200 protein-coding genes, 2 tRNA genes and 5 pseudogenes (1 of these 207 only partly in view) are annotated in these 230686 nt (G+C 56.1%); 116 read left to right on the forward strand and 91 right to left on the reverse strand.

Annotated elements, in window-relative coordinates; genetic code table 11:
- A protein-coding gene (locus WJU22_RS14770; protein ID WP_341838952.1) for a (Fe-S)-binding protein crosses the window boundary here: on the reverse strand, positions 1-1042 show its 5' portion. The gene continues 71 nt to the left of window position 1, outside the view; only the first 1042 of its 1113 coding nucleotides appear in the window; it begins with the start codon at positions 1040-1042; its stop codon lies off the left edge, out of view.
- Between the two features lie 239 nt (positions 1043-1281).
- Here WJU22_RS14770 and WJU22_RS14775 point away from each other — a divergent pair, with 239 nt between their 5' ends.
- The gene (locus WJU22_RS14775; protein ID WP_341838953.1) at positions 1282-1779 is read left to right on the forward strand and encodes a phosphoribosyltransferase family protein; all 498 of its coding nucleotides are present in this window, start codon (positions 1282-1284) and stop codon (positions 1777-1779) included.
- 11 nt (positions 1780-1790) lie between these two features.
- Here the strand turns inward: WJU22_RS14775 and WJU22_RS14780 are convergent, their stop codons facing one another.
- Together WJU22_RS14780 and WJU22_RS14785 are read right to left on the reverse strand one after the other, a co-directional pair.
- On the reverse strand, positions 1791-2621 hold the full coding sequence (locus WJU22_RS14780) for a DUF2279 domain-containing protein (RefSeq protein WP_341838954.1): 831 nt from the start codon (positions 2619-2621) through the stop codon (positions 1791-1793).
- Positions 2622-2740: 119 nt separating this feature from the next.
- Positions 2741-4462 (reverse strand): phospho-sugar mutase, encoded by a 1722-nt coding sequence (locus WJU22_RS14785; protein WP_341838955.1) that lies wholly within the window; start codon positions 4460-4462, stop codon positions 2741-2743.
- A 96-nt stretch (positions 4463-4558) separates the two neighbouring features.
- Here WJU22_RS14785 and WJU22_RS14790 point away from each other — a divergent pair, with 96 nt between their 5' ends.
- Entirely contained in the window at positions 4559-5215 is a 657-nt protein-coding gene (locus WJU22_RS14790) for a protein-L-isoaspartate(D-aspartate) O-methyltransferase (RefSeq protein WP_341838956.1), read from the forward strand.
- A 130-nt stretch (positions 5216-5345) separates the two neighbouring features.
- Here the strand turns inward: WJU22_RS14790 and WJU22_RS14795 are convergent, their stop codons facing one another.
- The 3 genes from WJU22_RS14795 to WJU22_RS14805 form a co-directional block, all read right to left on the reverse strand.
- On the reverse strand, positions 5346-7916 hold the full coding sequence (locus tag WJU22_RS14795; protein ID WP_341838957.1) for a TonB-dependent receptor domain-containing protein: 2571 nt from the start codon (positions 7914-7916) through the stop codon (positions 5346-5348).
- A 444-nt stretch (positions 7917-8360) separates the two neighbouring features.
- The gene (locus tag WJU22_RS14800) at positions 8361-8951 is read right to left on the reverse strand and encodes a hypothetical protein (RefSeq protein ID WP_341838958.1); all 591 of its coding nucleotides are present in this window, start codon (positions 8949-8951) and stop codon (positions 8361-8363) included.
- A 71-nt stretch (positions 8952-9022) separates the two neighbouring features.
- Positions 9023-9096 (reverse strand) — tRNA-His (locus WJU22_RS14805).
- Between the two features lie 317 nt (positions 9097-9413).
- Here WJU22_RS14805 and WJU22_RS14810 point away from each other — a divergent pair.
- Positions 9414-10622: a hypothetical protein gene (locus tag WJU22_RS14810; protein ID WP_341838959.1), complete on the forward strand. Its 1209-nt coding sequence runs from the start codon at positions 9414-9416 to the stop codon at positions 10620-10622.
- A 239-nt stretch (positions 10623-10861) separates the two neighbouring features.
- Here WJU22_RS14810 and WJU22_RS14815 read toward each other — a convergent pair whose 3' ends face one another.
- A complete protein-coding gene (locus WJU22_RS14815; protein WP_341838960.1) occupies positions 10862-13297 on the reverse strand; it encodes an MG2 domain-containing protein in 2436 nt (811 codons plus the stop codon).
- A 133-nt stretch (positions 13298-13430) separates the two neighbouring features.
- Between WJU22_RS14815 and WJU22_RS14820 the strand changes: the two genes are divergently transcribed.
- Positions 13431-14675 carry an NAD(P)/FAD-dependent oxidoreductase gene (locus WJU22_RS14820; protein ID WP_341838961.1) on the forward strand — a complete coding sequence of 415 codons (1245 nt, stop codon included), beginning with the start codon at positions 13431-13433 and terminating at the stop codon, positions 14673-14675.
- Here WJU22_RS14820 and WJU22_RS14825 read toward each other — a convergent pair.
- Together WJU22_RS14825 and WJU22_RS14830 are read right to left on the reverse strand one after the other, a co-directional pair.
- Complete coding sequence (locus WJU22_RS14825; protein ID WP_341838962.1) at positions 14672-16642, reverse strand: STN and carboxypeptidase regulatory-like domain-containing protein; 1971 nt, start codon at positions 16640-16642, stop codon at positions 14672-14674. The genes WJU22_RS14820 and WJU22_RS14825 overlap by 4 nt on opposite strands.
- Positions 16643-16749: 107 nt before the next feature.
- On the reverse strand, positions 16750-17343 hold the full coding sequence (locus WJU22_RS14830) for a hypothetical protein (RefSeq protein WP_341838963.1): 594 nt from the start codon (positions 17341-17343) through the stop codon (positions 16750-16752).
- Positions 17344-17524: 181 nt separating this feature from the next.
- Here WJU22_RS14830 and WJU22_RS14835 point away from each other — a divergent pair, with 181 nt between their 5' ends.
- Positions 17525-17731 carry a hypothetical protein gene (locus WJU22_RS14835; RefSeq protein ID WP_341838964.1) on the forward strand — a complete coding sequence of 69 codons (207 nt, stop codon included), beginning with the start codon at positions 17525-17527 and terminating at the stop codon, positions 17729-17731.
- A gap of 158 nt (positions 17732-17889) precedes the next feature.
- Here WJU22_RS14835 and WJU22_RS14840 read toward each other — a convergent pair whose 3' ends face one another.
- Positions 17890-18510 carry a deoxynucleoside kinase gene (locus tag WJU22_RS14840; RefSeq protein WP_341838965.1) on the reverse strand — a complete coding sequence of 207 codons (621 nt, stop codon included), beginning with the start codon at positions 18508-18510 and terminating at the stop codon, positions 17890-17892.
- Between the two features lie 3 nt (positions 18511-18513).
- Entirely contained in the window at positions 18514-19008 is a 495-nt protein-coding gene (gene folK / locus WJU22_RS14845) for a 2-amino-4-hydroxy-6-hydroxymethyldihydropteridine diphosphokinase (protein ID WP_341838966.1), read from the reverse strand.
- A gap of 80 nt (positions 19009-19088) precedes the next feature.
- Here folK and sppA point away from each other — a divergent pair, with 80 nt between their 5' ends.
- Together sppA and WJU22_RS14855 are read left to right on the forward strand one after the other, a co-directional pair.
- Positions 19089-20846, forward strand: a complete 1758-nt coding sequence (gene sppA, locus WJU22_RS14850) for a signal peptide peptidase SppA (RefSeq protein ID WP_341838967.1) — start codon at positions 19089-19091, stop codon at positions 20844-20846.
- Positions 20847-20922: 76 nt separating this feature from the next.
- The gene (locus WJU22_RS14855; protein WP_341838968.1) at positions 20923-21708 is read left to right on the forward strand and encodes a hypothetical protein; all 786 of its coding nucleotides are present in this window, start codon (positions 20923-20925) and stop codon (positions 21706-21708) included.
- Positions 21709-21897: 189 nt separating this feature from the next.
- On the opposite strand, the gene WJU22_RS14860 is transcribed toward WJU22_RS14855, so the two are convergent.
- Positions 21898-22287 (reverse strand): hypothetical protein, encoded by a 390-nt coding sequence (locus WJU22_RS14860; protein ID WP_341838969.1) that lies wholly within the window; start codon positions 22285-22287, stop codon positions 21898-21900.
- A 220-nt stretch (positions 22288-22507) separates the two neighbouring features.
- Between WJU22_RS14860 and WJU22_RS14865 the strand changes: the two genes are divergently transcribed.
- From WJU22_RS14865 to WJU22_RS14875, 3 genes are all read left to right on the forward strand, one after another.
- A complete protein-coding gene (locus WJU22_RS14865) occupies positions 22508-23584 on the forward strand; it encodes an ABC transporter permease (RefSeq protein ID WP_341838970.1) in 1077 nt (358 codons plus the stop codon).
- Between the two features lie 27 nt (positions 23585-23611).
- The gene (locus tag WJU22_RS14870) at positions 23612-24157 is read left to right on the forward strand and encodes an SRPBCC family protein (RefSeq protein ID WP_341838971.1); all 546 of its coding nucleotides are present in this window, start codon (positions 23612-23614) and stop codon (positions 24155-24157) included.
- Between the two features lie 74 nt (positions 24158-24231).
- Positions 24232-24723 (forward strand): DUF2911 domain-containing protein, encoded by a 492-nt coding sequence (locus WJU22_RS14875; RefSeq protein WP_341838972.1) that lies wholly within the window; start codon positions 24232-24234, stop codon positions 24721-24723.
- A 126-nt stretch (positions 24724-24849) separates the two neighbouring features.
- Here WJU22_RS14875 and bioA read toward each other — a convergent pair whose 3' ends face one another.
- The gene (gene bioA / locus WJU22_RS14880) at positions 24850-26130 is read right to left on the reverse strand and encodes an adenosylmethionine--8-amino-7-oxononanoate transaminase (protein ID WP_341838973.1); all 1281 of its coding nucleotides are present in this window, start codon (positions 26128-26130) and stop codon (positions 24850-24852) included.
- A gap of 190 nt (positions 26131-26320) precedes the next feature.
- On the opposite strand from bioA, the gene WJU22_RS14885 reads away from it, so the two are divergent.
- Genes WJU22_RS14885 through WJU22_RS14905 form a run of 5 tightly spaced genes read left to right on the forward strand, consistent with a single transcriptional unit; the run spans position 26321 to position 28860 of the window.
- Positions 26321-26620 (forward strand): GNAT family N-acetyltransferase, encoded by a 300-nt coding sequence (locus WJU22_RS14885; RefSeq protein ID WP_126246502.1) that lies wholly within the window; start codon positions 26321-26323, stop codon positions 26618-26620.
- A gap of 22 nt (positions 26621-26642) precedes the next feature.
- Positions 26643-27014 (forward strand): hypothetical protein, encoded by a 372-nt coding sequence (locus tag WJU22_RS14890; RefSeq protein WP_341838974.1) that lies wholly within the window; start codon positions 26643-26645, stop codon positions 27012-27014.
- An 11-nt stretch (positions 27015-27025) separates the two neighbouring features.
- Positions 27026-27256: a (4Fe-4S)-binding protein gene (locus tag WJU22_RS14895; RefSeq protein ID WP_341838975.1), complete on the forward strand. Its 231-nt coding sequence runs from the start codon at positions 27026-27028 to the stop codon at positions 27254-27256.
- A 13-nt stretch (positions 27257-27269) separates the two neighbouring features.
- On the forward strand, positions 27270-28142 hold the full coding sequence (locus WJU22_RS14900; RefSeq protein ID WP_341838976.1) for a pirin family protein: 873 nt from the start codon (positions 27270-27272) through the stop codon (positions 28140-28142).
- Between the two features lie 10 nt (positions 28143-28152).
- Positions 28153-28860, forward strand: coding sequence for a DNA alkylation repair protein (locus WJU22_RS14905; protein ID WP_341838977.1), 708 nt, complete (start codon positions 28153-28155; stop codon positions 28858-28860).
- Between the two features lie 58 nt (positions 28861-28918).
- On the opposite strand, the gene WJU22_RS14910 is transcribed toward WJU22_RS14905, so the two are convergent.
- The 7 genes from WJU22_RS14910 to WJU22_RS14940 form a co-directional block, all read right to left on the reverse strand.
- Positions 28919-30241: a hypothetical protein gene (locus tag WJU22_RS14910; RefSeq protein ID WP_341838978.1), complete on the reverse strand. Its 1323-nt coding sequence runs from the start codon at positions 30239-30241 to the stop codon at positions 28919-28921.
- An 11-nt stretch (positions 30242-30252) separates the two neighbouring features.
- A complete protein-coding gene (locus WJU22_RS14915) occupies positions 30253-32343 on the reverse strand; it encodes a hypothetical protein (protein WP_341838979.1) in 2091 nt (696 codons plus the stop codon).
- 178 nt (positions 32344-32521) lie between these two features.
- The gene (locus tag WJU22_RS14920) at positions 32522-33391 is read right to left on the reverse strand and encodes an aldose 1-epimerase family protein (RefSeq protein ID WP_341838980.1); all 870 of its coding nucleotides are present in this window, start codon (positions 33389-33391) and stop codon (positions 32522-32524) included.
- A gap of 9 nt (positions 33392-33400) precedes the next feature.
- A complete protein-coding gene (locus WJU22_RS14925; RefSeq protein ID WP_341838981.1) occupies positions 33401-34579 on the reverse strand; it encodes a heparan-alpha-glucosaminide N-acetyltransferase domain-containing protein in 1179 nt (392 codons plus the stop codon).
- An 86-nt stretch (positions 34580-34665) separates the two neighbouring features.
- A complete protein-coding gene (locus WJU22_RS14930; RefSeq protein WP_341838982.1) occupies positions 34666-36852 on the reverse strand; it encodes a chondroitinase-B domain-containing protein in 2187 nt (728 codons plus the stop codon).
- A gap of 275 nt (positions 36853-37127) precedes the next feature.
- A complete protein-coding gene (gene map, locus WJU22_RS14935) occupies positions 37128-37892 on the reverse strand; it encodes a type I methionyl aminopeptidase (protein ID WP_341838983.1) in 765 nt (254 codons plus the stop codon).
- A 57-nt stretch (positions 37893-37949) separates the two neighbouring features.
- A complete protein-coding gene (locus WJU22_RS14940; RefSeq protein ID WP_341838984.1) occupies positions 37950-38276 on the reverse strand; it encodes a MerR family transcriptional regulator in 327 nt (108 codons plus the stop codon).
- Between the two features lie 147 nt (positions 38277-38423).
- Between WJU22_RS14940 and WJU22_RS14945 the strand changes: the two genes are divergently transcribed.
- From WJU22_RS14945 to WJU22_RS14965, 5 genes are all read left to right on the forward strand, one after another.
- Positions 38424-38918: a nuclear transport factor 2 family protein gene (locus WJU22_RS14945; RefSeq protein WP_341838985.1), complete on the forward strand. Its 495-nt coding sequence runs from the start codon at positions 38424-38426 to the stop codon at positions 38916-38918.
- Between the two features lie 126 nt (positions 38919-39044).
- A complete protein-coding gene (gene pepE, locus WJU22_RS14950) occupies positions 39045-39749 on the forward strand; it encodes a dipeptidase PepE (RefSeq protein ID WP_341838986.1) in 705 nt (234 codons plus the stop codon).
- A gap of 183 nt (positions 39750-39932) precedes the next feature.
- Positions 39933-40952, forward strand: a complete 1020-nt coding sequence (locus WJU22_RS14955) for a Gfo/Idh/MocA family protein (protein ID WP_341838987.1) — start codon at positions 39933-39935, stop codon at positions 40950-40952.
- A complete protein-coding gene (locus WJU22_RS14960) occupies positions 40949-41389 on the forward strand; it encodes a hypothetical protein (RefSeq protein WP_341838988.1) in 441 nt (146 codons plus the stop codon). The genes WJU22_RS14955 and WJU22_RS14960 overlap by 4 nt, the downstream gene beginning before the upstream one ends.
- A 74-nt stretch (positions 41390-41463) precedes the next feature.
- Positions 41464-43179, forward strand: coding sequence for a DUF885 family protein (locus WJU22_RS14965; RefSeq protein ID WP_341838989.1), 1716 nt, complete (start codon positions 41464-41466; stop codon positions 43177-43179).
- On the opposite strand, the gene WJU22_RS14970 is transcribed toward WJU22_RS14965, so the two are convergent.
- On the reverse strand, positions 43176-43886 hold the full coding sequence (locus tag WJU22_RS14970; protein ID WP_240646639.1) for an NUDIX hydrolase: 711 nt from the start codon (positions 43884-43886) through the stop codon (positions 43176-43178). The two genes, WJU22_RS14965 and WJU22_RS14970, sit on opposite strands and share 4 nt — an antisense overlap.
- A gap of 148 nt (positions 43887-44034) precedes the next feature.
- On the opposite strand from WJU22_RS14970, the gene WJU22_RS14975 reads away from it, so the two are divergent.
- Complete coding sequence (locus WJU22_RS14975) at positions 44035-45162, forward strand: aldose epimerase family protein (RefSeq protein WP_341838990.1); 1128 nt, start codon at positions 44035-44037, stop codon at positions 45160-45162.
- Between the two features lie 67 nt (positions 45163-45229).
- Here the strand turns inward: WJU22_RS14975 and WJU22_RS14980 are convergent, their stop codons facing one another.
- Positions 45230-46231, reverse strand: a complete 1002-nt coding sequence (locus tag WJU22_RS14980; RefSeq protein ID WP_341838991.1) for an NADP-dependent oxidoreductase — start codon at positions 46229-46231, stop codon at positions 45230-45232.
- 105 nt (positions 46232-46336) lie between these two features.
- Here WJU22_RS14980 and WJU22_RS14985 point away from each other — a divergent pair, with 105 nt between their 5' ends.
- From WJU22_RS14985 to WJU22_RS15005, 5 genes are all read left to right on the forward strand, one after another.
- On the forward strand, positions 46337-46924 hold the full coding sequence (locus tag WJU22_RS14985) for a sigma-70 family RNA polymerase sigma factor (RefSeq protein WP_341838992.1): 588 nt from the start codon (positions 46337-46339) through the stop codon (positions 46922-46924).
- 121 nt (positions 46925-47045) lie between these two features.
- Positions 47046-48083 carry a FecR family protein gene (locus WJU22_RS14990; protein WP_341838993.1) on the forward strand — a complete coding sequence of 346 codons (1038 nt, stop codon included), beginning with the start codon at positions 47046-47048 and terminating at the stop codon, positions 48081-48083.
- A 66-nt stretch (positions 48084-48149) separates the two neighbouring features.
- Complete coding sequence (locus tag WJU22_RS14995; protein ID WP_341838994.1) at positions 48150-51863, forward strand: SusC/RagA family TonB-linked outer membrane protein; 3714 nt, start codon at positions 48150-48152, stop codon at positions 51861-51863.
- Between the two features lie 24 nt (positions 51864-51887).
- Entirely contained in the window at positions 51888-53567 is a 1680-nt protein-coding gene (locus tag WJU22_RS15000) for a SusD/RagB family nutrient-binding outer membrane lipoprotein (protein WP_341838995.1), read from the forward strand.
- Between the two features lie 108 nt (positions 53568-53675).
- On the forward strand, positions 53676-54638 hold the full coding sequence (locus tag WJU22_RS15005; RefSeq protein ID WP_341838996.1) for a YihY/virulence factor BrkB family protein: 963 nt from the start codon (positions 53676-53678) through the stop codon (positions 54636-54638).
- Here WJU22_RS15005 and WJU22_RS15010 read toward each other — a convergent pair.
- The gene (locus tag WJU22_RS15010) at positions 54625-55371 is read right to left on the reverse strand and encodes a DeoR/GlpR family DNA-binding transcription regulator (RefSeq protein WP_341838997.1); all 747 of its coding nucleotides are present in this window, start codon (positions 55369-55371) and stop codon (positions 54625-54627) included. The genes WJU22_RS15005 and WJU22_RS15010 overlap by 14 nt on opposite strands.
- A gap of 95 nt (positions 55372-55466) precedes the next feature.
- Here WJU22_RS15010 and WJU22_RS15015 point away from each other — a divergent pair, with 95 nt between their 5' ends.
- The 4 genes from WJU22_RS15015 (at position 55467) to WJU22_RS15030 (ending at position 59340) form a co-directional block, all read left to right on the forward strand.
- Positions 55467-56024, forward strand: a complete 558-nt coding sequence (locus WJU22_RS15015) for a 5' nucleotidase, NT5C type (protein WP_341838998.1) — start codon at positions 55467-55469, stop codon at positions 56022-56024.
- Positions 56025-56586: 562 nt separating this feature from the next.
- The gene (locus tag WJU22_RS15020; RefSeq protein ID WP_341838999.1) at positions 56587-57372 is read left to right on the forward strand and encodes an NEW3 domain-containing protein; all 786 of its coding nucleotides are present in this window, start codon (positions 56587-56589) and stop codon (positions 57370-57372) included.
- A gap of 5 nt (positions 57373-57377) precedes the next feature.
- Positions 57378-58337 (forward strand): ABC transporter ATP-binding protein, encoded by a 960-nt coding sequence (locus WJU22_RS15025; protein WP_341839000.1) that lies wholly within the window; start codon positions 57378-57380, stop codon positions 58335-58337.
- A gap of 1 nt (position 58338) precedes the next feature.
- Entirely contained in the window at positions 58339-59340 is a 1002-nt protein-coding gene (locus WJU22_RS15030; protein WP_341839001.1) for an ABC transporter permease, read from the forward strand.
- A gap of 3 nt (positions 59341-59343) precedes the next feature.
- Here the strand turns inward: WJU22_RS15030 and WJU22_RS15035 are convergent, their stop codons facing one another.
- From WJU22_RS15035 to WJU22_RS15050, 4 genes are all read right to left on the reverse strand, one after another.
- Positions 59344-60138 carry a DUF1080 domain-containing protein gene (locus tag WJU22_RS15035; protein ID WP_341839002.1) on the reverse strand — a complete coding sequence of 265 codons (795 nt, stop codon included), beginning with the start codon at positions 60136-60138 and terminating at the stop codon, positions 59344-59346.
- A gap of 35 nt (positions 60139-60173) precedes the next feature.
- Positions 60174-61418: a DEAD/DEAH box helicase gene (locus WJU22_RS15040; RefSeq protein WP_341839003.1), complete on the reverse strand. Its 1245-nt coding sequence runs from the start codon at positions 61416-61418 to the stop codon at positions 60174-60176.
- Between the two features lie 26 nt (positions 61419-61444).
- On the reverse strand, positions 61445-61930 hold the full coding sequence (locus WJU22_RS15045; RefSeq protein WP_341839004.1) for a class I SAM-dependent methyltransferase: 486 nt from the start codon (positions 61928-61930) through the stop codon (positions 61445-61447).
- 239 nt (positions 61931-62169) lie between these two features.
- On the reverse strand, positions 62170-63756 hold the full coding sequence (locus tag WJU22_RS15050; RefSeq protein WP_341839005.1) for an FMN-binding glutamate synthase family protein: 1587 nt from the start codon (positions 63754-63756) through the stop codon (positions 62170-62172).
- 344 nt (positions 63757-64100) lie between these two features.
- Here WJU22_RS15050 and WJU22_RS15055 point away from each other — a divergent pair, with 344 nt between their 5' ends.
- Both WJU22_RS15055 and WJU22_RS15060 read left to right on the forward strand, forming a co-directional pair.
- Positions 64101-64634 (forward strand): hypothetical protein, encoded by a 534-nt coding sequence (locus WJU22_RS15055; protein ID WP_341839006.1) that lies wholly within the window; start codon positions 64101-64103, stop codon positions 64632-64634.
- 12 nt (positions 64635-64646) lie between these two features.
- Positions 64647-65801, forward strand: coding sequence for an AGE family epimerase/isomerase (locus WJU22_RS15060; protein WP_341839007.1), 1155 nt, complete (start codon positions 64647-64649; stop codon positions 65799-65801).
- On the opposite strand, the gene WJU22_RS15065 is transcribed toward WJU22_RS15060, so the two are convergent.
- The 3 genes from WJU22_RS15065 to WJU22_RS15075 are packed head-to-tail and all read right to left on the reverse strand — an operon-like array spanning position 65793 to position 68938.
- Positions 65793-66428, reverse strand: a complete 636-nt coding sequence (locus tag WJU22_RS15065; RefSeq protein ID WP_341839008.1) for a response regulator transcription factor — start codon at positions 66426-66428, stop codon at positions 65793-65795. The two genes, WJU22_RS15060 and WJU22_RS15065, sit on opposite strands and share 9 nt — an antisense overlap.
- 4 nt (positions 66429-66432) lie before the next feature.
- Positions 66433-68283: a sensor histidine kinase gene (locus tag WJU22_RS15070; protein ID WP_341839009.1), complete on the reverse strand. Its 1851-nt coding sequence runs from the start codon at positions 68281-68283 to the stop codon at positions 66433-66435.
- Positions 68284-68305: 22 nt separating this feature from the next.
- Positions 68306-68938 (reverse strand): MarR family winged helix-turn-helix transcriptional regulator, encoded by a 633-nt coding sequence (locus WJU22_RS15075; RefSeq protein ID WP_341839010.1) that lies wholly within the window; start codon positions 68936-68938, stop codon positions 68306-68308.
- A gap of 298 nt (positions 68939-69236) precedes the next feature.
- Between WJU22_RS15075 and WJU22_RS15080 the strand changes: the two genes are divergently transcribed.
- Complete coding sequence (locus WJU22_RS15080; protein WP_341839011.1) at positions 69237-71669, forward strand: ABC transporter permease; 2433 nt, start codon at positions 69237-69239, stop codon at positions 71667-71669.
- A gap of 71 nt (positions 71670-71740) precedes the next feature.
- Here WJU22_RS15080 and WJU22_RS15085 read toward each other — a convergent pair whose 3' ends face one another.
- Positions 71741-72556 (reverse strand): universal stress protein, encoded by an 816-nt coding sequence (locus tag WJU22_RS15085; protein WP_341839012.1) that lies wholly within the window; start codon positions 72554-72556, stop codon positions 71741-71743.
- A 208-nt stretch (positions 72557-72764) separates the two neighbouring features.
- Between WJU22_RS15085 and WJU22_RS15090 the strand changes: the two genes are divergently transcribed.
- Complete coding sequence (locus WJU22_RS15090; protein ID WP_341839013.1) at positions 72765-73886, forward strand: glycosyltransferase family 2 protein; 1122 nt, start codon at positions 72765-72767, stop codon at positions 73884-73886.
- Here the strand turns inward: WJU22_RS15090 and WJU22_RS15095 are convergent.
- From WJU22_RS15095 to WJU22_RS15115, 5 genes are all read right to left on the reverse strand, one after another.
- Positions 73871-74671: a glycosyltransferase family 2 protein gene (locus WJU22_RS15095; RefSeq protein ID WP_341839014.1), complete on the reverse strand. Its 801-nt coding sequence runs from the start codon at positions 74669-74671 to the stop codon at positions 73871-73873. The two genes, WJU22_RS15090 and WJU22_RS15095, sit on opposite strands and share 16 nt — an antisense overlap.
- A 180-nt stretch (positions 74672-74851) precedes the next feature.
- Positions 74852-76711: an ABC transporter ATP-binding protein gene (locus WJU22_RS15100; protein WP_341839015.1), complete on the reverse strand. Its 1860-nt coding sequence runs from the start codon at positions 76709-76711 to the stop codon at positions 74852-74854.
- Between the two features lie 74 nt (positions 76712-76785).
- Positions 76786-77160: a DUF3037 domain-containing protein gene (locus WJU22_RS15105; protein ID WP_341839016.1), complete on the reverse strand. Its 375-nt coding sequence runs from the start codon at positions 77158-77160 to the stop codon at positions 76786-76788.
- Positions 77138-77926, reverse strand: a complete 789-nt coding sequence (locus WJU22_RS15110) for a HipA family kinase (protein WP_341839017.1) — start codon at positions 77924-77926, stop codon at positions 77138-77140. The genes WJU22_RS15105 and WJU22_RS15110 overlap by 23 nt, the downstream gene beginning before the upstream one ends.
- Positions 77927-77992: 66 nt before the next feature.
- On the reverse strand, positions 77993-78631 hold the full coding sequence (locus WJU22_RS15115) for a Type 1 glutamine amidotransferase-like domain-containing protein (protein WP_341839018.1): 639 nt from the start codon (positions 78629-78631) through the stop codon (positions 77993-77995).
- 96 nt (positions 78632-78727) lie between these two features.
- Here WJU22_RS15115 and WJU22_RS15120 point away from each other — a divergent pair, with 96 nt between their 5' ends.
- The 7 genes from WJU22_RS15120 to WJU22_RS15150 all read left to right on the forward strand — a co-directional run bounded on the left by WJU22_RS15120 (position 78728) and on the right by WJU22_RS15150 (position 84402).
- Positions 78728-79525: a helix-turn-helix transcriptional regulator gene (locus tag WJU22_RS15120; protein ID WP_341839019.1), complete on the forward strand. Its 798-nt coding sequence runs from the start codon at positions 78728-78730 to the stop codon at positions 79523-79525.
- Between the two features lie 77 nt (positions 79526-79602).
- Positions 79603-80241, forward strand: coding sequence for an SDR family oxidoreductase (locus WJU22_RS15125; RefSeq protein WP_341839020.1), 639 nt, complete (start codon positions 79603-79605; stop codon positions 80239-80241).
- Positions 80204-80731, forward strand: coding sequence for a DUF1772 domain-containing protein (locus WJU22_RS15130; protein ID WP_341839021.1), 528 nt, complete (start codon positions 80204-80206; stop codon positions 80729-80731). Before WJU22_RS15125 ends, WJU22_RS15130 begins: the two co-directional genes overlap by 38 nt.
- A 66-nt stretch (positions 80732-80797) precedes the next feature.
- Positions 80798-82132: an amidohydrolase family protein gene (locus WJU22_RS15135; RefSeq protein WP_341839022.1), complete on the forward strand. Its 1335-nt coding sequence runs from the start codon at positions 80798-80800 to the stop codon at positions 82130-82132.
- Between the two features lie 99 nt (positions 82133-82231).
- Positions 82232-82618, forward strand: coding sequence for a DoxX family protein (locus tag WJU22_RS15140; protein WP_341839023.1), 387 nt, complete (start codon positions 82232-82234; stop codon positions 82616-82618).
- A 77-nt stretch (positions 82619-82695) separates the two neighbouring features.
- Entirely contained in the window at positions 82696-83256 is a 561-nt protein-coding gene (locus WJU22_RS15145; RefSeq protein ID WP_341839024.1) for a hypothetical protein, read from the forward strand.
- Between the two features lie 108 nt (positions 83257-83364).
- Entirely contained in the window at positions 83365-84402 is a 1038-nt protein-coding gene (locus tag WJU22_RS15150) for a Gfo/Idh/MocA family protein (RefSeq protein ID WP_341839025.1), read from the forward strand.
- Positions 84403-84421: 19 nt separating this feature from the next.
- Here the strand turns inward: WJU22_RS15150 and WJU22_RS15155 are convergent, their stop codons facing one another.
- Together WJU22_RS15155 and WJU22_RS15160 are read right to left on the reverse strand one after the other, a co-directional pair.
- Complete coding sequence (locus WJU22_RS15155; RefSeq protein WP_341839026.1) at positions 84422-85222, reverse strand: SDR family oxidoreductase; 801 nt, start codon at positions 85220-85222, stop codon at positions 84422-84424.
- Positions 85223-85351: 129 nt separating this feature from the next.
- Complete coding sequence (locus WJU22_RS15160) at positions 85352-86329, reverse strand: DUF1080 domain-containing protein (protein ID WP_341839027.1); 978 nt, start codon at positions 86327-86329, stop codon at positions 85352-85354.
- Between the two features lie 436 nt (positions 86330-86765).
- Here WJU22_RS15160 and WJU22_RS27275 point away from each other — a divergent pair.
- The 4 genes and pseudogenes from WJU22_RS27275 to WJU22_RS15180 all read left to right on the forward strand — a co-directional run.
- Positions 86766-87134: pseudogene (locus WJU22_RS27275) on the forward strand (phosphatidylinositol-specific phospholipase C domain-containing protein); the annotation flags it as partial.
- Between the two features lie 152 nt (positions 87135-87286).
- The gene (locus tag WJU22_RS15170) at positions 87287-87571 is read left to right on the forward strand and encodes a hypothetical protein (RefSeq protein ID WP_341839029.1); all 285 of its coding nucleotides are present in this window, start codon (positions 87287-87289) and stop codon (positions 87569-87571) included.
- A 284-nt stretch (positions 87572-87855) separates the two neighbouring features.
- Positions 87856-88527 (forward strand): DUF4253 domain-containing protein, encoded by a 672-nt coding sequence (locus tag WJU22_RS15175; protein WP_341839030.1) that lies wholly within the window; start codon positions 87856-87858, stop codon positions 88525-88527.
- A gap of 159 nt (positions 88528-88686) precedes the next feature.
- Positions 88687-90273 (forward strand): ABC-F family ATP-binding cassette domain-containing protein, encoded by a 1587-nt coding sequence (locus WJU22_RS15180; RefSeq protein WP_341839031.1) that lies wholly within the window; start codon positions 88687-88689, stop codon positions 90271-90273.
- Here the strand turns inward: WJU22_RS15180 and WJU22_RS15185 are convergent, their stop codons facing one another.
- Positions 90274-90897 (reverse strand): hypothetical protein, encoded by a 624-nt coding sequence (locus WJU22_RS15185; RefSeq protein ID WP_341839032.1) that lies wholly within the window; start codon positions 90895-90897, stop codon positions 90274-90276. It abuts the gene before it with no gap.
- Positions 90898-90970: 73 nt separating this feature from the next.
- Here WJU22_RS15185 and WJU22_RS15190 point away from each other — a divergent pair, with 73 nt between their 5' ends.
- Positions 90971-91846: a DMT family transporter gene (locus tag WJU22_RS15190; protein ID WP_341839033.1), complete on the forward strand. Its 876-nt coding sequence runs from the start codon at positions 90971-90973 to the stop codon at positions 91844-91846.
- 88 nt (positions 91847-91934) lie between these two features.
- Positions 91935-92008 (forward strand) — tRNA-Pro (locus WJU22_RS15195).
- A gap of 247 nt (positions 92009-92255) precedes the next feature.
- Here WJU22_RS15195 and WJU22_RS15200 read toward each other — a convergent pair.
- Entirely contained in the window at positions 92256-92969 is a 714-nt protein-coding gene (locus WJU22_RS15200; RefSeq protein WP_341839034.1) for a hypothetical protein, read from the reverse strand.
- 51 nt (positions 92970-93020) lie between these two features.
- Entirely contained in the window at positions 93021-93839 is an 819-nt protein-coding gene (locus WJU22_RS15205) for a hypothetical protein (RefSeq protein WP_341839035.1), read from the reverse strand.
- A 72-nt stretch (positions 93840-93911) separates the two neighbouring features.
- Between WJU22_RS15205 and WJU22_RS15210 the strand changes: the two genes are divergently transcribed.
- The 13 genes from WJU22_RS15210 (at position 93912) to WJU22_RS15270 (ending at position 113879) form a co-directional block, all read left to right on the forward strand.
- Positions 93912-94511: an RNA polymerase sigma-70 factor gene (locus WJU22_RS15210; protein ID WP_341839036.1), complete on the forward strand. Its 600-nt coding sequence runs from the start codon at positions 93912-93914 to the stop codon at positions 94509-94511.
- 167 nt (positions 94512-94678) lie between these two features.
- Positions 94679-95830 carry a FecR family protein gene (locus WJU22_RS15215; protein WP_341839037.1) on the forward strand — a complete coding sequence of 384 codons (1152 nt, stop codon included), beginning with the start codon at positions 94679-94681 and terminating at the stop codon, positions 95828-95830.
- Positions 95831-96044: 214 nt separating this feature from the next.
- Complete coding sequence (locus WJU22_RS15220; protein ID WP_341839038.1) at positions 96045-100232, forward strand: TonB-dependent receptor plug domain-containing protein; 4188 nt, start codon at positions 96045-96047, stop codon at positions 100230-100232.
- A 17-nt stretch (positions 100233-100249) separates the two neighbouring features.
- The gene (locus tag WJU22_RS15225) at positions 100250-101635 is read left to right on the forward strand and encodes a RagB/SusD family nutrient uptake outer membrane protein (RefSeq protein WP_341839039.1); all 1386 of its coding nucleotides are present in this window, start codon (positions 100250-100252) and stop codon (positions 101633-101635) included.
- Positions 101636-101638: 3 nt separating this feature from the next.
- On the forward strand, positions 101639-102352 hold the full coding sequence (locus WJU22_RS15230; RefSeq protein WP_341839040.1) for a sigma-70 family RNA polymerase sigma factor: 714 nt from the start codon (positions 101639-101641) through the stop codon (positions 102350-102352).
- Positions 102353-102479: 127 nt separating this feature from the next.
- On the forward strand, positions 102480-103409 hold the full coding sequence (locus tag WJU22_RS15235) for an ABC transporter ATP-binding protein (protein ID WP_341839041.1): 930 nt from the start codon (positions 102480-102482) through the stop codon (positions 103407-103409).
- A 10-nt stretch (positions 103410-103419) separates the two neighbouring features.
- Entirely contained in the window at positions 103420-105762 is a 2343-nt protein-coding gene (locus tag WJU22_RS15240; protein ID WP_341839042.1) for a Gldg family protein, read from the forward strand.
- A 12-nt stretch (positions 105763-105774) separates the two neighbouring features.
- Positions 105775-108117: a Gldg family protein gene (locus WJU22_RS15245; protein WP_341839043.1), complete on the forward strand. Its 2343-nt coding sequence runs from the start codon at positions 105775-105777 to the stop codon at positions 108115-108117.
- Positions 108118-108154: 37 nt separating this feature from the next.
- Positions 108155-109495 (forward strand): MutS-related protein, encoded by a 1341-nt coding sequence (locus WJU22_RS15250; RefSeq protein ID WP_341839044.1) that lies wholly within the window; start codon positions 108155-108157, stop codon positions 109493-109495.
- Positions 109496-109502: 7 nt separating this feature from the next.
- Positions 109503-110639, forward strand: a complete 1137-nt coding sequence (locus WJU22_RS15255; protein ID WP_341839045.1) for a TlpA disulfide reductase family protein — start codon at positions 109503-109505, stop codon at positions 110637-110639.
- Positions 110640-110664: 25 nt separating this feature from the next.
- Positions 110665-111987 carry a MutS-related protein gene (locus WJU22_RS15260; RefSeq protein ID WP_341839046.1) on the forward strand — a complete coding sequence of 441 codons (1323 nt, stop codon included), beginning with the start codon at positions 110665-110667 and terminating at the stop codon, positions 111985-111987.
- Between the two features lie 6 nt (positions 111988-111993).
- Entirely contained in the window at positions 111994-112944 is a 951-nt protein-coding gene (locus WJU22_RS15265) for a serine protease (RefSeq protein WP_341839047.1), read from the forward strand.
- Between the two features lie 188 nt (positions 112945-113132).
- Entirely contained in the window at positions 113133-113879 is a 747-nt protein-coding gene (locus tag WJU22_RS15270; protein WP_341839048.1) for a hypothetical protein, read from the forward strand.
- Positions 113880-113892: 13 nt separating this feature from the next.
- On the opposite strand, the gene WJU22_RS15275 is transcribed toward WJU22_RS15270, so the two are convergent.
- From WJU22_RS15275 to WJU22_RS15290, 4 genes are all read right to left on the reverse strand, one after another.
- Positions 113893-115878 (reverse strand): sensor histidine kinase, encoded by a 1986-nt coding sequence (locus tag WJU22_RS15275; RefSeq protein ID WP_341839049.1) that lies wholly within the window; start codon positions 115876-115878, stop codon positions 113893-113895.
- A 127-nt stretch (positions 115879-116005) separates the two neighbouring features.
- Positions 116006-117313, reverse strand: a complete 1308-nt coding sequence (locus WJU22_RS15280) for an OmpA family protein (RefSeq protein ID WP_341839050.1) — start codon at positions 117311-117313, stop codon at positions 116006-116008.
- Positions 117314-117422: 109 nt separating this feature from the next.
- The gene (locus WJU22_RS15285; RefSeq protein ID WP_341839051.1) at positions 117423-118712 is read right to left on the reverse strand and encodes a hypothetical protein; all 1290 of its coding nucleotides are present in this window, start codon (positions 118710-118712) and stop codon (positions 117423-117425) included.
- A 99-nt stretch (positions 118713-118811) separates the two neighbouring features.
- Positions 118812-119519 (reverse strand): Crp/Fnr family transcriptional regulator, encoded by a 708-nt coding sequence (locus WJU22_RS15290; protein WP_341839052.1) that lies wholly within the window; start codon positions 119517-119519, stop codon positions 118812-118814.
- Positions 119520-119641: 122 nt separating this feature from the next.
- Here WJU22_RS15290 and WJU22_RS15295 point away from each other — a divergent pair, with 122 nt between their 5' ends.
- The 4 genes from WJU22_RS15295 (at position 119642) to WJU22_RS15310 (ending at position 123116) form a co-directional block, all read left to right on the forward strand.
- Complete coding sequence (locus WJU22_RS15295) at positions 119642-120286, forward strand: class I SAM-dependent methyltransferase (protein ID WP_341839053.1); 645 nt, start codon at positions 119642-119644, stop codon at positions 120284-120286.
- 13 nt (positions 120287-120299) lie between these two features.
- Positions 120300-120863 carry a PhnA domain-containing protein gene (locus WJU22_RS15300; protein WP_341839054.1) on the forward strand — a complete coding sequence of 188 codons (564 nt, stop codon included), beginning with the start codon at positions 120300-120302 and terminating at the stop codon, positions 120861-120863.
- Positions 120864-120868: 5 nt separating this feature from the next.
- Positions 120869-122548, forward strand: coding sequence for a SulP family inorganic anion transporter (locus WJU22_RS15305; protein ID WP_341839055.1), 1680 nt, complete (start codon positions 120869-120871; stop codon positions 122546-122548).
- An 82-nt stretch (positions 122549-122630) separates the two neighbouring features.
- A complete protein-coding gene (locus WJU22_RS15310; protein WP_341839056.1) occupies positions 122631-123116 on the forward strand; it encodes an Lrp/AsnC ligand binding domain-containing protein in 486 nt (161 codons plus the stop codon).
- Positions 123117-123190: 74 nt separating this feature from the next.
- On the opposite strand, the gene WJU22_RS15315 is transcribed toward WJU22_RS15310, so the two are convergent.
- The 7 genes from WJU22_RS15315 to queG all read right to left on the reverse strand — a co-directional run bounded on the left by WJU22_RS15315 (position 123191) and on the right by queG (position 132720).
- A complete protein-coding gene (locus WJU22_RS15315; protein ID WP_341839057.1) occupies positions 123191-124924 on the reverse strand; it encodes a hypothetical protein in 1734 nt (577 codons plus the stop codon).
- Between the two features lie 229 nt (positions 124925-125153).
- On the reverse strand, positions 125154-126386 hold the full coding sequence (locus WJU22_RS15320) for a hypothetical protein (protein ID WP_341839058.1): 1233 nt from the start codon (positions 126384-126386) through the stop codon (positions 125154-125156).
- Positions 126387-126397: 11 nt separating this feature from the next.
- Complete coding sequence (locus WJU22_RS15325) at positions 126398-127690, reverse strand: OmpA family protein (RefSeq protein ID WP_341839059.1); 1293 nt, start codon at positions 127688-127690, stop codon at positions 126398-126400.
- An 81-nt stretch (positions 127691-127771) separates the two neighbouring features.
- A complete protein-coding gene (locus WJU22_RS15330; RefSeq protein WP_341839060.1) occupies positions 127772-128407 on the reverse strand; it encodes a response regulator transcription factor in 636 nt (211 codons plus the stop codon).
- A gap of 42 nt (positions 128408-128449) precedes the next feature.
- Entirely contained in the window at positions 128450-130639 is a 2190-nt protein-coding gene (locus tag WJU22_RS15335) for a tetratricopeptide repeat-containing sensor histidine kinase (protein WP_341839061.1), read from the reverse strand.
- Positions 130640-130713: 74 nt separating this feature from the next.
- Entirely contained in the window at positions 130714-131670 is a 957-nt protein-coding gene (locus WJU22_RS15340) for a glycoside hydrolase family 43 protein (protein ID WP_341839062.1), read from the reverse strand.
- Between the two features lie 111 nt (positions 131671-131781).
- Positions 131782-132720, reverse strand: a complete 939-nt coding sequence (gene queG / locus WJU22_RS15345) for a tRNA epoxyqueuosine(34) reductase QueG (protein ID WP_341839063.1) — start codon at positions 132718-132720, stop codon at positions 131782-131784.
- A 164-nt stretch (positions 132721-132884) separates the two neighbouring features.
- Here queG and WJU22_RS15350 point away from each other — a divergent pair, with 164 nt between their 5' ends.
- A complete protein-coding gene (locus WJU22_RS15350) occupies positions 132885-135047 on the forward strand; it encodes a DUF3857 domain-containing protein (RefSeq protein ID WP_341839064.1) in 2163 nt (720 codons plus the stop codon).
- A gap of 49 nt (positions 135048-135096) precedes the next feature.
- Positions 135097-136818, forward strand: coding sequence for a DUF3857 domain-containing protein (locus tag WJU22_RS15355; RefSeq protein ID WP_341843782.1), 1722 nt, complete (start codon positions 135097-135099; stop codon positions 136816-136818).
- 60 nt (positions 136819-136878) lie between these two features.
- Here the strand turns inward: WJU22_RS15355 and WJU22_RS15360 are convergent, their stop codons facing one another.
- Positions 136879-138144 (reverse strand): OmpA family protein, encoded by a 1266-nt coding sequence (locus WJU22_RS15360; protein ID WP_341839065.1) that lies wholly within the window; start codon positions 138142-138144, stop codon positions 136879-136881.
- A gap of 286 nt (positions 138145-138430) precedes the next feature.
- Here WJU22_RS15360 and clpB point away from each other — a divergent pair, with 286 nt between their 5' ends.
- A complete protein-coding gene (gene clpB, locus WJU22_RS15365; protein ID WP_341839066.1) occupies positions 138431-141031 on the forward strand; it encodes an ATP-dependent chaperone ClpB in 2601 nt (866 codons plus the stop codon).
- A gap of 339 nt (positions 141032-141370) precedes the next feature.
- Positions 141371-141856, forward strand: coding sequence for a nucleoside deaminase (locus WJU22_RS15370; protein WP_341839067.1), 486 nt, complete (start codon positions 141371-141373; stop codon positions 141854-141856).
- A 59-nt stretch (positions 141857-141915) separates the two neighbouring features.
- Here the strand turns inward: WJU22_RS15370 and WJU22_RS15375 are convergent, their stop codons facing one another.
- From WJU22_RS15375 to WJU22_RS15390, 4 genes are all read right to left on the reverse strand, one after another.
- Positions 141916-142209: an anti-sigma factor family protein gene (locus tag WJU22_RS15375; protein WP_341839068.1), complete on the reverse strand. Its 294-nt coding sequence runs from the start codon at positions 142207-142209 to the stop codon at positions 141916-141918.
- A gap of 30 nt (positions 142210-142239) precedes the next feature.
- Complete coding sequence (locus WJU22_RS15380) at positions 142240-142818, reverse strand: sigma-70 family RNA polymerase sigma factor (protein ID WP_341839069.1); 579 nt, start codon at positions 142816-142818, stop codon at positions 142240-142242.
- A gap of 72 nt (positions 142819-142890) precedes the next feature.
- The gene (locus tag WJU22_RS15385; protein ID WP_341839070.1) at positions 142891-143880 is read right to left on the reverse strand and encodes a tetratricopeptide repeat protein; all 990 of its coding nucleotides are present in this window, start codon (positions 143878-143880) and stop codon (positions 142891-142893) included.
- Between the two features lie 67 nt (positions 143881-143947).
- Positions 143948-144490: a hypothetical protein gene (locus WJU22_RS15390; protein WP_341839071.1), complete on the reverse strand. Its 543-nt coding sequence runs from the start codon at positions 144488-144490 to the stop codon at positions 143948-143950.
- A gap of 74 nt (positions 144491-144564) precedes the next feature.
- Here WJU22_RS15390 and WJU22_RS15395 point away from each other — a divergent pair, with 74 nt between their 5' ends.
- A complete protein-coding gene (locus WJU22_RS15395) occupies positions 144565-145326 on the forward strand; it encodes a C40 family peptidase (protein ID WP_341839072.1) in 762 nt (253 codons plus the stop codon).
- A 76-nt stretch (positions 145327-145402) separates the two neighbouring features.
- Here WJU22_RS15395 and WJU22_RS15400 read toward each other — a convergent pair whose 3' ends face one another.
- The 5 genes and pseudogenes from WJU22_RS15400 to purE all read right to left on the reverse strand — a co-directional run bounded on the left by WJU22_RS15400 (position 145403) and on the right by purE (position 150951).
- Positions 145403-147880, reverse strand: a complete 2478-nt coding sequence (locus tag WJU22_RS15400) for a hypothetical protein (protein WP_341839073.1) — start codon at positions 147878-147880, stop codon at positions 145403-145405.
- 205 nt (positions 147881-148085) lie between these two features.
- Positions 148086-148627: pseudogene (locus tag WJU22_RS15410) on the reverse strand (inorganic diphosphatase).
- A 159-nt stretch (positions 148628-148786) separates the two neighbouring features.
- Entirely contained in the window at positions 148787-149254 is a 468-nt protein-coding gene (locus WJU22_RS15415; protein ID WP_341839076.1) for a DUF4878 domain-containing protein, read from the reverse strand.
- 93 nt (positions 149255-149347) lie between these two features.
- Entirely contained in the window at positions 149348-150391 is a 1044-nt protein-coding gene (locus tag WJU22_RS15420) for a PhoH family protein (RefSeq protein ID WP_341839077.1), read from the reverse strand.
- Positions 150392-150495: 104 nt separating this feature from the next.
- Positions 150496-150951: a 5-(carboxyamino)imidazole ribonucleotide mutase gene (gene purE, locus WJU22_RS15425; RefSeq protein WP_341839078.1), complete on the reverse strand. Its 456-nt coding sequence runs from the start codon at positions 150949-150951 to the stop codon at positions 150496-150498.
- Positions 150952-151165: 214 nt separating this feature from the next.
- Between purE and WJU22_RS15430 the strand changes: the two genes are divergently transcribed.
- Both WJU22_RS15430 and WJU22_RS15435 read left to right on the forward strand, forming a co-directional pair.
- Positions 151166-153775: a PAS domain-containing protein gene (locus WJU22_RS15430; RefSeq protein WP_341839079.1), complete on the forward strand. Its 2610-nt coding sequence runs from the start codon at positions 151166-151168 to the stop codon at positions 153773-153775.
- A gap of 7 nt (positions 153776-153782) precedes the next feature.
- Positions 153783-154175, forward strand: a complete 393-nt coding sequence (locus WJU22_RS15435; protein WP_164714409.1) for a response regulator — start codon at positions 153783-153785, stop codon at positions 154173-154175.
- Here the strand turns inward: WJU22_RS15435 and WJU22_RS15440 are convergent.
- Genes WJU22_RS15440 through thrA form a run of 7 tightly spaced genes read right to left on the reverse strand, consistent with a single transcriptional unit; the run spans position 154156 to position 160430 of the window.
- Positions 154156-154641, reverse strand: coding sequence for a ribulose-phosphate 3-epimerase (locus WJU22_RS15440; RefSeq protein ID WP_341839080.1), 486 nt, complete (start codon positions 154639-154641; stop codon positions 154156-154158). The two genes, WJU22_RS15435 and WJU22_RS15440, sit on opposite strands and share 20 nt — an antisense overlap.
- Positions 154638-154832: a hypothetical protein gene (locus WJU22_RS15445; protein WP_341839081.1), complete on the reverse strand. Its 195-nt coding sequence runs from the start codon at positions 154830-154832 to the stop codon at positions 154638-154640. The genes WJU22_RS15440 and WJU22_RS15445 overlap by 4 nt, the downstream gene beginning before the upstream one ends.
- Before the next feature lie 30 nt (positions 154833-154862).
- Positions 154863-155678: a tetratricopeptide repeat protein gene (locus WJU22_RS15450; RefSeq protein WP_341839082.1), complete on the reverse strand. Its 816-nt coding sequence runs from the start codon at positions 155676-155678 to the stop codon at positions 154863-154865.
- Between the two features lie 24 nt (positions 155679-155702).
- A complete protein-coding gene (gene thrC / locus WJU22_RS15455; RefSeq protein ID WP_341839083.1) occupies positions 155703-157031 on the reverse strand; it encodes a threonine synthase in 1329 nt (442 codons plus the stop codon).
- Entirely contained in the window at positions 157018-157791 is a 774-nt protein-coding gene (locus WJU22_RS15460) for a homoserine kinase (protein ID WP_341839084.1), read from the reverse strand. The genes thrC and WJU22_RS15460 overlap by 14 nt, the downstream gene beginning before the upstream one ends.
- Positions 157788-157988: a hypothetical protein gene (locus tag WJU22_RS15465; RefSeq protein ID WP_341839085.1), complete on the reverse strand. Its 201-nt coding sequence runs from the start codon at positions 157986-157988 to the stop codon at positions 157788-157790. Before WJU22_RS15465 ends, WJU22_RS15460 begins: the two co-directional genes overlap by 4 nt.
- Entirely contained in the window at positions 157989-160430 is a 2442-nt protein-coding gene (gene thrA, locus WJU22_RS15470; RefSeq protein WP_341839086.1) for a bifunctional aspartate kinase/homoserine dehydrogenase I, read from the reverse strand.
- 489 nt (positions 160431-160919) lie between these two features.
- Here thrA and WJU22_RS15475 point away from each other — a divergent pair, with 489 nt between their 5' ends.
- Positions 160920-161510, forward strand: coding sequence for a hypothetical protein (locus tag WJU22_RS15475; RefSeq protein ID WP_341839087.1), 591 nt, complete (start codon positions 160920-160922; stop codon positions 161508-161510).
- Between the two features lie 32 nt (positions 161511-161542).
- Here the strand turns inward: WJU22_RS15475 and WJU22_RS15480 are convergent, their stop codons facing one another.
- Both WJU22_RS15480 and WJU22_RS15485 read right to left on the reverse strand, forming a co-directional pair.
- Entirely contained in the window at positions 161543-162013 is a 471-nt protein-coding gene (locus WJU22_RS15480) for a hypothetical protein (protein WP_341839088.1), read from the reverse strand.
- 33 nt (positions 162014-162046) lie between these two features.
- Positions 162047-162373 (reverse strand): hypothetical protein, encoded by a 327-nt coding sequence (locus WJU22_RS15485; RefSeq protein WP_341839089.1) that lies wholly within the window; start codon positions 162371-162373, stop codon positions 162047-162049.
- 276 nt (positions 162374-162649) lie between these two features.
- Here WJU22_RS15485 and WJU22_RS15490 point away from each other — a divergent pair, with 276 nt between their 5' ends.
- Genes WJU22_RS15490 through hppD form a run of 3 tightly spaced genes read left to right on the forward strand, consistent with a single transcriptional unit; the run spans position 162650 to position 165990 of the window.
- Positions 162650-163807 carry a homogentisate 1,2-dioxygenase gene (locus WJU22_RS15490; RefSeq protein ID WP_341839090.1) on the forward strand — a complete coding sequence of 386 codons (1158 nt, stop codon included), beginning with the start codon at positions 162650-162652 and terminating at the stop codon, positions 163805-163807.
- A gap of 26 nt (positions 163808-163833) precedes the next feature.
- The gene (locus WJU22_RS15495; RefSeq protein ID WP_341839091.1) at positions 163834-164826 is read left to right on the forward strand and encodes an aldo/keto reductase; all 993 of its coding nucleotides are present in this window, start codon (positions 163834-163836) and stop codon (positions 164824-164826) included.
- A 33-nt stretch (positions 164827-164859) separates the two neighbouring features.
- Positions 164860-165990, forward strand: coding sequence for a 4-hydroxyphenylpyruvate dioxygenase (hppD, locus tag WJU22_RS15500; RefSeq protein ID WP_341839092.1), 1131 nt, complete (start codon positions 164860-164862; stop codon positions 165988-165990).
- Between the two features lie 74 nt (positions 165991-166064).
- Here the strand turns inward: hppD and WJU22_RS15505 are convergent, their stop codons facing one another.
- Complete coding sequence (locus WJU22_RS15505) at positions 166065-166892, reverse strand: glycoside hydrolase family 16 protein (protein WP_341839093.1); 828 nt, start codon at positions 166890-166892, stop codon at positions 166065-166067.
- 270 nt (positions 166893-167162) lie between these two features.
- Here WJU22_RS15505 and WJU22_RS15510 point away from each other — a divergent pair, with 270 nt between their 5' ends.
- Positions 167163-167978: a L,D-transpeptidase family protein gene (locus WJU22_RS15510; protein ID WP_341839094.1), complete on the forward strand. Its 816-nt coding sequence runs from the start codon at positions 167163-167165 to the stop codon at positions 167976-167978.
- An 83-nt stretch (positions 167979-168061) separates the two neighbouring features.
- Here WJU22_RS15510 and WJU22_RS15515 read toward each other — a convergent pair whose 3' ends face one another.
- Entirely contained in the window at positions 168062-168358 is a 297-nt protein-coding gene (locus tag WJU22_RS15515; protein WP_341839095.1) for a hypothetical protein, read from the reverse strand.
- A gap of 80 nt (positions 168359-168438) precedes the next feature.
- Here WJU22_RS15515 and WJU22_RS15520 point away from each other — a divergent pair, with 80 nt between their 5' ends.
- The 5 genes from WJU22_RS15520 to WJU22_RS15540 all read left to right on the forward strand — a co-directional run bounded on the left by WJU22_RS15520 (position 168439) and on the right by WJU22_RS15540 (position 173301).
- Positions 168439-168810: a hypothetical protein gene (locus WJU22_RS15520; RefSeq protein ID WP_341839096.1), complete on the forward strand. Its 372-nt coding sequence runs from the start codon at positions 168439-168441 to the stop codon at positions 168808-168810.
- Positions 168807-169232: a hypothetical protein gene (locus WJU22_RS15525; protein ID WP_341839097.1), complete on the forward strand. Its 426-nt coding sequence runs from the start codon at positions 168807-168809 to the stop codon at positions 169230-169232. The genes WJU22_RS15520 and WJU22_RS15525 overlap by 4 nt, the downstream gene beginning before the upstream one ends.
- Positions 169229-169801, forward strand: a complete 573-nt coding sequence (locus tag WJU22_RS15530; RefSeq protein WP_341839098.1) for a gluconate 2-dehydrogenase subunit 3 family protein — start codon at positions 169229-169231, stop codon at positions 169799-169801. The genes WJU22_RS15525 and WJU22_RS15530 overlap by 4 nt, the downstream gene beginning before the upstream one ends.
- A gap of 34 nt (positions 169802-169835) precedes the next feature.
- A complete protein-coding gene (locus WJU22_RS15535) occupies positions 169836-171530 on the forward strand; it encodes a GMC family oxidoreductase (RefSeq protein ID WP_341839099.1) in 1695 nt (564 codons plus the stop codon).
- A gap of 76 nt (positions 171531-171606) precedes the next feature.
- Positions 171607-173301: a GMC family oxidoreductase gene (locus WJU22_RS15540; RefSeq protein WP_341839100.1), complete on the forward strand. Its 1695-nt coding sequence runs from the start codon at positions 171607-171609 to the stop codon at positions 173299-173301.
- Positions 173302-173400: 99 nt separating this feature from the next.
- Here WJU22_RS15540 and WJU22_RS15545 read toward each other — a convergent pair whose 3' ends face one another.
- A complete protein-coding gene (locus WJU22_RS15545; RefSeq protein WP_341839101.1) occupies positions 173401-174195 on the reverse strand; it encodes a DUF4394 domain-containing protein in 795 nt (264 codons plus the stop codon).
- 405 nt (positions 174196-174600) lie between these two features.
- Between WJU22_RS15545 and WJU22_RS15550 the strand changes: the two genes are divergently transcribed.
- From WJU22_RS15550 to WJU22_RS15635, 18 genes and pseudogenes are all read left to right on the forward strand, one after another.
- The gene (locus tag WJU22_RS15550) at positions 174601-175041 is read left to right on the forward strand and encodes a CBS domain-containing protein (protein WP_126249146.1); all 441 of its coding nucleotides are present in this window, start codon (positions 174601-174603) and stop codon (positions 175039-175041) included.
- 177 nt (positions 175042-175218) lie between these two features.
- Complete coding sequence (locus tag WJU22_RS15555; protein ID WP_341839102.1) at positions 175219-175662, forward strand: NADH-quinone oxidoreductase subunit A; 444 nt, start codon at positions 175219-175221, stop codon at positions 175660-175662.
- Positions 175643-176281, forward strand: coding sequence for an NADH-quinone oxidoreductase subunit B family protein (locus WJU22_RS15560; RefSeq protein ID WP_341839103.1), 639 nt, complete (start codon positions 175643-175645; stop codon positions 176279-176281). The genes WJU22_RS15555 and WJU22_RS15560 overlap by 20 nt, the downstream gene beginning before the upstream one ends.
- 39 nt (positions 176282-176320) lie before the next feature.
- Positions 176321-177112 carry an MBL fold metallo-hydrolase gene (locus WJU22_RS15565; RefSeq protein WP_341839104.1) on the forward strand — a complete coding sequence of 264 codons (792 nt, stop codon included), beginning with the start codon at positions 176321-176323 and terminating at the stop codon, positions 177110-177112.
- A 105-nt stretch (positions 177113-177217) separates the two neighbouring features.
- A pseudogene (nuoC, locus tag WJU22_RS15570) lies at positions 177218-178956 on the forward strand (NADH-quinone oxidoreductase subunit C/D).
- Positions 178957-178967: 11 nt separating this feature from the next.
- Entirely contained in the window at positions 178968-179432 is a 465-nt protein-coding gene (gene nuoE, locus WJU22_RS15575; RefSeq protein WP_341839105.1) for an NADH-quinone oxidoreductase subunit NuoE, read from the forward strand.
- A gap of 1 nt (position 179433) precedes the next feature.
- Entirely contained in the window at positions 179434-180750 is a 1317-nt protein-coding gene (gene nuoF, locus WJU22_RS15580; RefSeq protein ID WP_341839106.1) for an NADH-quinone oxidoreductase subunit NuoF, read from the forward strand.
- Entirely contained in the window at positions 180747-183446 is a 2700-nt protein-coding gene (gene nuoG / locus WJU22_RS15585) for an NADH-quinone oxidoreductase subunit NuoG (protein WP_341839107.1), read from the forward strand. Before nuoF ends, nuoG begins: the two co-directional genes overlap by 4 nt.
- A 24-nt stretch (positions 183447-183470) precedes the next feature.
- Positions 183471-184424, forward strand: a complete 954-nt coding sequence (nuoH, locus tag WJU22_RS15590) for an NADH-quinone oxidoreductase subunit NuoH (protein ID WP_341839108.1) — start codon at positions 183471-183473, stop codon at positions 184422-184424.
- Between the two features lie 6 nt (positions 184425-184430).
- Positions 184431-184945 (forward strand): annotated as a pseudogene (gene nuoI / locus WJU22_RS15595) (NADH-quinone oxidoreductase subunit NuoI).
- Positions 184946-185008: 63 nt separating this feature from the next.
- Positions 185009-185437: pseudogene (nuoJ, locus tag WJU22_RS27280) on the forward strand (NADH-quinone oxidoreductase subunit J); the annotation flags it as partial.
- Between the two features lie 43 nt (positions 185438-185480).
- A complete protein-coding gene (gene nuoK, locus WJU22_RS15605; protein ID WP_341839110.1) occupies positions 185481-185786 on the forward strand; it encodes an NADH-quinone oxidoreductase subunit NuoK in 306 nt (101 codons plus the stop codon).
- Between the two features lie 32 nt (positions 185787-185818).
- Positions 185819-187678, forward strand: a complete 1860-nt coding sequence (nuoL, locus tag WJU22_RS15610) for an NADH-quinone oxidoreductase subunit L (protein WP_341839111.1) — start codon at positions 185819-185821, stop codon at positions 187676-187678.
- Positions 187679-187696: 18 nt separating this feature from the next.
- Positions 187697-189175 (forward strand): NADH-quinone oxidoreductase subunit M, encoded by a 1479-nt coding sequence (gene nuoM / locus WJU22_RS15615; protein ID WP_341839112.1) that lies wholly within the window; start codon positions 187697-187699, stop codon positions 189173-189175.
- A 9-nt stretch (positions 189176-189184) separates the two neighbouring features.
- Positions 189185-190615 (forward strand): NADH-quinone oxidoreductase subunit N, encoded by a 1431-nt coding sequence (locus WJU22_RS15620; RefSeq protein ID WP_341839113.1) that lies wholly within the window; start codon positions 189185-189187, stop codon positions 190613-190615.
- A 191-nt stretch (positions 190616-190806) separates the two neighbouring features.
- Positions 190807-191511 (forward strand): ferritin-like domain-containing protein, encoded by a 705-nt coding sequence (locus WJU22_RS15625; RefSeq protein WP_341839114.1) that lies wholly within the window; start codon positions 190807-190809, stop codon positions 191509-191511.
- A 15-nt stretch (positions 191512-191526) separates the two neighbouring features.
- The gene (locus WJU22_RS15630; RefSeq protein WP_341839115.1) at positions 191527-192369 is read left to right on the forward strand and encodes a ferritin-like domain-containing protein; all 843 of its coding nucleotides are present in this window, start codon (positions 191527-191529) and stop codon (positions 192367-192369) included.
- A gap of 149 nt (positions 192370-192518) precedes the next feature.
- Positions 192519-195794, forward strand: coding sequence for a S41 family peptidase (locus tag WJU22_RS15635; RefSeq protein WP_341839116.1), 3276 nt, complete (start codon positions 192519-192521; stop codon positions 195792-195794).
- 57 nt (positions 195795-195851) lie between these two features.
- Here the strand turns inward: WJU22_RS15635 and WJU22_RS15640 are convergent, their stop codons facing one another.
- Positions 195852-196586 (reverse strand): SDR family oxidoreductase, encoded by a 735-nt coding sequence (locus tag WJU22_RS15640; RefSeq protein WP_341839117.1) that lies wholly within the window; start codon positions 196584-196586, stop codon positions 195852-195854.
- 65 nt (positions 196587-196651) lie between these two features.
- The gene (locus tag WJU22_RS15645) at positions 196652-197233 is read right to left on the reverse strand and encodes a Crp/Fnr family transcriptional regulator (protein WP_341839118.1); all 582 of its coding nucleotides are present in this window, start codon (positions 197231-197233) and stop codon (positions 196652-196654) included.
- Positions 197234-197326: 93 nt separating this feature from the next.
- On the opposite strand from WJU22_RS15645, the gene WJU22_RS15650 reads away from it, so the two are divergent.
- Positions 197327-199123 carry a S41 family peptidase gene (locus WJU22_RS15650; protein ID WP_341839119.1) on the forward strand — a complete coding sequence of 599 codons (1797 nt, stop codon included), beginning with the start codon at positions 197327-197329 and terminating at the stop codon, positions 199121-199123.
- Positions 199124-199196: 73 nt separating this feature from the next.
- On the opposite strand, the gene WJU22_RS15655 is transcribed toward WJU22_RS15650, so the two are convergent.
- The 3 genes from WJU22_RS15655 to WJU22_RS15665 all read right to left on the reverse strand — a co-directional run bounded on the left by WJU22_RS15655 (position 199197) and on the right by WJU22_RS15665 (position 205981).
- Positions 199197-200948 (reverse strand): RagB/SusD family nutrient uptake outer membrane protein, encoded by a 1752-nt coding sequence (locus WJU22_RS15655; RefSeq protein WP_341839120.1) that lies wholly within the window; start codon positions 200946-200948, stop codon positions 199197-199199.
- Between the two features lie 18 nt (positions 200949-200966).
- On the reverse strand, positions 200967-204236 hold the full coding sequence (locus WJU22_RS15660) for a TonB-dependent receptor (protein WP_341839121.1): 3270 nt from the start codon (positions 204234-204236) through the stop codon (positions 200967-200969).
- A 479-nt stretch (positions 204237-204715) separates the two neighbouring features.
- Entirely contained in the window at positions 204716-205981 is a 1266-nt protein-coding gene (locus WJU22_RS15665) for an aspartate kinase (RefSeq protein ID WP_341839122.1), read from the reverse strand.
- Between the two features lie 154 nt (positions 205982-206135).
- Between WJU22_RS15665 and WJU22_RS15670 the strand changes: the two genes are divergently transcribed.
- From WJU22_RS15670 to WJU22_RS15695, 6 genes are all read left to right on the forward strand, one after another.
- Positions 206136-206744, forward strand: a complete 609-nt coding sequence (locus WJU22_RS15670) for a class 1 fructose-bisphosphatase (RefSeq protein WP_341839123.1) — start codon at positions 206136-206138, stop codon at positions 206742-206744.
- The gene (locus WJU22_RS15675) at positions 206656-207144 is read left to right on the forward strand and encodes a class 1 fructose-bisphosphatase (RefSeq protein ID WP_341839124.1); all 489 of its coding nucleotides are present in this window, start codon (positions 206656-206658) and stop codon (positions 207142-207144) included. The genes WJU22_RS15670 and WJU22_RS15675 overlap by 89 nt, the downstream gene beginning before the upstream one ends.
- A gap of 58 nt (positions 207145-207202) precedes the next feature.
- Positions 207203-207730: a CAP domain-containing protein gene (locus WJU22_RS15680; RefSeq protein WP_341839125.1), complete on the forward strand. Its 528-nt coding sequence runs from the start codon at positions 207203-207205 to the stop codon at positions 207728-207730.
- A 98-nt stretch (positions 207731-207828) separates the two neighbouring features.
- Positions 207829-208593: an ABC transporter ATP-binding protein gene (locus WJU22_RS15685; protein ID WP_341839126.1), complete on the forward strand. Its 765-nt coding sequence runs from the start codon at positions 207829-207831 to the stop codon at positions 208591-208593.
- 31 nt (positions 208594-208624) lie between these two features.
- Positions 208625-209155 carry a YfiT family bacillithiol transferase gene (locus tag WJU22_RS15690; protein ID WP_341839127.1) on the forward strand — a complete coding sequence of 177 codons (531 nt, stop codon included), beginning with the start codon at positions 208625-208627 and terminating at the stop codon, positions 209153-209155.
- 12 nt (positions 209156-209167) lie between these two features.
- The gene (locus WJU22_RS15695) at positions 209168-209719 is read left to right on the forward strand and encodes an NUDIX hydrolase (protein ID WP_341839128.1); all 552 of its coding nucleotides are present in this window, start codon (positions 209168-209170) and stop codon (positions 209717-209719) included.
- A gap of 53 nt (positions 209720-209772) precedes the next feature.
- Here the strand turns inward: WJU22_RS15695 and WJU22_RS15700 are convergent, their stop codons facing one another.
- The 6 genes from WJU22_RS15700 to WJU22_RS15725 all read right to left on the reverse strand — a co-directional run bounded on the left by WJU22_RS15700 (position 209773) and on the right by WJU22_RS15725 (position 214066).
- Positions 209773-210210 (reverse strand): DUF4822 domain-containing protein, encoded by a 438-nt coding sequence (locus WJU22_RS15700; RefSeq protein WP_341839129.1) that lies wholly within the window; start codon positions 210208-210210, stop codon positions 209773-209775.
- A gap of 89 nt (positions 210211-210299) precedes the next feature.
- The gene (locus tag WJU22_RS15705) at positions 210300-210779 is read right to left on the reverse strand and encodes a glutamate ligase domain-containing protein (protein WP_341839130.1); all 480 of its coding nucleotides are present in this window, start codon (positions 210777-210779) and stop codon (positions 210300-210302) included.
- Complete coding sequence (locus WJU22_RS15710) at positions 210776-211009, reverse strand: hypothetical protein (RefSeq protein WP_341839131.1); 234 nt, start codon at positions 211007-211009, stop codon at positions 210776-210778. The genes WJU22_RS15705 and WJU22_RS15710 overlap by 4 nt, the downstream gene beginning before the upstream one ends.
- Positions 211010-211053: 44 nt before the next feature.
- Positions 211054-211593, reverse strand: a complete 540-nt coding sequence (locus WJU22_RS15715) for a hypothetical protein (protein ID WP_341839132.1) — start codon at positions 211591-211593, stop codon at positions 211054-211056.
- A gap of 10 nt (positions 211594-211603) precedes the next feature.
- Positions 211604-213091 (reverse strand): DUF5723 family protein, encoded by a 1488-nt coding sequence (locus WJU22_RS15720; protein WP_341839133.1) that lies wholly within the window; start codon positions 213089-213091, stop codon positions 211604-211606.
- An 81-nt stretch (positions 213092-213172) separates the two neighbouring features.
- Entirely contained in the window at positions 213173-214066 is an 894-nt protein-coding gene (locus WJU22_RS15725; protein WP_341839134.1) for a hypothetical protein, read from the reverse strand.
- Positions 214067-214212: 146 nt separating this feature from the next.
- On the opposite strand from WJU22_RS15725, the gene WJU22_RS15730 reads away from it, so the two are divergent.
- Positions 214213-215478: an MFS transporter gene (locus WJU22_RS15730; protein ID WP_341839135.1), complete on the forward strand. Its 1266-nt coding sequence runs from the start codon at positions 214213-214215 to the stop codon at positions 215476-215478.
- A 412-nt stretch (positions 215479-215890) separates the two neighbouring features.
- Here WJU22_RS15730 and WJU22_RS15735 read toward each other — a convergent pair whose 3' ends face one another.
- The 3 genes from WJU22_RS15735 to WJU22_RS15745 are packed head-to-tail and all read right to left on the reverse strand — an operon-like array spanning position 215891 to position 218809.
- A complete protein-coding gene (locus WJU22_RS15735) occupies positions 215891-217186 on the reverse strand; it encodes a radical SAM protein (RefSeq protein ID WP_341839136.1) in 1296 nt (431 codons plus the stop codon).
- Complete coding sequence (locus tag WJU22_RS15740) at positions 217183-217770, reverse strand: hypothetical protein (protein WP_341839137.1); 588 nt, start codon at positions 217768-217770, stop codon at positions 217183-217185. Before WJU22_RS15740 ends, WJU22_RS15735 begins: the two co-directional genes overlap by 4 nt.
- Positions 217763-218809 (reverse strand): agmatinase family protein, encoded by a 1047-nt coding sequence (locus WJU22_RS15745; RefSeq protein ID WP_341839138.1) that lies wholly within the window; start codon positions 218807-218809, stop codon positions 217763-217765. The genes WJU22_RS15740 and WJU22_RS15745 overlap by 8 nt, the downstream gene beginning before the upstream one ends.
- 134 nt (positions 218810-218943) lie before the next feature.
- Here WJU22_RS15745 and WJU22_RS15750 point away from each other — a divergent pair, with 134 nt between their 5' ends.
- From WJU22_RS15750 to WJU22_RS15785, 8 genes are all read left to right on the forward strand, one after another.
- Positions 218944-219345: a cytochrome c maturation protein CcmE gene (locus tag WJU22_RS15750; protein WP_126249183.1), complete on the forward strand. Its 402-nt coding sequence runs from the start codon at positions 218944-218946 to the stop codon at positions 219343-219345.
- 87 nt (positions 219346-219432) lie between these two features.
- Positions 219433-221928 carry a cytochrome c biogenesis protein CcsA gene (gene ccsA / locus WJU22_RS15755; RefSeq protein WP_341839139.1) on the forward strand — a complete coding sequence of 832 codons (2496 nt, stop codon included), beginning with the start codon at positions 219433-219435 and terminating at the stop codon, positions 221926-221928.
- Positions 221929-222093: 165 nt separating this feature from the next.
- Complete coding sequence (locus tag WJU22_RS15760; RefSeq protein WP_341839140.1) at positions 222094-223083, forward strand: alpha/beta hydrolase; 990 nt, start codon at positions 222094-222096, stop codon at positions 223081-223083.
- Positions 223084-223147: 64 nt separating this feature from the next.
- Positions 223148-223720 carry a DUF4294 domain-containing protein gene (locus WJU22_RS15765; protein ID WP_341843783.1) on the forward strand — a complete coding sequence of 191 codons (573 nt, stop codon included), beginning with the start codon at positions 223148-223150 and terminating at the stop codon, positions 223718-223720.
- Positions 223721-223789: 69 nt separating this feature from the next.
- A complete protein-coding gene (bshB1, locus tag WJU22_RS15770; protein ID WP_341839141.1) occupies positions 223790-224521 on the forward strand; it encodes a bacillithiol biosynthesis deacetylase BshB1 in 732 nt (243 codons plus the stop codon).
- Positions 224522-224536: 15 nt separating this feature from the next.
- The gene (locus tag WJU22_RS15775; RefSeq protein WP_341839142.1) at positions 224537-225016 is read left to right on the forward strand and encodes a hypothetical protein; all 480 of its coding nucleotides are present in this window, start codon (positions 224537-224539) and stop codon (positions 225014-225016) included.
- Between the two features lie 78 nt (positions 225017-225094).
- Positions 225095-225574: a hypothetical protein gene (locus tag WJU22_RS15780; protein WP_341839143.1), complete on the forward strand. Its 480-nt coding sequence runs from the start codon at positions 225095-225097 to the stop codon at positions 225572-225574.
- A 58-nt stretch (positions 225575-225632) separates the two neighbouring features.
- Positions 225633-225971 (forward strand): hypothetical protein, encoded by a 339-nt coding sequence (locus tag WJU22_RS15785; protein ID WP_341839144.1) that lies wholly within the window; start codon positions 225633-225635, stop codon positions 225969-225971.
- A 47-nt stretch (positions 225972-226018) separates the two neighbouring features.
- Here WJU22_RS15785 and WJU22_RS15790 read toward each other — a convergent pair whose 3' ends face one another.
- Complete coding sequence (locus WJU22_RS15790; RefSeq protein WP_341839145.1) at positions 226019-226657, reverse strand: response regulator transcription factor; 639 nt, start codon at positions 226655-226657, stop codon at positions 226019-226021.
- Positions 226658-226820: 163 nt separating this feature from the next.
- Here WJU22_RS15790 and WJU22_RS15795 point away from each other — a divergent pair, with 163 nt between their 5' ends.
- On the forward strand, positions 226821-227558 hold the full coding sequence (locus WJU22_RS15795; RefSeq protein WP_341839146.1) for a carboxypeptidase-like regulatory domain-containing protein: 738 nt from the start codon (positions 226821-226823) through the stop codon (positions 227556-227558).
- Positions 227559-227789: 231 nt separating this feature from the next.
- Here the strand turns inward: WJU22_RS15795 and WJU22_RS15800 are convergent, their stop codons facing one another.
- Together WJU22_RS15800 and WJU22_RS15805 are read right to left on the reverse strand one after the other, a co-directional pair.
- Positions 227790-229634, reverse strand: coding sequence for a tetratricopeptide repeat-containing sensor histidine kinase (locus WJU22_RS15800; protein WP_341839147.1), 1845 nt, complete (start codon positions 229632-229634; stop codon positions 227790-227792).
- A gap of 80 nt (positions 229635-229714) precedes the next feature.
- The gene (locus WJU22_RS15805) at positions 229715-230311 is read right to left on the reverse strand and encodes a hypothetical protein (protein WP_341839148.1); all 597 of its coding nucleotides are present in this window, start codon (positions 230309-230311) and stop codon (positions 229715-229717) included.
- Between the last annotated feature and the right edge of the window lie 375 nt (positions 230312-230686).

Raw genomic sequence — 230686 nt, forward strand, 5'->3', positions numbered from 1 at the left:
AGAACATGAGGGTCCATTCCTGCGGTGCGCTGGATTCCTCCATCACCAGGTGCCTCCGCATCTGGAAGATGATATCCAGCGGGTTGATGCTCACCGGGCATTCCTGTACGCAGGCGCCGCAGCTGGTGCAGGCGCGGAGCTCTTCTTCGGTGATATAATCGCGCAGGAGCGTTTTATCGGCTTCGCCGCGGCCCGCCGCTTCGGCACGGTCGCGCGTTTTCATCATGATGAGGCGCGGGGAAAGGGCTTTGCCGGTTTGCGTGGCGGGACAGGCTGCCGAGCACCGGCCGCATTCCGTGCAGGAAAACGCGTCGAGGAGGTTTTTCCAGGTGAGGTCTTGCACGTCTTTGGCGCCGAATTTCGGCACTTCCGCCGCCGAAGCGTCGGTAGGGGCCAGTTCGGGTTGCATGGCGTACAATACTTCCTGCTGGATGGCGGGCATATTTTCCATCTTCCCGTTCGGCTCCAGCCGCGCAAAATAGGCGTTGGGGAAAGCGAGGATGATGTGCAGGTGCTTGGACCAGGGCAGGTAGTTCAGGAAAGCGAGGATCCCGAGAATGTGGAGCCACCAGGCCCCCCGCTCGATGCCCACCAGTGTGGAATCGGAGAATCCTTCGAACAGGGGCTGGAACATCCCCGTCACCCAAAAACTGCCGGTTTCCGTATAATGCGCCGCTCCGCGCGATTGTAATACCCCATCGGCCGTGTTCATGGTGAGGAACAACAGCATGAGCACGATCTCGGTGATGAGGATGTAATTGGCGTCCGACCGCGGCCACCCGTCGAGGTCGTGGCTGATGAACCGTTTCAGTTTCAGGATGTTGCGGCGGATGAGGAAAATGGCGCAGGAAACCGCCACGAGTACCGCCAGTATTTCGAAGCAGCCGATCAGCACCGGGTAAACAGGCCCGAGCACCGGCGCAAAGATGCGGTGCGTGCCCGCCAGCCCGTCGATCATGATCTCCAGGATCTCGAGGTTGATGATCACGAAGCCCGCATACACGAAGAAGTGCAGCACGGCCACCAAGGGGTTGCGGAACATCTTCTTCTGACCGAAAGCCAGCAGCAGCAGGTTGTTCCAGCGGCGGCCGGGCTGGTCCGTCAGATCAATATCCCTCCCCAGCAGGATGTTGCGGCGGATGCCGGCAGCCCTGCGGCTGAAGAAAAAACGGCAGCGGCCAGGGCTGCGAAAAAGAGCAGTTGCGAAACAATTTGCATATCCTTGATTTGACCGGTTGTTGTCGCAATTTATGTATTTTTACGGCTGAACAATTTTTTAGTATGGAAAATCGGAACGTCATCCTCACCGGGGAAGTAATTGAAAAGAAGATCGAGCGGATCGCGTATGAAATCTACGAGCACAATTACGACGAGCCCTCCATCATCCTCGCGGGCATCTGGGACCGGGGCTCGCTCATCACCCAAAAGATCGCCGACCACCTCCGCCGCATCGCCCCGTTCGATGTGGAAGTAATGGAAATCCGCCTCGATAAGCTGTCGCCCGGCGAAGTAACCCTGTCCAAAACGATCGATTTCAGCGGGAAAGTCATCGTCGTGATCGACGACGTGGCCAATTCCGGCCGCACCATGCTGTACGCCATCAAGCCCTTCCTCGCTTATCTCCCTAAAAAAATACAGACAGCCGTGCTGGTAGACCGCCGGCATAAATCCTTCCCGCTGTCGGTCGACTTCGTCGGATACAGCCTGGCCACTACGCCGCAGAATATGGTAATGGTGGATGTGGAAGGGGAGGAGATCACTTCCGCCTACCTGGTGTAAATTCCTCAGAATTAGAATTGAATGGCATGCGCCCTGAACCTGCCGGCACTGGTGAGTTCCAGCGCAGGAGCGGGTATTTTGATCATATTAAGCGCCTGCAACAGCACTTTGATGCCTTTGCGCCGTGTAGGGATGCGCGTGAGGTCGATATCGGCCGAAAGATAAAACTGGCGCACCCGCCGGATGTGGGAATAATCGGCCTGGTGCCCTTCCGCAACGTCCCACACATTTTCGTATGCGTCAAACAGCCCGTCCGCACCGTACCCGAACGAAATATTGAGCCATTTCGGCAAGCGCGACTCCGGGAAAAAGCGCGACAGGTTCACGGACGCCCAATAGGTTTGTCCGTTATAGTCTTTTAACATCCTTTCCAGCAGGTTCACCCCGTAAATATCGTTGGCGCGCCGCTGCAGCACAGGGTCGGGATAACGATTGGGCGACCAGGAAAACTTCAGCTGCACGCGCTGTTCGTTCCACAACAATTCCTGGCTTACCATCGCCGCGGCGCCGAGCGTATTGGCGGCCATGTCTGACCACGAAAACCCCCAGTTCGCCGAGCCCCCGTCCAGCACCTCGATCACCGACTGGTATGCCAGCCCGCTGAGGCCTCCGTACCAGATCTGCTTTTTGCGCGGCAGGCCGGTCCAGCGCCACAGTTCACGGCTATATTTGGCAAAGAAATAAGTGGTGAAAACATGGCCGGCTTTGTCCATCTGGAGCCATTCGCCGGCATCGTTATAGAAATGGAACTGCCGCCGCGGAAATCCTTTGTACCAATACTCGTTCAGTACCAGCATGGAGCCCGCAGATACAGCAACGGTACCCGCGCTGAGGGCTAGCATCCGGGCTGGAACGGTTGTGTCGGGCCGTTCGAAGAATCCCAGGCGGCTGGCCTCCTGTGCGGATACCGAGCTATATAATAATGTCAGGGTCAGGTGTATCGATACGACCTGGAGGCGCATTACAATTGCATGTCGTTAATGATATTGGTCACCTTCGCGTCGAGGGCCTGTTCCACTCTTTCCAGGTCGGCAACGCTGTCCAGCGATTCATGCACGCTGAAATAGAATTTGATTTTCGGTTCCGTACCGGAAGGGCGTGCCGAAATACGGCTGCCGTCTTCCAGGAGGAATTGCAGTACGTTGGATTTCGGCAGGTCGAGCGGTGTTTTCTCGCCGGAAGCCAGCGTGGTCACGTGTTGCAGTTGGTAGTCGAAAATCTTCACCACGTTGGAGCCGTTGATCACGGCCGGCGGATTTTCGCGGTAGCGCGTCATCATGGCGGCAATTTCTTCGGCGCCTTTCATCCCTTTTTTGGTGATGCTGATGAGCGATTCCTTGTAAAATCCGTAACGGAGATAGATATCGATGAGCTGTTCGTACAGCGAGCGGCCTTCGTTCTTCGCATAAGCTGCCATTTCGCAGATCATGGCTACGGAAGCGATGGCGTCTTTGTCGCGCACATTGTCGCCGATCATATAACCGTACGATTCCTCGCCGCCGCACACGAAATTTTCCGAGCCTTCCTTTCTGCGGATGAGGTCGGCGATCCATTTGAAGCCGGTGAGGGTATTATAGCAGGTGATCTGGTTGCTGGCGGCGAATACGTCGATCAGGTCAGACGTAACGATGGTTTTGCAGATGTAGTCGTTGGGTTTGGACAGCCCTTTGCGCTTGCGCCCTTCCACGATGTAATTGAAGAGCAGCACGGCGGTCTGGTTGCCGTTGAGCAGGATCCATTTGCCGGTGTGGTCTTTGACGGCGATGCCGACGCGGTCGGAATCGGGGTCGGTACCCAGCAGGATGTCTGCATCGATGGCAGCGGCTTTTTTCAGGCCGATGCTCATGGCTTCCGCTTCTTCCGGATTGGGATATACCACGGTCGGGAAGTTACCGTCGGGCTTGGCCTGTTCTTCCACGATATGTACGTTGGTGAACCCGAAGCGCTGGAGGATCTCGGGGACGAGGGTGATGCCGGTGCCGTGGATGGGGGTGTAGACGATCTTGAGATCGTGCTGTTTGGCCACTATTTCAGGATATACGCTGAGGCTTTTGAGCATGTCGAGGTACGCTTCGTCGATCTCTTTGCCGATGAGCGTGATGTTCTGTTCCCAGCCTGTCCATTTCACTTCGCCGATGCCGGAGATTTTTTCCACTTCGGCGATCACGTTTTTATCGTGGGGCGGTACCAGTTGGGCGCCGTCGTTCCAATAAGCCTTATACCCATTGTATTCCCGCGGGTTGTGGGAAGCGGTGAGCACGATGCCGCCCTGGCAGCCCAGGTGGCGGATGGCGAACGAAAGCTCGGGAGTAGGCCGGAGGCTTTCGAAGAGATATACCTTGATCCCGTTGGCGGCCATGACGTTGGCCGCCACTTCCGCGAAAAAGCGGCTGTTGTTGCGGCTGTCGTGCGCGATGGCGATTTTCACGCCTTCGGGGAAAGACTGGTTCAGGTAATTGGCGAAGCCCTGGGTGGCCATGCCCACGGTGTACTTGTTCATGCGGTTGGTACCTACGCCCATGATGCCGCGGAGGCCACCGGTGCCGAATTCCAGGTTACGGTAAAATGCGTCGGTGATCTCGTCCGGGTTTTCCTTGATGAGTTTTTCAACAGTCGATACGGTGTCAGCATCATAGCCTCCGTGAAGCCACTGTTCTGCCTTGCTGAGAATGTTTGCGTCCATGTGTGAATTAACTTTTGAGGGCTTATTGACTAAAAACGGACTGTAAAATAAGGAGAAAAAGGGAATTACGGGGGTAATGGTTATTTTTGCGGTAATATGAGGCGGTACGAAGACAACTACAAACAAAAAGGACTACGCAGACAATTGGTTGACAACATCAGAAAGAAAGGTATTACGGACGAGAACGTACTGGCGGCCATCAACAACATCCCCCGGCATTATTTCCTGGACACCGCGTTCGAAGGGATCGCGTATGAAGACAGGGCATTCCCGATCGGGGAAGGGCAAACGATCTCGCAGCCCTATACGGTGGCTTACCAGTCGCAACTCCTGGAAGTAAAACCCTTTGAGAAGATCCTCGAGATCGGCACCGGAAGCGCCTACCAGGCCTGTGTGCTGGGAGAACTGAAAGCGAACGTCTACACCATCGAACGGCAGAAAAAACTGTTCGACCTGGTGAAATCATTTCCCTTCAAATCAAAATATCCCACCCTCCGGTTTTTTTATGGGGACGGATATGAAGGGTTGCCCACCTATGCCCCGTTCGACAAAGTGCTCGTAACGGCGGCGGCTCCACAAATCCCCGAAAAACTGCTCAAACAGCTCAAGATCGGCGGCAAAATGGTGATCCCCGTCGGCGGCGGCGATGTGCAGCGCATGTTGCGCATCACCAAAGTGGCGGAAGACCAGTTCGAGGAAGAGATTTTCGACAATTTCTCCTTCGTGCCCATGCTGGCCGGCAAAAACAGTTGAGCCGAAAAGGAATTCATGAAAAAAGGCTGACTATCTCCCGGGAGCGTCAGCCTTTTTTCATGCCCCAAAAGAAAGCCGTCCCGCAATGGGACGGCTTCTTCATGTTTATCAGATTGTTGTAGAGACGGGATCAGAACCCTCCCTGACCGCCTTCCATCTGCATACCTTCCGCGCTGGAGCGGTTGTTGCGGCGTTTGAACAGGTTAGTGTCCATTTTGCCGAAACGGTAGGAGAAGTTGAGGCGCAGGATGCGGGATTCGCGCTTGCGCAGCATGTATTGCGAGAAGAACATCGACGACTGGTCGAGCTCGAACTGGCGGGTGTTGAACACGTCGCTGAGCGCCAGCGTAACGGACGCCGCCCTGTTCTTCAGGAAATCCTTTTTAAGCGCCAGGTCTACCGCGCTGAGGCCCTTGATGGTGCCCTGTGCGGAAGTGGGGATCATGCCCATGGGGCCTCCGCCGCCACGTCCGCCGCCGCCGCCACCGCCGCTTCCCTGCGGGATCGTGATCGCGGGGGCCTGGTAGTTGGCCGTTACCTGGAACGTGAAATTATACGGCAATTTGGTCTCGGAATTGATCTTCGCCAGCCAGCTGAAACCGCGGTTGGTATAGGATTCCTTGTCGTTGTGGACCTGCAGTTCCGTTTGGTACAGGTTCACGTTGGTGGTAATATCCCATCCTTTCACGATCTGGTTCTTCACCGTTATTTCCGCGCCGTAGCTGAAGTTCTTGTTCGCGTTCACGAAAGTGGTCAGCAGCGTGTCGTTACCGGCCGAGATCGGGGTATTGAGCGTGCTGATGAGGTTATTGGTATTGCGATAGTACAGGGAACCGAGGATGTTGTGGTTGTTCCATTGCTTCATGTAGCTGAATTCCAGCGAATTGGTGTATTCGGGCTTCAGGTTGGGGTTGCCTTCGCGGTGGTTCAGCGGATCGCTGAAGTCGCGGTAAGGCACCAGCTGGAAGAAGTTGGGACGGTTCACGCGGCGGGAATAGTTCAACTGCAATTCCTGCTCTTTCGGCAGCTTGTAGGAAAAATACGCGCTGGGAAACAGGCCGGGAACGGCTTTCGTGGGCTTGAACTCTTTGTTCTCGCTCGGGATCTCGCCGGAGTATACGTATTGTTCCGCACGCAAACCCAGCTGGTAGCCGAAGTTTTTAACGGTATTGGAATAGTTCACGTACGCGCCGTAAATCTGCTCCTTGTATTTGTAGTCGTTGGAAAGGGCGTCTGCATGCTGCCCGTTCTCGAACACATCGTAAATGCTTTTATAGTTGCGGAAAGTCCCCTTCAAGCCGGTCTCGAACTTGCCGGTTTTGCCCATCGGGTCTACGTAGTCCGCCTGGAAGGAGTAGAAGTCGGTATTGCCATTTCCGCTGTTCGACTGAATGTAAGGATCGCCCGCCGGTTCACCCGCAAGGTTTTGCGGATAGGTGGCGAAGCCGCCGCTGCGGTCGTTCTTGCTTTTGTTCATGGACACGTCGGCCGTCAGTTCCTTGTTGGGCTCAGCGAACAGGTGCTTGAAACCGAGCGTGGTGGTGTAGTTGTTGAAGCCGAACTTGCTGTCGGTGATGCGGTTGTTGCGGCTTGTCAATCCCTTGTTTTCATTGAGGTACTGGCTGCCGAGCTCGTCGTGGTTTTTGAACGATCCGCCCACGATGTTCTGGGAGAGCGACAACGTATTGCGGTTGTCGAGGAAATAGTCTACGCCGATGCGGCCGAACTGGAACTTGCCGCCGCCGTAGCTGTCGGACGTTTGGTTAATAAAGCTTTGCGGCGTGGTGGCGGTAGCAAAGTTTTCGCGCTCGGTAATGCCTTCTCCCCAGTTGCGGTTCATGTTCAGGTTGTAGTTGGCAGACACGTTCCATTTGCCCTGGCGCGCGGCGATGTTGCCGCCCAGGTTGTATTTGTCGTTCGTGCCGATGCCGCCCTGGATCTGGCCGTTAAAGCCGGCTTTCTTGTTCTTTTTGAGGACGATGTTGATGATGCCGCTCATGCCTTCCGCGTCGTACCGGGCGGAGGGGTTGGTGATCAGTTCCACGCTTTCGATGGCGTCTGCCGGGATCTGGTCGAGGGTGAGGGTGCTGGGCTTTCCGTCCACGAAGATATTGGGCGAAGAGTTGCGGACCTGCACATTCCCGTCGATATCCACGTTCACGGAGGGCACGCTTTTCAGCACGTCGGTGGCCGTTCCGCCTACGGAAGTGAGGTTTCGGTCTACGTTGAACACTTTTTTATCGATCGCCATCTGGAAGGCCGACCGCTGGCCGGTTACCTCCACTTCGCTGAGGGCTTTTACGTTGGGCTCGAGGCGGATGTTGCCCAGATCCTGCGCCATGGTTTGCGGGGTAACGGTCACCTTTTTGAAAAGGGTGGTGTATCCCATGAAATTGACGCGGATGATGTAGGGGCCGAAGGCGACGTTGTCCAGGCTGAAATCGCCGTTGCCTTTGCTGAGCATGCCGGTTACAACGGAGGAGTCGCGCTGGCGGAGGAGCGCCACGGATGCATATTCGACGGGTTGTTTCGTTTTGGCGTCTATCAGTTTGCCGTAAATCTGGCCGATGGCGGGTGCCTGGCCGCCGGGTCGTTGCTGGCCGCCTGCGCCTGCGGGGCGACCGCCGGCGGGAGGGGCCTGGGCAATGGATTGAAGCTGGAAAAGGAACAGACCTGCGAGGAGGACGTATACTTTTTTCATTGGAAGCATTGATGTCTTGATTAGCTGGAAATTAGACGCTCTTTTTGAAATGAACTTGCACGGGTGTGTAAAGTTTACACGAATAAGGGAACAACGGTCGATTGGCAGGATGAAATGGATGGGGAGCGGATGGATTTTGGGCGGAAAAGGTGGTGGGACATGAAATTCCGTTTCATATGTCCTGCAATTACATCGGCCGTTCTAAAATGCCTGTAGTACGGTTATAGTACGGTATCCCTACTGTATCTGTACTGTATCCCTACTGTATCTCTATGTAGAAGCCCGGGCGGTGGTCCTGCTATAGGTTTACACCTGGCGAAAAAAATGCTGTAATTGGCTTACCGTGTTCAGATGCAGTCCTGTTTGTGGTTGGACTGATTTACGGCAAAAGACGGTCTTACCCGCCCATAAGCTTGTTTTGGGAGTATGTAAACCAATTCCGGATCAGGCGGCCATTGCGATCCAGAGCTGGAGGAGGCCGATAACGAGCCCGATCCCTGCGCCCAGGAGCCCCATGGCGGTGAAGGCGCCACCCATTCTTTCGCGGAGGCCGGCTTCCACTTTTTCGCTGGCGATGCCGGCAATCTTGTTGGAAACGATGGCGGAAAGGTCGAGATCCGCTTGTGCTTTATCGAGGAACTGGCCGATGAGCTTGGGGAAGAGGAGGTCGAGCTCGGCGGCGAGGGTGGTCTTGATCTGATTGATGGTGCTGTCGCCGATGAACATGGAGATCATGGGCATGGCTTGCGGCAGCTTGTTGCGGAGGAAGTGGTCGAGATGTTCTTCGACTACGGGTTTGAGTGCGCTGATCTTTTCCGGGTCGGTGAGTTTGGTGCGGATATCGTCGAAGGAAACGAACTGGGAAACGGCGTTGCCGACGGCCTGTGCGATCTGTTGCTGGCGTTTCGGGAAAGCGCCCTGGAGGGTGAAGAGGCCCAGGTTCAGGGGGTTCGCGGGGCGGAAAAGGAGCCAGAGTGCGGCGCGGTTCACGAACCAGCCGGTGAACGCAGTCAGTAACGGAATAAGATACAGCATAACCATTTCCTTTTTAATTCGGGAGTTGCGCAAATAAAAAAAGGCCTCCGTTTCGGGAGACCTTTTTTTCGGGTGGATGAGGGGTCTCGAACCCCCGACCCTCAGAACCACAATCTGATGCTCTAACCAACTGAGCTACAACCACCGTGTTGTTTGTTTTGCGGAGTGCAAAGGTAATAATTTTCCCTTCTAACTTCCAAACATTTTCGCGGAAATCTTTAACAAATTTTGTTTTCAATCATACAATTCTAATCCCTTGATCCCGAATACCCTAACATATAAGACAAATCAGGAACCCGATAAGATGGGTTTATCCCCACGATTTCCACAAAAATTGGCGTATATTTGCTGCTCGCAATTCACCCGAAAACTTACTAGCCCAGCATGCGAAGTGCTGGGCTTTTTGTTTTTATGAATGAAGGAATAATTATATATCTGACTGAAACACAACACAATATGCATATGGATCAGCTAAAATTGAAATTGCAGGAGTATTACCAGAACTACCGGAAGCTAGACAAACAGCCGAAGGAACAGGCCGCGCCCAAAGGCACCGGCACCGTTCACGACCTGGAGAGCGACATCCTCACCCAATTCGGCCTGCCCGTTTCCAAAAGATTCGTGCAGATTCTGCATGATTTTGTGAACCACGGCACGGTCAACGACCAGCTGCTGGATTACGTATCCCGGAAACTGCGCACCGCCGCAAGGAAATATTTACTGTCTCCCGTCATGAGCGATCTCGATCAGCTCAACCAGGCGATGGAACAAAAACGCAGTCCGTTCGACGTACTGCCCGAGCTCGGCTACCCCGCGCACGATTACGCCGTGTTCCTCATCGGCGAACTGCTGTACCGCCGCAACATGCCCGCCCAGGATATCCTCGACGAGCTCCAGCAGGTACAGGTGCACAATAGCTGGGAAGACCTAATCGTACTGTCCAAAATCAGCAATTACAGCAGTCATGAACTGTACGCCAAACTGAAAAAGTACCAGCTCCGGTTCGTGGACGACTTCATCCAGCACATCCACCGCCAGGAAACCACCCGCCCCGCAGCCCGCAAAAGACTGTCGCCCGCGGAAGAAGGCTACAAGCCCAATTATAAAACGATCTCCAAAGTGCTCGTGGAAGACATCGTGTTCGACGATAAAACCACCCCGAGCCTCTTCGGAAAACAGAAATCAGGTAGCCGCTACACCCGTATCACCATCGGACTGGAGTTCTCCGAGCTCAACCAGCTCCTCATGGCCAGCGGCGAGCTCGGCACGCAGATCAGCAACGCCATCAAGAAACGCCTCACCAATCCCGCCAGCGCAAAACCCCTCGTGATCGACATCAAAGCCGAATTCGGGGAACCGCTGAAACTGGACAACGTTTATCTGGAGGTATATAAACCGCAACACCAGGAAAACGGCAAGTGGGCGGAAGACAAGGACCCGTTCTATTTCGTAGACAAGATCCTGTCCAAAAAGGAATTCGAAAAGAAAGCCAAGGAAGCCGAAGTGAAAACCAAGATCCAGGAATGCCTGGAACTGATCGGCGGCTCCTATGTATATTATCAGCGCCTCCGCCGCCTCGGCATCACCGAAGACGAAGCCAAGCTTCGCGCCGGGCTGCAAGACGAGCTGCTGTATAAGTTGAGCTACTACCTCAACAAACTGAAAGATTAACCTGATTTTTCATAATGCGATCCTTTCTGCGTGAACAGAGAAGAGCCTCCCGTCCCGGGAGGCTTTTTTATTGGCAACCGGTACCGTCCGCTCCGCGTGAACGGCGGCGCACCTCCTCCGGGATGTTCTTTTATTGGCAACCGGCCCGGGCCGCATAAAAAAAGCCCCGGCATTCCGCCGGGGCCATGTATTGCTTTCCCGAATGTTCCCGGCCGGTTTGCCGGAAACGGTTGTAATTGTTAGAAGTTTTTCTCCACCCTGCCTACGCGGCCGAATTGGTCCATCGACTCAACAACCACGCGGAAATTCTTCGTCTGGTCGTTGTTGTAGAAGATCATCCGGGCTGTATGGCTGATGGTATCTACCACCAGGTTCGGGTTCCAGTAGAGCGTGAGGCGCTTGTCGGGCAGCTCGTGCTGGGCTTTTTTCACGGAGTAGTCCGGGCTGTAGAATTCCTTGATGATGCGGTAACCGCCTTTCTTCAGGAGCTCCAGTTTTTTGGCGTTCGGGTCAGGACGGGAATCGCCGCCCTTGCGCGTCCAGATGGCGATGGCACCGTTGGCGCCGCCGAAACCGCCCATGAACGGGGGGCGGAACACCTTGATGAGGGCAACATCGGCCATGGGAATGTTAGCCACCGTGCCCACATCCACGGGCATCTGGTCGAGGAACACGCCGGGAGCGCCGCCGCGCCAGCTGAGGCTCGGGTTGCTCATGTCTCCCTGGATCTGTAAACCGGGCACGCGGGCCTGGAGGTATTGGAACACGTTGAAATTCGTGGGCGTTTCGTTGGTCAGGTCGAAGGTATAGCCGTTATCGCTGCTGAACATCCCGCTCGCGTAGCGCGACGATGTGGTTTGTTCGGCCGAGGGCTTTTTGGCGTTTACGTCCACCGTTTTCAGCTGGATCGTCCGGTTGGTGATCATCCGGTTTACGCTGTTGCCTTCCATGACGGTGGCGAGGTAATTTTTCAGGATCCGGTTATCCATCGGTGGCGGCGGCAGCAACGGAATGGGCGTTTTCACCGGCGCGTACACGTCAAAGAAATGCCGGTCGAATTCCACCACCACTTCGCGGTTTTGCTTGGTATCCCGCTGGCCCTGGAAATAGAAGAGGGCCGTATCGCCGAAAACGAGATTGTTGAGCGCGAACGTGCCGTTTGGCTGGATGGGCGCCATGAGGAAGCTCTGCGTACTGTCTCTCGGAATGCGGATGAGGAAATTGACGTTCCCGCCCTGCAAAGGCTGCCGCGCGGGCGTCATGGCTTTACCGGTGATGGTAACGCCCTGCTCGTACGGGTATTTGATGGTGGGGAATTTATCCTGCAGGATTTCCTGCCAGCTGAACCTGCGCCACCCGTTCGTCATCATCACCAGGTCGAGCGCCTGGGCCGCTTTTGCGCTGGTATCCCGGAAATAATAGAAGGGATTGTGCACATAACCTTTGAGATCGGACGTGAGGAAGGTATGGCTCATGATGTTGTTGGCGTAAGGGTCGTAGGCCACCTGGTCGGCATCGGTGATGGATGCGGAAATGCGGCCGCGCATGGAATCGGGGACCTGCAGCACCAGTTCCGTACGTTGGCGGGGCCCTTTGTTCAGCTCCTGGGGGTCGAGGAAAAACTCCAGCGAATCGGTTTTCCCTTTCACATATACGATGCGCTCGGTGAGCGGCGTGCCTTTGTTGTCGAACACGGTCAGTTGCATGATGCCGGAAGGGAGGTTGGTAGCAGGGATAAGCCCGCTCACTTTGCCTTCGGCCACATTCAGATCGGCCTTGTAAATCACCTGGTTATGCATCTGCGCGATGAGGAGCATGTCGTTTTGCGAAGCTTCGAGGTTATTGAAGCCGGTCAGGTAGAAGATGCGCGCGCCGCGGTTATAAACTTTGAGGGCAATGCCGGAAGGCTTGACAGCGGGGAGGTCGAACGATTTTTGCTGTCCGCCTGCATTGGTGACCACCGCTTTATAGGTTTCGCCTGCTGCGGGTTTCAGTTCGAAGCTCCCCATGCCGTCGTGCAACGTTTCGATGACCGCTACCTGTGCGCCTTTGGAGTCTTTCACGACCCCGGCCACCTTGGCAGGGTACCCGTTTTCATCGATGGCTTTGAAGGCTACGGCACTGCTCACGTCGGTGATGAGGTCGCCGCCTTCGGGGAAGAACTGAACGGAATATTCCTTAGGTGCGGCCGCTTCGCCGGCTTTGCCGGTTTTGGGGTCGAACACCTGGATGTTTTTAAAGAACATGAAGGTGGTATCGAAGTTCAGCATCCAGGCAGTGTAGGCGCGGAGCTGGTAGAGACCGGGCTTGGTGTTTTCCGGTAGCGAGAATTCGCCCGACGCGCCGCCGTCGTACACGAGAAGGAGCTCCTTCTGCACGATGGCCCCTTTCGCATCGCGGAGCTCGGCGTAGAGGTTACGGGCGCCGTAGGCGGGAAGGTCGTTCAGGGTCACATACCCCGAGAACCAGATCGTTTCCCCGGCAGCGTAATAATCCTTGTCCAGGTGCAGATACACCTTTTCCTGCGGGTAATTATTGATGAATTTTTCTAAAGCCTGAATGATGCGTTCTGTCCAGTCGTCGGGTTTGGCGAAGCCCGAAGCGCCCCAGAAGCAAAGGCCGAGAAGACCGGCTACCATTAGCTTGCGGAGCTTTTTCAGGGATGTTTGTTGCATGGATTGCGGATCGTTTAATGTACCAAGATAATCAATTACGAATAATTAGTAGGGCGGGCGCCTGTTTTTTTAACATTTCGTTTTTGGTGGTTTATTGCGAAATTCGCCGCCGGTAGACCGGCAAATTATGAATATGGAACATGCTCAATCGGAAAAGGCGGACCTGGTGGTGACCGGCGGCGGCGCTGCAGGATTTTTCTGCGCGGTGAACGCCGCGAGGTTGCATCCCGGTAAAAAGGTCGTGCTGTTGGAGAAAACGGGCAAGCTGCTGTCGAAAGTGAAAGTGTCCGGCGGCGGCCGCTGTAATGTGACGCATGCGCTGGATAGCGTGTCTGAACTGGTGAAGCGATATCCCCGCGGCGGCAATTTTCTGAAGAAATCCTTTTCCCGGTTCTTCGTCCCCGATACGATCGGCTGGTATGCTGAACGTGGCGTGACGCTGAAAACGGAAGCCGATGGAAGGATGTTCCCCGATTCCGACGATTCCCAGACTATTATCGACTGCCTGCTCCGCGAGGCCGACCGCCATCGCGTGCAGGTCCGCCGGCATGCAGAGGCCCAGTCACTGGAACGGGTAAACGGAGCATGGAAGATCACCATCGCCGGCGGCGCTACCATCACGGCTCCGAACGTCTGCATCGCGGCGGGCGGGTATGCGTCTGCCGATAAATTCGCTTATCTCACGGCTTTGGGCCATACCATCGAGCCCCCCGCGCCGTCGCTCTTCACGTTCAACATGCCGGGCAACCCGGTCACGGGCCTCATGGGCGTGTCCGTTCTCGAAGCCGCCGTTCGCATCGCCGGCAGCAAACTGGCGGAGAAGGGCCCGTTGCTGATCACCCATTGGGGGATGAGCGGCCCGGCCGTACTGCGGCTGTCTGCCTGGGGCGCGCGCTACCTGCAGGAGCAGCAATATAAATTTACACTGATCGTCAACTGGCTGCCCGATATGAACGAAAATGCCCTGCGCGACGCCTGGCCGCAATGGCGGCAGGAACTGGGAAAACAACAGACCGGCACCCGCAACCCGTTCGGGCTCCCGTCGCGGCTATGGCTATTTTTGCTCGCCGAAGCCGGTATCCCCGAATCCACGCGATGGGCGGAAATTCCCGCGAAAGAGCAAAACCGGCTCATCCGGCTGCTCACGGCCATGGAGTTCCCGGTGTCGGGGAAAACGACGTTCAAGGAGGAGTTCGTGACCTGCGGCGGCATCCGCCTGTCGGAAATAGACCCGCTCACCATGCAAAGCCGAGTGGTGCCGGGGTTATATTTTGCAGGAGAAGTGATGGATGTGGACGGGATCACCGGCGGGTTCAATTTCCAGCACGCCTGGACGAGCGGCTGGATCGCCGCGCATCTCGAAGGAGCAGGGCATTAGAAAAAGCTCAGCCCCGCCTGCCAGCCCAGCCATCCCGCGCGGCCTTCGGCCGACGAAAAGCCGGGATATCCCTTCCATGGCTTGTCTACGATCAGTTTGTTATCGTCCATGAACGTAAACGCCGGTCCGCCGTATACCGTCACCCAATTGCCCAGCCGCACCCTGAGAGAAGGGGAGGCGCGCCAGGCCTGGGCCAGCGATTTCCAGCCGTTATCGAAAAAGTTCAGTTGCGACACGTCCGTGTTCATCGATAATCTTCCTTTCAGTTTCCATTCGCCGCCGAAACCCAGCCCCAGGTAATGCATGCCGTTGCGCGCACCGCCGGAAAGAATGGAGTAAAAGCCCCTCCGGCCGCTTTTGAACTGCAGGTTGGCGGGCATCAGGTCGCTGGAGAACGTCTCCAGCCGGTAATACCCTTTTTTCTTCACGATGGTGACCAGCCCGAAAGCCACACCGTCGGAGCTGTCGGCGATATTGACCAGCCCGAACTGCACGCCGCGGTTATACCCGACGCTGTTGCCGAAGAACGACAGCTGCAGGCCGCGCATCGTATCGCGGGCATGGTTCCAGCCGCCGGTGATCTGCAGGCCGTGGCCGCTGCCGTGATGCTGGTTGAACAGCCCCGAAATCTGGATGCCCGGCGCGATGCCGCCGGGGGCCCTGTCTGCCGTATCTTTTACGGGATGTTTGAGATCGATTTTGCCTGCGGCGTGATTGATGAGCCCTGCGATCTGCAGGCCTTTCATTTCCTTGGTGTAATTGATGAGCCCCGTGATCTGCGCGCCTTCGGAATTGCCGCGCACGCGGTTGATGAGGCCGCTGACCTGGATACCGTTGAGGTGCCCGCCGCTGTGGTTCATCAGCCCGCTGATCTGTGCGCCCGTTACATCGCCCACGATATTGTTGTGCAGGCCGGCGATCTGGATGCCTTTCACGGAATCCATGGCACGGTTGAAGATCCCCGAAATCTGGGCGCCCATGAGCCAGCCGTCGGCGATATTGCTGATGCCGCCTATCTGCGCCCCTTCCACGAATTCCATGTTCCGGTTAAAGATGCCGGCCACCTGCACCCCGCGTACCGAGCCGCCCACGAGGTTGAAAATGCCCGCCACCTGCGCGTATTGCGCATTGCCTTTGTTGATATTGAAGCCCCCGGCGATTTCCAGGCCATCGAGCCCGGCAGAATAGCCGCCAACGAGGTTGAGGGAGAATTTATTGACCACCTGGCCGGCCATCTTGCCGTGGGAGCCGAGCGACGGTACGAGCGACGATTGCACCGGCTTTTCCGCGAAGAACTTGCCGATATTGCGGGTTTGCCGGCGAAGGTTTTCGCTCAGCAGGCGGCTGCCCAGCCAGGTTTTGTCTACCTTGTCCGACACGGTGAATTCCCGCAATTTAACCGGCATGGCCGGCGAAATGGCGATGGAGATCTCCCGGTCGAAGCCGGGCATGACGTACAGCATCGTATCGATGTAAAACTCCTTGCTGACCGTTATCTGGATGGAAGGCTGCTTCCCCTTGTCTTTCAGCCGCAGGTGGAAATAGCCGTCGGTATTGGTGAAGGCGCTCATGAGGTCGGAACGTTCGTAGATACTGGCGTTCACGATCATATTGCCGTTGTATTTGTCGCGCACGTAGCCGCTGATGGTGTAAAACCGTTCCCGGGCGCCTTCGGCGGCGTTGAGGATGATGTGCCCGTCTACCACCGAATACCGGATACGGCCCTGGAAGAGCTGGTCGAGCACCTGGCGGATGGGTTTCCGCTGCACGGTGAGGCTCACGAGGCTGTCGCCCCTGAAAGGCCTGCCGGCGTAGGAAAAGCTGAGGCCCGATTGGGCGGTGATTTTGGACAGCACGGAATCTACCGGCCAGTTAACGGCCCGGAAGGAAACGGTTTGCTGGAGTTGTTGCTGCGCCATCAGGCAGCAGGGCCAGAGGAGCAGGGCGATGAGACAGTTACGGAACAAGTTGGAGCAGGGTTTGAACATGGCGGACGCCGGCCTCCTTGTGGAGACCGGCGGGCCAAAATTAGCGTAAAACGTTCAATGGATGGGGGAGAAAAAAGGACAGGCGGTTAGAAAATGCCTGCTTTCACGCCCAGGGAGAATCCGGGGGCGCTGAGCTTCTCGTCGGTCGTATGCAGACCGCCCACGCCGAACACCCTCCGGTACGAACCGCCCGCTACTACGCGGAGGTAATGGGTGACGTTCATTTCCAGCTGAACGAAGGGCTCGGCCACTACAACGGAGCTGGAGCCATAGACATGATCGCGGCCTTTATTGAATTTTTCGCGCTCGGAAACCCCGCCGCCGCCGATGAGGGTGCCGGCCGACCAATGGAAAAGTTTGTCGGAGTTGTGCACGTATTCGACTACGGCGCCGGTGTACCAGAAATTGAGGACGGGCCGGTCGGGCGCTTCTACTCGGATGTTGTTGGCGAGGCTTTTGGCGCCGGCGCCGAGGAGCCATTTTTTGTTGAGGAATACGCCTCCGTATGCGCCGGTGAGCACGGCAAAATCGCCATTCAGGGCGGAGATCGTGCCAAAACCGTGGCCGTATGCGCCGAACGATTTGGCTTTGGAGGTTTTGCCTGCCAGGGTTTCGATTTCCTGGGCATTGGCGGCGGTGATGATTAACATCGAAGCGAAGAGTGTCAGCAGCTTTTTCATATTGTAAAGTTTTTTGTTTGCTGCTATAATGACGGACAAATCACCCTTCCCCCCATAAGCCGGTAAAAAAATATTTTCTGAATGAAAATGAACAGCCGTTTTATGGAATGAATAAAATGAACAGGGGAATAAGGGCTAAATTGATTAACAAACCTTATTTACTTAACCTCACATTGTTATTATGGAAAACACCTACTTCGGCTGCGAGCCGCTCGAGGCACAAGACATGCAGAACATCCAGGGCGGTGCTTACGTGGCCAATCTTTTGACCCTCGTAAAAGGCGCATATTTCCTGACAAAAGGCTTTACCCTGAATGTGCCCCTGGCCGGCCCCCTGGCATTCGGACTGCTGACATCGTTCGTAGACCCCCTGGTAACGGCGGCATAATCACCACTGTAGCCACAAAAAATGACAGGCAATCTGCAGACGCAGGTTGCCTGTTTTGCTTATGATAACACTAACTATGGATTATTTCCCGTCTGCCCAATTTGGGCCGGGTATGCGCAAGTAACAACGGAAAAGGAAGGATTGTTGACCCGTACCGCCTACAGGTAATGGATACCCGGTGGATAGCTGTTGCCCAGCGCGCCGGTCAGCGCCCGGAAATCTTCAGGGCTCCGGAGGAAGTCCATCTTCGTAGTGTCTACCATGAGCGTGCGCATGGGGTACTGGCGGAGGAACTGCATGTACATTTCCTGCACCCGCTCCAGATAACTGTTTTTGATCTGCTGCTCGTACGGCCGCCCGCGCTTGCGGATGTTGCGCTGCAACTGGTCTACCGGCGCGTTGAGGAAAATGAGGATGTCGGGCTGGGGGAGTTGGGGATTGATGATGTCGAACAGCTTTTGATACAGCGAAAACTCGTCGGCCTCCAGGTTCATCTTGGCGAAGAGCAGGCTTTTGATGAAGAGGTAATCGCTGATGGTCTGGGGCGAAAAAAGATCGGGCCCCATCATGTCTTTCAACTGCTTATACCGTTCGGCCATGAAGAACAGCTCCAGCGGAAAGGCGTACTGGGCGGGGTCTGCGTAAAACTTAGGCAGGAAAGGGTTGTCTGCGAACTCCTCCAGCACCAGGCGCGCCCGGTAATGCTCGGCGAGCTGCTGCGCGAGGGTCGTTTTCCCCGAGCCGATATTCCCTTCTATGGTAATGAACGGGTATTGCATGGGTTAGTGTGGCGCGGTAGCGAGTTTCACGGCGGGCAGCGGGTCCGGACAGGCCGCCAGCAGCTCGGCAACGGTCAGTTGCAGGATAGGGTGCACCTTTTCCCCGGCGATCTCTGCCAGGGGCGCCAGCACGAAACGGCGGTTCTGGAGCTGGGGATGCGGTACTTTCAGCTGTGGCAGGGTGATGACGTCGTTGTTGAAAAACAGCATGTCGATATCGATCACCCGCGCCCCCCATTTCACCCGTCTCACACGGCCGATACGGCGCTCGATGTCGAGCATGAGGCGCAGCAGCGAGGGCGCGTCGAGCCCGGTTTGCAGCTCCAGGGCCTGGTTCAGGTAATCGGGCTGGGCAACGCCACCCCAGGCAGCGGTTTCGTACAGCGCCGATTCGCGCACTACGGCCCCGGCCTCCGCCTGCAGGAGTTTCACCGCTTCCAGCAGGTTCGCGGAGCGGTCTCCCATGTTGCCACCTATCAGTAATATTGCAGTATTCATGAATTTGACGGCTCAAAAGTACCCATATTCCGTATTTTTGAGAAAATTAATATAGATTTCCGTCCAATAACCAGATACTCATGCGCAGTTTCCTCAAATTTTTCCTGGCATCCTTTGTAGCCCTTATCGTTTTCTCCATCATCTCCTTCTTTTTCATGCTGATGCTGCTCGCCCGCCTGGGCGCCGGCGCCCGCGAAAAAGTAGTGGTCGGGCCCAACGCCGTTGTAGTGGTAGACCTCAGCCAGCAATTCCATGAACTGCGGACCGACGATCCTTTCCGTAACCTCCTCGGCGGCGGCGCGGGCAACGTACCCGGTCTTTTCGATGCCGTGCGCATCATCCGCGAAGCGGCAACAGACGGTAATGTGAAAGGTATCTACATCAAGGCAGATGGCAACGGTAACGGATATGCCGCCAGCGAAGAGCTGCGCCGCGCCCTGGTGGCGTTCCGCAAAAGCGGCAAGTTCGTGTATGCATACGCGGATGGCCTCAGCCAGAACGCTTTCTACGTAGCTTCCGCCGCAGGTAAAATATATGTGCACCCGAAAGGCGCCGTCGATTTCACCGGCTTCTCCCTCACCACCACCTACATCAAAGGCCTGCTCGAAAAACTCGACATCGAACCGCAGATTTTCTATAACGGAAAATTCAAATCCGCTACGGAACCTCTCCGCGAATACAAAATGTCTGACGCCAACCGCGTGCAGACCACTTCCTTCCTCAACGAACTTTACGGCGATTTCCTCGTTCGCATTTCCGAAGCGAGGAAGATCGATACCGCCACGCTCCACCGCTACGCCAACGAAGCGCAGATTCTGGAGCCCTCCGACGCCGAGCGCCTCAAACTGATCGACGGGTTGCGGTACGACGATCAGGTGATGGACGAGATCAAGCGCAGCCTGTCTATCGGCGGCGATGAATCCGTGAATTTCATCTCCCTGAATAAATATGCCGTCGCCAATCGCCTGTACGAAGGCTATAGCGGCAACATCGCCCTCATTTACGCCCAGGGCGAGATCCGCTCCGGTTCTGATATCGACGATGCCATCGCCGGCGACGATTACGTGAAAATGATCCGCGACGCACGGCAGGACAAAAGCATCCGCGCCATCGTGTTCCGCGTAAATTCACCCGGCGGCAGCGCACTGGCCTCCGAAAGCATCTGGCGCGAACTCACGCTGGCACGCAAATCCAAGCCCGTGATCGTTTCCATGGGCGATTATGCAGCCAGCGGCGGATATTACATTTCCTGCATGGCAGACAGCATTTTCGCAGAACATAACACCCTCACCGGTTCCATCGGTGTGTTTACGATATTGCCCAATATGAAAGGGTTCTTCAACAACAAGCTCGGTATTACGTTCGACGGCGTGAAGACCGGCGAATATGCAGACGCAGGCTCCACCGCCCGCCCGCTCACCGACAAGGAAAAAATGCTCATCCAGCGGGGAGTGGATTCCATCTACGCCACGTTCAAACAAAGGGTGGTGGACGGCCGGAAATTGAGTGCGGCGGTGGTTGACAGCATTTCGCAGGGCCGCGTATGGACCGGCAGCCAGGCGAAGCAACTGGGCCTGGTAGACCGTTTGGGCGGTGTGCAGGACGCGGTCGACTGCGCGGCGCGCATGGCCAACATTCCGGAAGTGGAACTGGTGACTTACCCCCGTCCGAAAGATACCATGGAAAAACTCGTCAAACTTTTCGGACAGGAAATGAAAGCCAGCTTCATGAAGGAAGAACTGGGCGAAGATTACCGCATCTTCGAAACGATCAAAAAGGTACGCGCCATGCAAGGTGAAGCGCAAGCCCGCTTGCCGTACGAAATGGTGATCGATTGACCTGATCCCGAAAAAATACTGATATTGCGATGCCGTTCCTGAAAAGGAGCGGCATTTCGCTTAAAAAACGACCCTTATGTACCGTTTGAAATTCATGCTGCCTGCCATGATCGTTTGCGGGCTCGCGGCTTGCCAGTCGGGCGCCACGCAAAGCGCGCAAGACTCCACGCAGACCGTTTCCCCGACCGACAGTTCCCGGTCCGACGGCCCGGAGCTGGTCCGCGACACGGCTTTGGCGTCTGAATTCGGATTGCCCGACACGGTGACGATCGGCAGCCAGTTATACCGCGTGGTGCCCTCTACCGAAGAGCTGTTCGAAAGCGCGCCTGAGTTCAAGCCCGATACGAGCGAAGCGAAAAATATCGCGCCGCAGCACGACCTCGTCCGCCGCGCAGGGAATGTGCTGTATATCAAACTGAAAAACGGATCGGAAAAGGAATTCCGCGACAATGCGGAAAGCGATGGGGAAGATCATGAAGTGCATATCTATAATGGTTACCTGCCGGCGATCGCGCGTTTCGTGATTTTCAGGTTTGGGTATGAAACGTATGATGTGTTGCTGGTGGATGAAAAATCCGGCGAAGAAACGCCCATCATCGGCCTGCCGCAGGTATCGCCCGACGGGAAGCAACTGATCGCTTCCAACCTCGACCTGATGGCGGCGTTTACCTTTAACGGACTGGAATATTATACGATGACCGGCAAGGGACTGGAAAAGCAGTACGATTTCAGTCCTGAGAAATGGGGCCCGGAATCCATCAAGTGGCTCGATGCCAATGTATTGGTGGGTAAATTCGGGGTGTTGACGAAAGACAATGATCTGCTGTATCATTATGTCCGCCTGGAGCCGGTAAGGAAATAAGGCTTGTCCGAAGGCCGGTCCCCGGGGCGGGGAAGCCACACACATAGGCGGAATGCGCCCGGTATGGAGACCCCGTCCCCGGTGCGAAAAGCAATGCTTTCATGGCCGGACCGGAAACTGCCGGCTTTTTAGATTGCAGCCATATATCGCCGGCATCAGTTGGCGGTTATTTCCTGTCGGGGCGCCCGGTCAGCCCTCTTCGGTGTACACGGGGTCGCGTTCTTCGGGAGTGAGGCGGATCACGTTGTTGTGATTTTCATCAACGATTTTCTGGGCTTGCATGCGGAGGCGGCGGAGCCCGTCGGCCAGGGCTTCCATTGATTTTTCGGCGGCTTCCGCGATCTCGTTGTGGTGGCGGATAACGTTGCTCAGTCTTTTGATGTGCTCATTGATCACATTACAGATGATCTGAGATCCGCTGAAGGGGTCGAAATCCTGGAGACGTTGCAGGATGTCGTCGTAACAGCGGCACATCTGTTCTACGGCTGGTGAAGGGGCGGCAGCAGCGGCTGCCTGCACTTTTTCTCTGCCATACAGGTTGGATTTTAGGGCGCCTATTCGGCATGATTGGTTGATCAAAACGCGGTTTATGACTCTCGTCCAGGCCTGCAACTTAAGAAAAGACCGCCGCCCGGCGCTTTCAAAAATTGTTAACCGGGCGTTATTGGTGGGTTAAAGCCCAGCAAACGGCCCCTGGAGCGGCCCTTCAGATTTCAGGGGATAATTGATCGTTGTTTGCTAGTTTTGCCCCTTGTTAAAGATTAATAGCATGGCGTCATCATACAATCAGCGGAAGGCAATGTGGGCAATTACGAAGGCGAGCATCCGGGCAATGTTCCGGAGCCCCTCGGCAGTGGTTTTCAGTCTCGCATTCCCGCTGGTCTTCATTCTGGTGTTCGGTTTCATCGGCGGAAGGTCGGGCTCGGTAAAAGTAGGGATCGATAAACGGTCAGACACTGCCAGCCAGATGTACCAACGCCTCGCCGCCGCGCCCAACCTTAAACTGGTGACAGACGAGCCGCAGGCGGATATGGAAGACGACCTCCGCAAAGGCCGTCTCACGGCCATTCTCCGCATCGAGAACGGGGCAGTGGCGGATAGTGCCGCGCCGGCCCTGAAGCTGCATGTCAAAACATCCACCGCCACCAGCCCGGACAATAAAGCGCAACTCATCAACGTGCTCCAGATGGGCATCAACGCGGCCAACGACGTCGTGTACCCGCGCCCGTCCATTGCGGAGATCATTCCCGAAACGGTGCCTGGCCGTCAATACAAGCCTATCGACTTCATCCTGCCCGGCCAGCTGGGCTTTTCGCTGCTGAGCGCCGCCGTTTTCGGGACGGCGTTCCTCTTTTTCAGTTTGCGGCAAACGCTGGTGCTGAAGCGTTTCTTCGCCACGCCCATCCACCGCATGTACATCATTCTCGGCGAAGCCATCAGCCGGCTGCTGTTCCAGTCGTTCGGCTCCATCGTGATCATCGGGCTGGGGTATTTCGCGTTCGGGTTTACGCTGGTGAACGGGTTCGTGACTTTCCTGGAAATGCTCGTCCTTTGCCTGTTCGGGCTCATCGTATTCATGGGTTTCGGTTTCGTGGTGAGCGGCATCGCCAAGTCGGAAAGTACCATCCCGCCTATGGCCAACATCGTCACATTGCCGCAGTTCCTGCTGGCCGGCACGTTCTTTTCGGTGGATGTATTCCCTGCCTGGCTGCAACCCATTTGCAAGATGATGCCGCTGACTTACCTGAACGATGCCTTGCGGAAGATCGCTTTTGAAGGGATGCACCTGTGGGACCTGGGTCCGCAATTGCTGGTGCTCACCATCTGGGGCGTGGTGGTGTACGGCGTGGCCGTGAAGGTGTTCCGCTGGGAATAAAGTTTAACAACCGTAATCAAACCTGGTATGAGATTATTTAAATTCTTCCTGATCTCCGTAGCCATTCTCGGCGCGCTGATCTTCCTGCTGTCGCTGGCGTTCCCGTCTACCGCGCTGCTGGAACGCTCCGGCGCCATCGAAGCCCCGGCAGACAAGGTGTACACGTATCTGACCGACCTGAAAACCTGGAAAAACTGGAACCCCTGGCACCCGGAGTTCAGTCTTAAGCCCGGCGTTTCCGTGAATTACGGCCCGGTTACGGCCGGAGAAGGCGCATCTTACACCTGGGCCGTGCCCGGGAGCAACGAGCCCGGCCGCGTCCGGATCACGGAGGTAGTGCCCGGCAAAAGCGTGACCTACATCATGATACATCCGGATATGAAGCATATTACCGCGCATTTCGACCTCAAACCTACGGCCGACGGGCAGGGCACGGCCATCCTCTGGCGGTTCGAAGCGCACGTGGGCATGGCACCCTGGTGGAAGCTCCGCGGGTTCATGATGGACCGGATGTTCGGTTCCACGATGGAAGACGGGCTGAACCACCTGAAAAGCCTCGCAGAAGCACCTTGATTTTTTTATGTTGAACGGTTTGGAAATCTTCCGTTTTCCGGCGTAATTTCCGTGTTCATTCAAATCCTATTTTTATGAAAAGCATGTTAATGGGCCTCGCCCTTCTTTTCTCCGCAACAGCAGTATTAGCGCAAGATCCGCCGAAAAGCCCGCTGGTATCAGCGTCCGGCGACAATGTCGAAATTTCCTACAGCCAGCCCTCCAAAAGAGGCCGCGTGATCTTCGGCGAGCTGGTACCGTACGATAAAGTATGGCGCGCAGGGGCCAATATGTCAACCGATATTACTTTCAAGAAAGACGTATCGTTCGGCGGCCAGAAGGTGAAAGCAGGTTCTTACGCCCTGTTCATCATCCCCACCGCAAAGGAATTCACGGTAATCCTGAACTCGCAGACCAAGCAGATGGGCTCTTCCCAGTACGAAGCCAACAAAAGCAAGAACGTAGCCGAAGTGAAAGTTCCCCGTCAGAAAACGGCTTCCACCGTTGAGAAACTGACGTATTCCTTCCCAAAAGGCAATCTGCAGATGGAGTGGGACGATACCAAAATTTCCGTTCCGGTAAAATAATTACTGCACCGTCAACACAGCTAACGCATTTTTACGCCCTCCCGCAAAACGGGAGGGTTTTTTGTTGCCGGAAACGAAAAATCCGCCCCGGGATGGGAGCGGATTTTTTTATGGCTGGACGCAGGATTACCGTTTGCCGTATTCCTCCAGCATATCCAGGACACAATCGTATACGGTGGTCAGTTGCCCGTCGGTAATGACGTACGGGGGAAGGATGTACAGCGTGTTGCCGAGCGGGCGGAGCATGACGCGCTTTTCGCGGAAGAAGCGGTGCAGGAAATCCGCCAGGTTGTTGACGTAGCTGTCTGCCTCGCCGGTATTCACTTCGAAGGCGAGGATGGTGCCGGTTTGCCGGACGTTTTTCACCCGGGAGTGCTGGCGGAGGGTTTCCCCGAACGCCTGGTGCCGTGCTGCGATCCGGCGGCGGTTTTGCGCGCAGGCGGGGTCAAGGAACAATTCCAGGCTGGCCAGCGCCGCCGCGCAGGTGAACGGGTTGGCGGTGTAGGAGTGGCCATGGAAGAGGGTTTTGAGCTTGTCGTTGCTGAGGAACGCTTCGTAGATCGCTTCGGTACAGGTGGTAACACCCATGGCCATCGTGCCGCCGGTCAGCCCCTTCGACAAGGTGATCATATCCGGCGGGGTGGTAAGCTGCTCCATGGCGAAGTTGGTGCCCGTCCGGCCGAAGCCCGTCATCACTTCATCGGCAATCAGCAGGATGCCTTTGCTGCGGCAATGTGCCAGCAGGGCATCGAACGCTTTGACATCGTACATGATCATGCCGCCGGAGCCCAATACCAGCGGCTCAAAAATGAATGCGCCGGTGTCTGCGGCGATATCGTCGATCTGCCGGAGCAAAGCCGGCAGGTTTTCGGCGGTGGGCAGGTCGAGGAAGGTGACTTCGAAGAGGTAATCGTCGAACGCCCGGGTGAACACGCTGCGGGCCGATACGCTCATTGCGCCGAACGTATCGCCGTGATAGGCGTCGTGGAAGGCGAGGAGTTTGCGGCGGGGGGTGCCTTGGTTCTGCCAGTACTGGATCGTCATTTTCAGCGCTACTTCCACGGCGGTGGAGCCGTTGTCGGAATAGAACACCCGCGCCTGGGCGCCCGGCAATACGGGCAGGAGCTTCTCTGCCAGCAAAACGGCCGGCTCGTGGGTGTATCCCGCAAAAATGGCGTGGTGCAATACCGCAGCCTGTTCGGCCAGCCGCTTCGTGATATGCGGATGCGCGTGGCCGTGGATGTTGACCCACCAGCTGGAGGTGGCGTCTATATAGGTTTGGCCGTGCTCGTCGGTCAACAGGGCGCCTTCGCCCTTTACAATGCCTATCGGTGCGGGGGCCGTCTGCATCTGGGTGTAGGGATGCCAGATCACGGCCTGGTCGCGCTCGCTTAAACTCTTTTGCATGCCGCAAATGTACTCCATCGTCCGTACAACGGAAATAACGATATCACATATTCATGTTTCCCCTTATTCAATTGCGGAGCCAACCAATTGCCTACCTTTGTGTTGTATTTAGATGGCATGGTTTTAGCCATCCTCCGTTGTTTTATAACCATATCCGGGCAATTTACTGTCAGAACCCAAAAGCTACATTATGGAAGGAAAGCTCCTCGAGATCAGGGACAATGAAAACGCGAAGCAATTCGAGACGCGGGTGAACGGGCACCTCGCAAAGATCGAGTACATGGAAGGCGGCAACCGCATCTTCCTGACCCACACCGAAGTGGCGCCGCAGCTCGAAGGCCAGGGAGTGGCCGCACTGCTGGTAGAGCGCGTTTTATCCATCATCGATGAGCGGGGCCAGAAAATTGTACCCCTTTGCCCATACGTAGCCACCTATATCCGCAAACACCCGGAATGGAAAAAACTCCTGGCACACGGGATCAACGTCTGAACACTCAATTAATCTTTGAAATATGCCCTTGACCAATTTTGACAAGCTCCATCACCAACACCAGGAATGGAAAAAAGATCTGCTGCTGAACGAAAAGGAAATCAAATCCCTGCGCGACGAGCTCGTTGAGCTCGCCAACGGCCGCTTCGACCACGACGCCGCCGCTAAAGTGGAACATTTCCAGAATGCCCTCATCCGCCAGAAGGAAGTCGTGAACGAGCTCCTCCAGCAAGTGATCCAGGGAGATAAAATGATGTCTGAAGCCCAGGGCGACGATGCGCAGCTGCACATGCTGCACAACAAGCTGCAAGACGATGTGGAAACCTTCAACCGCCTGTTCATCGAACTGCGCGAAGAATTCAAACACTTCAAGCAGCAATTGCGCGAATCCTAAATTTTCACGACATGGAAATGAAAAATGAATATACCAATGGCGAAGTAACGGTTGTATGGCAACCGCGCATTTGCCGCCACACGGGCATCTGCGCACGCGGCCTGCCCGCGGTATTCCAGCCGAAGGAAAGGCCCTGGATCAAGATAGACGGCGCTACGACCGATGCTATCATTTCCCAGGTGAAGCTTTGCCCTTCCGGCGCGCTTAGTTTTTATATGAACGCAGATAAACCGAAAGATTAGCCAGCCGAAACGTATGCAGCAATACCGCAGCGTGCAGCATGTGCTGTACGCAGACCTGAAAGACATGGGCGATATGCCCGTAAGGCAACCGTTCCCTTCCGTTCATGCAGACCGGATCGATCCCTTCCTGCTTCTTCATCATATTGACGTTCGGGTGCCCGACTACCTGCCGCCGCGCCAGGCGGGCGTGGGGCCGCACCCGCACCGGGGATTTTCGCCGGTCACGTTTATTTTCAAAGGCGGTGTCCATCATCGCGACAGCCGGGGCAACAACTCGATCGTTCGCGCAGGCGGCACCCAATGGATGCACGCAGGCATGGGGATCGTGCACTCCGAGCGACCGCCCAACGATATCCACGATACCGGCGGCGAACAGGAAATGATCCAGATCTGGGTGAACTCGCCTTCCGGCCGGAAGATGGACCAGCCTTCGTATTTCCCCTTGCATGGCGTGGATACGCCAACGGTTACCAGCGAAGACGGGCTCGTGACCATTTCCGTGGTGGCGGGGGAATTAATGGGCGTGAAAGGCCCGGTGCCCACGCTGACGCCCGTCAATACCTTTACCGCGCATTTCCGCAAGGGCGGCCATTATTATATTCCATTGTCGGAAACGCATAACGCATTCGTGTATTTGCTGGACGGTGAAGTGAAGATCACCGGCGCCAGCGTGTACACCGGTTTCCATTGCCTCGTTTTCCGGCAAGACGGGAAGGGGATCGGGATCACGGCGGAAGAAGATACACGCCTGTTCATCGCTTCCGGCGAACCGATCGGGGAAAAGATCGCGGCCAACGGGCCGTTCGTCATGAACACCGAAACGGAAGTGCTCGAAGCGATGCGCGATTACCAGATGGGAAAAATGGGTATATTGATAGAAGAATAAACCCTGCACCATGACACTCGCAGAAACCATGGCGGCCATCGCCGCCGCAGGAACGGCCCAGACGAAGAAAACGCTCATGAACCACGGCGGCCGCGAACCCATTTCCGGTGTGAAAGTCTCCGACCTGAAGGTGATCCTCAAACAGATCCGCAAAGACCAGGCCCTCGCCCTGGCGCTCTACGATACCGGGCATTACGATGCGCAGTACCTGGCCGGCCTCGCCGCCAACGGTGCCCTCATGACGCCCGCGCAACTCCGCCACTGGGCCGAAACGCCCAATGCCGGCGCCATCAGCGAATACTCGGTGCCCTGGGTTACCGCCGAACATCCGGATGCCTGGAACATCGCGCTGTCGTGGATCGACGATCCTGCTCCGGAAATAGCCGTCAGCGGATGGGCGACGCTCGGCGGACTGGTTTCCCTGCTCCCCGACGATCAGATCGACGTACCCAAAGTGCTGGCGCTGCTCAAACGCATAGAAAAAGAAATCCATGGTGCGCCCAACCGCGTGCGCTACGTGATGAACGGGTTCGTCATCGGCGCGGGAACGTACGTAGACGCCGCGCACGCCGCCGCAGTGGCCGCGGCCCGCAACATCGGGACGGTAACGGTGAACATGGGGAACACGGCCTGCAAAGTGCCCGAAGCCGAAGGGTACATCGCCGCGTCGCGCGGGAGGCCGGGCGGGGCGAAGAAAAAGAAAACGCTCAAATGTTAAATAGCAAAGCCGCGCAAAAAGCGCGGCTTTCTTTTTTCGAAAAACCAACCCTTCCGGATCAGTTTTTCTGCAACCATACCTCGTAAATCGTGCTACTGGCGCTGGTCGGGTTGAAACCGTTGCTTTGCGGGGCGGTGGCTTCGATCCCGCCATACATCCATCCGATCAGATTTTTGCCGGTTTGTAATTTCGCGTAATCGATCACTTCTCCCGATTTGTCGATCAGCGAAATAGCCGGATTCAGGATGAAAGCTGCATTGGCCCCGATGTAGCCGGGGAGGGTAACATTCCTCTGTGGATATTCCTGTGTGCCGTTCATAGACCGTACGATCGTAGATACACGGTTGAACCAGGGCATGAAATTCGACGCGTTGCCCGGCACTTCGTTCCCGCTGTCGTCGATATACCAGTCCGTAATACCGCCGATGAAAGACACGTATGCTTCACCGGTGGAGGAATTATACGCGGAAACAGCGGCGCAATCGTACATGCAGAACCGTTGCCTGAAATTCGTATCGATCTGTGCGAGGGTATTAAAACCCATATCCTCGAAATACACCGGGTTGATGAACGGCCCGCCCTGGTTGTTGAACACGCCGCCGAACACCGCCACGCCCACGTTCCTGTTGGCGGGCATCACCATCTTCACGGAAGGATAATCGCGACGGTGGAACTGGTTGGCGCCGTTGTACTGTTCGTTGGTCGTGATCACACTGTAATTGGTAATGGCCGGGGCTGAACCGCTGTTGTCGATCTTGAACCGCGCGATCTGCTCGGTATATTTCCCCGTCACCCCGCCGGAATATTTCCCGGTATAATTCTGCCCCATCACGAGGTGGAACCAGTCGTTCAGCTTCACGAGATATCCGCCGGTAACGGCCATGCGGCTGTCTGTCGTGGTTTTGATGTAATTGTTGAGCGCATAACCGTTCTGGACGGCGGCGATGGTCCGCTGCACATCGATGGCGGTCAATTGCGGGAAAGTTTGGTAACAACCGTCGTTCGCGCATCCCGCACCATATCCGCCGATCAGGTACAGCGTATTCCCGTCCTGGTAATAGGCGATGTTGGTGGAGCTGAGCTGATATTGCAGATTGGCCGGGATAGCGGCTTTCCACGATTTATTGGAGGAAACGTCTATCACCCAGATCGATGTGTTGGATGCGGAAGTGGGAAAGGTGGACCCGGAGCCCGCCGTGCCGTGGAACCCGTTGGTGCGCCCGCCTATGAGCAGCCAATAGCTCCCCAATGTGGCGATACAATACGATTGGAGCGCCGGCGCAGGCTGGTTCGCGGCTTTGTTCAGCGTGATGGTGTAAGGCGCCTGCGCGGCGGCGGACAAGCATCCGCAGAGCAACAGGCCGAGAATGAGGTGTTTCATGGATGTGTTTTTTAGGGGTTGATGATTTTGAGGCACCAGGCGGTGAGCAATTTGCGGCGGGAATCAGACAGGTCGCGGGTGCGGGGCATGGCCACGGAATTCGCCCATTGCGCAAGACTGATCCTGTCCATGAGGGCGCGTGCCATCACGGGGTCTTTCCAGATGTTGGGGTCGTTGAGCTTCACCACCTGGCTCATGGCCGGGTAGAGGAGGTAATAGTTCCGGAGCACCTTATTGTACACCACGTCCCAGGTGAGCTTGTCGTTGCCGGTGGGTTGCGGCGAACCGGGGTCTTTGTAGTATTGCGAATAATCTTCGTCGTTCGGTAACACCCGTACGTTGATGATGGAACCGGTCAACGGATTGAACTGTGCATAGCAGGATGGCGGCGGATTGTCGCTCGTGGTGCAGGTGATGAGGACGTTCCCCTTTTTGCTCACTGGCAGTGAAACGGGATCGCCGAGGTTGTAATTGTCCTGCAGTTTGACGGCGTTGCCCGGCGCCTGGTTGGGCGTGGTATCGTAATACCAGAGCTGGTAATTGTATCCGCCGTTGTTCGTCAGCTTTTCCCCGTTTTTATACCCGATAAACGAAATTGGCACCGTTCCCGGGCCATAGTCGCGGAATTGCGTGGTGGTGGCGTTGGGATTGGCCGTATTCTGTTCCGCATACACACCGGAGGTTTCGGAAAACAGGAACAGCGGTTTTTCGACGTGGATCACCTGGCTGATGCCCATCGGCCCCGTGCAATACAGGAAGAATGGCTGGCCTTCCCGCACCCGGGCATTGATGAAAGCGTTCCAACCGAAGTCGAAAATCCAGCCGTTGGCGTCGTTGGCTTTTACATCCATGTAATTGATCTGGCCAAGGGTAAAGTTGTTGGGCGACTGCGGATTGGCAGGATCGCCGATCAAAAGCGAAATAGCGCCCAGATCGAATTTGGGGTTGTTCCCGGTGACCATGGGATCGTAATTGCCCATGTACAGATCGGGCAGTACGGGAGAAAGGTCGAGGGATATTTGCGGGGAGATTTTGTAGATGCTGTCGTCTGTACGGTAATACAGTATTGCAGGTGGCATCTGCATTTTGGGAGCGCCCATGGTATTGCCTTTCCAGCCGATCGGCCAGGGGAAGGTTTGCGGCTCGAGGTAGCGGCCCGTGGTCTGGGAAGTGGCATCGCCTTCGAACCAGGGCGCAACCGTTCCCTGGATTTCCAGGAAGTCGGAATTGGTGCCCTGCACGGCGTACAGGGCGTTCATCTGGTCGATGTAGGCCTGGCCTTTGTATTTGAAGACGTTGATTTTCTGTAGCGGACGGTACACCGTAAACCGGCAAACGATGCCCGCCAGCGGTTTTTTGGCCGCGGTGGGGGAGTTGGACGGCATGCCCTGGAGGATTGGTTGGCCGGTGAGCTCGCTGAGGGGGATCACGCATTGGAACATGGCCGCCGCGCCGTTGGGGCCCGTCAGCGCGCCGTTCTTGAAAAAGTTGATCCAGCGCGTCATGGCTTTGGAAGGCTTGCCCATGAACAACGCCGTATCACCGGCAATGAGACTGAGGAAATCGGTGTAAAGCTGGGTGTTGGTAGGGTCTTCCGGGTTGATGTCGATCACCATGCCGGTGCTTCTCCCGTTGGGGCCGGTGCGGTTGAGGAACGACAGCTGGGCCACGGAGATCTGGCTTTTCAGGGAAGAGGGCATCACGTTGTTCGGGTCGTTGATGCCGGTCACGTTCACGCCGATCATATCCAGTCCCATATCGCCGTAATAGTTCCATTCTCCCGGGAAAATGGTGTCGTTGACGGTGAATTCCGCGGAAGGGGCGGGCCTTTCGCCTTCGAACCGCTTGGCCGTGGTGGCGCAGGGATTGGCAGGCGGGGGATTGTAGACGCCGAGCGGGGTGATGGCCCAGTTCACCCAGGCATCGTCGGTCATGCCGTAAGTCATGGGTTGAACGCTGGCGGAGTCGGCCAGGCGGACGGGTTGCCCGGCGTAAGGGCCGGATGCGAACTGCTCGCCGGAATAATCGTCATTGTTCGCAGTGCCTACGTTGATGGAAATCAGGCCCTTGAAATTGATCCTGGGGTAATCGAAAATAGACATTGGGGGTAGGTGTATTAGATTAACAATGCATTAACGGTCGCAATTAAGGGAATTCGATCTGGTTAAAATGTTAATACATGTTACGACACCTTCGCACAAACGAATTGGTTTGCAGGCAAATAGGGGGTAATCCCGGCTGAAATCAGCCGGAAAGACGGTTGAAATTTAACATTGGGAACTAGAAAAATACGGCCGACCATTCCCGCTGGAAGATGGCTTCGGGTGCCAGTTCGATGATACCTTCCTTCCGGGTGATGTCTCCGTTGGCGCTTACATGGTCTGCGATCCCGCACCACGGCTCGATGCACACGAAATCGGCGTTGGGAGCGGCCCAGATCCCCATGTACGGGAATCCCGGAAAACGCAGCTCGAGCCCATGCGGCGTTGTATCGCTGCGGAGGGAAATGGCGTTGGACGCGAGGTGTTTGAAGACGAGCGCATCTTTCAAAAACAGTGATTTGGTAAGCGGCAGTTCCTGCGCGTTGTCGAAGTACGCAACCGGTTCGTCGAGGATTTGCCCTTCGGGCGAAAGCGGCCACAGGGCTGCGTTCTCAGGGGCATTGAAGTGGAGCGCGTAGTCGTCGTAATGCGTCCCCTCCGCCAGCGGGACCCTGAAAGCAGGATGCGCCCCGATCGAAAAATACATAGGCTGGTCGCCGGTATTTTGCACCGTGTAGCGGACGGTCAGCGTGGCGTCGTTCACCGCATACCGGATGCTCAGTGTGAAAGGGAAGGGGTATCGGGCCAGGGAGTCTGCATCGTCTGTCAACACGAACGTCGCCGAATGCGGCGTCTGCTCCGTCAGTTCAAAGGTTTTATCCCGCGCGAAGCCATGACGCCCCAGTTCGTAGGTTTTCCCGTTGAAACGGTACTGGTTGTTTTTCAGTCCGCCCACGATGGGGAACAGTACCGGGCTTTTCTTTCCCCAGAAAGCGGCATCGCCGCTCCAGAGGTATTCCAGATGATTGTCTTTCCGTTGGATAGCCTGCAGTTCCGCGCCTTTCGGGCTGATCTGCACGCGCAGGATCTCATTCTCGATAGTAGTCATGCTACAAATTTACAGTTTCAGCCGGATTCCCCGTTTGCTGATCCATCCCGTCAGTTGAACGATGATCAGCGCGAAGGCGAGCGATTTCAACAGCCCGGGAACCCCGCCCCAGGGGAACATCATCGGGATGGACAGTGCGCCCATCAAAGCATAAGCGTAATAAGGCATCAGGTAACACAGCAACGTGTCCGTCCCCGCAGGTTTAATGATCCTGAAAGCATCGCCTTTCCCTTTCAGGTCCGCGATCCAGTACACCAGCGTGAAAACGAACAACGTGATCGCACTGCAGATATACACCCAACTGGGCGTCACCATCACTTTCGAAATGCCCCAGACCGGCCGTGTGGCGATCCCTACCGCCAGGAGCCCCGCAGCTATGCCGGTTAACCATCCGATAACGGGAATACGGCGCCCTTTCTCCACGAAATCCCGGAAAAGAATGGATGCCACCGTTCCCCCGAGCACGAGGGCCGCCAGTCCGCCGTCGCCCACCGGGGCCAGGAACCGCCGTAGCGGATGATCTTCCGCGATGAGACCGCCATGCGCCGCCATGTTGAAAGCCATGCACACGAGCCAAACGCCCAGTACGACGCCGATTTTGCCTTTGCCAAGGATGAAAGTGAGCGCCCCCACGAGGTAAGCCCAGCCAATCAATCCCAAAATCCCCCACCAGTACGTCGAAAAGCCCTGCGCCTGCTCGCCGCCGCGGCAAACGCTGACCAACAACAGCAACCCGGCGATGCCGATCGCTTTGAGCACGTATTTGCGGACGTTCGGCCAGCCGGCCGGATATTGGTTCCAGATGAGTATGAACGATGTACAGGCGATCGCGTTCCACACCCCGCGCGACAGGCCGGTTGCCCCCTCGTTCAGGTATTCCCCGTTTACCAATACCAGCCCCATCACCAGCAAACCGATCCCGCGCTCCAGCGCATGGCGGACGAGCGCCCAGGTACCGTCGCCCTTTTTGATACGGTTGGCCACCGCGTAAGGAATGCTCATACCTACAATGAACAGGAATGCCGGAAACACGGTATCCGCCAGGCCCATACCGTCTTCCCGGGGCTTGGTGTGCTCGAGCCACAGGGGAATGTCGTGCAGGGTCCAGAGGTCGTTGACGAAGATCATGAGCGTCATCGTCAGGGCACGGGTAATGTCTATCGACGCGATTCTTTGGGAAAGGGTCATAAGATGGGTGGAATTTGTGTCAAGATAAACAACGGGGCCGGTAATTTCAACCGCGCCCCGTTGACTTTCGTTGTAACCTTCAGTTTTTATCGCGCCACCACCAGGCGTACCTGCCTGTCCATGCGCCCGGATTGCAGCCGCAGGATGTACACGCCCGAAGGCTGTGGTGATTGCGGCCAGCGCAGCGTATGCTCGCCGGCTTCCTGGCGCGCATTGAACAATGTTTGCGTTTGTCCGTTCATGTTATAGACGGAAATCTGCACGTTTCCCGCTTTCGGGAGGGAATATTTTATCGTGGATGCCCCGCCGGATACGGGGTTGGGATATACTTCCAGCTTCACTTCCTTCGACAGTTCCCCCGTTCCGCCGTCCAGTTTCGCCTGCATCAAAGCCCCGCCGCCACCGCTTTCCCCGAACACGCGCAGCTCCGAAATGCTCGCCCAGGTGCCGGTATAATCCGCCGCGCCGGTCACGTTGATGCGCACGTACCGCGCCGCTACCGGACTGAAATTATCCGTGATCGGTGAAGCTACCGTTCCCGGCGTGGTGTTGGCGGAACGGTTCACGATTTGCGTGAAACTGCCGCCAGCCGTGGTTTTGGCCTGGATTGTGAATTGATAGGCGCGGTCGCTGAAACAGACCACTTCCGTTTTCGAAATATCGTACACCGCGCCCAGGTCCACTTCGAGCCACTGCGGGTACACGCTGGCCGACCAGCGGGTGTTCACATCGCCGTCTACCGCCGAGGTAGCAGGGTTTTCGGGTTGGGGTTGACTACTGGCCGTCACGGATTTGTTGAGGGCGAGATTGGCGAGCGCGGGAGGAGCGTCCGGGTCGGGAGGACCGCCCATCCAGGCCGGCCCAACGTCCATCGAGTCGAGCGGACGATTGGTGACCGTTCCGGACACGCGCTCGTCGGCCCCTGCGTCTTTGGAGGAAGTGCGCGCCTGTCCGTCGATGTCGAACGATACATTGATATCTACCGGCAGTCCGGAAATATCGAGCACGCCGCCCCATCCGCCAACGCCGGCGTCTATGGCGGGGCTTGACGCGCCGATGCGCCAGCTGCCCGCCGATTCCAGTTGCGGGTTGGCGATGGTGATGCCGCCGGGGTTCGTGATGCCGAGGGTGCCGGAGAAAATGTTTCCCTGCCAGGTTTCGGAACCGGTGAGGGTATTGGCTACGAGCGGTTGGTTGGCGTCTACGACCACGTTATTGGCGACTTTCACGCCGGTGGGGGACAGTGGCCGGGAACCGTTGTTCAGATCGATGGCGCGGCCGCTGGTGAATTCGCCGATGGTGTTGTAGGCGATCACGCAGCCGTTGATCTGCGGGTTGAAGCGGACTTCCCCGGCCGGGTAATCCTGTCCTTTCTGGAGGATGATCACTGCATCGCCGGTAGAATTGGCCGCATCCAGGCCATAGAAGAAGTTATTGATGATGTAGTTCTGCGAGCCGATGACGCGCACGCCGCCGGTTTTGGCTTTTCCTTCGCCGAGGAACCAGTTGGCGTAGAGCACGTTACGGTCGCCGTGGCGGAAGCAGAACTGCCCTTCGGAGCGGCGGAAGGTATTGTAGCGGTAGAGGTTTTCCGCGCTTTTGTTGGATATGATCTCGTTTTCGCCGTCGCATTCGCGGAAGAGGTTGTATTGGAAGAGCGTCCGCGAGATATTGTCCATTTGCCCGGAATAGCCTACCCGTACGGTTTCTCCGCCATTTACGCCGAGCGGCGGGCGGCGGGAAAAGTGGTTGTATTCCACCACATGGAAGTCGGCGGTTTTATCGCGCACTTCGATCTGGAGGGTGGGGTCTACGGTGTTTTTACCTTCGAAATGGCAATGGTCGAGGCGGGCGCGAAGTCCGTCGAGCACCATCCATTTCGATCCGGAATTGAAGTTGATGATGGCGCACTGCGTGATGCGGTTGTAGCTGCCGCGGATGGTGACCACGTTGCCGGTGACGGTGCCGTTGGTCCATTTGAACCCGCGTACTACCAGGTAAGTGCCGGTGACGTTGAGGGTGGAATTGCCCGTGAACGTGACGCCGCCGGGCGTTTGGGCGCGCATTTCTATAGCGGCGGTTGAGGTGCCGGAGGAACTGAAAGTGATGGCGGCATTGTTCCAGGTGCCGTTTTGCAGAATGATGCGATCGCCGGGCTGCGCGGCCGAAATGGCGGCGTTGAGCGCGGTCATGTCAGACACGTTGCGATCGATGGCCGAAGCGCCGGTACAGCATAATAGCAGGCAAACTAGCCAGTGGTAACGTTTTCGCATAAGTGGAATTTGGGTGATGAAAAAGCGGTGTCGCAGACGGGAAGATGATAAATCTTGCAATGCGGAAAACGTATTCATTTTCAATGCTTGCCAGGCATGATTGGATAATGGCGGAATGATTTTTTCGGTAGCTGGATGCGTATTTTCATAACTATCGGGAATGGCTGGATTCGAATATATGCAAACGATTGCATATTTGCGAATATTTTTTGGGGATATAAAAAAGCGACAGCCTCCGGTCGGGGACTGTCGCGCAGTATTTTTTTAGAGGGGATTTAACTCCAGATTTCGTTGCCTTCGGTGAGGAGAACGGGGGCGCCGTCGGTTACCATGATGGTGTGCTCATGCTGGGCCACGAAGCTGCCGTCTTTGGTCTGGAGCGTCCAGCCATCGCCGTTTTCATAGGCCCAGGTAGCCCGGGTGGAAATGAAGGTTTCGATGGCCACCACGCCGTTCTTGCGGAAACGGGCACGGTTGTATTTGTCGTAGTAGTTGGCGATGGAATGGGGCTCTTCGTGGAGGCTGCGGCCGATGCCGTGGCCGGTGAGGTTTTCTATCACCCGGTAGCCTCTTTTCTTCGCTTCCGCTTCGATCAAACCGCCGATTTCGGCAATTTTCACACCGTCGCGGATATTGGCGATCGCTTTGCGGAGAATGTCACGCGAGGCATCCACGAGTTTCTGATGACCGTAGATATCCTCCCCGAGCACGAAAGAACCACCGTTATCCGCCCAGAACCCGTTCAGTTCGGCGGATACGTCCACGTTTACGAGGTCGCCCTCCTGCAGGATGCGCTTCAGCGAGGGGATGCCGTGCGCGATCTCGTTGTTGACCGAGATGCAGGTCCAGCCAGGGAAACCATACGTCAGTTTAGGCGCGCTTTTGGCCCCGAAGGCCGCCAGCACGGCATTGCCGAATTCGTCCAGTTCACCGGTCGACATTCCCGGGCGGGCGTGTTCCCGCATAGCTTTCAGGGTGAGGGCTACCGCTTCTCCGGCCGCCTGCATGCCCTGTAATTCCGCTTCGTTCGTGATAGACATGGGTTTCGTTATCTGTTTGTCGCAATTTAATCAATAATAGGCATTGGCACATGGGTATTAGTGCTTAGGCGGCTTGCCGGGGCGGGAGAGGCGTTTGAGCGCCTTCTCGATGGTGTCCATCCGCTTGCGGATCTTCTCCGCCGCCGCATCTAGGGTAAAACCTTCGTCGAGCAGCTCCTTGATGAGGAGCATCTTCTTGATATTGGCATAATCGTACCGCCGGTTCTTGCCTTCTTCCTCCGTCAGGCTGATGATAATACCCTTGTCTTCCCAATACCGGATCTGCCTGGCCGGGATCCCCGTGATCTGGGATACTTCCCCGATCCCCACTACCAGGCGCCCCAGGAACTCAAAATCGAACTGCAAATCTTCCGTCGTGTCCATTTTGTAAATTATTTACAATGATTGTTGTGAAATTAAAAACTATTCCCTTAATTTGCAATTGTAAATAATTTACAAAACAGGACATTTAATTACATTGTATGCCTCAAACCGCCACTGGCGGCATTTGATCCCGCAAAATCTTGACTCATGAAAAGGCTATTTATCGTGCTTTGCCTGGCCGGCGGATTCGTTCCGGCACAGGCCCGGAACCCCCATGCCCAGGCGCCCCGCTTCCATGAAGCGCCCGCCAAATCCACCGTTCAGGCCTTTTTCGCCGCATTCGGCAAAGGCGACCTGGAAGCCCTCGTCCAAACCTTCGACCCCGCCGCGGAAATCACGGCCGTTCGCGCCGGCAACCGTGCCGCCGGACAAATCTACGGTTCCTACAAAGGCCACGCCGGCGTGCGGGAATTCGTGGCCGGCCTCGGCGCCGCCTTCCAGACGCAGGCGTTCACGGTAGAGCAGGTGATCGGCGAAGGGGAAACCGTGTTCGCCAGCGGCAAATTCACGCACCTCGTGAAAGCCACCGGCAAAACGTTTTCCAGCGATTGGGCGCTGAAATGCACCGTTCGCAACGGCAAGATCGTATCGTACCACTTCTATGAAGATTCCGCCGCCTATGCGCAGGCCAGCGGCGCCTGATCCCATGCAGCCGTGCTTATGCCGCGGGGCCCTTTGCAACGGGGGCTCCGCGGATCCTTTATCCTGCAATCCCAAAATTCCATGCTTCCTGCGTTCCCGTTTGCCGCGGGTTCCGTAATTTAGGACATGCGAAAGATTGTTTTAGCCAGTACATCGACTTTATTCGGTCAGGATTACCTCACTTACCTGGAACCCGCTATCCGCGAACTGTTCGCCGGCATTCCGGAGATCGTTTTCATCCCATATGCGCGCCCCGGCGGCATTTCCCACGACGATTACACCGCCCGTGCCGCAGCGGCCTTCGCTGCCTGGGGCATCCAGGTGCGGGGCCTGCATACTTTCCCCGATCCGGAAGTGGCCATCCGGCATGCCGCGGGTTACTTCACCGGGGGCGGCAATACCTTCCTCCTCGTCAAACAACTGCACGAAAATAAACTCATGGATTTGCTGGCCGCCGAAGTGGAAGGAGGGAAGCCTTACCTGGGCACGAGCGCCGGCAGCAACATCGGCGGGGTGAACATGCAAACCACCAACGACATGCCCATCGTGTACCCGCCCAGTTTCCAGACCATGGACCTCGTTCCCTTCAACCTCAACCCCCATTACCTCGATCCGCAACCCGATTCCGGGCATATGGGCGAAACCCGCGAAACCCGCATCCGCGAGTTCCACACCCAGCAAAACATTCCGGTTGTAGGCCTGCGCGAAGGCAGCTGGATCGAAGTAAAAGGAACGGAGATCACACTGCGGGGCAATGGCAGCGCCAGGATCTTCAAAGCCGGTCATGAACCTTATGAAATGCCGTCCGGCGGTAACCTGTCCCTCATCTGATCCTCTTTTTCAGCTAAATATTTAGCGGGCGGCTTACCGGTCGCCCGCTTTTTCTGCCATTCCATCCAGTTATTTGATAATTTCTTCAACAATTTTCACCGTTAGTGGAGCTTTTCTGAAAAAAGTGGAAATGTTTATTAATTTAACCGGCTCTTTATTGTCTACAAGCTCAACCAATTCACTATGAGTTCAAATCGGAGAAATTTCCTTCGCCACCTGGCGATCGGTTCCGGCGCACTGATGACCGGTATCCCGTCTTTCGCATCTTCCGTTCCCAGCGATGAGGAACTGAAAATCGCGTTGGATCAATCCAAGAAATCGCAACGCTTCAACATGAGCGGTTATGCCGCTCCCAAGATCGACAAGGTGCGGATCGGTTTCATCGGACAGGGTATGCGCGGGCCGGGTGCGGTTCAGCGTATGTCGTATATCGATGGTGTTGAGATCGTAGCCATCTGCGACCTGCTGCCCGAGCGCGCCACCAAATCGAACGGCATCGTTACGAAAATGGGCCGCCCTGCGGCCAAGGAATATTCCGGCGCCAATGGCTGGAAGGAAATGATCGATAAGGAGAAACTGGACCTGGTGTACATCACCACGCCCTGGGACCTCCACACCCCTATGGCCCTTTACGCCATGGAACACGGTTGCCACGCAGCGTCCGAAGTGCCCATCGCGCTTACGCTCGAAGATTGCTGGAAACTCGTGGAAACTTCCGAGCGCACCAAAAAGCATTGCATGATGCTGGAGAACTGCTGCTACGACTTCTTCGAGCTGCTGACGCTCAACATGGCGCGCCAGGGCCTCTTCGGCGAAATCGTACACGCAGAAGGCGCGTATATCCACGATCTGCGCGATCTCAACTTCTCGAAAAAAGGGTACCAGAACATGTGGCGCCTCCGCGAGAACATCGCCCACAACGGCAGCCTGTACCCGACCCACGGCCTCGGCCCCATCGCACAGTGCATGAACATCAACCGCGGCGATAAAATGGATTACCTCGTGTCTATGTCCAGCAACGATTTCATGATGGGCGAGATCGCGAAAGCCAAAGCGGCCGAAGATCCGTTCTTCAACGAATTCGTAGGCAAAAACTACCGCGGCCAGATGAACACCACCACCATCAAAACCGCTAAAGGCAAAACGTTGATGGTACAGCACGATGTAACTTCCCCCGCCCGTATTCCCGCATCCACCTCGTGAGCGGTACCAAAGGCGTAGCCAGCAAATGGCCCGATCCCGAACGCATCGCTTTCGGCCATGACTGGATCAGCGAAGCGGAACTGAAGAAACTCTACGACCAATACACACCGGAAATCATCCGCAAAATCGGTGAAATGGCGAAGAAAGTCGGCGGTCATGGCGGTATGGACTTCATGATGGACTGGCGCCTCATCGACTGTCTGCGCAACGGCCTCCCGCTGGACCAGGATGTGTACGACGGCGTGGCATGGAGCTGCATCTTCCCGCTGAGCGGAAAATCCATCGCGAAACGTTCTTCCAGCGTAGATATTCCCGACTTTACCCGCGGCGCCTGGAAAACCAACGCCCCCGTTGAACTGACGCTGAAAGGCGGCGGCACCACCGGCGTGATCGGCGTGGAAAAGAAAGGTGAGTCCAAGCAATTGAACGTGCACTAATCCCGCACGCAAACGATACCTGGCGCTCTCCTTTACCGGGAGAGCGCTTTTTTTACAACCTACCGCTACCTGCTATGAAACATTTCCTTTCCTGCTGCCTGCTGCTGCTTTCCGCTACCACGATGGCGCAGCGCCCCGATACCGACCTCTACGCGCAAACCAGCGAAGTCAATAATATTATGGTGCAGTTCGAGGCCGACCGCGGCATCCTGCAACGGTTTTACGCCATCCGCAACTCGCCCGAACGGCGGGAAAGACTGGAAAAACTGTACGCGGATTATATGCAAAGGCTGGCTGCGCTGGATTGGGACAAACTGCCCACGGGCTCCCGTGCCGATTATGTACTGTTCCGCCGTAACCTGCAACAGGAGCGGAACCTGCTGACCGTCGAAAAGACGGAATTAGCGCAGTTGAAGCCCTATTTCCCGTTCGCGGATTCGCTCTATGCCGCCGAAGCCCGCAGGCGCAGGGGCCTCACGCCCAACGCACGCGCCCTCGCCGCCGCATGGAATGAGGCGGGCAAGGCCGTTCGCGCGCAGCAGGCTTTGCTGGCGAAAGACAGCGCGCTGTCTCCCTTCCTGGCCCAGCGCGGCGCCGGCATCGCGCGGGGCTTGCAACAGGCCATCAAAAGCACCTACGAATTTTACACCGGCTTCGACCCGCAGTTTTCCTGGTGGATGCCCGCGCCGTACCGGGTGCTGGACAGTCTGCTGAACCAATACGCCAACACCTTCCAGCAGATCGCCAAACGCGCGCCGTCGCAGAAAGACGATGGGTCGGGCATCATCGGCAACCCCATCGGCCAGGCGGGCGTACAGGTGTTGCTCCAACACGAAATGATCCCTTACTCACCCGACGAGCTGATCGCCATCGCCAACCGTGAATTCGCCTGGTGTGAAAAGGAAATGCTCAAAGCCTCCCGCGACATGGGGTTCGGCGATAACTGGAAAGCCGCCATGGAAAAGGTGAAAGGCACTTCCGTGGAGCCTGGTTCGCAGCCGGAAGCGATGTTGGGACTGTACAATGAGTCCGTCGCGTTTTTGAAAGCACATCAATTGATCTCGTTGCCGCCGCTGGCCGAGGAAACCTGGCGGATGAACATGCTGTCGCCGGAAAGACAACTGGTGGCGCCGTTTTTCCTGGGCGGGGAAGAGCTGCTGATCGCTTTCCCGACCAACACCATGCGCCACGATGATAAGATGATGTCGATCCGTGGCAATAACCCTCATTTCTCCCGCGCCGTGGTGCATCACGAATTGCTGGCCGGGCACGGATTGCAGCAGTTCATGAACGACCGCTACAAAGCCTATCGCCATTTCGATACACCGTTCTGGACGGAAGGCTGGGCATTGTACTGGGAGCGGCTGTTGTGGGACAGGGGCTTCCCCCGTTCTGCGGAAGACCGCGTGGGCATGCTGTTCTGGCGGATGCACCGTTGCGCCCGCATCATCTTTTCCCTCAGCTATCACACGAATAAATGGACGCCGCAGCAATGCATCGATTTCCTCGTGGAGCGCGTCAATCACGAGCGCGCCAACGCGGAAGGCGAGGTTCGGCGCTCATTCACCGGCGGGTACGGCCCGCTGTACCAGATCGCTTACATGATCGGCGGGTTACAGTTCGAAGCATTGAAGAAGGAACTGGTAGACAGCGGGAAAATGAACATCCGCGACTTCCATGACGCCATCATCCGCGAAAACGCGATGCCGGTGGAAATGGTGCGCGCCATTCTTTTGGACAAATTGCCCAATAAGGATTTCAAGTCCAGCTGGCGGTTTTACCCGCTTTAGCGGATGGAATCCGGGTTGGGAATGAAATTGAGGAAGGCGTTGAACTTGGTCTGGTACTTCCGCTTGTCGAGCTTATAGTAAAAGGCGCCTCTTTTGGAGGTGGCCTTTTCTTTGTCTTTCTGCTTGACGAGCAGCCCTGTCGACAATACTTTCCGGGAAAAATTACGTTTATCCATCAGCGTATCGAAAATACCTTCATAGAGGTGCTGGAGCTGGGGAAGCGTGAATTTTTCCGGAAGCATTTCGAACACGATGGGATGGAAGGCGGCTTTGTAGCGAAGCTTCTGCTGCGCCAGGGCCACCATGTCGCGATGGTCGAAAATGAGGGACGGCAGTTTTTTGAGGGGGAACCACTCGGCATGGTAATCCTGGTTGATCTGCTGGGTGTACCGGTTAATGTCGATCAGGCTGGAATATACGACAGACAGCGTTCGGTCTACCGGATCGCGCTCCACTTCCCCGAAAATGTACAACTGTTCCATGTACACGTTCTCCAGGCCGGTCAGCTCCTTCAACACACGGCTAGCCGCAAGATCGATGTTCTCGTCTCGCTTCATGAGTCCGCCGGCAAGGCTCCAGCGGCCCTTCTCGGGCTCGAAGCCCCGTTTGATGAGGAGCAGTTTCAGCTCCGTTCCGTCAAATCCAAAAATTATACAGTCTACGGCCACCAGCATCCTGTTTTTGCTGGAGTATTGGGCGATTCTCAAGGCGGATCAGTTTTTTACGTGGTCACGATATAAATGTCGCACAGACAATTTATCAAACATTCCTGAAAAATTGGCTGGAAATTTCGGGATTTAATCCAGATATTTAAAGGATCAAACCCGAATTCTGTTTTAAAATTTCACGTTTTACATGAAAAAGTTATCGACCCTCATGGCCCTGTCTACCGGTGGCATCATGGCTTTTACCGCCTGTGGCGACGGTGGCGGCAAAGCGCCCTCGGTATCGCTGACCAGCGCCAGGTACGGCGAAACGGGCGGCACGGAAGTGACCCAGTACACCCTCACCAACGCCAACGGCATGATCGTCAAGGTCCTGAACTACGGCGGCATCATTACCGATATCATCACGCCAGACAAGAGCGGAGCCCCCGGCAACGTGGTGCTTTCGTTCGACAGCCTGAGCGGCTACCTCCAGGCCGGCAACCCTTATTTCGGGACGCTCGTGGGCCGGTACGCCAACCGCATCGCCAATGCGCAGTTCTCGTTGGACAGCGTTACCTATAAACTGGCGCCCAATAATAACGGCAACACCCTGCACGGTGGGCTGAAAGGTTTCGATAAAGTGATCTGGAAAGCCACGCCCCAGGCCGGCGATTCCAGCCTGCTGCTGGAATACCGCTCCGCAGACGGGGAAGAAGGCTATCCCGGCAACCTCGACGTGAAAGTGGTTTACACCCTCACGGCCGACAATGCCCTGCAGATCGACTATACGGCCACAACCGACAAGGCAACGCCCATCAACCTCACCAACCACAGCTATTTCAACCTGTCTGCCGGTGGGAGCCACGACATCCTGGGCCACGAGCTGCAGCTGCGCGCGCCGCGCTACACGCCGGTGAACGAAAACCTCATCCCGCTGGGCCGCCTCGATTCCGTGGCGGGAACTGCCATGGATTTCACTACGCCGCACAAGATCGGCGAGCGCATCAGCCAGGTCCAGGGCGGCTACGACCACAACTGGGTGCTGGAAGAAGGCGAGGGGCTGCAGGAATTCGGGATGCTGTACGATTCCGTTTCCGGCCGCGTGATGACGGTAGCCACCACCGAACCGGGTGTTCAGTTCTACAGCGGCAACTTCCTCGACGGATCGCTGAAAAACACGCGTAATAAAGCCGTGTACGGAAAACACGCCGGTATGTGCCTGGAAACCCAGCATTTCCCGGATTCTCCGAATCAGCCGTCGTTCCCCAGCGCCATTCTCCGGCCGGGGGAAACCTACAAACAAACAACGGTTTACCGGTTCGCGGTACGCAAATAATCGCAATTCGCGGAAAAGGAAAAGCCGTCCCGATCATACCGGGACGGCTTTTTTTATGCCTGTTCCCTCAGGCTTTTACGATCATTTTTCCTTTGTTTTTGCCGGAAAACAGGCCGAGCAGGGCTTCCGGTAGTTTCTCGAACCCTTCCGCCACGGTTTCTTCCGACTTGATTTTGCCCGCCTTCACGAGCGGCGCCAGAAACTCGATCCCTTCGCGGAACCGGGATGCGTAATTGCGGATGATGAACCCCTGCATGAGGATGCTCCGCGTCACCATGAACCCCTGCCAGCGCGGGCCGGTCGGCACTTCGGTGGCGTTGTAATAGGAGATTTGCCCGCAAAGCGGCACCCGCGCAAAGAAATTCAGCTGTCGCATCACCGCGTCAGACACTTCGCCGCCCACATTGTCGAAATAAATATCCACGCCGTTGGGGCAGCTCGTCGACAGGCGATCGTCCAGCCCGGGCTCGTTATAATTAATGGCGGCATCGAATCCGAAGTACTCCGTCAGCAGTTTCACTTTTTCTTCCGACCCGGCGATCCCTACCGCTCTGCAGCCCAAATGCTTCGCGATCTGCCCGACCACGGAGCCCACCGCCCCGGCAGCGCCGGACACCACCACGGTTTCGCCGGCTTTCGGCTTGCCGATGTCCATGAGGCCGATGTAAGCCGTGAGGCCCGTCATCCCCAGCACGCCGAGGTAATAGCTGGGTGGTGCAAGGCTGGCGTCGACTTTTTGAACGGCGGATGCGGGAACGGTCATTTCCGTGCGCCAGGGGAGATAAGGGCCGTGCACTACGTCGCCCGGCTGGAATTTCGGATCGCGGGAAGCGGTCACTTCCGCCACTACGCCGCCTTCCAGCGCGTTGTTCACCTGGAACGGGGGCACGTAGGATTCTCCTTCATTCATCCGTCCGCGCATGTACGGGTCCACGGAATAAAACATGCCTTTCAGCTGAAGCTCGCCTTCTTTCGGGTCGGGCAACGGCACTTCGTCTATCCGGAAAATGGAAGCGTCGGGGAGCCCGGTGGGCCGCGCGGCGAACGTGATCTGTTTTACCTTTTTCATGTTGTAATAACCCCTGTGCACGGGGTTTGGTTGCCGGTTACCGGGTGAAATCGGATTTTTTACGAATAATGCATACCTTGTCTGCACGAAAGCCGCCGTATCAGCATGTCGCTACAAGATAACACGCCTCCCGCACCGGACCCGGGCTGGGAGGCTTTCCGGAAAGGGGACAGGGATGCCTTTGCGCAGTTGTATGATGAACACGCCCCGCCACTGATCGTTTACGGGATCAGGGTGAGCGGCGACGAGGGGTTGGTGCGCGATGTGATCCAGGACCTTTTCGTAGAAATTTGGCGCTCCCGCGCGAACCTGCAGTCGCCAGGTTCGGTGAGGGGCTACCTGTTGAAAGCCCTCCGCTACAAACTCATGCGGAAAGCGGCCGTGCGCCTGCTGTACGCCGATTCGCTCCCCGAACAGGCAGACACCGCCAACCCGGAATCCATCATCCTCGAGCACGAAAACGAAATCATCCGCCGCCAGCTCATCCGCCGGGCCATCGACCGTTTGCCGAAGCGCCAGCAGGAAATGATCAACCTGCGGTTTTACCAGGGGCTGAGCACCGAAGAAGCCGCCAGCGTTATGGCCGTCAATTATCAATCCGCCGCCAACCTTCTTCACAGGGCCGTGTCGCAGCTCCGCGAAATGCTCGGGCCCGGGGCGCTTGCGCTCATTATCCTTTACCGCGAAGGCTGAAAAAACGGCCGTAGCCCCGCAGTTTTCCTTCCCTCGGAAAAAAATCCAAAAAAATACGCCGCCAGGTGAGTATCGCGGAACGGATTTGGTCACCTATATGGGAACGACCACACTTCAGCATATGTCTAACCACCCATCCGACCTGGAAACTTTACTGCGAAACGACGACTTCGTGCAATGGACTTTACGCCCTACGGCGGAAGGTGACGCGCGTTGGGAAGCCTGGATAGGCGGGGATACGGAGCGCCGCGCGTTGGTGGACCGCTGCCGAAGCGCCGTGCTGGCCGTTCATGCCGCGGAATCCCACGTTCCGGCCGATATGCTGGCCGGGGAAATCTGGGAAAAGATGCAGGGCGCCCTCCGCCCTAAAATCCGCTGGATGCCTTATGCGGCCGCCGCTGCGGTGGTATTGCTGCTGGCAGGTGCGGGATGGTGGTGGGTGAACGGGCGGCCCGAAGGAAAAGGGAATATGGCCATGGAAGCGCCAGCCGTCGAAAAAGGAGAAAACGGGGAAATATCGGCGGTCAACAACGGGGCGGGACTGAAAACCGTATTAATGGTAGACGGATCGCGGATTACGCTGAGCCCCGGCGCCAGGGTGCATTTTCAAAGCCTGCCCGGCCCGGATGCCCGGAACGTACGGCTGGAAGGCTCGGCTTTCTTCGAAGTATCGCCCGACCCGAAGCGGCCCTTCACCGTCTTCGCCGGGAAAGTGGTGACCCGCGTACTGGGCACCAGCTTCCGGATCAGCGGGGAACGCAGCATCACGGTGGCCGTGCGCTCGGGAAAAGTGTCCGTTTCACATGCTGGAGACAATAGCGCCTGGATCCTGCTGCCCAACGAACAGGCGGTTTATGACGCCGGGCGCAACACGATGGCCAAGTCGGTTGTTATCAATAAAACCATCCTCGAAAACCCTGTTCCGCCGACTCCCCGGTTCAGCTTCGACGAAACCCCGGCCCCGGCGGTGATAGACGAACTGTCCGGGACTTATGCCGTGAATATCCGCTACGACAGGCGGCTGTTCGAAAAATGCAGGATTACCGTGTCTCTCGAAGAAGGCACTTTTTACGATAAACTGGACGTGCTCTGCAAAGTGCTGGGCGCCACATATGAAATAGTGAACAATGAAGTACGGATTGCTGGTCCTGGCTGCTGATCGCTCCCGCTCCACCGTACATTGAACAAACGATTCCACATTTACTGTCAACCAAAAATCAAGCGTATGAACACCATCCGTTTCATGATGCGGGTAGCGCTGTTGAAGACCTTGCTGTGCATTTTCGTGACCACCGCCATGGCAGCGGTCGCCGGCGCACAAGGCGTACTCGACAAAAAAATTTCCCTTACCGTAGCCAACAAAGAACTGAAAAATGTGCTCGGCAAGATCGAAGAGGCGGCTTCCGTCAAGTTCGCCTATGCTACCCGGACCATTCCGCTCACCAGCATCGTGAGCCTCTCCGTGCGCGATACGCGCCTCGGCGACGTGCTGCAATCACTCCTGCAGCCCTATAACGTCAATTACGAAGTTGTAGGCAACCAGATCATTATCCAGCAAGACGGGGTGAAAGTGGTCATCTCCCGCGACGCGCTTTTCAAGAAAGTGACGGGCCGCGTGAAGGCGGCCGACGGTTCCAGCGTTCCCGGCGTAACGGTTACCGTGAAAGGCACTTCCAAAGGCGCGGTTACGAATGCCGACGGGTTTTTCGAGATCGACGCCGAAGAAGGCGCGGTGCTTGTGTTTTCCGCCATCGGTTTCGCCGCCCAGGAAATTGCCGTTGGATCGGCCGGGAACTACGACGTTGTTTTGCAGGAATCCAAGCGCGAACTGTCGGAAGTAGTGGTAACGGCCCTTGGCCAGCGGAAAGAGAAACGCGCGCTGGGGTATTCCGTATCCGAAGTGAAAGGCGCAGACCTGGCGCAGACCAACGAAGTGAACCCCATCAACGCCTTGCAGGGCAAAGCCCCCGGCATCAATATCGACCAGGGCTCTGGCGGCCTTTTCGGTAACTCGCGCATCCTGCTGCGCGGCAACTCTACCCTGAGCCTCAATAACCAGCCCATTTTCGTGGTAGACGGCGTGATCGTGGAAAACGACGCGTTCGATGGGAAAGGGCGCGATTTCGGGAACGATCTCAAGAACCTGAACATGGAAGAGTTCGAAAGCGTTTCCGTGCTGAAAGGCTCCGCAGCCGCAGCGCTCTACGGCACCCGCGCCATCAACGGCGTTGTGCTCATCACCACCAAGAAAGGGCGGACGAAGAAAGGATGGGGCGTGTCCGTCAGCCAATCCCTCAACATCCAGGACCCTTACCGCGGACCGGACTTCCAGAATGAATACGGCGGCGGCACCGTGGGCGCTTTCTTCACCGATACCCGCGACCCCGGCTATCCCAACGGCACCAACTGGCAAACGAAAGTATTCCCCACCAACGCTGCCAATGAACCTTACATCGACCCGCAGAAAAACCGGGAACTGGAGAACTGGGGGCCGAAATTCGCCAACCAGCGCGTCCGCAATTACGACGGCACCTGGACGGAATACAAAGCCGTTCCCAATAACTACCTCGACGCATTCCAGACCGGTGTGGGCTACCTCACCAACGTGGCGCTCGACGGGGCTACCGACAAATCCTCGTTCCGGGTTTCTTATTCCCGCAACCAGGCCGAAGGCATCAACTTCCGCAACAAGATGAACAAAAACGCCTTCACCCTGCGCGCCACCCATAACCTGACCAGCTTTATCAGCCTCGACGCCGGTGCCGATTACACCAACATCCAGGCCGAGAACCCGCCGCAGCTGGGGCTCAACAACTTCATCTGGATCTTCCCCCGCAACTACGACACCAAATACTGGATGCAGCGCAGCAAATACACCAGCTCGCTCGGCGGGGTGCCCAAAGTATACGATCCCAACGAAACGAATTTCGTGCCCGGCGCCGATTACTGGTTCCGGATCTTCGAGAACAATTACCTGCAGGACGAACAGATGTTCCGCGGCCGCCTCGCGATCAACGCCACCATTACCAACTGGCTCAGATTGCAGCTGGAAGGGAACTTCAGCAATATCAGCATCAAGAACGAATCGAAAGAACTGGGACAGGGATTCGATTTCAAGGGTGAAGACAATACCAGCGGCGGCAAGTACGGCCTCGGCCTTACACAGAAACGCGCCTGGTTTATGAAATGGATGGGCGTTGTCACGAAACAGCTCACCAAAGACCTTTCCCTGAACGGTTACGTAGGTGGCGAAACACAACGCTATAACAACGTGTATACCCTCAGCGAAACGGACGGCGGCCTCATCTTCCCCGGCAACTATTTCCTCGCCAACTCGAAGAAACCGCAGATTTCCACCGGCGGCGTGCGCACGCGTAAAACCATCAATTCCATCTACGCCAGCGCCGACCTAGCCTGGAAGGAACAACTGTACCTGCAAACCACCTGGCGTGGCGACTGGTCGTCTGCCCTCACGTACAGCGACGGTACCGGCTTCAACTTTTACAACTATCCGGCGGTGAGCCTTTCGTGGATTTTCTCCGAAACGTTCAAGCTGCCCGAATTCATATCGTTCGGTAAACTGCGGGGCAACGTGGCCTGGCTCGGCGGCGATATGGACCCCTTCGTCCTCAACCCCGGCTTCCAGCTGAGAGGTTTCTCACAGGCGAACGGCAACAACATCCCCATGCTCGCGTACATTCTCAATTCGCAGGGGCAATCGTATATGGTCGACAAAAGCCTCAAGCCCCGCCGCAAGCGCGCGCTGGAAGCAGGGGTGGATGTCCGCTTCATGAAAGACAGGCTGGGCGTGGATCTGACCGTTTATAAAGACAATACCTTCAACCAGGGTATCCTCATCCCCGCAGCGGCCGAATCCGGCGTCAACAGCCAGCTCATCAATGCCGGTAACATTCAGAACAAGGGGATCGAAATCTCCCTGAACGCGACTCCCGTGCAAACGAAGAACTTCAACTGGAACACGACGCTCACCTTCACCCGGAACCGCAACAAGATCATCGAACTGTATGGCGACCGCGAATATTATGCGCTCGATGAAGAAGGGCTCGGTTCCAACGACCAGATCCCATATGCGAAAGTGGGTGGCGCCTACGGCGTGATCCGCACCCGGATCCATTCCAAAAGCTACCAGGCCTACGACGCGAACGGCAAGCCCATCGCACACCCGAACAATGGGAAAACGGTGCTGGCCTGGCGGTCAGACGCCCGCGCGGCCTTCCCGCAACGGAGCAACGAATGGATGGACGTGGGCGATATCAACCCCGATTTCCGTTCCAGCTTCGACAATACATTCCGTTACAAGAATTTCTCCCTGAACGTATTGTTCGACGCCAAGATCGGCGGCGATATGGTGATGCACTCCATGCGCTACGGCACGCACACCGGTATCTTCAAATCCTCGCTGCAGGGCCGCGACGCGCAACATGGCGGCATTTCATGGACGAGCAAATATCCCAACGACCTGGGCACGTACGACGATGGCATCATCCCCGACGGGGTGTTCGACAACGGCCAGACGATCGAGCAGCCCAACGGTACGCAGGTAGATGTTTCCGGTATGACGTTCCGTGAAGCGTATGATAAAGGGTACGTGGAGCCCACGCACCTTCCGCAATACAGCTACCGCTACGGTTCGTTCTCCACCGCGGTGGGCGATTACTGGGTCGTGGAAAACTCCTGGATCGCGCTGCGGCAGATCGCGCTGAATTACACGCTGCCCGCCAGCTTCGCCGAACGGCTGCACCTGAACAACCTGCAGGTGAGCATCATCGGCCGCGATCTCGGTTACCTGTATAATACGCTTCCGAACAATTTCAACCCGGCGGCCAACAACTCCAACAGAACGAGCGTGAACAAGGAAGAAGGCTTTGTGCCGCCCATGACAAGGAATTTCGTGTTCACCATCCGTGCCGGATTCTAGTTGTTCACCCTTCAAACGAAACACATGAAAAAGTTAACGATCCTTTCCATCATATCGGCCGCCGCGCTTTTTTCCGCATCCTGCAAGAAGGATTTCGCGGACATCAACACCGATCCCAGCGTTGTGACCACGCCCGATGTGGCCGCGCTCTTCGCCTATTCCTGCGAGAGCGTGGAAAATTACCAGGGTACGGAATGGGTGTGGGAAAACCTGGAGCAGCTGCTGCGCTTCACCCAGCACCTTACCACAGACCCTTACGAACTGTCCAACAACGTCAACAGCCGCTACCGCGTGCTGTATAACAACGTGCTGCCCAACCTCGTGGAAATCCGCCGCTACACCAGCGGTCTGCCCGACAGGGACCGGTACCGCAACGTCCGCGCGGCCACCTACGTGCTGGGTATCCTTCAGGCGCTGAAAACGACGGACATGAACGGTTCCCTGCCGTATACCCAGGCCATGCAGGCGCGTTATACCGGCGAGCTTCGTCCGGCGTACGACAACCAGAAAGCCCTGTTCGACACCTGGCTCCAGGAGCTCTCCCTCGCCATCGACACCCTCGGCCAGCCCGGCGGCAACCAGATCGGGTTCGGGCAGTCGGACCTGTATTACGCCAATAACTGGCAGCATTGGGCCAAGCTCGCCAACTCGCTGAAGCTCCGCATCGCCGTGCGGTACGAAAAGGCCGACGTCAACGTCACCAAACGCGTGTTCCGCGAAGTGATGACCAGCGCCGCAGGGCCCATCGATACGGACGAGTCGCAGTTCAAATACGACCGCCCCACATGGAACCCCATCGGCAACGATATCGATTACCGCAGCCCGCGCTTCGGCACCTCGTCTATCATCAACTTCCTCAAATCCACCAACGATCCGCGTTTGCCCATTTATTTCACGCCGAACGACCTGGTAGGGAGCTTTAAGGACACGCTGACCAAATACAGCAAAACGTTGCCCGCGTTTATTGACGTGAACGACCCGATGGTCCGCTGGCAGGGCGGGCCCGCAGACTGGACCACCGACCCCGTGAAAGCCACCTGGTACAAATCCACCTTCGATGCCGGCGGCAATAACAAATGGCGGCTCATCGGTTTCATCAACAAGAAATTCTTCGCGCCGCGATACGGAAGTAATACCACAGGCCGCCTGCTCGATTATATGGTGACCCGCGCCGAAACGAGTTTCTACATCGCTGAACTGATCCAGAAAGGCCATGGGACGGGTTTTGACACGAAAGGTTCTGCGGAAGACTGGTACAAGCGCGGCGTGGAATCGTCGCTCCGCACCATGAACGCCATCGCAGTGGCCGCGGAAAGCACCACGGGGCTTTCGGGCGACGGGAACGCGCAGGTGGCCGCCTATCTCAATCATCCCAACGTGAAATTCAACGGGGTAAACGATCTGGAACGGATTTACATCCAGGAGTACCTGAATTTCTACCGCCTCGCCAACGAAGCGTTCACGTTCTGCCGCCGCACCGGGTATCCGAAAAACAATTCGGCCTTTTACCCCCGCAACGCCTGGAACGAGCCAATTCCGCGCCGTTACGCGCTGGATGAGCCCGCCCTCGGCACGAACAACGAAAACTGGCTGAAAGCGCAGCAGGAACAGGGCTTCACGCCCAACGACCGGACTGCTACCACGCTGGCGGCGCAACGCCTCTGGTTCGATAAGAACAGTCCGGCCTTTGGCCAGGGGAATTAATTCCGCCTTGTTTATTGTTGATATATACTCAATTCCAGAGACAGCCGTCCCTCTTCCGGGGGACGGCCTTTTTTTAACCCATGGCCTTCTTTTTGTGTTATGGGCAGTATGGAAAAACCCTTCATCATCCGGCACGGCTGGGAATTGCTCAAATGCGCCGGGAACGATTTTATGGAAGATAAAGTATTGAAACTGAGCGCCTCGCTGGCGTATTCCACCGTATTTTCCATTGCCCCGATGTTGATCATCATCCTGTTTTTCAGTGATATTTTCCTGGGACGGGAGGCGCTGGAAGGCAATCTCTACGGCCAGTTGCGCGATCTGGTGGGCGCTTCGGCGGCTTCGCAGATACAGGACGTGGTGGCCAATTCCTACCTTTCGCCGGACGTAGGCTGGTCTACCATCATCGGCTTCGCGACGCTGATCGTAGGCGCCACCGGCGTTTTCACGGAAATCCAGGACTCGATCAACCTCATCTGGCGCTTGAAAACCAAGCCGCGGAAAGGGCGTGGACTGTTGAAAATCCTCCTCACACGGTTGCTTTCCTTCTCACTGGTGGCCAGCCTGGGATTTGTGCTGGTAGTGTCGCTCGTGTTGCATGGCCTCATCGAGGTGCTGATGGATCGGCTCACCACACTTTTCCCCGACGTAACGGTTGTGGCCGTATACATTGTCAACCTACTATTCACTTTCATCGTGATTTCCGCGCTTTTTGCGGTTATTTTCAAGGTTTTGCCGGATGCGAAGGTGAAATGGCGGCATGTGTGGGTGGGCGCGATGGTGACGGCATTGCTGTTTATGATCGGGAAAAGCGGCATCGGGCTGTACCTGGGCTCCAGCAAGATCGGGACTACGTATGGCGCCGCGGGGTCGCTGGTGATTTTGCTGATTTGGGTGTACTATTCTTCCGCGATCCTGTATTTCGGGGCGGAATTCACCCGGCAATACGTGCAAAAGAAGGGCGAACGGATCTTCCCGAACGATTATGCGGTGTGGGTGGAACAGGTGGAAATGGAAACCAAAGGCCAGATGATCGAAAAGAAAGGTACGGAAACCATCACACCACCCTGATGCCCTGCTCCCGGTAAGCTTCCAGGAATTCAAGTTCGGCATTGTCAGTAATAATGGTATCCAGGTCGGTGATGTTGCAAACTTTATACGGTTCCGCCGTGCCCATTTTGTCGCCGGTAGCCAGCGCCACCACATGGCTGGCGCACTCTACCATCGTGGTTTTCACTTCCGCCTCTTCCATGTTCATGCCCGTTACGCCGAGGATGGGGTGGAGGCTGCAAACACCGAGGAAACAAAGGTCGGCCCGGACGCGGCGCAGCATGCGCATGGTTTCCTGTCCGCCTGCTGTCTGCGCGTTTTTATTGACCCGCCCGCCGGTTAAAATGACCTGCGTTTTGGGATGCTCGATCAGTTGCGCCGCGATGGGAACGCTGTTGGTGATGACGGTCAATTGCAGTTCCGGCGGGAATATCTTGACGAGCGAGAGGGTAGACGTGCCGCCGTCGAGGATGACGGTTTGCCCGTTGTGCAGGAGGGCCAGGGCTTTTTGGGCCATGAGCAGCTTGTCGTCTGAATGGAAAAGCGTCCGCTCCTTGAAAGAATAGGGATTAGGCGAATGGGGAATCGCACCGCCCCGCACCTTGATGAGCAGCCCGCTCTGGGCGAGGGACTCCAGGTCGCGGCGGACCGTATCCTCCGACACCTGCAAATCCGTGCTCAGCTCAGTTTGCAGCACTTTCCGGTCGGCTTTGAGCTTTTTCAGGATGTAATCCAGCCTTTCTTCTTTCAACATATTCCTGCGGTTTTATGCGAATTTATGCGATAAATAGCAATAATTGGATTTTTAGTTTGATGAAAGTTGCATAATTTTGCATTAAATAGCAGAATATGGCAAAGAAACGTATCGCAATCGACATGGATGGAGTAATGGCGGACCTGAACCAGCATTATTGCGACTGGTACTTCGAGCGCACGGGCGAGCGGGTAACCAAGGAGCAGCTGAACGGGGTGCCGGAAACGACGGGTTTCCCGCAGGAAGGGATTGTGCATCATTTCCTCCATACCCCCGGTTTTTTCCGCACGGCGCCCGTTATGGAAGGCAGCCAGCGCGTGATCCTGGAATTGATGGAACATTACGAAGTGTTCATCGTTTCGGCGGCGGTGGAATTCCCGCAGTCGCTCGTAGAGAAGATCGACTGGCTGAAAGAACATTTCCCCTTCATCAGCTGGAAAAACGTCGTATTCTGCGGCCTTAAGACCATCGTGAAAGCCGATTACATGATCGACGATTACGATAAAAACCTCCGCTACTTCGAAGGCGAGCGCCTCCTTTTTACCGCTCCCCACAACGTCAATTACCAGGACTACAAGCGCTACGATACCTGGGCCGAAGTGGCGAAGTTTTTCGCTGCGGAACGCGCGCCCGTAGCCCAACAACTCGCTTAAATAGAATGGACATATACCCGAAAAGGGTAAGGAAGTGGAGCCGGCAAATCATTGCCGGCTATTTTTTTTGAATGATGGGCCTGGTTTTAACTTTCTTATAACATTTCAATTTCTAATTTGCCGCATTGTCAAAAATTTAATCCTGCATGGCAATTCCAATGGGATTGTTCCGGGACCGACAGATTTTCTACATGAACTTGTCTCTGACACATTCAATTTCATTTAGTATGACAAACGAAATTAAGACCAGCGATTCACTACAAAGCAAGTTACACGACGCAACCGGGACAAGCCATTCGCAAACAGCCAGCCCGCTTATTTTTCCCGCTTTTCCACTTAAGACGCATACACCTTTTTTCATTTCCCAATATTCGCCGCCCACAGGTAAGCTAACCTGATACGGGGCATCACGCCGTTTATGGCGATTGTGCCGTTCCCGCCCGCCGGGGAACGGGTGATATTGTCTATTGTCAACCATTATTTAATAGTTACTTGTTTTTCTATGTCAGCGCAACTTCTTCTGAGGGCCCGTTGCATGGCCCTGCTTGGTTTTTCGGTCCTGATGGCCGCTTTCACTGTTAAAGTCCGTGCGCAAACGGGCAAGCCTAAAGGCAGAAACACGTTCACCGTCCGCCTCATGAACCTGGAATCTTCCGCGAAAGAGCCTTTCCGGTACAGTGCTACGTTGAGTAACGGCAGCGGCCGTACGCAGGTCTATGAGCTCGGCGCCATGGTGCCGGCTGGCTGGTCGGGCGTTTTCCGCGTAGACGGCAGCCAGGTGGCGGGCCTGCGGCTCGATTCGGGGCGTATCCAGGAAATTTCCGTAGAGATCACTGCCGCCCCCGCCGCAAAACCCGGTAAGTACAAAGTGCCGGTCGTGGCCGTTGGCGACAACGACACGCTCCGGCTGGAGCTGGAAGCCGTCGTGAAAGGGAGCTACGGCCTGGAGCTTTCAACGCCTACGGGCCGGCTGAGCGACGATATCACCGAAGGCTCGGGGAAACGCATCGAAATGACGGTGAAAAACACCGGTACGCTGCCGCTCGAAGGCCTGGAGCTTTCTGCGCAGTCGCCTGTTAGTTGGAGCGCCACGTTTGAGCCTTCGAAGATCGAAAGGCTGGAGCCGGGACAGACCAAAACCCTCATCGCTGTACTCACCGTGCCGGATAAAACCATCGCCGGCGATTATGTGACGAATTTCACGGCTAAGAACGATGCGGCCAACGCTACCGCCACATTCCGGATGACGGTAAAAACCTCCCTGCTGTCGGGCTGGCTGGGCATCCTCGTAATCCTGCTGTCACTGGGCATCGTGTATTACCTGATTCGTAAATACGGAAGAAGATAAGCGTTATGGAACATCCTGTAATTGAGCTGGAGGGGCTGACGAAGTACTACGGCCGGCAGAAGGTAGTAGACGGCCTTACGCTGTCGATCGGGCGGGGGGAGATCTTCGGCCTGATCGGCCCGAACGGCGCCGGTAAAACCACTACCATCCTTATGATGCTGGGATTGTCTGAACCCTCGGCAGGCAAAGCCACGGTATGCGGGATCGATGCCACGCGCAACCCGGTCGCGGTGAAGCGAAAAGTCGGCTACATGCCCGATAGCGTTGGTTTTTACGATAACCTCACGGCGCTGGAGAATCTGCAGCTCATCGGCCGCCTCAACGGGATCGCGGAGCAGGAGATCATTGGCCGGGCGCAGCAAACGATGGAGCTGGTAGGGCTGGCAGACGTGATGCACAAGAAAACCGGCGCCTATTCCCGCGGGATGAAGCAGCGGCTGGGCCTGGCAGACATTCTAGTGAGGGGGCCGGAGGTGATGATCCTCGACGAGCCCACCCTCGGCATCGATCCCGGCGGCATCCAGGAGTTCCTCGACTTGGTGCGCCGTCTCAGCCGGCAGCAGGGGCTCACGGTACTGCTTTCCTCTCATCACCTGCATCACATGCAACAAGTGTGCGACCGCGTCGGCATTTTCGTGGAAGGCAAGCTTCGCATGGAAGGCGACATCGCTTCCATTTCCGGGAAGCTGTTTGGCCAGGAGCCTTGCCTGGTAACGGTTACCTCGCGGGAAAGCCTGACCGGTCAGACTTCCGTGGAGGCGGCGTTGCGGGATCTGGAGGGCATCCAGGATGTTACCGTTGAGGAACATTCGATCGGCATTTCCTGCAGCACTGAAATAACGCCAGAAATCGTGCAGCTGCTGGTGGGCCTGGGGATCGGCATCACCGGCGTGCAGCGGAAATCGTACGGGCTCGACGATATCTACGCGCGTTTTTTCGATAATCAATCAAATAAACATTCCTGATATGGCAAATATTTTCGCATGGCTTGATCGCAGCGCCGCGCGGGTGGCGCCCATTGCCACGCCGTTCCAGGTGATCGTAAGGAAGGAAGTGGGCGATTATATCCGTAGCTGGCGGTTTTACATTATGCTGGCGCTGATCCTGCTCACGTTCGTTGGCGCCCTTTACATTTCGCTTGGCAACATCAAACAGGCGGTCACCAACTTCAGCGACCCCGACCATACATTCGTATACCTCAAGCTGTTGACTTCTACAGACAATACATTGCCGGCATTCCATGTGCTCATGAGCTTCCTGGGCCCGCTGTTGGGCATTTCCCTGGGTTTCGACGCCATCAACGCCGAGCGTAACAATGGCACGCTGGTGCGCCTGGTAGCGCAGCCCTTGTATCGCGACAACCTGCTGCTGGCGAAGTTTTATGCGGCACTGCTCGTAGTGGGCGTGCTGTTCTTGTCCCTGGTTTTATCGATGGTGGGTGGCGGCATGCTGCTGACGGGCGTAAGGCCCGAAGGGGCGGAGTGGTTGCGGATACTGGCGTTCGTAATGCTCAATATCGTGTATGTAGGCTTCTGGCTCAGCCTATCGATATGCCTGTCTGTTTTATTCCGGCATGCTGCTACATCGGCGCTCACGGCCATCGGTATCTGGCTGTTTTTCACGGTGTTCTACCAGATCATCGTGAACATGGTGATGGGGGCGCTGGTGCCGGACCCGCGGTTTCTGTCGGAAGCGGGGGCCATATCTTTCAACAATATGTTCCTGTCGCTGTTGCGCGTGGCGCCCAGCCAGATGTACAGCGATGCGGCCACCACATTGCTCATGCCTTCCGTAAGAAGCCTCGGCCCGTTGACGATGGAGCAGATGGCCGGTGCGATCCCTGCGCCATTATCGTTCCGGGAGAGCCTCATGATCGTCTGGCCGCAGGTAACTGGTCTCATCGCCGCCACCATGGCTTGTTTTGCTCTGTCTTATTTCCTGTTTATGCGAAGGGAGATCAGAAGCTGACGGCTATTTGTTGCCCGGCAGTTTTTTGATGCGGATGTTCCGGAAATCGATCGGCTGGCCTTCGCTTTGAAGGGCCACGAACCCGGACGTGAGGGCTTTCCCGTCTATCTTTTGTTTGGGATCGTACCGGTTGGCCACACCGCCGCCGATGGAAGGCTTGCTGTATTGCAGCACCGTATCGCCGTTGATGACGTGCTGGATGAGGGAATCGCCGTACACGATCAGTTCCGCTTTCACCCATTCGTCTTTCCCGTAAGTTTTTGACTTGGAATCGATGCAGTGCCGCGTATCGAACTTGCCTTCATAAACGATATTGGTACCGGGCGAGCACATGTTGCCCGTAGGCCGCGGCTGCCCGTCGCCCAATCCCGCCAGGAACTGCATTTCCACCGAAATGGGCCAGTCCTGCTCCACAGGCATGGTACGCGGGTCCTGCGAATGGAACATCAATCCGCTGTTGAGGATGGTGTAGGAAGGCGCCGTTTTTTCCCAGGGGTCGCGGAAGCGATACTCCAGCTGCAGGTGGTAATGGGAAAACGGCGTTTTATAATACAGATGGCCGTATTGTTCGTTGAAATTCCCGCCGTACTGGTCGTACCGCACCTGGATGACTCCGTCTTTCACACGGAAAGTATTCCCGTAATTCTTGCCGACAGGGTGGTGGTGGATTTTGACGATCCAGTTTTTCAGGTTTTTGCCGTTGAACAGCGACATCCATTCGCCGTCGCCGGGCGCAGTAGCGGGAGACGAAGCGGTAAGCGTGATGCAGGCCAGGAGGCCGATCCAGAGTTTTTTCATAATGTAAAGAGTAGATCGGCTTCCAAAATAAGCAATTACTTCTTTTTCTTTTTCCTTTTTGCGGCTTTCATTTCGGCTTCGTGTTGCTGGATAAGCAGTTCCACGTTTTCGTTGGGCACGTCTTCGGAGAATTTGATGGTAGCGTCGTAGTCGGATTTGGAAATGGTCATTTCCCGGACGGGTTTGCCGATATATTCCTGGATGGCGTCGAGCAGGGGTTTTTCTTCCTTGCTGCAGAAGCTGATGGCCTGGCCTTTCTGGACGCCGCGGCCCGTACGGCCGATACGGTGCACGTAGCTTTCGGGGTCTTCGGGCAGGTCGTAATTCACCACATAGTCGACGTTGGGAATATCGATCCCGCGGGCGTTCACGTCTGTGGTAATGAGCAGTTTGACGTCGCCTTTCCGGAATTCGGCCATGACAGACAGGCGGTCGTCCTGCTCCTTGCCGCCGTGCATGGCGAGACTTTTGATGCCGACGCGCTCCATGGCCGCCACAACACGTTCTGCGCGCACTTTGGTGCGGACGAACACGAGGATTTTATTTTCGGGGAACTCGCGGACGAGGCGTTCGAGGAAAAAGCGTTTATCGTCCATATCCACCCAGGCCACGGCATGGCTCACGTTTTTGGACACGGGATCTTCTGGCGAGATCTGGATACGGATGGGATTGCGGACCACCGAGTAGGCAAGGTCCTTGATGTGCTCGTCGATCGTTGCGGAAAAGAACAACGTCTGGTGATTGCGGGGGATGTGCTTGATAACGTCGCGGATATCGCGGATGAAACCGAGGTCGAGCATATGATCGGCCTCGTCCAGGATCAGCATCTGGACGTGCGAAAGATCGAGGTGGCCTTGTGCGCGGAGGTCGAACATCCGCCCCGGCGTAGCGATGAGGATATCCACCCCCTTTTTCAGTTTTTTGACCTGCGCTTCCATGTCTACCCCGCCAACAACGCCGAGAATGTCTACCGGCGTATATTTCCCGAGCTGCTTGAACACGTCCGCGATCTGGATGGCCAGTTCGCGGGTGGGCACCATCACGAGGCATTTCACTTCGCCGCGGGTACGCTCGGAACGGTGGCGCTGCTGCATGAGCTGGATGACGGGAATGGCGAACGCGGCGGTTTTACCCGTGCCGGTCTGGGCGATGGCCAGCACATCGTCTCCCTTGAGGATAGACGGGATGGCTTTATATTGAATATCAGTAGGCTTTTTGAAGCCCAGGTCTTCCAGACTGCGCTTCAGCTCTTCGGAGATGCGGTATTGTTCGAATTTCATGCGGCCACAAAGGTAGGCAAATTCCCTCAGGGTGTGGGGGAAGGCTGTGAGATGACGCACACGCAGGGGGAAGGCGCCAGTTTCTTGAACAGCACGTCGCGCACCGTGTACCCGCCTTTTTCCAGCTCGCCGGTGATCCGGTCGGCAAAACCCTGCACCACTTCCATCCCCGATGCCGGCGGCGGCTGGTGGAACACGTACAGGGCGCCCAAAGGCGCCAGGTACCCGCGGATCAGCGATAGTTCCTTCTCCGCATCGTGCAGGAAAATGTTCACGCTAAAGGCGAAAATTTTGTCGTACCGCTGGTCGCCCAGCGCCGTTTCACCGAATGATTGATGGATAAAATCGGCATCCAGCCCTTCGTTTTTCCGCTGGGCCTTGTCGATCATGGCGCGGGAACTGTCTACCGCCGTAATGGAACCGGTTTTCAGCCGGGGAGCGATCAAAGACACGGCGATGCCATGACCGCAGCCGATCTCGAGGATATGGTCATCTGGGTCGATATGGAGCATTTCAACTGCCCAAATAAATCGGTCGTTCACTTTCATGCTAGTATGCGAATGTTGGGATATAAATATATTAAAATTTTACATTATGTGCGCTGCAGTGTGATTTGGTTGATACTCAATGAATATACGAAAAAAATAGCAGGCGGGGTTGCTGATAATTGATGCGGGGAAGGCGGGAAAGGGTGAAATAAAAAGGCCGCTCCGGGAAATGGAGCGGCCTTTTTGGTGGGTAAACGGTCGGTTTACGCCCAGCGGTCTGCGAACGCCTGTTCGAAGTCCTGTTTATATTTTTCCGGGATGCGGTTTTCGCGCATGCAGTTGGGTTCCAGGCTCGGGAAGATATCTTCGAACGTGCGCACTTCGTTCATGAACACGCGGCGGTAGATATGGGAGCGGGTGAGCTTTTTGTAGTCGTCGATCCCCGCCGCGCCGATCAATTCCACGAACGTTTTGAGGGTATCTTCATGGTAATTGGCGACGCGCTGTTTTTTGTCGGACACCACGAGCCCTACAGACAGGGCGGGGTCTTGCGTGGCCACGCCGGTCGGGCATTTGTTCGAGTTGCATTGCAGCGCCTGGATGCAGCCGAGGGCCATCATCATGGCGCGGGCGCTGTTGCAGGCGTCTGCCCCGAGGGCTACGGCGCGCACGAGGTGCCAGCCGGAAAGGATCTTGCCGGAAGCGATGACCTTGATATGCTGGCGGATGTTGAACCCGTTGAGCATATTGTGCACGAACGCGAGGCCGTCGAGCAGCGGTGCGCCCACGTGGTTGCTGAATTCCTGGGGAGCCGCGCCGGTACCGCCTTCACCGCCGTCTACGGTAATGAAGTCGGGGTAAATGTCCAGCTCGATCATAGCTTTACAGATGCCGATGAATTCGCTTTTCCGGCCGATGCACAATTTGAAGCCGGTGGGTTTGCCGCCGGAAAGCTCGCGCATGCGGTGGATGAACAGTACCAGTTCTTTCGGGTTATTGAACGCCGTGTGGAACGGGGGAGAATAAATGGTGGTGCCGGGTTTCACGTGGCGGATCGCCGCGATCTCCGGGGTGTTCTTTTTTGCCGGGAGGATGCCGCCGTGGCCGGGCTTGGCGCCCTGGCTCAGCTTCAGTTCGATCATTTTGATCTGGGGCTTCAGGGCGTTTTGCTGGAACACTTCGTCGGAGAATTTCCCTTCATCGTCGCGGCAGCCGAAATAGCCCGTACCGATCTGCCAGATGATATCGCCTTCGTGTTTGAGGTGATAGGGGCTGATGCCGCCCTCGCCCGTGTTATGGGCGAAGCCGCCGATTTTCGCGCCGGCGTTGAGCGCCTCGATGGCGTTGCTGCTCAGTGAGCCGAAGCTCATGGCCGATACGTTGAAGATGCTGGCGTCATAAGGCTGCTTGCAGTCTTTGTTCCCGATCGTCACGCGCGGGTTATGGGTCAGTTTATGAAAATCTTTCGGGGCGATGGAATGGCTCATCCATTCGTAGCCTTCTTCATACACATCGAGCTGCGTACCGAAGGGCATGGTGTCCATTTCCTGCTTGGCACGCTGGTAAATGGTGGAGCGGTCGATCCGGTTGATGGGCCGGCCATCGATATCGGACTCCACGAAATACTGGTACATTTTGGGGCGGAGTGCTTCCATCCAGTAACGCATCCGCCCGAAGACAGGGTAGGTGCGCATAATGGAATGTCTCGTCTGCATCATGTCGTTGATTCCCATCACTGTCAAACCGGCCATGGCCGCCGTGGCCACGTACCACCAGGGGCTGGCGAACCAGCCGAGGAGGAAGGTGCCGGCGAGTGCGATGACCGCGCTGATAATAAATCCTTTCCGCATATTTTGGTGCTTTTTAAAACAACTGCAAAAATAGTGAAATTTAGTATTGGCGCGTGTTTTGGAGGAATTCTCCTTTATTGCATGCTTTTCGGAACACAATTCAGTCTTTCTTCCTTTTCCTTGACTTTTGTCCAAAAAAGCACGGGAAAGTTAGAAGATATCTTTTCCTTCATTCCACATCCATTTACAACAACACAGCCCTTTCCGTTGTTGTATTGATGTAGCCCGCCGTTGTCTTCAACATTTTGCGTATGGATGAATTTTTACCCCTCCATCATCGCCCCTGTCAGGAATCCCCATTTGGTAAAATGGCGCCGGCCGTTCCGGTGCTTAAAAACTGTGGTATGAGCAATTTGATGTTGACGACACTTTTGGGCGCACTCCTCAGCAGTGCTTCCCTTTTCGGGCAGGACACGGCCTCGGCCAACGTTCCGCTCACCGAAGACGTGGTACTCCGCCTCTTCGGCCGCACCCGCGAAGCGGTATTTACCGAAATGCTCCGCGTGGGCCGCGGCGAACAGCCCGCTTTCCTCGAAACCTTCTACGCCTACGCGGAAGAAAAAATGCCCATCGCGCAGATGCGCAGCGTCTTGCTGCGGGATTACAACGAAAAGTACGAGCTGCTCGACGAGCCCCTGTTACACAATCTCACCAAAAACATCCTTAAAAACGACCGCGAATTCGTGGACCTGCAAACCCGCTACTATCGCCGCATGATCAAGGTGCTGGGCGCCAACCGCGCGGCGATGTTCTTTCAGCTCGACAATTACCTGGACCAAAGCGAGCGGCTCTACCTCCAAAACGGGCTGCCCTTCATCCGCGAGCTGGAAACGGGGCGCAGGCTCGCCGCCACCAGGCTGCAACCGCCAGGTCATTAATCAGCTATGGAAATGATGCAAACAACCCTCAGGCAATCACTCGAACGGGAAAGAGATAATATCCTTGGATTTTGGGACCGGGAAATGACGGACCACCGCTTCGGCGGGTTTTATGGGAAGATGTCGGCCGACGGAAAGCCAGACCCCTTCGCCATCAAAGGCTCCGTGCCCATGGCGCGCATCCTGCAAAGCTTTTCCGCAGGCGCGCTGCAGACCGGGCGGGCGGAATGGCTCGCCGCGGCGGAACGCGCCCACACCTGGTTCCGGCAATATTGTATAGACCCCGAATTCGGCGGCGTAGTGTGGGACACCGATTACGCCGGCCGGTGCCAGGACCCCAAAAAAGAGCCCCACGCCATGGGCATCGCCCTGTACGCACTCGCCACCTGGCAACAGCTGCGCCCGTCCAACGAAAACCTCAACCTCGCCAAAGGCATTTACAGCCTGTTGCAACTCTATGCGCACGACCCCGTCCGCGGTGGCTACACCGGCGCCTGCACGCGCGACTGGCAGCCGGAAAAACCGGATATCAAATCGGTGTACGACCAACTGCACATCCTCGAAGGCTTCACGGCGCTCTTTGCGGTTTGGCAAGACGATACCCTCCGCCATCACCTCCACGACCTGATCCAGCTTTTCCTCGATAAGATCATCGATCCCGTCACGCATCACCTCCACCTGTATTTCGACACGGAATGGAAGCCCGAAGGCAACCTCGTTTCCTACGGGAAAGACATCCAGGCCGCCTGGCAACTCCAGCGCGCAGCCGAAGCCCTGGGCGATGAAACCCTCATCCAGCGCACCCGCGAAGCCGCCCTGCAACTCACCGACGCGGCGCTCGAAGGCATGGATGCCGACGGCGGCATGTGGTACAAAGCGAATCTGGAAACGAAACACATCGTGGAAGAGAAACGCTGGTGGCCGCAGGCCGAAGCGATGGTAGGGCTCGTAAACGCCTGGCAGGTAAGCGGGAATGAAAAATATCTTACACAGGCGGCAGACACCTGGCAGTTCATCGAAAATTACATCCTCGACCGCGAGCTTGGCGAATGGCGCTGGGGCGTAAACCGCGACAATACGCCCATCCCGGAAGAAAAAGCCGGATTCTCGAAAGGGCCCTGTCATAACAGTCGCGCCTGTATGGAAATCGTGCGGATGCTACAATAAACCGTGCGTTCTGGCGAAATTAAGGATGCCCGCAATGTTGCGGACCTCCAGCTTGCGCATGATATTCTTGCGGTGGGTATTGACCGTGAATTCGCTGATAGACAACCGGGAACCGATCTCCTTGCTCGTGAGCTCGCTGCCCACCATCCGGATAATTTCGACCTCCCTTTTGGTAAGATGGTATTTCTTCATGAATTCGTCCAGGAAGTAGGATGGGAGCGGTTCTTCTTCTACATCGAGGTCTGCGAACCACTCGCCGCCGTCGGCGATGTGCCGGATCACCTGCTGCAATTCGCCGGCCGACGCATTTTTGAGCAGGTAACCGTTCGCGCCCAGCTTGCGCACTTCTGCTACAAGCTGCGGCTGGTTGTAGTTGGTCAGGATGAGGATGCGCACCCTGGGATAGAGCCGCCTGATTTTTTCAAGGGCGCGGATGCCGTCGAGGTGCGGCATGTTGAGATCGAGGAGGATGACGTCTACCGGCGTCGCCGCCAGTTTTTCGAGCAGTGCGCGGCCATCGTTAACGGGCTCCAGCAGGGTGTAACCGCCCGCTTCGCGGAGCAGCGACAGCATCCCGTCGATGAGGAGCTGATGGTCGTCGGCTATAAGAAGTCTCAATTCGGACATACGTTCAATTCAATTTCGGCAGCGGCAGCTCGATGTTGATCAGCGCGCCGGTCTGGTTTTGGTTTTCTATATGGATCACACCTTCGAGGTAGCTGACTTTGGAACGGATGCTGCGCAGCAGGCGCGGGTCTGACAGGTCGCCGGAAATGCCCTTGCCGTCGTCTTCCACCAGCAGAGCGCAATGATCGTCGTGCTCGATGAGCTGGATGAGCACATGCCCCGCTTCGGCGTGGCGCAGTACGTTTTGCAGGAGCTCCTGGATGATGCGGTATAATATGTTCTTGAAATTCCGGGAATATTGCGCATCGTCCCCGAACCCGATGATCACCAGCTCGATGCGGATGCGGCCTGATGCGTTGGCGATGGATGTCAGATCCGTCACCGCCTTTACAAGCCCGTATTTCTCCATGGCCACCGGTGTGAGCTGGTGGCTGATGTTGCGCACGGTTTCGCTGATCTCGCGGATGATGCCACTGGCACGGTCTACCGGCTCCGCACCGGAAAGCGGGTTGCCCTTCGCCGCGTCGAGCTGGAGAGAAGCGAGGGCGAGGAGGGAACCGATTTCGTCGTGCAGCCTGTCCGCCAGTTCTTTCCTTTCATTTTCTTCCACCGTCACGATCGTATCCGTCAATTTCTTCTGCTGATCGTGCATCGCCGCCAGCAGGGTTTCCTTTTCTTTCCGGTAGCGCGAAAACCGCGCGGCGAGGCCGAAGGTGATGATGATCATTTCCAGCACGATCCCCGCAAACAATCCGTAATGCGCGAAGAAAACGGGGAGTTTCACTTTTCCCAGGTGAAACAGGTCTTCCATCACCGCGAAAAACAGTAATACCGACACGGCGGCGAGGTAAATGAGCGATGGACGGTTCCCTTTGGCCACTTTATAGATCAAGCCCGCCACCATAAGCCCCAGCGCCGCGAGCGAAAAGAACGGCAACGCGCGTAGAATTACCATGGTGGCCTGCGCGTACCGCTGGTAATCGATGGGCCAGAGCGTAGCCACGAGCATGGCCATCCAAACGCCCTGGGCAAACAGCAAAGGCTGCCGCAACCGGCTCCCGCGTTGCCCCAGGCCGGTAAATACCTTCAAAAACTGGACGGTGAAAATGAAATTGAACAGCACGAACACCACTCTCGAGCGACTGGGAAAATACGCCGAATCCGGCCACAGATGCTGGAAACCCAGTCCGTTGTTCGACCATATCCAGCCCAGCGTGCTCAGTACATAGAGCGCGTACCAGCCATACACCGCGTCTTTCGTGTTCACATAGAGGAACGCGCCGAAAAGCACGATCAGCAGCACGATCCCCGTCAAAATACCGTTCACCAGGGCAATGCGTTCCTGTTCTGCGAGGAACGGGGCACTGTCGGCCAGCCGCAGCGGCGCCTGCAAAGATTCGTGGTGCTTGTCGATTTTGAGGAAATACAGGCCGGGCCCGTTGTTGAATTTGAACACGAACGAAGGATGGATGAGGGGCCGCTGGCGGAAGGGGAAGTAATCGCCGGTGAGGGCGATCAGCCGCATGGACTGATGTCCCGAACCATACCACTCGAGGCGGTTGATGTGCGGATTGTCGAGCACGAGAAGCTTGCTGTCCGCAAAAGCCACGTCGGGCGCGGAAACGGCGATCCAGAAATGCGAGGTGGTGTAACCGGGATTGAGATAGGCGGGCTCCAGGGACCGGAAACGCCCTTCGTTCCAGGCGTCCAGCACCGCAGCGGGCGATAGCTGGCGGGAACTGTCTTCCAGCACGCGGAAGGCGGACTGGCCGGCAACAGACAGCCAGCAACAGAGTGTGCATACGATCGACAGGAACGCCCCTTTGCTCATCCGGTACAGGAATGGTTGAGGCAACAAGATAACAATTGATAAGGGATCATGGCGACTTTTTGTCGAGCAGATCGTCGAGCGTCTGAAGATCGTCCTGGAAAATGGGTTTGTGGAAGCAGTGGAGCCGTTCGAGCATTTCGAGGAGGCGGTATTGTTCGCGGGGGAGGAGATCGCCGAGGATGAGCCGCGAAATTTTGTCCATATCGCCGAAAAGCGCACCCATCATCTGCTGGCCGGCGCCGCTTACCTGGATGAGTTTGCTGCGCTTGTCTCCCGGGTCGGGCGTTTCCTCGATGAAGCCGAGTTTCACGAGCCGGTTGATGATTTCCATGCCCGTCGGTTTTTCCTGGATGTTCTGCTGGATGAGGGCCGTCTTATTCATGGGGCCGTACTGCAGGAGCGAAACCATGTAGCCGAACTCGTCCATCGATTGTATAGGCCTGCTTTCCAGGGCGCGCTTGAAATACAGTTTGGCGTACCGGTGCATATACACCAGCAGTTTGCTGATCAGACCGGGTACGTGGTCGTCGCTGTAATGGTCCGTGGTCCTGACCGTTTCCGGCGATTCGCCTTCCCGCAACCATCGCACGAAATCCTTGATATCACCTTTCCCATTGCCGCCCGATTGCTCATACGCCTCCGTCAGATCGATCAGTTGTTTGAGTAAACTGTAATTCAATTTGTAATGTTTCCAGCGTCAATTTAACAGATAAATTGCAATCGATTAGTAGATAAACATTTTATTATATCCAAATTTAGACTATTTTTATACTAATGAATGCATGCATTCATTTTTTGGCTGATTGCCGGCACCTTCCCGGAAACGGGATTGGGGGCGGTGAAAGGTCAATTCAGATGGAGTGTAGAGACCGCTTCACTCCTGGAGCGGTTATTTTCCACTTTTCCGAAATTAATGGGCGCAGGTGGTTTGCTCAGTGTCCGAAAGCGGACGCCCCCTGTTCGCCATCGAACGTGCCTTGATTTCAGAATCCGCCATGGTGGCCGGTTTGATTGCCGGCACGGGGATTGTTCCCATCGATTCGACCAATATTTCGCTTATGTTCAGGCATTCCCTGCTGCTGATCTTCCGGAATTTCAAAAAATTCAGGACCACGTTTCTCATTAACCTCATCGGCCTTTCCAGCGGACTGGCCTGCGCCATGCTGATTTGTTTATGGGTAATGGACGAGTGGCGGATGGATAAAAACTTCCCGCACGATGCGCGCATCCTGCATGTGCTGGGCAACCACCATCAAACGGCCGGCATCAAAACGTCGCTGCACACGCCTGGCGTGCTGGCCGAGGCCCTGAAACAGGATTTTCCGGAAGTGGAGTATGCGGTAGCCACGCGGCCGCCGGGTACGATGCCCAAATTCACGATCGGCACGGGCACGGAAAGCTTTAAAGCGAGACATCTGTTCGCCAGCCAGGATTACTTCCGGATCTTCCCTTTTCCGCTGGCAGACGGCAATCCTGAAAAAGCGCTGTCCGGGAAGGAATCCATACTGCTGTCCGAATCCATGGCCAGGAAAATGTTCCATACTACGGAAGGGCTCATCGGCAAGCCGGTTACCTGGCAGCAGAAGCGGCAATTCACGATCTCGGGGATCTTCAGGGATCTGCCGCCAAACGTTTCCGAACCGTACGATTACATCCTGTCTTACGATATTTTTCTAAAGGAATTCAATGTGCATTGGGACAACCATAATGCCATGACCTTCGTCATGCTCAAGCCCGGGGCGGATGTTGGCGCGTTCAACAAAAAGATAGCGGATTACATCAATACGAAGATCGATTTTACGTCCGTAAAGTTGAGCACGCAGCGGCATTCGGAAAACTATCTGTACGGGAATTTCACGAACGGCGTGCAGGATGGAGGGCGGATCGAATATGTGCGGCTGTTTTCGCTCGTCGCGATTTTCATTTTGCTGATCGCCAGCATCAATTTCATGAACCTGTCTACGGCCCGCGCATCGCGGCGGATGAAGGAGGTAGGCGTGAAAAAAGCCATTGGTGCGGGGAAGGGCTCGCTCATTTTCCAGTACCTCGGTGAATCGGTGCTGATATCTTTTATATCGTTCATCGTGGCGCTGGCAGCGGTTTACCTGCTGCTGCCGTTTTTCAATACCGTAACAGCGAAACAACTGACGCTTTTTGCGGATATGCGACTGATCGGTTTTTTCGCGGTGCTGACGTTGGCAACGGGCTTGCTGGCAGGGAGTTACCCGGCGCTGTACCTGTCGGGATTCAGGCCGGTGGCGATTTTGAAAGGCAACTTTACTTCGTCGCTGCGCGAATTATGGGTGCGCAAAGGATTGGTGGTTTTCCAGTTCTCGATTTCGATCGTACTGATCCTGGCAGTGATCGTGGTGTTTATGCAGTTGCGCTACGTACAAAATAAGAACATGGGGTACGACCGGGAGAATGTGGTCTATTTTTTCAAGGAAGGGCCTATGAAAGAAGAAAGCCGCCTGTTCATGCAACGGCTGCGCGAACTGCCCGGCGTGGTAAACGCGAGCAACGCCACCGGCAACGTGACCACGCATTGGGGCACTACCACCGGGGTGGAATGGCCGGGAAAAGATAAAGATGCGAATATTGAATTCGGATGCCAGTCGATCGACGTGGGCTTCATCGAAACGATGGGCCTCCAAATGGCGCAGGGCCGTTCTTATTCCGCAGATTTCCCGTCCGACAGCTCGGGCCTCATCATCAACGAGGCGGCCGTGGCCGTGATGGGGCTCAGCGATCCGGTAGGAAAGGAAGTCACGTTTTGGGGCGACAAATGCAAGATCATAGGTGTGGTAAAGAATTTCCATTTCAAATCGGTGCACAAGGCGATGTCGCCCTGGCTGTATTATTTCCGTCCAGACCAGGCATCGGCAGTGGTGGCGCGACTGCGGCCGGAAAACACGAAGGAAACCGTGGCGCGCATCGAATCGCTTATCCGCGAAATGAATCCCGGCAGCGTACCCGAGCTGAAATTCATGGACGAAGACTTCCAGGCCGTATATCAGACGGAGTCGAGGGTTGGCGTATTGTCGCGTTATTTCGCGGGGATCGCGATCCTTATTTCCTGCCTCGGCTTATTTGGCCTGGCGGCGTTTTCGGCGGAGCGGCGGATGAAAGAGATCAGCATCCGGAAAGTATTGGGCGGGAGCGGCGCGCATATCATTTACCTGTTGTCGGCCGATTTTACGAAACTGGTGCTGGTAGCAATTTGTGTGGCATTGCCCATTGGCTACTGGATCGCCAGTAATTGGCTCGATACTTTCGCTTACCGCATCGAACTGCAGTGGTGGTACTTTGTGGTGGCGGGCATGTTTGCGCTGGCGATCGCCTGGTTGACGGTCGGGAGCCAGGCGGTGAAAGCCGCGCGCACCAACCCGGTACGGCATTTGAAAGATTAATTTACCCTGATAGGAAAACGGCCCGCAAGCGATCATCGTTTGCGGGCCGTCCCATTTTGAAAAGGATATCGTCAACGGATCACGAGCACGGGAATCCCGGCGTTGTATGCCAGTTGTTTGGTGGCGCTGCGGTGGAACAGTTCCGCGAAGAAGCCGTATTCCCCGGGGATGGCAAGCAACAGGTCTGCATTCGTTTCCCCGGCATATTGCTGGATGGCGGCCACCAGGTCGGTATGCTGGATCTCGCGGTATTGCGCGGCTTCGATTTGTAAAGCTTCGGTGAGCGCGGGCGGCGGTGTGTTGTCGGGCTCGTCTTTCGAAACATGCACCACTTCGATGTGCGCGTCGAGGGATTTGAGCAGGGAGCGGACGGCTTCCGCCTGTTCGGGCTGCAGCACCTGCTTGCGGTCGTACGCGAAGAGGATGCGCTTCACTTTGCGCGGTTCGGCGGCGGTGGGAACGATGATGAGGGGGACGTGTGTGCTATGGGCCACATCGAGCGCATTGCTGCCGATGAAACGTTGTCCCAGGGGGCTTTTCCCGGTAATGCCCATCACGATGAAGGCGAACTGCGCGGCTTTCGTGGCGGCCTGCACGGCTTCCATGAAGGGGAGGCCGTTAATGTGTGTATCCAGCTGCACATATTCCACGAGCTCGGATTGGAGGTCCTGCTTCCATTTGGCCATTTCCGTTTCCACGCCATGAATATATTCCGGGGAATCGCCCGGGAGCACGGCCATGACGGTGGAGTTGGCGGCGGGAGGGAGCCCATAGGCATGGAACAGGGTGATCGACGCCGGCTGTATCTGTCGGGCGAGGGAAATGGCGTACCGTGCGGCATGGAAGGCTGTGTCTGAAAAGTCTACCGGAACGAGGATTCTTTGCATGCTGATTCGTTTTCCAGAAATAACAAACTTGAGTAAGGATTGTTATGGCGGGATGGCAACGCACAGAGGCCCAGAACGTTACATTTCGCCCGAAAATAAATCTGCCAGCGAATTGTCTTTCTTCGGATAACATAGCGCGAAAAAATCTATTTTTGCGACCCCCGGGTGTAAATTTTTCCCGGACTGTCATTCACTTTAAATATCCTGTATGGGGGTCAGCATAGACGTTGTAATTCCATCTTTCCGGCTTATCGAACATTACCTGGTGCCCATTCTGCAGCTGAAAAGGCCTGCAGGGGCGAGGGTGCGGTTCTATCTGCTGTCCGACAACCCGGAAGTGGCGGTTTCACCGGCTATTGCTGATATGGTGAACGGGACGGACGTGTTCCTGGAGGTAAATCCGCAGAACATGGGCGCCGCTTATACGCGCAACCGCGGGATCGAATCCGGGGATGGCGACTGGGTATTGTTCCTCGACGACGATATCACCGTTCCTGCTGATCTACTGGAAATCTACGCCCGTGCTGCGGAGCAGGAGCCCCGGGCCACGGGGTTCATCGGCCTTGTCCGCCTCCCGGCGCCCGGAAAGCCTTTCTCCGACGCCATCCTCGCCAGCGGCAGCATGGATATTTTCACGATCGCGGAGCACCGGAAAGATTTTGCCTGGGGCGCCACGGCCAATATCATGGTGCGCCGTTCCGCCATCGGGAACATCCGGTTTTCGGAGGTGTACCCGAAATCGGGCGGGGGTGAAGACGTGGATTTTTTCCTGAAAGTGCGCGCCGCCAATCAATACGAAAATTACCGGACGCTCCCGGCCGCCGAAGTGAATCACCCCTGGTGGAAAAACGAAGCGCCCGATTTCAAGCGGCCGTTCCGCTATGGGACCGGCAATGCGCTGTTACCGGAACAATTGCCGCAGCATGCGTCGCGGGAGTTGCCCAATACGGTGGAAACGGTATTGCTGGCCGTTGTGGCGGCGATCGTTGCGGCTGTTGTGAAACCTGCGCTGCTGGGGCCTATCGGTATTTTTATCGGGGGCGTTCTGGCGATAGAATGTATCGCTACCACGGTGCAGTCCATCAAGCGGAAAGCAAAGCCCGGGCTATTGGTGTACTGGTATGTGGTGTTATTGCGGCTGAGCCACGATCTGGGCCTGTTGTGGGGGAATCTGCGGAGAGGGAAAATTGAAGGGATCACACGGCGTTTCAACGATAATGGCGGATTCCGGAAAAGCAACCTCTTCCGGACCAATACCTATAAAATTGTAAAATGGATTTTATATCCGCTGCTGATCTGGCTGGCTTGGTCGGTCTACACTTCGGCGTAACCGTTCAGGCATGAAATGATATTGTACCGGATCGTTTCCATGTAGCGGTATTCATTGGCTTCCACTTCCGATTTGCTGTTGCATTTGTGATGGAGGTGGTAACAATTCGCGGCCAGTTTCAACCTGATTTTCTTGATGCCTGCATTGATCAGCCGGGCGGCAAACTCATTGTCTTCCGAGCCCCAGCCGCTGAAAGTATTGTTATAGCCATTTACGGCGATAAAATCGTTTTTCCAGAATGCGAGGTTGCAACCCCGGGTTTTCGTGGCGTCCTGTTTGGACAGCTGGAAGAGCCAGGAAAGGAGGGGAATGCGGAGGGAATTGAAGCGGTTGCTGATGCCGGGGGAAAAGCAATAGATGGGATCGAATGCGCCGTTGCTGAGGATGCTGCCGGTGCGGTGCTCCTCTACCATGGTGCGGGCGCCCTGGATGAAGATACCGCGGCGTGCGTGGCGGATATGATCTTCCACGAACTTCGGGTGCAGCACGATATCGCCATCGATTTCGATGATATATTCGGATTCCGACAGCTTAACTGCCTTATTGAGGATAATGCTTTTACGGAAACCATCGTCTTCATGCCATGCATGCCGGAATGGTATACCCATCAACGCCGCATATTTGCGGATGACCAGCTCTGTTGCTGCGCCGGAGCCATCATCGGCAATGATGATCTCGTCGGGCAGCCGGGTTTGGCGCATCACACTTTTCAATACGGCCTCCAGCGCCTTGGGCCAGTTGTAGGTAGATATCAGTAATCCTACTGTGAATGATTTATTTTCCATCCCAGGTCGATTAATTCGGGTTTTTTAACAAAGACAGGCCTTCTGCTGACCTTTCTTTCGCTTATAGTCAGGTACTGTTCGCAATACAGGTATAACGGATAGCTTGGCAAAGATGTTACAATCGATTTTGCAAAAAACTTATATAAGTTACAAAAAAAGCGAATATATATAAAAATATTTTTAATTGCCACCAAATGTTTGCATCTCGATCAGCTTTCTGTATAGCCCATTCTTTTCCAGTAACTCAAAATGAGTGCCGGTTTCTACAATGCGGCCGCCTTCGAGCACGATGATCATGTCCGCGCTCTGGATGGTGCTCAGCCTGTGGGCGATCACGAGGGAGGTGCGGTTTTTCATGAGGTTGTTGAGGGCGTCCTGAACGAGGCGTTCCGATTCGGTGTCGAGGGCGGAAGTGGCTTCATCGAGCAGCATGATGGGCGGGTTGCGCAATACGGCCCTGGCGATGCAGATACGCTGGCGCTGGCCGCCACTCAGTTTCACGCCGCGGTCGCCGATGCGCGTCTGGTACCCTTCTTCTGACGCCATGATGAATTCGTGCGCATTGGCAATGCGGGCAGCTGCTTCCACCTGTTCCTGGGTAGCTTCCGGGTATGCAAACGCGATATTATTGAAAATCGTATCGTTGAAGAGGATAGTTTCCTGGTTTACCGTGCCCATGAGGGAGCGGAGGGAATCCATGGTATAATCCTGGATATTATGCCCGTCGATCCGGATTTCCCCGCTCCAGGGCTGGGTAAACCGGGGGATGAGGTCCATCAGCGTGGATTTACCTCCGCCCGAAGGCCCTACCAGGGCTACGGACATGCCTCTTTTAATGGTAAAGTTCACATGGTCGAGCACTTTCTTTTCCTGGTAACCGAACGTCACGTCGCGGAATTCGAGCGCTTCCCTGAAATCGTGGATCTGGATAGCATCGGGCTTGTCGACGATATTGGGTTTTTCGTCGATGAGCGACAATACGCGCTCCCCTGCGGCGATGCCGGAGTGGATGTTGGTGAACGACTGTGAAATGGCTTTGGCCGGCCGCATGATCTGAGAGAAAATGGCAATGTAAGCGATGAACGCGCCGGGCTCCAATTCGCTGGATTTATTGGAAATGAGGTAACCGCCGTACAGTACGATACCGGCCACCATGATCACGCCCAATGTTTCGGAAACGGGGCTGGCCATTTGCTGGCGACGGGCCATAGAGCGCATGATACCGCTGTAACGCTGGTTTTCGTTGTCGAAGCGTTTCCGGATGAAGGGAACCGCATTGAATGCCTTGATGATCTTGATGCCGGAAAGTGCCTCGTCCAGATAACTGATCATCATACCGTAAGAGGAATGTGATTCGGCGGCCTGGGCTTTCAGGCGCTTCACGATTTTGGAAATGAGCCAGCCGGCGATCGGGATCACCAGCATCGACATCAACGTCAGTTTAACCGAGATCATGAACAGTACAACGAGATAGGCAATGAGTTGCAAGGGTTCCTTGAAGACCACCTGGAGGGTGCTGGTCACGGAAAATTGTACCACCTGCACATCCGATGCCACTTTGGAAATGATGTCGCCTTTCCTTTCATTGTTGAAATAGGCGATGTCGAGACCCATAACGTTGTTAAAAACGGTTTTGCGCAGGTTGAGGAGGGTGTGGATGCGGAGGTTTTCCATCGTCCGTTCACCCATGTATTTGAAAATATTGCTGATGATGACCGATGCAACGATGACGATACAAACGAACATCAATGTTGTGAATGTACCATATTGTGCATGCAGCTGGTTCGTATGGTAATCCATGTAATCGGTGATCTTGAAAATGCTGGGCGGTTCAGCAGGGGCAGCAGCAACGGCAGTAGCAGCTTCGGTCGGAGAAGGGCTGTTTGCCTCTTTTTTCAGGAAGAGCGTGGAAAGCAGGGGCGCTACCAATGCCAGGTTCAACGTCCCGAAGATAACTCCCACAATGGTGAAGAGAATATATGGGATAGCGTACTTCTCAATCGGTTTGGCAAACGACAATAGCCGGAAATATGTCTTCATGTACTTTTGCTACTATAATAATAAAACGTGCAAAGCTACTCATTATTTGGCAATTAGGCCGCCCGGATCTCGGGTCAGAGCACCAGCTCGCGGTGCAGGCGTTCCAGCGTTCCTTCCGGCTCCGTGCAGAGGCCGGGGTGTACCCGGGAGGTTTGCAGGATGGTGCTTCGTTGGGCGGTGAGCCATCTGAACCGGCTGGCGGGGTCGAGCTGGCCAATGGGGCCTTCGCCCCGGCAGGTTCTTTCGAACCCTTCGGCAAACGCTTTCAGTTCGTCGAAATCGAGCTCCGGGCTGAGGGCCTTCAACCTTTCCTCGTTAAGGGTAATGATGCAGCCCAGGAACCGTTTTGGCCGGCAATAGAGGATAACGCCCACGTTCATGAACTCTTCCCGTTCCACTTTCGGTACCACGCGCACCACGGCATATTCATATAAGGGCAGTTCTGGCATGCAGCGCGGCGTTTAAAAAGTTATCGGAATGTGCCAACCGGTTTTGCAGGAAGCGGAAATACACTTCGCGCACCGCCTCGGGCGATTCTCCATGGGTAGTCAGCCAGCTGTCGGGCAGCAGACGGGTAATAGCCCGGAGACGGTCTTCCGTCAGCAGGGGCCGCAGTAAGGCATCCGCCTCCTTCAGCTGCGAAGCGTAAGGCAGCAGTACGTGATCTTTCACCTGTACGAACGGTTTGAGGGATTGTTCTTCCCAATTGTCCCACGAATGATGGAAATAGAGGGACGCGCCATGGTCGATGAGCCACAGCTCGCGGTTCCACCAAAGCATATTGGTGTTCCGCGCGGTGCGGTCCACGTTCGTGAGCAGGCAATCCATCCAGACGATCTTCGACGCCAGCATCGCGTCCACTTCGGCGGCATTGGGGTCGAATGTGACGGAGCCCGAGAGGTAATGCAGCCCGAGATTCAGGCCAACGCTGGCTTTCAGCAGGTCCTGTATTTCTTCGTCCCCTTCGGTACGGCCGAAAGCCTCGTCGAGATGGGCGAAAACGAGCTCGGGCACCCGCAGGCCCAGGGCCCTCGCTATTTCCCCGCCGATCAACTCGGCGATGAGCGATTTCACCCCTTGCCCGGCGCCCCGGAATTTCAGGACGTACAGGAACCCGTCGTCCGCTTCCGCGATGGCCGGCAGGGAGCCGCCTTCGCGCAGTGGCGTCACGTAACGGGTCACGTTAACGGTCCGCAGATCTATTGCATGAGTCATGATCATATCCTCCCACATGTAAACTGCGGAAAATTAACACTTTTAGGCGAATACTTACGGGAAATCCTAGTCGATGATCCGCTGGCTGCAACCGTCGATTACCAGGGCTTCGGTATCGCCCAGCGGAAGGGTGCTGTATCCTGCGGCCTGGAGCTGCATATTGGCCATGTGGGCGCCTTCGATGAAGTCGGCATTGTCGATATGGGGAATGATGATGATCTGGGTGAGGTTCAGGCCTTCGAGCACGAGCTCCGGCGCGTCTTCGGCATTGTCCATCAGCTCGAAATGCTCGATGGTAGGCCCGGCAACGATGGCGCCGGCGCTCCATCCGCAGAAAACCTTGCCGTCGCGCACCAGCCGGCGGATGATATGGTCGGCCCCGCTGGCTTTCAGGATCCAGCGTAAATAATAGGTATTGCCGCCACCCATCCAGATAACGTCTTTGGACGCCAGCCGGCGCGCCAGTTGGTCCGGGCGGCGTTGCCAGACGCGGAGATCGATGGGCTCCACCTGGTAGCCCCGGCGTTTGAAAGCGTTGCGGATGGAGCGCACCCAGGGCTCCGAATCCGGGATCACGTCGGCCGCGTTCTCGATGAATGCGATCCGGATGTCGGCGGTTTCCTTGCCCACCAGCTGGTTGAGCGCCATGTATTGCCGCTCGTTGATGGACAGGGAATAAAGCAATAGTTTGGGCAGTTCGGGCATGCTGTAAAACTACCGCCATTCCAGCTGTAAAACGGGTTGTATTATCGACAAATTAGCGGGGGATTTACGACATATTAAATCGCTACATTTGTTCCGATGATCTACCGTCAACTTCCGCCGCCGCCGGGCCTCCGCCAGTTCGTCAGTTATTGCTGGACGCTGGAAAGCCATGCCGGTGAGGAAGCGCAGGCTTTCCGCACCCTGGCCGACGCCAGTCCGGGCCTGATTTTCCAGCATCCGGAAAAAGGCGTGCTCTACCAGGAAAACAAACTGTTGCCGGCGGTATTCCTCTACGGCCAATCCACCCGCCACGCCGCGCTCCGCCTGGAAGGGGTTTTCGGGATCAGCGGGATGGTGCTGCGGCCCGGGGCGCTCCGTTCGGTGTTCGGTTTGAATGCCGGTGAACTGACGGACGGATGCATCGATGCCCGCGAGCTGCAACCCGCGCTGGCGGGCTGGCTGGAAGATGCCCCCGGGGAGGCGCAGCTGCAGGGGCTTTCGGCGTTCGTGGCCGGACAGCTCGAGCGAAACCGCCGGCAGGAAGACGCCGTGATCGAAGCGGCGTTGCAGCGGATCCAGGGCGCACAGGGCACTTTATCCATGAAAGACCTTCGCGATGAACTGCGCATGACGGAACGGAGTTTCGAGCGCAGGTTCAAGCAATACACCGGCATTTCGCCCAAGCTGTTTACCCGCATTTCCCAATTCCAGGCTTCGCTGCAGCAAATGCGGGAAGGGCAGTTCGGGAAATTGTCCGATCTCGCTTACGGGAACGATTATGCCGACCAGTCGCATTTCATCCGCGCGTTCCAGGAGTTCGCCGGTTGCAGCCCGTTGCGCTTCCAGGAGGCGGGGCCGGTCATCGATAACCTGTCTGCCCATTTCCCCCGTTAACCCGTTCCCCTTTTTTTGTCGGTTTTGTTCTATTTCTCCCTTCGCGGCCGGAGTAGCTTTGTTGAAAATTATCACCCATGCAACTCATCATTTTCGGCGCCAACGGTAAAACAGGCCGCCAACTTACCCAACAGGCCCTCGCAGCGGGGCATCGCGTAACCGCTTTCGTCCGTAACCCTGCCAGTCTCGATATCGAACATCCCCTGCTCACCAAGCTCGCCGGAGATGCGCTCAACGAAGCGGCCGTCCGCGAAGCGGTGAAAGGGCACGATGCGGTGCTGTCCACGCTGGGCTCGCCGGCCAACAAGATCGGCACCATCCGTTCCCAGGGCACGCTCAACATCGTGAAAGCCATGCAGGCGGCCGGTATCCGTAGGTTCGTCTGCCAGACGTCGCTGGGGTATGGGGATAGCGTGGCAACGCTTCGCCGCACGCCTTTCGTGTTCCGGTTCATCATCGTTCCGTTCATCCTGAAAAAAGGCTTCGCCGACCATGCGCTGCAGGAATCGCATGTGCGCAGCAGCGGGCTGGATTGGGTGATCGTTCGGCCGGGGAACCTGACAGACGGGCCTTTGACGGAAAAGTACCGCCACGGTTTCGCAGCCAACGATCCGAGGATCCAGGTGAAAGTGTCGCGGGCAGACGTGGCGCATTTTATGTTACAGCAAATCAAATCTCATGCATATCTCAGACAAACACCCGGCATCTCTTACTGAAGGTTTTCCCGGACTGGTGCTGCTCGCGGCCACGATCACGACCTGCCTGTCGGCCGGTGTCTTTTACGCCTACGCGGTGTCAGTAGTTCCCGGGATCGGGCGGATCAAGGACGGGGCTTATCTTTCCGCGATCCAATCCATCAACCGCGCCATCCTGAACCCCTGGTTCCTGGTCGTTTTCATGGCGCCGGTATTTTTGCTGCCTTTCGGTTCGTGGCAACAGTTCTCGAAGCCGCCGGACGCGGCGTGGTGGGCGCTGGCAGCGGCTGCGGCGATTTATATCGTCGGCGTGTTCGGGGTAACGGTGGCATGCAATGTGCCGTTGAACGAGTGGCTGGACAAGCAAGACCTGGCCTCCGCAGGGGAGGGCGTGCTCAAAGAGTGGCGCCTCCGGTTCGAGGGGCCTTGGAACCGCTGGAACCTCGTGCGCACGGTGGCTTCGGTCATCTCCGCGATGCTTTCCGTCTGGGCTGTGCTGAAGCTGCGGTAGTGAACCTTTTGGCTGGGATGTCCGTTTTCTATCCACACACGGCCCTGTGGCCCCAAAACCTTCTTTATGAAATGGATCATCTCCGCGCTTGCGCTCATCGCGCCTGGCATCATGCTGGGACAAGAACGCCCACAACCCGTTACGCTCATCAACAATGTCCGGATCTTTACCGGCAAGGATGCGGCTCCCTTCACCGGAAATCTGCTGGTTACCGGCAACGTCATCACTAAAATCTCGACCGGCCCCATCGCTACCGATCGCAGCATGAACACCACGATCATCGAGGGGAATGGCCAATTCCTCATGCCAGGGCTCATCGACGCGCATTACCATTGCATGTTCGCCAATGTAACGCAAGTGATGGTCATGGCGAAAGATTACGGGTTCGTGGTGTTAATGGCGGCAATGAACGCAAGGGAAGCGCTCATGCGCGGGTTCACCAGCGTGCGCGACATGGGCGGCCCCATTTTCGGGCTGAAAGATGCGATAGACGCAGGCGCTACGCCGGGGCCGCGCATCTGGCCGTCGGGAGCGTTTATCAGCCAGACCGGCGGCCATGGCGATTTCCGGTTGCCGTATGAAGTGCCGAGGGCTGAAAACGAGCCGCTCAGTTATACCGAGCGGATCAGGGCTGCCGCTGTCGCCGACGGAGCGGACGCTGTATTGCTCCGGGCGCGTGAGCAGCTCATGGCCGGTGCGAGCCAACTGAAGCTCATGGCAGGAGGGGGCGTCAGCTCCATGTACGACCCGCTCGATGTGGCCCAATATACGGAAGCGGAGTTCCATGCGGCGGTGGAAGCGGCGGAAAACTGGGGAACGTACGTTACCGTGCATGCCTACACGCCGAAAGCGATGCAGATCGCCATCAAAGCGGGCGTGAAATGTATCGAGCACGGGCAGCTGGCTGACGAGGCTACTGCGAAGCTGATCGCCGAAAAAGGGATATGGTGGTCTTTGCAACCGTTCATTGACGATGAAGACAGCAATCCGCAAACCGGCGAAAACCGTGAGAAGCAGCTCGAAATGTACGGCGGAACGGATAATGCTTATGCACTCGCAAAGAAATACAAAGTGAAGCTGGCCTGGGGAACGGATGCGCTCTTCAACGCGAAAAATGCCCGGCGGCAGGGAGCCCGGCTCGTAGCCATGACGCGCTGGTTCAAGCCTGTGGAGATCCTCCAGATGGCTACAAAAAACAATGGCGAACTGCTGGCGCTTTCCGGTAAGCGGAGCCCGTACAAAGGCAAGCTGGGCGTGCTGGAAGAAGGGGCGCTGGCCGATATGATCCTCGTGAACGGCGATCCGATACAGGATATCAAGCTGCTGGCAGACCCGGAAAAGAACCTCTCGCTGATCATGAAAGACGGTATCATCTATAAGAACCTGCTGGCGCAAAAGTAATCTGTCGCATTTTACCCCTTTTTTGGCTGAAACGTACGCGGTTCAACCGGCGGATGCGTGTTAGCTTTGTGTCAGACAATCACGCAAAAAATCTGACCCATGAAACCTAACACGATCAAAATTATTTACTGGACCTCGACCGTAATATTCGCGCTGCTGATGCTGATGGATGGCTATGGCGGCATTTCCCGCCAGCAAGCCGGCGTGGAGATCATGCAGCACCTGGGATACCCCGTATACTTCCTGAGCATCGTGGGCGTAGCGAAAATCCTCGGCGCGGTGGCTATCCTGCAAACCCGCTTCAAAGCCATCAAGGAATGGGCGTACGCGGGCTTCGCGTTCAATTTCCTCGGCGCCTTCGCTTCCCGCGCTTTCGTTGGCGATCCTACGTTCGAGGTCGTATTCCCCTTCGTGGCGCTGGCTATCATGGCCGTGCCCTATTATTTCTGGAAAAAGTACGAACAGAAAAGATACGCTATTGCCTGAGCCGCAATGCGATCGCAATTGACACCTCCGCTGGCCCGCCGTGTGAAACGGGCCAGCGTTTTTTTTATATTTAGGATATGAAAAAGTTCCCCCTATCCCTCCCCAAATTATGCACTGTTGCCTGCGCCGTTTTTATCACGGCCTGCCAGTCGCCCTCCCGGTCCCAAAATGCCGCTGATTCATTGGGGCAGGACGAGAACGAATATCCGCAGGAAATGGCGCGCGTCGCGGCCGCATTCCAGGCCATCCGGTCGGATTCCGCGTTCCTCCGCCAGTTCGGCCCCGCCAATGAAAATCAGTTCAAATTGCTTTCCCGGGAATTTCCGCTCGTGCTGGGCGACTTTGATGCCGACGGCGATCCTGATGCCATCGCTTCCTTTTCGGTGCTGGGCCCGGAAGATGAACGGATTTATTACGCGGTTTTCCTGCGGAACAAGGACAGTCTCCGGCTGACACAGGTGCTGCCCCGCGGCGGGAACAACGCCACGCCTTTCCTGACGCTGAGCGGGCTGGACGAGAAAGGATTGGTATGGGGAGAGGAAACAAGCGATTCCCTGGCCTGGACCGTCATCTATAAATGGGAAGGTAACGGATTGAATGAAGTATCCCGGGCACCCAAACCCGATGTCCCGAAATAAAATTTCTCTTACCGTTTATAAAAAATATTAAAAAGTTGCCGGGATAAATATATTTTTATGGCTAATTGATCACCACGTTAGTAAAATCGTAAAAATATCTTTCCCTGTATGCAACAAGGACATCCTCGCAGGACCTTCCTCAAAACGGCCGCCCTTTCCGGCCTCGGCCTCGCCTTTTCCGGTAAGCTTTCCGCGCTCGAAACCCTTTCCCTCGCCGGCAAGCGCATCGGCGTGATCGGGCTGGACACTGAACATGGTCCCCATTTCGCCCGGATCCTCAACGCCCCCGATGCGGGCGACAAATTCGGCGGCATGCGCGTAACCGTAGCCTATCCCCACGGAAGCCGGAAAATCAAGTCCAGCATGGACATGATCCCCCGGAACACGACCAACATCGAAGCGCAGGGCGTGAAAGTGGTGGATTCCATCGCAAAGCTCCTCCAGGAATGCGACATCGTCATGCTCGAAACCAACGACGGCACCGAGCACCTGGCGCAGGCGCTGGAAGTTTTCCCGTCTGGCAAGCCCGTATTTATCGACAAGCCAATAGCGGCTTCACTTACGGAAGTGCTCACCATTTACCGCGCCGCCCGTCATTACAAGGTACCCATCTTTTCCTCCAGCACCCTCCGCTACATCGAAAGCGTGCAGGAAGTGCGCAACGGGAAGATCGGGAAGGTAAAGGGGGCAGACATCTTTTCGCCCACACCCACCGAACCTTCGCACCCTGACCTGTATTGGTACGGCATCCACGGCGTTGAAATGCTGTTTACGATGCTGGGGCCCGACTGTCTCCGCGTCACCCATCACCAGGCGGGCGATTCAGACGTTGTGGTCGGAGAATGGGAGGGAGGCCGCATGGGCACGCTGCGCGGTTTCAAGAACGATATGTGGAATTTCGGCGGACATGCCTTCGGCGACAAAGGCCACATGGCGCTGGGCGATTTCACCGGCTATGCGCCCCTCATGCCCCCGATCATCGAATTCTTCCAGAAAGGCGTGGCACCCGCTCCTGAAGCGGAAACCATCGGCATTTACGCCTTCATGGACGCCGCCCAGGAAAGCCGCCTGAAAAAAGGCGCGCCCGTCAGCATCGCTTCCATCATGAAGAAAGCGACCGAACGTAGCCTGAAAATCAAGATATAAGCTTTTCGTAATAACCACCCTATCCTGTGCGGGGCGACGTAGCCGTTACTAAAGTAAACGGATATACGTCGCCCCGGTTTTTATGCCATCCCCCGTTGGCGCCGATGTTCTGGGCGGATATCCATTTGGCATCGTCGCTGGCGAGGAAGCAGGCCACGCGCGAAATATCTTCCGGGTCGGCGATGCGGTTGAAGGCGGAAAGGCCCGCCAGTCTTGCGATCGTTTCATCCGACTTGCCGTTCGTGAACAGTTCGGTATTAGTTGGCCCCGGCGAAAGGGTGTTGACGTTGATGCCCCGGGCGCCTACTTCCTTCGCAAATACCCGTGTATACTGCTCCACAGCTGCTTTGGTGGCCACATAGGTCGCGTAGCCGGGGATCATGATACGGTTGACGGACGTCGAGAAATTGATGATCGACCCATTGTCGGCCAAACGTGTTGCCGCTTCGCGGAGCGTATTGAAAACGCCTTTCACGTTGATGTCGAACATCCGGGAGAAATCCTCGTCAGTAGTGTCTTTCACCATTTTTGTGATCATGATGCCTGCGTTGTTGATCAGCACATCGATCCGCCCGAAATGTGCGATAGCGGTATCGAAAAGCCGGCGTACCTGTTCTGCCTGGCTCACGTCTGCCTGCACGGCGATGGCTTCGCCACCGGCGGAGCGGATGTCTTCCACTACCAATTCGGCGTCGGCCTTGCTGCCGGCATAATTGACGATCACTTTGGCGCCCGCTGCGGCCAGGTCGCGGGCGATGGTAGCGCCGATGCCCCTGGAGGCGCCGGTCACCAGTATCACTTTTTCGGATAAGTTTTGCATACCCCAAATGTCGGAAATCGGGGGAGTTGGCAATTGCACTGGGGAAAGGGGATGTTGCAAAATTCAAATGGGAACGAAAAAGCCCGTCCAGGTGGTACCGGGACGGGCTTCGGAGATATCCTCGAAAAGTTATTTCGCGGGAGTGATGATGACTTTGCGGAATTCGATCGGTCCGTGGTCGCCCTGGAAGTAGATCGGCCCTGCTTCGCCTTCGTTGCTGTCGAGCGCACCGCCGGTAATGCCGGGGATTTCCTGGTTGGTCACCACGGTTTTGCCGTTCACGACGATGGTTACATGGCGGCCAATGAGGGTGATGTCGTACGTCTGCCATTGATCGGGGCCGAGCGCGTTGATGACGCTGGGGGCGATGAAGCCGTACACGCCGCTGAAGTAAACGGGAGACGGGTGGGCGCCCTGCGGGCTGTCTTCGATCTGCACTTCGTAGCGGCCTCTGAGGTACACGCCGCTGTTGCTGCCTTTTTTGTAGCGGAATTCGACGTGCAGTTTGAAGTCGTTGAATTTCTGTTCGGAGATGAGGTTAGCGCCGGATTTCGGGCTGGTGAGCACGCCGTTGCGCACTTCCCACTGGTTTTCGGCACCTACGGCCTTCCAGCCGGTGAGGTCTTTACCGTTGAACAACTGGATGGGCTTGCCCCAGGCGGGAGCGGCTTTGCGCACCAGTTCGGGGGCTTTTACGCCCGTGAAGGGGAAGGAATTGCCGTCGGGGTACGTGATAGTACCTTTGATGCCGGTGGCAGTGATCTCGCCGTTCACGGTGAGGTCGCCCTTACCGCTTTCCCATTGCGGGGGAATGGTGAAGCTGAATTTGCCGTTCTCGAATTTTACGTGCGCTACAGGGCGGGAGCTACCGGAAGCGGCCACGAAGTAGCCTACGAGGGTGCGGAAGCCGGAGAGTTTCACTTCGAGCCAGGAAGGGGCTTGCTGGCCGTTTTGATCGATGGTGATATCCCACCGGCCGATGAGGGCTTTCTGTGCTTCTTCCGGTTTGGCGGACACCGCGTTGACATGGTCCTGGGCGGCCACCGTGCCGGCGGTACCCATGATCGTTGCCAGGCCAATGCCCAGAGCAAGGAATTTTTTATGCATACTGTGTTGAATTTTGCCGCTTGAATGATGGTTTCCTGCCGCTTGCCGGCTATTTAAGGGCCGGAAAGACGCAGCTCGCCAAGTTAGATAATATTTGTTTTTCGCGCAAGCCGCATTTTATGCCCGGCAATATGACCCCTGTCTTAATTTCTTTGGCTAAAACGATATAGTTGCACTTTAGCTGGGAAATACGGCTTATTTTCAAGATACAGCACCAGGCCCGACAGCAGCGATAGGATAACCCTTCTCAAAACCCAATTACGTTATGAGCATCAAAACCCTTTTGCACGCCGCCTTTACCGCGGCCTTCGCCATTTTCATCGCCGCCTGCGGCAAAGACCCACAGCCCGCCGGGCCCCTTCTCCGGCCCGAAACCCGCGCCAATTCCGGAAATTCCGTCGGCATCCTCGCCGTAATGAACAGCTGGATGACCGGTATGGCAGACAACACCAGCATCGCCCGTATCACCATCCCCGGTACCCACGATTCCGGTGCCAGGTTCGAGCCCGTCGGCGGGACCGCCAAATGCCAGAACCTCACCATCGCAGAACAACTGGAAGCCGGCGTGCGTTTCCTCGACATCCGCTGCCGCCACATCGGCGACGCTTTCGCCATCCATCACGGCAGTATTTACCAGAACCTTAACTTCAACGACGTGCTGACGGCCTGCCTTTCGTTCCTCGACAATCACCCCGGCGAAACGATCGTCATGTGCGTGAAAGAGGAATACGATCCCACCAACAACACGCGCAGCTTCGAGCAAACGTTCGACAGCTATGTGGCCGCCAATCCTTCGCGCTGGTACCTCGGCGCGTCCGTCCCCAATCTCGGAACGGTGCGCAACAAGATCGTGCTGCTGCGCCGCTTCGGGGCATCTTCCACCCCAAAGGCATCGACGCCACCAACTGGGCCGATAACACCACTTTCACGAGCACCACGCCCGATGCCACCCTTCGGGTGCAAGACCAGTATGTGGTGCCCGACAACAACGCGAAATGGACCGGCGTCACCAATTTGTTCAACGAAGCGAATGCGAGCACCGGCAACACGCTGTACATCAATTTCACGAGCGGCTACAAATCCCTCATCTTCGGCATCCCCAGTATCACAACGGTTTCCAATAACATCAACCCGCGCATCAACACGTATTTCACCACCAATACGTATGGGCGTTACGGTATCATTCCCATGGATTTCGTAGATGCCACGAGAGCCCAGCTGATCGTGGAATCCAACTTCTGAAACCGGCGTCGGGCGCTGGCCAATAGCTGAAAAGAGGCTCCGGGCATCGTGCCGGGAGCCTTTTTCGTGGGATGTCGCCGGAAAGGCGTAATTTGTCCATGATTCCGATTAGCTGAAACATCCCTGACCGATTCAACGTGCCATGCGAGGACCCGCCTGCGAACCGCGGAAACCACTCAACAGATAGATTTAAAAGTATGCGATCAGGGCCGAGCTGCCCGGTACCGGCAGTATAAGTAATGCAAAGAAGTGATCAAATGGGTAGGCGAATGTAGCCACCTGCAATGCGTAACCGTAAAATGGGTATCAACGATTTTTTCCGTCGGCTTTTTGGCGCTCCATCCGCCATTTCCGTACTGCCGGCCAATGACCTCGAACTGGCTAATGCCGTCCGGTTCGGGCCTTCCGTGATGCAAACCATCCGCAGGTTCACCCGTGCGGAGCTTTGCCGCCTCGAGACCGAGCGCACCGTTTCCGGTCCGGGGAACACGGTCGTAACCGAGGTGTACCGGCCCGATGCGCTGCTGTTCAAAGCCGACCAGCAAGATGCAGGGGCGATTATACAGGCGCTGCGGACGGCGCTCGCAGGACAAGGTTACCTCGTCTTCCTTTCCGAACAGAATTTCGGGCATTTGCCCGACGAGATCGGTATCCTGAAATCCGGGGACACTTTCGATATCCTGCGCTGTAAAGGCACGGATGCCATCAACTATGGGATCGATAACGAATCGCTCGTTGCCGCCATGAAAAAGTGGCATGCGGAAACGCCGGTCGAAATCGTGGGAGCAGGGCACGATTGGCTGGAAGCGCGCTTCCTCGCGCGGCCGGATTGGGATGCGATGGCGGAAATGGTATATAAATTTTGTCCGGACGTCGTAGACCAGGGCACCGGCAGCATCGCCGCGCTGGCAGCGGAAATGCGGGAAACAGGTATGTTGTATTTGTGGTGGGATTGACGACTGGCGTTTGCATATTCCGGGAATTTTGTATTTTTGCGGCACATTAAACTTCATTTCTTCCAACATGTGAGATTTACTTTCTTTTAGCAATTAACCCGTAACTGCGTGGCCATATTCATCGGCCGCCGTTATTCTTCACCGTTAAAGAAAGAAATCATGTTGGCGTTTCAAGACGTTACCTACGCGCATCCCAATAAAGACGTATTGTTTTCCGGGCTTCATTTTACCGTGGACCGTGGAGATAAAATTGCATTGATCGGCCCTAACGGCGCCGGGAAGTCTACCTTGCTACGGCTGATGGCCGGGGAATTGCAGCCCCTGTCGGGGTCCATCCGGCGGGAAGCGCCTCCCTACTACATTCCACAGCACTTCGGCCAGTTCGATCATCTCACGGTGGGAGAGGCGCTCCGTGCGGGCGACCGCCTGCATGCCCTGCGCGAAATCCTGGCGGGAAATGTGACCGACGATCTGATGGCGGCGCTGAACGACGACTGGGCCATCGAAGAGCGGTGCCAGGAAGCCCTCGCGCATTGGGGCCTTGGGAACATCGGGCTGGATGTGAAGCTGGAAGGGCTCAGCGGTGGACAAAAAACACGCGTTTTCCTCGCCGGGATCGCCGTCAACCAGCCCGCATTCTTGTTGCTCGACGAGCCAGGCAACCACCTGGACGCGGCGGGCCGCGCGCTGCTGCGCGATCTGATCGGTGGCTGGCGGCAAGCCCTCGTGCTCGTGAGCCACGATGCTTCCCTGCTGCGCCTGTTGCCGGTCGTATACGAACTGGGGAAGAAAGGGATTACCGTGTACGGCGGCGATTTCGATTTCTACAAGGCGCAGAAGGAGCTGGAGCAGGACGCGCTGCAGCAGGACCTCCGCAGCCGCGAAAAAGCCCTGCGCAAAGCCAGGGAAACCGAGCGCGAGGCCATGGAGCGCAAACAGAAGCTGGATGCGCGTGGCAGGAAAAAGCAGGACAAATCCAACGTTCCCACCATCACCCTCAACACCCTTCGCAACAACGCCGAAAAAAGCACGGCCAGCCTGAAAAAGGCACATGCCGAAAAAATGGGAAGCATTTCGGAGGAAGTGGACCGCCTGCGCAAGGAGCTGCCGGATATCGACAAAATGAAACTGAATGTAGACGATTCCGCCCTGCACAAAGGGAAAATACTCGTCAACGCGCAACACCTGAACGTACGGTTCGGGGAAAAAACGCTCTGGCCGGAAGGGCACAGCTTCCAGGTGCGGAGCGGCGACAGGCTGGCCATCCGCGGCGGCAACGGTTCCGGGAAAACCACGATGATCCGGCTGCTGCTGGGGCAGTTATCGCCCTCGGAAGGAGAGATGGTGTGCGCCGGATTCCAGGCGGTGTACATCGATCAGGATTATTCGTATCTCGACGGGAGCCTGACCGTTTACGAACAGGCGCAAAAGCACAATCCCGGCGCGCTGGAAGAACATGAAGTGAAAACCCGGCTGAACCGGTTCCTGTTCGGGCCGGAAGACTGGAACAAACCTTCGGCTGCGCTCAGCGGCGGGGAAAGGATGCGGCTGCTGCTGTGCGTGCTCAATATAGGTACCAAAGCGCCGGACATGATCGTGCTGGACGAGCCTACCAATAACCTCGACATGCAGAACGTGGAGATCCTCACCGCGGCGATGAACGGGTACGATGGTACGCTGATCGTGGTGTCGCACGACGAAGCATTCCTGGAAACGTTGGGTGTAAATACCGAAATCGCGTTGTGATCAGGAACGGAAGTTCCAGTTGACGATGGGCATTTTCCGTTTTTCGTTCACGTTCCACAAGCCGAACTGTAGGCCGCGGGTGTTTTTGCTCGATGTCATGAACCCGATCTGGATGCCGCGGACCTGCTCCGAAACGGCATTGAGCGACAGTTGTATTCCGCTCATGTTTTTGGTGATGGAAACGATTCCCAGTAGCAGTCCATTATGTTTTTCGACGACATTGATCGCCGAAAAGGAAAGGCCGTTGGCGCGGGTGTTGACCTGGCCAATGAGGCCGAGGGAAATGCCGTTCACCTGGTACGTCATGGAGCCGAGGGCGGAGAGGTTGATGCCGTTTACTTTTTCGGGCAGGCTGTCGGCGGGGATGGGTGTGGCGCTTGCATAGGCCGTATCCCAGGGCGCGTGGGGGATGAACGCGATGAAGAGGCCAGGCCCGGGTACTTCCAGCCGGAGGCCGTTGGTGGTCGTATTGACGGTTTCGTAAATCGGGAACCAGCCCAGCCCTACGCCGTAAATGTTTACGTTGGATTGATGGAAGGTCCATAGCGGGAGCCGGAGCTTTTTATGCTGGGCCTGCGATGGCAGGAAGCTCAGGATGAACAGGGATAAAAGGAGGCTGCGCATAAGGTTTGGAGATCGTAATCCTTCCTAAAATACCGGTTTTTTTTCTCATTCCGTTTTCTAGTTTTACCCCGTTGTGCAAAACCGTCGTATTCAACTCATTTTCGCGGGCGTCACGTTCGCATTTCTCTGGGCATCCGCCGCTGCGGCTACCAAGCTGGGGTTAGGGTCGGTGCAGCCATTCGTGCTGTTTGTGCCGCGTTTTTTCCTGGCGGCGTTTATCATGTTGTTCGTTTCGCACGTGCTGCTGAAGAAACGGCTGCCACGGGGGAAGGAATGGAAGCAGGTGGCGATTTACGGATTGTTCAACGTTTCGCTGTACCTGGGGATTTATGTGCTGGGGATGACGGAAGTGTCTGCAGGCCTGGGCGCGCTGGCAACGGCCACCAACCCGGTGTTCATCAGCCTGATGAGCACCTTCTGGCTGCGGAAGCCCCTGCAACCGGTGACGGTGCTGAGCCTGGTGCTTTGCCTGGGAGGGATCGGGGTGGCGGCCTGGCCTTTGCTGGCCGATAGCTACGCTACGCCCCTGGGGCTGGGGCTCGTGTTGGGGAGTATGGTAACCTATTCGATCGGGTCGCTGTATTTTTCCGCATCGAAGTGGCACGATCTTCACATTTTTACCATCAATGGCTGGCAGACGCTTTTCGGCGGTATTTTCCTGTTGCCCGTTATGATCGGCTGGTACGATCCCATGCAGAATCATTTCAGTATGGTCTGGCTGCTGTCTATGCTTTGGCTGGTAGGCCCCGTTTCGATAGTGGCGGTGTTGTTGTGGCTGTTTTTGCTGAAAGATAATCCCGTCAATGCCTCTTTCTGGCTGTTCCTCTGCCCGGTTTTCGGATTTGCCATATCGGCGGTGCTCATGCATGAGCCTTTGAGCGTGTATACCTTCGCCGGCGTGATGCTCGTGGTGGCGGGGCTGTACCTGGTGCAGCGGAAGCGGAAGTAGGCAAACGCTTTGCTGGCAGGCGATCCGGAGAAAATTGTAAAATTGATTTTGAAATTAAATTTCCATAACGTAGTTTTGCGACCCCGTACGGGATGTAGCGCAGCCCGGTAGCGCGCGTCGTTCGGGACGACGAGGCCGCAGGTTCGAATCCTGTCATCCCGACTCTTCTAGAAAACCCGCTCCTATGAGCGGGTTTTCTTGTTTAGAACAAAATTCCCTTATTTCTTCCCTTTCAAACCTTAATAAGGTGTTTGTCGAATATTCAGATAAGGTTCGAATCCAGTCAAACAATTTTCTGGTATCAAGATTATATATTTGATATCCTTAATATTGCTCCCCCTCTAAACAACAAAACCTTAAGGCAAAGCACCTTCATGAAACACCATTTTCCTTTGATGAATAATGTCGCCTAGAATGAAAACTGTATCCATTTTTTGTTTTCTTCTTCGTCAACAATTTCAAGCATTTCAAACTTTCCTTTATCCCTCTTTCTAACTCGCTTTTCTTTATCAGGCTCCATAAAGTTGATGTCAAAAGTACAACGGCCAATTTCTTTCCATGTTTTCTTCTTCAGGCTGTATGCAATAAGTGACTTGAATCGGCTTGCGCAGCTGGAATAAAATATACAGATTTCCGATATGCCATCTTCGTCGATGTCCCCGATTGGAAATAAGTTGTCGGGGTGGCAGCAATACGAGTCTGTATACAGTCTTGGTAAACTGGTGTCAAAAAAGTAATAGGAATCGCCGTCTTCGCAATAATTAAAGGTTGGCAGCACGAAAACGGTGTCGTTACGTTTGTTCCCAATTATATCACCAATGATGTTGACGCCTTCAAATCCAGTTTTTAGCATACTGTCTTCATAAGCAATGAAGCCGCAAGTATCATGTTGATATTTGTTGACTAGGTCTTTGATGAATAATGTCTTGTCGTTTAATAGACTGTCGCCGATAAACTGCAGGTTGTCATTTAGTTTGCTGACAAGACTGTCTTTATTTATTTTTTGAACAATGGTTGTAGATTGATTTTGTGTATTGTCAATCGATGGATTCTTACAGGAAAAAAAGAGTGACAATATTAAAGTTGTCCGTATGATTTTTTGCACTATAACTAATTGTTTCATAGGTATGAGTTGAGTGGAAGATCGTTTTCCTGCTTCATGCGTAAATACGGCTCAACAGATCAACAGCAATCTAGGCTCACCCGGTTTTTCTTTTGGCGCCCGGTGAAGACAGGGAGGTACCAGACTTTCGGGATGGTCTACCGCCAATCTCCATAAGTTGCCAATTCCCGTGCTGATGATCTGTGCGTCGGGTTTGGCCTGGTAATGCAGATCGAAGAAATTATCGCTGAGGAATTGTTCGAAACCTTCTGCTGTTCCCTGGTATAATTTTTTGAGTCCGGCACGTATTTCCGGGATCATAACTTTCTTTTCACCCTGTTCGTTCGGCAATATTTCACTCGATTCGCCATAGTAAGTGCATAGCATCGTATCGGTGGCGATGGGGGAGCGGTCGACGTGAAATGAATAGACGTCGGTAGGGAAAAAAAGGAAAGTATCATCCCGTTCGTAATGGCTGATGAGGTTCAGGACCGGCGATGCGCCATGTGCTTCGAGCAGTTGGAGGTCGTTCAGGAGGATGTCCCGGGCAATGGATCCCTGTTCGGTTAACTGAAGCGCACGCAGTTCTTCCGTTTCGATCACGGTAATATTTCCTGTTCGTTCGACTTTTTGTACGATTTCGAAGAAATCGCCCCGGAGGGTGCGTGTCCAGCAAATGGCATTCAGCGCTCCCTTGAATGGGGTAGCAACCAGTTCCAGGAAATTCGTGACGTATTGAATAGGGTTATTTGTATGAGATAAATCTGTCATATTGGTCGACGTAAAACATTTGACAACGAAGTACCGCATTTTTTGCTTAAAAACCGGTATGTCCCTATGGCCGGAAGGACCTCCGGGCGCCGGTGGAATATTCTCTGCAGGGTAGTTCATGCAGAAAAAAGAATGGAGGATTTATTGGGTTGAATGATTATATTGCCTGCCGAACTTACAAACAACACCTAGGTGGCGGGGACTAATTCATACGAGGAATCCACATGCATACAACAGATCGCGGAGGGAGACGAAGAAGCGTTTTCGCGGCTGTTCTATCACTATGGTGCCATTATCCACCCCGTTATCCTGAAAATAGTAAAAGACGAAACCGCTGCGGAAGATGTGGTGGCGGAGGTGTTTCTCAAGCTCTGGCTCCATCGCTCGCGCCTCCCGGAAGTCGGTAACCTGGCTGGTTATATTTACCGCATGGCTACCAACTTCGCCATCAATTCCCTCAAGCAGCACAAAACCGCGCCCGGCGCCTTGCAGGACGCTTATCTGGACCTTCCCGGCCAGGAGCCTTCCGCAGAAGACCAGTTCACCATCAGGGAGCTGAAGCAGTCTATCCACAAAGCCGTAGAAACCCTGCCGGAACAACGCCGCAGGATTTATGAACTGAGCCGCGAAAAAGGGCTTTCCCGCCAGGAGATCGCCGAAACGCTCCAGATTTCGGAGAACACCGTCAAAAACCAGCTCCGGATAGCGCTGCGCCACATCCAGGAATCCATCCTCAAAGACCGTGGGCTGCTCATCGCCGGCGTGTTTTTCCTGCAGCTCGCCGCCGATTGACGGCATTGTTAAAAGCTCCAACCAGGGCTCCAGTCAATCCTTCCTTTTCCCTTTCATGGCCCCGCAGAAAAAAACTTGAAAAAATTTTAACCCCGGAAGAGTACCGGAAGGATTTTGCATTGTCTATACTTTGAATTCGACCGGATCTGCCGGACAATATTATCAACGTGATACCAGACGAGCGCATACAGCAATTGATGGAGCTTTACCTCCAGGACCGTGCATCGGACCCCGAGCGCCAGGAGCTCATGGACATTATCGATGCGCGCCCGGACTTAGACTGGTACGCATTGCTGGCGCCTTCGTTCCGCGAGGACGGGGCAGACGGCACCTTCACCCCCGAAAGGTGGCAGCCCGTCCTGGACGCCATCCTGCAGCAGGAGCCCGCGGAACGGCAAGCCCCGCGCATCAGGCGCCTCCACCGCACCTGGTGGGCGGCGGCTGCGGTACTGCTCCTGCTCGCAGGGGCTGCTGCCTGGCTGCTCAATGGCCGCCATGCCCGGCCCGATGCGCCGCAGGCCATTGTTACGGACATCCCCGCAGGCGGGAACCATGCCGTGCTGCAACTGGCCAGCGGGCAACGCATCACGCTGGACAGTGCCCGGGGCAATATCGTACAACAGGGAAGCCTGCAGGTCAGCGCCGACAGCGGCGCCATTTCCTACCTGGGGAAAGCCGCCGCGCCGGAATACCACACGCTCTTTACCAAACGGGGCGGACAATACAAGCTGCAATTGCCCGACGGCACGAAAGTCTGGCTGAACGCGGCATCGTCCATCACCTTCCCGACGTATTTCGACGGCGAAACCCGCAAGGTGTCCGTCACCGGCGAAGCGTATTTCGAAGTGGCGAAAAACGCCGCGCAACCATTTGTAGTACAAGTCAACCAAATGCATATCACCGTATTGGGCACGCATTTCAATATCAATGCGTATAGCGACGAGCCCGATGCGAGAACAACGCTGCTCGAAGGCGCCGTGCGCATCACGGCCGGCCGCTACATGGCCGTACTGGCCCCCGGCCAGCAGGCGCGGGTGGCAAAAGAAAAGGCCCTTACCATCGTTGACGACGTAAACGTGGAAGACGTGGTGGCCTGGAAGAACGGGTATACCGTATTCGAAAACGCCGACATCGCCACCATCATGCGGCAGGTAGCCCGCTGGTACGATGTGGAAGTGGTATTCGAAGGAGAAATGCCGGTCCGCCATTTCGTAGGGGGGATCTCGCGCAACTCGAGCCTGCAGGAGCTGCTGCGGCTATTGGAATTCGAAAATGTAAAGCTCAGGATAAAAGGGCGGAAAATTATAGTGAAACCGTAAGTGACATGAGACGGGGTTTTACGGTGTTGCCGGACGGATTGTCCGCAACGCCGGAGGGGAAGCTATTGCATCATGTGAATGTATTATCAACCAGGAAGGCATACAAAAGGCAGGAAGCGCTCGCGAGGCTCCGTGCTGCATTTGGGTAATCCTTCCCTTCCAATGATTTCAATTGGGAGGTCATTCGGTCATGAACCCAAAAATCGCTAGAACCATGAATGTTTATTCGTTGCCGGCGCGCGTAGTGCCCGGGATCAACCAGAAATCCACCCGCCGCACCGGCGCCATCCTCGCGTGGCTGCTGTGCTGCATACTGTCGGGATCCGCCGCCATGGCGCAGAAAATCACATTGAACGAAAAGAACGCATCGCTGAAAAAGATCTTTCAGCAAATACAGAAACAGTCGGACTACGTTTTCCTCTATGAGAAAGGCCTGCTGGACAATACCCTGCCGGTAACGATCCAGGTGAGAGACGAGCCGATCGATCTGGTACTCAGCTTTTGTTTTCTTAACCAACCATTATCCTATATCGTCTCCGGCAAGAACATCGGAGTCAGGAGAATTGCCAGCCCCGCCACCACGCGTGAGCTCAAGGTGCCCGATTCGCCGTCGGGGGAGGAGCTCGTGATCAACGGCATCGTCATGGACAGTCTCGGTTTTGCGAAGCCGGGCGTGACGGTGGTGCTCGTTCCCCGCGGCAATCGCCCCAAAACGATCACGTTCACCGATGCGAACGGCGTGTTCGAATTGAGCGGGCAGAAGGGCGACCGGCTGGAGTTTACGGCGGTAGGGCATAAAAACGAGGAGGTCCGGTTCAACGGCGAAACGCATCCGTTCCGCATCACGATGCGGGTGATGCCCATAGAAATGAACGTGGTAGTGGTGGACGATGTGAACCTCAGCAAAAAGCGCATCCCGTTCACCGACACCATCGATATGACGCACCGCACGCACCTCAACCTGGGGCAGCTGCTCCAGGGGACCATCCCGGGCCTGACACTCCAGAATTCCTCGCAAAGCGTGCAAACGCTCTATAGCATCGACTTCGACGGCGCCGTGGTAGCCGGCTCGGGCACCCCCACGGTAGAAGCCATGCGCGATTCCTACAACCAGTACAAAAGCTATTACGTTGCGGCGGGATATCCTACGTTCGAATCGTGGATCAATTCCTTCAAAGGCAAATTCAAATTCAATTACCGCACTTCGGTCAACAATAACGGCCTGGTGCCGCAGCTCCGCGGCGTGAGCGGGTTTAACGGCGATATGTCGGGCATGCTGGTGGTGTTGGACGGCTTTCCGCAGGAAGGGTTCCCTGCTACGCTGTCGATGGCCAACATCCAGTCGGTAGAGATCATCAAAAACCCGGAAGAGCTCGCCAAATGGGGCGCCAGGGCGGCGGGCGGTATTATCATGATCACCAGCAAACGCGGCACGGCCGGCAAGCTGGAGCTGAGCTATGCATCGAACTATTACTACTCGCCGGCGCCGAAGCTGAACCGGCAAAAAATGCGGCTGGCTTCGTCGGCCGATATCATCGACTATATGCGTTCCGCTTCGGATTCCGGATTTTTGGTGCTGGGCCGGAAAGATTATCCCATGACGGCCTTCAATCTCAATGCCGCCGAGCGCTTGTTGCAGCAATGGCAACAGGGCACGATTTCGGACGAGGATTACAGGAGGGGAGCGGATTCCCTCAGCCGGCTGTCTAACGAAAGCCAGCTGGGGCTCCTCCAGCAAGACGAGTTCAACCAGAACCAGACGCTCACGCTCGCCGGCGGCGCAGGCGGATGGAGGTTCCGGGCGGCGGGCGGCTACAATTCGGGCCGCAGCATGGCCCTGCGCGACCGCAGCCGTGTGCTCAGCCTCAACGTTTTCAACGATTTCATATTGCTTCGCAACAAGCTACGCGCACAGTGGTACGTCAACACTTCCGAGGGCCGATCGCGCGGAGGGGTGAATGCCGACTTCCGTTCGCTGCAGCCTTATCAAATGCTCCTCGATCCTGAGGGGAACTACGTATACGATTATTCCTCGTTCCACCCCGGCGCCAATGCCGCCATTAAAAAATACGGCTATGAGGATTTTGGCGTCAATTTGCTGGAAGACGCGCGCATCAACAGCACCGAATCCCGCAACCTGGCGCTGCAATCGCGCCTGAACACCGACTGGGACCTGCTGCCTTACCTGAAATGGTCCAATTCTTTCCAGTTCGACCTCAACGGGTCGCGCACCGAAGACCTGAAAGCCGCCGGGTCGAGCGCCGTTCGGGCACTGGTGAACGAATACGGCAGCCCGGTATTCGATAATTTCAATAACGTCACCGGCGTCGATTTTTACGTGCCCCGCGGCGGCATCATGCGCAAATCCGAACAGAAAGGACACGCGTGGAACCTCCGGTCGGCCCTGCAATTCAACAAGACCTTCGGCAAACATGCGGTGATGGCGGCGATCGGCGGCGGCGGCGCTGCAGATGCAAGACGACGACCTTCCTACGAAACCATATACGGCTACGATCCACAAACGGGACGCGGCATCCCGGTCCGTTTGCCGGACCCCGACCCCACGGCGGGCATCATTAATCTGTACAGCCTGCCCGGGTCGTACTGGCAGGATACGTACGGCAGAATGGTATATCCTTCGACGTTACTGGTGCCCAATGCGGGCGATACCACGCAAACGCGCGGTTTGAACTGGAATGCGGCGCTTTCATATGCGTTCGACAGCACCTTTTTGCTGAACGGGCGCTACAATTCCACGCTCGGCCAGAATTACGGCCATGCCACTCCCTACACCGTCATGGCCAGCTACAACGGAGAAGCGGGCTGGCGGCTTCGCCGGATGGGATTCCTGCGCTTGCCGAAGCTGGTCAGCGACCTGGTGGTTTCCGCCGGCGCCACCGGTTTCGAGCTGCCCGGATTACCGCCGCAGATCCAGGCGGCGCGTGTGTTGCAAAGCAGCTGGAATAATTACGGGATCTGGGTGAGCGGGTTCAACCTGCCCCAGCAAAACGGCCAAAAATCCCTCAACATATATGAAAAGCTGCGGATCGGGCTGCACGAAAACCGCATCCTGCTCGATGTGGCTTACAATACCCTGCGCACCGAATACCTCGACGGCGAAAAAGTGGTCCGCCAGACCCGGAACTACGTAGGCGCCAACGGCCGGTTTAAAATGCGGGAGGGCTTGCTGCTGCTTATTGCCGGATATGGCTATTCGCTGGACGGGCAGCCGCAGACGAACCTGCGGATCGCTTACGACATTGCCCGGGAAACGTATTTCCATGCCAGGTCGGTCAGCAAGCTGTCTGCCGATTTCATCCTGCAAAACATCAGCTCCTACCAGGGGATGGAGCTGATGACGGAAACCAATGCCCCATTGGCGGACGGCGGTTTTTCGATGGCGGTGAATACCAATTTCGGGCTTTTGCCGCCGAAGGTCCGCAACCTCGAAGCGCATGCCACATTGGGGATGTTCAACGACCGGCTCATGCTCGACCTGCGGTATTACCAGAAAAATACGGCAGGCCTGAACAACAACGTGCCCATTCCCACAGACCCCGCTACCGGCCTCGCTTCCAAGGTAACGTACAGTGAATTGGTGAACCGGGGTGTGGAGGCGTTCCTCAAGATCAGGGCGGTAGAGTCGGAGGGCTTCCATTATACGATCACCTTCAACGGCGCATATAACCGGAACGTGGTGCGCAGTGCGCCGCCGGTATATTTTTCTTCCACGCCGGGCTTCCTCAGCGCATACAGGAACGGGTACCCGACAGACAATATCTGGAGCTACCGCTGGGCGGGGCTCGATGGAACGGGGAGCCCCACGATCTACGATGCCAAAGGGCAGCAGACCGCCACGCCGGATTCGGCCACCCTGGCCGCGGCGCTGGTGTACAGCGGTGTGGCGCGGCCGCCTTATTCCGGCGGGTTCATCCAGGAATGGGATTACAAGGGCTTTTTCGCGAGAGCTACGCTGCTGCTGAATTTCGGGCATGTGATCCGGGAATATATCCCCGTGCCTTCCCGGGAAGCGGATAACAGCGCGCTGATCCGCGACCGCTGGCGCAAACCGGGCGACGAAGCCTTTACCGATGTGCCGGCCATGTCGGCAACGGCAGACGGCGGCTCGGTGCGGAGGCTGCTGGCGCAATATGCTACGAACAGCATCATGCCCGGGGATAACGTTCGCCTGCAGGAAGTGCAGCTCGGCTGGCAGGGCTCGCCGGGGAGGTTGTTCCGGAACTACCGGATCAAAGACCTGATGGTGTCGCTGCAGGTGATGAACCTGGCGGTGTGGTCGCGCAACAAGCTCAGCGTAGACCCCGAAACCGTGGCCAACACGGGCCAGATCGGCCTGCCGCGGCCCCGGCAATATTCCATGAGCGTAAACATGAAGTTTTAACAAGCAGACGCATGCATATGGCTAGATTATATTTTCAACGGAATGCCGCCAGCTATTGGATGCTGGGGGTGCTATGCCTGGCGCAGGTGCTGCTGCAGGGCTGCGATAAATTCTTCGACGTGCGGCCGGATACTTCGGTCGTGAACCCGACAACGCTGAAAGATTTCCAGGAGATGCTGAACAACGATTCGCTCGCGCTGTGCAATTTCATGCTGGCCGATTTTACGAGCGACGATCTGCGGCTGGAAGACGCGCATGTCTCGGCCGCGCCGGCTTCCTCCTACACCCAGGCCTGGCTTTGGGGCGCTTCGGTGTGGCGCCCGGGTGAAGACGATTTCATGTACAATACTGCCTATAGCCGGATTCTGCAGATGAACATCATCCTCGACCGGGTAGGCCGTACCGCCGGGAAGGAATCCGACAAGGAGCTGGTAAAGGCGCAGGCCCTGATCAACCGTGCCTGGTATTACCTGCAGCTGGCGAACAGCTACGGGGCCGATTACCGGGCTCCGGTGGCCGCTACCGACCTGGCCGTTCCGCTCATCCTCGCGCCAGACGCTACGGTGATGCCCGTTCGCGCCACCGTGAAGGCGGTGTACGACAGGGTGCTGGAAGACCTTCAGGCGGCCGTTGCATCGCCTTCGCTGCCGGGCATGGGGCAAGACGTGCTGCATCCCGGAAAGGCGGCGGGCCTGGCGTTGCTGGCCCGGGCTTATTTGTACATGGGCCGATACACCGAAGCGCAGCAGGCCGCGGAGGCATCGCTGGCGATCCACAGCCAGCTGCATAAATACACGCAGGATTTTGCCGCTCCCACCAGCCTGCTCGACCTCTCCCGTAACCCTGAAGTGCTGCTGGCGCGGATGTGCATAGACTATACGTTTTTTGGTATCCGGTTCACCGGCTTTTTCATCGATCCCGGGCTGAAGGCTTTGCTTGGCGACAACGACCTGCGGCGCACGGCCCATTTCAGCGGAGACCAGTACGCGGTGGGCAACATGACTAATTCCATGACCTGCGATTATAGCGTGGGCGTGGCGGAAGTGATGCTCATCCGGGCGGAATGCCTGGCCAGGAAAAACGACGGGGCGGGGGCGATGGAGATCGTGAACACGGTCCGGAAAAACCGGCTGGCGCAGTATTCGCCTTTGGACGGAGGAACGAACGTGCTCAAAACCGTACTGGAAGAAAGAAGGAGGGAGCTGTTTTACCGCGGTGGCCTCCGCCTGTTCGACCTGAAGCGGCTGAACCGGGATAACGCTTTCGCACAAACGGTACAAAGAACGAAAGACGACGGCATAACGGTGCAAGCCTCGCTGGTACCGAATTCCCCGCGTTACCTCCTGCCTTTTTCGCCCGTTATCATCGCCAATAATCCGGCAATCATCCAAAACCCGCGATAAGCCATGTCCATTTCCACTGTAACCCAGCGCGTATTTTCATTGCCGCCCGCGCGGCAGCAAAGCGCCGTTCGCCAGCGGCAGGAGCTGGAGGCCGGATTCAGCACGCTCGTGCAAGATCATTCGGCGAAGCTTTTACATATTGTTACCTACCTCACGCGCAACCGGCAAACGGCGGAAGATATCGTACAGGAAACGTTTCTCCGGCTCTGGGAGCGGCGCACAACGATCGTTCCCGAAAACGTGGGCGGGTGGTTGTACCGTGTGGCCTGGAACCTCGCGCAGGCGCACCTGAAAAGGGAATCCTGCCGGCATAAGGTACATGCGGCCTGGAGCCTCGGTCAGCAGAATTCCACAGCCGCCGCGGAGCCTTTGCTGCAAAAGGAAAGCGCCCGTCAATTCAATATTGCCTACGAAAAGCTGCCGGAACAGCAGCAGAAAATATACGGGCTCAGCAAGCTGAAAGGCCTTAACCGCCACGAGATCGCCGAGCGGATGAACATCTCCCCGCTCACGGTGAGAAACCATCTCGCGCGGGCCGTGCAGTTCATGAAAGAACATGCAGGCGCCGTTTCGCTCTTCTTCCTTTTTTTCCTTTTCAACCATCTTTTTTTCATCGCGCTGGTACAAATCCTGTTCCCGATGATTTATATATCAAACGGCAACCGGCCTACGCTACACCCGGACCTTCCCTTCCGTCAAAAACAGTTGCGGCAATGAAATTGGCGGCGCGCTGACGCCGCACTTCAAACGCCGGCGCACGGAGGCTTTCATGGCAACGGCCATGGAAACGGGGATGCCATGCCCATGCCGGAGAATTTCCCGCTAATCGTCAAACGCTCATCACATGCATCCGATTCTAAAAACAGAACATCTTTCACACCGCTACAGCAGCGCCTGGGCCATCCGCGACATCAACATCGAGATCGAAAGCGCGGGCATCGTAGGATTGCTGGGCTCGAACGGGGCCGGCAAATCCACCACGATGAACATCATTTGCGGCGTTTTGAACCAGACGGAAGGAAACGTATTCATCAACGGATTCGATCTCCGGAAACAGCCCGAAGCGGCGAAAAGGGAGATCGGCTTCCTGCCGCAGAACCCACCGCTGTATACAGACCTGACGATCGATGAATACCTCCTGTATTGCGCACAGCTCCGCCTCATCCCGAAAGACAGGATCAAATCCGCCGTGGAAGAAGCTAAAGAGCGCTGCGGATTGGCGCACTTCAGCTCGCGGCTCATCAAAAACCTTTCCGGCGGTTACCGCCAGCGCGTAGGCATCGCACAGGCGATCATCCACAAGCCGAAGCTGGTAGTGATGGACGAGCCCACCAATGGCCTCGATCCCAATCAGCTCATCGAAGCGCGGAAGCTGATCCGCGAAATCGCCGTCGACCATTCCGTGTTGCTTTCCTCGCACATCCTTTCGGAAATCAACCTCCTCTGCCGCGACATCATCATGATCGAATCGGGCAGGATGGTGTTTTCCGACAGTATGGACGCGTTCAATAATTATGTGCAGTCGAAAGTGATCCTCCTGCGCATGGACCATCCGCCGCAGAAAAGTGAGCTCCAGCACATCCAGGGCGTAACGCAGGTGGAATTCCTGTCGGACCGGCAGGTGCGCGTGTATTTCGACGGCTCACAGGAAGATATTTCCGAGCGGCTGATCGCGGCGAGCGTGGCGCAAGGATGGAAGCTGAAGGAAATCGGGCCGGACAAGGGGCTGCTCGACGATGTATTCAAACAACTCTCTTCCCAGTCTCTCCTGTAAATCCATGCCCATGAAAACTACCATCCAGATAACGAAGAACGAGCTGCGGAACATGTTCTATTCACCGATCGCGTGGTTCCTGCTCATCATATTCACCCTGATGTGCGCCTATTTCTACACCGGCGCGGGGTATATGTGGGCAAAGATGACGCAGGTGCCCTATGCGAACGATCCCAACTTCAAATGGCGGGCCACGGGCTCCGTCACCTCGGCGATCTACCTCGGCCCCGACGGCATCCTCACCAACGTACTGCAAACCATTTACCTGTTCGTGCCGCTGCTGACGATGGGCGTCATCAGCCGGGAAATCAACGCAGGCACCATCAAGCTGCTCTATTCGTCACCCGTGAAGATCAGCCGCATCGTGCTGGGGAAATACCTCGCGCTGATGTTGTACAACCTGCTGCTGGTGGTCATTGTCGGCATCTTCATCGTGAACGGTTTTTTCGATATCCTATCGCTGGACTACGGTCCGCTCCTGTCTACCTTGCTGGCGTTTTACCTGTTGTTATGCGCTTTGACGGCGGTGGGCTTTTATATGTCGAGCCTTACGACCTACCCGATCGTGGCGGCCATCGCCAGCTTTACGGTCTTCTTCGTGCTGTTCAACATCGGAAGGGTGTGGCAGGAATACGATTTCGTGCGGGACCTGACCTGGTTCATGTCTATCGCCGGAAGAACGGAGAAGATGGTATTTGGCCTGATCATATCGCGGGATGTGCTGTATTACCTCGTCATCATTTGCATGTTCATCGGGTTCACCTGGCTCAGGTTGCAGGGCGGGCGGGAGAAGCGGCCCTGGTATATTCGGGCAGCCCGGTATGCGGCCGTGATGGCCGTTTGCCTGGCGGTCGGGTATGTGGGGTCGATGCCGCGGTTTTCGCGCTATAAAGACGTATCGGCCCAGCAGGTCAATACGATACGCCCGGCTTCGCAGGAGCTGATCAAGGCGCTGGACGGGCCTTTGGAAGTGACGCTCTATACCAACCTCATCGGCGCCGGCGCCTCCGCGGGCCTTCCTTCGCGCCGCAACGCCTACCTGGAGTATTGCTGGGACAGGTACCGCCGCTTCAAATGGGACATCGACTTCAAATACGAATACTATTATGACGCCGATAGCACCGGCGGGATATCGGGCACCATCTTCAACGATTTCAAAGGGAAATCGATGGAGCAGATCGCCCGGGAGGTGGCTAAAACCTTGCAGGTGGACGTGAAGGATTTCAAGACCCCCGAAACCATGCGCAAAGAGATAGACCTGCGCCCCGAAGCGCTGCGGCTCGTCATGCGCCTCCGGTACAAAGACCGCTCCGTCTTCCTGCGGACCTACGGCGGGGGCGACTGGCCGGGAACCGTGCATGTCGATGCCGCACTGACGCGCCTCCTCGGCCGCCCGATCCCCAAATTCGCCTTCGTGACCGGCCACCTGGAAAGGAGCCTGTACAAAACCGGGGAGCGCGAGTACTCCTTCAATACGATCACGGCCGGTAATCCCAGCGCGCTGGTCAATATCGGTTTCGACCTCGATACGATAGACCTGGCCAGGCAAGACATCGGGCCAGACGTTTCCACCGTCGTGCTCGCCGATCCGAAAATGGACCTGCGGCCGTCGGAAATGGAAAAGCTGCAGCGCTTCATCGACGGCGGTGGGAATATGATGCTGGTCAGCGAGCCCGGCAAATCGCACATCCTCGATCCGCTGCTAAGAAAAACGGGCGTGCGGATGCTCCCCGGAAAATTGATGCAGCCCAGCGAGCGGCATGCGCCAGACCTGGTAGTGACGTACCTCAACATGCCCTTCCTCGAAATGCTGAATGAAGAACCCGCGCGGATGGTCCGGAGGCTATGGGCGCATGGCGTGCGCGACGATTCGGCACAGGCCGATATGCCCGGTGTGATGGGCCTTGCGCATACGCCCGACAGCGGCTTCGCGGCCGTTACGCTGCTATCCTCGCCGCCGGGCTCCGCCTGGTCGAAAGCAGGCGCGTTCGTCGCCGATTCCGTGACGCCGGTGTTCTCGGCGGCGGAAGGCGATTTCCGGCAGACGGAATTTCCTACCTGTCTCCGGCTTAGCCGCAAGGTCAACGGAAAGGAGCAGCGCATCATCATCGCCGGCGACGCAGACTTTCTCGGAAACCGCCGTATGCCTACGGGCTGGCTGCTCCGCGGGATGGCGTCGTGGCTGAGCAACGGCCGGATGCCGGTTGACGACGTGTATCCCTATGCAGACGACAATATGCTCGTTTTGCGTACCAAACGGGCCATCGTGCAAAAGATCGCGTATACATGGGTGTTGCCCGGCCTGCTGGCGCTGCTCGGTACCGTATTGCTCATCCGGAGAAAAAGGAAATAAACAACGAAAGCCATGAAATTATTATTCAAAATAGCAAAGAACGAGTTCCGGCACCTGTTTTACTCGCCCATCGCATGGTTCCTGCTGATCGTGTTCCTGGTGCAATGCGCGATTTTTTATGTGATCCCCGTATTTCACATGGCGTTGACGCAAGACATGGTGCTGGCCAACAACATGCACAAGGGGATCGTGAAGCTGGATCCCGATCCGATTACCGTAGATGTATTCCTCAAAGGCGGGCTGTTCCCTTATGCGGTCAGCAATCTGTACCTGTTCGTGCCATTATTGACGATGGGCCTGATCAGCCGGGAAACCAACAACGGCACTTCGAGGCTGCTGTTCTCGTCGCCCATCCGGCTAAGGGAGATCGTTTTGGGGAAATACGCCGGCATCATGTTTTTCAACCTCCTGTTGATCGGCGTGACGGGAATATTCATGGTGACGGGGGCCTTCAACATCCGGAACATCGATTACGGACTGCTGCTATCCGCAACCCTGGGGTTTTACCTCATCGTTTGTACCTGCTCCGCCATCGGGATGTACATGTCCAGCCTCTCCAACTACCAGATCGTTTCCGCCCTGGCTACGTTTACCGTCATTTTCGTGCTCGGCCGGATCGGGAGCCTTTGGCAGAAATATGATATCGTGCGGGACCTGACATATTTCCTTTCACTGCAGAACCGTACCGGGAAGATGCTCAGCGGGCTGATCACTTCGAAAGACGTGATTTACTTCCTGGCGGTGTCGGGCATGTTTATCGGCTTCACGCTCGTGCGGCTGAAAAACGGCCGGGAAAGCAAGCCCTGGTATGTGCGGATGGGCCGGTACGCGGCAGTGGTGGCGGCCACGCTGGCGGTGGGGTACTTTAGCTCCCGCCCGACGCTCACCGCATACTGGGACACAACTTCCAACCAGCGCAATACCATTCATCCCCGGACGCAGCAGATATTACACGAGCTGGGCGACAGCTCCCTGGAAGTGACGTTGTATACCAACCTGCTCGACCAGAATGCCGCGGCCGGCCTGCCGGAGATGCGCAATTCCTTTTACATGGCGCGCTTCTGGGAAAACTACCTCCGGTTCCGGCCGGACATACGGTTCCGGTATGTGTATTACTACGATGTGGACGACCGCGACAGCACGGTCTACAAATACCTTCCCGGGAAGAACCTGCATCAGATCGCCGCGGAAGTGGCGGACGGGATGGACCTGGATACGGCGATGTTCCTGCCGCCCGCACAGATCCGCCGGCAGGTAGACCTGAAAGGCGAAGGCTACCGGCTCGTGATGCGCCTGCGCTACAAGGGGCGTACGCAATACTTGCGGACGTTCGCGGACGGGTTCGTGTGGCCCGACGAGATGGTCGTGAATGCGGCACTGCGGCGCTTGATGGGAGACCAGGCACCGAAATACCTGTTCGTTACCGGGCAGCTGGAGCGTAGCATCGTTACACGCGGAGAACGGGAATTCTCAGGGCCGGTAAGCGCCAAAACAGGGCGCCGGTCGCTGGTGAATATCGGGTTCGACGTGGACACGGTCAATCTTTCCCTGCAAGACATACCGCCGGGCATTACCGGCCTGGTGCTGGCCGATCCGAGGATGGACCTGCCGCCCGTTGTGCAGGAAAAGCTCCGCAAATTCATCGATGGCGGCGGGAACATGCTGCTGCTCGGCGAGCCCGGGAAGCAATATGTGATGAACCCGGTGTTGAAGCAGCTCGGCGTGCAATTGCGCTACGGACAACTGGTGCAGCCCACTTTCGATGAAACGCCCGACATGGTGCGGCCTTACCTTACCGATTCCTGCGCCAGCCTGGGCGAGGAATTGATCATGCAGGGAATGCGCAAGGCGATGGAAGAAGGATTGAAAAGAGATACGGCCAGCACACTGATGCCAGGCGCTACGGCTTTGGAATATGCAGACAGCGTATTCTCCGTTACCCCGCTGGGTATGACAATGCCCGGCCGCACCTGGCTCAAGGCCGGCCGCCTCGTCGCGGATTCCACGCTGCCGCCGATGGACTCCGCCGCCGGAGACGCCTATCAACGGTCGTTCCCCGCCATCGCCAGGCTCACCCGCCAGATCCACGGCAAGGAACAACGGATCATCGTATGCGGCGACGCGGATTTCATCAGCAACGCCCGCGCGGCGGGGAGCTTCTTCGGCGTCTCGTTCTACAGCTGGCTGAGCAACAACGAGTTTCCCGTTTACACGCCCGTAAAGGCCGCCACGGATACGGAGCTCGCCATCACCGGCGATGCCGCCGGCGTCCAGAAGACCGTGTACCTCTGGGTATTGCCGGGCATATTGCTGGCCGCCGGAATGATCGTGTTGATCAGACGGAAAAGGAAATAGATCGCCGTACACGGCATAAGGAATTAAAACTTTTTTCATGTTACGAACCGACGAACAAACCATCGAGGACCTGGGTATTTTCGGGAAAAAGAGCGGCAGCGGGATTTACGATATCTATAACCGTTCCCATACCCGCGGCGGGGAGGCGCTGCTGGAAGAGATGTTCCGCGCGCCCCTGTCAGACAAGGCCGCCATCAACCGGCGGAGCAATATCATCGGGGATTTCGCGCGGCTGCGCATCCCATTCCCGTACGCATCTTCGCTGTTCGATATGGCCGAAAAATACCTCGTCAGCGCCGACCAGCCTTCGCGCAGCAAGGCAGACCAGGTGCTGCTCGGCGAAAGGGAAATACAGAACGGCGTGAGCGCCATCATCGAATTGATCCGGCTTTCGAAGGAATTCTCCGGGAGGGAAGACATCCGCAAGCTGCAGGCGTTCTCCGGTGAGCGCGCCGCCATGGCCGAATTGCTGGCGGACCCCGTTTTCGGGCCGGCATTGAAAGAGCAGCCGAAAGGCAAGCTGTCTTACGGCGCCGTAACGGCATACGACGCGCTTTTCCGCGTCAGCGAACGGCGGAAGGTAGGGCAGTTGCTCGAATGCATTTACCGGCTGGACGTGTACATGTCCGTAGCCGCAACGGCGGTGGAAAAGGGTTTCGTGTTCCCGGAAGCGCTCGATAAAGGTACTTGCGAGCTCCGGCTGGAAGGCGTATATCATCCTTCGCTCAAACAGCCCGTAGGCAATGATATCGTGATGAACGCCGCTCAAAACGTCATTTTCCTTACCGGTGCAAATATGGCTGGCAAATCCACCTTCCTCCGTTCCCTCAGCACCGCGCTGTACCTCGCCCACATGGGCTTCCCCGTGGCCGCGAAACGCATGTCGTTTTCCGTGCTCGACGGGATCTACACCACCGTCAACCTGCCGGATAACCTCGGTATCGGCGCCAGCCATTTTTACGCGGAAGTGCTCCGCGTCAAGAAAATGGCGACGGAGCTGCGGACGGGCATGTCGTTCTTCATCCTGTTCGACGAGCTGTTCCGCGGCACCAACGTCAAAGACGCGCACGAAGCCACCGTGGCCGTAACGCGCGGCTTCGCCGGCAAGCGCAACAGCATGTTTTTGATCTCCTCGCACATCGTGGAGGCCGGCGAAGCGCTCCGCCAGCTCGATAATATCGGCTTCCTGTACCTGCCTACCCGCATGAACGGCCATGTACCCGAATACACCTACAAGCTCGAACAGGGCGTGACAGACGACCGCCATGGAATGGTGATCATCCGCAACGAAGGTATCCTCGATATCCTGGAAAAAGGACGGAAACAATCAACACCACATCCGGCCACGCCGGCATCCGCAACCATCAAAAACCGTTAAAATGCAAATGAAACAACTTTTTACCATCGCGCTTTGCAGCCTGCCGCTGATCGCCAGTGCGCAACATCAATTCGAAATCAACGGCGAGGTGGGCAACCATAATTCGCCGGCCCGCGTGTACTGCGTATATGCGGTGGGGGACAGGCAAGTGCTGGATTCCGCGAATATTGCCAATGGCGCCTTCACGCTTCGCGGCAACGTGCCCGACGTAACGATGGTTTGGCTCATGCTCGACCACGCCGGAACGGGCTATGCACAGCAAACGCCCTATAATTCGGACGTAGTCGGCATTTACGTGTATGATGAAAAAATGACGGTCCGCTCTGCGGATTCAATGAAAAATATCCAGCCCGTAGGCTCGCCGCTCAACGACGAAGGCCAGCATTTTTACAGGCAACTGGCTTCGTGGATGGAGAAAACGAACGCGGTGAACTTCGAATGGCAAACCATGCCGCCGGAGAAACAGGCCGATCCTGCCGCGAAAGCCGCCTGGAAGGCAAAGTCAGAACAGGTGTTGAAGGAAAACGTTGCCGCTAAAACCGCTTACGTGCGGGAGCATCCGGATGCCTACTTCAGCCTGATGGCACTGTCGGAACTGATCAACGACAAGCAAGATCCCGCCGTCCTGGAGCAACTGCTGGGCTCACTGTCTGCCCGCTGGCGGGAAAGCAATACCGGCAAAGGTGTGGCGGCAGATATAGTTGCGCTGCGGAAAACGGCCACCGGCAATAAAGCGCCCGATTTCACGCAGCCCGACAAAGACGGCAATCCGGTCAGCCTGGCCCAGTTCAAGGGGAAATACCTGCTGGTCGATTTCTGGGCAAGCTGGTGCACGCCATGCCGCCAGGAAAATCCGAACGTGGTGAAAGCCTACAACCGTTTTCATCCGAAAGGCTTTGAAGTGCTCGGCGTGTCGCTGGACGATGCCCGTTTCCGTAATGCCTGGCTGGAGGCCATCGAGAGCGATAAGCTGGCGTGGAAGCATGTAAGCGATTTGAAGGGCTGGCAAAACGCCGCCGCGAAGCTGTTCGCCGTAAAAAGCATTCCCCAGAACTTCCTGCTGTCGCCCGACGGCACCATCCTGGCGGTAAACTTGCGCGGAGAAGCGCTGGAACAGCAGCTGGAAAAGCTGCTCGGTAAATAATTCCTTTTCGTATTCAACCAATCGTATGAGTTTCGGAATCGACAAACAAACCCTCGAAGAATTGAACCTGCTGGGCAAATTCCGGCAGGGATCGGTATACCAGCTGTTCAACCGTGTCAAAACCCGCGGCGGGGAACAACTGCTGGACGATATGTTCCGCTTCCCGCTGACCGACGCCAATGCCATCAACCAGCGCAGCAGCATCTTCCAATATTTCCAGGAGAAAAAATTCGTGTTCCCGTTCGATGTGAAACAGGTGAGTTTCCTCCGCGAATACCTGGACGTGTCCGCTCCCGGAAACGCCGGAATGGTACTGGCGGGAACGGTAGTGAAGAAATGGCTGTCGTCGCTCACGCGCGACGAACGCTATAAGAAAATGGTGCAGGGCCTGCATGCCGCCATCGTCACCCTTCAAAAATGTCACGCTTTCGTATCGTCCGTCAGCCAGGCCGATGGCCCGTTCCAGGTGCGGTTGCAGGCCATGCGCGAAATGCAGGCGGATAAAAGAGTGGAAGCGTTGCGCAATATGGACATCTACGAGGCGTTGCCCGTACGCACCCTGGCGCGGTACGACCATCTCCTCAAAGGCAAGCTGCAAAAGCAGATGGAAGACCTGCTCCATTTCATTTACGAGACAGACGTTTTTATCGCCGTGAGCGATGTGGCGCGCGAGAAATCCTTTCATTACGCGCATGCGCTGCTGCCCGGAGCGAACGTATTCCGCGCCGAAGCGCTGGCGCATCCTTGCATAGAGGGTGCCGTAGGTAACGGTATTCACCTGGGTGCGGCGGCGAATGTGCTTTTCCTGACCGGTGCGAACATGGCGGGGAAGTCGACCCTCATGAAATCCATCGGGATCGGTTGTTACCTGGCGCACATGGGCTTCCCGGTAGCAGCGGCGAAACTGGAGTTTTCCGTGCGTGATGGCATGTATACCTCCATCAACGTGGCAGACAACATCGGCCTGGGATACAGCCATTTCTATGCGGAGGTGGTACGGGTGAAACATGCCGCAGAAGCTGCCGCCAGCGGGAAACGGCTGCTCCTGATGTTCGACGAGCTTTTCAAGGGCACGAACGTGAAAGACGCGTACGACGGAACGCTGGCCGTAACGGAAGGCTTTGCCGGATACACGGCCTGCCTGTTCGTAGTGTCTACGCACATCATCGAAGTAGGGGAGGCGCTGCAGCAATACGGCAATATCCGTTTTGCATTCATGCCAACGATCATGGACGGCCCCCGGCCACGGTACACTTATCAGCTCCGGGAAGGCATTACGGAAGACAGGCAGGGTATGATGATCATCCGCAACGAGGGCATTCTCGGTTTACTGAACGATTCAATCTGATACAATATGCGACTATATCGTTTTTTGCTGGTTTTGATTTGCGGGAACGCCCTGCTGCAGTCTGCTTTGGCGCAAGACAGTCTTAATGGCGGGATGTACGTCGACTATCAGCAATTCTTTTCCAGCCTATCCTTTACGCCCGTTGCCGGGCGCTCTCCGGCCGCCATCCAGCAAGACCTCAAATCCAGCGCAGCGCGGCTGGTGGAAGATGTTCCGCCCGCCACGCCGCTGTCGCTGCCCGGTGCAGGGCGCAAAACGTTGACTGCCGAGGCGATTTACACGCGCCGCAAAAACAGCGTGCTGATGGTTGGGCGGCTGAAGAAAGCCGGCACAGGCGCCGGTATTTCCTTCGATATCACCGGTACTGCATTCGCCATCACGGCCGGAGGCGTTTGCGTGACCAATTACCACGTCCTGGAGCAGATCATCGCTCCCCGGGAGGAGGCCGGCCGGCAAGACAGCGCATGGTTCGTCATTACCCGCGATAAACGTGTTTTCCTCATCAACAAGATCGTTTCCTGGTCGCGCAATAACGACCTGGCGATATTTGCCCTCGATGCGGGCGGCGCGCGGTTCGATCCGCTGCCGTTAGGGAAACCTGCGGAGGAGGGAGCGAGTGTATATTGCCTGTCGCATCCGGGCGGGTATTTCTGGTACTTCAGCAAGGGCATCGTGGCTAGGAACGCGGTGGTATCGGGGCCATCGCTGGCAACGGGTTTCAATCCTGCAGGCATAAAGCCTGTCAGAATGGAGGTGACAGCGGATTATGGCGTCGGTTCCAGCGGAGGGCCCATCTTCGACCGCCGTGGCAACCTCGCGGGCATCGTTTCTACCACCACGCCCCTGGGATCGGTAATGAGGGATTCGTTGGGGAACAACCTGGGGCACCAGCAAATGGTGGTCCGCGATGCGGTACCGGTATTTGCGTTGCGGCAATTGTTGGGGCTGGCGGATTAGGAGGGGCCGGCCTACATCCTCCATACCCCTCCATCTCCGTAAATCACTGACTTTCCCAAATAGCGGCAAACACCGATCCCCGCTTTCCTGCATTGCCCTTTTTTTGCAGTATGAAAGCGACATCTTTTTTCACCACGATATTTTTTTGTTTCAGCTGGCTATCGGCTGTTGCCCAAAAAACGGTACGGATGGATGCTGCATCCCTCATCAGCAGTATCCCCCAACTTCCGCCAACAGTAACGGCCATGCACGAACTGTTCACCCTTCAAACCAAATACGGCGAAGAATTCAGGACCGGCGCACTCCTGGATCCACCTTTAGGACAATGCAAACAGCTCGTTAGCGCCATCCACGACGCCACCATCCGGGATATCATGAAAAAATCCCCGCGCCGGGATATGCCCGACTCCATCCAGTATGAGGACGAACGGTGGAAACTCGCCCTGCGCCCCATTTTAGGCCCCGAAGTGAAAGCAAAGCTCGCCGGTCTGGACGCCGCCGCCCGGCCTATAGTAACCCAGATCTTCGAGCTGCAGGCCGCGTTCGACTGGGTAAATTATTATACTGAAGATGAAAAGATAAAGAAGGTATTCCGGCAGAAAGAAGCCGCCCTTTCCAGCGAAAATGCCCCGGGCGCCGCAAGGGCCAAGGTGGAACTGGGCAAATCCCTGTACGAAAAGCAACAGCAGTTATGGATGGACAGATTCCGGAAATACACGACCGCCCTCAAAACGCTCCAGCAATTGATGGAAAAAATCGACTACGGGGAAAAATTGAGCGCCGCCGATCAAAAACTCGCCGGGAAAATACTGGGCGATGTGCAGGCCCGGGCACTGGAAGCGCACGAGAAACTCGTCTGGAACCAGACCTCCATCGTCATGAACGGCGAACTTACATTCAGCGGATTCCAGATCCTCAGCATGTACGGAGAATAGGAGAGGCCGGTTCCTACGGAGCGATGTCTTCCTGCGGCACAACATTTACCGCAGCCGCGGTGGTATCGAATTCGAGATAAATGCTCACCCCCTCGTTCGGATAAGCCTCGATTTCCATCGTGCCGTTCAGCGCCTTCGCCCGCGAGGCAAGGCTCTGCAGGCCCATGCCTGCGCCGCCCGATTCGTCTTTCAGGAAACCTTTGCCATCGTCTTCCACGGTGATAGACAGCAGGTTATCCTGGTGGTTCAGCTGAACGATGGCATTGCCCGCGCCGGAATGTTTGATGATGTTGTTGAGCAGCTCCTGGACGATCCGGTACACCGACAGCTCGAACCCGCCGTCGAACCGCGTGGCCTGGCCCCAGGAGTCATATTGGATCTTCAGCGTATGGCTGCTGATATTTGCGCAATAACGCCGCAGGGCTTCGTTGAGGCCGTACAGCATGAGGATTTCGGGCATGAGGTTGTGTGAGGTCTTGCGGACTTCAACGGTAGCGTCGTCCAGCAATTTTACGGTTTGGAGGTAATCTTCCGTTCTTTCCACCTGCTGCTGCAGGTGCACCATGCTGCTGAGGTGCATTTTAGCCGCGGCCAGCATGCCGGCGATACCGTCGTGCAGGTCTTTGGCGATGCGGCTCCTTTCTTTCTCTTCCCCCTTCATCAGTGCCTGCAGCATTTCGATTTCCTGTTGCTTTTCCAGGGTTTCCAGTTTGAGCGCGAAAGACTTTTTCCGGTTGCGGTTGCGGATGAACAATACGGTGGCGATCAACAGGGCCACCAATAACCCAACGAGCGCGTACAGCATATTCCGGTTACTTTTTTCAAGCGCCAGGTCTTTTTGCGCCAGTTGCAACTGTTTCTCAGAAAGTGCCTTTTCCTTTTGGGCCCATTGGAAGCGGGATTCGATTTCCGTGATCGTCCGTGTATTCTGCCGCGCGTAAAACGAATCCTTGAACGCGCTGTATTGCTGATTGTACAAATAGGCTTCCTTGTAATTGCCGGTCAGGTATTGCCATTGCGACAGCCGGTCATAGATACTGAACAGGTGGAAAAGGCTCGTATCCGCCTCTGCCTTCTGTTTCAGCGTGTTCAGCACCAGGCCCTCGTTCCTGTAATCCTTTTTCAGCTGGTAAGCATCCGCCAGTTCCAGCCCGGCGGCGATATAATTGGCGGGATCGATTTCTGCCGAATATTGCATCGACATTTTCGCTGCTGCGATGGCGGAATCGGGCTCGTTGAGCTTGGCCCAGGCTGCCGCCAGGTGGGAATACGCCTTGATGATCAACATGGGGTCTTCCTGGTGCGGCAGATACCGCCGGGCCTTTTTCGCCGCTTCCAGCGCGCCAGGATAATCCTTAGACTGGTTGAGCACATAACTCAGCCCGGTATGCGCCGTAACGATGTAATCGCTGTCATTGATGGCCGTAGCCAGTTCCACCGCTTTGCGGGAATAGGAAACGGCTTTGGTCAGCTCGCGCCTGTTGGCGAACCCCGTTCCCACGTTTTCATACAACCGCGCCAGTTTGCCGGGCTCGGATTTGGTTCTTTCCAGCAATTCGACGCCTTTCAGCAGGTAATGAAGGGCACTGTCTCCCTGGCCCAGGATGTCGAAATTGTAGCCCATATTGATATAGCAGAGGATGATGCCGCGCGTCCGGTTGATCCGTTCAAAGTGCACGAGCGCCATCTGCGCATAGTCGATCCCTTCCCGGTTGCGCCCTTCATGCCCGACGAGGTACCCCAGCCTGGCGTAGCTCGATCCTATCCCGTAATCGTACCCGATGCGGGAACTCCTTTCCAGCGTGATGTTCAATATTTCCTTCGCCTTCGGATTGTCGAAATTGATCAGGTCTACGGCATAACTCATGAGCGCATTGATGCCGGCCGTATCGTTGGCCTGCGCGATCAATTGCTGCAAGTCCGGCTTTTGACCCTGCGCGAACAGGTGGGAAAGGCTCATGAAAAATAAAACGGGAAGCGCGATGCATTTCTTTATCATATTGGGGCGGTCGATATAGATGGCTAAAATAAAAATTATTTCCGGCTGCGTCGGAATTTCTTCCATGCCAAAGGTCTTTGCAGGACGAATCCCGCAAAGACCTTGCATTCCATAAGCAATATTAGGTTTACAGTTTGATGAATTCCACCCGCCGGTTGCTGGCTTTTCCTTCTTTGGTATTGTTGTCGGCCACGGGTTTCGATTCGCCGAGCCCGTCGGTTTCCATCCGCGCCGCGGCGATGCCGTATTCGGTTTGCAATGCGGCCTGCACCGCTTTGGCGCGCCGTTTCGACAGGTCGGTGTTTTGCGCGGCATCACCGTCGCTGTCGGTATGACCGGTGATCTTTACCCTCACGGTCGCATTTTCCTGCAATACCGCGGCAATTCCCTTGAGCACGCCGGCGCTTTCAGGCCTGATCCTGTCGGAATTGACGTCGAACAGGATGCCGTTGGTAACGAGCTTCCCTTCCGTAATGAGCTTGCTCCGCAGGTCTGGCGTGCCTTCCGCTACTTTGATGTTGGAAATGAACATCCCCAGCTGGTCTTCCGTGTACAGCGACGATTCCAGGCTCAGCCCCACGCGGTTAAAGCTGGATGTGGGCGGAACGGCCTGCGGAATGTCGAACACCTTTTCACCGTTTATCCAGTACCGGATGCGTTCTTTCTGTACCCAAACCGAGATGTGCAGCGGCTTTCCGTCATTGTCCGACGAAATTTTCAACTCTTTCGCCTGGTTCGAAAAATATTCCGTGCCTTTCGCATAGCTTTTCAGGGAAACGCTCAGGGGTTTTCCCGCGCCGGCAGCGGCGATAACAAGCGCTACTTCGTGGGCGGCGTCCTGGTTCACGACGTAGTTGCGGGGCGACTGTTCTCCGGGCGCCAGACCGAGCAGTTTCAGTTCCAGTTCCGGGTACACATATCCGCCTTCGTCGCCGAACTGCAATACCAGGTCGGCTTCCAGCGTGAAGTTTTCCGGGAGCTTGCCGGCAGCGGGCGATGTGAAGCGGCTGGCGGGGAAGAGGCGCATCCAGTTGCCGGGGAGCTTGTCGATGGTCACGGTTTCGCCGCGGTTGTTGGTGGTCCATTTCAGGGGAAGCTCGCCGATGGCATCGCCCGCGAAATCTTCCGTATAAACGATCCGTTCTCCGGGGATGAAATCGAACTTGCTGTAGCTTTTCAGACCGGTATTCGGTTTACCCGCGTCCTGTGGTACGGTTTGCGCGGGTTTTTCCTTTTCGGATTTCTGTTTTTTGGCAGGCTGTTTCAACTGGCCGTCCACTTCTTCTTCGGCTTTGTCCATCGATTTATCGATAGCGCCGTCTACACGACGCTCGGCCCTGGCTTCGGCTTTCTGTTTGATTTTATCCAGAATGGCCGACTGGGAAAATACCGCCAGGGGCATATGCAGGAGTGCGATGAATACGAATTTTTTCATGTTGATGATGATTTATGCGGCAAAGTAACCGCATCCCGCTCCGCTGGAAATCAGCAGAAAGAAGGATATCTGGAACTGCGTGATTTACGTAGACAGATTGGCAGTTGCCCTACCAGCGCCGTTGTACCTTGAACGTCCCGTTGATGTTGCCGGTCTTGATCTGCTGGCCGTTCTCCCTGTCCAGCAGGCCCGCTTTGCCGATGAAAAACGACCCGCTGATGTATTTCGTCCCGCTTTCCTCGGTTTCTTCGACATGGAGGAACCCCGCGCTGTCGAACGTTCGCAGGCCGTCGTCGAAAATGGAAATCCACATCCGCCGGAAATCGGGCTCATCATATTCGAAGTTCACATCTGTCCGGTCTTCATCGTCCATCGACCAGAACAACAAACCGTCCGATTTCATTTTATCGTTTTCCGGCCATTGGAATACGATCTGCGGCATGTCTTCGGAAGAGCGGATGTTGCTCATGCTGAACCGGAAAAGCTCGTCCATTTTCACGGCCCAGCCGGGATACGATTGCCATTCGCCGCCGTCGATGCTGATATGGATACCTTCGGTGACGATCTGGATGGTGCTGATCAGCAACACCTGCTTCCCGTTAACGTTCAGTTCGAGTGAGATGGTGGCGGTGGAATGGGCGGGGGCGGATGCCGGCGCGGTGTAAACGGCTTCGGACCCTTTTGTTTCCAGTTTCCCGGGGCCATGGAGCGTCCATTTCCGGATATACTGTTTCTCGATCAGTTTGGGCTTGCCGGTGCCGGCGTTCGGGAGGGAAAGCGGTGCGAGCCATTCGCCCACATCGGGGAACACATATCGAAAAGCCTTCAGGGTAACGGTTTTGCCGACGCCGAGGGTTTTTGTCACGGGTGATAGCTCCATGGATGCGATGAGGGCCCAGTCGCTGAAATGGCCGGTTTGAACGGAGATGATCTTGCGGGCCGTATCGTTCACGTTCCCGCCTGTGCAAACCCATTCGCCGCTTTCTTTCTGGAACGCGATTTCCGGTGCGAGCGCACTGCCGAGAACGTCTTTGTATTTCCAGTAATTAAACCGGACGGTAACGCTTTTTTTGAAGGTTTGCCCGTGCGGCGTCAGGCGGTAGCTTTTTCCGATTGGACTGGTAGCCGTGTGGCGCAGCGGCTGGATGCCGATCTCGGTATCGGCCGTCAGCGCGCCGGGGGGAATTTCGATTTCGAGGAGGCCGTCGCTGCTGGTGACCGTTCCGCCGGCGGAGCCGACCATTTCCGTATAATTCTCGCCGACAGGCGTGCCTTTCGGTTGTTGGGTGACGATACCCTGCTGTTGCGGAGGCTCCGTGGCATGGGGATTCTTCTTGCAGGAAGTGCCGCCGGTAAAAAGGAATAGCAGCAGATAGGGGAAAACATTTGATTGGAACATAACTGGCTTTTTAACTGACGGCAAAACTAGGGCCGTCGGTTTTCGCCCAGCTACGCAAAAACACGGAGATCGGGAAATGGGTGGATGCCGGTAGAGGGGTTAATGGAAGTCGGCGATCCGGATCAGTTTGTTGACGTCGTGCACGATGATCTTGCGGCCCTTTGTTTCGAGGATACCTTCTTCCTTGAGCTCCGTCAGCATCCTGACCACGCTTTCGCGCGTGGCGCCGACGAGGCTGGCGAGATCGTCGCGGCTCAGGGTGATGGTGACGGGCATGCCGGGGGAGAAGTCCACTTTGTATTTTTCGCGGAGCACGATCAGTTGGAGCGCGAGCCTTTGCCGCGCGGGTTTCTGGGCAAAGAGGCTCACGGCATTGGCCAGTACGCCGAATTCGTGGCTGAGGGTTTTCAGGAGCCGCCGGCTCAGCACGGGCGAGCGGTCGAGGATGTCGAGGAAATCTTCTTTGGGGATGAAGGCGACCCTGCTTTTTTCCAATGCGGCGGCGGAATCGGGGTAACGCTCTTCCGACAATACGGCATGATAACCCATCAGTTCGCCGGTGTTGGCCACATAGATGATTTGCTCCCTGCCGCCGGGGTCTACCTTGAATTTCTTGATCTTCCCTTCCACGATAAAGAATATCCCCTGGGGGAAGCCGCCTTCGCGGAAAATGATTTCACCCTTGTCATACACCTGTTCCAGCCGGTGCGCCATGAGCCCTTTCAGGTCGCCCTCCGGCAGCCCGGCCAGGATCGATTCCCGCCTGAAATTCCATTTGTCTATCGGAAAAATGCCTTTTATGCTCATCGTACGGCGAATGTATCGCTTTAACGGAAAGTGATAAAATGCAATTTTTGGATTGACGGGGCGCACTGGAACCTCCGGAAATCTGCCTTATTTTTGCAGTTTGAGAATATATCGCAGGTTTCATGATGCAGCAGGGTCAAAATAATTTACCCGGGGAGCTCAACACCCCCGGGGACGATATCCGGACGGACAACGCACGTTTCTTCCATTCAGACGCGCATTTCAACGAGCTCTACCCGCCGGAGATCGTCAGCCTCTCGCGCCGGCACTGGACGCCGCTGCCCATCGCCCGGAAAGTAGCCGCCTTCCTGGCCGTCGGCAACGCGCAGGTCCTCGATATCGGCTGCGGCGTCGGGAAGTTTTGCCTCGCCGCCGGGCATATCGCGCCGAACGGCACGTTCTACGGCGTGGAACAGCGCAAGCGCCTGCTGCGGCACGCGGAAAAGGCGAAAAAGGCTTTGCGGCTGGATAACGTGCATTTCATCAACGCCAACTTCACCCAGCTGAACTTCCGGGAATTCGATCATTTCTACTTTTACAACGCTTTTTACGAAAACCTCGACGGTACCGACAAAATCGATGACAGCATCGACTATTCCGCCGAACTGTTCCATTACTACAACCGGTTTTTACACCGCCAGCTCGATCAGAAGCCCGCCGGAACGCGGCTGGTGACGTTCCACAGCCTGGAAGATGAGGTGCCGCGCGATTTTCATGTGGTGGACAGTACCCATAGCAATCTCCTTAAATTCTGGATAAAATCCTGACAATCAACATTACATGAATACAACTATTACCCGCGAACTGAATGAGCGTTGCAGCGGCCTTTGCGAACTGTGTAACAACGAGCCCGCCGCCAGCGCGTACGCCGTTAGCCCGAAAAACCATGACGCCATCGCCAACGAAGTGGCGCTTTGCGATACCTGCCTCGCCGCGCTCGCCGATAAAGGCGCCGCAATGCATTGGCAATGCCTGGCCGGCAGCATCTGGAACGAAACGCCCAGCGTACAGGCGCTGACGTACCGTTTGCTCCACCAGTTCAGGGAAGAAGCCTGGGCACAGGAGATCGCCGGGAGCGTGGAGCTCGATGAAGCCGTGGTACACTGGGCAATGACCGCTTTCGAAGTGAAAGCCGTGCACCAGGACAGTAACGGCACCCCGCTGGAAAACGGCGATACCGTTGTATTGACGCAGGGCCTGAACGTGAAAGGCGCCAATTTCATGGCCCCGAAAGGCACTATCGTTCGGAAAATTAGACTGGTGGCCGATAACGCAGAACAGATAGAAGGGAAGATCAATGAGCAAACGATCGTGATCCTCACCAAGTTCGTCCGCAAATCCTGACGGCCATGTTCGTACCCAAGTTGCTAACCACACTGAAAAGTTATAACCGTCAGCAATTCGGAAAGGATGTGATGGCGGGCGTGATCGTGGGCATCGTGGCATTGCCGCTGGCCATCGCGTTCGCCATTGCTTCCGGTGTTTCGCCGGAAAAAGGTTTATATACCGCTATCATCGCCGGGTTCATCATTTCGGTGATGGGCGGCAGCAGGGTGCAGATCGGCGGGCCTACCGGCGCGTTCATCGTGATCGTGTACGGCATCGTGCAGACGTACGGTGTAGACGGGCTGCTGGTAGCCACTTTTTTGGCGGGGATCATGCTCATCGTGATGGGACTGGCGCGTTTGGGGGCGGTCATCAAATTCATTCCATATCCACTGATCACGGGTTTTACCAGCGGCATAGCGCTCGTGATATTCGCTTCGCAGGTGAAAGATTTCCTGGGGCTGGACATGGGTGCCGTTCCGGCGGATTTCGTCGGCAAATGGGAAAGTTATTTCCAGCATATCCGTTCCGTTAATTTTTACGCCCTCGCTATCGGGTTTTTTACCATATTGACGATCCGGCTGACGCCGAAAATTACCAAAGTCGTTCCCGGATCGCTTATCGCGCTGTTGGTGGCTACCGTGGCCGTCAGTTGGCTGCAATTGCCCGTGGAAACCATCGGCAGCAGGTTCGGCGCTATCCCGGCCGCGTTCCCTTCGCTGTCGGTCCCCCATATCGACTATTCCATCATCCGGAATATGGTCCAGCCGGCATTTACCATCGCATTGCTCGGTGGCATCGAATCGCTGCTGTCTGCCGTGGTTGCCGACGGGATGATCGGCGGGAAGCACAAATCGAATATGGAATTGGTGGCACAGGGCACGGCGAATATATTTTCGTCTTTCTTTGGAGGGATCCCCGCCACGGGCGCCATCGCGCGGACGGCCACCAACGTGCGGAACGGCGGCAGAACGCCGGTTGCGGGGATCGTACATGCTTTTACTTTACTGGCGATCATGCTGTTCGCCGGAAAATGGGCCACGCTCATTCCCATGCCCGCGCTGGCGGGTATTTTGATCGTTGTTGCCTGGAACATGAGCGAATGGGAAAGCTTCGCGTCGGTGATGAAAGGGCCGAAGAACGACCGGGTCATTTTGCTGGTCACTTTTTTGCTCACGGTGTTGGTAGACCTTACCGTCGCCATCGAGATCGGGATGGTGCTGGCGGCTTTTCTTTTCATGCGGCATATGATCAGCAGCAGTAAGGTCAGCCGGCAGGAAGAAGGCAGCGCCGATGCCCCGCCGTTACCGGGGGGTACCGAGGTTTTCGAAATCACCGGCCCCCTGTTTTTCGGTGCCGTGCACAAATTCCGGGACGCCATGCAGTTCTCGCGCCAGCGGCCACACGTCCTGATCATCCGGATGCGGGAAGTGCCCATCATAGACGCTACCGGCATCAAGGCGATCCGGGAAATCCACCGCGAGCTGGCGCAACATCAAACCAAACTGGTCCTCTCCGAAATCGTGAGCGGCCAGGTGATGCAGGAACTGAAATCCGCCAGGCTGCTGTTTGCCATCGGCAAAGCGAACGTTACCGCCACATTCCCCGCTGCCGTCGAAAGGAGTCGCACACTCATGGAAGAATGGGCCGATGAAACCAGGCAGGGATCCAAACAGGCAGGCCAAATCCCCCGCCAGTCCTAACATACGGTACATTTTACACTAACTGATTCTTTTGGTTATGTGCGGCAAATGATCTTATTTACGCTCTATAGCTCCATTCACAATGCCAACCAAACCTACGCACCGGCTCGAGCTGGATGATCTCGACCTCAATATCATTTCCGCGCTGTCTACGGATGCGGACACTTCCCACAAGGAACTCGCGAAGCGGTACAACGTATCGCCCGGCACGATCCACTTCCGCGTGTTGCGGATGAAGGACCACGGCATTCTTGGCGAATCCAAAATGAAAGTGAACCTGCAAAGCATCGGCCTGAAAGTCACCGCTTTCGTAGGCATTTACCTGCAAAACGGGTCGAAGCATGATTTTGTAGTGGCGAAACTGCAACGGATTCGTGAAGTGGTACGGGTGCATACCCTCACCGGGCAGTTCAGCCTGCTGGCGGAAGTGGTGTGTACGGACAGGGAACACCTGCGGTCGGTACTGTACGACCAGGTAATGCAGATTTCCGGCGTAGACCGGACGGAATCGATGATTTCGCTGCAGGAGGAGTTTACCAAAGATATTCATGTACCGTATTTTGCATAAAATCATTTTCCCGTAAATAGAAACAGGAAGCATAATCGAATGCTTCCTGTTTTTTTATGCATTTACTGTAGCTATCAATCCACGATCGTAGACGAAGACGCGATCTTCACATCCGCGTATTTCCATGCTTCGTCGAACGCAGCTTTGGCTTTTTGTGCTTCGGCGGTCTTGTTTTGTTTGGACAGCGCGGCTTGCAGCCCGATGAGCGCCCAGCCGTTTTTCCGCCAGGTTTTCAGATCGTCGAGGTACACGCGTTCCGCTTCCTTGAATTTCCCCGCTTTGAGCAGCACTGCGCCCAGGTGGTGGCGGACAGAGAAGAACCAGTCTGGCGGCTCGTTGTAATTGAGACGGTCTTCCAGCGCGATGGCATCCTGCAGGAGCGTGGCGGCTTCGTCCGGTTTGCCCTGTTGAAGGGCCACGCCGGCCGTCAGCACTTTCGACGCGATTTGCGCGAGGTCTGCCGTGGTATTGATGTTCCAGATGGTAATGTCTTTGAGGGTCGTATCGGCGGCAAGCAGATGCAGGCTGTCCATCTCAACGCCGGCGCTTTTCAGGTCGTGCTTGCCGAGGTAAGCCATGCCTTTGGCATAATGCCAGACGGCGCGGGGATATACCAGATCGGCAGGAGGAGCGGGGAGCGCGAGGATCGTGTCCCACATCGACAGCTTCACCGCCACGTACATGGGAATGGTGTAATAATGCTGTAAGGTGCCCCATCCCGGCATGCGCATAATGGCTTCCGAGGTGTGCGCGTGCAGTTTTTGCGCCGCATCCCAGGCCCATTTCGAATTGCCTTCCAGCGTGGCGGTTGCTACGAGGAAGTGATAATTGTGGGGATAGTAAGCCAGGGGATAGGCGCCCTGGGCATTGCAGGCCGTGGCATATGTGCTGTCTGCCGTTACGGCGTGGATGTTGGACAGCGATCCCAAATGATAATCGCCGGTGTTGATGTAAATGTGCGATGGCATATGCAATAGATGCCCGGCTCCCGGCACGAGCGTATCCAGCAAACCGGCGCTGGCCATGGCCACTTCGGGCCGGGCGGAAGTTTCCACGGCATGGATGTAAAAGTGATGCGCGCCGGCATGTTTGGGATGTTGCCGGATCAGTTGCTCCAGCAATTTGACGATCGCCGGCGTCCACGCGCGGGGAACTTTCGTGATTTTATCGTACAGGTCCCAGGGATGGAGGTTCATCATGGATTCCGCGTACATCGTGCCCACGTCGGGGTTAGACGGGAATTGCGCGTATACTTTCTTCATGGCGGCGGAATAGGCGATGTCCAGCGGCTTGCGGTCTTCCGGCGGCTCTTTCGCGTAACGGGCGCTCAATGCGCCGATAAGCGCCTTTTCCACCGGCGAGCTGTTTGCGGACAGTGATTGCGCTTTAGCGGCCGCTTCGTATGCCCGCTGGAAGTTATCTTCCTCCATACCGGCATTGTAATTCGGCCCCAGCACATATGCGAAGCCCCAATACGCCATGGCGCAGGTGGAATCCAGGCGGGCGGCTTCGTGGAAGGAGCGCGCGGCTTCGGCATGATTGAACCCGTAGGCCAGCATGAGGCCCTGGTTGAAATAGCGTTGTGCTTCAGGGTTGGCGGTGGTTATCTTGAAATCGATCCCGCCGAGCCCTTCCAGCAGGGGCGCCTTTTTACCGGAAGCGTACCAGTCTTTATCGTGCGTGGGCGGAACGGCGCAGCCGATAGACGGGGCGGCTTTGCCGGTGGAGTCCGTTTCCTTCGGCTTTGGGGAATTGTTGCAGGCGGAAAAAATACACGTCGATAACAGTGCAAAGCAGATTTGTCTCATAAGAAAATACAGTTTGAGAACATGAAGGATGTTATTTGGAGTTGACATAAATGCGTCATAAGTACAAGCGCATGCCGTGCTGTTGGTTGATACGATCACACAGCGCCCGGTGGGGTGTCCGGACGGAAATCCAGGTCCGATGCACCTAATTTACGCATAATCTGCTTTTCTTGTGGAGGGTGGGGTGTATTTTTTCCAAAGAGTTGGCAATGTATGGTTTAGTGAATGATTACGGACAGCCGCGGGGTTTGTTGCGCATGTAGAGTTTGCTTTTTTCGGCGAAGGCCATGCCGGGCTGATTGGCGTGCCTGGCGTCGAGGGCGCGCAGTTCGCCTTCGATGCGCATGAGGGCGCTGAGCTGATTGTTCAGGCAGCCGATCCGTTCCCGGCTGCGGGCGCTCGTGCTGTTCTCCGCTTTGCATATCTCGAGCTTGGCGTTGAGGATGTCTTCCTGCACCACGGCCAGCGGGTCCATCATACTGGCCATGCTCCGCTGTGCATTGCTGTTTTGCTGGTAGACATTGCCTTCCCGCGCCTGGGCCAGCGCCGCTTCGCGCTTGCGCGCCTGTTCCTTCTTGAAGTCGATCAGCAAAGACCTTTCTCCTGCGCAGGGGCCGCCTCCCGCAGTGGCTGCCCGGTCGAGCTTTTCCTTTTCCTTTTCGATGTTGAGATTCGCCTGCCGGCTGTACTCGGCTTCGCGCGGAACGAACGATTCCGTGTGCAGGCAGGCGTTGGCGGGCTCGATGTTCGTGACGCGGCAGCTATATCCTTCCGACCTGAATTCGGTGATGATGTAAAGCCCTTCGTCGGTTTTGAGGTACCCCACGCCCATGTTCCCCAGGAACTTGCGCGGGTGCAGCTTCTCGGGGTAGCGGTCGCCATACACGTACCACGTCATCCCCGGGTGTGTCGAAAACCGGTAGGCCACAGCCGTCATCCTGCCGTCGCAATACGTGGCGGTAACGCCCTTCCGCTGCAGGTCTGCCGACCCGTCGAACATCGCGGCAGCCTGCAGATAAGGGTTCTGGTCGGAGAAGCCCGTCGTCACCCATCTTTCGATCGTATTGTTTTTCCCTTTATTGGTATGATAACGGTACACATTGCCGGTCATGTTCATCACGTCGAACGAAAAATCGGGCAGTTCCGGGAAGAGCATATTTATCAGCCCGTCTTCCCGCGCCGGCAGCAACCCGATCACGCCGGTACTATTGTTTACGAACATGCACTGTTCGGCCATTTTGCCGGGCATGGTGATCTTGAGGTCGAATTCCATATTAAAGCAGAGCGACGGCTCATGCGGAACGATTGTCCGCGGCGATGTGGCGCCCGTCAGCACCGGTGCGCGCCTCACGGCGGTGCGCCACGCGGCTATGGATGCGGTATCTCTCCGCTCGGCGGGCTGGCCGCACACTTCGATGATGGCGGCAAGGAGCAGCCAAAAGGTACAAAGGGTCGTTTTCACGGGTAGGGGTTTTACAATTTCACGAATTCCACGCGGCGGTTACGGGCTTTCCCGTCTGCGGTGGTATTGCTGGCTACGGGCTGCGATTCGCCCTTTCCATCGGTCTGTATCCGCGAACCTGCCACCGCGTAATTCTCTGTAATGTAGGTCTTCACGGCCGCGGCCCGGCGCTGCGACAGGCTGATGTTGCTGGCGTCGTCGCCATTGCTGTCTGTATGCCCGATGATCCTGATCCGCAATGCCGGCGTTTTCTGCAAAGCGTCGCCGAACTGGTCGATAATGGGGAAGGATTCGGGTTTGAGGTGGTCGCTGTTGACGTCGAACAGGATATCGCTGGTTACGGCTTTGCCTTCGCTCATGAGCTGTTTCACCAGCAGGCTGCGCGCGTCCGTGTCTCCGGAAGCAATGCGGAGGTTGCCGATGTACATGCCTGTTTCGGATGCGGGAATGATGGCGTTGTTGTTCAGGAAGAAAGTGTTGCGCATCCCGTCCGTCAGCGCCCGCGGCAGGTCGATCACCTTGTTGCCGTCGAGGTACAGCCGGATGCGGGATTTGTTCACCGAAATGGCCACCGGCAGCACTTTATTGACGTACGACGTAAGGGGGAAATTACTTTTGTTGCCGATGATATCGTTGCCCAGTCCATATTCCAGCGTTTTTCCATCTTCTTCCGTGTAGCGGTGCAGGTTGATGAAGAAACGGTCTTTGTAGAACATGTCTTCCTTCAGGATATCTTTCACCTGGCTGAGGCCGAACTGGATGAAAGGCGTACTGCGCCCGCTTTCCGACCGGAGGAAAAGATCGAACTCAATGGTGCAGTTTTCCGGAAGCGGCCCTTTCACCACCGGCACCACGATGCAGTTATGCACCACATCCAGCCAGCGGCTGTCCTGCCCCGAAAGGGTGACAACCTTGCCGCTGCCGTTGGTATTCCACTGGGCGGGAAAATCGCCCAATCCGTCTTTGTCGAAATGATCTTCGAACAGCACCTTCGCGCCCGGCACGAAATCGCTGCCGCCGCTGGAAGTGACCGTTCCGGAAGCAGCGCCCTTGCCGGTTCCCGCGTTATCCTGGCCGGACGATGGCGCCGGTTGTGCCTTACGCTTGTCTTTCTTTTTGAAAATGCTGCCGATGGCGCGGCCGGCGTTGTCGAAGGCGGAATCGAGCCCGCGGTCGATGGAAGCGTCTACCCGGCTATTGGCTTTATCTTTGGCCCGTTGCTCCACCCGTTTTTGGACGGGCGCCTGCGCCAGGGCGGCGATGGTGCAGATGCACAGAATGGGGAGGAATACGATGCGTTTCATGGTCGTGGGTTTTAATCCAAACCTACTGGGAACGCGCTAGGGGAACAACTACATATCCATGTCGCGGGAGGGGAGGAGGTGTCAGACGAGTTTGTCGCGGATAGCCCGGGAAACCGCGCCTGCGGCGGAATGTACGTGGAGTTTGTCGTAGATTTTTTTGATATGGAAGCGGACGGTGTCGATGGTGACGCCCAGCTCGGCCGCCATCATTTTATAGCTGTAGCCTTTGACGAGGAGCTGGAGGATGGCGGTTTCCTTGTCGGTGAGGTTGCTGGTTTCCTGTTCGGGGCTCGCGGCTTTCGGCACCATGGCCAGCACTTTTTTCGCCACAGACCCCGTCATGGGCGCGCCTCCGGCCAGCACGGTGCGCACGGCGCCGGGGAGCTCTTCGGTTACGTGCTGCTTCAGCAAATACCCGGAAGCCCCGGCACAGATGGCGTTGAAAATATTGTCGGTATCGTCGAAAATCGTGAGCATGATCACCGGCAACTGCGGGCTTACCTGCCTGATCCGCTTTACGGCCGCCACACCGTCTACCACGGGCATGTCGATGTCCATCAACACCACGTCGGGCCGCAGCTGTTCCAGGTCTGTTTCCACAGTTTCCGCATTGGGCATGGCAGCAGCCATTTCGAGATCGTCTTCCGACTCGATCAGTGCGCCGATGCTGGTGCGGAGCGCCTCATTATCATCATAAACCAAAACCTTTATCGCCATGGGCTAAAAGTAATCATACCGTTTTATCCGGCCACTACATGATCATGTAATGGGTATTTTGAGCAGGATGGTAGTGCCGCTTCCCGGTGCAGAATCGATCCCGAGCGTGCCGTGCAGCGCCCTGGCGCGCGATTGCATATTCTGCAGCCCGCTGGTGGATTTGTGTGCCGTCGTGTCGAACCCCGCCCCGTTGTCGGCGATCCGTAGCACGAGGCTTCGGCCCTCCGTCCGGATGTCTACCGTCACCACCGAAGCGCCGGCGTATTTGGCGATGTTGTTCACCGCTTCCTTGTAAATGAGGAAGAAATCGCGGCGCTGCTGCATGTTGAGCCCCGTTCCCAACAGCTGCTCGTTGATATGGATATCCGTCCGCACTTGCTTGCTTTCCAGCGTTTGCGCCGCGTATTCCCGCATACGCGCCACCATGTTTTCCAGTTTGTCGTTTTCCGGCTTGATGGCCCATACGATGTCGCTGATGCCCTGCTGCGCGGCGTTGGACTGCTCGGAAATGGAATGGATATAATTCAGGGTTTTCCCTTTGTCTTTCTCGATGCTTTTACCGGATACTTCAGACAGAATGCGGATGCTGGTCAGCGTAGACCCGATCTCGTCGTGCAAATCCTGCGCGATGTTGTTGCGGACGGCCAGCAAGGTTTCCTGTTCCCGGATTTTCCTTTTCAGCTGATACCGGTTGAAGGAAAAATAGCCGATAATACACAGCAACAGCAGTCCCGCGAGGAGAAAATTGCGCGTGGTACGGGAGTTTTTCAGTTGCCTTTCCTGCAATTGCTGCTCTTTTTCCGCCAGTTCCAATTGTTGGCGGGTACTTTTCGCCAGGAGCTCCTGGCGCTCCAGCTGCTCGCGCTGCAGGGCTTTTTCGCGCGATAATAAATCGATCTCCTGTTGTTTTTTCTCGGCTTCGAGGCGGTTACCGGCGAGGAGCGCCGCCTGTTTTTCCAACTGCAATGCCTTGATTTTCCGTTCGGCATGTAGCTGCGCGATGAGGTGGTCTTTTTTCTCGGTTTCGTATTTGGTTTCCAGCTCCGCGATGTCCGACGCCGTACGGTCTTTGATGATGCTGTCGCGGTAGGCGATGTGGAGATTGTAGTTTTGATAGGCGCGTTCGTAATCCTGGCGGTCGCGGTAAAAAAGCGCGCGTTGGTAGTAGAGGTCGCGGAGGTTGTATTTGTCGTTCCGTGCCGCCGCCAGCAGCTGCGCTTTATGGAACCAGGCGGCCGTTTGCGAGGAGTCCGTTTTCATGGAGGCCATCCCAGCTGCGATGTAGCGGCGCGAGAGCATGATCGGGTCTTTACCGCTGCGTTCCAGCAGTTCGATCGCCTTCAGCTCGTGGCGGATGGCGGATGCTGGGTCTTTCCGGGCGCTGGCAACCAGCGAGGCCGTAACATAGGCATGCACAATGCGGGCCGTATCGCCCGTTTGCAGGGCGTATTGGAGGCCGCGCTGCTGGTAGCGAAGTGCTTCGTCGTTGTTCACGCCGATGTAGAACTGGCTGAGGTTGCAGCATCCCAAAGACAGCCGCGCGATGTCGCCCGTTTTTTCCCGGCAGGCGATGGATTTCAGGGCGTATTCGATCGTTTTGTCCTTTTGCTTCAATTCATAATACAAGGTAGCGAGGTTGTTGTAGGTGGCGGCTTTCTCGCCATCGTACCCTTCGCCGAGCGTTTCATAAATTCCCGCCGCGCGCAGGAGGCATTCCGCTTTGTTCTTCATGTCGCCTTTCATGCCCCAGGTGTACCCGAAATCGTTATACGCCAGCGCGGCGTAGCGCGACGGATGCGCCGCGAACCAGCCGACGCTCTTCTCGAAAAAGGGGATCGCTTCATCGTACCGCTTGTCGTACATCCTGACCTGCGCCAGCTGCATCTGCGTAATCGCCAGGATCTGCTGCCGCCCCAGCTGCTGGCCGATCGCCTGCGCGCGCCGGGCCTCGGTTTCGGCCTTTTCCAGGTCGCCTTTGTCGATCAGCACGTCCGTCCGCTCGATGATGGCGTACGCCATGCCCGCGCGGTAATTCTTCCGGCGACTGAACGCTTCGGCCAGGTTGCAGTAATGCAGTGCGGAATCGTACCGGGATTCGGTGAAAAAGTTTTCTGCGGTGGCGATCAGTTGCGCGGTGTGAAGGGAATCTCGGGGGAAGGATTGCGCCTTCGCCCGGGGAGTCGAAATCGCGAGTATGAGCAAGATCAGTAAGGATCGCTGCCGGCGTTTCATCGGAAATGCTTTGTTTTTGGGGATATATGCGACTTCAAGTTACCAAGAATTCGGCGAATGGGGAAAAATAGGGGTCAGGGTTTGATTGTCAGCGTCCTGAATGATTTTACGTCCGCTTCCAGCACGTCTTCCCCGTTTTTCCCGGGGCGGAACCGCAGGCCGATAATCGCCGTGGCGCGGGGAGATACCTTGTCGGCCGAATGATGGATATGCAGTACGTAATGCATGTTACCTTTTTTATCGATCAACACATCGCCATGGCCCGTACCGTTTTGCTGTACCATTTGCCGGCTGATGACAGGATTGCCTTCATATTTTTTCCAGGGGCCCGTGGGCGAGGGGGCCGTTGCGTAGCCCACCGCGTAGTCCTTATTGCGGAAATCGTTGGCGGAATAAATAAGATAGTACAGATTTTTATGCCGGATGACCGTAGGCCCTTCCGCCACCGGCCATTCCGCACCCGCGGTGTTCTCCCATCCCGCGACGGCGGCCACGCATTCCTTTTCCGTGCCTGGGATCACGTCCGACAGATCGGGTTTCATTTCCGTCACGAATATCCGGTTGCCTTGCTGGAGCTTCACATGGTAGAGGTACACCTTCCCGCTTTCGTCGAAAAAAATGAACGGATCGATCTGCTTGCCGGATCCACTGAGCCGTAAAGGCGCATCCTGGCGGAAAGGCCCTGCAGGAGCGGATGCCCGCGCGATAGCGATCTGCTCGTCCGCCGTGTAGGCCATATAGCAGCTGCCGCCCCGCCGGAACACCTGCGGCGCCCAGAATCCCTTATTCCCGAAGGCTTCTCCGCGTTTCAGGGCCAGTTGTTCCGTGCTGTCTGCCGTTTGCGCCCAGGTTTTCAGATCCTTAGACGTATAATAAAGAAAACCCTCACTGCTGCCGGTCCCGTACAAATAATACGTTCCCCTGTGCACGAAAATCGTCGGGTCTGCGAGGAAAATCTGGGTGTCCTGGGATCGGGCGGGGATGGCGGCCATGAGCAAAATAGCGGAGGCGATGGTTTTCAAGGGTGACATGTCAGAAAAATAGCAAAAAGGCGGGATGTTTTCTATCCATGGAGATCGCTGGTGCTGTACGCGATTCGCTTTGCCCGCAACGGCAGGCAATTTTCATGGTAAAAAGAATTTTCAGGGGAGGGAAGGAGGCTCCAGGAACCGGAGGTTCCTGCGGATGCCGGCGAATTTGCTTCTTTTGAGGGGGCTTTTCCGGAAGATGCGCCGGAACTCTTCCTCCGTCAGTTCTTCCCATTGCGAATTGGTAAAATTCAGGATTTCGGGGATGGGCGTGAAGGCCGTTTCGGAAGTCGCTTTGGCGAAACGGTTCCAGGGGCAAACGTCCTGGCAGATGTCACAACCGAACATCCAGTTGTCGAACTGGCCCTGGAGGCTCCCGGGAATGAGGGCGTCTTTCAACTCGATGGTATAATAGGAAATGCACCGGCTACCGTCCACCACCGTCGGGGAAACGAGGGCACCGGTAGGACAGGCGTCCAGGCACCGGGTGCAACTGCCGCAGTAATCGCCGGCCGCGCTGTCGTACACCAGCGGCACGTCCACGATCAGCGTGGCAATGAAGAAAAAGGAACCGGCCTGTTTGTGGATGAGGTTCCCGTTCTTGCCGATCCATCCCAGCCCGCTGCGCTGCGCCCAGGCACGCTCGAGCACCGGCGCGGAGTCCACGAACCCGCGGCCCTGCACATCTCCCCACTGCTCCCGCATCCGGGCCAGCAGGGTGTTGAGCTTTTCACGGATAATGTCATGATAATCCGCCCCATATGCGTATTTGGCCACCTGCGGCGCATCCGGCCGCTGGCGCTGCTCAGGGTAATAATTCAGCAGCAGGGTAATGACCGACTGCGCCCCGTCTACCAGCAACCGCGGATCGATGCGCTTGTCGAAATAATTCTCCATATACTGCATCCCGCCGTGCATGCCGCGGTTCAGCCACTGCTCCAGCCGGAAAGCATCGTCGCTCAACTGCTCCGCCTTCGCGATGCCGCAATGATCGAACCCCAGCTCCCTGGACAGCTGCTTGATGAACACGGTATTTTTCTCCAAAATCTGCATGCTGGCGCAAATTTACGCTTTTCCGCCGCGATGTTATGGAATTGCAGCACGGATTACATCTGATGGGGGAACCGTTCCGGAATATTTTTGCCCGAAAGGATGGGATGCCCGGAAAATCCATAATTTTAGCCAAAATTCAACCCGTATACCTAAGTTCATTGTAAATGCAACTCAAAACTGTCGCCTTAACGCCCCTTTTCCTGGTTTGGGCCATGATGCTGGCCGCGCAGGACAAAACGCCCGTGAAGTATGGAAAAGTCAGCCCGGAAGATTTCAAAACCCGCTATGACATCGATACCGGCGCCGCAGCCGTAGTGCTGGCGGACGTGGGGTCGTCAGAATTCGAATCGGGGCGCGACTGGTTCATCCAGATGTACAAACAGCACCGCCGCATCCACATCCTCCGCAAAAGCGCCTACGAAAAGGCCAATATCAGCATCGAGCTGTATGTGCAGGGCGCGGCCGAAGAGACCGTTTCCAACCTCAAAGCTTGTTCCTACAACCTGGAAAACGGCAAGGTCGTGGAAACGAAGCTGGAAAGCAAAGCCGTTTTCACGGAAAAGGTAGACCGCAATATCGTTCGTAAGAAATTCACGCTGCCCGCCGTAAAGGAAGGCACCATCATCGAATATTCCTTCACCATCAACTCCGAATTCCCCACCTACCTGCGGCCCTGGGCTTTCCAGGACGTCGAAATGCCCATACTGTGGAGCGAATACGAAGTATCCCTGCCGGAATATTACGAATACCTCTTCCTCAGCCAGGGGTACAACAGTTACCACATCAAAAGCTCGAAAGATTCCCGTAAAACATTCAGTTTCAATATGGAAGGAGCGTCTTCGGCGTCTCCGTCCCGCCATGTGTCCGTAACGCCCGGCATCACCACCCATCGCTGGGTCATGAAAGACGTGCCGCCGCTCAAAGAGGAAAGTTTCGTGACCACCCTTAAAAACCACATCAGCTATATCGAATTCCAGCTGTCTGCCATCCGATTCCCCGAATCGCCCGTGCGCAACATCATGAGCACCTGGCCGAAGTTCATGGAAGAAATGGGGAAGGATGAAGATTACGCAGGGGAATTGCTCCGCTCGAACAATTATTTGTCGGACGAGGTAAAGCGCCTCACTGCCGGGGTTTCCACCGCAAAGGAAAAAGCGGCGAAAATCTTCGGTTTCGTGCGGGATAATTACACCTGTACCGATTACTCCGCCATCTGGAAGAGCCAAACGCTCAAAACGACTTTCAACAAAAAGAACGGCAACGTCACCGATATCAATATCCTGCTCACGGCGCTGCTGCGCGAAGCGGGGCTGGATGCGTCGCCCGTTTTGCTGAGCACGCGCAGTCACGGTAAAATATATGCCATGTACCCCATCCGCTCCAAGCTCAATTACACGGTAGTGAGCGTGAATGCGGACGGGGAGGAGTTTTTCCTGGACGCCACCCGCCCGTTCCTGGGCTTCGGCAAACTGCACGCGTCTTGCTATAACGGTCCCGCCCGAAAAGTGAACGCCTCGGCAGACCCGCTTTCCTTCGAGGCGGATTCGCTGTCGGAGCGCAGCGTGACGGGTGTTTTCATTTCGCCCGACGACAAAGGCCGGCTTTCCGGTCACTTCCAGCGGCAGTACAGCTTTTTCGAATCGTACGACGCGCGCTCCCAAATCCGGGAAAAGGGGCAGGACGTGTTCTTTAAAGACCTGGCGAAAGGGTTCGTGGCAGACATCGAGCTGAGCAACGGGAAGCTGCAGGAACTGGAGAATTTCAGCAGTCAGCTGCTGGTGGATTACGACTTCAAGCTGGGGGAAATGGACGAAAGCGGGATGGTGTACCTCCATCCCATGTTCTCCGAATCCATCCGCAGCAACCCTTTCAAATCGGAAAACCGCAAATACCCGATCGAAATGCCTGCGGTGACGGATTATAGCTATAGCCTGACGCTCACGCTGCCCGATGACTGTACTTTCGAAGAAATCCCGAAATCCGCCATCGTGAAATTCAACGACGGGGAAGGCATTTTCCAGTACCTGGTGCAGCAAAACGGCAACCAGCTGATGATGCGCTCACGCCTCAAGTTTAACCGTGCATGGTACGAAGCGGAAGAATACCAGCCGCTCCGCGAATTCTTCGACGTAGTCGTGAAAAAGCATGCGGAACAAGTTGTCATCAAGAAGAAAAAGCATGATCCGGAATTACCTCTTACTGATATTATTACTGACCGCCGGCGGGGCGCTCCGCGCCGCCGATCCCCGCTATCCCGTCAGCGCCATCCCGCCCGCATTGCTGAAAAACGCGTATGCCGTGCAGCGAGAAGAACTGGTGTCCGTTAAAATCGTCGACACCCGCGATGTACGATATGTTCACCGCATCGTGGTAACGGTGCTGAACGAAAACGGCGACCGGTTCGCGGGGTTCAACGAAGACTACGATAAATACCGCGAGATAAAAGACGTGAGTGGCGTTTTGTACGACGCCCAGGGCAATCAGCTCCGCAAGCTCAAGCAGGGCGATGTGCGCGATCTGAGCGCCGTGAGCGAAATGAGCCTTATGGAAGACAGTCGCGTCAAATCCCACAACTTCTATCATAAAGTCTATCCCTATACGGTAGCTTACGAAGTGGAATTCCGCCACCGCCACACGGCGTTCATCCCGCGGTGGGTGCCGCAGGGCGCCAACTATTATTCGGTAGAACAAAGCAAGCTGGAAGTGACCGCGCCCGAAGGGTACGATCTGCGCTACCGGCAATTCCGGTACGAAGGGAAGCCCGCGGAACGCATGGAAAAAGGCGCGAAAGTGCTCACCTGGGAAGTAAAGAACGTGCCCGCCCTGCAACCGGAGCCGTTTACCGGCCCCCTGCGCGACCGCTGCACCATGGTGTACCTCGCGCCCAGCAAATTCTCGTTCGCCGAATACGACGGCGATATGAGCTCCTGGGAAAACTTCGGCAAGTTCATCGCCACGCTCAACCAGGGGCGCGATGTGCTGCCGGCGAACATCAAGTCCACCGTAGCGGCCATCACCGCCAACGCCAAAACCGACGCGGAAAAGATCCGGTTGCTGTACGAATATATGCAGCAAAATACCCGCTACATCAGCATTCAGCTGGGCATCGGCGGCTGGCAGCCGTTCGACGCGAATTATGTGGCCACGAAAGGGTATGGCGATTGCAAAGCGCTTTCCAATTATATGAAAGCCCTGCTGGCGGAAGCCGGCATCCGCTCGCATTACACGCTCGTGCATGCGGGGCGGGAGGAAACGGATTTCATGGAAGATTTCACCGTCAGCCAGTTCAACCACATCATCCTCTGTGTGCCGGGCGCCAAAGATACCACCTGGCTGGAATGCACCAGTCAAACCGCGCCTGCCGGCTACCTGGGCGGGTTTACGAACAACCGGCCCGTTTTGTTGATTACCGAACAGGGCGGCAAACTCGTGCGCACGCCCGCTTACCCGGCAGAACAGAACCTCCAGGTCCGCAACATCGTTGCGGAGGCAGACGGTACCGGCACGCTGAAACTGACATGCGAAACCCGCTACACCGGGCTTCAACAGGATTATTACCACCAGATCGTCAACTACGACAGCAAGGAAAAGCAGTTGGAGCAACTGAAAGACAGGCTCAAACTGCCGAGTTTCGATATCGGCCAGCTGAAATATACGGAGCATGCGGATGCGCGGCCCGTTCCGGAAATGGAGGAAACCATGGAACTGAAGGTCCCCAACTACGCTTCCGTTACCGGCAAGCGGCTGTTCATTTTGCCCAATATCCTCACGCGCGGGGCCAGCAAGCTTTCCAGCGATTCTACCCGCAGCTCGGATATCTATTTTTACGATCCGTATGTAGACGCCGATTCGGTGCTCATCACGGTGCCCGAAGGCTACACGCCCGAAGCGATGTTCCCGGAAGTGAAGCTGAGCACGGTTTTCGGGAATTACTACGCGAGGGTGACGGTCAACGGTAACCGCATCACGTACGTCCGCCGCGTCGAAATGAAATCCGGGCGCTTCCCGGCAAAGGATTATCCGAAGCTGGAAGAATTCCTCAATCAAATCTACAAGTCTGACCGAAGCAAGGTCGTTCTGGTCAAAAAGGAAGCATAATAAGCGAAGGGCGCCCCAATCGGAGGCGCCCTTCTGTTGTATGTACTTTTTGCATTACTGTTATTTTTCCCTAACGCTCACGGATATATGGCGGTCTAGCTTCCGCTCTTCGTCCGGCGCATCGGCGGCCGCTTTGGCGAACTGGCTGCCGTAGCCTTCGGCGCCCAGCAGTTGCACGGGCTTCACGTTGGCGGCGGAAAGCGCGGTCACCACGGCGGTTGCGCGGTCCTGCGATAATTGCTTGTTCTTTTTCGCGTCTCCCGTGGCATCGGTATACCCGCCCACCTTGATCTTCGTTTTCGGGAAAGCCTGGAGGATGGCGGCGAGGTTATTGATCTGTACCTGGCTTTCCGGCGTGATCTGCGCGGAACCGGTCTGGAAGTTCAGGTTGTCGAAATCGAACCACACGTCTTTGCCCGCGGCTGCGTTCGGGTTTTGCAGGAACTGTACAAGCTGGTCTTCGATACCGCCCTTGTACGCGTCAAGCACCTTGCCGTCGGGCAGCGTTACCTTGATGGATTCGCGGACAACGGGCGCCGCAGCGGCCGGGGCCATGTGCGAAGCGGTGTCTTCCATGACGGTGAGACTGTCGGCCGTAGCGACGGTCGTATGCTCTTTGGCGCCACATCCCCTCAGCAGCCACCATAACAGGAGGATGGCGGCGATGGCGATGATGAGCCAGGTCACCCATTTGCTGCCGCCGGAAGCGGCTTCTTCCACCGAATGGTCCACGGAGTTGGCGGCGCCTTTGAGGGAACCGGCGAGCGAGGAGATCTTGCCGCCGATATCGCCCAGGCTGCCCACGCCCAGCAGGCCCGCGAGGCCGAGGCCGGAGGGTACCGCTGCCAATATTTTATCTTTCTGGCTGTTTAACATTTCGAGCAGGCCGGAAGTGCCCAGGCCGGTAGATTCCGCATGCTTCCCGATTACGCCCAGCGCCGCCGGTGCGGCTGCCTGCATGAGCGTATCGGCCGACTGTGGCTTGATGCCCGCATAAGATGCCACGGCGCCCGCAATATCGCCCGATTTATTGCCGAACAGCGATTGCAGGAACTCGGAGCCTTTGGCCAGTAATCCCGCCGGCAATCCGCCCGCGATGTTGCCCAGCTTCGAAAGGTCTGCGCCCGCCGCATCGCGGACAAGCCCCATCAATCCGCCCGCATCGCCCGAACCGGCTTTGTTCAGCAGGCCCGTCAGCACCGTGGGAATAATACCTCCCAGCGCCTTCTGAATACCGGATTCGCTTTCGCCCAGCTGAGACGCGGCTTTTCCGGCAAACTCCGTGTTGAATAAATTCTTCAGGGTTTCTATGAGGTCAAACGCCATAAATGAATGTTTTGGTTGTGATACAATAAGGATGTAACTGATCTATAACAGCTTATACCCCCTACAGTTCAATTTATGGGTGGATTTAACACAAATGCGCCCCAAGGCCCTCAAAATGAAAAGAATAGACAAAATAGCAGTTAATACACATATAAACTGAAATTAATGCAGTTGGAACGGGGATAAGCTGTCAGCTTGACCGGTTCAGGCCCCTTGGTTCGGGATTTGATCAACCTGAACAAATCAAAAATCCAATCGTTAACCTAAAGGAGCATAAAGTAGACATATGAATTTGAACAACTTTACCATCAAGTCCCAGGAAACGCTGCAACAGGCGCAGCAGCTGGCTTTCAATCATCGCAACTCGGCGATCGAGACCGGCCACATCCTCAAGGCGTTGCTGCAGGACGAAGATAACAGCATAGAATATCTGCTGAAGAAGAACGACGTGAATACGGGATTCCTCGACGGCAAACTCAACGAACAGATACAGGCCTACCCCGTCATCGGTAGCGGTGAAGGCGGACAGGTGCTCAGCCGCGACGCGAACAACGCGATCCTGCGGGCTGGCGCCAGCATCAAGGAATTCAAGGATGAATTCGTGAGCGTGGAGCACCTCCTGCTGGGGCTGCTCGGCGGCAGCGACGATACCGCCAAGCTGTTGAAAAACGCCGGTCTCACCGAAAAAGGCCTCAAAGCCGCCCTCACCGAGCTGCGCAAAGGAGGAACGGTGAACAGCCAAACGGCCGACGCCACGTATAATTCTCTCGAGAAGTATGCCAAGAACCTCAACGAACTGGCCCGCGCCGGCAAGCTCGACCCCGTGATCGGGCGCGATGAGGAAATCCGCCGCACCCTGCACATCCTGAGCCGCCGCTCCAAAAACAACCCCATCCTCGTGGGGGAACCGGGCGTCGGTAAAACGGCCATCGCGGAAGGGCTCGCACATCGTATCATCAACGGCGACGTGCCCGATAACCTCGATAATAAGATCATCTTCGCCCTCGATATGGGCGCGCTCATGGCAGGCGCCAAATACCGCGGCGAATTCGAGGAAAGGCTCAAAGCGGTGGTGAAGGAAGTAGCCGACTCCAATGGCGACATCATCCTGTTCATCGACGAAATCCACACCCTCATCGGTGCGGGCGCGATGGAAGGCGCGATGGACGCGGCCAATATCCTGAAACCCGCCCTGGCGAGAGGGGAGCTCCGTGCCATCGGCGCCACCACCCTCAACGAATACCAGAAATATTTCGAAAAAGATAAAGCCCTCGAACGGAGGTTCCAGAAAGTTTTCATCGACGAACCGTCGGTAGAAGACGCCATTTCCATCCTCCGCGGTTTGAAGGAAAGATACGAAAACCACCACCACGTGCTGATCCGCGACGAAGCGATCATCGCCGCAGTGGAACTTTCGCACAGATATATTACCGATCGGTTCCTGCCCGACAAGGCGATCGACCTGATCGACGAATCCGCCGCCAAGCTCCGCCTGGAAATGAACTCCATGCCCGAAGAGCTCGACGAACTGGAGCGCCGCATCCGCCAGCTCGAAATCGAGCGGGAAGCCATCAAACGGGAAAACGACCAGGAAAAACTGCGCGAGCTCGGCGCCGAAATCGCCCGGCTGAGCGAAGAAAGGAACACTTTCAAATCCAAATGGCAACAGGAAAAAGAACTCGTAGATAAAGTACAGAACGCGAAAGCCGCCATCGAAAACCTCAAGCTGGAAGCAGAACAGGCCGAACGCAACGGCGACTTCGGGAAAGTGGCGGAAATCCGTTACGGTAAAATAAAAGAACAGGAAAAACTGGTGGCCGACCTCAGCGCCGAGCTCACCGGGATTTCAGCCAACAATAAACGCCTGCTGAAAGAAGAAGTGGACGCGGAAGATATTGCCGAAAACGTGGCCAAAGCCACCGGCATCCCCGTGGCCAGGATGATGCAGAGCGAAAAAGATAAACTCCTCCAGCTGGAAGACGAGCTGCATAAGCGCGTGGTGGGGCAAGACGAAGCCATCGTGGCCGTTGCCGACGCCATCCGCAGAAGCCGCGCAGGACTCAACGATCCGCGCCGGCCCATCGGCTCCTTCATCTTCCTCGGTACTACCGGTGTCGGTAAAACGGAGCTGGCCAAGGCCCTGGCCGATTATCTGTTCGACGATGAAGGGATGATGACGCGCATCGACATGTCCGAATACCAGGAGAAACATTCCGTAAGCCGCCTCGTGGGCGCGCCTCCGGGATACGTAGGGTACGATGAAGGCGGCCAGCTCACCGAAGCCGTGCGCCGCAAGCCCTACAGCGTGGTGCTGCTCGACGAGATCGAGAAAGCCCACCCGGATACGTTCAACGTACTGCTACAGGTGCTCGACGATGGCCGGTTGACCGACAACAAAGGCCGCGTGGTGAACTTCAAGAACACCATCATCATCATGACGAGCAACATGGGCAGCCACATCATCCAGGAAAACTTCGAAAAAATCACCGAAGAAAATAAAGATGAAGTGGTAGACAGAACGAAGGATGAAGTGATGAACCTGCTCAAACAAACCATCCGTCCGGAGTTCCTGAACCGTGTGGATGAGGTGATCATGTTCCAGCCGCTCATGCGTTCCGAAGTGAAGGGAATTATTAACATACAATTACAACAACTGAAGGATCTGGTAGCGAAGAATGGCATGATATTGGAATTCTCTGATTATGCGCTGGACTACCTGGCGGAACAGGGTTACGATCCCCAATTCGGTGCAAGGCCGCTGAAGAGATTGATTCAGAAAGAGATCGTGAACCTGCTCAGCAAGAAGATCCTCGGCGGAGAGATCGACAAGGCGAAACCGGTTTTGGTGGATGTGTTTGACAATGTGGTCGTGATCCGCAATACTTAACAAGTCATTTCTAATACGACGATATACAGTTACAGGTTAATGCCCGGATGAATCCTCATCCGGGATTTTTTTGCTTATGTAACGCATTATCAATAACAATAAATTAAAATTTGTCGTAATCTAAATTAGCGGTTATCTTGTGGCCCACGAAACGAGCTACCCGCTGGTTCTGCGGCAAGGAATTACCGCTTTTGGAAGCGGTGAACGATTGTGTAGTCAGGATTATGGGGGTTAAAAGGCCTACAGGAAGGGCGCGGGGTATTGCCTCAGCGCCTTCCCCTGTACGGTTGGCCGTTCATAAACGCTTGAAATCCGTACATTTGGGATAAAACCAGGCTTATGTACCCGATCGGAGAAAGAGAAAGGAAATTCATGGCGATGGCGGTGGAATTATCCGCCCGCGGGATGCGGAATGGAGACGGCGGGCCTTTCGGCTCTATCGTGGTGAGGGGAGATGAAGTGGTAGGGGAAGGATGGAACCAGGTGCTGACCCACAACGATCCCACGGCGCATGCCGAAGTAGTGGCTATCCGGGACGCCTGCCAGCGGTTGGGTACTTTCCAGTTGTCTGATTGTGAGATTTTTACTTCGTGCGAGCCCTGTCCCATGTGCTTCGGGGCTATCTACTGGGCGCGCCCGCAAAGGGTTTTCTTCGCCAATACGAAAGAAGAAGCGGCGGCCATCGAATTCGACGATTCCTTTATTTACCATGAATTGGAATTGCCTTACGGCGACAAGAAAATCCCCTTTATACTCATGCCCGAAGAAGCGGCGAAAGACGTATTCCGGGAATGGGCCCGAAAATCCGATAAAACCAGTTATTGACGGCTATCTCCGTGCGAAATGGTAAATCCAGTATAGCGCGATGGCCATGAAGAGGACGATCAGCGCCACGATGGCGATGTAGAGGTAGTAGTTCTCTTTTTCTTCCGGCGGTTCTTCCGGCGGAGACTGTGCAACACATTCCACTTCGCCTGCCGCAGCCATCCGGGGATCTGGTCTTTCCGCGAAATGGCCGACAACCCTTCCACAGCTTCGCTGCAAAGCTCACAGTCTTGCAGGTGCATTTCAACCTCGTGCCTTTCGGAAGCACTCAGTTCACCCTTGACGTAGGCCAGCAGCTTGTCTTGCGAGGGACAGGCGGTTTCGGTGAATATGTCAGCAAAATGGTCGTTCATATCTGTTAAGGCGTTGCCTGCTATTGCAAGTTAACGCATATTTTTACTGTACTTTTCCAATAAAATTTTAAGGTTGCGTTTTCCGTTCTGGATGTAGCTTTTTACCTGCCCGGCGTTGAAACCGGTGATGTCGGATATTTCCTGGTAGCTTTTCTTCTCGAGATAAAAAAGGCGCACGGTCACGGCCTGTTCTTTGTTCAATTCCCCCAACGCCCGTTCCATATTGTCGAGCATCAGGTCTTTCTGCACATGTGCCACATGCCGCACGTCTTCCTGCTCCGCCACGCCGGGCACCAGTTCCTCCTTCAGTTCTACGTCTTTCTTATGCCGCAGCTGCATGAGGCAATGGTTTTTGGCGACCTGGTAAATCCAGGCTTTGAAATAGATCACGTCATGCTTGTGGATTTCGGATAGTACTTTCAGGAAGATTTGCTGCACGCTGTCGCGCGCGTCTTCTTCATTCTTGAGATACTTCATGCAAAGGCCCAGCAGCAGGATGGCGTACCGGTCGAACAGGACGCCTATCCATTCGGTATTGCCATCGGCTTTATACCGTTGGAGCAGGTCCTGGTCGCTCATGTGTTGATATTGGTCGGAGGATGGATGCACGTTTTTACAGTAGCGTTCTCAATTGAGATGCATAAGTAAACAAATTCCATAAATATTTCAAATGGAAGCGGGTCAATTCATGCTGCTGAGTTCTTCCTGTGCGAGGGATTTCATCGGGCTTTCGGAATTCGCGATATCGCGCAACATCCGGCGGGCTTTGCCTTTCTGGCCTTTCGCACGGTAGCAGATGGCCATCTGGTAACGGGCACGCTCTGCGTATTTGCCTTTATCCGAAAGTTTGCGGAATTGGTTGATGGCTTCGTTGTAATCGCCCTGTTGCTGGTATTGCATGGCGCTCCGGTACACATAGTCGTCCCCGTTAGCCGGTTTCGCAGCCGGTTCTTCTTCTTTCTCTGCTTTCGCAACGGGCGCGGGCTCGGGGGCTTTTTCCTTCGGCGCTTCCTTCTGCGGCTCTTTCGGCGTTTCGGCCGGCGGTGGCGGCGTTTGCGCGGCCAGTTTCCGGGTGTTCGTATCGGCAGGCGGCAGTTTGGGCAGCGCACTGTCTTTCACGATCTTTTTCTTCTGCGCGGTGTCTCGTGTGGGAACGGGCGTAACAGCCGCCGAAATACGGGAAGTATCGCGGTTGCTGTATTTGGTCTGGATCACCAGCGGCTCCTGCACGGGCTCGGCATTCGCCTGGTAATTGCCGACTTCAGCGCCTTTGGGCGCCGGCAGTACCACGACTTCCGCGGCGCGCGCGGGCAAGACGGCCATCGGGGGCCGGTTTTTCAGGTGCTGCTGCAGGAGGAAAATACCGCCTCCGCCGAACGCAAGGAAGATGATCGTCCAGAAGTAAGACTGGGCGCTGTCTGTGAAGGTTTTGCGCTCCTGCTGCGGTTGTTTGGCCGCGAATTGTTTTTGCTGGCGAACGGGTGGGGGAGCGGGCGCAAACTCCCGCTGGATATAATGACTGAGCTGGTGGCTCAATTGCTGGAAAGATTCGATGTTCGCGGGATTTTCGAGCGTGGCGAGCGCGTCGTTGCAAAGGTCGCATTCCACGAGGTGCTGTTCCACCAAATGCTGTTCCACAACGGTCATCTGGCCGAGATGGTAACGGCGCATCTGGTCCCTGTTCAGACATCGTACGGGAGTGAAGATCCGGATGATCCTTTCTTGTCTTGGAGAATGACTATTCATATGCCGCCTCTTTCATATACGTAGCAACCTGTTGACGGATGCTTTTCAGCCGGTCCCTGACCTGGCCGGAATCGATGTGCCGCGAGCGCGCAAGCTCCTGCAGGGGCTTGTGCTCGAGGTAAAATTCATTAAGCAGGTCCATATCCTCGGGGATCAGCCTGCCGAGTGCATTTTCCAGCTGTGCTGCCAATGCCATTTTTTCGATGGGGTTGTTGCCGGCATGTTCTACCCGGCTTTCCAACTCGCGCATGGCCGCCGGAGGGGCCTTTCGGGTTTTACCGAAATACTGCTGGACGAGCCCGTGCATGATTTCGTTGACTCTGCCGGTGGCATGCTGCAATTGATCGAATAACTTGCCGGTCAGTTCGGGGAATACGGTTTCTGCTGGATGCCGCTCATCGAGCCCGGGTAAACAAACCGCCACCAGCAGGTGACTATACCGGTCCAATAAAACCCCGGCAGCCTCTCTTTCCCGGAATTTCCGGAAGCGGAGAAGCAGTTCCCTGTCGCTGAGGTTATTTAACTGGAGATGCATATATACTATGATTATATTTACGTAAATCCGGGCCAAAAGTTCACGGGTCACGTCATATTATTTAAACAATTAACATGCCATTAGCGATCACGATTGTGCCGGTCATGCCCCTCCGGGCGGAGCCTTCGCACCGGGCTGAAATGATTTCCCAGGCAGTTTTCGGGGAATGTCTTGAAACAGAAACCGTTACGCAAGACGGTTGGGTGAAAGTACGGATGCAATACGAAGGGTATGAGGGCTGGGTAACGCTTTCGCACCTGGAAACCATTCCGCAGGGCTTGTTCGAGGCGCCCCCCACGCATGTGGTGCGCCACTGGCAGGCCGTACTGCAGTTGAACGGAAAGCCCGTCCACGTGCCCTACGGCAGTTTGCTGAAGCTGGGCACCGCTGAATGGGGGAGCGTATCAGTAGCGGCCGGCGAAGGGATCGTGCCCTTTAAGCCGGCTCCCGCGCCGCGGGAGGCCTGGGAGCCCATTGCCATGGAATTCCTGAATACGGGGTATTTATGGGGCGGGAAAACGGTGTTCGGCACAGACTGTTCCGGCTTTACACAAACCGTGTATAAAATTCTCGGCATCCCCTTACTGAGAGACGCCTACCAGCAGGCCGCACAGGGAGAAACCATTTCGTTCCTCCAGGAAGTAAAACCCGGCGACCTGGCGTTTTTCGACAATCCCGAAGGGCGCATCACCCACGTGGGCATTATGCTCGACGAGCAGCGGATCATCCATTCGTCCGGGAAGGTGCGCATCGATCCGGTAGACAATCAAGGCATCGTGAACGCCGACACGGGCGAGCGGACGCATAAGTTGCGGCTCATCAAACGGTTGTTCTGACAGGTTTTCGTCAAAAAACAGGCCCCCACGCGCTTTGTGCATGGGGGCTTTTTATATGAAGAGAGTAGCAATTGAATTACCGGGCTTTCCCGATCAGCTCCGGCCGCCCGCTGGCGCGGATTTCCAGCTTCACGTCGGCACCATTCTCCCCGGAATATTTCCCGTCAAATACAATCTCGTTTACGCCGGCCGACAAAACAGGCAGTGCTTTTTCCAGTTTGATCGTTTCTATCAGTTGCCATTGCCGGTTGAAGAGTTGCACGGTTTTGCCGTCGCATTTCAGGAACTGGTTCCGTTTCAATGCAATGGGCAACACGAGGGCATCCTGGCGGTTGATGGCGATGGAGATCTGGTCGAAAGTGACGTCCGGATCGGATTCTTTCGTGGGCGCCAGCGTGATCATGAACGAAACGGGTTGCGGATCGGCCGGATTGTTGAAATTGAACGAGGAAAATACCGGCTCGCCGGGTTGTTTCAGGAGTTGCTGATGTTTGAAATAAGCGTTGTACACCGGCGTCAACTGGTAGGCATTACCGGGTGCCGATTCCAGGTGGAATTCGTGCTGAAGGCTCCGCATCTGCGCTTTTTGCGCTTCGGAGAAAGTGTTTTGCATGCGGGCCTGTTCCCAGGTTTTGATCAGCGCCAGCACTTCATCTTTTTTACCGTGTTTTTGCAGGGTTTCCAGACTGGTCGATAACCCGAATCCCGCGTTGTAACCTGCGCCCATGGCCAGCATCCACTCAATGTCTTCGGGCGTGGTTTCTGGCCGGAGGCTGAACCAGCCGAGCATGGAGGGCATGAGGTTGCGTCGGTAAAATTGCTGGTTTTTCAAACGAAGTTGCAGCTGGCTTTCGCGGAACCCGGCGTACCAGGGCTCACCCCAGTTCATCCGGGTGTAGGTGTGCCAGAAGAAATGCCCGGGCATGCTGGCGTCGTTGATCACTTTGCCTTTCAACTCGGGCGAAAGCGCATCGTACCATGTCTGCGTAAACAATTGCCGCGCATATTGGCCCATGCCGGATGAATGGCAGCCTTCGAGCCCGTCGAACGAAATCTGCATGAGCCCGGTTTCGTTGAAAAGCCGCGCGATCGTTTTCGACATTTCTTCCTGCAGCGCGTAGTTGGTGAGGAATACTTTATAGCCGTGGTCCATCAGTTTGCCGATGGTGTCGCGCTGCGCATGGGCAACAGCTTTGGTGCCGAAGGCGCCGCGCTGGCAATCGAGCAGTTTCCAGGGTGCGGATGCGGAAACGCCGCCGTACCGGATGATCTCATCGCCTACCACAACGGCTTTCAGCGTATTATTCTGGAACTGGTTGAAGAAAAGCGCGTCTTCGATCCCGATTTCTTTCGCAGTTGCGTCAATGGCATCGCTGAGCCGGGAGTAGCCGACTTTCGCCAGTCGCGGATCGGGAACGGGCGTTACGTACGGATCGTTGGTGGTGATGAAGTTAGACAAGGTATGCACCCCCAGGCGAACGCCTTTCGCTTTCGCCGCTTCCACACATTGGCGAAGACTGACCCAGTTTTGCGGGAAGTCGCGCGGGTGCAGCTTGAAAGATCCCCATTGTTCGAAGGGATCGCCGTGGTAAAGGTACCTGAGGCCGGCCTGCTGCGTTACGGCGATGGCTTCCTGCAAATTGGCGTTGCCGAAATTCATGATGAGGTACGATTCGGAAGCGTGGGTGGCCTGTTTTCCCCAAACGCCGTCGAGCATCGGGTGCGGCAATCCTTCCTTCAATTCGATCTGCGAGATGGTCGGCAGCACATCGGCGGTGGCTACGCCAAACAGGGCGATTTTACTGCCGGTTACGCCGCCGTCCTGGAAAGCAGGCGCGAGGTAAGCGGTGTGCGCCCAGTTTTCGATGATCCGGTCTTTCCCGCGGTTGCGGCAATAAGCCTGCAACACGGCACCGAAGGCAGTGGGGCGCGCCACATCGCCGCGGAACAGTTGCTTGTGCATATCGTCTTCCTTCACATCTACTTTATTGCCGCCTTCAAAAATATCGTAAGAGGGCTCTACGTCACTTTCCGCATTGGGATAGCCGCCCAGGGTTTTGATGTTCAGCGCCTGGATGCCGATGGCGAATTCTTTATTGCGCACAACGCCCACCACTTCGCCGACCGTGTCTGCGATGCTGGTGGGATAGGGGCCCCAGAGCACGAGCTCCACTTTCTCGGCCGGTGTAATCTTCGTGAGCTCGAAGCGGAGGTAACGGTCGTTGGATTGCACTTTCACGGTAGCTTCCACGCCGGTTTGCGGGTAGGATAACGCCAGTTCCGACTTTTTCGGATTCCAGGTGCAGGCGCGGGGGGCATGGATGGTGCCGTCTTTCTTCACGCTCAGCAAAGCGTTGGCTTCCGCCGCTACGAGGAATTCCTTTTGCAGCGCGAGGCTCTTCATGCTGGTAACTTTCCCGGTGTTATCCAGCTGGAGGCTCCATTGCTTCGTTTTGAAGTTTACCTGCGCAAAGGCGGGCGCCGCGGCCGAACCGGTGAAAATAGCCAGGCATAGGAGGAGCCGCCCGGCGAGTGGTCTTTGTTTCGTTGCCATATGTGAGATATACGGGATGTGCTGGTTTGTTGATTTGTAAAAAAACAAGATACCTGGACAGACTTTGGTAAACCACCATGTTTTTGACGGATTGTAACGTTTTATTTGCAGGCGCGTTCGTAATGGGCTTAAAATCAACGGTATAGGCATAAAAAAGCCGCCGGGACGATGGTCCCGGCGGCTATATGTGCGTTTTTGCAGGCAGTTATTGCTGCGTGAAGGTCTTGTTGTACAGTTCGAAAGCGTCGCGGATGATTTCTTCCGCTTTGGCTTTATTACCGAATTCTTCCACTTTTACCGTCTTCTTTTCCAGGGTTTTATACTCTTCGAAGAAGTGGCGGATCTCGCTCAGCAAGTGCGGGGGAGCTCGGAGATATCGTTGATATGGGCCACGCTCATGTCGTGCGCTGCCACGGCGATGATCTTGTCGTCTGCCTCGCCGCCGTCGATCATCTGCATAACCCCGATCACTTTGGCGTCCATGATGCACATGGGTACCACTTCGATCTGGGAGAGGATGAGGATATCCAGCGGGTCATTATCGTCGCAATATGTTTTCGGGATGAAGCCGTAGTTGGCGGGGTAATACACGGAGGAATACAGCACACGGTCCAGTTTCAGCAGGCCGCTGTCTTTGTCGAGTTCATACTTGGCACGGGAGCCCTTCGGGATTTCGATAATGCCGGTTACCGTGTGGGGGGCATTTTCGCCGGGGCTTACGCTGTGCCATGGATTCGTTGTCGTCATTCAATCTTGCTTTAAAAAAATATGATATCAATCTCGTTTACTGACGGGTAAAAACGGCGAACGGGTTGAAGTTCAACCCGGCCGGATAAGAAAACCCGGTTTGTTCAGTGCGCAAAATTAATGAACAAACCGGGAATAGCTATAAAAAATTGGGAGAGATCATTTTACGAGCGCCGAATCCACGGGTACAACGGGCGACATGGAGTTCATGTCCATGGTGCCGGGGGGGACGGAAGTCGGGAGGATGCTTTCGAGGGTGAGGGATATTTTCCACTGTCCGTCTTCCTTCACGAGGTGAAGGGTTTCCTGAGAGCTCACGGAGGAGTTGAGGATGGTGACGGTGGCTTTATCGCCTTCTTCGTCGTGGTTTACCACTTTCAGCTTGGCGTTTTTGATCTTTTCCCGTTCATTTTCATTGCGTTTGCCGTCGAAAATGGAATACAGGAGGATCACCGACTGGGATTCTTTCGTGGCGTATTCTTTGGCACGTTCGAAATTCGATTCCTGGATAGCGTGCATAAACTCCAAGGCAACCTCCTGCGGCTCGGGTTTTTTCTTGCAGCTGCTAATGCTGAGCGCCAGGCCCGATGCGCACATAAGGTATAAAAATCGCCTATAATAGCTCATGTGGTTGATAGGTTAATGTTTATTATGTCTTACCGCAAAAGTAGATGGAATCTTCCAATTGCACAACTTACGACAACGGCTGTTAAGGCCGTGTTAATTGTGGTCCTTCTGCTTATGGTCCTTATGATCTTTCTGATGGTGGTGTTCCCGTTCTTTTTCCCTTTCCTTTTCGCGTTCTTCTTCCTGTGCCGCGGCTTGGTCGTAGGCCTTGATGATGGCTTTTACCAGGCGGTGGCGAACCACGTCTTCTTCGTCGAGCTCCAGGTAACCGATCCCGTCCACGTTCCGGAGGATGCGGGCTGCTTTGCCGAGGCCGCTCTTCTGGTTTTTCGGAAGGTCGATCTGGGTAAGGTCTCCCGTGATGATCGCTTTGGCGGAGGAGCCGATACGGGTGAGGAACATCTTCATCTGCAGGTCTGTGGAGTTCTGGGCCTCGTCCAGCAGAATGAAGGCGTTATCGAGGGTACGGCCGCGCATATAGGCGAGGGGGGCTATTTCGATGATCCGGTTGGTCATGAAATAGTTGAGCTTGTCTGGCGGGATCATATCGTCGAGCGCGTCGTACAAAGGCCGCAGGTACGGGTCGATCTTTTCCTTCAGGTCGCCCGGCAGGAACCCGAGGCTTTCGCCGGCTTCTACCGCGGGGCGGGTGAGGATGATCTTGCGGACGGCTTTGTTTTTGAGGGCGCGGACGGCGAGGGCGACGGCCGTGTAGGTTTTACCGGTACCGGCGGGGCCGATGGCGAACACGATGTCGTTCTTGTCTGCCAGGGTCACCATTTTCTTCTGGTTGGCCGTTTTGGCGCGCACGGTGCGGCCGTTGGGGCCGAAAACGAGCACGTCGTTGGGATTGCGGTCCTTGAAATGGTCGATGCCGGAGCCTTCTTCCTCTCCGAGGATCTGTTCAAAATAGTTTTCGCTGAGGTGGCCGTTCCGCTCGAGGTAGCTGACGATCTGACCGATCTTTTCGCGGGCGGTGGCCACTTCTTCAGGAGCGCCCGACAATTTCAGCTGCGTGCCGCGGCTGAGGATCTTCAGTAGAGGGAACTTTTTCTTTAGTAAGTCCAGTTTTCCGTTGTTAACCCCGAAAAACTCGATCGGGTTTACGCTGTCCAGGTTAATGATGGATTCTGTCAAGTGCGGTTCGATTTAATCTTGTCCATAGTTTCGGAATCTGAACAGTGCGTTTGAGGTAGAACGGCGGACGGGATGCGCCCGCCGTTCTTTATTCAGAGACTGGATCAGATCCGGTATCCGTTCTGTTTGAACGCTTCTACGCGTTCAGCGATTTGCTTGTTGCCAAGAGCGAGGATGCGTGCTGCGAGTACCGCCGCGTTGCGCGCACCGGCTTTACCTACGGCCAGGGTGCCTACGGGCAGGCCTGCGGGCATCTGTACAATGGAGTACAGCGCATCGATACCGCCCGGTAAACCACCGTCCAGGGGAACACCCAGTACAGGGAGGGAAGTATAGGCAGATACTACGCCGGGCAATGCCGCCGCCATACCTGCTGCTGCAATAATCACGCCGTAACCCTGGGATTGCGCGTTCACAACGATCTCGCGAACCTTGTCGGGATTACGGTGGGCAGAAGCCACAACCATTTCGTTTTCGATGCCAAAGAACTGTAAGTGGTTCTGAGATTCCTGCATTACGGGCTTATCGCTTTCCGAGCCCATGATAATTAAAACTTTCATTTGAGTATTAATCTGCTATAAATTAACGTAAAAAAATGATTATTTGTTTCCTGCGTCAAAGATATATCATCATGACTTAACAAATCATTTCAGCCCCCGTGAAATTTTCAACATCCGTTCCATTCCCCTTAATTCCCATACTGATAAGTTAATTTTGTGTAATATATTGACTACATTCGCGCATCAACTAGCCTATGCCTAACAGTCCATCCCGATGATCGATCCTTTGCTGACACAGGTGATCGAAGCCCTTCCAGACCCCGTAGCCGTGTTCGACACGCAATTGCGCCTGGTAACGGTGAACAGCGCTTTCTCCGAAGAAAGCCGCCGCCACCTCGGCTTTGCCCTTCAGCCAGGAGATAGTCTTCGCCGGCTGGCAGACCTCCATCCCGGCATCGCCGAACATTCCATGCACCACTGGGCCAGCGCCCTCGGCGGCCATCGCGTGGCCTTCGAACTGCAGTACGGCCAACCGCCCCTCCGCTACCAGGTTTCCTGCAGCCCCCTGCTGAACGACCGCAAAGAGGTATTCCAGGTCATGATGGTGATCCGCAACATACAGGCCGAAACCGAAGCCCGTGAAAACGAACGCTTCTTCCGGTCCGTCCTCGAAAACCTCCCCGTCGGCCTCCAGGAATTCACGCCCGAAGGTTGGCATCGCAACATGAACGGCGCCCAGCGCATCATCCTCGGCGCCAATCATGCCGCCAACTCCGCGCCCTATAACGTTTTCGACGATCCCTTCAACCGCCGCAACGGCCTTTCGGCCTTGCTCGACGAAGTAAAACAACATAAAGCGCCCGTCAAACGGGAAATGATGCTCAAATACCAGGAGCTTCACGATGAAAACGTGACCCGCATCCAGCCGATGTATTATGAAGTGACCGGTTTTCCCGTGCTCGACCTCCAGGGCGACATCGAGTGCCTCTTCATCATCCTCAGCGAGATCACCGAAAAGAAACTGGCCGTGCTCAGCCTCGAAAAGAGCGAACGGCTCCTGCACACCATCGTCGAGAACCTGCCGGTCGGGTATATTCAATTCGACAACTTCGGGTTTATCCGTCGCGTCAACCAGACGCAGCGCAAATTTTTCGCCAGCACCGGCCTGGAAGAGCAGCCAGACAGCAATCTCGTGCAAGACCCTTTCGCGCGGCTCTTCGAGCTCGACCAGCTTTTCATGGAAGTATTGCAACGGGGGAAAGTGGTGCGGCTGGAGAAGAAACTCGAGTTCCAGGTGCATACCGGCGCCGGGAAGATCGACCGGGAAATTTTCCTCGACCTCACCATGTTCCCGGTAGAAGACCCCGTAGACAAAGACCAGATCGTGGTGGCGCTGGTGAACGACATCACCGAAAAGAAGCGCCAGGAGCTGGAAAGCACCAAAGTCCAGGAATCGCTCCTGCAAACGGGCGAGATCGGGAAGATCGGTGGCTGGGAGATGGACATGGCCTCCAGGCACCTGCGGTGGAGCGGACAAACCTATAAAATCCACGAACTGCCGCCCTATGCCACCATCAACGTGGAAAAGGCCCTGTCGTTCTACGAGCCCGAGTCCCGCGCGCGGATGGACCAGGCCATCGCCGCGTGCATGAGCCGCGGGAAGGCGTACGATCTGCAGGTGACCATCATCACGGCGCGCAACAACACGCTGCAGGCCCGCGTGATCGGGAAGCCGGAATACCGCAACGGGCGGATCGTGCGGATTTACGGGGTGATCCAGGACGTGACGGAGCAGTTCCGCATCCGGAACCAGCTCACCCGGAACGCCGAGCTCATGCGGTTGTTCTTCGACACCATCGATATGGGGTACGCCGTGATGGACAAGGAAGGGAAGGTCAACTTCATCAACCGGAAGGCCCAGGAGATCGTGGACCATGGCAAGGTGATAGGGCGCAATATTTTTGAAGTGTTCCCTTCGCTGGTGGGGTCTACGTTCCATGCCCGCGTACGGCAATGCATCGAGGCGCAGGCGCCCGTTTCGTTCTCGAACTACCTCCCGCAGCTCGATAAATGGTACGAATTCCTGCTGGCGCCCATGCAGGACGGCAGCATTTCCATCTTTACCCGCAATATTACCGACAGCAAAAAGATGCAGCGGGAATTGCGGAAAGCGAACGAGCAGCTGTCTTCCCTCAATAAATTCCTCGTCAACCAGAACAAGCAGCTGGAAGACTTCGCGCATATCACTTCCCACAACCTCCGCGCGCCGATCGCCAACCTGAAGGCGCTCATGCAGATCATGAACGAAACGGGGAATGAGCAGGAGCGGGAAATGTACCGGGGGATGTTTGCCGAAGTGATCCGAAATATCGACGAAACGCTCAACGACCTGATCGAGATCGTGCAGATCCGGAAAGATCTGAACGTGGAAAGGGAAACGCTGGCTTTTTCGGACCGGTTGCAGAAAGTGAAGGATATCCTGCTGGTAGACATGGAAACGAGCGGCATGCGGCTCACGGCGGATTTCACCGAAGCGCCCCATATCGATTATCCGCGCATCTACCTGGACAGTATCCTGCAAAACCTCCTCACCAACGCCATCAAGTACCGGTCGCCGGAACGCAAGCCCAGCCTGCATCTGAAGAGTAGGGCAGTGGATGGGGGCATTATGCTGACGGCGGAAGACAACGGCATGGGGATCGATATGGAGCGGTATGGCGCCAAATTGTTCGGATTCCGTAAGACATTCCATAAAAATAAAGACGCCAAGGGCATAGGCCTGTTTATCACGAAAACGCAGATAGAAGCGATGGGTGGGAGTATACATGCCGAAAGTAACCTGGGTGCAGGAACGAAATTTATCATTACCTTCAGGCCCGAATAGCAATTCTATGAAGCCGCTACATTCGATCTTTATAGTAGACGATGACCCCATTCACCAGCAGATCACTGAAATCATGCTGGAAAGACTGAGGATCGCTGATGCAGTCACTAAATTCTCTGACGCACAGGATGTGCTGGACCATATCCGCGTCAATACCGCAGACCAGGCTTCCCTGCCGGACCTGATCCTGCTGGACCTCAATATGCCTGTTATGGACGGGTGGGAATTCCTCGAAGTATATGCCGGGATCCGGCATCAGATCGCCAAAGACATTCGGATTTATGTGCTCACTTCCTCTATCGACGAGCGCGACCGGCAGCGGGTAGACCAGTTCGACTTCGTGTCTGGCTACCTTACCAAGCCTTTGACCAACGATATTATCATGGCATTGTTACCGTAACGGGGCGTTTCAGCTCGCGGATGGTGGCGGCAGGGTTTGCTGAAGAGAAAACCGTGTTGCCGGCTACTAGTACGTCTGCTCCCGCTTCGACCACGAGCGCCGCGTTTTGCGTGGTGATGCCGCCGTCTACCTCGATGAGGGCGGTGGAGCCCGTTCTGCGGATGAGGTCGCGCACCTGGCGGAGCTTGATGTAGGTTTGTTCGATGAAATGCTGGCCGCCGAAACCGGGGTTCACGCTCATGATGAGCACCAGGTCGAGGTCGGTGATGATGTTTTCCAGCTGGCCCACGGAAGTGTGGGGGTTAAGGGCTACACCGGCTTTCATGCCCAACCCTTTGATCTGCTGGATGTTGCGGTGGAGGTGGCGGCAGGCTTCGATGTGGACGGTCAGGTAATCTGCGCCGGCCTTTGCGAAAGCTTCCGCGTATTTTTCCGGCTCCTCGATCATGAGGTGCACGTCATTCACTTTTTCGAGATTTTTGTAACGGCGGAAATCACCGGCAGCCCAAAGCTGATGTTGGGCACGAAGCGGCCGTCCATGACGTCGAGATGCAGCCAGTCGGCGTGGCTGTCGTTGATCATTTCCACATCTTTCCCGATTTCGAGAAAATTAGCGGCGAGGAGGCTGGGGGCGATGAGCGGTATTTTCTTTTCCAAGGCGTTACGAGTTTTCAAGCAGGTACAATACTACAGATTTTTAGCCGAATCGAGCAGGTGTTGCGCTTCGGGGAAATTTTTCCGGAAGGAAAGGGCTTTGGTGAGATCGTCGAGCCCCGCGGCCTTGTTCCCCAGTTGCAGCAAGGTTTTCCCGCGGCGGTAGAAGGCGTCTGCGTTGGTGGGATCGGCTTTTGCGGCCATGTTGTAAGACACGAGCGCGTCTTTGGCGTTGCCCTGCGCGGCCAGCAGGTTGCCGATGGCGATGTAGGCCGGTGCGTAGGCGGGGTTGCGGCGGATGGCTTCGCTGAACTCGTCCCAGGCTTCGGGGATCTTTCCCGCTTTTTCCAGGCACTCGCCGGTGAGGAACGGGGCTTCGGCAGAGGAGGAGTCGATCCTGGCGGCAAGGCGGTAATAGTTCGTGGCGTTTTCATAGCTGCCGAGCGCGGCGATCATATCCGCCGTGAGCATCACCACTTCATATTCGCTGGAATCCTGCCGGATGTGGATGGCGGAAGTCAGCAGTTCGATGGATTTGACGGTGTCTTGCTGCCGCAATGCGATCAATCCGCGGATATACAGCGCCTGCGGCAGTTTGCCGGGCGCCTGGGCGATGATGGCCGCCTGGCTGTCTGCCGCGGCGAATTCGTTATGTTCGATGAGGGCGTTGGCGAGCCAGACGCGCAGGTTCAGATCGTTCGGTTGTACGGCCAGGTCGGTCCGCATGTTGTGAATGGCGACGGCGAGGGAATCTGCGGCGGGCGCCGGCTGCTGTTTTCCGGGATCGGCCTGCTGGCCGCATGCGCACAACAGCGCCGGCAGCGCCCAAAGTAAATGGCGGGTGTTCATCGCCCAAACATACAGAAATCCCTGTTATTTCGCATCCTCCGTAACGGCGGCTTTCGCGGTTTGCAGGAGCCAGTCGCGCATTTTGTTATAGTCTGCATCCATCAGTACGGCTTCTTTCTGCATGCCATCGAGCACCATAATCCGCTCCGGCGCCTGGATAGCGTCTGCGAGGCCCGGGGGCATCGTGTTGGCGAACTTCACTGGGTGCGCGGTTTCCAGGAAAATACCCAGGTGGCCGGGGTGCGTTTCCATGTATTTTTTCAGGCCCAGGTACCCTACGGCGCCGTGCGGGTCCATGAGGTAGCGGCGGCGGGCGTAGACGTCTTCCATCGCGGCAACGGTCTGCTCGTCGGTGAAGCGGAAAGCGGAAAGACGGGCTTTCAGCGCCCGGTCGTTCTGCGCGAAAAGCTGCAGGATGCGCACGAAGTTGCTGGGGTCTGCCACGTCCATGGCGTTAGATAGTGTGGCGGTGGCGGGTTGCGGCTCGTATCTGCCGTTCTCCATGAATCGCGGCACGGTGTCGTTCACGTTGGTGGAGGCGATGAAATGGGGGATGGGAAGCCCCATCGCAGCGGCCATCATGCCGGCGCAGATGTTGCCGAAATTACCGCTGGGAACGGAGATCAGGGGTTCTTTCTTCCACTGTTTCACTTTCCGGTACGCCATGAAGTAATAAAACATCTGTGGCAGCCACCTGGCTACGTTGATGGAGTTAGCGGACGTGAGGGGCCTCCGGGCCTGCAGTTCCTCGTCGAGGAAAGCCATTTTCACCAGTCGCTGGCAATCGTCGAACGTGCCTTTGATCTCCAGCGCGCGGATGTTGCGGCCGAGGGTGGTGAGCTGTTTTTCCTGGAGGTCGCTGACTTTGCCGGAAGGGTAGAGGATCACTACTTCCACACCTGGCACATCGTAGAACCCGCTGGCCACGGCGCCGCCGGTATCGCCGGAAGTGGCTACCAGTACGGTGACGGGCTTCTCTTCATCTTTCCGGAAATACCCCAGGCATCCGGCCATGAACCGGGCGCCCACGTCTTTGAACGCCAGCGTAGGCCCGTGGAATAACTCGAGTGCATATACGTTGTCTTCCACTTCCCGGAGCGGGAAAGGGAAAGTGAGCGTTTCGCGGATGATCTGGGTGAGCGCCTGTACGGGAATGTCGGCGCCCACGAAAGGCTGGATCACCTTGCGGGCGATGTATTGGGGATCGTATTCTTCGAGCCTTTCGATGAAATCCTTCTCCAGCCGCGGTATTTCAACGGGGAAATAAAGCCCTTTGTCGGGCGCCAGGCCGCGGATGACGGCTTCGCGGAAGGAAACGCGGTGCTGGTGGTTCTGGAGGCTATAGTACTGCATGTTGATGGGCTTTGATGGCTTTTACGCCGGTGGAACTGATGCGGGAAACGTGAATGTGATAGTCGACGCCGAGCGGTGCGTAGATGGATTCCATCATGGCGGCCACGGTGCGGGCGTTGGCTTCCCCTTTGGAAAGCATGAAAACGGACGGGCCGCTGCCGGAAATCCCTCCGCCCAGGGCCCCCGCTTCGCGGCAGCGCAGCTTCAGGTCGTGGAACGCGGGGATGAGTATGGAGCGGATCGGCTCAACGATGACGTCTTCCAGGGCGCGGGCGATGAGGTCATAATCTTCGCGGTACAGCCCGGCTACGAGCGCGCCTACGTTGCCCCACTGGCGGATGGCGTCTTTGAGCATCACCTGCTGTTTGAGGATCTCCCGCGCATCGGCCGTCCGCACCTCGATCTGGGGATGGATCACCGTCACCCAGAGGTCGGCCGGCGTGTGCAGGGCGATCACGTCCAGCGGCTGATAGCTCCGCACGAGCGTGAAACCGCCCAGGATGGCCGGGGCCACGTTGTCGGCATGCGGCGTGCCGCAGGCGAGGCGCTCGCCTTCCATCGCAAAACGGATCAGCGCGTCGGAGGAAAAATGATCGTTGAGCAGCATATTCGCGCCCGCCACGGCACCGGCCGCGCTTGCTGCGCTGGAACCGATACCGCTGCCGGGATGGATGTTTTTGCGGATGGCGATCTCCATGCCCACTTCCGGTTTGCCGTATTCCTGCAGCAGCGCCTGCAAAGCCACGCCCGCTACGTTCAACGACGCTTCCAGGGGAGCTTCGCGCCTTCGATGGAAGTGATGCGCACGCCGGGCGTGTCAGACAGGCGGATGTCCATTTCATCGCCGGTGCTTTCCAGCGCCAGCCCGATCACGTCGAACCCGCAGGCGACGTTGGCTACGGTGGCCGGGGCAAATACCGTAACGGATGGCTTGTTTTCCTGGTTCATATCTTTCATTTAACGAACGGTTCTGATAATGTCTGCAAATATGCCCGAAGCCGTTACATCGGCCCCGGCGCCCGCGCCTTTCACGATCAGCGGTTGCGCGGCATAACGCTGGGTGGTGAACAGCACGATGTTGTCTTTTCCTTCCAGCTGATAAAACGGGTGCTGCGGGCCTACGGACTGCAATCCCACGGAAGCCTTCCCCATATGGTAGCGCGCCACGAACTTCAGCCGCTCGCCCTTGTCTGCCGCGTTTTTCAGCAGTTGTCCGAAGTGCGGCGCGCAGGTATCGAGCTGCTCGAAGAAGGCCGGAACATCGGCTGCGTTGAGGCAGGCATCCGGCAGGAAGGAATGGTTGTCGATATCGTCCATTTCCAATACCGCGCCGCTTTCGCGGGCCAGGATGAGGATTTTGCGCATCACGTCTTTCCCGCTGAGGTCGATACGGGGATCGGGCTCGGTGTAACCTTCGTCCTGCGCGGCTTTCACCACTTGCCGGAAGCTGGCGCCGTTCACGAAATTGTTGAACACGAAGTTCAGGCTGCCACTCAGCACGGCTTCGATGGTTTGCACTTTGTCGCCGCTGCGCACGAGGTCGTTGAGGGTATTGATGACCGGGAGCCCCGCGCCCACGTTGGTTTCGAAGAGGAAGGAAGCGTTGTACTTGCGGGCCAGGTCTTTCAATTGTTTATACGAAGCATATTCCGACGAGCACGCGATCTTGTTACAGGTTACCACCGAAATGCCGTGCTGCAGGAAGTTAGCGTAAAGCCCTGCAACGGCTTCGCTGGCGGTATTGTCGACGAACACGCTGTTGCGGAGGTTCATCTGCGGGATGCGGGCGGCGAAGGCGGCGAGGTCCATGGGCTCGCCGTTTTTCAGTTCGTCTTTCCAGTTCCCCAGCGGAATGCCGCTTTCGGAGAAATGCATGTTGCGGCTGTTGGCCAGGGCGATGATGCGCACCTGCACACCGAGCTCGCTGCGGAGGTAGGATTCCTGCTGCTGGAGCTGCTCGAGCAGCTTTCCGCCAACGTTGCCGGTGCCGGCTACGAAGATGTTCAGTTGGCGGGTGTCCGATTCGAAGAACACTTCATGGATAACGTTGAGTGCTTTGCGGAGGTCGTTTTTCCCGATCACGGCGGAGATATTTTTTTCGGTCGATCCCTGCGCGATGGCCCGCACGTTGATGGCATTGCGCCCCAGGGCGCCGAAGAGCCGGCCGCTCATACCGTGGTGGTTCTTCATATTGTCGCCCACAACGGCCACGATGCAAAGGTCTTTCTCCACCGTCAGCGGATTGATGCGCTTGTCATGGATTTCCTGCGCGAACTCGCCGTCTACGGCCGCTTTTGCCTTGAGCATGTCGCTTTCATTGATGCCCACGGTGATGGAGTGTTCGCTGGAGCTTTGGGTGATGAGGATGACGTTCACGCGTTCCTGGAGCAGCGCGTCGAACAGGCGGCGCGAAAATCCGGGAATGCCCACCATGCCGCTGCCTTCGAGCGTGAGCAGCGCGATGCCCTTGATGCCGGAAATGCCGGTTACCGGGTAAGGTTTTTCGCCGTTGTCCTGGATGAGGGTGCCGCCGGCCCCGGGCTCGAAAGTATTCTTGATGAGGATGGGGATCCTGCGGTTCATCACCGGCTGGATGGTGGGCGGATAGATGACTTTGGCGCCGAAGTGCGACAGTTCCATCGCTTCTTCATAAGATATCCGTGGGATGGCGATGGCCTGCGGAACGATGCGCGGGTCGGCGGTCATCATACCGCTGACGTCTGTCCAGATTTCGAGCACGCTGGCGTCCATGGCCGCTGCGATGATGGCGGCGGTGTAGTCGGAGCCGCCGCGCCCGAGCGTGGTGGTGTCTTTATCGGCGTTAGAGGCGATGAAACCGGGGAAGATGACGATTTCTGCCTGCTGCTGGTGGAAGAAAGTAGTGATATTATGATCGGTGGCGTCGAAATTGACGAGCGCGCTGCCGAAATGATTGTCGGTGAGGATGAGATCGCGGCTGTCTTTCCAGGCTGCGTTCAGGCCTTCGAGCCGCAGTTTTTCGGCCAGCATCCAGGAGGAGAGGAGCTCGCCGTAGCTCATGACTTTGTCCCGGCACCGGTCCGACATTTCCCCGACCTGGAAAATTCCGTCCAGCAAGGCTTCCAGCTGATTGAGCTGTTTCTTTACCTGGCTGAGGTGGCCGCTTTGCGCGGTGATGGGGAAGAGGTTGCGGACGGTGTCGAGGTGGAGCTGTTCGATTTCGCGGAGCACGTCGCGGTATTGTTCGTTGCCGACCGCGGCGAGATGTCCGCAGCGGATGAGTTTGTCGGTGGTGCCGCTCATGGCGGATACGACTACGGCCATGACGCTTTTACGTTTATAACGGGCTAGTATATCGCATACCTGGCTGATAGCTTGGGCGCTGCCTACGGAGGTGCCGCCGAATTTTAGGACCTGCATGTTGAATCAAGATGAATGAGGAAACGGAAGGGGAAACACCCCGCTTGCTGGGAACCGGAGAAGCCCGGTCGGTGGACGATATGTGAAAATTAACCCCGGGATGGGGTTGTAATGGTTGTGGTTGTGATAATAGTGCCCGCTGCTCCGGTGGAGTGGGAAGCAATACGGATAATATGTGAGCTGGAGTAATGCACTATTAACTTATGACGTTGATAAGACAAAGGTTATTAATTCTGCTGAAAAATGCAAACAGTTTGGCGAGATTTAGAAAATTTCTAAAGGATGCATGCCTGCCAGATGCGCAGTAATATAGCTGGAGTGCAGGTTGGTGGCTGGATGTATGTTTAATGACAAATAGATGACTAAATGCGATTCCGGAATGCGCCCAAGTATAAACTGAGTGGGCGAATTATTAGAATATCCTGCTGTATATTTACCCCTTGCCGGATACCAGTCCGTACATTTCTATACCTGGATAACAATTAAAGAATGAAAAAAATTCTGTACCTCAAGCATTGGCAATTATTTGCACTTTTTATCGGTGTTCCCGTCTTATTTCAAATAGTGACCTTCAGCGCGGCGGTTTCCGGCAACGACCCGATGCTGATTTTATTTTTTCTCCCCATCATATCTTTGGTATTAACCGGTCTTTATTTTAGCTGGTTTTATACGCTTGGGGTGAATCTCCAGGGAAAGCTACCGGCCAGGGAGAAAATGAATCTAAGCCGCTTCAAATTGTTTCTGTTGATCCCTTCGGTGTATATATTGGCTATTAGCGTTTTTATGACAGGGGCGTATTTCGTGGATCTACCCATCAGCGGGCCCGAATTCCTGGTACCTGGATTGCTGGTGCCGGTTCATCTGTTCTCCATGTTCTGCATATTTTATTCCATGTACTTTGTTGCGAAGGCATTGAAAACCGTGGAATGGCGCAGACCGGTGACGTTTTCCGATTTCGCCGGGGAGTTTTTCTTGATTTGGTTTTTCCCGATCGGGATTTGGTTCCTGCAGCCGAGGATCAATGCGATTTTTGCCGCCGGAGGAGAGGCCGATGAGGAGAAGTTTGATTTTGAAGCGTAGGCGGGTAATCAGCCAGCGCAAACGTGTTTCGGTTATTGACGCGCCTGGGTTTCCAAATCAAATTGCATATCTATCGCTGTAACCGCGGCACTGGCGGCGATGGCCGCACAGGGAATCATGGCCGATACGTAAATAAGTACGGTTATTCCTCCTGAAAAGAGGTATGCCAGGGTTTCATTGGGCATGAGCGCGAGGAAAGGAGTGGTGACCATCGCGGTGGTGAGGGAAACAAGCACTTGAATCAGTTTGATCCAGAAAAACAGAATCGTGGAAGCGGCGAAGAGGGCCGGCCGGCCGGAGTCGTTGATCTTTCTCCCTGCGCTTTTCATGACGACCAGTACGGTCATAATAGCCGTCGCGGCTTCAAATGCATTAAATACTACGGAGAGCACCCAGGAATGTACTGCGATGCTATAAATGGTGTTGTAGGAAAACGATTCTTCATTTGCATAAGTGAGCAGCCGCAGAAATTCGTATGCCGCATACAGGATCAGCGTAATCACGATCCCGGGATTGAAAAATTTTCTGCCTTCCGGCTACAAATCGCCTGGGCCGAATTGTGTGGCGGCAGGTTCTCCGGATTTCAGCATTCTTGCTGCAATAAATGCAGACGCGAGTACCATGATGTGTACCCCGCAGGTAATGCCTTCCGCGAAAGTAGTAACGGTAAGGGAGCCGGCTTCTTCCAGTTTATCGGAGCTGCCATTCAGAAAAGCCACGATAAAGAATACGATCATCCCGATAAAGACGCCGACAGCGGCGGAAAGAAAGCCAAGTTGGCGGGAGTTGGATGCGAACGGTTTGTGAAATGTTTCGATATTTTCGAGGGTATGGAGCAGCGACTGACGGATGTGAGGCCACATGGTAAGGGTATTTTTAGGTAAAGGTTGACCCAAGGTAAAAAATTTCAGGTGGTTTTGATGGATGTATTGGAATTTCCCTTAATTTTATCGGAGTTACGTATGCATCATTCGCTTACATACAAGTATCAGAGCAATTACTGCTTCCTCATGGCAACTCTCGCCATGGATTCGGCGTTATAATGCCGGGGGCTCTTTGTTGCGGCCATTCTTCCCATTTACCAGGACCGTAGTACCCATTTTCCGGCTTGCCGCCGGGAAAGCTCAATTCCACCAATTATGCCACATTATCATACGCTCGGGCAAATTCCGCATAAGCGGCATACCCAGTTCCGAAAGCCGGACGGCTCCCTGTATTCGGAGCAGCTTTTTTCGACCGAAGGGTTCTCGTCCCACTATTCCCTGCTGTACCATTGCCATCCGCCAACAGAAATCGTGAAGGTAGACGATCCCTACGCCGCCGCGCCCCGCGTAGCCGAAGAGAAAATGCTCAAGCACCGCAGTTTTCAGGGCTTCCAGGTGCAGCCAGAAAGCGATTACCTAGCCTCCCGCAAACCAGTGCTGGTGAACGCCGATTGCCATCTTTCCCTCGCTGCCCCGCGCAGCAGCATGAAAGATTACTTCTATAAAAACGCGGATGCCGACGAATTGCTCTTCATTCACGAAGGCTCCGGCATCCTCCATACACAATACGGCCGCATCGATTTCGGATATGGCGATTACCTCGTTATTCCCCGCGGCACCATTTATCAGCTCGAATTCTCCAATAGCGACAACCGCCTGTTCATCGTAGAATCTTTCAGCCCGATCCGGTTCCCGAAAAGATACCTCAGCCCTTTCGGCCAACTCCTGGAAAACGCACCCTTCTGCGAGCGCGACATCCGCCAGCCGAAAGACCTCGAAACCATCGACCAGGCGGGCGATTTCATCATCAACATCAAGAAAAAAGGCGTGATGTACCCGATCCATTACGGGCATCACCCGTTCGATGTAGTGGGGTGGGACGGATGCGAATATCCCTTCGCATTGTCTATCCACGACTTCGAGCCCATCACCGGCCGCGTGCACCAGCCGCCGCCGGTCCACCAGACTTTCGAAGGCCACAATTTCGTGGTGTGCTCGTTCGTGCCGCGGATGTACGACTACCATCCGCTGGCCGTTCCCGCGCCCTATAATCACAGCAATATCGACAGCGATGAAGTGCTGTATTATGTGGATGGTGATTTCATGAGCCGCAAACACGTAACCCGCGGCATGATCACCCTGCACCCCGGCGGCATCCCGCACGGGCCGCATCCCGGCGCAGTGGAAAAAAGCATCGGCGCAAAAGAAACCAAAGAGCTCGCCGTGATGGTAGACACCTTCCATCCGCTGCAGGTAACCGAAGATGCGCGGAACATCGAAGACGAACGCTACACCATGAGCTGGGCCGAATAAATACTACTTTTGGAAAAAATAAAAGCATGGAATACAGACAATTAGGAGACAGTGAGCTGAAAGTATCCGCCATCACCTTCGGCGCATGGGCCATCGGCGGCTGGATGTGGGGCGGCGCAGAACGGAAAGACGCCACCGAAGCCATCCGCGCCTCCATCGACCGCGGCGTAACGTCTATCGACACCGCCCCGATCTACGGACAAGGCACCAGCGAAGAAATCGTGGGAGAAGCGCTCGTGGGCATCCCGCGCGATAAAGTGCAGCTCCTCACCAAATTCGGCATGACCTGGGAAGGCACCAACGGAACGTTCGCGTTCAGCAGCCAGGACAACAGCGGAAAACCCATCGAGATTTACAAATACGCCGGGAAAGACAGCATCATCCGCGAATGCGAAGCCAGTCTCCGCCGCATGCGCACCGATTATATCGACCTCTACCAGATCCACTGGCCAGACGCTACCACGCCCATCGAAGAAACTTTCGAAGCCGTGCTGCGCCTCAAGGAACAGGGCAAAATCCGCGAAGCGGGCGTGTGCAATTACAACGCAGCGCAAATGAAAGCAGCCGATGCCGTGGTGAAGCTCGCCTCCAACCAGGTGCCCTTCAGCATGGTGGAGCGCAACATCGAAAAGGAACTGGTGCCTTATTGCATCGAAAACAACAAGGCGATCCTGGCGTACAGTCCGCTGCAACGCGGCATCCTCACCGGCAAAATCAAGCCGGACCACCAGTTCGAAGCCGGTGACCATCGCCCGAAAACGCCCTTCTATCAACCGGATAACATCGCAAGGATCAACGCTTTCCTGTCCATCATCAAACCGCTGGCGGAAAGCAAGAACGCTACGCTGGCGCAGCTCGTCATCCGCTGGACCATCGAGCGGCCGGGCATCACCGTAGCCCTCGTGGGCGCGCGCAACGCCGGCCAGGCGGAGCAGAACGCCGCAGCCATCAACGTGAAACTGACGTCTGAGGAGATCGATTTCATCAATAAGCATCTGTACGCATTGCAACTCGTATAAAATCAAAAATCATACACCAAAAACAATCTTTTTATGAACACAGCCACCGTAAAGCCAGCAACCGCGCAGGACACAGCAGACTTCCTGCCGCTCAACGGCACGGACTACGTGGAGTTTTACGTGGGAAATGCCAAACAGGCCGCGCATTTCTATAAAACAGCTTTCGGCTTCCAGTCGCTCGCTTACGCAGGTCCCGAAACCGGCGTGAAAGACCGCGTATCGTACGTGCTGGTGCAGAACAAACTGCGCTTTGTATTAACGACGCCGTTGAAGCCCGGAGGGCCCATCTCCGAACATATCGCACAGCATGGCGATGGCGTGAAAGTACTGGCCATCTGGGTCGACGATGCCCGCAAATCTTTCGAAGAAACCGTGAAACGCGGCGCCAGGCCGTATATGGAGCCGACCGTCGAAAAGGACGAATTCGGTGAAGTAGTGCGCAGCGGTATACATACCTATGGCGATACCGTTCACATTTTCGTGGAGCGGAAGAATTACCAGGGGCCCTTCCTGCCGGGGTACCGCCCGTGGCAAAGCCGTTACCAGCCTACCAGCACCGGCCTGCAGTATGTAGACCATTGTGTGGGTAATGTGGGTTGGAATGAGATGGACGAATGGGTGAATTTCTACAGCGAAACCATGGGCTTCCATAACCTCGTGTCTTTCGACGACAAGGATATCTCCACCGAATATTCCGCGCTCATGTCTAAAGTAATGAGCAACGGCAACGGGCGGATCAAATTCCCCATCAACGAACCGGCCGAAGGCAAAAAGAAATCCCAGATCGAGGAATACCTTGATTTCTATGGCGGCCCGGGCGTACAGCACATTGCCATCGCTACCAACGATATCGTTCATACCGTTGGCGAGCTGCAGGCGAGGGGCGTGGAGTTTCTGAGCGTTCCGTCGTCTTACTACGTCACCTTGCTGGAAAGGGTGGGCGAGATCGATGAAGACCTTCGTCCGCTGGAAGAACTGGGCATCTTGGTAGACCGCGATGAAGAAGGGTATCTCCTCCAGATCTTTACCAAACCGCTGCAAGACAGGCCTACCGTGTTTTTCGAGATCATCCAGCGCAAGGGCGCCAAATCTTTCGGGAAAGGCAACTTCAAGGCGCTGTTCGAGTCAATAGAGCGCGAACAGGCGCTGCGCGGCAACTTATAAACCAACCTGCTACGTGAGAAAATAAAAGCCGTTCCGGTTCGTTCCGGGACGGCTTTACTATTGCTGCGAATATCTTATTTGCCGGAACGCTGATACACCCGTACATAATCCACCAGTAGGCGCGAGGGCATGTGGGCGTCGGGGATTTCTTCGCCGCCGTGGCCCAGGGCTACATTGAGGAGCAGGTAAAAATCTTCGCGGAAGGGGAGGTTCCCTTTGCGGGCGTTCTTTGCGGCTTTGATGTCTATCGTGTTGAGGACTTTCCCGTCCACCGAAATCACCATTTCATTTTCGTCCCAGATCATTTCCCATTCATGGAACTGTTCCCCCCATTTATCGCCACCCCAGGTAGCAACGGGCCATTTGGTTTCATCCCAGGCGGTTTGCTGTTCGCCTTCCCAGGCGGCGTTGGCGAGGAGGTTGCCGCGGTAAAATTCCATGATGTCTACTTCCCCGCAGGCCGGCCAGTGAACGGGGCCGCGTTTGGCGCCCAGCATCCAGAATGCGGGCCAGCTCCCTTTGCGGACGTCTATTTTGGCCCGCATAACCACCCGGCCGTAGGTGAACTCGAATTTGCCTTTGGTGATGAGGCACGACGAAGTGTATTCCGCAAAAGGACGGTTGCGCTTCCAGTCGCCGCTGGCGGAGTCGAAACCGGGATTGGGAACGCGCTCTTTCCTGGCTTCAATCACCAGCAACCCATCCCTGCAGGTGGCGTTTTCCGGACGGTACCATTGCGGCTCCCGGTTGCGGACGAAGCCCGATTCGTAATCCCATTTGGCGGGGTCCGGGCGGCCGGGCGTTTCGAACTCGTCTGACCAGACCAGCGCGTACCCGCTGGTGTCTGCGGCGGGAACAGGATGCCCGAAGGCAAGGGCGGCGAACAGGAAGATGGATTGCATGAAAAATTCGGTTTTTGGTAGGCTTTTACCCACTAAATAGTTAAATTTGGCGTTAATATTTATGGAATTACGAGATTTATTCGGGTATCTGTTCATTTTGGCAGGGCTTATGCAACTGCTGACAGCCTACCTGATCTTCGCCGGCAACCGGCATTATGTACTAAGATTTGCCAACAAGAAGGTAGGTTCGATAATATATGTTATTTTTGCATTTATATTATTCTACCTGGCATATTATTTTCTGGCATGAATTGGTAAGACAGACTAGATATGAAGCGGTTATTCATCGGTATTTTATCCCTCCTCGGCACCTATGGTGCGCATGCGCAGCAATCCTTCCTCGAGAACCAGAAACTGTTCCCGAGGGTAGGTGAAGCGTTCAGGGAGAAGGAAGAAAGCATTAAAAAAGAGTGCGCCAAAAAAGGCATCGCCTGGCCGGCCAAACAGATTTACATCCGCAGCTTCAAGCTGGACAGTGAAATGGAGATCTGGGCACGGAACAACCCCGGCGACACGTTCACCCTCGTAAAAACCTACCGTGTCTGTTCGCTTTCGGGCAAAATGGGGCCGAAACGGAAGGAGGGCGACCGCCAGGTGCCGGAAGGGTTCTACTATATCAACGATTTCAATCCCAACAGCAGTTATCACCTTAGCCTGGGTATCAATTACCCGAACTATTCCGACCGCGTGCTCAGCGATCAGAAGAAACCGGGCGGGGACATTTATATCCATGGTTCCTGCCTCACGGTTGGTTGCATTCCGCTGACGGACGAATTTATATCCGAAGTATACATCATGGCGGTGCAGGCCAAGAACGCCGGACAGGATTTCATTCCTGTGCATGTTTTCCCTGTACGGTTCGGCAACAGCCGGAGCATGGATTACCTGGGCAGCCAGTCGCTCACCGACAACGAGTCCCAGAAATTCTGGCTAAACCTGAAGAATGCATACGATTACTTCGAGAAAACGCGCAAAATGCCGGTGGTGATGGTGAACAGCCAGGGCAAGTACGTGTATACGGCGCCCACGCCGGAACCCGCTGTGGCGCAGATCGGCGGTGGCCGTCCGGCGCAGCACACGAATTGATCCAGATGAAATTTTATATAGGGCAGCCCTCCGGTAAACGGGGGGCTGTTTTGTTTTTGGGCGGCAGTTTCCTATATTCATTGTTATATCCCTTTCCCAATGAATAATTGGTTCCTGTTGTTACCGCTATGGTACGTCTTTTGGGTTTTCGTGGTGTTGATGTACGCCGCCTGGAAAAAGCGCCCCTGGAAGCAGCAATTTCGCTCGTATTCGCGGCAATTGTTGCGGAACGCGGCGATCTGCACTGCGTTGATTTTTTTATGGATAGTGGTGAGCATGCTGCTCAAGGGCCGGACTTTTTCGGCGGAGGTTTGGAAAACGGAGCTGGATGAGATGGTGCCGATTTTTTGTATAACGCTCAGCGCAATGGTTGTGGCCATTTGGGAGAAAGTGCGGAATGAGGAGAAGGCGGCCAACTGACCGGAGATTTTCCGTATATTCAGTCTGCATCTTTTTGCCAATGGAATACTTCAAGTTCTTTTACTTCGGCGGATTCGCGATTGCCCTGTTCGCGCTCGCATGGGTACGCCTCGGGGAAGGTGGGGTCGATGCCTGGCAAGTTGTCCGCATCTTCCTGCGAAGGGTTTTTCAGGCGGTAAGCGTACTGGCGCTGGGATTTCTGCTGGCGGTCGTTTTAGGGGCCGTCGTCGGCAAGGGCTCGCTTTTCGACAAGGAAGGGCGCGGTTTGCTGGCCGATAGCTGGTCGGTAGCCGGGTTTGTATTCCTGCCGGTGGTCCTTATTATCTGGGATTCGGTAGTGAAGGAAGAAAGGCGGAAACGGGATGCTGAAAAAGCACCCGGGAAAAAGCACCTCCTAAAACTCAAGGGATGAACCTGTTCCACCGTTTCCCATACTTCTGGATAACCGCCGGAGTTTGCTTTGCAGGATACTGGTTGATAGCCATTTGGATGGGAGAAGCACGATGGGCGGATACGGAAAGCGTGCTGCAAATGGGGCTCGGCATCGCCGTCATCATCCAGATTTTCGCCTGGGCCGTAAGCGCCCGCAAACCCATGCAGGGGCCGGTAGCCCATCCGCGCGATGATGCCCCGCAGAAAAAAGTACCGGGAAATAAGCAAATATTCCCATCCCGGGATCGGCCATCCACGTGTATTACAGCTGAAAATTACAAACGGCTATTGCTCCCTACGTGTCATATTTACACATTATTTTCCCCAGGGGGTCAAATTATTTTGCTTTCTCGCAAATTTTTTGGATTTTTCCACAAAGGTCAAATCAATTTACTATTATGAACAGAAGAGATGCCATCAGGAATGTGGCGATACTCATGGGTACCGCGCTTTCCGCTTCCACGTTAGCGGCACTGGAGGGTTGCAAATCCAGGCCAGCGACATATACCTTGCAAACACCCGAAACGAAGGAACTACTCGCAGAGATCGCAGAAACCATCATTCCTGCCACCAGTACGCCTGGCGCGAAAGCCGCGGGCGTGCAGGACTTCATCGTTACCATGATCAACGACTGCTACGACGAAAAAGCACAGAAAGTGTTTGAAGGCGGGCTGAACAAGATCAATGAAGAAAGTAAAAAGAAATTCGACGGTAAAGTGTTCATGGACCTCACGCCAGAACAGCGCACCGAACTGCTCACCGCCATCGACCAGGAGCGTGTGGATTACAACAAACGCGAAAACAAGAAGAAGGACGATCCCGTTCACTACTTCCAGTACATGAAAGAGCTGACGCTGCTCGGCTATTTCACGTCCAAGCCCGGCGCCACCGAAGCCCTGCGATACATCGCCGTGCCCGGCCGCTACGAAGGCTGCGTGCCCTACAAAAAAGGCGACCGCGCATGGGCGTAACCCGTATTTCCACATGTATTAAAAACTGATCAACATGAACCTGAACATAAAAGCGCAGGACCAGCATACGTTTGACGCCATCGTGATCGGCTCCGGCGTGAGCGGCGGATGGGCTGCCAAAGAACTGACCGAAAAAGGACTCAAAGTACTCATGCTCGAACGCGGCCACAACCTCGAGCACGGCAAATACGAAACCGCCACCAAAGATCCCTGGGAATTCCCGCACCGCGGCAGGATCACGCAAGACCAGCGCCAGTCGCACGAGAAACTCAGCCGCGATTATCCTTACTCCGAACACAACGAAAAATACTGGATCAACGATAGTAAAGCACCCTACCAGGAAGATAAACGCTTCGACTGGTACCGCCCCGATATCGTAGGCGGCAAATCTATCATGTGGGGCCGCCAAAGCTACCGCTGGAGCGATCTCGACTTCGGCGCCAATGCCAAAGACGGCATCGCGGTAGACTGGCCGATCCGTTATAAAGACATTCAGCCCTGGTACGAATACGTTGAGAAATTCGTAGGTATCAGCGGTACCACCGAAAACCTGCCCCAGCTGCCCGACAGCATCTTCATGCCGCCCATGGAAATGAACTGCGTGGAAAAAGACGTGAAAGGCAAGATCGAAGCGGCTTTCGGCGGAAGGAAATTCATCATGGGCCGTGTGGCCAACATCACGCAAGACCTGCCCGGCCGTACCAAATGCCAGTTCAGGAACCTGTGCAGCCGCGGCTGTCCGTTCGGCGGATATTTCAGCACCCAATCGTCGACACTCCCGGCGGCCGTAGCAACCGGCAACCTCACGCTGCGCCCCGATTCCATCGTGAACAGCCTCATCTACGACGACAAGGCAGGCAAAGCCACCGGCGTTCGCGTTATTGATAAGAATTCGAAAGAAATGATCGAGTTCTATGCGAAGATCATCTTCGTGAACGGTTCCACCCTCGGCTCCACGTTCGTACTGATGAACTCCATCAGCGACCGTTTCCCCAACGGGTTCGGGAACGACAGCGGCGCATTGGGCAAATACCTCATGGACCACCACTTCCGCACCGGCGCATCCGGCGTGATGGAAGGGTACGACGATAAATATTTCTACGGACGCCGTGCCAACGGCATCTACATCCCCCGCTATCGCAACATCGGAAACGACAAGCGCGATTACCTGCGTGGTTTCGGCTACCAGGGCGGCGCTTCGCGCAGCGGATGGAGCCGCGGTATCGCGGAAATGGGTGTGGGCAAGGATTTCAAGGAAATGCTCACCGAGCCCGGCAAATGGAGCATGGGCATCGGCGGCTTCGGCGAATGTCTCCCGTACGAAGATAACTTCGTGACCCTCGATAAATCCGTGACCGACGCATGGGGCCAGCCTACGCTGCGCTTCAACGCAGAATTCAAGGAAAACGAGATGAAGATGCGCAAGGATATGATGAACGATGCGGCCGAAATGTTGGAAGCTGCCGGCGTGAAGAACGTGAAAACGTACGACAACGGCTCCTGGCCCGGTATGGCGATCCACGAAATGGGTACCGCCCGCATGGGACGCGATCCCAAAACCTCTGTCCTCAACGAATTCAACCAGGTGCATGCCGCCAAAAACGTATTCGTGACAGACGGCGCCTGTATGACATCCGCTTCCTGCGTGAATCCTTCCCTCACTTATATGGCCCTGACCGCCCGCGCGGCCGACCATGCCGTGAAGGAACTGAAGAAAGGAAATATCTGATAAGGGAACTAAGGCATAACTACCAGGGAAAAGCCGCGTTCTGTGCGGCTTTTCCCGTTTAAAAACCCACGCTACAATGAATCTTAACATCAAGGCCGCGGCCGAAAATTCCTACGACGCCATCGTGGTAGGATCGGGCATCAGCGGCGGCTGGGCAGCCAAGGAGCTGTGCGAAAAAGGGCTCAAGACCCTCGTGCTGGAAAGAGGCAGGAACGTTGAGCATATCAAGGATTATCCGACCGCTAACTGGAATCCCTGGGACTATCCCCACCACGGTAAATTTACCCGGGAAATGGAGGAGAACCATCCCATCCAGAGCCGTTGCTACGCGTTCGACGAAGCCACCCAGCATTTCTGGGTGAACGATAAGGAAAATCCTTACAACGAAATCAAGCCCTTCAACTGGCTGCGCGGCAACCATGTCGGCGGCCGGTCGCTCATGTGGGGGCGGCAGGTCTACCGCTGGAGCGATATCGACTTCGAGGCCAACGCCAAAGACGGCCACGGCGTAGACTGGCCTATCAGGTACAAAGACGTTGCGCCCTGGTACAGCTATGTCGAAAAATATATCGGGATCAGCGGCCAGGCAGAAAACCTGCCCCAATTGCCCGATGGCGAATTCCTCAAGGCCATGGAGATGAACTGCCTCGAAAAACACGTGGCAGCGCGCATCAGGGAACATTACAAAGACCGCATCATGACCATCGGCCGTTGTGCGCACGTTACCGAAGCGCACAATGGGAGAGGGCCCTGCCAGTACCGCGACCTTTGCGCGCGGGGATGCCCTTTCACCGCGTACTTCAGCAGCAACGGCGTCACCCTTCCGGCGGCTGAAAAAACGAAGAACCTCACGCTCCGCCCGCACTCCATCGTGCTGGAAGTTTTGTACGACGAAAGCACGCAGAAAGCGAAAGGCGTGCGCATCATGGACGCGGAAACGAAAGAAGTGATCGAATACACTGCAAAGATCATCTTCCTCAACGCCTCCACGCTCGGTACCACCGCCATCCTCCTCAATTCCGTCAGCAACCGCTTCCCCAACGGGTTCGGCAACGATAGCGACCAGGTGGGCCGCAACCTCATGGACCATCATTTCGGCGTTGGCGCCGGCGGGTCGTTCGACGGGTTCCAGGACCAATACACTTACGGCCGGCGGGCCAACGGTATATACATCCCCCGGTTCCGCAATATCGGCGGCAATACCAACCGAAAGGATTATGTGCGCGGATTCGGCTACCAGGGCGGCGCCGGGCGCGGCCGAAAACAAACGATGGACGGCATCGGCATCGAACTGAAAGAAAATAATACGGAACCCGGTGAATGGGGCATGTGGATCGGTGCATGGGGCGAACATCTGCCGTATGCGGACAATACCGTGCGCCTCAATAAATCGAAAACCGACAAATGGGGGCTGCCCACGCTGGACATCGACTGCAACTTCCGCGACAACGAGCTGGCCATGCGCAAAGACATGCTGGAAAGCGCGAAGGAAATGCTGGAAGCGGCAGGATTGAAGAACGTTGGCGGTAGTGATGATATGCCGCCTCCGGGCCATTGCATCCACGAAATGGGGACGGCGCGCATGGGCCGCGATCCCAAAACCTCCGTGCTCAACGGTTTCAACCAGGTGCATGCGGCAAAGAACGTGTTCATCACAGACGGCGCGTGCATGAGCTCATCGGCCTGTCAAAACCCGTCGATCACCTACATGGCGCTTACCGCGCGTGCGGTGGACCATGGCGTGAACGAGCTGAAGAAACAGAATTTGTAGTCATAACAGTGATGTACATACGAAAGGCCGGCGCATTGCCGGCCTTTCTTTTTGGGCATAGGCAGGGGGATATGGAAGAGAAGTAGTCTGGTAGTACGGTTATAGCTCAAGCGCAAGGCCGCTGATGTGTATGGGGAACGTGGCAATATCGGTAGCTTCACCGGTTGCCAGGTTGATACGGTAGAGTTTGGTGACATTATCGGCACGGGTCGTGAGCGCGGCATATGCCCGGTTATCCTTGCCTGAAATATCGAAACCGTTGATGACGCTGAGATTGGTGATGCCCAACTGGCCGATGCCATTGACGTAGCCGGTAGGCGGTTCATATTGTTTTACCAGCGTGCCCGAAGTGGTGATATGATACAACGTAGTGCTGGTGGCGCCTTTGAAATTATTGGAATAGGCGGAGGCGGTAATGGTAAGCACGGTAGGATTGATGACGCCATCTGCGCGGACGAGGTGGCCGTCTTCCGGTGCGATCACGACGTTTTCGTCCTGGTTGCCGACGATGCGCAGGTAATCCGAGACGGGGTTGAAATCGATCCCCAGTTCTTCGCTGTACAGTTTGAATTCGTAAGTATTGGTGCTGTACAACGTTGTGGCGGCGGTTTCCCTGTTGATTTTGTATAGACGGGTATGTGTAGACGCGTAGAGTTGTCCATCAGCCGGCCGGATGTCCAGCCCGACGAGTGTTTGTCCGGCGGGAATGCCTGTGATGGCGAGGTTGGTGATGATCTTACCGGGCTCTTCGATCCGGAAGCCGAGGAGTTTATGGTCGGTCGTAAGTGCCCAGGCGTTGGGTTTCAGGGGCTCGGGATCCCGTTTTTTATCACTTTTGCTACAGGAGAATAAAAGGAAAAGTACGGCGGAAGCCGCAAGGGGAGTGGATTTCATGACGGAGGAGTTAATCGTTCTGGAAATGGATTGCTCCCCGAAATCACATTTTATACCAAATAGTACAAAAATAATTTGAACCATTTGGTATAGAATTGAAATTTTGCCTTGCCGCCTGGCTGCGATCCGGCACCAACGAAATTGTGGTGTTTGACCGGCATCAGACGGTTGTTGCGTCGGTATCCGGGCGTTCACGGATGGAATAACGGAAGGGCCGTTGCAGTGGGGATTAACATCGGGTTAAAAATTTACACGTATAACGGATTATTTGGTAGCGGGAATAGGGGCGCAAACAAATTTGTTGACGGCTTTTTTCCCGCTTCTTTTTGATTTTACGAATTAATTAAGGTAACTTAAAGTAGGTTTTTCGCACACGTTATTGTTAAAACTTAAATAGAGCTTACCATGGGGAGAGTCAGAGACATCTTGGTGGGCAAAGGTCACGCAGTTTACTCCGTACATCCGGACAGCACCGTTTATGAAGCCCTTAAAGTATTGGTGGACCGGAATGTTGGCGCCCTCACCGTCGTAGATAAAGATCATTTTATGGGCATATTTTCCGAGCGCGATTATGCGCGCCGGGTAATATTGAAAGGTCGTGCTTCGAAAGAGACCACGATCCGCGAGATCATGACAGAACATCCGATCACGGTTTCGGAAGACGAAACGATCGAGAACTGCATGTGTAAGATGACCGATAAAAGAATCCGGCATTTGCCGGTGGTGGATGCCGGAGGAAGACTCATCGGCATTGTCTCCATCGGGGATGTAGTGAAATATATCATGGACGAACAGAAGCACATCATTGAAAACCTGGAGTGCTATATTACCGGCACGCATCATTAACGGATCAGTTACAACAGTTACAGACAGCCACATCCCCGGCGTTGTTTATTGTTTTATGGCCTGCATCTGCCCGGTGCCAGGAGTTGGATTTTGATTGGCTACAATACAACAACCGCAAAGGATCCCTCACCAGCGCCCATCCGGATTATCCGCAGATGAACCCATAAAACGACTGTTATGCACCCAACCTGGCCATTTCTCGTATTTGGCGCCATCGTACTTGTATTGGTACTGGCGATCCTGGGTCTGTCCTACCTGCTGGGCCAGCGCCATAAAGACCGCTCTACGGGCGAAGCTTATGAATCCGGTATTTTATCTACCGGCTCCGCGCGTCTCCGCTTCCCGTCCCAATTTTACCTTGTTGCCATGTTGTTTGTCATCTTCGACATCGAGACCGTTTTCGTGATCTCCTGGGCCATCGCGTTCGGAGAGCTCGGATGGGCGGGGTTCATCGGCGTGTCTGTCTTCATCGCCATTCTGCTCGTCGTGCTCATTTACGAATGGCGGAACGGCGCATTGGATTTCGGGCCTGATGGAAAGAAAATCCTGAAAGCCTTCCGGAAGATGAAGTCCACATCCCTTCAACCTAAAACCGATAGCCATGAAGTGGTGGTTAACTGAACCGAAAGAAGCCGCGCCGCGCAGCAACGGCAATTATTCGGCCGAAGACTCCGTGGGCCAGAGCGTGATGCTCACCTCCGTAGAGCGCCTCGTGGCCTGGGGCCGCAAAAACAGCATGTGGCCCTTCCACTTCGGGCTTTCCTGCTGCTTCGTGGAAATGGCCACGGGGATGACGCCCAAGTACGATCTCGCTCGGTTCGGCGCGGAAGTGATCCGCGGAACGCCCCGCGAAGCAGACGTCATGATCATCGCCGGGACCGTTTTCATCAAGATGGCGCCCATCATCCAGCGGCTATACGAACAGATGATGGAACCGCGCTGGGTAATTTCTATGGGCAGCTGCGCGAATTCAGGCGGGATGTATGATATTTACAGTGTGGTACAGGGCGTCGACAAGTTTTTACCGGTAGACGTATACGTGCCCGGATGCCCGCCGCGCCCCGACGCCTTCATGCACGGCCTGCTGCTGTTGCAGGAATCAGTCGGGAAGGAACTGCGCCCCCTGAGCTGGACGATCGGCGACCAGGGCGTGATCAGGCCCGAAAAAGAATCGATGAAAGACCGCTTCCGCGAGAAGCGCCAGAATATGACCGAATTCAAGACGCCGGACGAAATCTGAAAGGGATCCCGTCCGCCGCAACCTATAAACCTACACTGCATGAGTATCCGAAGGATCACCGAGAATGTCTATGAACTGAACCTGGGAAAGTCGAACGCATTTCTGATCGACGATGAAAAGCTGACGCTCATAGACACGGGAGAGCCCGACAGCAGCGGCCTCATTTTGGAACTGCTGCAATCCATCGGCCGGCAGCCGGATGACCTGAAAAACATCCTGCTGACACACAGCCACCCGGACCATTCCGGCAGCGCTGCCGACCTGAAGGCCATTACGGGTGCGAAGATATACATGCATCCGGCCGAGAGGAAGTGGGTGGAAGCGGGGTACATCCCGAAGCCCGAACGTCCGCATTTCACGGGGCTGGTCAACCGCCTCATTTACCGGATGTTCATTGCCGGGGCGCCCGGTTCCATCACGCCGTTCCGGATAGACCGGTTGCTGGAAGACGGCGAATGGCTGCCCATCGGCGGCGGGATTCAGGCGGTGCACATTCCGGGGCATAGCGAAGGGCAACTGGCCTTTTTCTTCCCGGGGGCGAAGAATGTGCTGTTTGCGGCAGATGCCTGCGACAATCTCTTCGGACTGGGGTATTCGACCTTTTACGAAGACTTCGAAGCAGGGAGGCACAGCCTCGAAAAGCTGGCGACGTTCGATTTCGACATCGCCTGTTTCGGTCACGGAAAAAGCATTCTGCACGGTGCAGGCATGAAATTCGGCCGGAAGTTCATCGGCCACCATCATCATCACGGCGGGCATCCGCAAAGGGCCGCAGCGGCGGCAGGAGAAGAGGCAACGATAAGGGTGCATGAACCGGAAGAAAGAATCTGAAACTGATACAAAACCCGATATAGCGACCAACAGCTCATTTCAAGCAAGGGTATAACAGACTGGAAAAGCCAGCAGCCAGGCGCATGGATACACAAAACCCACATCATGCCTGCAAGCATCTTTTCTGCCCTCTGCTCCCGGTTCGGCGAGCAGCTGTTCCATGAACAGCTCACCCGGGATGAGACGCCCACCATCTGGACGCCACAAGGGAAGATCGTACCTGTACTGGAGTACCTCCGCAGTGAAGCGGACCAACCTTACCGCATGCTCTATGACCTCACGGCCATCGATGAGCGTGCTTGTAAAAGTAAGTACAACGGCACCTGCGAATTCACCCTCGTCTACCATCTCTTTTCCTTCGAACGAAATGCCTTCCTCCGCCTGAAAGTAGCCCTCCGCGGCGAATTCCCGTCCACCCCCAGCGTAACCCACATCTGGCCGTCTGCCAACTGGTATGAAAGGGAAGTGTTCGATATGTTCGGCATCCGTTTCGATGGGCATCCCCTGCTTCGCCGCATTCTTATGCCTACCACCTGGGAGGGGCACCCACTCCGCAAGGAGCATCCCGCACGGGCCACCGAAATGGGGCCGTTCCGATTGTTTCCCGAAAAAGAAGACAGGGAGCAGGAGGCCCTGCAGTTCGACCCGGAAGAATGGGGCCTCCAGCGGCAGTCCGACGACTCCGATTTCATGTTCCTCAACATCGGCCCCCAACACCCCGGCACCCACGGCGTGCTCCGGATCATTCTCCAGCTATCCGGTGAAGATATCGTAGACGCCGTGCCAGACATCGGTTTCCATCACCGCGGCGCCGAAAAAATGGGGGAACGCCAGAGCTGGCACACCTACATTCCCTACACAGACCGCATCGATTACCTCGGCGGCGTCAACAATAACCTCGCTTACTTACTTTCCGTAGAAAAACTGGCCGGCATCCACATCCCGCAACGGGCCGAAGTGATCCGCGTCATGCTTTGCGAACTGTTCCGCATCGCCAGTCACCTCGTGTGGTACGGCACTTTCGCGCAGGACGTGGGGCAGCTTTCTCCCGTGTTCTACATGTTCACCGACCGGGAAAAGATCTTCAATATCATCGAAGCCGTCTGCGGCGGGCGGATGCATCCCAACTGGTTCCGTATCGGCGGCGTGGCGCAGGACCTGCCGCAGGGATGGGATAAGCTCGTCCGCGAATTCGTGCAATACTTCCCGAAGAAATTGAAGGAGTACGACAAGATGGTCATGCGCAACGCGATCTTCAAGGCGCGCACGGTGGGCATCGGGGTTTTTCGCTGGAAGAGGCCATCGACTGGGGCGCTACCGGCCCCAACCTGCGGGCCTGCGGGATGGATTGGGATATGCGCAAGAAGCGGCCCTACAGCGGATATGAGCACTATGAATTCGACATCCCGACGGGCCAGAACGGCGACTGTTACGACCGGGCCGTGGTGCGCGTGCAGGAAATGTGGGAAAGCCTCCGCATCATCGAGCAATGCCTGAACAACATGCCCGAAGGCCCGTACAAATCTGATCATCCGCTGGCCACACCGCCGGTGAAGCAATACACGATGCAGGACATCGAAACCCTCATCCATCATTTCCTCCACGTTTCCTGGGGCCCGGTGATCCCCAACGGCGAAGCCATGATCGTCACCGAAGCCACGAAAGGATGGAACAGCTATTACCTCACCAGCGACGGCAACACCGCGCCCTACCGGGTGCGCGTGCGCACGCCTTCGTTCGCACATATGCAGATGATCCCGTACATCAGCCGCGGGTATACAGTGGCCGACCTTTTATCCATCCTCGGCGCCATGGATTACGTGCTGGCAGACATTGACCGGTAAAAACGAATTGTATGCTATCGATGACCGAAAAAGAGAAAATCGAGGAAGAGATCCGGCAGGTGCCCATCAAAAAGGCCGCCTGCATAGAAGCCCTCAAGATCGTCCAGGAACACCGCAGATGGGTGTCTGACGAAAGTATCCGCGACGTGGCCGATATCCTCGATATGAGTGCGGAAGAGGTAGACAGCGTGGCCACCTTCTACAACCTCATCTTCCGCCAGCCCGTTGGCCGGCACATCATCCTGTTGTGCGACAGCATCAGCTGTTACGTGATGGGCCTCAAAGGCATCCATGCCGAATTGACGCGGCTGCTGGAGATCCAGTACGGGCAAACGACGGCAGACGGGCGTTTCACCCTGCTGCCCAATCCCTGCCTCGGCACCTGCGACCATGCGCCGGCGATGATGGTCGACAAGGATACCTACCGCGATCTGCAACCTTCCGCATTAGCTGACATACTCGAAAAATATACCTGATATGGAACGACCGCTCACACAACACATCACCTTTCCGCCGCTGGAGATCCGCCAGTACGAGGCCATCGGCGGCTACCAGGCCGTGCGCAAGGCGGTTCGCCATATGCAGCCGCAGGAAGTGACGGCACTGGTGAAGGAATCCAACATGAAAGGCCGTGGCGGCGCGGGATTCAGCACCGGCATGAAGTGGAGCTTCGTGCCGATGGACGTTCCCGGCCCCAAGTACCTCGTGGCCAATGCCGACGAAATGGAACCGGGAACGTTCAAAGACAGATGGCTGCTGGAAGGCAATCCCCATCAGCTGCTGGAAGGGATGATCGTAGCGGCGTACGCGATTCAGGCCACCGAAGCGTTCGTGTTCCTCCGCTGGGCGTATAAAGACGCGGCCATCGCTGTGCGGAAGGCGATCGCGGAGGCGTATGATGCGGGGTACCTGGGAAAAGATATCCTCGGCACCGGGTATTCCCTTGAAATGCATTTGCATACGGGCGTGGGGAGATACATGTGCGGCGAAGAAACCGCGCTCCTCAATTCCCTCGAAGGCAAACGCGCCACGCCGCGCGCCAAACCCCCGTTCCCGCAAGTCTCCGGACTGTTCGGCAAACCCACCATCGTCAACAACGTCGAAACACTGTCGTTCATCCCCCATATCGTCAATAAAGGCGCAGACTGGTTTAAATCACTGAGCAGAACGGCCGACGGCGGCACCAAAATTTACGGCGTTTCCGGCCGCGTGAACAAACCCGGCGCCTGGGAACTCCCCATGGGCATCACGATGCGCGAATTGATGGAAGATTACGCCGGCGGCATGAAAAACGGCTTCGGTTTCCGGGGCGTGTTGCCGGGCGGCGCATCCACCGACTTCCTCATCGAAAAACACATGGATATCACCCTCGATTTCGCCGGCGTTGCCGCAGCAGGCAGTCGTTTGGGAACGGGAACGATGGTGGTGCTCGACGATCAGACCTGTCCCGTCGGGTTCGTACACAACCTCGAGCACTTCTTCGCACAGGAATCCTGCGGTTTCTGCACACCCTGCCGCGAAGGCCTTCCCTGGACGGAAAAGCTCCTCTGGGCCATCGAGCAGGGAAGGGGGCGCAACGAAGACCTCGAGCTCCTGCTCCGCCATACCGAATGGCTCGGGCCAGGGAACACTTTCTGCGCGCTGGCGCCCGGTGCCATGGAGCCTTTGCAAAGCGCGCTCAAATATTTCCGCGACGATTTTGAAAGACACATCCGGGAACACCGCTGTCCGTATCACGACCCCGTGCCGGCCGCTCCCGCATCCGCTCACCTCCATCATACCCATCACTTATGACCATCTACATCGATAACAAGCCATACGAAGTGAAGCCGGGGAAGAATCTCCTGGAAGCCTGTCTGGAGCTGGGTTTAAACCTTCCGTACTTCTGCTGGCACCCGGCGCTTGGCTCCGTGGGCGCCTGCAGGCAATGCGCCGTGAAAGTGTTCAAGGACGAAGACGATAAAACGGGGCGCCTGGTGATGGGATGCATGGAGCCTGTGCGCGACAATCTCCGGCTTTCGCTGGAAGACCCTGGCGCAAAGGCTTTTCGCGACCAGGTCATCGGCTGGCTCATGACCAACCACCCGCACGATTGCGCCGTGTGCGATGAAGGCGGCTCCTGCCATTTGCAGGACATGACGGTGATGACGGGCCACACGTACCGCAATTACCGCTTCTCCAAACGGACGTACGAGAACCAGGACCTCGGGCCCTTCCTCAACCACGAAATGAACCGCTGCATCCAGTGTTACCGGTGCGTGCGTTTTTATAAAGACTATGCCGGCGGAAAAGACCTCAACGTGTTCGCCGCACACAACCACGTGTATTTCGGGCGATGCGAAAGCGGCCGGCTGGAAAGTGAGTTCAGCGGGAATCTTGCGGAAGTTTGTCCCACCGGCGTGTTTACCGACAAAACCCTCAAATCGCATTACACCCGGAAGTGGGACATGACCTGGGCGCCGTCGGTCTGCCAGGGCTGCTCCCTGGGATGCAACACGAGCGCCGGCGAGCGTTACGGTTCCCTGCGCCAGATCGCCAACCGCTACAACGGCGAAGTGAACGGCTATTTTCTCTGCGATCGCGGAAGGTATGGATATGAGTTCGTCAACAGCGACCAGCGCATCCTGCAACCCGCGTTCCGCCCGCATTCCAATGGTACGGTCAATAAGGAACAGGTGCTGGGCCAGGTGGCGGCGCGGTTGAAGAACGGCCGCACCATCGGCATCGGCTCGCCACGCGCCAGCCTGGAATCGAATTTCGCGCTGAAGCTGCTGGTGGGAGACGACAATTTCTACCTCGGCATGTCCGATTCGGACCATGACCATACTTCCCTCGCATTGAAAATCCTCCGCGACGGGCCCGTTCGTACGCCTTCCCTGCAGGAAGCAGGGCAGGCCGATGCGGTATTTATTTTGGGCGAAGACCTCACCAATACCGCGCCCATGCTCGCATTGGCGGTGCGGCAGGCCGTTCGGCGGAAGCCGGAGGCCGACGCCATGGGGCAGATCCACCTGGCCGAATGGCAGGACGCCGCCGTGCGCGAAGCGGTGCAGGAAGATCATGGGCCGCTTTTCATATTCAACACCATCCCCACCAAGCTGGACGAACTGGCGGAAGCCGTGCAACGCGGCGCGCCCGAACAGTTGGCGCGACTGGGTTTCGCGGTGGCGCAGCAGTTAGGGGCCGACATCGGGCCCATTACCGGATTGACGCCGGAAGAAACCGCGCTGGCCGAAAAAATAGCGGTGGCGCTGCTGGCGGCGGAGCGGCCGCTGATCATCGGCGGGTACGGCAGCGGATGCGATCATATGATGAAAGCCGCGGCCAACGTGGCCTGGGCGTTACAACACAAAGGCCGCAATCCCATGCTTAGCCTCACGTTGCCGGAAGTGAACAGTCTTGGCCTCGAAATGCTCGGCGGCCACCGGCTCGATACGGCCATCGATGTGTTGCGGCAGGGAGAGGCGGATACGGTGATCGTGCTGGAAAACGATCTCTACCGCCGCGCAGACGAACATCTTATCGACGAATTTTTCCTGCATGCGCAGGATGTCATCCTCATCGATCATTTATACAACCGCACCGCCGAGAAAGCGACGGTGCTGCTGCCCGCGGGGACCTTCGCTGAAGCCGACGGCACCGTCGTCAACAACGAAGGCCGCGCGCAGCGTTACTACCAGGTGTACGTTCCCAAAGGCGACGTGCAGGAAAGCTGGCGCTGGTGCCTCCAGATCGCGGAGCGCGCGCAGGTGCCATCGCTCCACGGCCTCCATAACCTCGACGATATCGATTGGGCGCTGACTACCGGTATGCCGGCTCTCGCATCCGTACAGCATCTCGCGCCGCACGCCGATTTCAGGATCAACGGGCAGCGCATCCCCCGCGAGCCGCACCGCTACAGCGGGCGAACGGCCATGGATGCGAATGTGAACGTGAGCGAGCCCAAGCCCGCGGAAGACGAGGATACGCCGCTGTCCTTCACCATGGAAGGTTTCAGGGGAGAACCGCCGGCACCGCTCATTCCGTTCTTCTGGTCGCCGGGCTGGAATTCCGTACAATCCGTGAACAAATACCAGCAGGAAATAGGAGGGCACCTCCATGGCGGCGACCCGGGCATCCGCCTGCTGGAACCGCATGTGAACGGTGGGCCACCGTATTTCCATGAGGCACCGGACACGTTCGTGCCGATCCCGGGGCATGTGCACATCATACCGGTCTATAACATTTTCGGGTCGGAGGAGCTGAGCATGTACACATCCGGCATCGCGAAAAACGCATCTGATTTTTGCTGCATTTTCCTCAACCCGGACGATCTCGCGCAATGGAACATCACGCCCGGTAACTGGGTGACGGTGGAAATGGACCATCATACCTGCAAGCTGGTGGCCAGGGCCAACCATTGGATGCCGCGCGGGCTGGCGGGCGTGAACGCGGGACTGCCGCATTCGCCCGTAGTGGATTTGCCGGTACTGGCGAAGATGCAGGCGTAAACGACAACGTTAAAACATTTCGATATGGAAGCACAATACTGGTGGATCATCGGCGGCGTACTGTTCGTACTGCTCAATACGGCGGCCGGCCTCATCTGGCTCGAAAGGCGGGTGCTGGCGCTCTGGCAGGACAGGTATGGCCCCAACCGGGCAGGACCTTTCGGCATCCTCATCGTGCTGGCGGATACGCTGAAACTGTTTTTCAAGGAAGACTGGATCCCGCCGTTTGCGGACAAGGTCGTATTCGTGTTTGCGCCGGCGGTGGTGGTGGCGAGTGTGCTCATGGCTTTTGCCGTGGTGCCTTTCGGGCCGGGGATCGTGGTGGCCGACATGAACATCGGGTTACTTTTTTTCCTGGCGATGTCTTCGCTGGGCGTGTACAGCATTGTGCTGGGGGGATGGGCGTCCAACAATAAATACGCATTGCTGGGCGCCATGCGGGGCGCGTCGCAGATGATCAGCTACGAAGTGTTCATGGGCCTGGCGCTCATGGGAACGGTCATCCTCAGCGGTACGTTCAACCTTGGGCAGATCGTGGAAGCGCAGCGCGGGATGTGGTATATATTCCCGCAGTTACTGGGTTTCCTCATCTTCTTCATCGCAGGCATCGCCGAAACGCACCGCCTGCCGTTCGATATCCCGGAAGCGGAAAGCGAACTGGTGGCGGGTTTCCACTCAGAATATTCGGGAATGAAATTCGGGATGTTCTTCATCGGGGAATATCTCGGCATCACCCTCATTTCCTCCATGATCGTGACGCTGTATTTCGGAGGATGGCTGGGCCCCGCCTTCCTGCCCGGCGTGATCTGGTTTGTACTGAAAACGTTCGTGTTCATCATAGTCTTCATCCTGCTGCGCGCTTCCATGCCGCGGCCGCGGTACGATCAGCTGATGGAATACGGATGGAAGGTATTGTTCCCGCTGTCTTTGCTCAACCTGCTCGGCACGGCGGCCATCAAATTGTTCATCGATAAATGACCGGTTATGTTCAGTTTACTCAGAAGTATGTGGCTGGTGTTCCTGCACATGTTCCACAAACGCGAAACGTACCAGTACCCGGAAGAAAAAGCCCCCTTCCCGCACGCTGGCGCGGCCGCATTGCGCTCACCCGCGACCCTGACGGCGGCGAGCGCTGCGTGGGCTGCTATCTCTGCGCCGCCGCATGCCCGGTAGACTGCATTTCGCTGCAGGCTGCCGAAGGCCCCGACGGGCGGCGCTATCCCGGCTTCTTCCGCATCAACTTTTCCCGCTGCATCTTCTGCGGGTTCTGTGAAGAGGCCTGTCCTACCTACGCCATACAATTGCTGCCCGATTTCGAAATGGCGGAATACGACCGGCAGAACCTGGTGTATGAAAAGGAAGACCTGCTGATCAATAGCCAGGGCAAATATCCCGGCTACAACTATTACCGCGTGGCGGGCATGGCCATCGCCGGGAAAGACAAGGGAGAAGCCCAGCACGAGGAGCCGCCGGTCAACGTGCGCAGTCTGTTACCTTAAAAACCGTTCGGTATGGGAACCGCATTTTATATCGCCGCCGCTGTGGCCGTTTTGTCGACCATCATGGTCATCACCCGGTACAACATCATGCATGCGCTGCTGTACTTCATCGTATCGCTGATCAGCGTGGCGGTGGTGTTTTACCTGTATGGGGCGCCGTTCATGGCGGCGCTGGAGCTGATCATTTACGCGGGCGCCATCATGGTGCTGATCATATTTTTCGTGATGATGCTCAGCCTCGGGAGCCAGACCGCCGGCGAAGAGCGCAGCTGGATGACGCCGGGCGTATGGATCGGTCCGTCGATACTATGCCTCGTACTGCTGGCCGAGCTGATCTTCCTCATGGTGCAGCCTGTGGATACGGGCGCGGAGATCAAAGTGGTAGACCCGAAGGCGGTGGGCCAAAGTTTGTTCGGCCCTTACATCCTGGCTGTTGAGCTGGCGGGCATGCTGCTGATGGCGGGGATCGTAGGGGCTTATCACCTCGGCCGCCAAAAGAAAAAATCGTTCACCGTTTCCTCGAAAAAACGCCGTCATGATCAACGCAACAACGGCAGGGCTCGTCCTTGCAGGAGTATTGTTCACACTGGGCCTCATCAGCATGCTGATCCGCCGGAACATCATCTTCATGCTGGTGTCTGTAGAAATCATGCTCAACGCCGCGGGGCTCGCCTTCATTGTGGCGGCCAGCCGGTGGGGGCAACCGGAGGGGCAGGTGATGTTCATGTTCATCCTCGCCATGGCCGCGGCGGAAGTGTCTGTGGGCCTGGCGCTGATCCTCCAGTTGTACCACCAGCTCAAAACGCTGGACAGCGACGAGGCCAGCCGGATGCGGGGCTGAATCCGCATCGAGAACCGTAAAAACATTGCATTATGGAATGGATGTACCTCGTACCCGCGCTCCCTTTCCTGGGCGCCCTTATCCTGATCCTGTTTTCCGGTAAGATCGGGAAGCCCGGCGTGATCGCCGTGGGCTGCGGCAGTATCGGGCTGGCGGCGCTGGTGACCATCGTGGCGGGCTGGCAGTTCATGCAGTCGGGCGTTCCGGCGTTCAGCCAGCATTTGTGGGAATGGCTGCGGGTGGGTGAATTCAGCATCGGCGTCAACCTGCGGCTGGATGCGCTTTCCCTGTCGTTCACATTCGTCATCACGTTCGTGGGATGGCTGATCCATATTTACTCGACGGGCTACATGGCCGACGATCCCGATTTCGCGCGGTTTTTCGCGTGCATGAACCTCTTTGTGGGATCGATGCTCATGCTCGTGCTGGCCGATAATCTTTTACTGATGTACCTGGGCTGGGAGGGCGTGGGGCTGTGCAGCTACCTGCTGATCGGGTTCTGGTACAAAGACCCCGCGAACGGCGCTGCCGCGCGCAAGGCCTTTATCGTGACGCGTGTGGGCGATACGGCCATGGCCATCGCGCTGTTCTTGCTCGTGCAGCATACCGGGAGCCTGCAATTGTCGGTAGTGCTGGAGCGGGCGCAAAGTCTCTGGGCGGCGGGAGACCCCACGGTTGTATGGATCGCGTTCCTCCTGCTGGGCGGCGCGGTCGGGAAATCTGCCCAGCTACCCCTGCAAACCTGGTTGCCCGATGCCATGGCGGGCCCAACGCCCGTGAGCGCCCTCATCCATGCGGCCACGATGGTGACGGCGGGCGTGTACCTCATCGCGCGGACGAACGCCATTTTTGCATTGGCGCCCGCGGCGCAGACGGCCGTGGCCATCACCGGGGCGGTTACATTGCTGCTGGCGGGTTTCAGCGCCTGGGTGCAAACAGACATCAAGCGGGTATTGGCTTATTCCACCATCAGCCAGATCGGGTATATGTTCCTCGCGCTGGGCGTGGGCGCCTGGTCGGCCGCCATCTTCCATTTCATCACCCATGCGTTTTTCAAAGCTTTGTTATTCCTCGGTGCGGGCGCCGTCATCCATGCGCTGCATCACGAGCAGGATATGTTCAAAATGGGCGGATTGCGTAAATCCCTGCCCGGCGTGTTCCTCGTGTTTTTGATCGGATCGCTGTCGCTCGCGGCCATTCCGTTCATTTCGTCGGGATGGTACAGTAAAGACCAGATCATCTGGCTGGCCGGCACGGCGGCGGGAGGCAGGCCGGTGTACGCGTTTGCCGCGGTGCTGGGGGCTTTCGTTACGGCGGCCTATACCACACGCATGTTGCTGCTGGTATTTTTCGGGAAGGAACAGACGCACGTCCACCACAAACCGGGCCCGGAGATGATGATACCGTTATACGTATTAGCCGTTTGCAGCACGCTGGCCGGGTTCCTGGAGCTGCCGCATACCCTCGGGCATTTCACCTGGCTGAGCGATTTCCTGCGGCCCGTACTGCCGGAAGTGGTAGCGCCGCATGCCAGCGTGGCGGCGGAATGGGGACTGCAAACCATCACAGCGGGCCTCGCGGCGCTGGCCATTTACATCACCTGGCGATTGCTGAACGCGCCGTTCCCCAAAGAAGCGGGCGCTTTCCTGAAAAGCGGCTGGGGCTTCGATGCGGCGTATGACGTGGTGTTCGTTCAGCCGTTCGTCCGTATAGCGAAGCTCAACCGGAAAGATATTATCGATAACGTATATACCGGGCTGGCCACCATTACCCGCGGGCTTCACCGGATGATGTCCGCCACGCAAAGCGGGATCATCCGGTGGTATGTGCTGGGTGTGGTGATGGGCGCGGTCCTGATACTGTCCGTCATTATCTGGCGGCATTCCATGTAACCTGAAAAACGATTCGGCATGATACTGCTGGCATTCATATTATTTCCACTGGTGGGCGCTTTCCTGGCCTGGGCCTCCGCGGCCGTGAACGCCACCCTTCCGCGATGGATCGCCCTGCTGGTGATGCTCGCCGGCCTCGTGCTCGCCATCGGCATCTGGGTACAGCCGGAGCCGGCCTCGCTGGCGGGGGCAGACTGGCGATACGTCTACCATCAACCCTGGATGCCCCGCTTCGGTGTGAGCCTTTCTTTAGCGATGGACGGCCTCAGCCTCCTCATGATCGTGCTCACGTTCTTTCTCGGTGCCATGGCGGTATTGGTGTCGTGGGAGGAAATCCGTGACCGCACGGGCTTCTACTACTTCAACCTCTTATTCGTGCTGGGCGGTATCGCGGGTGTTTTCCTCGTGATGGACCTTTTCCTGTTCTATTTCTTCTGGGAAGTGATGCTCATCCCCATGTATTTCCTTATCGGCATCTGGGGCCATGGGCGCAGGTTGTACGCCTCGCTGAAGTTTTTCCTCTTTACGCAGGCGGGCGGCTTGCTCATGCTGCTTGCCATATTGGGACTGTATTTCGTACATGGCGCATCCACCGGTAATTATACCTTTTCATACGCTGAACTGCTGCAAACGCCCATTGAGCAAGGGGTCGGCCGATGGCTGATGCTGGGTTTCATGGCGGCGTTCCTCGTCAAATTACCGGCATTTCCTTTCCATACCTGGTTGCCCGATGCGCATACGGAAGCGCCGACGGCGGGGTCCGTCATTCTCGCCGGACTGCTCCTCAAGACCGGCGCCTACGGCATCCTGCGCTTCGTGTTGCCCCTGTTCCCCGAAGCCTGTCATGCTTTTGCGCAGGTGTTCATGCTGCTCGGCGCGATCGGGATTTTGTACGGCGGGCAGCTGGCGTACGCGCAGACCGATTTCAAGCGGCTGGTGGCGTACACGAGTGTGAGCCATATGGGATTTGTGCTGGTGGGGGCTTTCGCGTTCAACGAACTGGCCTACCAGGGCGTGGTGATGCAAATGATCACGCATGGCATCAGCACCGGCGCCCTGTTCATGATCGCCGGGGTGTTGTATGAAAGGCTTCACACGCGCGAACTGGAGAAGATGGGTGGATTGTGGGCGGCTTTGCCGGGATTGGGGACCATCACCATGGTGTTCGTCATGGCATCGCTGGGGCTCCCGGGGCTGGGGAACTTCATCGCGGAATTCCTCATCCTGGCCGGCAGCTGGCAGGCGTCGCCCTGGATCACGGTGCTGGCGGCCATCGGGCTGGTAGTGGCCACGGTGTACAGTTTGCGTATCATGCAGAAAGTATTTTTCGGGATTTCGCTGCGCGAATTCCGGTTGAAGGATATGACGTTCCGCGAAGCCGTGATGCTGCTGCCGCTGGTGATCGCCATCATCTGGCTGGGTCTGTTTCCCCAGCGGGTGATCGACACTGCTTCGAAAGCCGCGCCGGTCGTCGCTTTTCAATACAAGGAAAAATAAATCGGACATATGTCTACCCATGATCTGCTTGCCCTGCTGCCCGTGCTGATCCTCGCCGGTGCCTCCGTGATCGCCATGTTGCTGGTGGCGATACGCCGCAATCACCGGCTAATGCACGCCTTCACCGTAGCGGCATTCCTCCTTGCGCTGCTGTCGCTGTTCCGGCAGCCGGTTACGATGCCGTACTTCGTTGCGCCGCTGTTCGTGGTCGACAAGTTCGCGGAATTCAACACGGGCCTTATCCTCGCCGCGGGCCTCAGCGTGTTGCTGTTGTCGTTCAATTATTTCGAGCAGCGCGAGGAACGGAAGGAGGAATATTACATGCTGCTGTTGCTGGCTACGGTGGGCGGGGTCGTGCTGCTGGTGAGCCGCCACTTCGTGTCGCTGTTCCTCGGGCTGGAAACGATGAGCATTAGTTTGTACGGACTGATCGCGTATCTGCGCGCGCGGGAGCGGTCAGACGAAGCGGGGATCAAATACCTCCTGCTGGCAGCGCTTTCGTCGGCGTTCCTGCTCTTCGGCATGGCGCTGGTGTATGCGGAATCCGGGACGATGGATTTTGTGGGGATCGGGCAGTACCTGAAAAGTATTTCCTCCGCGCCGGTGACGGTGGTGGCGGGATTCGGTCTTATGCTCATCGGCGTGGGGTTCAAGCTCGGCATTGTGCCGTTCCACATGTGGGCGCCGGATATTTACGAAGGTGCGCCGCTGCCGGTGGCCGCCTACATCGCTACCGTGTCCAAAGGCAGCATGCTCGTGCTGCTCATGCGGTTCTACAGGGATGTTAACGGATATGAATACACGATATTATGGTGGGTGCTGGCCATCATCGCCATGGCGAGCATGTTTGCGGGCAACTGGCTCGCGCTCATGCAGCGCAATGTGAAGCGATTGCTTGCGTATTCGTCCATTTCGCATATGGGGTATATCCTCATCGCGTTCCTGGCCGGTTCCGAAGCGGGGCAGGAGGCGGTGATGTTTTACCTGGTGGCTTATGTGATCACGAGCATCGGGGCGTTCGGGGTATTGGCATTGCTGAGCGATGAGCTGAACGACGCGGAAATGCTGGAAGACTTCAGCGGCCTGTTTTGGCGGCAACCCTGGATGGCGGCCATTTTCACGGCGATGTTGTTGTCGCTGGCGGGCATCCCGCTGACGGCGGGTTTCATCGGCAAATTCTACGTGGTAGCGGCGGGGGTGAGTGCCGGACTGTGGTTGCTGCTGGCGCTGCTGGTAGTGAACAGCGTGATCGGATTGTTTTATTACATCCGCCTGGTGGCGGTGATGTTTGCGCCGCAGGAGGGGACATTTGCCCGGAAGCGCCTGCCGTTCTTTGGCGTGTTCGCACTGTCTGCCCTCATGGCGCTTTTGTTATGGTTAGGGATATATCCGTCAGTCCTCATTTCCATGATCCGCGATATGATGCTGACCATAGGCTGACCGGTCGGTTATACTGGATGTGCGCCCGCTTCCCGCGAAGCGGGCTTTTCATTTGATGCAAACAACCGTAGTGATTTATTTCGGGTGATTGAAAACCAATTGGAATTATGCCGCGTATATCTTCGTGTACAACATCCAAATCCATTCACTGAGCAGTAACCTTTCTTAATCCACCAGAAAACGAAGATTTTATGGCAGAAAAACTGAATGTTCCACAGGAACAGGAGGGGCATGCCATGCTATCACCGAAAGGCCAGCAGCGCCGGCGGTTCCTCTCGCTTTTCGCGGGAACCGCCGCTGCGGCCACGTTGATGCATGCCTGTTCCAACAACGACGACCCTTCGCCCGACAATGGCGTAAACCTTGGCGGTGGCGATATCGGGATCCTCAATTATGCTTATGCGCTGGAGCAACTCGAAGCGGCGTTCTACATTCGCGTAACGCAGACTTTTTTCAGCGGCGCCACGGCAACGGAGCAACAATTTCTGACAGACATCCGCGATCATGAGATCGCGCACCGCGAGTTTTTCCGGAATGCATTGGGTGGTAAAGCGATCCCGACGCTGGAGGCCGATTTCAGCAAAATTGATTTCAACAGCAGGGCGAGTGTGCTGGGAACGGCCAAAGCCTTCGAAGACCTGGGCGTGGCGGCCTATAACGGTGCCGGGAAGCTGATCACCGATGGCGCATACCTGTTGCTTGCCGGCAAAATCGTATCCGTGGAAGCGCGGCATGCGGCCATGATCCGCGATTTGCTGAGCAACGGTTCTTTCGCCGACAGCACAGCCGTAGACGCCAATGGGCTCGATATGGCGCTCGCCCCGCCAGACGTGCTGAAGGTAGCCGGCGGCTTCCTGAAATCGAAGATCAACGCGTCCAATCTCCCCACTTCCTGATCTAAAATCCGAATCATGAACATTGAACATATCATTACCGAACTTGAGCAGCAAGACCCCGAGCTCCACGACCGTATGAGCAGCCGGCGGTCCGCCATCAGCGGGCTGGCCAGCATTGGCGGCAAGCTCGCCCTCGCTGCGGTACCTTTCGCGTTGGGCAGTTTGTTCAAGAAAGCCTACGGGCAATCTACTTCCGGCATCGTGCAGGTGCTGCAATTCGCCCTTACGCTGGAGTATCTCGAAGCGGAATTTTATACCCTCGGCGCGGCTGCGCCGGGCCTGGTGCCCGCCGGCCCGCCGACCGGTGCCATCGCTACGATCCGGGACCATGAGAACGCGCATGTCTCGCTCTTGAAAACGACGATCATTTCGCTGGGAGCAACGCCGGTGCCCAAGCCCACATTCGATTTCAGTGCGGGCGACGGCAGCGGGAACGGGCCGTTCAAAGGTGTTTTTTCGAATTACCCGCTTTTCCTTGCCGTGGCGCAGACGTTCGAGGATACGGGCGTAAGGGCCTACAAGGGGCAGGCGGGCGAACTGATCTCCAGTAACGACGTGCTGACGGCCGCGCTGAAGATCCACAGCGTAGAGGCGCGCCATGCCGCCCATATCCGTTACATGCGGAGGAACCTCACGGCTAATGACACCATCAAGCCCTGGATCACCGGGAAAGACACCGGTGGCATCGGCGCCGCCGTGCAGGCCAGTTACAATGGTGAAGACGTCAGCGCGCAGGCGGGGATCAACATCGTAGGGATCAACGGAACGGGCGTAGGGGTGAACGCGGCTACCGAAGCGTTCGACGAGCCCCTGAGCAAACAGGCCGTGCTGGATATCGTGGCGCCGTTTATCGTTTAAATTGACTTGTGTTTTCCATACCGTCGCGCCCCGGGCCTTCCGGCGGCGCGGCGTTCTTATCTTGCAATATCGATTTTCCGGCTTGGGATTTTATCCTTATTTTGCGCTACTGCCGTTTCTTTCCGGCAATATCAAACCCAAGTCTGCTTATGATACAGAAAAGTATGTTTCTTGCCGCCGGCGCCTTCCTGCTGGCCGGCGCACCCGTCACCATGGCGCAAAGCCCCACCAAACTGCTCCGCAACCCCACGGTGAGCGCGCAGCACGTGGCCTTTATGTATGGTGGCGATATCTGGATCGCGAACCGCGATGGTTCCGCGCCCAAAAGGCTCACCATCAACCCCGCCCTGGAAACCGAGCCCGTGATCTCGCCCGATGGCAAATGGGTAGCCTTTACCGGTAACTACGACGGCAATTCTGATGTGTACGTGGTGCCGGTTGAAGGTGGCGAGCCCCGGCGCATCACGTTCCACCCCGCTTCAGAGGTCGTTCGCGGGTGGGTGGATAACGATCATATCCTCTACGCTTCCGGCCTGGAATCGCCCACGGGCAGAACACAGCGCCTCTACACCGCCAGCCTCAAAGGTGGCCTCCAGCAACCGCATCAGCGCATCCCCGAAGCTACCCAGGGCGCCGTTTCGCCCGACGGGAAGTTTACCGCATACATCAAAAATCCCGATCCTACCGAAGGCGGCGCCGTGTACCGCCCCTTCAAACGCTACCGCGGCGGTTATGCGCCCAAAATCTGGATATTCAACCACGCCAATAACCAGATCGTGGAAATCCCCGGGGAAAACGCCAACAACATCCGCCCGCAATGGATCGGCAAAAACGTTTATTTCCTCAGCGACCGCAACCACACCATGAACGTTTTCCGCTACGATACCGATTCGAAGCAGATTACGCAGGTAACGCAATACAAGTCGGACGATGTGAAATCGCTCCAGGGCGACGGTAAAACCCTCGCGTTCGAACAGGCAGGCACGCTCCACCTGCTGGACCCCGGTACCGGCAAAGTGACCGACCTTTCCGTGACCCTTCAGGCGGATATTCCCTCCAAACGGCCGCGCTACGAAAAGCTGAATAATTTCGAGAACGTGTTCCTGTCGCCCACCGGCGCGAGGCTCCTCGTGCAGGGGCGCGGCGAAATCCTCTCCGTTCCGAAGGAAAAAGGCGATGTACGCAACATCTCCAATTCCCCCGGCTCCCACGAACGCCTGCCGGGCTGGTCGCCCGACGGGAAGTACATTTCCTATGTTTCTGATAAGGACGGCAATTACAAGCTCATCCTCCGCGACCAGAAAGCCATGGATACGCCGATCGAGATCGAGCTCGGTAAAACGGTGTATTATTTCGGCCTGTCCTGGTCACCCGACAGCAAAAAAATCCTGTATAGCGACGCGCACTTCAACCTCTTCGTGCTCGACGTGGCCAGCAAAAAGATCACCAAAGTAGCGACGTATGCTAACGGCAGCATCCCTTCCGGCGGCAGCAACCCGTTCCAGCCTTCGTGGTCGCCCGATTCGAAATGGATCACTTTCGTAAATGCCGAGGAGAACGGATTTGATGCGGTGTTCCTGTACGAAGTGGCCGGCGGCAAAACCGTTCGCGTAACCGACGGTATGAGCGACGCCAGTGCGCCTTCGTTCAGCGCCGACGGCAAATTTCTCTTCTTCCCCGCCAGCACCAACAGCGGCATGGGCCTCAGCGGATTGCACATGCAGACCTACGACCGTAGCAATGCCATGGCGCTCTACGCAGCCGTACTGTCCAATAAAACCGCTACGCCTTTCACGCCTGAAAGCGATGAGGAAACGGTAAAAACCGACGAAAAGAAAGAAGATAAGGACAAAGAGAAAGACAAGAAGAAAGACAGCACCAAAGCCGCTCCTGCCAAGCCGGAAACAGCGTTTGTAGACGTAGAAGGCCTGCAGCAGCGCATTGTCACGATCCCGGTTCCGCAAGGCGTTATCTATGGCGTGAATGGCGCGGTGAAGGATAAAATTTTCTTCACCGACGGAGGTGAGATCAAGTACTTCGACCTGAAAGAAAGAAAAACGGAAACCTTCGCCAAAGGTGGCCGTTTCATGATCAGTGCCGACGGGAAGAAGATGCTCATCGCCGGCGGCGGGAACAACTTCCAGATCGTGGGAACGGAGCGGAAGCCCGCGCCGGGAGACGGTAAGGTAGACCTGTCCAACGTAACCGTTTACGTAGACCCCGTGGCCGAGTGGAAACAGATTTTCGACGAAGTGTACAAGATCGAGAAAGACTTCTTCTACGTGAAAAACATGCACGGCGTGGATTGGGACGCCAACCGCCGCAAGTATGAAGCCCTGCTGCCGCATGTGAGCAGTCGCGCCGATCTCACTTACCTCCTCAACGAAATGATGAGCGAAATGGTGGTGGGCCACAATTACGTGGGCCTGGGCGATATGCCTTCCGGTCCGAGCGTCAACGTGGGCATGCTGGGGGCAGATTACGAAGTGATCGACGGCCGCTACCGCATCGCGAAAATCTACAACGGCGAAAGCTGGAATCCCGAGGCCAAAGCGCCCCTGGCCATTCCCGGCCTCAACGTGAAGGAAGGCGATTACATCCTGGCCGTTAACGGCGTTCCGCTGAACGCAAACACCAGCATCCACGAACTGATGCAAAACCAGGCCGGTCGCCAGGTGACGCTGAAAGTGAATGGCTCCGCTTCGGAAACCGGTGCGCGCGAAATCGTGGTGGAACCTGTTTCCGTATCTACTGAATACGGTCTCCGTTACGTAGACTGGGTAGAAGGGAACCGCCGGAAAGTAGACCAGTTGAGCGGTGGAAAGATCGCTTACCTGCATATGATCAATACCGGCCGCGAAGGGTATAATTCCTTTAACCGTTATTACTATGCGCAGGCCGATAAAAAGGCCCTGCTGCTCGACGAGCGCTTCAACGGCGGCGGCTCGGTGGCCGATTACGTGATAGACGTGCTGAACCGGGAAGTAATGAGCTACTGGGGCGTGCGCGACGGCCGCAGCTTTACCACGCCCGGCAACGGCATCTACGGCCCGAAAGCCATGCTGATCAACGAATACGCAGGCTCCGGCGGCGACATGATGCCCTGGATGTTCAATCACAAGAAACTGGGCAAACTCGTCGGTAAACGCACCATGGGCATCCTGGTGGGCATCAGCGGATATCCCTCGCTCATCGACGGTGGTTATGTGACTTCGCCGAGTTTCGGTATTTACGATACCAACGGCAAATGGATCATCGAAAACGTAGGTACGCCTGCGGATGTGGATGTGGAGCAAACGCCTGCAGACGTGATCGCAGGCCGCGATCCGCAGTTGGAGAAAGGCGTGCAGATCCTGTTGGAAGAACTGAAAGCGAAGACCTGGCAACCGGTCCCCAAACCGGCCGACCCGGTACGCGTGAAATAATCCGCAACGGAATGTTGTTGAACGGCCGCCTGGAGCAATCCGGGCGGCCGTTCATTTTTACCCGTTTTTCATCATCCGTTCCGCGAGCCGCGGCGAAATCCGGAAGAGCATTTTCAACAGCCGGCTCTTCCCGATATGCTGTTCGGTAACATCGCCGTTCAGGTTGCGGATGAAAATTCGGGCGAGCCTGTCCGGAGACATTTTACCGCTGCTGCGATCGGCCGTCATGGCGGTGTCTACCAGCGGCGGAACGATCTCGAACACTTTGACGGAGGAGCCTTCCAGCTGATACCGGAGCGCTTTCGCGAAGGTGTGGATGGCGGCTTTGGTGGCGCAATACACGGGTGCGGATCGTTTCGGGGCGATGTATAATGCACTGCTGACGAATACGATGGCAGAAAGTGGTTGTGCGGCGAGAAGCGGCAGCAAGGCGTTGGTGAGCAGGAGCGGAGCAATGAAATTGATCTGCGTTTCAGTGGCGATGTTTCCGGCGGATGCGGGATCGCGGCCGAAAGCGTAGCTGAATTGCACGCCGGCATTGTTGATGAGGACATTGAGGGTTGGGTGGTGGTCGCGGATGTAGTTGCGCAATGAAATCGCGGACGCCGGGTCGGCATGATCAATCTGGAAAGTGTGGATGCCGGGCAGTTCCTTTTCGGCGGATGCGAGTTTTGCGGCATCGCGCCCGGTGATGATGACGCGGTTGTTGTTGGCATGGAATTGCCGGGCCAGCGCGAGGCCGATGCCGGAGGTGCCGCCGGTGATGAGGACGGTATTGCCGGAAAGATGCATGAGCAAAGGATTTCCGGCAAATTTCCATTCCAGCGGTGTGAATTCCGTTTACATAGGTAAAGAAATCAGCGGCCGGAGGATTTCCTGCGGATGCGGCTCAATTGCGTCGGCGAAACGCCCAGGTAGGATGCGATGTGGTATTGCGGGACGAGTGCCTCCAGCGCCGGGAACCGCTCGCGGAAAAGCCGGTAACGCGCCTCCGCGTCCAGTTGCACGATCTCGATCTCGCGTTGCTCCTTGGCTACGAAGAACCCCTCCGCCAGGATGCGCGCCGCCCGCTCCAGGTCCGGACAATGAGCGAACAGCTGCCGGAAAGGCCCGTAGGGCGCGGAAAGCACCGTACAATCCGTCAGCGCCTCCTGCTGGATCATGTTCGGCGCTCCCGTGATCAGCGACGCATAGCCCCCGATGAAGCAGGGCGCCGTGAAAAAATGCTTGTTGTATTCCTGTCCGGCGGCATTCCGGTAATATGCCCGCATGACCCCTTCCGCCAGGAACCCGATTTCCCGCGCCAGTTGCCCTTCGCGGATGAAATGTTCCCCTTTGCCGAGGCGCCCTTCCGTAAACAACGGCTGCACCCGATCCCATGTAGCGGGCGCGATGGGCGTCAAATTGTCGAGGAAGCGATGGAGCTTATCATGTGGCATATCGGCGGACGGATTTGTTCCTAAATATACGGATTGACGTTGCGCAATCGCGGCAAAAACATATATTCACCTACTTTTTAATGTTCAACCTCGATGAAGACAATCGCCCGATTTATCGCTATCGCCTTATTCACTTCCACCGCCGTACAAATCGCTTCCGGTTGCGCCGCTTACCCGGACCGGCAGCAGGCATCCATCAAGGAAGTACCCATTTCCCCCGATACCGGCAAAACCGCCGACCTGGTGCTGCTGGCGCGGGTTTGGGGATACCTGAAGTATTTCTCGCCCGTTATCAGCGAACGCAACATCGATTGGGATAAAGTACTGGTCGATCAGCTGAAGGCGATGGACGAAAACCCCAACGCGGGCGTGCTTCCATCCATCCGCGCGATGCTCGATTCTGCCGCGCTTTCCGCGCCATCCGGCCGGAAATCCGGTGCGAAGCAGCTCGCCGATGCGAAGGAAATCGAAAAAGTGAACGTAAACCACGAATGGATCGCATCCGCAAAGCAGCTCGGCCAGGCGGAAAAAGACCGCTTAACCGCATTGGCAGACTATTTCAAGCCGTTCAAAAATAAATACATCATCACGCCGGACGTTTCCGGCTATCCGTCTCCCCAATTCAAGGAGGAAACATACGGGAAAGACTTCCTGCCCGAAAAGCATTACCGCCTTTTGGCGCTGTTCCGCTACTGGAACATCATCGAATATTACCTCCCCGCGAAATACCAGCAGCAAGGCCAGTGGCCTGCGAAGCTGGCGCGCTTCATACCGGACTTCGCCGATGCCAATACCGATCGCGCTTATGCCCAGGCCTTGATCAGGCTCAACGCCGCTATTACGGACGGTCACAGCATTATGCCCACTTTCGCCAAATTCCCCGAATATGTGCTGCCGGGCCGGCTCATCCGCTTGCCCTTTACCATGGCCGTTATCGGCGATACGGTTTTCGTGCATCAGACCGATTCCGGGTTTGCGGAAATGAGCGGAATGCGGCCGGGCGACAGGGTACACAGCATCAACGGCATGCCGGTGATCCGCTACGTAGATTCCTTACGGGCCGTGATGAGCGACCCGCGAAGGGAAATGAAGGATTACTACATTTCCGTATCGGCAATGCTGCGGATGATGCCGGCGAGCGGCGATACGCTGAAGGTCGGTTATGAAAGCGGCGGCCAGCCCAAAACATTCCGGGTAAAGTATGGAGAAGATGACGTTGCGCGGTATCTGGCGATTGGCGCGAGGGCCTGGGCAAAGCAGCAGGAAGCGCAGAAGCAGGAAGTGCCACCACCGGGCATGCGGATGCTGGAAGGCGATATCCTGTACATCGATCCTGCGAAATGGTCGGGCAAAATGGCGGATACCACGCGGGAATTGCTCGCAAAAGCCAAATCCCTCATCATCGAATGCCGCACCTATCCCAATTTCGATTTCATCAACTTCACCCATTTCCTGTTCAAAAAGCAGACGGAATGCATTTTATGGAACGGAACTATCAGCTACCCCGGCCTCACGAAAACTGTGGAATATAAGCGCGGCCCCGATCGCAAAGTCCATTTCAAAGGCAAAGTGGTGGTATTGATCGCGGAAAAGTCTGTCAGCCGCCCGGAAATGCTCACCATGATCGTGAAGGCCCGTAAAGGGAATACGGTGCTGATCGGCCGTACCACCGGTGGCGCCGACGGAGACGTTACCCAAATCCCCATGGTGGGCAACCAGGATATGCGTTTCGTGATCTCCGGCCTCGGCGTCCTGTATCCGGATGGCGGTTACACGCAAGGCATCGGCATTGTGCCCGATGTGGAAGTGCCGCTGACCGTTGCGGAATTCACAGGCGGGAAAGACGTAATCTATCAACGCGCCCTTCAATACCTCGCCGCAAACCCCTGATCAACAGGTATACAAAACAGGAAAGGCGCCCTCGCATGGGGCGCCTTTCCTGTTTGTAAAAATTGCTTTGGAACTATAAACCGTCGTTCCAGTTCGGGTTCTGTGTCAGAACTTTGTTCGTCAGTTGCCGTTCCTGGATGGGGATCGGCTGGAGGTAATCCCTGTTTTCCTGGAAGGTTTTGGTGGTAGTGCGGTTGATCAGCACGTTACCGGCATTGTTTTCCAGCTCAATGTCCTTGCCCAGTTTGAAGTACTGGACACCTGCTACTGCGGGGTCCGGTTTATTGCCGGTGTAAATATACACGTCGATCTTGCCGTCGCGGTCGAGGTCGTACTGGCCCGCGCCGGGGAAGTACATCCCTTTGAACTGGCGCACTACGCTCTGGCCGGATTTCCAGCGCATGAGATCGTTCCAGCGGTGGCTTTCCATCACCAGCTCGATCCTTCTTTCCCGGCGGATTTCGAGGATTACGCCTTTGTTGGCGCCGGTCACGGCCGGGTATTGTGCGGCCATGTACGGGTCCACATTGCCATTGGCGGCCACGAGGTCCAGGTTAGGCATGGCCACACGCTCGCGGAGCAGCCCGATAGACGCGTTGATGTCGGCCTGCGTGAGCGTGCCCAGTTCAGCCTTGGCTTCGGCGAAGTTCAGCAGCACTTCCGCGTAGCGGAAAATGGGCATGGAATTGATGGAGCGGTTGTAAGAGTCGAAAGACATGTCCGTTACGAACTTGATCAGCTGGTAACCGGTCACGCTCGCACCGAAATCGGGCACCAGCGGGTTGTTGGTCCCGATGCGCGAATAACCGGGTGTACGGATGGTTTGGGCCAGGCGCGGATCACGGTTTTGCGTTTCGCCGTAAAACGTGATCGTGTCGTACCGCGGGATGTCCGTAAAGCGGGAGCCGTCTGCCATCAGGTAACTGTTCACCAGCTCCTTGTCCAGTCCCGGCTTGCCGTAAGACGAAGTGATCGTATAGTAGTTAACGTTATGCCAAACCGACAATTCGTTGCTGAAAGTCCGGGCGAGGATGATCTCGTCCTTGTTCGGCGCGATGGAGGCGAACAGCTCGAGGTATGCCTTGCTGGGCGTGGATTTGTAGATTTTATACAAGCCGGTGCTCATCAGCTGTTGCGATGCCGCGACCGATTTTTCCAGCAGGGCTTCCCAGCCGGCTTCATTCCGGTATTTTTTCCAGGTCCCTTCGAACAGGCAAACGCGGCTCAACAGGGCCATGGCGGTATATTTGGATACCATTTCCGTAGATTGGGGGAAAGTGGCCACATCCATATTGGCGATCGCGAAATCCAGGTCGGCGATGATGGAGTCTACCACCACTTTGCGGGGCGATCTGGGTTTGGTAAGGGATTCCTTGTCCTGGTAATCGATGGCGTTGGTATACCAGGGCACATCGCCGAAGCGCTGCACCTTGTCGAAATAGAAATAAGCGCGGAAGAATTTGGCCACGGCGGCAAACCGGTTTACCTGTACCTGTGGCATGACGCGGTTGTAGTTGTCGAGGTAGTAATTGATTTTCCGCAGTTCCGTCCACGTCCAGTTGCCACCGGTCAGGGGCACGGTGCGGCGGCCGGTCACCTGGTCGCTGAGCGACTGCTTCACCACGTTGTCGATATCTTCGTTGTATACGCCTTCGGCGGATGGGAATGCGCTGTAGAACGAGTTCAGGTAGAATTTCTGTTCGTTGTCGTTATTGAAATACTGGTCGGGTGCTACCTGCGAAAGCGGCTGCCGGTCCAGGAATTTGCTGCAGCTGCTGAAAAGCCCGGCTGCGGCGATTGCAAATATGGAAAGTTGCTTTTTCATTGTTGTTCGATTGTAGGATTAGAAAGACAGGTCCAGGCCGGCGGAGAACACTTTGCTGAACGGATATACACGGCCATTGGCTTCGGCGTTGGCCTGTTCCGGATCGATGTACTTGGAGTCCAGTTTGGTCCAGGTCAGCAGGTTGTCGCCGCTCACGTAAACGCGGAGGCGCGACAGTTTGATGCGCTTCAGCATGTGATCGGGCAGGGAATAGCCGAGGGTGAGGTTTTTCAGGCGGAGGTACGCCAGGTCGCGCATGTACTTGTCATTGACGTTGGTGAGCGGGTTGTTGCCGTTGAGGGCGATGTAGCCGCGCAGGCGCGGGAAGTAGCTGTCCTGGCCTTTCTCCGGCGACCAAACCTTGTCGGGGAAGTCGGTGGGGAGGAAGGAGTAGTACGGACGGCTGTAGGGGCCCCAGAATTTATCCGCGTTCGCGCCGGGGTACCAGTCTCTTTTGCCGATGCCCTGGAAGAAGAACGACAGGTCGAAGCCGTTCCAGCTGGCGCCGCCGTTAAATCCATACGGGTAGCGGATCTGGTTGTTGCCGAGGCGTACGAGGTCGCCGTGGTCGCTCAGGGTGTTCAGGCCGTTATTGATGATGCCGTCGTTGTTGAGGTCTTTGAACTTCAGGTCGCCGGCGAGCAGTTTGTTGTACTGTCCGGAAGCGGATTTGATGTTGGAGCCCACCAGGTCCTGGTTCACTTTTGCCTGCCATGCGGCGGCTTCTTCGTCGGAATTGAAGTACCCGTCGGTCACATATCCCCAGATCTCACCGTATTTCTGGCCTACGTAATAATCGTTCAGGCGCTGGTTGTCGTTGGAGAACCGGGTGATCACGGAGCTGAAATCGCTCAGGTTGGCGCCGATGTTCCAGATGAAGGGCTTGCCGGCCAGATCGAATGAGCTGTTATAGTTCACGCTGATCTCGAAACCCTTGGTGCGGAGGTCTGCCGCATTTTCCTGCGGTTCGCTGGCGCCGAACACCACGGGCAGCGTTGCGCCTTTGGTGAGCATGTCTTTGGTGTCGCGGATGTAGTAATCGAAGCTCAGTGTCAGTTTGTTCTGGAACAGGCCTGCATCCAGGCCGAAGTTCTGCGAAGCCGTCTTTTCCCAGGTGAGGTTGGGGGAGATGGCGTTGGGCGAAGCCAGGTATTCCAATTTCTTGCCGCCTGCCACCCAATCGTGCGTACCGCGGTTCAGCAGCGGAATGTAGGGATACGCGCTGGAGGTCACCTGGTTGCCCAGCTGGCCGTAGGAAGCACGGATCTTCAGGTCGCTCAGTACGTTTTTAACAGGCTCGAAGAAGTTTTCCTCGCTGATCCTCCAGCCGCCGGAAACAGACGGGAAGAAGCCGAACCGGTTGCCTTTCGGGAAGCGGGAAGTACCGTCGTAACGGCCATTCACTTCGAAGAGGTATTTGCCTTTGTAATCGTAGTTGGCGCGGGCGAAATAGCCCAGCAGCGCCCATTCGCTCTGCGCACCGGAAATAGTGTAGTAGCCGGAGCCGAGGCCGATGTCGTTCAGGTCCTGCGACAGCAGGTCGCCGCGCTCGGAGGTGATGCGTTTGAACTGTTTCAGTTCCTGGTTGTAACCTGCCATGAATTTCACGTTGTGCTTGCCGTAGCTTTTGGTGAATTCGCCATAAGCGTTGGCTACGTGATAGTAATCCTGGTTGGTTTCTTCACGGAGGAAGTCGGGCCGGGGCACTTTGCTGATCACGCCGGGGTAGATGGAGTAGGGCGAAGAAGTCTGCCGGAAGCTGGCCGTGGTCGGGTTATCGTTATCCCGCGCAGGGTTCAGCGTGAAGGTGTAGTTGGCGTACAGGTTGATGTTGTCGTTCACCTTCACGGTTACGCCCCAGGTGCTCATCAGTTCGTTCCAGCGTTGAACGCCTTTGTTTTTGCCGTAAAGCAGGTCGGAGAAGAGGCCGTCACCGATCTGGTAGTTGTTCAGGGCGGTGATGTAGGTGGCCGTGCCGTCGGGGTTTTTCGGAACGTAGGAGGGGAGCGCGTGCACGGTGGAGTTCACGAAGTTCGTGTTGGGGTCCCATCCCGGGTAGGTGTATTTGCCGATCATGAGCTGCGTGTTGTTGGAGAACGTCAGCCATTTGTTGGCGCGCACGGTGAGCTTGGTGCGCAGGTTGTAGGAGTTGTACACGTCGCGGTTCAGGCGCATCATGCCTTTTTTGTTGAACATACGGCCCGATACGAGGAAGTCCACTTTTTCCGTTCCGCCGGAAATGCTCAGGCTATGCTCCATACCGTCTTGCGCGGGCAGGAAGAACTCGTCCCACCAATCGGTATTGCCATAATATACATACTGGTCTTTGTTATTCCGGCGGTCGATCACCACGGAAGGGAGCGATTTGTCGGTCTGGCGTTTCTTCAGCTCTTCCATGTCTTTGGGGGTGTACCGCGTGTAGGTGTTGCCGGTAGTCACGAGGAAGGCTTCGTCGTTCAGCACGGCGGCAGTGTAGCCGTCGGTGATGAAGTCGGTGGAAACAGTGGAGTAAGATTTATTGAAGTTGTTGCCGTAGTTCACGGTGAGTTTCCCTCTTTTGGCGGCTTTGGTGGTAACGAGCACTACGCCGAAGGCGGCGCGTGCGCCGTAGATGGCGGCTGCAGCGGCGTCTTTCAGGACGGTAACCGTTTCAATGTCGCGCGGGTTCACGTTGTTCATGGAGCCGGGTACGCCGTCTATGAGCACCAGCGGCTGTGCGCCGGAGCTGAGCGGGTTGTTGCCGCGCACGTTGAACCGGCCGTTGGCGCCGGGGCGGCCGTCGGTGAACGTGATGTTCAGACCGGGAACGGCGCCCTGCAGGGCCTGGGTGACGTTGGCCACGGGGCGGTTTTCAAAGGCTTCAGCGCCTACCTGGCTGATGGCGCCGGTGAGGTTCACTTTTTTCTGGGTGCCGTAACCTACCACAACCAGTTCGTTCAGGCCTTTGGCGGCGTCGGCGAGGGTGATGGCGGGAAGTGGGTTGTCGCCTGCCTGGAGGGTTTTCCCGGTAATCGATTGCGTTTCGAAGCCGATGAAGGTGAAAGTGATGGTAACGGGCGTGCCGGCAGGGAGGCCGGCGAGGCGAAATTTACCGGAAATGTCGGTAGCGGTGCCTTTCCGCTGGCCGTCCGGCGTTTTCACTTCCACGGAAACGCCGGGTAATGGTTCGTTTTTCTGGCTGGATACGGTCCCCGAGATCGAGGCTCCGCCTTGCTGGGCCAGTACGGCCAATGGGAGGAGGCCTGTCAGGAACAGTCCGGCGCATAGTTTTCTAAGCATGTTGCGCATGATACAGTAGTTTATAGATTGATGTGTAAAGAGCATGAGAAGTCCTGCAGGCGCGGTGTTTCGCCCTGCGGGTAATGTATGCGGTCATGAATGTTCCGTTTGCGGGCGCAAGATTGGAATTTATCAAGCGCTCACCTAACTTCCGAGGTTAAGGAACTATTAAAGAAATGTTAACCAATTGAAATAGTGGTGGCATTTGACGTGGATTTTGGTTTTAGTCTTGGTATTCAATAAATTATAACTCTCTATTCTTTGGATACTTTCAGGAATGTGCGCTCAAAGGCCTAAAGTACAGTAAAAATTTACAAATTAATAATGAAAAAGTAGGTGTGTTTGAAAGTAAAGGGAAGAAAAGTGAAAGTGGGGTGAAATAATATGGTTATGCTAAGAAATTATAGGGATAACGGAGTCGTATAATAAAAAACGCCAGCCGGGGACGGATTTCCCCTGGCTGGCGGTTATGCAAATCGTTCGTTCGATTATTTGATCACCATCTGGATCGTATTGGCGGAACGCTGCTCCAGCAATACGTTCCGGTTTTTCGTCAACTTGTCGATCAGCCCGTTTTGGTAATGGCGGATCGTCAGCAGTTCCAGTCCTTCATTATAATTGATCCGGTAGCCGCCATGCAGCGCCTTGATCAGCAGCTCGATCTTTTCCGGGTTGTTGTCGATCGCGCAGGAGAAGGTAATGGCCCCGTTCTGGGTCAGGTTGATCTTGATCTTCTTGTCGTGGAAGATTTCGTAAATCTCACTGATCTTATCTTCGGTGATAAAGGAGAAATCTCGGGAAGTGATGGAAATGAGCACCTGGTTTTTCTTCAGCACGATGATGGGCGGCAGTTTGCGGTCGTCCACGTCCTGGCGGATCACGGTGCCGGGGAGGCTCATATCCAGGAAGCACTTCACATACAAGGGGATCTGCTTGTTCTGCAACGGCTTGATCGTTTTGGGGTGGATCACCTGCGCGCCGTAATACGCCATTTCGATCACCTCGTTATACGCGATCTCCGGAATGTCGATCGTATCGGGGAAAAGCTTGGGGTCGGCGTTTTTCAGGCCGGTCACGTCTTTCCAGATCGTCTGGCTTTCGGCGTTGAGGAGGTTGGCGAACACCGCGGCGGAGAAGTCACTTCCCTCGCGGCCGAGCGTCACGCTTTCGTTCTGGTCTGTGCTCCCGATGAAGCCCTGGGCAATGACGATATTGGCCGTATTGAAAAGCGGCAGCACCTTCTGGTTCACCTGCAGTTCGGTGATTTCCCAGTTGATGTTGGCATCACGGAAGTTATCGTCTGTCCGGAAAACGTCGCGGACGTCTACCCAGGTATTGGTAATGCCCACCTGGTTGAAATAGGCGCTCACGATGGCGGTACTGAGCAGTTCGCCCAGGCCCACCAGCTGGTCGTAATAGTAATCGTAAGAACGGAGGGGCTTTTCACCCAGCGTCCATTCCGCTTCGGTAAAGAATTGCTGCAGCTGCGTGAACAGCGGATGTTCACGGTCGCCCAGCAGCGATTGCGCCACCTGGATGTGCTGCTGCTCGATGTTGAAGAGCAGCTGCGCGGCGATCTCCCGCTTGCGCATAAAGTAGTTCTGGGCTACCTTCTCCAACTCGTTGGTCGTTTTGCCCATCGCCGAAATCACCACCAGCAGCTTGCCGGATGCGTTCGCTTCGATAATTTTTCCTACCTGCTGGATGCGCTCAATAGTTTCTAAACTTGCGCCGCCAAATTTGAAAACCTTCATACTTTGGTCCCTCTTCTTTATAAAAAATCTGCGGCAAAGTACGGCAACTTTAGAATTGATTAAAAATCCAACGGCCAAAAAATGACGTATTTCTTAAAAAGGACTGATTTCCCGTACCTTAGCCCGGCCAAAACCAATCAATTCAAACACGTTTATGAAATTCAACCGCCAAGTGATGAACCTGGACGAATTCACGATCCAGGACCTGAAAAACTATCCCGGCGCCACCGGCCAGCTGTCTGGCCTCCTGCGAGACATTGGCCTCGCGGCCAAGCGCGTGAATGTCGAAGTGAACAAAGCCGGTATCGCCGACATCCTCGGCGAAGCGGGCAAAACCAACGTCCAGGGCGAAGCCGTCAAGAAACTCGATGAATTCGCCAACGACCAGATCATCGCCTCGCTCGCCAGCTCCATTTACTGTGCTGGCGTGGCTTCCGAGGAAAACGACACCTTCATCGCCTTCGAAGACGAATATTCCATGAACTCCAAGTACGTGGTGCTCATGGATCCGCTCGACGGTTCCAGCAACATCGATGTCAATGTTTCCATCGGCACGATCTTTTCCGTGTACCGCCGCCTGTCGCCCAACGGCACGCCCTGCACGCTGGAAGACTTCCTGCAGCCGGGCTCCCAGCAGATCGCGGCCGGGTACATCATCTACGGCCTCGTCCACCATGCTGGTCTACGCCACCCGCCGCACGCTCCAGGGCTTCACCCTCGACCCGTCCATCGGCGAATTCTGCCTGTCCCATCCCGATCTTAAAGTGCCGGACGACAGCGACATCTTCTCCGTCAACATGGGATATTATCACCTGTACGAGCCCAAGGTCCGCAACGCCATCGATCTTTTCGTAGCTACCGACCCGAAGCAGAAGATCTACCGGCACCGGTTCGTGGGCTGCATGGTCGCGGAAATCCACCGCACCCTCATCCAGGGCGGCATCTTCATGTATCCGGCTTTCGGGAAATATACGAATGGCCGCCTGCGGCTTTGCTACGAATGCAACCCCATGTCGTTCATCATGGAAAAAGCGGGCGGGATGTCCATTTCCGCCGGCAACCAGCGCCTGCTCGACGTAAAGCCGACCGAACTGCACGAGCGCATCCCCATTTTCATCGGCTCGAAAAGCATGGTGGAAAGGGTACAGGCGGAGATCCGTTAATTTGGCGCGAATTTGGATAAGGCAATAATAGAACAGCTTAAAAAATCGTTTAATCAACATGTTTAACCAACGTTATTGCAAAATCCTCTTCCTCGCCGCCGCAGTGATCACGGGCAGCTCCACCATGGCCTGCAGCAAACCGGTTACCGGTAGCGGCTCCACATCCGAACGCTCCGTTCGCAACGAGAGCGATATGGATGAAGATATCCTCTTCTTTGTCAACAAGTTCCGCCGGTCCAAAGGCCTCAAGCCCCTGGAGCTGAACGGCGTTCTCAGCAAGGAAGCGCGCGGCCATAGTAAGGATATGGCCAGCGGGCGGACAGGTTTCGGGCACGAAGGCTTCGAATCCCGGATCGACGATATCTCCAAATCCATCGGCACCGTGCGCGCCGCCGCTGAAAACGTGGCGTATGGCAACCTGAGCGCCGAAGCTGTGGTAGACGGCTGGATCAAAAGTCCCGGCCATCGCAAAAACATGCTCGGCGATTTCAACCTCATCGGCATCGGAACGGCCAAGGGCAAAGGGAACATCGTTTTCTTCACCCAGATTTTCGTGAACAAGCCCGCCGCTCAGGCAAAGAAATAAAACTTGCTAACCTGTTTTATACCGCAGCGGTTCCCTGGGCAGGGGAGCCGCTGTACTTTTTTGTACCTCCCTGCCGTTTTTTGCCGTAATTTGGCGCCATGGAAAAACGCAGGATCATTGAGGTGAGAGACCTGGTGAAAACATATGGCGATTTCACCGCCGTGAAAGGGATCAGTTTCGATGTGTACGAAAACGAAGTCTTCGGACTCCTCGGCCCCAACGGCGCCGGTAAATCCACGACGCTCGAGATCATCGAAACCCTCCGCCAGAAAACCTCCGGCAGCGTCATGGTAGCGGGTTTGGACCTGGATAAGGACCCCGAGGCCATCAAGCAGATCATCGGCGTGCAGCTCCAGACGTCCGGGTATTATCCGAACCTCAACCTGGTTGAGCTCATCCACCTGTTCGGCGGATTGTATAATCAACCCGTAGACCCCATGGCCCTGCTGCGCGAATTCAACCTGGAAGACAAAGCCAAAGCCAAATACAAGGCGCTTTCCGGCGGACAAAAGCAGCGTTTCTCCATCGCCACCACCCTCATCAACAAGCCGCGCATCATTTTCCTGGACGAGCCCACCACCGGCCTCGATCCGCAGGCGCGCCGCAACCTCTGGACGCTCATCCAGCAGGTGAGGGCCAATGGCACAACGGTCGTGATCACCACCCACTACATGGATGAAGCCGAGTTCCTCTGCGACCGCTGCGCCATCGTAGACAGTGGCCGCATCATCGCCATCGACTCGCCCGACGCGCTGATAGACCAGCTCGTGGCAGGCGGTTTCGAACGGAAAAAAGAAGTGAAAAAGGCCAGCCTGGAAGATGTGTTCATCCAGCTGACCGGTAAGGATCTGCGGGAAGACTGATCATTCGTCAACATGCATATCGCTCTTTTTTATGGAAGATTTACGCTATCCCATCGGCCGCTTTCACCCGCCGGCCATCATTAACGCGGAAGCCCGCAAACGCTTCATCAACGACATCCGGCACCTGCCGTCGCTCATCGAGCTGGCCGTGCAAACGCTCGACGAGCACCAGCTTCAAACGCCCTACCGCCCCGGCGGATGGACCGTGGCACAGGTGGTGCATCACCTGACAGACTCGCACATGAACGGTTTTACCCGGTTGAAACTGGCGCTCACGGAAGATAATCCTACCATCAAACCCTACGACGAAGCCGCCTGGGCCGAACTGCCCGACGTACAATATACGCCCATCAACATATCCATCACCCTGCTTCATGCCCTGCATGCCCGTTGGGCGGCCGTGCTCGAGCATATGGAAGCGCGCGACTGGGACCGGACATTTTTCCATCCCGGCAACAACACTTCCAACACGCTGGCGAAGCACCTGGCCAATTATTCCTGGCACGGGCTGCATCACCTGGCGCATATCGAAAAGCTGAAGGAAAGGGAAGGGTGGAAGTAAAACGATTGAATTTTGAACTGGAAACTACTGCGATCAGAATACCTGTTCCGCGAGCCCTGGCTCACCGTGCGGAGAGACACATGTGAAACGCCTTCCGGCGTGCTGGTACCTGAATATTATGTGCTCGAGTACCCGGATTGGGTGAACGCGATGGCCGTCACCGACGACGGAAATGTGATCCTCGTCCGCCAGTACCGCCACCCCGTCGGAAAAGTGCTGCTGGAAATTCCCGGCGGTGTGATGGACCCGGAAGACGCATCGCCCGAAATCGCCATGCGGCGCGAGCTGCTGGAGGAAACGGGCTATGCGTTCGATGAGATGCATTTCCTCGGGATCACGTCCCCCAATCCTTCCACCCACACCAACCGCGTATTCATGTACCTGGCTACGGGTGGGAAGAAAATTCAGGAGCAGCAGCTTGATTTCAATGAGGAGATCGACGTGGAAATCGTTACCATAGCGGAATTGGAAGCGCGGCTGGCGCAGAACGCGTTCTTACAATCGCTGCATTGCACCTGCCTGTTCTATGGCTTGATGAAGTGGAAAGAATTGCAATCCAAATAAAGAAGGACAGCCGCTCCCCGCAGCTGTCCCCTCATGCATGCTGAAAATGCCGGTTATTTCTGGACCGGCTTGTGCTCCACGTTCACGGTGGCGCCGTTTCCGTTCACCACGCGGTACGTAAAAATGTCTTTTGTCAGTTTCACGACGTCCACCACACGGGTGTAATTCCGGGTGCGCGAAACGAGTATGCGCTTGGAATTATCTGGCGTGATGAAGTAATAGCCTTCATCCCCGCGGGGCGTTCCGTCTGTGTTGAAGAAAACGTAGTTGCCGTTGGGAAGGTAATCGGCGAGGCCTACGAAGCCCATGTTGGCGGCGGTTACGTCTTTGCCAACGGAGTCGGTGACTACCGTGGTGACCCACCGGGTGGAGGAAAGGATTTCGTTACCGGATTTGGCAGGCTCGGGCGCGGGCGCATCGTCTTTGCTGCAGGAGGCGAAAGTGAATGCGGCGATGGCGATTGGTAATACAGTTCTCAGTCTTGGATGCATCAGGCTTCGTTTTTGGTGATACACCAAAACTATCGGAAGCCCGTGGCTCCGGCGGGTGTTTAAAATCGAAAATCGGGTACTTTCTGAATCTAGGGTTGTTGCGGCATATCTCCCACGATGAAGCAGCTTCCGCAAACGAGGATCATGTCGTTTTCGCCGGCAGCGGCTTTGGCGGCAGCGTACGCTTCGGGGACCCCGGTATATGAATTCCCCTGCAATCCTTCCTGGTTGGCCATTTCCAGCAATTCTTTTTCGTCGAGCGCCCGGGGGATCTGGGCGCGGGTGAAGTAATACGTCGCGTCTTGCGGGAATAAACGCAATGCGGCGGGCACGTCTTTGTCTTTCACAAAACCGGTCACGATATGTAACTTTTCGAATTTGACGAGGGAAAGTTGTTCCAGGATGGCGCGAATGCCGGCTTCGTTATGGCCTACGTCCAGCACCGTGTATGGCTGCCGGCCGATCACTTCCCATCTTCCACCCAAACCGGTCAGCCGTTTTACATTTGCCAGCCCCTTTTCCACGGCTTCCTGCGTGAGCTGGTAACCTTCCTGCCGGAGGATGTTCACACCGGCCAGTACGCCCAGGAGGTTTTTTCCTGGTAATGCCCCGGCAGATCGAGGCGGTAGGTGAAGGTGGGCTCGCCTAAGGCGGAAGCAACGGTAACGGTGAGCATTTCCTTGCCCGGTTCACTGTTGACAATGGTGTATTGTTTATCGGCGAAAAGGATCGGGGCGTTGTGGAGGTCGGCCATTTCGCGGAAAACGCCGTCTGGCCCGGCCTGCGTTTCGCTGATCACTACCGGCGTATCCGGTTTGATGATCCCGGCTTTTTCCCGTGCGATCAGTTCCGGCGTGTTGCCGAGGATGTGGGTATGATCGAGGCTGATATTGGTAATGATGGAAAGGAGGGGGAGATGATGTTGGTACTGTCTAACCGCCCGCCAAGCCCGGTTTCGATGATGGCGATATCGACGCCTTCTTCCGCGAACCACTGGAACGCCATGGCCACGGTCACTTCGAAGAACGACGGGTCGATGGTTTCGATATGCTGTTTGATCGCTTCCGTGAAAGTGACTACCCTTTGTTCAGGGATCATTTCGCCGTTGATGCGGATGCGTTCCCGGAAATCGTGCAGGTGGGGGGATGTGTACAGGCCCGTTTTGTACCCGGCCGACTGGAAGATGGCGCTGAGCATGTGGCTGGTGGACCCTTTCCCGTTGGTGCCCGCGATGTGGACAGCAGGGAATTTTGCTTCGGGGTGGCCGAGCACGCCGCAAAGCAGGCGGATGTTGAGCAGGTCGTTTTTCAGCGCGGAAGCTCCCAGCTTGCTGAACATCGGGAGCCGGCTGTACAAGTAATCGATCGTTTGCTGATAGTTCATGGATACCTCGCTAAATAGTGGGGCAGCCCAGGTTGCGCCGGCGTTTGCGGTACGTTCCGTCACTGCCCTTGTCCCACGACCATTTACTGAAACGGATGGGAACTACGCGCAAAGCTACGAATACATCCGCATGATTGATCATCCGGCGGCCGAGGGTGGATAAGATGGAGGCAGACCCGATCACCAAAGGCCCCGCCCGCAGGGCAAAACCCGCATCCGCCTGTCCGTACCGGTTCACCGAAACCGGAAGGTAAACGCCCAGGTTGCGGAGCTCGTACCGCGGCGTGACGGTCAGTTGCGTGAGGGCGCTCGTCTTGTTATCGTCTTTCTCTCCACTGTTCAGCGCCAGCGTGGCGCTTGCGCTCAGGAAAAACCTGCCGTTCAGGTTGTAGTCGCCGAACAGGTTGAGCGAAGTGGGGAGGTTCATGTAATACGTTTCCTCGTTTTCCATGGGCGTAAACATCGTGGCGAGGCGCGTCGCATACCGTCGCATGCTTTCGCCCCGCTGCTTGTTCAGCGAGCGGACGATCACGTTGTTCGCCGTCATGTCCAGGTTTGCCGAAGCCATGGCCTTCTTGTATTTGATCCCGCCGATATCTACGACAGACACGCCGAACCGGGCTTTCCAGGTATCCGCGTCGGGATTCCAGTCCGGCCCGCCTTCGTGCATACTGCCAAACCCGTCGTTATCCGGCCGCCACTCGTACACCACCCCGATATCCGCCCCGATGCCGGGGTTCTGGAAAGGTTTGTAGTAAGACGCCCAGCTGTCGTTGTCCGTATACGAATCCATCTCCTCGTTGTAGGCGTAATACACTTTTGCGCTGTTGATATCGGCCAGTTCCGTGGTGTTGAAAGTAAACGATGCGTCGCGGACCACGGTGTAGGCGGCTGCCTGTCCACCGAGGTACTTCAGCGTAATTCCCGCTTTCCAGCGATGGTCGCCTTCGTCTTTGATGACGCGGGAATAGCTGAACCCGAATTCGTTCCAGGCATGACCGTTGCCCGCCGCGAATTTGGCGGCGAAGTTGCGGTTGGTGAAGCGGGGATTGGGATAGTTGAGCGCGAAGAAATTGGCGATGTTGGTTTCCACGCCGCCGGCATTGGCCGATCCGCGCACGCGCCATGTGAACGCGACGGACTGTTTCTCGTCGATGGAAAACAGGACGGACGGCAGCATGATCTCCCCGCTGCCCCAGCCGTATTGCCGGCGGGTGGCGTTGGTGTCGGGGATATAGTCCACGTTCCGCACCAGTTTCTCCTGGCTGGAAAAAAGGGAAGATTTAACGAAGGAATAATAGGTATTGCCCGCCTTCACATCCGCCCCGACGATATTTACGTCCCACTTGTACCGCGATCCGGCGCCGAGGGCCGGGTTGAACGGAATGGCGTGAACGCCTGCGTACTGGCTCGTATGATAGCCGGTAAATACCTGTGCCTGCGCTGAAACAGCGGTCAGCAGGCACAAAGCGAGATATCCGAGACGTGAATTGAGCATAGAATAGTACAAGGTATAGGTAATAACGTGAAAATCCGAAGGATATTACCGTACTGTCGTTGGATACCTGCGGACCGGCTTTTATCGCGGCTTGAAATAAAACCTGATAGGCCCGAATTGTTCTTCCGGCGCTTCCTGGCTTACATTATATTTTATCCGCAGGGCTGCTTCTTTTGCTTCGCGGATAGCAGCGGGATTGCTGATGGTGGAACCACGGAGATTATGCGTGGCGCTGACCACATTCCCGTTACGGTCTACTTTGATGTTGATGGCTACATAGCCCGTTTCGTTACCGTCCCATTCCACGGACGGGCGATTTACGAGTGTGCGGCCCGCCAGCCGGAAATCTGATGCCCCGCGGCCAGCGCCGGGTGTGCCGGTATAGGCGCCGCCATTGGGGCTGCCGCCGATGACGCCGCGGTCTCCGGGCTTGCCGGTATTGCCTTCGCCGGTGGAGTTATTGGAACCGTCGGCCCCGTTGCCGCTGTTGGCCGCATTACCCGTTCCGCCGGTGAAAACGGCTTTGGGTTTCGGCTTGGGAGCTGGGGGAACAGGTGCGGGAGGCGCTTCCGCTTTGGGCTTGGGCGCTTTTACCGGCTTGGGCTCGAGTGTTTTTGCGATTTCTTTGGGTTTGACGTTGACAGGCTTCACCGGCTGCTTGATCACTTCCGGCGCCTCGGCCTCGTCAGACGTGGCGAGTTCCTGCGAATTGCTGTTGTCCGCTTTGGAAGCGGCTGCAGGCTGCGGTGTGGAAGGCTCCGGCTGGGCGGCTGCGGGCGGATTGGGATTGAGCGGCTGCTCGTCGCCCATACCGTCGTCAGACGTGCCCAGGTTCACTTCGATGCCCATGTCCTGGTCGGGCAGCGGCGGCGGCACGTCGAGGCTCACCATCACCAGTGCCAATAACAGCAAGGCATGTACGCCGATCGTGATGCCGGCGGCTTTTATATTTTTGGATTTATTCTGCTCTGTCATCGTGTTCCAAAGTTAATATTTTTTTCCGGTGGAGGGAATGCCCCCGTTTCCGGCTGCAAATACCCTGCCGCGCCTGTCATTTACAAATGCGGTTTGTCATTTCCGGACGGGTAAATGTAAGTAAGCGGTGTAATTTGCGGTACATTATGTTCGACAAGACAATTTCCTTGTACAGAAGCGCCTACGGCGGTATTCCGCGAAAAGTCTGGCTGCTGGCGACCGTGCTGCTGATCAACCGCGCCGGCGCCATGGTGATCCCCTTCCTGACGTTGTATCTCACCACCCAGCTTCATTTTTCGCTGGAACAGGCGGGCATTGTGATGACGGTTTACGGCATCGGCTCGATCCTCGGCTCGCTGCTGGGCGGCAAACTGACGGATACCATCGGTTTCCACCCGGTACAGTTCTGGAGCCTGGCGATGCACGGCGTGATGTTCCTCGTGCTTTCGCGCATGGATACCTTCCCGCAGTTTGCCGTTACGGTTTTTGTGCTGGGCATGGTGGGCGATGCTTTCCGCCCCGCCAACTTCGCGGCGGTAGCGCATTACAGCGATGCCACCACGCGCCTGCGCTCGTATTCCCTGCTCCGCCTGGCGTCGAACCTGGGCTGGGCGGTAGGGCCCGCGGTAGGCGGGGTGCTGGCCACCATCAGCTACAATATGCTATTCTTCGCCGACGCATTTTCCTGCCTCTCGGCGGCGTTCCTGCTGAAATTGTTCCTCCGCCCCGGGAAAACTTCCGGAAATACCGTGCATACGGCGCCCGTGGGAGAAGCTAATATGTCTGCCTGGCGAGACAGGCGCTATCTTTTCTTCATCCTCCTCGTCACGTTCAACGCCATCTGCCTTTTCCAGATGTTCAACATCGTTCCGGTGTACCTCAAAACCGTGGTGCACATGAATGAAAGCATGATCGGCCTGGCGATTTCGACCAACGGCATCCTGATCGCGCTGATCGAGATGATCCTCGTGTTCAAGCTGGAAAACCGCCGGCCAAACGAGTACTACATCTGCATCGGCGCCCTCCTCATGGGGCTGGCCTACGTGATCTTCAATTTCGTGCCGCCCGTGGCCGCTGTGGCCTATCTCCACATCGTACTGTTCTCGGCCGCCGAAATGATGACCCTGCCGTTCATGAACAACTTCTGGATCAACCGCGCCCAGGCCCACAACCGCGGCCAGTACGCCGGCCTTTACACCGTCGCGTTTTCATGCGCCACGATCCTCGCGCCCACATTAGGCGCTTTCGGCGTGGAACATTTCGGGTTCCGCGACTGGTGGTGGGCGGTTGGCGGCATCAGCCTGCTCACTTTCTTCGGTTTCCGCTGGATGCTGAAAAATACATCTACCCCTCCGGTGACGCCCGCGCCTACGCCTGAACCGAACCCGGCTCCGGAAGCAGCCCTGGCCTAATTCGGTTTCCGCTGGATGCTGAAGAATACATCCACCCCTCCGGTGGCCCGCGCGCCCGAACCCAACCCGGCCCCGGAAGCGGCGGTGGCCTAATTCGGTTTCCGCTGGATGCTGAAGAATACATCCACCCCTCCGGTGGCCCGCGCGCCCGAACCCAACCCGGCCCCGGAAGCAGCGGTGGCCTGACCGGATGCGTTCATGAAACAGGCATTCTGCATCCACCGAAAAAAACGACAATACGCTGTTCCAAAAACAAAAAGCCTTCATCCAGCGATGAGGGCTTTTATATCGTGCGTTATTTCATCAGGCATTCCACATCCACCGAAAAAAAATCCTCCAACAATACTCCGTTCCAAAAACAAAAAGCCCTCATCCAGCGATGAGGGCTTTTATATCGTGCGTTATTTTAAAACTACAAATGCGCGAAATCCGCTTCGTAGTTGCCTTTGATACGTTCCATCGGCGGATTGTAGTACCCGAATTTCACATCGGGGAACTCTTCGCGGATGAGCTCCATCAGCTGTTTCACCCCCAATAACTCGCCGGTTTCTACCACGCCGATCTTGCCCAGGTACCAGTCCGGATCGATGTTGAAATTCCGCCACTGGATCATGTTCAGGCCGGTTTCACGGATCACCGTGCGGAGGGCTTCATATTCCTCCACCGTATCGGTCATGCCCGGGAAAACGAAGTAGTTGATAGACGCCCATCCACCATGTTCCCGCACTACTTTAATACTCTCGATGATATCGGAGAACTGGTAGTTATTGGGCCGGTAATAAGGCGTGTAAATCTGCTCCCGGACGGAGTTGAGGCTCACGCGGATGCTGTTCAGGCCCGCCTTGCAGAGCTCGCGCACCGCATTGGGCTTGCTGCCGTTCGTATTGATATTGATACTGCCTTTTTCAGTATGCTTTCGGATCTCGAGGATCGATTCGCGGATGGTTTCCCACATGAGCAGCGGCTCGCCTTCACAACCCTGTCCAAAGCTCACGATAGGGTACGGCGCCGATTCCAGGTGCGGAACGGTAAATTCCACGATCTCCTGCGCAGAAGGCTTGAACGTCAAACGGTCCTGCGTGGAAACGATCGTCTCCTCTTCCGGCTGGAACGAAATACAGCCGATGCAATTGGCGTTGCAGGCGGGGGAAGATGGGATGGGGCATTCCCAGCGGCCCATGAAATAGTTGCGCGCGGCCGGACAATGGTACGTCAGCGCGCAATTATTGGCCAGGTGCTGCACCAGCCGGTTGTGCGGGTAAGCGGCCAGCATGTCGGTGACGCCGGATTTCACGGACTTATCGTCGAACCCTGCGCATTCCTGCCGGATGTCTTGCTCAATGCGCACGGCCGGCACATAGAATTTATTGTCGTGCCAGCCTGCCGCTGTGTAGCAGAACAGGGGAAGGGTAGGCGCGTCCGGCAAGGTTTCGTATGCCGCGAGGTACAGCCCGGTATGCGCAGGCGGGATGAAAGCCGCAACGGCCCATCCTTTCTCGCAAAGGCGCATTTCGCCGGTGTGCACGTCGATCCCGATGCCTCTGCGGCCGGGCAGTTCATACAGGTTGCCTCCTTCGGGAAGCTCGATCCATTCATCTTCAGGGATGGGAAATGCATCCCACCCGGCACGGCCCACCACATACAGCGAGGTATCCTCGAAGATGTTGCCCTTGCCGTCGGAGTACATTATATAAGGAGAAACGTTCATGTCAGCCTGGATTGAAAATAAGCATTGATATCCGCCGTTTGCGCGGGGGAGTATTCGTCGAGCACTTCGAGCTGGAGCACTTTGTTGGTGCGGAAATCCAGCGTCAGGAGGTCGTTCCGCAAAATTACGTTATTCATCTCGTTCCACCGGTAATGCTTCTCCCCGAATACGGTGGGGAGGGAAATGCCGCTATCCTCGATCCGTGCGTACGCCGGTTGCATGATGCGATATTCCGCATAGCCGGTATATGCCACGCCGAGCCCCGCCAGCAACAGGGTGCCGCCGATGATGGGCTGCATGTGCGACAAAAAGAACAGGCTTCCCGAAAAAAGCGTGAACACCTGCAAAAGCCGCAATACGGAATTGGTTTCGGACATTTTCCGCATCTTCCGCATCATAAACGGGAAAGCCAGGCTGGCCGTACCGAGCGCAATGAACAGCAGGGCCATCAGCCAGTTGGGATGCTCCATTTTGTATACGCCGATGAGGTTGAACAGGAAAAGTATCCCGATCATGCCATGCATAACGGGTTGCATGCGCAGTTTGGTGATGGCGTTGGGATGTAGGATGCGGAACTTATACATTGGATTTCACCATCAGGTTACACAATTTGAACAGGATGCGGGCGCCCACGTTGGCGTCCCACTCGTCGAGCCCCGCGCTCACCTCCACCAGGTCGAACCCGATGAGGGTACGCCCGCTTTCGATCACGCGGCGGAAGAGGTAATACACCTGCTGGGCTTCGAGGCCGCCCGGCACCGGGGTGCCGGTGTGGGGACAAAGCTTCGGGTCCAGCCCGTCGATATCGAAACTGATATGCACTTGCCGGGGGAGCTGGGAGATAATATCGTCGCAGATGCTTTTCCAGGTCTCGCCTTCGTACATGCGCTCTTTCATGTCCTGGTCGAGGAACGCCGAAATGCGCCCATCGCTGTTGCGGATGAGGTCGAGCTCGCTGTCGCAGAAGTCGCGCAGGCCTACCTGGACGAGCTTTTTGAGCTGGGGCACTTCCTGCAGCGCGTTATACATAATGGATGCGTGGGAATATTTGAAGCCTTCGTAGCTGTCGCGCAGATCGGCATGCGCATCGATCTGGAGGATGCCGAAATCGCCTTTATGCTCGCCCATGGCGCGGAAGAAGCCGAGCGGGGTGGAGTGGTCGCCGCCTACGAGGCCAACGAGTTTCCCTTTGGCCAGGAGGCTTTTGGTCTGATCGTAAACCCAGGCGTTCATTTTACAGGCGCCTTTGTTGACATCGTCCACCGAGCGGCGCATGAAGTCGTTTTCACTGATATCGCCCCCTTCGGCAAGGAATTTCAGGTACAGCTCGGCTTCCTTGCGGAGATAATCGCTCCGGAGGAGTAGCTGGCGGTCCTGCTCTTTCATGTAGAACCCCTGTTTCCAGCCGTCGGTGCCGGTGTCGGAATCGTAGAGGTCTACCTGCAGGGAGGCTTTGTAAATGTGTTCCGGGCCACGGGCTGTACCGTTGTTATAAGACACCGTCACTTCCCAGGGCACGGGCAAAAGTACCAGCCGTGCATCGTCTTCCCCGAAAGGCAGTCCGAAAATGTTGTTGGACAGCAGGCCGGGGGAGTTGGGATCGAATTTCGATAGATCAGCCATGATGAATCAATACTTAGCTTATTTCCGCGCAAAGGTACAGGTAAAAATTGGTTCCGGGAGGGGGAAACCTGACGAATATCAGCCCCCGGGAACGGGTTTTTTGGCTACCTTTGGTCTCGATTAATCTGCTAAGGATGAAGAAGACAAGTATTATTCTGCTCGTAGTAATAGCGGTTTGCGTGGCCGGCATGGTCATGATGGTGGGTGATTTCAGCACCTACGAAACATTCGCTACCGCCCGGAAGAAGGAAGGAAAGGAGATTCACGTGATCGGCGCTTTAGACAGTACCAAGGCCGTGGTGTACGATCCCGCCCGGGATGCCAACTACTTCAGCTTCCATATGAAAGACAAAAGCGGCGAAATCAGCCGTGTCGTGTTCTACGGTACCCGGCCCACCGACTTCGAGAAATCCACCGAGCTGGTACTCACCGGCAAAATGGTCGGCACCGAGTTCCATTGCAGCAAGATACTTATGAAGTGCCCGTCGAAATATAAAGACGAGCAACAGGCCTTCAGCGCGCAGCGCAAAGGATAAGGAAGACATTAAACAATAACTGTATATCGTCGGCCTTCAGCACTATGCCAACGGGCGGCGGAATCCTCACAACTTACGGAGCAACCATTGGAATCGATCAAATACAATGGGGAGCACCTGCTTCCCGGACAACTGGGCCATTTCTTCACCATCCTGGCTTTCGTGGCCTCCATGGTGTCTGTCGTGGCTTACTTCATCAGCGTCAGGCATTCGGATGAGCTGAAAAAATCTTCCTGGGCCAAAATCGGCCGGTGGACGTTTTATATCCAGGCATTTTCCGTTTTTGCCGTGTTCGCCACCCTTTACTACATCATTTCCAACCACTTATTCGAATATAAGTACGCCTGGCAACACTCCGAGCGCGAACTGGAAGTGAAATACCTCCTCAGTTGTTTCTGGGAAGGGCAGGAGGGCAGCTTCCTGCTGTGGAGCGTTTGGCACAGCGTGCTGGGGATCATCCTGATCAACACCTCCAAATCGTGGGAAGCCCCCGTGATGGCGGTCCTCGCGTTCTCGCAGGTTTGCCTCGGCAGCATGCTGATCGGTATTTACATGTTCGACTATAAAGTAGGCAGCAACCCGTTCCTGCTCATCCGCCAGGAAGACCCGTCGCTGCCCATTTTCAATAATCCGGATTACATGCAGTTCAAGCAGTTCATGGACGGTAACGGCCTGAACGCACTGCTGAAAAACTACTGGATGGTGATCCACCCGCCCGTGCTGTTCCTCGGCTTCGCCGCCACCATCGTGCCTTTCGCATATGGTGTGGCCGCTTTGTGGACGCGCCGGTACACCGAATGGGTAAAACCCGCACTGCCCTGGGCGCTCTTCGCCGGCATGGTTTTAGGCGTCGGTATCATGATGGGCGCCGCCTGGGCGTACGAATCCCTCACTTTCGGCGGCTACTGGGCCTGGGACCCCGTAGAGAACGCCTCCATGGTACCCTGGCTCACCCTCGTAGCCGGGATTCACACCATGCTGGCCTTCAAATCGTCTGGCCACGCCCTCAAATCTTCGTTTTTCTTCATACTGATCTCTTTCGTTTTCATCCTGTATTCTACCTTCCTCACCCGTAGCGGCATTCTCGGCCAAACCTCGGTGCACTCCTTCACCGACCTCGGCATGAGCGGCCAGCTCCTCGTGTTCATGGGCATCTTCACCATCCCGGCCTTCTGGATGCTGATCGCCCGCGGAAAGCAGATCCCGACGCTGAAAAAGGAAGAAAGCACCTATTCCCGCGAATTCTGGATGTTCGTTGGCGCCCTCGTGCTCCTCGTGAGCGCGCTGCACGTCACCTTCTTCACCTCCATCCCCGTCTGGAACAAACTGCTCGATATCTCCGGGATCCGGAAATTGTTCAAACTGGAAGAATTCGCGCCGCCGACAGACGTGATGCTGCATTACAACAAAGTGCAGATCTGGCTGGCGATCATCATCGCCCTGCTCACGGCCGTCACCCAGTTCATGAAGTACAAGGATACGCCCAAAGGCGTGCTGGTCAAGAAACTGGCCTGGCCTACGCTGATTTCCGTTGCCATCGCCGTGCTGATCGGCGTAGCGGGACGTATCTTCTATACCGACTACGGCGCGGGTGTGCTCCTGGGCATCTACCTCATGCTGTTCGCCTGCGTATACGCCATCGTGGCCAATATCACCTACATCATCACCGTACTGAAAGGCAAAACCAAAGCCGCCGGTGCCTCCGTGGCCCACGTCGGTTTCGGGCTCATGCTGCTGGGGATCCTCATTTCCTCCAGCAAGAAAGAGGTACTGTCCATCGATTCGATGAACGTGCTCAGCGGGTACTTCACAAAGGAAAGCGGACAGAATTCCCGCGAAAACCTCATGCTGCCCAAAGGCCTGCCCGTGCAGATGGGGCCATATTTCGTGACGTACCGCGGCGATTCCATCAGCACCGTGGATAAGGATAAAACCCTCTACATCGTTGAATATGAGCGGAAAGCGAAGCTGGAAGACGAGCCCACAGAGCGTTTCACGCTGTATCCCGACGCGTACCTCAATGTGAAGGGCCAGGAAGGCATCACGCCGAACCCGGATTCCAAACATTACCTCACCCGCGATATCTTCACTTACATCACCGCCGTTCCGAGGAAAGACATCCCGGCCGATACGCTGCCGTACGCACAGCACGTCATCACCCAGGGAGACACCGTTTACTTCTCGAAAGGGTTCATGGTGCTGGAAAACCTGAACACGAAACCGCAGCAGAAGAATTACCATCCCGAACCGGGAGACATCGCCGTGGGCGCCGAAATTTACGTGCATACCCGCGACAATGGCGACTTCCGCATCAATCCGGTATATTTCATCCGCGACAGCAGCTTCCAGGCGAATGTGGCAGATACCATCGCGCCGTTGAGCCTGGCCGTGAAGTTCACCAAGATCCTGCCGAACGAAAACAAGGTGCAGATCGAACTGAAGGAAACCCGCGAGCCGATGGACTATATCGTCCTGAAGGCGCTCGTTTTCCCCTGGATCAACGTACTGTGGATCGGTATCATCGTGATGGCCGTTGGTTTCGGCATGGCGATGCGCCAGCGGATGAAGGGAAGCAACAAATAATGTAAAGTCATTTAATTCGAAGGACGGCCCGAACGGCCGTCCTTTTTCATTGGCGCCCATCGCCGGACATATTCGCCATTTGGAGATATAACGAATTATTTACAGGGATGGACGGCCTTCCGGGCCGTCCTTTTCTTTATATTAGCGTCAGTAAACCCTTTTCCTATGCGCAGGATATTCCGGATATTGCTCATTGTTGCGGCCGTGCTGGCCGTGATCTACATCCTGGGGCCCAAGCCCGCTCCGCCTGATTTACAGGGCACTTTGCCCAGGGTACCGCAGCAGCTGGAGCAGGTAGCGGCATATGTAGACAAGAAGGAAGCCGGGTTCCAAACGCGCCCCGGCAACCGGGCCAGGATCGTTTGGGCGGGCGACTCCATCCATAAAACCCCGTTCAGCGTGGTGTACCTGCACGGATTCTCGGCGAGCGAACATGAAGGATTCCCCGTTCACACCGATTTCGCGAAGAAGCACGGATTCAACCTGTATCTGTCGCGGCTCGACGGCCATGGCCTGGAAACCCCCGAGCCATTGCTGGGCATGACGGCCCAGGGGCTCTGGAAAGACGCCCGCGAGGCCCTCGCCATCGGGAAGCAACTGGGCAACAAGGTGATCGTCATGGGCACGAGCACGGGCGGCACGCTGGCCCTGATGCTGGCAGCGCAGTTCCCCAATGATGTGGAGGCCGTCGTCAACATGTCTCCCAACATCGCCATCAACCAGCCCATGGCCGGTATGCTCGACGAGCCCTGGGGCCTCATGGTGGCCCGGGCAGTGAAGCGCGGCAAATACGATGAATCTACGCCCGCCAACCCCGAAAAAGCGAAATACTGGTATACGAAATACCGCCTGGAAGCCGCGGTGGAACTGGAGAACCTGGTGGATCATTCCATGAAACCGGAGCTTTTCGCAAGGGTTGGCCAGCCCATCCTCAACCTGTACTATTACAAGAACGAAAAGGAGCAGGACCACACGGTGAAGGTATCCGCCATCCTCGCCATGCACGAAAAGCTGGGTACGCCCGCCGCCAAAAAGCGCGCAGTGGCCATTCCCGGGGCCGGCAGCCACGTGATCGGCTCCAACATTACCTCTCACGACGTGCCGGGCGTGGAAACGGCCATAGAAGCGTGGTGGCAGGATATGTACGGGAATTGAAAAATTGCGTAATTTGGGGAGAAACCAATACGTTCCAGTGCTTCGATTAGCGGTTTGCTGTTTGATGTTTTTCCTGTGCCTGACAGGCCGGTCCCTTGCCCAGCAAAGGCCCGCAGGAGATTCCGTCGCCGTCCGCGCCATTGTTGTTGGAACAGATACCATTCCCTCCATCACCCTTTCCATTTTTAATGTATACGACCGTTTGCCGAAGCGCCTCCGCAAGGAGCGCGAACGCTGGACGCGCCTGCGCAATGCCGTATACGTGACGTATCCCTACGCCGTGTCGGCCTCCCGGGTGCTCAAGGACGTGAGCCGCGACCTCGACCGCTGTACCTCCAAAAAGCAGCGGAAAGAGTACCTCGCCAGCAAGGAAAAGGAGCTGAAAGCACAGTTCGGCGATAAGCTGGAGAATTTGTCGGTGTACCAGGGCAAAGTGCTCATGAAACTCATCCACCGCGAAACAGGGGAGAACTGTTACGAGATCATCAAAGAGCTGAAAGGCGGATTCAACGCGCGGATGTACCAAACCGTGGCGTTCTTTTTCGGCGGCAACCTGAAAAGCGAATTCAATACGCAGGACGATCGCGACATCGAGCTGATCGTCCAGGAAATCCAGCTCTATAACCGTTTTAACTGATCCCGCGCCACCGGGATTTGGTACATCCCTTCCTAAACCCGAACTTTGCCGGGCAAAAATCTGAGCATCATGAAACTGGATATACTCGCCATCGCTGCGCACCCCGACGACGTTGAGCTGTCTTGCGCAGGCACCCTGATGGTACACGCCCGCCAGGGCCTGAAGACCGGCATTGTAGACCTTACCCGCGGCGAACTGGGCACCCGCGGCACGCCTGAAGGCCGCCTCATCGAAGCGCAGGACGCCTGCAAGGTTATGGGCCTCGACGTGCGCGAGAACCTCTCCCTTGCCGACGGGTTTTTCCAAAACACGAAAGACGATCAGCTCGCCGTGATCCGCGCCATCCGCAAGTTCCGGCCCTCCATCGTGCTGACTAACGCTACCGAAGACCGTCACCCCGACCACGGCCGCGCTTCGCAGTTGGTGAGAGACGCCGCCTGGATGTCTGGCCTCCGCAAGATCGAGACCTTCGGCGACGACGGGCAGCCGCAACACGCCTGGCGCCCTGCGCAGGTGTACCATTTCATCCAGGACCGCTTCCTGCAGCCCGATTTCGTGGTGGATATCACCGATGTGATCGAGCAGAAGATCGCCGCGATCAAATGTTTCAAAACGCAGTTCCTCGCAGAAAAAGACCACGAACCGCAGACTTATATCTCATCCCCCGAATTCTTCGACAGCGTTATGTACCGTGCCAAAATGCTCGGAAAAATGATCGGCGTGCCCTACGCGGAAGGCTATACGAGCGCGAAGATGATCGGGGTGAAAAGCCTCATGGACCTTATTAATGTTCCGACCTGATCCTGCAGATGAGCCATGGAACCGCTGGAAATCCCTAAAACCTATACGGAACAGCGATTCACCTCGCTGAAAAGCCTGAATTTTTTCAGCGGGATCGCCGCCGCTATCGTGGTATTTATCATCTGGATGGGCTACAGCAAGTACCAGTTCCGGAAAGAGACCATTGCGGAAGGCAACATCGTGCGCGTCAAAATCGAGCGGGTAAGTTGCGGGCGACGGAGTTATATCCTCTTCAAAGACCGGGGAGCACAACATTCGGTGAACCTGCACGGCAGTGTTTGTGGTGGACTGGATTACGGACAGGTTGTTGAAGTTTACTATAGTGAAAATACAGGCCTGTACCTCCTGAAAAACGACGGCCTCGGCGACGATGACCTGCCTTTTATGTGGACTGGTATTTTGCTGGCCGCTGGCCTTGTAATTTTTTATATTCGCTGTTACCGGAGAGTAAAGCGCAGTGCTGCAACAGCCCGGGATCCCGCCCACCGGCGATGATGAGAAAATTTCGCCTGGGCCCGTTGAAAATCTCATTCGCATTTTAGACCCACATTAAATAACATGCCCGAATCAATCATGGAAACTAAGGAAGATACCTTCCGGGAAATTGCCGGTATACCGGCCGATTATAAAAGTTTTGCGTACCGGTATTTCCGGAACATTTTCGGATTCCTGGTATTGTTTTCCTTTGTTAGTTTGATCGTATTTGCGAACGGCGGGGTTAACAGCATCACCCTGACGCTGATGGGCAGCGTATTTGCGTTGGTATTTTTATATGGTTTGAGGATGTCCGCCAACATCTTGTATAAGATCAGTGTGAACGAAGAAGGGGAGATACGGGTGGAGACGATGCGATACAACAAGATTACAGCCATTGTCCGGAACAGGAGCGACCTGCAGGTGAAAGTCATACAGGATGCAACTTCCCGGTATATTATCGATATGATACGGATTGATGTAGACCGCAAAACTTACTTCGTTCAGAAACAATTCCGGCCCTGGACGGTGGAGAAGATCCAGCAGGTGAAGGAATTGGTGAAGGAGAAGGCGTTGTGATACGCAGGATTCCCGAAATGGTTAAATTACCTTTTGCAAACTACTAAGATCCTTTGATATGGGGGCTTTTAACATATTGCATGCGCAAATTCCATGTCCGGCCTGCGGGAAGCAGACGGATGTTCGTATTCAGTTTAAGTTTGGTGACACCTGGCAACTCGAATATAAAATTGGCGACAGGATCGGATGGGGTGGAAATGCTACCGGCAAGCCCGGCCTGCCGAACGTGAAAGTGTCTGGCTCGCTTGAAACAACGGTTTGTGATACCTGTAGTGCCTCATTCGAGCGTGATGAATTTGATGTATTGGTGCAGCATGATGTGATTATAGGAGTCCGGGAAATGGAGGACCCAGCGGCATATTTTACCAGTGAAAGTGATTATGTTGAAATTGAATAGCAGGGGAAAATCATCAGGTTAACAGCCCTGTCAGCCACAAATATTAATCATTTAATCAACCCCCGCATCATCGCCTCCTTCACCAAACCCGCCATGTGCTTGATGTTCAGCTTCTGCGTGATATTCAGCCGATGACATTCCACCGTTCTCAGGCTGATGAACAATTTCTCCGCGATCTGCTGGTTCGTATGTTCCGATGCGATCAGCGTCAAAATCTCCGTTTCCCGCTTGGTCAGCTGCACTTCGCGGCTGGATGGCCGCTTTCCCATGATCATTTCAGACAGCATGGCCTTTTCGAGCCTTTTATCCAGGTACTCCTCGCCATCGTACGCCTTGTCGATCGCGGAAAGGAGGCTCTCCGGGTCGGTGCTCTTCAGCAGGTAGCCCAGCGCCCCGTTGCGCATCATTTTGCGCACGTACATCGTTTCTTCGTGGTTGGTCAATGCAATCACCCGCACGTCCGGATATTGGTCGGAAATCTGTTTGCAGAGGTCCACACCGTTGGCGTCCGGCAACTGGATGTCGAGCAGCAGCACGTCCGGCGCTTCCTGGGCCAGCGCTTCCATGAGCGCAGCGCCCGTCAGCGCCTTGAATATGAGTTGGTGCCGGGGCGATGCACTGAGCATCGTTTCCAGCCCGTTGATGATTAATAAATGGTCGTCCGCGATGCCGATCCTGATTTCCATGAGTGCTCGTATTGAAATAAGTGTGACAGTAAATTTAATGCAAAAAAACAGCTTCCTGCGGTAACATCCCCCAGTACTACTACTTAGGCGCTGAAATCACGTACTACACCCGTTTTCCGGCATTGCGGAGCGGTATACTTTTGTACCGTTAAAACCGAATAGTATGAAAAGTTTCATCACCCCGATAATCATCATCGCGCTCGCCGCCATCGCCTGCAAGAAAGACGATAACAAGGAAGGCGACAACGGCAACCCCCAGCCCCAGAAAGGTTATGTGACCGGTAAAGTCGTAAATGCGGCGGGTAAGCCCGTCAAAGGCGTCACGATCATCATCGACCACAGCATTTTCTGGAACTCGAACATCAGCACCAGCACGAAAGACGACGGCACTTACAGCGTCAAAATTCCCGTGGGTTCCTGGTACGCCTACGCCGAAATTACGGTCGATTACAACGGCCGGAAGTTCAAAATGGACCTTCACCCGGATAACTCCGATGGTTTCGGGGGAGAAGGCGCCGTTCGCAATTTCACCTGGAAGCTGTCTGGCGAAAGACCGGACCCGACGTTGGGCAACTACGGCGGTGTAGTGGAATTCAATCAGACGGTCGGGGAATTCGAAGTGATCGAAGAACGCGATATCGTTTGGACTTTCACCCCTTCCGGCCCCCTGATCGACGGTTCCGCCGGGAAAGTGCTGACCCTGAAATCGGCGAACGGGAATGATTTACGGGACGTGCCCATCGGCAGGTACAAAGTTACGGCCACGTTCGAAGGCAAAGCTTTGAAACTCCGGAAATGGCGGACGCAGGACGCTTTCGGCGCAGATGTGACTTTCGATTTCTATCCCACTTTTGAATCTTTCTGCAACAATTGCCAGATACTTGAATACAAGATAAAGTAATGTATTGCCGATTTCCGGCCGCATCCGGTTCGTTCCCCAAATAAGAACGGTATCATCCATTGCCCCCAAAAAAATTGCTGTCATAAAACGGAATCCATTGCCCCGAATGTCCTTGTGCAGCCCCGGTTCCTGAAAATCGTGACCATGCACGGGTGTTTATCCCTGTATTATCCGGTCCCTTTTGATGATGAGCCCGTTCTTCCCACCGGCTACGGCGAAGAGCGGGTTTTTTTATGCCATCAGGCCGGCGAATTCCGCGTAGATGCTCGTTCCTTCACCCGGGCGACTACTGATCTCATAATGCCCTTTCAGTAAATTGATCCGCGTCACCATGTTGCCCAGCCCGATGCCTTTGCCGGGCACGGCGTTGGTATCGAAACCTTTGCCGTTGTCTTCGACGGTGAGGGTCAGGATGCCGTTGTCGTACCCCAGTTGCACGATGGCTTCGGTGGCATTGGCGTGGCGGATGACGTTGTTCATGGCTTCCTGGATGATGCGGTAGAGGAGAAGCTCCTGCCCCGCGGCGAGCTGGGGCATTTCGCCCACGGTGTAAAGGTTGATGGACAGGCCGGGATGGCTGATCTTGGCGAGGAACGCGCGGAGTGCGTATTCCAGGCCTTCCTGGAGGAGGATTTCGGGGTCGAGGCTGTGGGAGATGTTGCGGACTTCGCGGGCGGCGTCTTCGATGAGGGAAACCACCCGCGCCGAGGCTTCCGGGTCTTCTCCGCGGACCGAATGCATATGGATTTTGGCGGCCGAAAGGATGCTGCCTACGCCGTCGTGCAGTTCCTGTGCCGTGCGGGCGCGCTCTTTTTCTTCACCGGCGAGATGGGCGAGGAGCAGTTGTGTGCGCTTGCGCTCGCCGGCCGCTTTCTGCCGCTGCCGGAACAAAACCCAGGTCACCGCGCCGGCGCCGACGAGCAGCGCCACGATGCCCCAGGAAACCCATATCCAGAAATCCTGCCGCTCCAGCTGCAACTGCTGCTGGGCCAGCGCCTGTTCTTTCCGGGCCGTGGCGTATTGGATTTCCAGCTCATTGATGGCGGCCTGGGTGGCCGTGTTGTTCATGGAATCATTGAGGACGTCGAATTTCCGCTGATAATCCAGTGCCAACGCGGGCTGGCCCTGCATTTCCTTCAGTTCCGTGCCCAGTTTGTACAGCTCCCGCAGTTCGCTCCGCGGGAAGATGTTTTCCGCGTCGGCGATCACCCGGTCGAAATAAGGGGCCGCTTTGGCAGGCTGCTTTTGCGACATGTAAATTTCCGCGTACAGGTGGTCGACGTAAATCCTGTAATCCGGCGGTATGGTCGGGGATAGATGCCTTTCGGCGACCTGGTTCCAGTAAAGGGCCGAATCGTTGCGGCTGACCCGGTTCTGGATGCTGCCGAGATTGATGTAGGCACAGAGCTGGAGAATAGTGTCTTTCCGCAACAGCCCGATGACCCGCGCTTCGTGGGCGTGCGCCAAAGCGTCGGGGAAGCGTTTGCTGAGGGTTTCGCTGGCAAGGAGGTTCACGAGGCTGCGGCCGATGGCATTGGTATCTTTCAGCGCGATGGCGGTTTCGTGGCCTTTGCGCGTGTAAAAAAGGCTTTTGGGAAAATTGCCGAGGTCGAGCAGGATAGACCCGAGATTGGTGTAATATTTCTGCAGGTTCGGCTGGTCGTTCAGTCGTTCGGCCATTTCCAGCGCCTTGATGAGATGGTCTGCCGCCTTCTGCAACTGCCCCATGGCCTGGTATTGCAGGGCCATGTTGTTGTAGGCGCTGGACGCTTTACTGAAATTCTTGATTTCCATGGCCTTTTCCAGCTGGAGCGCGGACACTTTCAGGGCTTCTTCGAACCGGAGGTTGTTGTAGAGGAAAAGGGTGTATCGGCGGGTGTAGTCCAGCAATCCGTCGGTGAACCCGATCTTTTCGGCCAGGGCGCCGGCTTTCCGGTAGTAATAATCGGCGGAATCCGGTTGTATGGCGGCTTTGGCCGTAGCCGTAGCGATCCATTCGCGCACGGTGGTGGTGTCCTGGCCGGAACTGGGGCGGGGCGCTATGAAGAGGAAGAGTACAGGTAAAATGAGGCGCATGGTCGTTAAAATGGCGGAACATGGCAAATATAATGAAAAAGCCGCCCCATGGGAGCGGCTTTGGATGTACGGTCTGCCCGTTATTTAAGTGCTTTGAGGGCTTTGCGGTAATAGATGCCGAACGCCTTGCCGGCGTCTGCATAAGCCTCCGCCACCCGGATGCCGGTCGCTTCCGCGCGGCCAACGGCTTCCGTTATGCGCCATTTGGTTACGAACTTCTTCGGGTTGGGGTTCTGGGAGTCGGTGATGATGATGTCCGCTTCGATATTGGCTTTGCCCATTTTCACCACGGCATAATAGCCCGGCTCGATGAAGGTGGTGTTCACGGTCATTTTGTAGCGCGCGTTCGGGAAATCGCCCACCACTTTGTTTTCGGCGTATTTGTTGAACAGCGCGATGAACTTGCGCTTGTAATGGCGCTCTTTGTCGGCCTGCCAGGAAGCCACCCATTCGTCGCCGCGGCCGGCTTCTTTGGCGTTGAGCTCCGTTTGGCGGCGTTTGAGATAGTTTTCTTCTTTCCCGGCTTCGCCTACGCGGCATTTATCGTAGGTGAGCACGAGGTGGAAGGTGTCTACGTCCTTTATGTCGTTGATTTTGCCGCCAGCGGGCGTGATTTCCTGTGCGGAGGTGCCGATAGCGGCCAGCAGGAGGCCTGCGGCCAGGAGGTGCGTTTTCATGAACGGTGTTTAGGTAAGGGATTTGAGGGGGTGAATATAGCATAAAAGTCCGGATCGCGGATGGGCGACCGGGAGGCGTATGGCGCAAAAAGTGGAAGGGAGCGTTTCCTGGGTTTGGGCGAAACGTTCCCCGGGGCCCTGATCGGGGAGCAGGGCGGTTTTTTTACGGTACAATGGAACCCGCTGCGGTCATGTCATAGCCTGGGGTGAAAGGCATCATGACCTGCCGAAACTAGATGAATAAATCCTGTGTAGCATCAAATTCATCCTGTTTGTTGATGACGTTTTTGATAAACGGAATCAAAGCAAGGCCAACCGTAAGAATCGTAAGCAAAATGTTTCTCAGTTTCATATCCAATCATTTTTTACCTGTCT

Source organism: Chitinophaga caseinilytica, assembly GCF_038396765.1.
Lineage (GTDB): Bacteria > Bacteroidota > Bacteroidia > Chitinophagales > Chitinophagaceae > Chitinophaga > Chitinophaga caseinilytica.

What these genes read in the sequence shown, in the direction of transcription:
- WJU22_RS15275 (WP_341839049.1), bottom strand. Translation starts at nt 115,878, where the DNA reads ATGATAAAGAAATGCATCGCGCTTCCCGTTTTATTTTTCATGAGCCTT.
- WJU22_RS15060 (WP_341839007.1), top strand. Translation starts at nt 64,647, where the DNA reads ATGATGCAAACAACCCTCAGGCAATCACTCGAACGGGAAAGAGATAAT.
- nuoK (WP_341839110.1), top strand. Translation starts at nt 185,481, where the DNA reads ATGATCAACGCAACAACGGCAGGGCTCGTCCTTGCAGGAGTATTGTTC.
- WJU22_RS14985 (WP_341838992.1), top strand. Translation starts at nt 46,337, where the DNA reads ATGTCGCTACAAGATAACACGCCTCCCGCACCGGACCCGGGCTGGGAG.
- nuoM (WP_341839112.1), top strand. Translation starts at nt 187,697, where the DNA reads ATGATACTGCTGGCATTCATATTATTTCCACTGGTGGGCGCTTTCCTG.
- WJU22_RS14905 (WP_341838977.1), top strand. Translation starts at nt 28,153, where the DNA reads ATGACACTCGCAGAAACCATGGCGGCCATCGCCGCCGCAGGAACGGCC.
- WJU22_RS15325 (WP_341839059.1), bottom strand. Translation starts at nt 127,690, where the DNA reads ATGAAACGCATCGTATTCCTCCCCATTCTGTGCATCTGCACCATCGCC.
- WJU22_RS15100 (WP_341839015.1), bottom strand. Translation starts at nt 76,711, where the DNA reads ATGAAGACATATTTCCGGCTATTGTCGTTTGCCAAACCGATTGAGAAG.
- WJU22_RS15200 (WP_341839034.1), bottom strand. Translation starts at nt 92,969, where the DNA reads ATGAAACAATTAGTTATAGTGCAAAAAATCATACGGACAACTTTAATA.
- WJU22_RS15140 (WP_341839023.1), top strand. Translation starts at nt 82,232, where the DNA reads ATGAAACCTAACACGATCAAAATTATTTACTGGACCTCGACCGTAATA.
- WJU22_RS15360 (WP_341839065.1), bottom strand. Translation starts at nt 138,144, where the DNA reads ATGGCGTTTGACCTCATAGAAACCCTGAAGAATTTATTCAACACGGAG.
- WJU22_RS15430 (WP_341839079.1), top strand. Translation starts at nt 151,166, where the DNA reads ATGATCGATCCTTTGCTGACACAGGTGATCGAAGCCCTTCCAGACCCC.
- WJU22_RS14955 (WP_341838987.1), top strand. Translation starts at nt 39,933, where the DNA reads ATGAGTTCAAATCGGAGAAATTTCCTTCGCCACCTGGCGATCGGTTCC.
- WJU22_RS15025 (WP_341839000.1), top strand. Translation starts at nt 57,378, where the DNA reads ATGGAACATCCTGTAATTGAGCTGGAGGGGCTGACGAAGTACTACGGC.
- WJU22_RS15635 (WP_341839116.1), top strand. Translation starts at nt 192,519, where the DNA reads ATGATACAGAAAAGTATGTTTCTTGCCGCCGGCGCCTTCCTGCTGGCC.
- WJU22_RS14995 (WP_341838994.1), top strand. Translation starts at nt 48,150, where the DNA reads ATGAACACCATCCGTTTCATGATGCGGGTAGCGCTGTTGAAGACCTTG.
- WJU22_RS15800 (WP_341839147.1), bottom strand. Translation starts at nt 229,634, where the DNA reads ATGCGCCTCATTTTACCTGTACTCTTCCTCTTCATAGCGCCCCGCCCC.
- WJU22_RS14965 (WP_341838989.1), top strand. Translation starts at nt 41,464, where the DNA reads ATGAAACATTTCCTTTCCTGCTGCCTGCTGCTGCTTTCCGCTACCACG.
- WJU22_RS15435 (WP_164714409.1), top strand. Translation starts at nt 153,783, where the DNA reads ATGAAGCCGCTACATTCGATCTTTATAGTAGACGATGACCCCATTCAC.
- WJU22_RS15760 (WP_341839140.1), top strand. Translation starts at nt 222,094, where the DNA reads ATGCGCAGGATATTCCGGATATTGCTCATTGTTGCGGCCGTGCTGGCC.
- WJU22_RS14885 (WP_126246502.1), top strand. Translation starts at nt 26,321, where the DNA reads ATGGAAGGAAAGCTCCTCGAGATCAGGGACAATGAAAACGCGAAGCAA.
- WJU22_RS15105 (WP_341839016.1), bottom strand. Translation starts at nt 77,160, where the DNA reads ATGCCAGAACTGCCCTTATATGAATATGCCGTGGTGCGCGTGGTACCG.
- WJU22_RS15450 (WP_341839082.1), bottom strand. Translation starts at nt 155,678, where the DNA reads ATGAACACCCGCCATTTACTTTGGGCGCTGCCGGCGCTGTTGTGCGCA.
- WJU22_RS14910 (WP_341838978.1), bottom strand. Translation starts at nt 30,241, where the DNA reads ATGAAACACCTCATTCTCGGCCTGTTGCTCTGCGGATGCTTGTCCGCC.
- WJU22_RS14915 (WP_341838979.1), bottom strand. Translation starts at nt 32,343, where the DNA reads ATGTCTATTTTCGATTACCCCAGGATCAATTTCAAGGGCCTGATTTCC.
- WJU22_RS15715 (WP_341839132.1), bottom strand. Translation starts at nt 211,593, where the DNA reads ATGAACTATCAGCAAACGATCGATTACTTGTACAGCCGGCTCCCGATG.
- WJU22_RS15785 (WP_341839144.1), top strand. Translation starts at nt 225,633, where the DNA reads ATGGGGGCTTTTAACATATTGCATGCGCAAATTCCATGTCCGGCCTGC.
- WJU22_RS15235 (WP_341839041.1), top strand. Translation starts at nt 102,480, where the DNA reads ATGCATCCGATTCTAAAAACAGAACATCTTTCACACCGCTACAGCAGC.
- WJU22_RS14895 (WP_341838975.1), top strand. Translation starts at nt 27,026, where the DNA reads ATGGAAATGAAAAATGAATATACCAATGGCGAAGTAACGGTTGTATGG.
- WJU22_RS15530 (WP_341839098.1), top strand. Translation starts at nt 169,229, where the DNA reads ATGAACAGAAGAGATGCCATCAGGAATGTGGCGATACTCATGGGTACC.
- WJU22_RS15040 (WP_341839003.1), bottom strand. Translation starts at nt 61,418, where the DNA reads ATGAAATTCGAACAATACCGCATCTCCGAAGAGCTGAAGCGCAGTCTG.
- thrC (WP_341839083.1), bottom strand. Translation starts at nt 157,031, where the DNA reads ATGCAGTACTATAGCCTCCAGAACCACCAGCACCGCGTTTCCTTCCGC.
- WJU22_RS15030 (WP_341839001.1), top strand. Translation starts at nt 58,339, where the DNA reads ATGGCAAATATTTTCGCATGGCTTGATCGCAGCGCCGCGCGGGTGGCG.
- WJU22_RS15090 (WP_341839013.1), top strand. Translation starts at nt 72,765, where the DNA reads ATGGGGGTCAGCATAGACGTTGTAATTCCATCTTTCCGGCTTATCGAA.
- purE (WP_341839078.1), bottom strand. Translation starts at nt 150,951, where the DNA reads ATGAAAGTTTTAATTATCATGGGCTCGGAAAGCGATAAGCCCGTAATG.
- WJU22_RS15005 (WP_341838996.1), top strand. Translation starts at nt 53,676, where the DNA reads ATGGAAAAACCCTTCATCATCCGGCACGGCTGGGAATTGCTCAAATGC.
- WJU22_RS15205 (WP_341839035.1), bottom strand. Translation starts at nt 93,839, where the DNA reads ATGAACTACCCTGCAGAGAATATTCCACCGGCGCCCGGAGGTCCTTCC.
- WJU22_RS15680 (WP_341839125.1), top strand. Translation starts at nt 207,203, where the DNA reads ATGTTTAACCAACGTTATTGCAAAATCCTCTTCCTCGCCGCCGCAGTG.
- nuoH (WP_341839108.1), top strand. Translation starts at nt 183,471, where the DNA reads ATGGAAGCACAATACTGGTGGATCATCGGCGGCGTACTGTTCGTACTG.
- WJU22_RS15180 (WP_341839031.1), top strand. Translation starts at nt 88,687, where the DNA reads ATGTTGGCGTTTCAAGACGTTACCTACGCGCATCCCAATAAAGACGTA.
- WJU22_RS15660 (WP_341839121.1), bottom strand. Translation starts at nt 204,236, where the DNA reads ATGCGCAACATGCTTAGAAAACTATGCGCCGGACTGTTCCTGACAGGC.
- WJU22_RS15740 (WP_341839137.1), bottom strand. Translation starts at nt 217,770, where the DNA reads ATGTATAAGTTCCGCATCCTACATCCCAACGCCATCACCAAACTGCGC.
- sppA (WP_341838967.1), top strand. Translation starts at nt 19,089, where the DNA reads ATGCGCAGTTTCCTCAAATTTTTCCTGGCATCCTTTGTAGCCCTTATC.
- WJU22_RS15560 (WP_341839103.1), top strand. Translation starts at nt 175,643, where the DNA reads ATGAAGTGGTGGTTAACTGAACCGAAAGAAGCCGCGCCGCGCAGCAAC.
- WJU22_RS14830 (WP_341838963.1), bottom strand. Translation starts at nt 17,343, where the DNA reads ATGAAAAAGCTGCTGACACTCTTCGCTTCGATGTTAATCATCACCGCC.
- WJU22_RS14790 (WP_341838956.1), top strand. Translation starts at nt 4,559, where the DNA reads ATGAGGCGGTACGAAGACAACTACAAACAAAAAGGACTACGCAGACAA.
- WJU22_RS15385 (WP_341839070.1), bottom strand. Translation starts at nt 143,880, where the DNA reads ATGCGCCGTTACCATCTCGGCCAGATGACCGTTGTGGAACAGCATTTG.
- WJU22_RS14920 (WP_341838980.1), bottom strand. Translation starts at nt 33,391, where the DNA reads ATGACTACTATCGAGAATGAGATCCTGCGCGTGCAGATCAGCCCGAAA.
- WJU22_RS15260 (WP_341839046.1), top strand. Translation starts at nt 110,665, where the DNA reads ATGAGTTTCGGAATCGACAAACAAACCCTCGAAGAATTGAACCTGCTG.
- WJU22_RS15110 (WP_341839017.1), bottom strand. Translation starts at nt 77,926, where the DNA reads ATGACTCATGCAATAGATCTGCGGACCGTTAACGTGACCCGTTACGTG.
- WJU22_RS15670 (WP_341839123.1), top strand. Translation starts at nt 206,136, where the DNA reads ATGAAATTCAACCGCCAAGTGATGAACCTGGACGAATTCACGATCCAG.
- WJU22_RS15370 (WP_341839067.1), top strand. Translation starts at nt 141,371, where the DNA reads ATGTACCCGATCGGAGAAAGAGAAAGGAAATTCATGGCGATGGCGGTG.
- WJU22_RS15780 (WP_341839143.1), top strand. Translation starts at nt 225,095, where the DNA reads ATGGAAACTAAGGAAGATACCTTCCGGGAAATTGCCGGTATACCGGCC.
- folK (WP_341838966.1), bottom strand. Translation starts at nt 19,008, where the DNA reads ATGAATACTGCAATATTACTGATAGGTGGCAACATGGGAGACCGCTCC.
- map (WP_341838983.1), bottom strand. Translation starts at nt 37,892, where the DNA reads ATGTCTATCACGAACGAAGCGGAATTACAGGGCATGCAGGCGGCCGGA.
- WJU22_RS15335 (WP_341839061.1), bottom strand. Translation starts at nt 130,639, where the DNA reads ATGAAACGCCGGCAGCGATCCTTACTGATCTTGCTCATACTCGCGATT.
- WJU22_RS15280 (WP_341839050.1), bottom strand. Translation starts at nt 117,313, where the DNA reads ATGAAAAAATTCGTATTCATCGCACTCCTGCATATGCCCCTGGCGGTA.
- WJU22_RS15245 (WP_341839043.1), top strand. Translation starts at nt 105,775, where the DNA reads ATGAAATTATTATTCAAAATAGCAAAGAACGAGTTCCGGCACCTGTTT.
- WJU22_RS15220 (WP_341839038.1), top strand. Translation starts at nt 96,045, where the DNA reads ATGAATGTTTATTCGTTGCCGGCGCGCGTAGTGCCCGGGATCAACCAG.
- WJU22_RS15545 (WP_341839101.1), bottom strand. Translation starts at nt 174,195, where the DNA reads ATGAAATCCACTCCCCTTGCGGCTTCCGCCGTACTTTTCCTTTTATTC.
- WJU22_RS14840 (WP_341838965.1), bottom strand. Translation starts at nt 18,510, where the DNA reads ATGCAATACCCGTTCATTACCATAGAAGGGAATATCGGCTCGGGGAAA.
- WJU22_RS15145 (WP_341839024.1), top strand. Translation starts at nt 82,696, where the DNA reads ATGAAAAAGTTCCCCCTATCCCTCCCCAAATTATGCACTGTTGCCTGC.
- WJU22_RS14890 (WP_341838974.1), top strand. Translation starts at nt 26,643, where the DNA reads ATGCCCTTGACCAATTTTGACAAGCTCCATCACCAACACCAGGAATGG.
- WJU22_RS14980 (WP_341838991.1), bottom strand. Translation starts at nt 46,231, where the DNA reads ATGAAAAAGGTAAAACAGATCACGTTCGCCGCGCGGCCCACCGGGCTC.
- WJU22_RS15620 (WP_341839113.1), top strand. Translation starts at nt 189,185, where the DNA reads ATGTCTACCCATGATCTGCTTGCCCTGCTGCCCGTGCTGATCCTCGCC.
- WJU22_RS15265 (WP_341839047.1), top strand. Translation starts at nt 111,994, where the DNA reads ATGCGACTATATCGTTTTTTGCTGGTTTTGATTTGCGGGAACGCCCTG.
- WJU22_RS15095 (WP_341839014.1), bottom strand. Translation starts at nt 74,671, where the DNA reads ATGGAAAATAAATCATTCACAGTAGGATTACTGATATCTACCTACAAC.
- WJU22_RS14945 (WP_341838985.1), top strand. Translation starts at nt 38,424, where the DNA reads ATGAAAAGGCTATTTATCGTGCTTTGCCTGGCCGGCGGATTCGTTCCG.
- WJU22_RS15675 (WP_341839124.1), top strand. Translation starts at nt 206,656, where the DNA reads ATGCTGGTCTACGCCACCCGCCGCACGCTCCAGGGCTTCACCCTCGAC.
- WJU22_RS15050 (WP_341839005.1), bottom strand. Translation starts at nt 63,756, where the DNA reads ATGCGGAAAGGATTTATTATCAGCGCGGTCATCGCACTCGCCGGCACC.
- WJU22_RS15020 (WP_341838999.1), top strand. Translation starts at nt 56,587, where the DNA reads ATGGCCGCTTTCACTGTTAAAGTCCGTGCGCAAACGGGCAAGCCTAAA.
- bshB1 (WP_341839141.1), top strand. Translation starts at nt 223,790, where the DNA reads ATGAAACTGGATATACTCGCCATCGCTGCGCACCCCGACGACGTTGAG.
- WJU22_RS15230 (WP_341839040.1), top strand. Translation starts at nt 101,639, where the DNA reads ATGTCCATTTCCACTGTAACCCAGCGCGTATTTTCATTGCCGCCCGCG.
- WJU22_RS15555 (WP_341839102.1), top strand. Translation starts at nt 175,219, where the DNA reads ATGCACCCAACCTGGCCATTTCTCGTATTTGGCGCCATCGTACTTGTA.
- WJU22_RS15045 (WP_341839004.1), bottom strand. Translation starts at nt 61,930, where the DNA reads ATGCTCCATATCGACCCAGATGACCATATCCTCGAGATCGGCTGCGGT.
- queG (WP_341839063.1), bottom strand. Translation starts at nt 132,720, where the DNA reads ATGCAGATTTTGGAGAAAAATACCGTGTTCATCAAGCAGCTGTCCAGG.
- WJU22_RS15115 (WP_341839018.1), bottom strand. Translation starts at nt 78,631, where the DNA reads ATGCCCGAACTGCCCAAACTATTGCTTTATTCCCTGTCCATCAACGAG.
- bioA (WP_341838973.1), bottom strand. Translation starts at nt 26,130, where the DNA reads ATGCAAAAGAGTTTAAGCGAGCGCGACCAGGCCGTGATCTGGCATCCC.
- WJU22_RS15270 (WP_341839048.1), top strand. Translation starts at nt 113,133, where the DNA reads ATGGATGCTGCATCCCTCATCAGCAGTATCCCCCAACTTCCGCCAACA.
- WJU22_RS15520 (WP_341839096.1), top strand. Translation starts at nt 168,439, where the DNA reads ATGGAATACTTCAAGTTCTTTTACTTCGGCGGATTCGCGATTGCCCTG.
- WJU22_RS15625 (WP_341839114.1), top strand. Translation starts at nt 190,807, where the DNA reads ATGGCAGAAAAACTGAATGTTCCACAGGAACAGGAGGGGCATGCCATG.
- WJU22_RS15415 (WP_341839076.1), bottom strand. Translation starts at nt 149,254, where the DNA reads ATGAGCTATTATAGGCGATTTTTATACCTTATGTGCGCATCGGGCCTG.
- WJU22_RS15690 (WP_341839127.1), top strand. Translation starts at nt 208,625, where the DNA reads ATGGAAGATTTACGCTATCCCATCGGCCGCTTTCACCCGCCGGCCATC.
- WJU22_RS15065 (WP_341839008.1), bottom strand. Translation starts at nt 66,428, where the DNA reads ATGTCCGAATTGAGACTTCTTATAGCCGACGACCATCAGCTCCTCATC.
- WJU22_RS15390 (WP_341839071.1), bottom strand. Translation starts at nt 144,490, where the DNA reads ATGCATCTCCAGTTAAATAACCTCAGCGACAGGGAACTGCTTCTCCGC.
- WJU22_RS15640 (WP_341839117.1), bottom strand. Translation starts at nt 196,586, where the DNA reads ATGCATCTTTCCGGCAATACCGTCCTCATCACCGGCGGCACCTCCGGC.
- clpB (WP_341839066.1), top strand. Translation starts at nt 138,431, where the DNA reads ATGAATTTGAACAACTTTACCATCAAGTCCCAGGAAACGCTGCAACAG.
- WJU22_RS14865 (WP_341838970.1), top strand. Translation starts at nt 22,508, where the DNA reads ATGTGGGCAATTACGAAGGCGAGCATCCGGGCAATGTTCCGGAGCCCC.
- WJU22_RS15700 (WP_341839129.1), bottom strand. Translation starts at nt 210,210, where the DNA reads ATGCATCCAAGACTGAGAACTGTATTACCAATCGCCATCGCCGCATTC.
- nuoF (WP_341839106.1), top strand. Translation starts at nt 179,434, where the DNA reads ATGGAACGACCGCTCACACAACACATCACCTTTCCGCCGCTGGAGATC.
- WJU22_RS15285 (WP_341839051.1), bottom strand. Translation starts at nt 118,712, where the DNA reads ATGTTCCAATCAAATGTTTTCCCCTATCTGCTGCTATTCCTTTTTACC.
- WJU22_RS14925 (WP_341838981.1), bottom strand. Translation starts at nt 34,579, where the DNA reads ATGACCCTTTCCCAAAGAATCGCGTCGATAGACATTACCCGTGCCCTG.
- WJU22_RS15295 (WP_341839053.1), top strand. Translation starts at nt 119,642, where the DNA reads ATGATGCAGCAGGGTCAAAATAATTTACCCGGGGAGCTCAACACCCCC.
- WJU22_RS15085 (WP_341839012.1), bottom strand. Translation starts at nt 72,556, where the DNA reads ATGCAAAGAATCCTCGTTCCGGTAGACTTTTCAGACACAGCCTTCCAT.
- WJU22_RS15565 (WP_341839104.1), top strand. Translation starts at nt 176,321, where the DNA reads ATGAGTATCCGAAGGATCACCGAGAATGTCTATGAACTGAACCTGGGA.
- WJU22_RS15160 (WP_341839027.1), bottom strand. Translation starts at nt 86,329, where the DNA reads ATGCATAAAAAATTCCTTGCTCTGGGCATTGGCCTGGCAACGATCATG.
- WJU22_RS15790 (WP_341839145.1), bottom strand. Translation starts at nt 226,657, where the DNA reads ATGGAAATCAGGATCGGCATCGCGGACGACCATTTATTAATCATCAAC.
- WJU22_RS14800 (WP_341838958.1), bottom strand. Translation starts at nt 8,951, where the DNA reads ATGCTGTATCTTATTCCGTTACTGACTGCGTTCACCGGCTGGTTCGTG.
- WJU22_RS15510 (WP_341839094.1), top strand. Translation starts at nt 167,163, where the DNA reads ATGAAGCGGTTATTCATCGGTATTTTATCCCTCCTCGGCACCTATGGT.
- WJU22_RS15465 (WP_341839085.1), bottom strand. Translation starts at nt 157,988, where the DNA reads ATGAAAGATATGAACCAGGAAAACAAGCCATCCGTTACGGTATTTGCC.
- WJU22_RS15125 (WP_341839020.1), top strand. Translation starts at nt 79,603, where the DNA reads ATGCAACTCATCATTTTCGGCGCCAACGGTAAAACAGGCCGCCAACTT.
- thrA (WP_341839086.1), bottom strand. Translation starts at nt 160,430, where the DNA reads ATGCAGGTCCTAAAATTCGGCGGCACCTCCGTAGGCAGCGCCCAAGCT.
- WJU22_RS15310 (WP_341839056.1), top strand. Translation starts at nt 122,631, where the DNA reads ATGCCAACCAAACCTACGCACCGGCTCGAGCTGGATGATCTCGACCTC.
- WJU22_RS15300 (WP_341839054.1), top strand. Translation starts at nt 120,300, where the DNA reads ATGAATACAACTATTACCCGCGAACTGAATGAGCGTTGCAGCGGCCTT.
- WJU22_RS15685 (WP_341839126.1), top strand. Translation starts at nt 207,829, where the DNA reads ATGGAAAAACGCAGGATCATTGAGGTGAGAGACCTGGTGAAAACATAT.
- WJU22_RS15035 (WP_341839002.1), bottom strand. Translation starts at nt 60,138, where the DNA reads ATGAAAAAACTCTGGATCGGCCTCCTGGCCTGCATCACGCTTACCGCT.
- WJU22_RS15240 (WP_341839042.1), top strand. Translation starts at nt 103,420, where the DNA reads ATGAAAACTACCATCCAGATAACGAAGAACGAGCTGCGGAACATGTTC.
- WJU22_RS14810 (WP_341838959.1), top strand. Translation starts at nt 9,414, where the DNA reads ATGGATCAGCTAAAATTGAAATTGCAGGAGTATTACCAGAACTACCGG.
- WJU22_RS15550 (WP_126249146.1), top strand. Translation starts at nt 174,601, where the DNA reads ATGGGGAGAGTCAGAGACATCTTGGTGGGCAAAGGTCACGCAGTTTAC.
- WJU22_RS14975 (WP_341838990.1), top strand. Translation starts at nt 44,035, where the DNA reads ATGAAAAAGTTATCGACCCTCATGGCCCTGTCTACCGGTGGCATCATG.
- WJU22_RS15255 (WP_341839045.1), top strand. Translation starts at nt 109,503, where the DNA reads ATGAAACAACTTTTTACCATCGCGCTTTGCAGCCTGCCGCTGATCGCC.
- WJU22_RS15735 (WP_341839136.1), bottom strand. Translation starts at nt 217,186, where the DNA reads ATGAACGTTTCTCCTTATATAATGTACTCCGACGGCAAGGGCAACATC.
- WJU22_RS14870 (WP_341838971.1), top strand. Translation starts at nt 23,612, where the DNA reads ATGAGATTATTTAAATTCTTCCTGATCTCCGTAGCCATTCTCGGCGCG.
- WJU22_RS14785 (WP_341838955.1), bottom strand. Translation starts at nt 4,462, where the DNA reads ATGGACGCAAACATTCTCAGCAAGGCAGAACAGTGGCTTCACGGAGGC.
- WJU22_RS15375 (WP_341839068.1), bottom strand. Translation starts at nt 142,209, where the DNA reads ATGAACGACCATTTTGCTGACATATTCACCGAAACCGCCTGTCCCTCG.
- WJU22_RS15305 (WP_341839055.1), top strand. Translation starts at nt 120,869, where the DNA reads ATGTTCGTACCCAAGTTGCTAACCACACTGAAAAGTTATAACCGTCAG.
- WJU22_RS15010 (WP_341838997.1), bottom strand. Translation starts at nt 55,371, where the DNA reads ATGTTGAAAGAAGAAAGGCTGGATTACATCCTGAAAAAGCTCAAAGCC.
- nuoL (WP_341839111.1), top strand. Translation starts at nt 185,819, where the DNA reads ATGGAATGGATGTACCTCGTACCCGCGCTCCCTTTCCTGGGCGCCCTT.
- WJU22_RS15400 (WP_341839073.1), bottom strand. Translation starts at nt 147,880, where the DNA reads ATGGCAACGAAACAAAGACCACTCGCCGGGCGGCTCCTCCTATGCCTG.
- WJU22_RS15485 (WP_341839089.1), bottom strand. Translation starts at nt 162,373, where the DNA reads ATGTGGCCTCACATCCGTCAGTCGCTGCTCCATACCCTCGAAAATATC.
- WJU22_RS15315 (WP_341839057.1), bottom strand. Translation starts at nt 124,924, where the DNA reads ATGAGACAAATCTGCTTTGCACTGTTATCGACGTGTATTTTTTCCGCC.
- WJU22_RS15535 (WP_341839099.1), top strand. Translation starts at nt 169,836, where the DNA reads ATGAACCTGAACATAAAAGCGCAGGACCAGCATACGTTTGACGCCATC.
- WJU22_RS14820 (WP_341838961.1), top strand. Translation starts at nt 13,431, where the DNA reads ATGGAACATGCTCAATCGGAAAAGGCGGACCTGGTGGTGACCGGCGGC.
- WJU22_RS15250 (WP_341839044.1), top strand. Translation starts at nt 108,155, where the DNA reads ATGTTACGAACCGACGAACAAACCATCGAGGACCTGGGTATTTTCGGG.
- WJU22_RS15745 (WP_341839138.1), bottom strand. Translation starts at nt 218,809, where the DNA reads ATGGCTGATCTATCGAAATTCGATCCCAACTCCCCCGGCCTGCTGTCC.
- WJU22_RS15155 (WP_341839026.1), bottom strand. Translation starts at nt 85,222, where the DNA reads ATGCAAAACTTATCCGAAAAAGTGATACTGGTGACCGGCGCCTCCAGG.
- WJU22_RS15730 (WP_341839135.1), top strand. Translation starts at nt 214,213, where the DNA reads ATGTTCGACAAGACAATTTCCTTGTACAGAAGCGCCTACGGCGGTATT.
- WJU22_RS15120 (WP_341839019.1), top strand. Translation starts at nt 78,728, where the DNA reads ATGATCTACCGTCAACTTCCGCCGCCGCCGGGCCTCCGCCAGTTCGTC.
- hppD (WP_341839092.1), top strand. Translation starts at nt 164,860, where the DNA reads ATGAACACAGCCACCGTAAAGCCAGCAACCGCGCAGGACACAGCAGAC.
- WJU22_RS15475 (WP_341839087.1), top strand. Translation starts at nt 160,920, where the DNA reads ATGAAAAAAATTCTGTACCTCAAGCATTGGCAATTATTTGCACTTTTT.
- WJU22_RS15805 (WP_341839148.1), bottom strand. Translation starts at nt 230,311, where the DNA reads ATGAAAACGCACCTCCTGGCCGCAGGCCTCCTGCTGGCCGCTATCGGC.
- WJU22_RS14990 (WP_341838993.1), top strand. Translation starts at nt 47,046, where the DNA reads ATGTCTAACCACCCATCCGACCTGGAAACTTTACTGCGAAACGACGAC.
- pepE (WP_341838986.1), top strand. Translation starts at nt 39,045, where the DNA reads ATGCGAAAGATTGTTTTAGCCAGTACATCGACTTTATTCGGTCAGGAT.
- WJU22_RS14900 (WP_341838976.1), top strand. Translation starts at nt 27,270, where the DNA reads ATGCAGCAATACCGCAGCGTGCAGCATGTGCTGTACGCAGACCTGAAA.
- WJU22_RS15340 (WP_341839062.1), bottom strand. Translation starts at nt 131,670, where the DNA reads ATGTCACCCTTGAAAACCATCGCCTCCGCTATTTTGCTCATGGCCGCC.
- WJU22_RS15630 (WP_341839115.1), top strand. Translation starts at nt 191,527, where the DNA reads ATGAACATTGAACATATCATTACCGAACTTGAGCAGCAAGACCCCGAG.
- WJU22_RS15055 (WP_341839006.1), top strand. Translation starts at nt 64,101, where the DNA reads ATGAGCAATTTGATGTTGACGACACTTTTGGGCGCACTCCTCAGCAGT.
- WJU22_RS15330 (WP_341839060.1), bottom strand. Translation starts at nt 128,407, where the DNA reads ATGGCGATAAAGGTTTTGGTTTATGATGATAATGAGGCGCTCCGCACC.
- WJU22_RS14835 (WP_341838964.1), top strand. Translation starts at nt 17,525, where the DNA reads ATGGAAAACACCTACTTCGGCTGCGAGCCGCTCGAGGCACAAGACATG.
- WJU22_RS15750 (WP_126249183.1), top strand. Translation starts at nt 218,944, where the DNA reads ATGAAGAAGACAAGTATTATTCTGCTCGTAGTAATAGCGGTTTGCGTG.
- WJU22_RS15515 (WP_341839095.1), bottom strand. Translation starts at nt 168,358, where the DNA reads ATGGCCACAACCATTGCGCTGAGCGTTATACAAAAAATCGGCACCATC.
- WJU22_RS14875 (WP_341838972.1), top strand. Translation starts at nt 24,232, where the DNA reads ATGAAAAGCATGTTAATGGGCCTCGCCCTTCTTTTCTCCGCAACAGCA.
- WJU22_RS15525 (WP_341839097.1), top strand. Translation starts at nt 168,807, where the DNA reads ATGAACCTGTTCCACCGTTTCCCATACTTCTGGATAACCGCCGGAGTT.
- WJU22_RS15350 (WP_341839064.1), top strand. Translation starts at nt 132,885, where the DNA reads ATGCAACTCAAAACTGTCGCCTTAACGCCCCTTTTCCTGGTTTGGGCC.
- WJU22_RS14815 (WP_341838960.1), bottom strand. Translation starts at nt 13,297, where the DNA reads ATGCAACAAACATCCCTGAAAAAGCTCCGCAAGCTAATGGTAGCCGGT.
- WJU22_RS15765 (WP_341843783.1), top strand. Translation starts at nt 223,148, where the DNA reads ATGTTTTTCCTGTGCCTGACAGGCCGGTCCCTTGCCCAGCAAAGGCCC.
- nuoG (WP_341839107.1), top strand. Translation starts at nt 180,747, where the DNA reads ATGACCATCTACATCGATAACAAGCCATACGAAGTGAAGCCGGGGAAG.
- WJU22_RS15725 (WP_341839134.1), bottom strand. Translation starts at nt 214,066, where the DNA reads ATGACAGAGCAGAATAAATCCAAAAATATAAAAGCCGCCGGCATCACG.
- WJU22_RS14775 (WP_341838953.1), top strand. Translation starts at nt 1,282, where the DNA reads ATGGAAAATCGGAACGTCATCCTCACCGGGGAAGTAATTGAAAAGAAG.
- WJU22_RS15795 (WP_341839146.1), top strand. Translation starts at nt 226,821, where the DNA reads ATGAAAAGTTTCATCACCCCGATAATCATCATCGCGCTCGCCGCCATC.
- WJU22_RS15645 (WP_341839118.1), bottom strand. Translation starts at nt 197,233, where the DNA reads ATGCCACATGATAAGCTCCATCGCTTCCTCGACAATTTGACGCCCATC.
- WJU22_RS15540 (WP_341839100.1), top strand. Translation starts at nt 171,607, where the DNA reads ATGAATCTTAACATCAAGGCCGCGGCCGAAAATTCCTACGACGCCATC.
- WJU22_RS15490 (WP_341839090.1), top strand. Translation starts at nt 162,650, where the DNA reads ATGCCACATTATCATACGCTCGGGCAAATTCCGCATAAGCGGCATACC.
- WJU22_RS15175 (WP_341839030.1), top strand. Translation starts at nt 87,856, where the DNA reads ATGCGTAACCGTAAAATGGGTATCAACGATTTTTTCCGTCGGCTTTTT.
- WJU22_RS15650 (WP_341839119.1), top strand. Translation starts at nt 197,327, where the DNA reads ATGAAGACAATCGCCCGATTTATCGCTATCGCCTTATTCACTTCCACC.
- nuoE (WP_341839105.1), top strand. Translation starts at nt 178,968, where the DNA reads ATGCTATCGATGACCGAAAAAGAGAAAATCGAGGAAGAGATCCGGCAG.
- WJU22_RS15130 (WP_341839021.1), top strand. Translation starts at nt 80,204, where the DNA reads ATGCATATCTCAGACAAACACCCGGCATCTCTTACTGAAGGTTTTCCC.
- WJU22_RS15395 (WP_341839072.1), top strand. Translation starts at nt 144,565, where the DNA reads ATGCCATTAGCGATCACGATTGTGCCGGTCATGCCCCTCCGGGCGGAG.
- WJU22_RS15225 (WP_341839039.1), top strand. Translation starts at nt 100,250, where the DNA reads ATGGCTAGATTATATTTTCAACGGAATGCCGCCAGCTATTGGATGCTG.
- WJU22_RS15150 (WP_341839025.1), top strand. Translation starts at nt 83,365, where the DNA reads ATGCAACAAGGACATCCTCGCAGGACCTTCCTCAAAACGGCCGCCCTT.
- WJU22_RS14930 (WP_341838982.1), bottom strand. Translation starts at nt 36,852, where the DNA reads ATGCGAAAACGTTACCACTGGCTAGTTTGCCTGCTATTATGCTGTACC.
- WJU22_RS15135 (WP_341839022.1), top strand. Translation starts at nt 80,798, where the DNA reads ATGAAATGGATCATCTCCGCGCTTGCGCTCATCGCGCCTGGCATCATG.
- WJU22_RS15000 (WP_341838995.1), top strand. Translation starts at nt 51,888, where the DNA reads ATGAAAAAGTTAACGATCCTTTCCATCATATCGGCCGCCGCGCTTTTT.
- WJU22_RS15015 (WP_341838998.1), top strand. Translation starts at nt 55,467, where the DNA reads ATGGCAAAGAAACGTATCGCAATCGACATGGATGGAGTAATGGCGGAC.
- WJU22_RS14780 (WP_341838954.1), bottom strand. Translation starts at nt 2,621, where the DNA reads ATGCTAGCCCTCAGCGCGGGTACCGTTGCTGTATCTGCGGGCTCCATG.
- WJU22_RS15290 (WP_341839052.1), bottom strand. Translation starts at nt 119,519, where the DNA reads ATGAGCATAAAAGGCATTTTTCCGATAGACAAATGGAATTTCAGGCGG.
- WJU22_RS14795 (WP_341838957.1), bottom strand. Translation starts at nt 7,916, where the DNA reads ATGAAAAAAGTATACGTCCTCCTCGCAGGTCTGTTCCTTTTCCAGCTT.
- WJU22_RS15505 (WP_341839093.1), bottom strand. Translation starts at nt 166,892, where the DNA reads ATGCAATCCATCTTCCTGTTCGCCGCCCTTGCCTTCGGGCATCCTGTT.
- WJU22_RS15185 (WP_341839032.1), bottom strand. Translation starts at nt 90,897, where the DNA reads ATGCGCAGCCTCCTTTTATCCCTGTTCATCCTGAGCTTCCTGCCATCG.
- WJU22_RS15665 (WP_341839122.1), bottom strand. Translation starts at nt 205,981, where the DNA reads ATGAAGGTTTTCAAATTTGGCGGCGCAAGTTTAGAAACTATTGAGCGC.
- WJU22_RS15720 (WP_341839133.1), bottom strand. Translation starts at nt 213,091, where the DNA reads ATGCTCAATTCACGTCTCGGATATCTCGCTTTGTGCCTGCTGACCGCT.
- WJU22_RS15495 (WP_341839091.1), top strand. Translation starts at nt 163,834, where the DNA reads ATGGAATACAGACAATTAGGAGACAGTGAGCTGAAAGTATCCGCCATC.
- WJU22_RS14940 (WP_341838984.1), bottom strand. Translation starts at nt 38,276, where the DNA reads ATGGACACGACGGAAGATTTGCAGTTCGATTTTGAGTTCCTGGGGCGC.
- WJU22_RS15655 (WP_341839120.1), bottom strand. Translation starts at nt 200,948, where the DNA reads ATGAAAAAGCAACTTTCCATATTTGCAATCGCCGCAGCCGGGCTTTTC.
- WJU22_RS14855 (WP_341838968.1), top strand. Translation starts at nt 20,923, where the DNA reads ATGTACCGTTTGAAATTCATGCTGCCTGCCATGATCGTTTGCGGGCTC.
- WJU22_RS15775 (WP_341839142.1), top strand. Translation starts at nt 224,537, where the DNA reads ATGGAACCGCTGGAAATCCCTAAAACCTATACGGAACAGCGATTCACC.